The organism is Ligilactobacillus sp. JN-6 (Y).1 (assembly GCF_058111525.1).
In genome coordinates, this window is record NZ_CM176599.1 from 461374 (window position 1) to 692059 (window position 230686).

Genomic DNA, 230686 nt, shown 5'->3' on the forward strand with positions numbered 1-230686 from the left:
CCTCGAGTATTAGTCTCGAAGAAAACATCTGGTCCAATGATCGAGCGGTCAACGTGACTTTCTGCAGCAAAATTGACTATGACCTCAATTTGATTCTCTTCAATTATTTTTTCTACTAACGCTTGATCATTAATGTCTCCTCGAACAAACTGATAGCGTGGATCAGACTCAATATCCCCTAAGTTCGCTAAGTTCCCAGCATAAGTCAGCGAATCCAAATTGACTACCTGGCAACCCCGATATTTTTTTAAGAGATAGTGAATAAAATTACTACCAATAAAGCCAGCGCCACCAGTGATCAGGTAACGTTCCATGCGACTCACCTCTAATTGTTTCATTGTCTAAATTGTAACTTAACTAACGTGTTTTTTGCAGTAATAAAGCGAAAAATACAGCTGTTTCGCCCTCCAAATTTTTTGCCAATAGCTTTCTGCATCTTTTACTTTTTAGCTAAAATCCCATTCAAAAAATTGAAGCAATAGTTTTTGTTTACTCTTTATTGATCTCGCAATTACACAAAAGTGGATAATTGCTGTACTATACAAGCAGAATATTGTCAAAGAAAGGAAGCTGAAATTAATGGTTAAGGGCTCTTATTTGACCAATCTCAATGATATTTTCGCAAAAGATTTACAAGATCCGATTTTTACTAATGACTTTAAAAACGAAACAGAAAAGTTAATTAGTGTTGTAGTAGTATACAATAGTCTTTCATCAAAGCACAAAAGTAAAATTTAAAGAGAAATACGCTCATTAGGCTTTGAGTCGCTTGGTTATAATCGTCACGTTCATCATCTGCTCTCAAAATCCATTATTTATCCACCATACCGTTTTCACGATTTACGAGAGTGTTTTTTTAATATATACTAGTAACGGTAAGTTTCATTAGCAGGCCGGTTATACAAGTCTTATTCAAGGAGATTTTTCTATGTCACAGTCAATTAAAATCGTGACCGATTCCTCGGTTCTTTTGACAGAAGATGAAATTAAAGATAATTCAATTACGATCGTTCCTCTTTCAGTGGAAGTAGCGAGTGAAAACTACGTCGATGGCGTTGATATTACTCGTCAGGAGTTGGTCGAAGCTTTACGTGCTGGTAATATCCCTAAAACCAGTCAGCCTGCTCTCGGTCAATTTGTCGACACATTTGACAAGCTGGGCGAAGATGGCAGTGAAGTTATCGCTATCATTATTTCAGATGTCTTAAGCGGAACTTTCAATACGGCTCAACAGGCCGCAGGGATGACTGATACTAAAGTAACGGTCATTAATAGCAAGTCAACTGACCGTGGCGAAGCATTCCAAGTATTGACTGCCGCGAAAGATGCCCAAGCAGGTAAAACTGTCGCACAGATCAAAGAACATTGTGCAGATGTTTATTCACGCACTTCGATTGATGTTTTGATCGACAACCTAGATTGTCTCGTTGCCGGTGGACGTGTGAGCAAAATGACGGGGCTGATCACTAAACTTGCAAATATCAAGGTAGTCGTTGAATTGCACGATAAAACTTTAGATGTTGTTTCTAAGGGCCGAAGCACTAAGAGTTTGATCAAGTTTGTTGATAAAATGGCCAAAGCCCATGAGAAACAAAATAATAAGATCCAAGCATTGTCATTATCCAATGTAGCACCTGAACAAAGTATGCTGGATAAAGTCAAAGAGCTGTTGGTCGGTCAGGATCCCAATATTCCATACGTGGCTGAACTAACAAGCCCGGTGATCATGACTCACACCGGTTTAAAAGCAATCGGGATCATTACTTTGTCCGAGAAACCAGTACCGAACTTCTAAAGTGACCCATAATTGTTAGATCCTGCGTTTAACAATTATGGGCCACTTTTTTGTTCTTGAATTTACACTTTAAGTGCAACACCAGTTAAATAAAGAATGGCCCATGACCAAATTCCTGTAAGATGATGTTTGCGAGAACAATCATGAAAGGAAGTTAGCCATGGACCACTACAAGCATCTTACCATAGATGAACGAGAAACTATCTTTTTAATGAAAAGTCACGGGAGTTCCCTTCGTAAGATTGCTGGCTGTATTAAAAAAAGCTGCTCAACTCTCATAAAATAACTATAATAATTTTGTGCAGATCACTGGGACTATTCTTTCTGTGCATTTTTTATCATTACTTGTTCACTAACTTTCAAAAACGGCAGATAGAAAAGAACACCGACCACGATAATCAACGCTTGAACAACAACTGCGCGCCAATCTCCGCCAGTCGCTAAAAAGCCGCTGATCAGAGGCGGTGTGGTCCATGGAACTAATACAACTACTCTGTTCATCCAACCTATAACTGTAAAGAAATATGCAATCAAAATTCCAATAACTGGTTGAAATACAAACGGGATCATCATTGGAATATTGAAAACAATTGGAAAACCAAAGATCACAGGTTCGTTAATATTGAATAATCCTGGTCCGATAGAAAGGCCAGCAACCTCACGTGAAGCCTTTTGACGAGAGAAAATAAGAACAGCGATCAATAAGCAAAGTGTTGATCCTGTCCCACCGATCATACCAAAAGTATCACGGAAAGTATTAGTCAAAATGTATGGTATGTGTTTATGTGCGGCATACGCTGCCATGTTTTTGTTCATATTGATCAACAGAACTGGGTCAAGTAAAGTTCCGTTGATAACTGTCTGATGGATCCCCAAAGTAAACAGAAAATTCCCGACGCTGTATATAAACAACATCCCTGGTAAACTCGTATTAAAGGAACGTAATGGATCTTGGACAACTCTAGTGATCAGTGCAATCAAGTCAGTATTCCAGAATGTTGCTAATATCGCACCTATCAAAGCAAAAATACTAGCCGTTAAAACACTTGGGATCAAGGAATTAAATGATTGAGCCACCATTGGTGGAATATTTTCGCCTAGATGAATTTTTAATTTTTTAACGTGATTCAAACGAATAAATATTTCTGTGGCCAAAAGTCCAATGATAATTCCCGCGAACATTCCTGTTGTTCCAAGATTTTCGTAAGACAAACCACCACTTACATTAGTGGATTTACCACTTGATACTAGAGCTAAAGAAACTTTTTGTGGCATAGTCATAATTAATGCGGCAATTGAAATTATTGCAGCTGCCATTGGATTATCGTAGCTTTTATTTCTAGCTAGCATATAACCGATCGCAGGTGCTAGGATCAGTCCAGCAATATTCAAAGTACCATTGGCAATCAAATTCCCCCATGTCTGTAACTTTGCTAAAGTAGAGCCTGAAGCTATCCAAGGAAAAACGACATTATTTATCAAAACCCCTATACCAGCAAGAATAAATAGTGGCATAATCAAGGCAAACGCATCACGTAACGAACGTAAGTGGACTTCATTACCAACTTTACTTGAAAAATCTGCAAATTTATCTAACATCTTTTTACCTGAAGAATTATTTCCCATCGTCGTACCCTCCTACTATAAAGTCTCACCATTAGAAGAAATAACTTTCTTCAACCAATAATAGCTTTTTTTTGGTACACGCTTTAAATCTTTTAGATCGTGATTGCTTCTGTTAACGTACACGACTCCGTATCTCTTTTCTACGTTACCGGCTGAGCTAGGAATATCGATCAAGCCCCAACCAAGATAACCAATTATGTCTGCGCCCTTTTCAACGGCATTTTTAACTGCTTGAATATGATCTTTATGATACTTAATTCTATAAGGATCATTGATTGGATGAACACCATCCCATTTTTCGCGCACTCCAATACCATTTTCGATAGGGAAAATCGGTAAGTGAGTTTTATTAAACAAATCGACCAACACATTTTCGAAACCCTGGGGGTCGATCTGCCACCCCCACTCATTTGCCAAAAGATAAGGATTCTTTTTTGCTCCTAGCTCCCCATAATAATTGGGTGCAGTGCCAACTGGGATCCTTGTACTATCAATAGTGCTTGTTGAATAATAACTAAAGCTGAAGAAATCACTAGTTACGTGACTCATTTCTTCTAGTTCTTGTTTCTTTAGAATATCTTCTAAACCATTATCTTGCATAAAGGCAATAACTTCGTCAGAATATTTTCCTTCGGTAAAAAAGCGCAGTAAATTATTGTTAGCAAATTCCTTATACCGCCTGACCGCTGCTAAATCACTAGGATTACAAGTTGCAGGATAAACTTCCTGATAGGCTTCCATGCCGCCAATTTTTAAATCAGGTTTATTAGAATGTATATAGTTAGCCACTTTAGCATGAGCTAGCATCACATTATGCGTAATTTGATATAGATCATGCAAAGTCTGCTGCCCCGTTAAATATCCACTTGATTTAAAAGCGGTACTATAGCTATATAAATTTTGTTCATTAAAAGTCAACCAATATTTTACACGGTCTCCCAAAACATCAACCATCTTTTTGCCAAATTCATAAAAAGCTTCAACAACATGGTGATCTATAAAGCCATTGTACTTTTCCGCTAAATTTAAGGGCATATCAAAATGATATAAAGCAACCATGGGCTCGATCCCTGCTTCAAGCAGTTGATCAACCAAGCCTGAATAAAAATCTATTCCTTCTTGATTAAAGACTCCTTGCCCGTCAGGTTGAACCCGACTCCATGAAATTTGGAAACGGTAACAATTCATCCCTAAATCTTTCATCAAAGCAATATCTTCTGGATAACGATGATATTCATCAATTGCAACTTTCCAATCAGAGGACTCAGGACCAGCAAGATAAGTATCATATACGGACTTTCCTTTTCCTCCTTCATTAGATGCACCCTCAGTCTGCATACTTGATACCGAATTCCCCCAGAGAAAGTCTTCCTTTAATTTTGTCATATTCATCCAGCTCCTTTCAGAAGTATTATAAAGCGGTTTCATTATTATGTAAAGTCGTTTTTAATATTTGACTTTACAAATATAAATGCTGTCCATTTTTCTTTTTTGTCTATATAATACTAGTATAAGGAGGTTTAAAAATGACGAAATATTCGGATGTGGCAAACGAACTAAGCAAAAGGATTTATTCTGGCTATTACTCCCCCGGACAAAGTTTGCCAGAGCAAAAAAGGTTAGCTGCAGAATTTAATACTAGTAGAATGACTATTCAGAAAGCTCTAGAGACATTGAACAAAGAAGGCTTATCATACAGTATTCAAGGTTCAGGTACTTACGTTAAAAAAAATGCAAATTTTGTCTCCAATTTTAAAATCAGAAGTGATCAGTACGTTGGAACTTCACAACTTTTTGGCCAACATCACAAGGTTTCCAGCAAAATCATCGATTTTTACATCAGTAATCCCGACAAAGAAGCACAAAATGCTTTAAAAATAGACCGCAATCAACCAGTGTATAACATTATTCGTTTACGTTTTGTAGATGAAGACTCTTATGCAATCGAATATACTACTATGCCAACTTTAGTTATTCCAAACGTAACAGAAAAAGTTTTGCTTGGCAGTGTTTATAAACATATCCAAACAACGTTAGGGCTGAAAATAGGGGCTGCATACCGTATTATCAGTGCTGACAGACCCAATGATTTTGATCAGAAATACTTGGACTGTGCTTTAACAGACCCTGTATTACAAGTACAGCAAACTGTCTATCTTGATGATGGAACAGCCTTTGAATTTTCACACACACGACAAAAGTTTGACAAAGGAAAATTTGTTATTTTCGAGCCAGATCATCCTAGCAAATAAAAATACCTTCTGGCCTAGTCCACTAACAAAACACTGTGGTCTTTACCATCAATTACTTTTACAGATATTCAATACCGACATAATTTTTAGCTTACCCACTTGTTTTGAATCCTGATCGAACCTGGCTGGCTTAACTAGTCGCACATATTTTTTACTCAAACACTTGCCCACTGTACACATCTTGTTAAATCCAAAGAACGCTCCCGTTTTAGGAAATTATTCACTGAGTATTTTTTGCGCCAATATAAAATGTATTAAAGAATGAAAGCATACAAAAGTCTAAAACCAACAATTTGGAAAAACCAAAACTACGTAATCCTTAAAATACTACCTAAACTACCTCGCTCATAAATGAAAGCTAATTGAAAGTCTTTCTCATTTAGAATATTCGTTTTGAAAGTTTCTTCTCGCCCAAAACGCTGCCGTGTCAGAATTACTCTGCTCTAATTGAAAATCTTTCTCATTTAGAATTTTTATAATTTACATTTTGAAAGACTGGTGGTACTATCAAGATGAAAATAAAGGGAGGTTTAGGATATGAAACATATGCAAAAATTGATCGCAATTTTCGTAATTGCTATCTTAGCTTTAATAATGGAATTCGGTATCCATCACCCTCTCTGGGCGCAAATTTTGATCACATCTACGGGTGTTTTGTTGGCATGCTCCATGTTCGTTGAAATGATCAAAACACTAATGTCCGGCAGATACGGCGTTGACTTACTCGCTATTACTGCGATCATCGCCACACTAGCCGTGGGACAATACTGGGCAGCGATGATAATTTTATTAATGCTTGTGGGCGGAGATACCCTAGAAGATTATGCAGCACACAAAGCAAATTCCGACTTGAAGTCTCTCCTAGAAAATTCACCTCAAGTAGCTCACCGACTAAATACTGCAGATAACAGTACTTCAGATATTGAGATCGATGATATAAAAATCGGTGACCAGCTAGTAGTGAAAGCCAGCGAGCTCGTACCGGCTGATGGGCATGTTTTAAAGGGTTCAAGTTACTTTGATCAATCATCTTTGACCGGTGAATCCAGACCGATCGAAAAGGGCATGGGTGATGAGGTCATGTCGGGGTCATTGAACGGAGACGATGTAGTCATCATCCAGGCTGACAAAGAAAGTAAAGACAGTCAGTATCAGCGGTTGATCACCTTAGTCCGTGAATCCGAAGCTAAACCAGCTCATTTCGTGCGTATGGCTGACCGCTATGCTGTACCTTTCACTTTGATCGCCTATCTAATTGCAGGAATCGCTTGGTTCCTAGCTAAAGATCCTGTGCGTTTTGCTGAGGTACTAGTCGTGGCTTCGCCTTGCCCCTTAATTTTAGCGGCACCGGTTGCGTTAGTTGGCGGAATGAGCCGGGCATCAAGAAACGGAGTCATTGTTAAAACTGGTGATGTGCTCGAAAAGTTAGCGAATGCGAGGACTTTCGCATTTGACAAAACCGGAACGATCACTCGAGGCACTTTAAGTGTCAAAGAAATTGTCCCCGTTGCAGGTGTCGACAAACAAGAGTTGATCGAACTTACCGCCAGTGTCGAAAACAATTCCAATCACATTTTAGGCCGTTCCGTAGTCGAATATGCCACAAAACAAAAACTACCTTTAAAAAGCGCTAATGATATTACGGAAGTAACTGGTAGCGGGATCCAAGCGGAAGTAAACAACAAGTTGATCAAGATCGGCAAAAGTACCTATGTCACCGGTTCGACTTCTGAGCTTGAGCAGGCACAAACAGCTATGTTCGTCAGTATCGATAACAAATATGCAGGTTATATAACATTTACTGACCAAATAAGACCGGAAGCCAAGCATACTATGCAAAACTTAACACGGCGTCATCAAGGCAGGGTCATGATGCTGACAGGTGATCAACAAGAAACGGCAGAAAAGATCGCCCAACAAGCGGGTATTTCGGAGGTCCACGCTGCTTTATTACCTGATGAAAAAATTAAATTACTGGACAATACTCCTAAAAATGGCCGTCCGATCGTCATGGTCGGCGATGGCGTAAATGATGCACCAGCACTAGCAGAAGCCGACGTCGGGATCGCTATGGGCGCTCATGGTGCCACGGCTGCAAGTGAAACTGCTTCAGCGGTTATTTTAAAAGATGATCTGTCCCGAGTTGAAATAGCCGTGGAAATTTCAGAAGATACAATGAAGGTAGCACGCCAATCAGTGCTGATCGGGATCGCAATATGTACGGCCCTGATGTTGATCGCTAGTGTGGGAGTCTTACCAACACTATTCGGCGCTCTCTTGCAAGAAGTTGTCGATACAGTGTCGATACTCTGGGCGTTAAGGGCACGTCATGGACATGGCAAAAATTCAGTGGAAACAAAAAATAAAACTTTAACCTATGATTCTTAATAAAATTGTTTCAATTTATTAAGCAATTCTTTAACAGTTGATTGTATAGTGTGCCCTATAAACGAATTAACTTACTCCCCCCTATATGTAAGTAAAATTTGTGACTATATCGTCTTTCATGGCATATGGTTTGTACTATTCCTTTTTTAGCTCCTTGCCAGCGATGGCATGGGGCTTTTTATTGAGCAAGGTGGAGCAAATCGGGAACTCCCGAGCATTATCGGAGAAGTGAACTTCGATGCGTTTTTGGCATCGAAGTTCACTTCTTGGATAAGCGCAAGGAGTTGATTTGCGGAACCAGACTAAAAAATACCAAGGTGGAGAAATGCGGTTAGGACCCAAGCATTAACGACCCTAGACACTGTAATGCACCTTTCATATCGCATTACCGAACTACACTCCATTTTACTTTATAGAGATCATACATACGGCTCAAAAACTTAAGAATTCTAGCCCCCACAAAAAAAGCAAATCATGGCTAAAATATGTTATCATTTAGAGTAAATAATTACGTACTGAACACAAATTCACATTAGAGGGTCAATAATTATGTATAAAATTTTTGCAGCATTATTTGCAACCTTAATAATTTCAGCGATCCTAGTCCCGTTAGTTCGCAAACTCGCCATTAAAATCGGTGCGATCGATAAGCCAAATAAAAGAAGGATCAATCGCCAGCCTATGCCCACTATGGGAGGTCTCGGTATTTTTTTGGCATTTAACTTCACCAACTTCTTTTTGTTACGTGCACAGTTTCCACAACAACAATTATTTTCACTGTTTTTAGCTGAGTGTATTATTATCGCAACAGGGATCATCGATGATATCTATGAGATCAAGCCTTATCAAAAGGTGATCGGCATTCTTCTGGCAGCGCTCGTTGTTTACTACATAGCAGAAGTCAAAATGACCTCTATCACCATCCCATTTGTAGGATTAGTACATTTGAAATGGCTCAGTATGCCGATCACCATGATCTGGATCCTAGCCATCACTAATGCCATCAACCTCTTGGACGGTTTAGACGGCCTGGCCACGGGGGTTGCGATCATTGCACTAACAACTAGTGCTATCACTGGTTTTTTCTTCCTGACAGTCACAAGTACTTTCGTCCCGATCTTGATGTTGACGCTCGTTGCAGCGTTGATCGGTTTTTTACCGTACAATTTTCATCCGGCAAGCATATTCTTAGGCGATACCGGAGCTTTATTTATTGGCTTCATGATCTCCGTCTTTTCATTATATGGCTTAAAAAATGCAACTGTTATCAGTATCATTATCCCGATCTGTATTTTAGGGGTTCCAATTACTGATACGATCTATGCAATATTAAGACGCCTACTCAATAAAAAGCCGATTTTTCAGCCGGATAAACATCATCTGCATCACCGGCTGATGCAAATGGGATTGACTCATCGGCAAACGGTTTTAGTGATCTACGGCATCGCCTTGATTTTTTCCTTTATTTCTTTCCTTTTCCCTATTTCAAGTTTTTGGGGATCAATATTCTTGATCATTGCCGTCGCTTTTGGTTTGGAATTATTCGTGGAAGCTGTTGGTTTAGTTGGCAGTGGCAAAAGGCCGCTGCTGAACTTGATCAAAAAGACTGTCATGACCGCAGCAACTAGAGAAGGCTTGCCTCCTGAGTCAAAGAAAAATAAAAAACATTAAGAAATCAAAAAAGCGCCTCAAATATATGAGACGCCTTTTCTGTGTAGTTATTAAAAGTCAAACCTTATTAGTCATTTTTTCCATCATTGAGATTAGACTTAATTTTAGTCGTACTGATCTCAGGCGTCCGTGGAAGGTAGACAACATTAACTCCTTCATCACGTAAGAAGTCAAATTTGCCTTCCCAGTCATCACCCATTACAAATGTATCGATATCGTACTTATGCACGTCTTTGACCTTTTGATCCCAGCCCTCTTCTGGAATAACCAGATCAACGTACCGAACAGACTCAACTAACTCTTTGCGTTGTTCATATGGAAAATAAGTCTTTTTCTGTTTTTCATTCCAGTTAAATTCATCGGAAGAGATCGCCACGATCAAATAATCGCCTAAGGACTTGGCACGTTGTAATAAATTGATATGCCCGTAATGCATCATATCAAAAGTGCCGTAAGTAATTACTCGTTTGATAAAAATCACCTCTTTAAGTTTGCTTATATAATACCATAATTACGCCTTGCTTTTTTAAGAGAAAGAAAATTTTACTAAGTATTTATAGAAAGCTTGTAATTTTGTCTTTGATATCACATTATTACTTTAGACCCCACGTTGAGCATCAAATAATTCGGAGGCAGTTTGAAAATGAAAAGTATTTCGTTAGTCATCCCATGTTTCAATGAAGAAGAAGCTATTCCACTGTTTTTCAATGAAACCGAAAAAATAAAAGATAAACTACGCGATTACCAACTTAATTATTGGTTCATCAATGACGGCTCGGCCGACAAAACCTTGGATGTCTTGCGTAATTTAAACATTCGAGTTCCTCAGCGTGTTCATTACATTTCTTTTTCTAGAAACTTTGGTAAAGAAGCAGCAATATATGCAGGACTGAAAGAGGCAACTGGTAATTATGTAACAGTAATGGATGTTGATTTGCAAGACCCACCGGAATTTTTGCCTCTAATGCTGGCAGGTATCGAAGATGAAGGCTATGACATGGTAGGTGCAAGACGCGTCGACCGTAAAGGCGAACCTAAGATCCGCTCGTTTTTTTCAAATTGTTTTTACAAATTTATCAACAAGCTCTCCAATACGCAATTTGTCACCGGAGCCAGAGACTACCGGATGATGACTCGGCAAGTTATCCAGTCGGTTCTTCAAATTTCAGAATACAATCGCTTTTCAAAAGGGATCTTTAGTTGGGTCGGATTCAACACCAAATATATTGAATACAGCAACCGCGATCGTGCTGCAGGTTCTACGAACTGGTCCTTTTGGCAATTAGTGCGTTATTCGATCGAAGGGATCGTTAATTTTTCCGAAAAGCCCCTTGCGATCGCTTCGTATGTTGGTTTAATTTCCTTTATATTATCGGTCCTAGCTATCATCTTTATCGTAGTCAGAAAGATTTTTTTCGGCGGCAGTGCGTATGGCTGGGCTTCACTGATCTCAGTAGTCTTAATGATCGGGGGTATCCAACTTCTTTGTTTAGGTATCCTTGGAAAATACATCGGCAACATCTACTTGGAAACCAAAAAGCGACCACTTTATTTGATCAAGGAAAAGGATAATCGAACCTACTTTAAGGATAAATGAAAAAATAAAAGCCTATAGGCATTGTTATGTCAGCATTCGTGATATTAAGGCTAAGTAGTATATGCTATAGTTTATTTATGAACAAAAGAAGTTAAGGCGGTGGCTATTCCAATAATTTTGGAGGTGGTGCTTATGGGTTTATACCTTTAGCAATACCTACTTTTAATGAAAGGAGTAGTTAGGTGTCCATACGGATACTTTACAACTATTGTTGTCCTTTGGACAGTTTATTTTGTCCTTGGTCACTCTAGTTATTTTGCTGATAAAAGAGCAAAAAAATAACCGCCTTAGCTCTGGCAAGCTAGCGGTTATTTAAACTGTAATTTTGCCACCGTCTTAAACGGCTTTTGTTCAAGGAAGCCATGTTAGAGCATGACTTTCTTTTTATTTACAGTTAGATTATAGCATGTTTGTCCAATGTTGCCTAGTGTACTGTCAATGTGCCACTTACCAATCAATATTTTTACTAAAGATTCTGAGTAAAGTACACTATAATTGACGGTTGAACAGAAGAAGTTAAAGCGAGGGCTATTCCAATAATTTTGGAAATGGTGCTTATGGTTTTATATCTTTAGTAATGCTTACATTATTCACCAAAATACCCCAATGGCCAAAAGTCGATATCGTTGTATCAACAACTCTTTGCCAGCCAGACTTTTTACTAACAACTTTCTTTAGGTAAATAACATTTCTTTGCTAGCTTAGCTTTTTACCAACTTGGTTACCAAATGCTTCTCTACGCCTAGAAATACCCATGCTGCATCTTTTGTAATTGCTTTACCAACGCCTGAGTACCGCCTGGAATAATTGCAATCTTATTGCCAAGTGTTTTACCATTAAAATTACCTTGCTTTAAAATTTAACTAAAACTTTTCCGGTTGTTTTGCCATGACCCACTAATTCAAGTGCTGTATTAATGTCTTTTAAAGTAAAATTCCGGGGATCAACGGCTGGAATAATATTGTTACTTTCAATAATTTTTGTAATTTGGGCTAATTGTGTACCACTACTCCTGACAAAAATAAAATGGTATTGTACATTTGCCTTCTTTGCTTTACGGTCAAACTTAGCTCCTGCCATAGCAAACGCTGTCTTCTTGGGCTCTGAGATACCACGGGTAACCGCAAAGCGTTTATTGGGCCCCGTTCTCAAAGACAACAAGCGACCACCTGGTTTAATTATTGATAATTCATGATCAAATTCAGCTGGTCCTAAAGCATCAATAACATAATCAACACTTGTTATTTTCTCCCAATAATTTTCAGTACGGAAATCTATATATTGATCCGCACCTAAAGCTAACGTTCGATCTCTTGCTCTCTCATTACCACTAACAATAACTTTCAGTCCCATATCTTTAGCAATAGGTACTGCCATTTGACCAAACGACCCCGACCCTCCGCAATAAAAACTGTTTTTCCAGGGCTTGCTTCTAACTCCTCATGTAACCCTTGATAGGCAGTTAAACCGGTTAAAGCTGCAGCAGCACCTGAATTAAAATCCAGATTCCCAGGTAATAGTGCAATTGCAGTACTTTTGACAGCCACATACTCAGCAAATGCACCAATTTTTTCTAATGGCAATCTTGTGTAAATCATATCGCCTTTATGAAAATTAGTAACTTTCTGGCCAACCTTTTCAACGATACCTGTTAATTCATTCCCCATAGTTAATGGCATGTCGTAATCCTGAATAAGCTTGACACTGCCTGTACCTATTAATTCATCTAATGGATTAACAGCCGCTGTTTTAACCCTTACTAAAACCTCAGTAGATTTTATTTCTGGTATGGCAATATTATTTACGGTTAATTTGAAATTTTTATTATACTCTGATAATTGAGCCGCCCTCATATGATAGCCTCCTCGTATTGTTAAAAATGAATATTTGTTTTCGATACAAGTTTCAGAACACTAACATGATCGCAATGTAAATGGCTTAATAGCACATAATCAATATCTTCTGCTTTGTAACCTAACTTTTCTAACCGCTCATCTACAGCCCAGCCTTTTGGTAAATACCCCTAATTGATCTGTACTTGTAGTCCTAACTCTTTCAAGTTGCTTCTACGAACTAATTTATTCCATCCTGTATCAACAAGAATTAAACCTTTTGGATGTTCAATTAAATAACTAGAAACTGGTAATACCACCTGATTTTTTTCAGTTCTAAAAAGCCCTGTAAAAGCCAATGGGTTTCGATATTGCCCATGAAAAGGCAAAGCACGGTCAACCTTGACCAATCCTGTGTGAAAAATATGAATCTTTATTGTTTTCTCTGACATAGTAGTCTTCTCCTGAGTTTATTCTTTACCCAAGATCTTTTCACATTGATGATTGATAAGTATTATGCTTAATCCTTTTTCGTTTTGACCAAATTAGTTACTATTTTAAAATATCTTATCATAATTTTAGCAGTTATTTTAATTTACCTATCTTGCCTGATATACAATTCGCTTTATTAACATTAAATGATTTCTCAGATGTTAAAAACAGGCCTTAATAAGTTAAAGCTTATTTAAATGTTTAACTTTTTTGATGCACTTTAAGAATTCATGTTAGCGCATGATTTTCTTTTTTGTCTACGATCGTATTATAGCATTTTTAGCTGTTAGCTAGTTAGACACGCAGTTTGGAAAGGTAAATCAGACGGTAAATTCAGATTACAATTTTTTCGTAAAACTAAATAAACCCACAACAGGATGTTCAACGATCTATTTTGCTTGATCCCTAAACTCCCGTTATGGTTTTTATCTAATAAAATATTTTGTTTTCGTTTTATACTTTAATAATTCCGCCTTGAAAACTACGACAGATCAACAAACCGTGCTCTAAACTTGGTATGCAAATGTGCCCCAACAAAGAACACCAGGAGAGTAAATGCCCAGAAAAAAATCGTGTGTTGATAATCGACCCAGAACCAATCCCCATTTAACAAGGCATTCCTAAAGCCATCAATAATGTAAAAAATTGGGTTCAATTCCAGGATCGCTTTCAATAGTGGAGGGAAATTAGCATCCTTAATGTTCCAGATCACTCCTGAAATATAGAGCAAAACCCGGCAAATTGACTGAAGTACCATATGGTAATCTCGGATAAGCACAGTCATAGTAGCACTAAAAATCCCTAAACTAAAGAGGAACGCGAGCATACAAATAAAGAAGTAAATAAATTGTACCCACTTAACAGTGATCATAACATTTTGAGTCAGAGCCACTATTACTGAAACCCCAAACATCGCAAAGAACGCCGGCAAGTTTGCCGCGATATTAACACTTGGCAACACACTGACCGGAAAGTTCATCTTCGAGATCAAATACATCTTTGTATAAATACTATTTGAAGTCCCCAATATAGTAGTGTTCATAAACATCCAGACTGATAGTCCCAACATCATCCATACGATAAACGGTGCACCTTCGACCGAACGCCCACCATAAAAACCTAAACCAAAAATCAGATAGTAGATCCCGACCTGGATCATTGGGTTCAATATTTCCCAGAGAATACCCAGATAATGGCTTTGGTATGTTGCTCGCTCTTCATACCTTGAAACCCTCGCGATCATACCTATATTTTTAAATTGTTCTTTTAAAACAACGATCATATCATTCATATATTTTTAATCTCCACCATAAATCCTTAAATTACGTTACGAGTCTTGTTATTACTTGGAGTTTTCTGCGGCAGGAATCAACAATACCTGACCAAGTTTAACTCGCCCAGTAACTTGTGGGTTCGCCTTTATTAGTTGTTTTTGCGAAATACCATACTTTTTAGCAACTTTTTCCATGGTATCTCCCTTTTGGAAACTATACATATCCTGTAACTGATACTTAGTTCCGTTGATCTGCTGCGTATCAGCCCAACTGTTTTTGTTAGCCTTTTTAGCAGCCCTATTTTCCTTCTTGACCAGTGCTGCAACCTTTTCTTGGTTGATAGCAGAACCATTATTAGGATCTTGGGCAAAAGTTGTCACCATGTGTGTTCCTAGAAAAATACAAGTTACTGCTAGTACCGCCAAAAGGGCCCAGGAAATAAATGATAAACCTTGACCAGTCCTAGTCCGTTTTAACAGATTCGTCTTTTGATCAGAACTAATTTCAAAGCTGTTATCTTTTTGTTCCTTCTCTTCGACTCTTTGGTCCAACTTCTGTAAACTAAAATTGGTTTGCCTATTCTTGTATTCTTGTTGATATTTACGCCGCTCTGCAACGGACAAAGCATTAAATTCCTTTGTAAATGCACGATAATGTGCAAGAACTTCCTTAGTCGGGCCGTCTTCTTTTAAATCACCATAGTGCATCCAAATCGTCCGATCACATAATGCCTCGACCTGTCCTAAAGCATGACTGACAAAAATAATGGTCTTACCTTCACTCTTAAACTCAACCATTTTTTCAATACATTTCTGATAGAACGTTTGGTCACCAACTGACAAAGCTTCATCAATGATCAAGATATCAGGATTTTGATGAATAGCAATAGAAAAACCTAATCTTGAACGCATCCCACTGGAGTAGTTCTTAACTGGCTGGTCAATAAAAGCTCCTAAGTCTGCAAAAGCAATGATGTCTTCTTCGACTTGGTCAACTTCTTTATTGGTCAGCCCCATCATCAAAGCTTTAAGGCGAATGTTTTCACGGCCAGATAATTTACCATTGAGCCCTGCCCCAATAGCAATTACCGAAACCTTACCGTTAACCTCTAGAGACCCAGAAGTCTGTGGGATAACTCGCGAAATAACATTTGAAAGGGTCGACTTACCAGAACCATTGATCCCAACGATCCCAACAGCTTCTCCTTCATAAATATCAAAGCTCACACCCTTTAAAGCCCAAAAGTTAGGAACCTTATTTCTATTTAAGGCGAAAATAGCTTTTATTTGTTCACTTCGAGTTTTATACAGGTCAAACTCTTTTGTAAGTAATCTTGCACTAACTTTAATTTTTTTCATAATTTTTATTTAACTCAATTCATAAAATATTCTCATTCGTTCGAGCTATTAAAAGCGGACATGAGAAACAACGATCTTAGCGAGTTTTACTTCATTCTTGCCTCAAAATATCGTCCAAGACCTTTGTTGTCGCATCAGCATTTTCATTAGTTAATAGCTTTTCCTTGATCAGTTTATCATACTCCAAGTTAACATTTTCGGTAGTATCTCGAATGATCTCAGCAGCAAGCTCATCTTCGGAGTATTTTTTACCGACCAAATGGCACTTCTCTTCAATATCGAAATACCAACCAATATTCTTTTTATAGTTTTCTTCGTCTTCTTGTAAAACAACGATCGGTTTGTTTAGAACCGAATAATCAAACATTGCTGAAGAATAGTCGGAAATCAAGACATCTGCTAATAAGTATAATTCTTGGATATCGACCAACTCGTTATAAAAACAACTGATCCTAGGATCTAGCCCACTATAATACTCACGCAATCCACTTTCCAAAGGATGCAGTTTTACGATCAACTCATAATTATCGGGCAGTTGGTCGATCACTTGCCGTAGATCAAGGTCAGAAACACTATCACGTTTGTCTTTTCGCCAAGTTGGACAGAAAAGTACGACCTTCTTATCTGTGTCATAAGGTTTATTAAAGTACTTCTGGTAAATCTTATCCTTTTCAAGCGAATTAACTTTATTTCTAAGTAAGTAAGTGTTTTTTGGCGTTCCGTGTTCTAAAATTTGCAGCTCATGATTTTTTTTCAAATCAAAAGCGCTAGTCAACAACTCTGTGTTATAAGATGACGATGTCAGTAAATAATTCCACTTCAACATCCGTGGTGCAAAGGCATTGGATTCTTCTTTTCGTTGCTTGCTATTTTCCAAATCATTGACCATTTTCTTCATTGGAAAACCATGCCATGTTTGAACAAAGACCTGATCTGGCTGTTTGCCGGCTTTATCCAAACTATTACCATTTATAAAAACATACTTACATTTCTTAAATGATTGCAAGTACCCTAAAGAACCTACCTTAACAGGCCTAAAGCCGTAATTGCTGACCACAGTTTCAACTAACTGATTAGCACAACTAACATATATTTCTGCATCAGGGATCCGTTCCTTGACTGCTAGTGCCAAGTATTTCGGATCACCAGAGAAGTTTTCTCCGTGGAAAGATTCAACAAAAAACTTATTCTCGTCAACCTGGACTTTAACTTCATCCTTTGTTTTGCCCTTTCCAGTAAGCGCCGAAAGGATCTTCATAGCAGCTGACTTTAAACCAGCATTAGAAACAATCTTACCAATAACTGGCATCTTTTTCATCTTATAATATATCTTACGGTATTTAGTCAGCTCATCAGCTAAAGAAGTCGTTTCGATCGTATCCAGCAGCTTATCTAAGTTGACCGACGCTTTAGGCATAGTTGCATCATTTACGATATGGGTATTTTCTTCAAAATATTTAACGTAATTATCAGTAAAGTCAGCTAAACGGTCAAGATTTGCTCGGTAGCCTTTCTCTGAATTTTCTTGGTCCGCAAACTGGATCACTTGTTGTGCATCAGCCCCCATGTCCTTTGTGATCCACAGACAGTTTTGGAAAGTACCAAAATTTTCGCGAACTACACCATCATCACCAGAGTATGCAACGACTGCATGACCCAACGCGAATTCTTCTGCGATCGAGTATCCTAAAGTTTCAAGTCTGGACGTCGACAAATACATATAATTATCAGGCTCTCGTTCATTCATAAAAACAAAATCTTTCAAATTATAATAATTGATCAAATTCTTGATCATAGTTTGCCCGGGGCCATAGCCGTTAACAAAAAAGCGAAAGTCTTTCCGCCCCATCTGATTGACTAGCCTATCCATTAATTTGATAGCATAAGGGATATCTTTAACTTGATCAAAACGTGATTTAACTAAGAAGTTAGCATTTCCGTACACATCACGCCGCGACTTTTTAAAGTTAGGTGAAGGTTCGATATTCAAATGGCTTAAGCTGACTTTTTGCACGTAGGTCCGGTCAAAGCCATATTCATTTCTTAAGGTATCTTGAACAGATTTTGTCGCTACACGTACGAAATTAAAATATTTCAAGTTAGGAACAAGGTCTGCCTTATCAGTTAATGCCAACGGCGCATGCATTTCACCGATCAAGATCTTATCTGGATAATTGAAACGAATATATTGAGCTAAAGGAAAGAAGTTTTCACGGCAAATAAAAACATACTTGCCAACCAATTCTTCCTTGATCTCCGTTAACTCATGAAAATGAGTCTGTTCCAAAAACTTATTCTCACGTACCAGCTTAACAATATCCATACGTGAAAATTCTCTAAAGTTGTAATAATCAACTTGATACCCTGCGGCCAAAAAGTCATGAATGTTATTTATATTGCTTCGAGTGGTCCCACCCGGAGAAAAGATGTTAAATCCTATTAATGCGACACTTTTTTCCATTACGACACCTATCTCCTTACTTCTTACGTTTTAGTTCTTCTTTGATCTTAGTTGTTGAGATCTCAGGGGTCCGCGGCATATAAACAACATTTGCACCTGTTTGTTCTTCAATAAAGTCAAATTTACCGACCCAATCATCACCCATGACAAAAGTATCGATATGGTATAACTTGACATCGGACACCTTTTGATTCCAGCTCTCCTCAGGGATCACGAGATCCACATATCTGATTGCCTCAAGAAGCTGCTTTCTTTTCTCGTAAGAAAAATAAGACTTTTTATGTTTGCTCTCCAAGTTAAATTCATCTGTGGACAAAGCAACCACTAAATAGTCTCCTAAAGCTTTTGCGCGTTTTAATAATTCAATATGCCCATAATGCAGCAAATCAAATGTGCCGTATGTAATTACTCTCTTCATTTGTTAGTCCTCCACTTTTGGATCATTCGTATTTCAATTTCGCGTTGCTAAACAAAACGCGACCTACACATAGTAAACTATACAATTCTTTACCAATAACTGCAATTTTTATTAAAAAAGTTTATATTATTGCAGTTTAAATTCTACAAGGTATCTAAAATATTAACGCTAGTTGTCAATAATATCAAATGTCACCCAGTAACATTCCATTGATATAAGTTACCTGTTCGATCATAGTCCGACTGCCGATCTCACCATGTTTCTTTATATCTTCGTCAATCACATCGACGACTCTTATACCTGCTTGTTCGAGTTGGGCATATTCATGGTAGTTCTCGCGGATCGTTGGAACACCGATAATGATTTTAGTGCGTGTTGGATTATGCTGTATAAGCCCCCTTTTAAATAGTGGCGTTAATTTTTCAGGAAATTCTCGTTGCGTAAAGTGTGAATCTCCATCTGCAATATATTTGGTCAAAGAAAATAGTGGATCGACACAGACTTCATGGTAATCACCTAATATACTATGGTATAAAGCCCCAGTTCCACCTTTGGAGATCCCAAACAAAACAATATCATCTTGACCAACTCCTAAATCATAGGCCTTTGTCTTGATAATATTTTGAACATCCGTTTCAAAATTATTGTAATTAGATGTATTAAGGTAATAACTACCGCACGTTAAATTACAGTCCATAATGCGAATAAGATAGGTGTTTGGCAGCAAATGTTTTGCTAAAGATGGATAGTTGCGAAAAAAACACCTGTTGGGGATATTGGAAGAAATAGTATCATCATTAAGCGGCATCGAAGAAAAAGCCACCACCAACCTATTCTTTTGTCCATTTCGTCTGGCCACAGGTTCTTCCACAGTGTAAAATGTTTCTCCCCCTAGTAGAAGGTCTCTTCGCTGCCAAATACTATAGATCAGTTTTCTCTTGATAAAATAAGATCTTTCTGCACTATGAAAATAAAGCATGAAATCATGCTTTAATAGTGATATATATAATCCATAAAAATTTACGTTATCGTTTGCCAATTCCAACAAATTCAGCTCTGAATTGGTCCGAATAATAATTTTGTCTACACTCCAATCGATTTGGGGATTTAAGATATCTGTTTGACATATTCTCACACATACCACCTACTTATCACCCGAGTATTATCACATATTTCAAATTACAGTAGCACTTTTCTTCATCAATCTTACTTTAAATTTAAAAAATCCACGGATGATTTTTTGCTTAGTCTAAAATATTGTAGAAAATATTTAGTCTATCCGATGGTTCTTATTTAATTGGCCATGTCCAACACCTAAAAAATACACCTTTGGAAATGACAACCAACGGTGTATCCAGTACAGGTTATTCAAATATTCTTATCATCAAAAATAAACCAGCGACTAACTACGTAATTTACGATCCCAACTACGGTATTATCAAAGACCTTAACAAGCAGCTCGTTGTAGTGTAAAACTTTAAACCCTAACCAAATGATTATCATATCCAGTAGGAGTGCAAATAAACGAACAACTAGAAAAGAAAACAATTCACGCAAAAGCTGAGGGATCCCCCTATAAGGAGAATCAAAAACTAAAAATTTATTCGAAAAGTAAGTCACAAACACCGCTAAAAGCCAAGCAATTACATTGCTAGTTTGGTAATGCCAGCCTATTTTTAACCCAAACATAAAAGTCCCAATATTTACCAAAGTGGCTACTCCACCCCAAAATACGTAAATAATGAAAGATTTATATCTTTTTAACATTTTCCAGACCACTTGGAAATTCCCCTTATTATTAGAACCCATTCCCTAACAATTAGCAAAATTAAGGCTAAATAGTTATTCCCTTTTCTTAACTCAAAAAGCTAATGATTTATCTTTCTGCCAAGCAGTTGGTCATTTTGACCAAACAATATCCGCATACATAGCAAACACTTAATTTTACCAAAGAAAGAGGATGGTTATCAAATTATTGTCTAAAAATTAACTAATTCTTTGATAAAGTCCTAAGCTCAGGCTGTGTATGTTGAATGATGCAAGATTTTAAGTCCCCAAATTTACCTTTATGTCGACTTTTGCCGGTGCTTGTCCTGGTTTACGATCTAAATGCCAAACTGAGCTGTTATTCGCCTCGAGTTATGGCCCTAAAACTAAATATGAGCCACTGATTGCCTCAATGTACGGCTCTAAAGTCCAGTTTAAGCCATTAGTCAGCACAAGTTACGGCTCTAATGCCCGGTTTGAGCCGTCGTTTGCCTTGAGTTTTGGCTCAATTACCAAATATGAGCCACTGATCGTCTCGATGTACGGCTCTAAACCAGACTCAGTCTCAAAAAAAAGCCGCTTCTGTACGTTTGTTTGGCAAACTCACGTACAAAAGCGGCTAGATGTGCCAGTATGATCTTACAAATTTGACCAAGTGATCTGAAAAAAATGAAACAGCACCAACTAGTTAATGCTTTTTGCTGAAAAAGTTCGTTTTGGCCAAATATTGCTGTCCAGTAGTCATATCATACTGGACCAAACGGTAATCTTGCACTAAATCTTTTTGCTTTTTTGACAAATTCTTCTCTGGAACTGCCTTACCATTCGCATCGACAAAATCGTATTTCTTGTTAAAGATGGCAGAGCCAAACGTTGGCAAGTCATGCATTACTCTGGTTAAAAGAGCCGAGTATGGATCGACTTTTGAATTGGTTTGTTCCATAGCCAGTGCATAAAAATCAGTCGGACTGGTGATCTTTGTAGTTTCGTTATTCATTTTCTCCTTACCAAATCCGTGGTCACGTGCATATTTGTTTGAATAAACAAAATAGTCAGTTTCATGCATTTGTAAGCCATATTTTAATTGAGAAACACCGGAATAGATACCAGGCAAATGATCACCATAGAAAACCAAAGTAACTGGTTTTTGTATTTGATCAAGCTTTTTGATAAACGATTTTGTCGCCTTATCAGTATAAGACATGCCAGTTGTATATTCTTCGATCTCTGTGCGATCTGCTGCATTAGATGCCGTTGGACCAGAAGCTCGGAAGCCACGATCCTTATAAGTTCCTGAATTGTAAGGCAAATGATTTTGCATGGTGATCAAATTGAGCAACTGACCGCCCTTTTGCTGCTTGATTTGATCTACAGCATTATCATAGGCTGTTCCATCGGATAAATAATTACTATTATCCAATTTATGCTTGTCACGAATAGGATATTTACTTCCTAAATAAGCAAACTTATCAAAGCCAAATTTTTTATAAACATTTGGCCGATTATAATAAACGCCTTCGTATGGATGGATCGCAGCACCATACTTGAAGCTCTTTGCCACTGAGGGGGCTTCTTTCATGTAGTCAACCAGTTGAGTATATGGTGTAGCCAATGTTCGCGAGAAGTTTGCCAAACCAAAGCCTGTTAAGACCATGTATTCCATATTGGCAGTCCCGCCGCCATAGCCTCCGCTGATCATCAAACCTGAGGTCGTTTTTTGTTTCAAAGACCTGATATATGGCATAGGGTCTTTATTGATTTCCAACCCTGGTACTCTTCTTGGATCTGAGAAACTTTCACTCAAAGCCATGATCACTGTCTGGTCAGAGATCTTATTCTTCCGACTAGCGTTGATTTGCTTTTCTGCAGTATTGTACTTACGGTAGATCTGCTGCATTTTGGCACGAGAATACCCTTGTGGTTTCTCCATAATATCAACATCAATGTTGTTGATAAACTGAACTAATGGCCCGTTGATCCTTGCACCATTTGTCTGATTAATAAAGAAACGGTTATCATGAAAAAGATCTAGGATTATTTTAGATGGCGAATTAGCCGTGTTGGCAAAAAAACTACCACTTAAGCATACCAATGATATAGCTGCAAACAAAACTGTCTTACCAAAATGTAACTTTTTACCTGGATGTTTAACTTCCATATATATGGCAAAACCGGCAAAAGCAGCTATTAACACGACGCCAAGTATGACTAATTTGACATTGATCATGTTAAGAAGACTGCCAATATTCTTAACCTCAGACATATCAGCAGGCAAGATCGGTTCCTGACGCAAAATCAGCTTGATCTTAGAAGCAATCGCCCAGACAACGGTGAATAAAGTAGTTATCATAAATGGTGCCCAATATCTACCGATGAAGATCAGACGTAGTATTGCGAATATAGCAAACATAAGCAAAACATTCATCAAGATCATCTGCTGACGAGTGAAGAAAGTGTACGTAAAGATGTTCATTCGGATCTGTGTGTTTTGGTCAACGACCACAGCATCATTCATCAATAACAGCGACAGAAATGAAACAAGGTAAAAGGTTGCGATCACAATGAAGTTGCGGGAATGCAGAAACTTTTTGAAATCTTTACCCGCAATTTCTATCGCTTGCAAAATATTTTTTCCTTGATATTTAGCTCCAATATCTAATTTATCAAAAATCACTTTCAACAAACTCTCGACCAAGAACAGTACGATCCCGATCAATACAGCTTCGATCAAAGTTACAACGGCCTTTTGCATAACAGTTCCAAAAGGCAACTTAACGTTGACATCATTGATAAACTTCGTCATGATCGGTGAACTGATCATCAATACGCCAACAGTAAAAAGTGTGATGTGTTGGATCTGCTCTTTACCAATCAAGTTGATCTGAAGTTGATTTAAGGTTTTTTTCAAACCGGCAAACAAGAAGATACTTGCAAGTAAAATAAAACCAGAGCCATTTTGAGTAAAGCGCCCAGCGTTACCCAGCGAGACTCGCCAACCATATGTAATATATGGCATCAAAATATTCAAACCAATGGATACCACTAAACAAATGGACATCCATAACCATGGTTTGACAATAAGTTTGCGTTTGCTTAATGCAAATAAACTACCAACGACAAACAAATAAAGTCCAAATAGAGCAGTATCACCGCTGCCTAAACCAAAAATATTCTTGTTGAAGATCGTTGGTACTGCTCCTACTAAGAGTAAGGCATGAAACAGCATCTTGCTATTGTAATTTCTTAACAGGGTCTTTAAAAACGGCAGAGACAATTGCCCCAAAAATACACCCGTCAATAAAGGATAAACATTTCTAACCAAAGGAAGGATCGTATTATAAAGGTTAGGCAATGTTGTCTTTTGAAAAACAAATGTAAAAATGACAAATAATATGGTCCCTAAAGAAAAGACCACTAACCACTGCTGGATAACAAACCGAAAATTTGATTTACCGCTTTTAGCAACTATATACCCCGTTAACAGCAACAGAAAGTTGATAAAAATACCACTCAGATTTTGGACGACCCTAAAACCAGCGTAGTAAAGCGATGGTTTTTTGGCTACTCCAAACAAAGGTATACCAGAACTCCAGAATAAAGCAGCAAAGATCGCTGCCATTCCGATCCCCATGACCGCAGCCCACAGTATTAGCTGAAGTTTTGAATTCTCTTTTTTCATTACGCCCACGAATACTCGCTCCTAATCTTTTTATTACTAACTAACTTAGTCAACTTCTTACATCAAAATTACATTATACATAGTATACTCGTGGTGCCAATCTGTAGCAATTTCATTTTCGACATAATTAAAAATCGCCAAGATCCACGCCAGGTCGCTTTAATAATTAAAAAACATGAGTTAATTATAAGCTACTACACCACTTCTAGCACTATGACACATTTGCAACTCTTGCTTTTCCTCTTTAATGCATGATTCAAAAAGGTCAGCTCCCCTTTTGTTTGGACGTTTAAGAGTCTGACCCTTTTGATTAATATTTTTCATATTAAAATAATTTTGTATTACAAGCTCGCACACTTTATCCTTTTAAAATTTCAGCCATTTATCCACTTTTCTGCGTCGGTCAAGCTCGGCCCACCTTTCGATCGAGTCCTTGGTGCCGACCTGCTTGACTTCTACCGCAAATGCCAATAGGAAAATCGGAAATACAAAAACAAACACAGCAGTATATCGCGTATACCCTTGGACTATCGGGCCAGCGATGAGCGTCAAAAGTAAAAAAAGGGTTGGCGTCAGCAAGTACGCTGTTTTCTTTAACCTAAACTTGATTGCAAGTGCCAAAATAAAGAAGATCCCGATAATATATATAGCAGGGTTATCTAGCAGTCCAACTAACGGCAGATGATCGAAAGTTTTAAAATACTGGACTTTTATCTCTTGAAGAGACCACATGAAATTTGAACTTGTAAGCTTGTTTTTGGTCAAGAATTGGTTTCTGCCACGCATATAGGGGCTTGGTCGATAGGCATTATCTAAATGCGTAAAGTACCCATTCGTATCAAAAGGAGAAATTAAAGAGATATTTTGCTGGATCGTGGCTTCAAAATATGTGTCTGGGTGCTGCGTAAACTCATACATCCATGTTTGGAAATACTCTTTCAACTCGGTACTTGTGGCATCCTCATTGTCATAATGTTTAACATTGTTGGACAAAGTCGGGTTATACCTTTTTCCAATATTATCTATTTCCAACACTCGATCAATTTTCTTCTTTTCTGATTTTGTCATTTCAGAACGATGATACTTGATATACCTGGCTGTTTGTTGATAAGGCACAGATAATGCTTCTCTTCTACGCGTCTCAGTATTGGCATCGTATGCGTTCGCTAGACCTAGGTCTACACCCTTAAAAACGACGATCGATAAAATTACTGCTAAAACGGTAGTCAGTTTGACGTACTTATTATTACGAAATGCTATTAATACCAGTGAGTATATGGTGAACAAGATCATCACATAAACAATATTTTTTCTAAATAACAAGGCAATCGTCGACCACAACGCCAAATTAAATACGCTCGACCACCGTTTATTTGGACGTTGATCAAATAATAGATAACCAAGATAAAAATTAAACATAATAAACGCTGCAGTAAAGATAACGTCTTTAGTAACCAGTGGTACGAAGCTCAAAACAACAGGCAACACTCCTACTAAAATCAGCAAAGCTTTTCCAATTACCCGCTTTTTGACTAGAGTTTGAAAAAGAGTCACCACCGCTGCAAATGCACCGGCCAAAATTATACCCTGTACTAAAACTCCTAAGAAGATCCCCAGCTTGGCTGAACCCAAAAATTTGCCGAGGTCAAAGAAATAATTGATGAACAAAGTTGAAGAGATAGGATGGTCTGTCCGTAAAGGATCGTAACCGTGAAATTGGTAAAGCTGAGTCAATCCATCATAAATTAAAACACCCGGGTAGTCGATCCACAAGGATGGCGTCCACATTAAGGCGATCAAGCCGAAGTTTTTAAAATACTTCTTCCTCAGAGAATTCTTTTCCCTTTTTCCAAATGATTTTTTCCCGAAGTTGCCTAGATCAACATGGTCCGTCAGTTTAATGAGTAAAATTTCAAAATATTTCTGCAGTATATTATAGAAAATAAACCAACTAACAAAAGTACATAAAGTTTTAATGGTTTGCACCCCATTTTCGATCAGCAAATAAAAATAAGATGTACCATTTTCTCCCAGCGGTAAGCTAAATGAAAAACTTAAAACAATCCCTAAACTAAGGACGGCGGATAAAAATAGCTGAAATTTGGAAAGTTTACAATGTGTACCTTTGCCTAAATATGTAAGTAAAAGAAAAATACTGAGTAGTATTAAACCATCAACAGCAGTAATGTTACTTACCTGATAAAAAATATCATCGACTAACCGGTATAAAAACTGAAGTACCGGCGAATCTATCTGCCGATAGACCTTTAAGTCGATCTGTGCTGGCTGCAGACGATTATTAAGAAAGATCGTTAAAAAGAGAGCTACCAAAAAATTGCTTGAATTTTTTTTCATAATAGTGCGAAACATTCCCCTCTGTAACAGAATTATGGATAAAGAACCTATTTCTTTTTAAAAATAAAAAGTTTGCTGAACACATAATTTGAAACGACTACAAATACGTTATCCAGCACCTTAACAACAAAGGGATCCCAACATAATAAAGAGATACCTACATAGGTAATAGCGACGTCCATGATCAAAGTGACGCCCCTAAAAAAGAAAAAAGACGTCATTTCACTTGCCATTGCTTTGAAGCCTTGATAACGACTGCCAAATACCCAAAATTTATTTGAAAAATAGGCGACAAGCACAGTTAAAATCCACGCAACTACATTTCCGACTTGATAATTGCCACCAAGGTGGATCCATAACATAAAAACACCGATGTTTATAAAGGTCGTCACGACGCCCCAAAACAAATAGGCAATTATTGATTTATATCTCTGAAATAAGTCTTTGACCATAATATTAAGATCCCTTTTTTCTTATCAAGTCTTCATGAATTTGCTGCAGCCTAAATTCAAATTCTTCTTTATCTTTTTGAATTACCGAATCAAGTATCAGCCCTGCTGAATATAAGATCAAAGCCGCCACGACCATAAAACCACATACGACCATTGTAGGGAGATTACGCACTAGCCCACTATCAATATATGGCAGCCAGACTTTAGGGACAAAAAGTGCTACTGCTACAATAACCAAGAGAAGGGCTATAATGCTGTAAAAGGTAAACGGATGATAATTACGATATAAAGAAAACACTTTACGCAAAACTTTAAGACCATCGCTATAGGTGTTTAATTTAGACTCACTGCCCTTAGGACGATCTTTATAATCAATAATATAATTTTCGACAGCCATGTTATTTTCGATCGCGAAGATGCTCATCTCTGTCTCAATATCAAAACCCTTCGCAAGAACAGAATAGACCTTAGCGAATTGAAAGCTAAAGGCACGATAACCTGTCAAAATATCTCGAATATTGCTCTTAAATAAATGGTTGATCGTGCCACGTACCAGTACATTTCCAAAGTTATGGAATGGTCTTTGATTTTCGTTGAAGTAACTTGAAGACAAACGGTCGCCAACAACCATATCGACCTTCTTATCTACGACCAACTTCATCATATTGGTATAGCATCCGTAGGATATGTATCGTCACCGTCCAACATGATATAACACTTGGCGTCGATCTCACGAAACATCCGCCGAATAACATTACCTTTGCCTTGCTGATATTCATGTCTCACAATAGCTCCAGCAGCAGCAGCCTCTTTGACTGTGTTATCGGATGAATTATTATCGTAAACGTAAATATTCGTGTTCGGAATTTCTTTAGTTGAATTTTTACAATCCTGAACTACTTTTCCTATTGTAATGCCCTCGTTATAGCAAGGGATCAAAATTGCCAAATTATCCAAGATATTGCGCCTCCTGTACACCATTCAACATAAACTGGTTTCCGTACAAAACAACTATGATAGGCCCTTTGTATGTAGCTAATTTTTCGTTGCATCGTGGATTTTGAAATTATTATAGCATGTGTATGACAGAAAAGTGTACCAAATAGGCATTTTGTTAGCAATGAGACCAAAATCTTAACTTCCGCAACTTTAAATTAATTTTATTTCTTTGCAGTGAGCATCACACATTACTTTTAACCATTTCCATTTCTTGTTATTATATAGGTGTATTAAAGAATGCCAAATTTCTAGTATTTTAATTTGTTATTCAAGTCTTAACACTGAAAAGCTCAGCAAGGAGGAGTCATTCATGAAAGATACAAAAACAAAAATCGACAATGCTCGTGTTTTGGGTTTTATTGGTGGGATCGTCTTTGCCAACGCAATACACGCAGCAATCGTCTTACCGGCAGTCGCCTTACGTTTAGGTGCTAAGGGCAAACACAACTTACACCGTGCCAATCATCCGCATGAAGCAACGGGCCCCGTTCATTTCTTGGCTGAACAGGCTAAAGATGAACATGCCTTACTCGCTGACATTAAAGAAGACCTTGATGAAATCAAGAAAAAATTACACGAACCAGGTCCTGAGGGTCCAGAATCTCCGGCTCCTGAGCCGCCAAAACCTGATGATGGTCCAAAGCCACCGGAACCAGATAAGGAAGATGGTCCTGAGCCGCCTGAACCGGACAAAGAAAAGGGTCCTGAGCCACCAAAACCATAGAAAATTTATAGGGAGAAGTTTTTACCAAATGAAAGGGTGTTAAAAATGAAACTTCGTAAACCAACTAATTTGATTTTATTAACTGCTTGCAGTGGTGCTTTATTCTTTGGATTTTCTGGAAACGATCCTGAATCAACCACTATAGCACCGACACAAACTGAAACTATCGTCAATGCACAGACAACTTCTAAGCAGCCTAAGATCACCCAGACTGATGTCTCAGCCAAACAGGCGATCAAAACTTACAAGGACGAATTTCCAAAAAGTGATGTTAAATCATTATCATTGGAAAAAAAGATGGGTAAATACTACTACGAAGTCGAAGGAGTCGGTAATCAAAAGGAACATGAATTAACAATTGATGCTAATTCTAAGAAAGTTTCTGACAAGGGGACCGAAAACTTAGACAAGGCCGAACAGGATGGTGTTAAGCGTAAAGAAGACAAGCTCAAAACCAAGAACTTGCTCTCAGTGAAAAAAGCTGTTAAAGAAGCGCAAAAGAAAGTTAAATCTGGCAAGGTAACCGATATTTCTTTGAACAAAAGCCTAGGTATCACCTACTGGGAAGTTGAATTTCAACAATCTAACAAGCAAGTTGAAGTATCGATCAATGCCAATAATGGCAAGTTCTTATCCAAAGAAACCAGTGAATTAGACGACTAAAGAAACTTAATATCAAATTCGTAATAACTAATAAAAAGCCAAGCAGCATGTCTTTTGTCCTTAAAAACTTGTTGTTTGGCTTTTTTGCCGCCTCCTTCTTTTATCGACCACTTCTTACCATTTTACTTTTGTTTTACAGTGACCTTTCAATTGCCTAAAAGTGCTTGAATTCATATCCACAGATGATAAGGTTTCACAAAAGGTAATATTTACACAAATTTAAAGGAGGTCACTATGCAACTATCCGTTAATAGACATAAAATTGCATTTTTATTTCTGTTTACTGCGACTTTGCTGGTTTCTATGGGAGCCTCAATGACTATAGCAGCCGCAAGTGACATGTCATACACGGGCAAGCCATTTACTGGTACACGCAGTAATTCCAGAGTCTCAACTAAAGTACAAACAGCCGATGTGTTTAACATCGGTGATAAAACACGTCCAAGCCAAGATGCTATCGACGTTTCATCTTACCAAGCAAATATGACCCAAAATGACTACAATCTTTTGGCTAAAAAAGGTGTTAAGTCAGTGATCGTTAAATTAACTGAAGGTTCAAACTACACTAACCCATATGCGATCACACAAATGAAGCGTGCTGCCAATGCCGGTTTGAACGTTAACATATATCATTACGCTAATTTCAGTACCAAGGCTCAGGCAACGACTGAAGCTAACTACTTAATAAAAGCTCTGAAAAACAACGGAGTTAATACTAAGATCAAAATTTTTGCGGATATGGAAAGCCAAGCAAGTCAAAATGACAATGTGGCTGCGAACCTGAAGGCATTTTGGAGTAAATTAAGCACTGGCGGTTACAAGAATCATGGTGTTTACACTTATACTAAATATTTGTATCGTTCAGCTGTAATAAATACTGTTGGCCAAAATAAGACATGGATCGCACAATATCCATATCAACCATCGGCCAAAAATCTACTACACTCGGAATTTGGTGCATGGCAATTTTCACAAACAGCTCAAATCTCTGGTGGCAGCTACGCAGGAAACGTTGATGTTTCCCATGACTATAAGGGACTCTTCACTGGCGGTGCAGGCTCAAATCCATTTTAGATAAAACAAAAAGTTCTAATTTCTCTTCTTCAGTTGAAGTGCGAAATTAGAACTTTTTTATTACTCAGTACTGAAATCATTCTGGCAAAATAATCTTAAAAACCGCGCCATTGGATAATTATCATGTACACCGATCTGACCGCGTGTTCATCAACGATCCATTTGGCGCTCGATAATCCCAGACCATTGCCACCCGTTTTGGAATTACGAAGTTTATTCGTACGGTCTTTGGCTGGAGATAACTTTGGACTACTTCTGTTCGTTCGGGCAGTAACCGGAGAGAACTTTCGCTGACCTTTATCCAGTTGGCGTTAACCGGATAGTGCCTTCCCATACTTCTATCCAGTTGATTACTGATCAGTGGTAGATTCAGCAAACTTCTCTTCGGACGTCTCTAAAAGGATCAACAAACTACTTGCAAATAAATGAAATTTAAAAAACAAGCGCAATTAAATGGCCCTACATTTGGCAAATGTGAGGCCAAAAACGTAGTAATTGGACCTAAATACCACTGATGTGGGACCAAATAGCCACTAATTGGACCAATGTCGCCCCAATTTAGGGCCAAATAACTTCTAATCGGCCCTAAATGCCACCGATGTGGGGCCAAATAGGTAGTAAACGGACCCATATCTGGCCGATGTAGGGCCGAAAAAGCTGCAATTGGTCCCATGTTCTATAAATGCAGGGCCAAAAAGTCGCTAAACGACCTTAACTCCCGCCAATTTGAGGCCAAACAGCTCCACATCTCTGTGACGTGGAGCTAAAAAGTATTACTAATTAATTATTTGTCAGCAACAAACTTTTGAATCTTGGAAAATTGTTCGCTTTGAGCATATTGATTCATTTCAGGATGAATCTGACGCTCCTTGACTACATCGAGCATTGAGGACAATTGGTCATAATCGGCCTTTACTTGGTCCTTTTTATTGTCCTTCATATTGCGATACTTCGAGTTCACCATGTCGATCAATTTAGCATCGTTTGCTTCGCTATTATTTATCTTGTCGCTGTCAAATGCCAAAGTGGACACCATCCCGTATTGTCCAGTCAAGAAGTGATCACCATTGAAGTCATTAGGGTCCTTTTTATTATCGACTACTTTGGAATTCTTAGTGTTCGTCAATAAAACGACCGACATATGATTGACTGGATCAATGACCGTCAGCGTTCCGGTCCAGCCAGTGTGACCAACTGTACTTGAGTCAGATAGTGGCGAAAAGCCCCATGAATATAACAAATGTCCCTCACGACGCCAACCTGGACCAAAACTAGAGTCAGTATCCTTAGGTTTAACGAACTGATCATTAGTGTCTTCATCAAAGAATGCATGGTCCCCGTAACCACCTTTATTCATCGGGATCTGTGTCAAAACAGCCAAGTCGCGTGCATTAGCAAACAAGCCGGCGTGCCCACTGACACCGCCCATCGAATAAAATGCTTTCTCGTCATGAACTTCGCCTTGAACAGTCTTTTTGCGGATATGATCAAATTTGACTGCACCATCACGTGTATTACCATTTAGCTCGCCAGCAGCGATCTGTTTTTTGTCAAATCCATGTTCTAATGGCTGGAAGGTCGTATGCTGCAAGTTCAAAGGTTGATAATAAGTTTGCTTCATGTATTTGTCCAAACGTTGGCCTGTAACCTTTTCAACGATGAAACCTAATAACATGTAATCCACATCAGAATACATCGTCTTAGTACCGGGTTTGTATTCCAACGGAGTAGCAATTATCTTACTCATCACTTTTTTTCTATTCTGAGTATAGAGTTTTTTATTGGCATTCTTCTTTGGCTTATCTGGATCTTTCGGGTCATAGTTTCTATTCTGATATTGCGGATCAGCCGGGAAACCTGCTTGATGTTGCAGTATCTCCTTGACTGTCAGATCGTCTTTACCCTTGATCTTAGCGCTTTTTTTGTCTTCAAACTTAGGGAAGAAATGGCTGACTTTTTGGTTGATGTCTAATTTGCCATCTGAAACTAGTTTTTGGACTGCAAAATTTGTCGCGTACATCTTCGTATTGCTGGCAAGGTCGTATAAGGTATTCGGGGTCACCTTGGCAGTATTTGTCAAACGTTTCCCCTTTTGGTCGTATGAATTTACGCGACCATAGGCACCGGATTTGATAATGTTACCATTCTTAGTAACCACCAACTGAGCCGAAGTAAAACCGTGTTTGATCTCAGAATTGATCAACTGGTCGATCATTCTGAAATTGTCATTGTCAGAATATAAACGTGTTTTATCTTTAAGTATTGGGTAGGGAACCTTGACTTCCATCTTAGCTTTAGAATTATCATTGACCTGGCTGACCTGCAAATCATTACTACCATTGCGAGTCAAACCTGAAATATTAACATTCTTCCAGCTATCCTTTTTCAAATTAGCAGTTACGTTGTTTCCATTAACGTAAATTTTAAAAGCTTGCGGATCATTCGTCTTCAACCGCAAATTGCCTTGTCCCTCATAACTATTAAATTTCCTGATTTGATTAGTTACTAGGGAGCTGTCAAACTCTTTTGTGGACAACGGAAATGTTTGACTAAGTTGATAACCTTCCTTCAGTGTCGTTGCTGCCATGACCTCATTATTTTTCTGTTGTGTAAAACCGAGCGCTGAACAGACTGAGAGTACAAGCGCCCCACAGGCGATGATACTTTCCCCCCATTTGTTTTTCATATAAGTTTCCTTCTTTCCATTTTATACAAAATATGACCTAATTTGTGTCATCGAAGCGCTTACAAAGCAAACTATAAACTTCCCACCTCCAAATCTTCCATAAAAAGATTTACTAACAAGTAAACATTTAACGGTTCGTTATTCAAATACCGTTCGCTTATCTATGAAGTTTTTGCTTTATATTTGGAATATTATTTCTTTTTTGGCTGCCTGGACAAACTAGCAGAACATTTGCTGATATTCTTACGATAGTTGAGAAAGTCTAAAACAAGCTAAAAATAAGTTAGACTTTCACCAATTTTCTTGCATAAAAAATAATCAATGAGGTATCCTTGTCTAACATGAAATTCCTAAGTTTGGTTTTCCATTTTTAGATCGATTTAAGCTGCAAAAGTTAAACTTAATTCATCAATAAATAAAAGGTGGTTTTTAAATGTTATTAGACCAAACGAATGAAATCAAAAATATAGTAGCTGCAAAAGTTATCAGTGTCTTTTACCCTCGCATCCTTGTTTGTACAGAAAAAGGCGACTGCTGGACCTTGAACCTTTCCAAAAAAGAGAAGTTTGATTCATTGTTCTGGGAAGAGATGCAACGGATCTACCAGGCCTCACTATGGATCCCAGTTGGAAAGAATTATCATCAATTATTAGATAATGGTTGGCTCGCTCCACAAAACTTACATTCCTAGTGTTTTAAGGACGTGTGCCCCCAATAGCGGAGCACACGTCCTTTTTGCTGTGGAACGCTAATTTACTCAGTTTTATTATAACCAGTATAACTTAATGCTCCCAAGCCCACCAATACTAATAATAACACCAAGAGCGTCTTACCTTTTTTTCGTTTCATCTTTTAATTTGCCTGACAGCTTTTGTTTTTGGCTCTCAAACTTACTCACTACAACCATGCCGGAATATTAGTATCATTTAAAGGAACAAGTGTCTGATTCGTTCCTACCAGCAAAGGCACGTCGCCTTCTTTGGCCCAGTTGATGATCGTTTCTTCTGGATAATTCATTTTTTGCGCACAAGCCGCAACTGTAACTGCTTCTTGCTTATTAAAAATCATGCTTAAATAATTGATGTGTTCGATTTGTCTTTTTTCGTTGATCAAACGCTGGTTTTGCTCAGTTTGCAAGACAATGGTCATACCACTTTCTTCATCTAGCAGAGGAATGTTGCCGTCTTTAGCCCATTTGGACACAGTCTTGACTGTATAACCGGATAACTGAGCTGCCTGCTGGACTGTATTAATACGTTCATCGTTGAAAGCATTACGTAATTTGATGATCCGTTGATTTCTCTTTTCATTGCTAGCATCGCCAAAAAGCCCTAATTTACCCATAATAGCTCCCCTTTTCTATCAGCGAGTTATTACAACTCGAAATTTTTAATCAATTACGACCTTAGTATTAGTCTGTAGATTTTCATACATCCATTTGGCGTCTGGTACAGATAAACGAACACAACCGTGTGAATTAGCCCGTTTACCTAACTCCTTAGCTTCTTTTTTAATAAAGTTGCCGTTCTGATCAGTCGGTACTGAGTGGAAAAGATAGACGCCGTGGTCTTTAAATGATACCCAGTATTTAGCACCTTCACCGGACTCCCCATTATAGAAAAACTCGCCCTTTTCCGGTTGAATATGCCAGGTACCCTTAGGTGTTGCCTGTTTTCCACCTGCACCAGTTGAAGCATACATCGTGTATATCTTCTTTGAACCAGACATTAAATACACACGCGACTTGGACGTCTTCACATGGACCCAGAAATCTGAGACCTTATCCAAATCTGGATAAGGCGCTGTTTCTGAAGACTTACGCCAATTGATCGGTTGACGCAGTGGGGATTTCTTCTCCGCCTTCTTGTGCGCAATTTTATTTTGCTTTTTTTGTTTTTGTTCAGTCTTTGGTCCATTCGACGACTTTTGAATCTCTACTTGATCAGATATCTTGCCGATCACAAAAGTTGCTGCCAAACACAATATCAGTCCTCCGATAAATTTTTTTAACTTCTGTTTTTTCATTGTTTTGCGCCCTCTCAATTTGCCAACTCGTACTTTATTATAGCGAGAAGGGGCAAGGCATGCAAAAGAATTTTCCCAGCAAACGTTTTAAACAAGTTTCACTTTTTCTATTAGGTTGTAAAAAATATGAGGCTTATCATTAATTGTTTTTAATAATTAGCACTTTATGCCGATATAATAGAGTGAACGTAAAAATATAAAGGAGTGCTTCATTTGTTAGATAAATACTTACCCTTTACTGATCATTCCAAATATATCGAGTTAAAGCTCATTGAATATGGCTTAAAAAACCAACAGGAGTGGATCTCCTTCCAAGAGATCACAGCATCTTTAGGAATAACAAATTACAAGTTAAAACAACTTATCAAGAATATTAACGCCAGTCATTTGCTTAAAGTAAATGTGAGGCCCAGACAAAAAAGTTTTATAAATATCAGCGGAGTAAACACCGTCAGTTTGCAAAAAATGGTGACCTATACTGCGGTGCACTCATTTAGATTCAAAGTCTTTCTTTTTTTATTTATGAATGCTGACTCGCAAAGTCGTACAGATCTAGAAAAGGATGCTGGTGTTAGTCCAGCTACCTATTTTCGTACCAGAAAGGCCCTCTTTCAAGATCTGGGCGTGCAAACAGTACAAACCATCACTACGAGTGAGGCACAACTGCGTTTATTGATAACAGAAGTTTTATATTTATTTAGATACGATAAACTTTTCGTTACAAACAAAGTATCCGAGGTGATCCGCGCTTTGACCGAGACTCTTTCAAAAACTTTAGAGGTCGACCTAACTAAAGAACAACAGGAAAAATTCTTTTACTTTTGCTGGGTCAATTATCTGCGCTATCAAATGAAAATGACCTTATTGGTTACCGACAAAGAATTATTTTTGGATGAAGACGATCTTGCAAAGATTCCTGAATTTACAGACCAAGTTACTGATTTACTACCAGAACTGTCAAATGTGGACATTGATAATTTTCAAAGATCCTGTTTATCTTTTCTTAAATTAACGACAGACCCAAAGACTGAAAAAATTTTTTTATAAGTAGTTGCTAACAAAAGAGGTGCAAAGTTTTTTCCGCACCTCTTTTGCTTTTTTTTAAATTAAACGACCTCAACATGTAATTGTCCGTCATGGACCAACCTCATTTTCAACATTACTTTGTACACGACCCATGAGATCACCGCTGGCACACCGATCCCCATTACCAAATAAACCACCAGTAAGTTCATGTCCGTCGAAGCCAAGTTGATCGGTGCGATCAGAGAATTTAATCCCAAACCTGCGATCGAATAATTGACCTTGAAATTAAAGGCGATCGCCGCGATCGGGGCGGCAACAATAGCTGAAATAAACGATGGAACTGCAAGTAAAGGATTTACCAGCAGATTAGCGAATTGGATCTTCGGTGTCAAAAATCCTTGAGCGATATTAGCACCCAAATTATTTTGGCGCCAAGAAATAACCAGAAAACCAACAAACTGGGAAGTGGTTCCGATCAAAGCAGCCCCAGAAGATAATGGATCTAACATGACCGCGACTGCCAGTGCGGCCGATGACGCGGGTGTCATTAAGAATATTGCCCAAGCAAGTGAGACACACATTGCCCCGACCATAGGATTGATCTGCATTGACCGAGCGATAAAACCACTCAGCCAGTTCAAGGCTGGAGTCGTCACACTAGCAAGAGCCAAGCCTGAAATCGCCCCGATCATAGTTGCACCAAACGGAACAAGCATCATGTCAAGCGGTGTCTTCCCGGTCAAATATTTGCCGACTAAAGCAGCGATCAATCCTGCCGCAACGGCACTAATTGGCTGGCCCGATGTAAAGACACCAGACTGAGCAGTCTGCGCCATTGCATTCCCAGTCGGTGTAACTCCATTGACTCCACTATTAGTAAAGTACACCGCATTTGCACCAACAGTTGCTGAGATCATAGAAGAAAACATGACAAGTGAATTAGTTTTTAATTGGGTTGCGATCACCGCTCCAAAAGCCGGTGCTAACATCCACTGGGCAATTGCCCCGACTTGATATAAGGCATCCCAGTGCACAAAGTTAGCTATCGACTGGATCAGCAAACCAACGCCTAACATTACCAAAACCGCATTAGACACCCCAGCGGACACAGCATAAACATAGTCTTTAACAGACATTTTTTCTTCGTTTTGTTCTGCTACTTCTTCTTTTTTCTGCTCTTTTTTGGCCACTACTGCTTCTTTCATAATACGAACAACCCCTTTTTTAAAGTAAACATCATGATCAATTTAGAAAAAATTTGACGAAAAAACGCCCTACAAAGCATTATTAATGCTTCATAGGGCGTCTCCGCGGTACCACCTATTATTCATCCCAAGCGATTGGATCCAAATCACCTGAGATCTCAACTCACAGGATCTATTCACCTGTGACTCATCCCCTTAATGGTGGGCACCAACTCAAGCTAGTCGTCATCGATTCACTTCAGCCGCATCGGAGGTGAGAGGTCCTTTTCCAGACTGCCAACTCTTTTCACCACCAGAGTTTCTCTGAGACATGCCTGGACGAACGATCCTCGTCTTCGCGTTTTCATCATAATTTAATTGCTTACTAATGTAACTGATTAAAATATGGTTGTCAATCTTTTTTTTAATTTATTTTTTGCTACGACAATAAAATGAATTTTGGCCTATTTTCGAATAAGAAGCGAGCATTATTTTTAAAGTTTCCTGTTGACAAACGTTTGCATTGAGGTTACATTACAAACATAAATTAAATTTAGATTAAAGGCTGTAACGAGAATTTTATCCTTGGACATGTTCAGAGAATCGTCGGCTGGTGCGAGACGACCCACTTCCAAGAATAATGATCATCTCTGAGCTGCACAGTGAAAACTTTTGCGAGTAAGTAGCCGGTGCTGGGGGATACCCATTAAAATATTATCGTAATGTCTTGCACGTTGCGGCTGAGAGATAAATTAAGGTGGTACAGCGTTTATGCGCCCTTTGTTACTAACATCATGTTAGTAACAAAGGGCGCTTTTTTTATAGAGCAACATTTGGCAACCGAAAGGAAAAGCACATAGGAGGTAATTTCATGACAAACGAAAACTTAACTACAAGCGAGAAAAATTTAGCAGAAACACTTTTTAAAGCATACTCCACTCACGAACCGCTGCAAATGTCTGATCATACAGACGATTTAGACAACGATGAGAGTGCCTACCGCGTCCAAAGATATTTGACCGACTTGAAGCAAGAAACTGTTGGCGGATATAAAGTATCTTTGACTAGCCCGGAAACACAGGAACTGTTTGCGGCAGACGCGCCACTTTACGGTGCCCAGATCGCCAGCCATTTCGTAGCCGCACCGCATACATTTGGAAAAGAAGACCTAATGACACCGCTGGCAGAAGTCGAATTGATGTTCACAGCTAAAGAGGATCTTTCAAGCTCCGATACGCCGGCTGATCTCTTAGCAAAAACAACAGTCGCACCAGCAATCGAAGTCCCCGACTCACGTTTTAGCGACTGGTTCCCTAGTTTGCCAAAACACTTGGTCATGGCTGATGCAGCTGTGGGCGGGTTCGTTGTTTACGGCAAAGAACAGGATTCGACTGCAGTGTTTGCCTCACCAGAAGATGTCGCTAGCGTCCACTGCCAGCTCTTTCATGACGGCACACATTTGAAAGACGGCGTAGCGACAGAAGTACTGGACAATCCATTAAATTCCCTGCACTGGTTAATTGAAAAACTTGAAGAACAAGGACTGAAGTTAACAGCGGGTCAACGTGTTTCTAGTGGGACCTTTCTCCTACCTGAAAGTTTATCTACTGGCAAATGGAGCGCAGAATTCGACCGCGGCCTAGGGGAAGTTAGTTTGGATGTCACAGAATAATTGGGGCTTGATCTCCAGCACACATTTAGGGGGTGCGGAGGTCGAATAGATATTACAACAAAAATTAGTAAAGAGAAGCCTGCCAAACTTTTAACTGCATTTGTGTTTGCAGTTACAAGTCTGGGAAAGTTATAGCTGCATTGCTATTTGTGGTTATAAGTCTGACTTAGTTCTAGCCGCTTTGTCATTTGCAGTTACAAGACCACCAAAGTTCTAACCGCATTCGCAATTGCAGTTACAAATCCACCATAGTTCTAACCGCAATTGAATTCCCACGGTTTTTTCTCCAATTTCATAGATAAAAAATGCCACCCTGTTTGGAGTGACATTTTTTATTAGTTATTCAGCAGTTTTAATCTCTTTTTTCCACATACCGAGAATTATACCAGCAACGATCGCACCAACAATCACGGCTAAGAAGTAACCCCAGATGTTTGTTGCAAGCGGTGAAACCCAGAAACCACCATGAGGCGCTGGAACACCGACTTTCAAGGCACCAATGATCGCACCAGCAATTGCGGATCCAATAACACTTGATGGGATCACGTGACCTGGGTCAGCTGTAGCAAATGGGATCGCACCTTCTGTGATGAACGAGAAACCTAAGATCCAGTTTGTAGCACCAGCTTGACGTTCTTGTTTCGTGAACTTGTTTTTCCAACCTAAAGTAGCGATAGCTGTGGCAAATGGTGGGACCATACCACCGACCATAACTGCAGCCATCAACATTGCAGCTTGATTAGAGTTCGGGTCGTTGGCAAATGCACCAGCAGCGAAGACATAAGCGGCTTTGTTGAAAGGACCACCCATATCAATAGACATCATACCAGCCAAAAGCAAGCACAATACAACTGAGTTACCTGTACCTAAGTGGTTCAAGAAGTTCGTGATCCAAACGTTGATAGTTGAGAAAATTGGGTTGACGATGAAGAACATGATCAAAGCAATGACTAACAGACCAACAATTGGGTAGATCAACATTGACTTCATACCAGCAACTGATTGTGGCAACTTGGCACAAACTTTTTCCAGCCATTTCATGAAGTAACCAGCAATGAAACCAGCGGCCAGACCACCTAAGAAACCAGCAGCTGATTTGGCATCGGTCATGACGTTAGCCGTATAGGCCCCGCCATAAGCACCGGTGTAAACAGTGGCCATGAAACCACCAGCGAAACCAGGCATCAGTGCAGGTTGATCAGCGATAGCTTCAGCAATATAAGCTGCCAAAACTGGTACCATGAAAGCAAAGGCCATGTTACCGGCATTGTTCAAGAAGATAAATGCCATCGACTTGTCGCCACCGGCATAGTTTTCAACGATAAACGAAATGGCCATCAAGATCCCGCCACCGATAACGAACGGCAACATGTAGGAAACACCATTCATTAACTGACGGTAGATACCACTCCAACCAGAGTCACCAGTATCTACGGACTCTTCAGAACCTTCGTTGCCAGTAGCATGATAAGTCCCGGCATCACCATTTAAGATGGCATTGATCAAATTTTCAGGTTCCTTGATAGCTGAAGTAACGGCTTTACTTGTTACTTTCTTGCCATCAAAACGACCCATTGAAACTTTCTTATCAGCGGCGATCACAACACCTTCGGCCCGGTCGATCTCATCGGCACTCAACTTGTGCTTTGTACCTTCAGAACCATTTGTTTCGACCTTGATGTTAACGCCCAACTTTTCAGCGGCTTTTTTTAAGTTATCTTCAGCCATGTATGTGTGCGCGATCCCGTTAGGACAGGCGGTTACGGCTACGATATAAGGCTTGTCGCTTTCAACAGCAGCCTTATCTTGTTGTTCTTCCGCTTTTTCTTGCGCTTCATTTTCAGCTTGTTTTTTACCAACAGCATCAGAGAAGATCGCTTGAACTTTGTCAGGCGTATCTGCATCATTCAAAGAAGAAACAACTTCTGGATCCAACAACACTTGTGATAAAGCAGCTAAGGCTTGTAAATGGGTGTTGTCTCCACCTTCGGGAGCAGCGATCATGAAGAACAAATGAGCTGGCTGACCATCAAGTGAGCCATAGTCAACACCCTTAGTGCTACGAGCAAACATAACAGCAGGTTTCTTAACGGCTGAGTCATGTGCGTGTGGAATAGCGATCCCATCGCCCATTCCCGTTGAATTTTCTTCTTCACGAGCTAAAATATCTTTTTTGTATACTTCTTCGTCGTCAATAATGCCCTTTTCATAATAGTGGTGTACCATTTCATCGATCACGCCGGCTTTGGTGTCAGCTTTCAGATCCATGATCATGATATCTTTCATCAATAACTCACGAATATCCATTGATTTAAACCCCTTCCATCAATTTTTCGAACAGAGCCTGATCAGTTACTAGTTATTATGTCGTTTGACCTAAACTGCGAAACTAGCAAAACGCTTCTGACCGGCAAAGCCCGAATATCATTCTAAGAAAAATCGTCTTGTTCCTTAGAACATATCTAATTATCTATCCTTCCCACTCTGTGATTTCAATTTGAGGTAGGATCTCCTCAATTTTTTCACGGGTTGCAAGGTCTTCGGAAAATGTTGTTGCTGACCCACAAGCCAGACCATACTTGAAGGCTTCCTGCGGATCTGCGGTCTTAGCAAACGTTCCAGTAAAGCCAGCGATCATGGAATCACCGGCACCAACTGAATTAATGACAGTCCCTTTAGGTGCCTGCGAACGATAAACCTTATCCTTAGTGACCATTAAACCGCCATCAGCAGCCATCGAAACCAAGGCGTGCTGTGCGCCAAGTTCCAGCAATTTACGAGCATATTTGACAATGTCCGCAATACTGTTTAATTCAACGCCAAACAATTCAGCTAATTCATGATTGTTTGGCTTGACAACAAGCGGCTGTTCAGGCAAAGCTTTCAGCAAACTTTCCCCTGTCGTATCGATCACAAACTGTGCACCTTTAGAACGAATAATCTTGATCAGATCTAAATAAAAATCATTGCTTAAACTTGGAACTAGACTGCCGGCAAAAATCACCGTGTCAGCGGGTGTCAGTTGTTCGAACTGTTGGGAAAAATCCTGAACTTCATCTGCAGAGATCTTTGGTCCTTGACCATTGATCTCTGTTTCAGTCTGTGCCTTGATCTTGACGTTGATCCGGGTGTCGGCCGCGATCCGCGTAAAATTCGTACGCAAGCCAAGTCTTTGTAAAGAATGATCAACGAATTCACCGGTAAAGCCACCCAAGAAGCCGAGCGCCGTATTATCGTGCCCGAGTTCTTTTAGGATCCGGGAAACATTGATCCCTTTGCCACCTGGCATTTTATTGTCATAATCCATCCGATTGACTTCGCCCAGAGTTAATTCTTTAAGCTGAACGATGTAATCGATCGCTGGATTGACAGTCACTGTGTAAATCATGACATCTAAACCTCCAAAATATTAGTCTGCCTGCTGTATTTGTCGAAAACAGCACGCGATAGATCAGTGGTAATGATCGTAACCTGTTCCAGATCAACTATTTTAACAAATGAGACTGCATCAAACTTAGTTCCATCTGCCAAAACGAAGGCCTCTTCTGCTTGACCCAAAGCCGCCTGTTTAACGGCAGCTTCTTCTGGATCCGGAGTTGTTAAGCCGTATTCATCATGAATACCATTCGTTCCTAAAAAGACCTTGTTAAATCGATACCGCTGCAGATCGCGCACAGTTTTAGTCCCGATGATCGCTTTAGTGGTAGTCTTAAGCGTTCCTCCGACCAAAATGGTACGGATGCCTTGATCGGCTAACTGTGACGCATGGAGCACGCCATTAGTCACTACCGTTAAATGCTGCTCTGGTCTTAAGTAACGAACTACGGCTAAGGTGCTAGTCCCAGCGTCTAAAAAAATAACGTCTTCATCAGCGATCTTAGCTGCGGCTAACTGTGCGATCTGTTCTTTAGCTGACACATTTTGTGTCGATTTACCGGTCATATCCATTTCGCGTTGCAAGTCGTGTTTAGCCTTAGCACCGCCATGGATCCGAACCAATGAACCTTGCTCTTCCAAGATCTGCAAGTCACGTCTAGCAGAAGAAGTGGAACAATTCGTCTGTTGGCAAATGTCCTTTAACTTGACCACTTTACTGTCGGAAAGCATCTCCATGATCAGTTGTTGCCTTTGTTCTGCAAGCACTTCCATTACCTCCCGCAAATATACTAACAAATCGCACGTGAAAAATCAATCATATTTCGTCAAAAACTTTCAAATTATTCCAAATAATCATTATTTAACAGATTATTTGTCCAAATTCATTCTTTTTTTACATAAACCAATCAAATTCAATCAAAGAAGACTATTTTGCAAGGGTTCATTTAAAGTAAATTATATACTATAATTGGTTGTAATTAGTTTCACAAAGGAGAGAGCTAAATGAATAAAAAAGCCGTTGTTCTTGTCAATCTAGGCACGCCTGAAAAGCCGACTACTGCGAGTGTTAGAGCATATCTGAACACTTTCTTATCGGATCAAAGAGTAATCAAAATGAATCCGCTTTTGTGGCAGCCGATCTTACATACGATGATCTTGCCGCATCGTCCACAACGATCTGCCAAACTATATCAGCAGATCTGGCGTGAAGATGGGTCGCCCCTACTGACCTATGCTAGCAAGCAGCAGGGATACCTGCAAGAACGTTTGCCAGATTACCAAGTCGAGATCGCCATGTCATACAGTCACCCACGGATCAGTGAGACATTTGAGAAATTACTAGCTTCTGGCTGTCAGGATATTACGGTCATCCCACTTTATCCCCAGTATTCCGGCACAACTGTAGGATCAGTTTATGATGAAGTTCAAGATTACTTCAGGAAATCAGATAAGATCGTGGATCTGCGCTTCATTCATTCTTTTCACGCGGAAGATGATTATATTGACTACTATGCTGAAAAAATCAAAGCTCAGCTGCAAAAAACGACAGTTGATGCGCTGCTTTTCTCTTACCATGGTGTTCCTGTTTCATATGTGACAGACGGCGATCCTTACCCACAAGAATGTACCGAAACAACTAAAAAGATCATGGAAAGAGTCGGTGATATTAAATACTTCCAAACTTTCCAGTCGAAATTTGGGCCAAGTGAGTGGTTAAAGCCGGCAACTGACTCAACTCTTAAAGGCCTGCCTCACCGTGGTTATCGTAAGGTCATGGTGATCGCACCAGGATTCGTTACCGATTGCTTGGAGACTCTGCACGAACTGAAGGTTGAAAATAAGGGCTACTTCATGACTCATGGTGGTGAGGAATTCATCTACTTACCCCCGTTTAATGATGACCCGAAGCTCGCAGACCTATTAGCGAAGTTAGTTAAGAGCTAAAACTAAGAAATTTATTACATTAAAAAAGATCCGTTGCTAAATGAACTCTTCGTTTCATTAATAGCAGCGGATCTTTACTTATAGTTTTTAATTTTCTTCAGCCTTGCGATCTTGGTAGTTTTTGTTCGTTGGCAAAATCATACCCAAAGCAACCAAAACAACTGGAGTCACAATATTGAGTGTCAGTGCAAATGGATCGCTAGAGTAGATCCCCAACAAACAACAAGCAGCCGTGATCAAGAAACACCACACACCAAACGTATAGGCGACCCCTTGATGTTTGGCAAATACATAATCGGACTGATATTTGTCACGTACCTTCCGTAACGCAATATAAGCCGCAAAGACCCACAGATAACGCAGCGGCATCATCGTAGAATTAAGTTTGATCAATTGGGACATGACCTTAGCTGCCCCAGGAACAACGGACTGCGACAAGATAATTGCACCAGACAGGATGCCGACCATCTTGATCCCATTGATGTAAGCACCGTACTTATTTTTCTTCAGCAAACCTGATGGGATGAATTCTTTCGCTTCAGTGCTGCCAAGTAAAATTCTCAACGGAGCGTCAATACTCAAGCATAACGTGGAGAACTGGCCGATCACATTTGTAATAGCATAGATCACCAGCAAAACATTACCTACATGATAATAGTTACCAAGTTTTTGGAAAGCCCAGTAATCACCGTTAGCAATATAACTATCAAAATTATCTTTGACAGCATTCGGATCAAACATCATTGCCATCGCAATCGTACCCAAAATAGCTGAGATCATAACCATAATAGCTAACACGATCATGGCTTTCGGGAAATTTTTGGATGGATCTTTCAATTTGTTAACGTAGGGCGAGATCTTTTCACATCCACCGACGGCAAAAACCAAGATCGACAATGAGGTGAAGTAATTTACGTTAAAGTTTGGGATCAAATTCTTCCAGCTCAGATCGATCGAATGAAAACTAACAGCCGGATTAATAGCCGGTGCAGCAAACATCATCACTATGTATAAGATCGACATGATAAATGTAGCACTTCCGGCCAAAGTTGCCAAAGTTTCAAGAACGGTCAACCCGTGGGAAGCAAGCCAACAAAAGAACACGAATAATAAGAACGTAATGAACTGGATCGTAACGGTACTGGTCTGATCAAATTTTGTCACATTTTGAAAAATTGCCCAGGTCAAAGCACGCAAACCGCCAGTTCCTTTACCAGCAATATAAGCGACGTGGCAGGCCCAATAAGTCCACCCAGCGTAATAAGCCCATTTGGGACCCATCGTTTCGTTGACCCATGAACTAACGCCACCGCCAGATTCCTTGAAGGTAGAACCCAGTTCACCAACGATCAGAGCATAGGGTACGAAGTACAGTGCAAACATAAGCACCCAACTAAAGACAACTTTGATCCCGCCAAAATACATGTAGCCATTAATGACATTCCCAAAGCCCCAAACAGTTGAAAAAGCCATCAGGGCGAGGGTAGACCAAGTCATTTTCTTTTTATTTTGTGTTGCAAGATCATCCATAAAAATCACTTCTTTCTAATTAATAAGAGAGCGGAGCATGCCGCTTAAACCTTGAGCATTATTGGAGTCAAGCATTATAGCGCGTTTCTCAGTGGTGTAGTGCTTGACTTGGATAAGCAGAAAGGTTTGGCTTGCGCAGCTCGACTATAAAACAGAGAGCGCAGTGAAGCGGGAGAAAGTGAGCACTATCGTAGTCTAGTCATATAGCGCGAGGTTTGCGCTGTGTGGCTAGACTGGGATAGGCGGAGCTTTCTGCTTCATATAGCTCGACTATGAAAACAGAGCGGAGCATGCCGGGTTGGACTCGAGCACTAACAAGACCTGCTATTATGGCGTGTGGTTTTCACGCCATGATAGTGGGTCTGGTTAGGCGGAAAGGTCCAGGCTTGCGCAGCTCAACTATAAAACAGAACCAAGCGGAAAAAGTAAGCAACAATAACCCACAAAAACCTCGCCAGTCCTGTTTAAATAAAAAAACGAGCTGATCAAAAAGAATTTCAACGAAACTTACCATTATAACGTGGAAGTCCTTGACAAATACCAACTTTTTGATCGCTACGTATCACTGTTATCAATATTATAGCTTATCTTTTTAGTCTAAAACTATCATGAGTAAATGGTAATATAACTCTCAATGTATCACAATGATTATTTTTTGCGTCTGTCATTTTTGTATGCTGTTTTTCCAAAAAAATAGGCTAACATTTGACTGTCAGCCTTTGATCACATTTATTCTTTGTCTTGCTCGTCGCTATTCTTCAAACCTTCAGCGGCACCCTTAGCTGCATCTTTGGCATCTTTCGCCTTTTGTTTTGCTTTATTTGCAAAACCTTCAGCTTTACCTTCAGCTTCTTTACCTTTATCACCAGTTGCCTTACCTACTACTTCTTTTCCTTTACTCTTTACTTCATCCAATTTGTCATCAAAGTTACTCACAGTAAACACTCCTCGTAATCAGATTTGCTTAAATCAGTTTTTGCTTATCTAAGCACCTGTATTATACCCAATGCGTTAAAACGATACCACTTTAACGCTCGTTTATTTTCTTTTAGTTAAATTATAGATAGCGATACACAATAAGATAAATAAGCCCAGCTGAAATGTAATTTTGATAGAAAATGTCATAATTATCCCGCCTTTTTACTTGTAGTATGGCGGCTGACAAACGTTTGCTAAGCGAACACTTATGGGTAGTTATTAAGTTTTAAAACACCAAGAACAAGCAAAGCCGCCAGTTTTTGTTTGTTCGTTTTTTACATGTAACGTGGGATCAGTTTTCCATTTGACTGCCAGATCTCACCTGTAAAACCTGTAAAACGTAATGTAAAATTGACTCGTCTACGCAATTCACGTACTATTCCTTCAAAATAAACCCAGTCATATTCTTTAATGACACGGATCGGGATCGAGTGGGTGTTCTCGGCACCCATTTTGTATAAAAAAAAGAAATTAAATGAATGATCAAATTTATCATTAACAATCTGAATTTGATAACGAGCCCTGATATGAGGCTTAAAATAATGGTTGATCCGCTCTTCCATCACATCAACATGTTGGGCTGCTGTTTTCATAATTACCACCTCACTATTTATTATACGAACATACGTTTGTTTTTCAAGTAAATTTTTCCCATGTTAATTTGCAAATGTGCTAAAAGATAACTGTAGTGTGCTTTTTCAATAGAAAAATTATTTTCGGGAACTGTTCGAGCAAACGTTTGCCAGGGGAAATAATTAAATTAATGGCTGGCATATGTTATGGTTAACTGTAAGGACCGAGTTTAAAGGAGGATCAAATAATGTCAGATGAAAACTTAAACGACCGTCTATCCGAAAGCTTGTACGGCACACCTAAAGTCAAGCCAGACGAACAACGCAGATATTTAGGTACCTTCCGCGAGCGAGTCGCTCTAACATTGGACCAGGGCGAAGCGCAACAACCACAATTTATCGATGCTTTGCATAAAGAATTGGATCAAAACCCAGAATACCAGTTGTTGATCAATGGTAATGCGTCAGAAACAGCGGTCGACAAACTAACAGACCTGTCGAACATTGTCAGCAATCGTTCCAAACTGCTAGCTGGAAAGGCAGCACCAAGCGGAATGGATGCCTTGGCCGCCGTCGTTTGCACAAAAGACACAGCACTACACCTGCATGAAGTAGACGTTGCTAAAAGATTTCCACAATAATTAAAAAAGACCTCGTTACTTGCCATTGAATGATCCATGGCAAGCAGCGAGGTTTTTTGTTTATTCAGTTAACTCTATTAGGTAACGATTTGAAAAGAGTTTTCTTTATGCTTCTAGCTCGGCTGCTGTTCAACTGAATGCTTCTTTTAGATACTTCGGTCCGGTCAGTGACTGACTGGACGCTTCTTTTAGATACTTGAGGCCGATCAACAACTGACAGAACGTTTCTTTCCTATTCTTGAGGCCAGTTACCTCCTAACAAAGATGACTAGCCCTGATAACTTAAGTTCAAGTCAGCTAAGATCAGCTCGTTATGTTGAAACATGTTAAGTACGCACTGGTCAAAAACACATTTGCCTTGATAACCGGAAAGTGCACTTTGTAAGTTTTGCCGCTCTTTTACCGTTAAGCTGGCTCGCTGCTCTAAAATTTCTGCGTATTGCAACTCTGGTGTCTCACTGAGCATCAAATCACCTCCTACTAATACATACGTAATTAATAGGAAAAATGATTTTTTACAAACGTTTGATCTCGGCGCGCAAAATAAAAGGTGCACAGAGTGTTGTGACTACGATCGCACCGATAACAGCCGAATAATTGTTAGTCGTTAACAAATGTGCGTTAAAGCCCAACTGAGCAATGATCAACCCCATTTCACCACGCGAGATCATCCCTGCCCCGATCACCGATGAACTCTTTAAATAAAATTTGGCCAAACCAGCACCGATGCCGGCTCCTAGCCATTTGGACAATGTGCCGACGACCGTTAGCGCTAAAAATAACCAAAAATCTGCAATCAAACCCGTAAAAGTCATGTTTAGTCCGACACTAACGAAGAAAACCGGTATGAAAACTGCATAGCCGATCGGTTCGATTTTTTGATCGATCTCTTGCCGAAAGTTAGTTTGGCCGATAGCTAGTCCAGCAAAAAATGCCCCGATCGCACTACTCAAGCCGACTTTTTCTGCCAAATACGCCGCACCCAAACCAAGGATCAAGGCCATCACGGTTTCAGAGACCGGCACCAATAATTTTTCGCCCAAACGCATCAGCATCGGAACGCACCAGCGGCTGACAGCGAACAGAACTACGAAAAAGCCGACCTGTAATATCAAGCTCAGCCATAGAGGCATCTGATCGCTAGCATTGATCTTACTACCGCCGAAGCTGACCAATATACTCAACACAATGATCGACAAAACATCATCCACAACAGCTGCACCCAAGATAGTCGTCCCCTCTGGTGTATCTAACTGACGCATGTTTTTTAGAACTTCAACCGATATCGAGACCGAAGTCGCCGCAAATATCACTCCCAAAAACATATTTTCTAAATGGCCCAAACCAAAAAGCCGCCCTACTATGTACGCCCCAACGATCGGGAAGATCATACCAAACACAGCCACCAATAAGGCCGGAGTGAAATATTTTTTCAGTAACGCCAAGTCACTTTCCAAACCACCGATAAACATCAAGATCACGACACCAATTTCAGAAAAGGTCTCTATAAAATTTCCGGGATGGACCCAGTTGAGAACTGCAGGACCTATTACTACACCGACCAATAACTGGCCAATGACCGGCGGAAAATTTAAGCGTGCACTGTAATGTCCAGCCAGTGATGTTGCAAATAAAATCAAACATAACGTACCAATTGCTTCCACATCTATCTTTCCTTTCAAAATCACACAAAAAAAAGCCCGCCTCCAAACCGCCCTAGCAACCCAAACTAGGACTTGATTCTTGAAAGCCGCGGCTCCAACCGATTTATATCTCTTTAGATAATATTCTAGCATTAGTAATTGCAACAAACAATATTTACCTACTTTACTTTTAGGGTTTTCTTAATTATGCTTAATTGGAAAGAAGTTATACTGGAGGCTTTTGTTATGCAACAACGAATTGCAGTGATCTCTGATAGTCACGGAAACTCGACCGCCTTACAAGCAGCGGTTACAGACGCACTCAAGCTAGGTGCAAGTGAATTTTGGGCACTTGGGGACATGATCTTGGGTGGTGCTACGTCTGAGGAATGCCTGCAGATCTTAGACCAGATCAATTTGACACAGGTTTTACTGGGAAACTGGGAAGATAATTTTAACAAGGAAATCGCCCACCCAAACTTTGACATCAGTGACCCATCGACTGTTTATTTCACGATGTTAGCTAAATTTGAAAGTGAACATTTAAGTCAAGAACACCAAGAAAAAATCAAGAAGCTGCCTATGACTGCTAGAGAGAAAGTCGGCGGCCTTAATTTTTCCTTGACTCACAATTTACCAAATTATAATGCTGGCCATACTCTGTATCCAGATCAAAACCAAGATAACTTTGACCAGCTAGCCCTTGACCAAGAAATAGATGTTGCAATTTTTGCACACATTCATAGTCCTTTGTGGCGTTATACTCGCATGGGTCAGATCATTTTGAACCCTGGTTCAGTCGGACGTCCATGGGATCCACGTGCCAAGCTATTAAAAAATCGTGCCGCCAGCTATCTACTATTAACAGTCTCGGAAAAAGGCCTTGATGACGTTGACTTTAGGCGAGTCGAGTATGACCCAGAGATCGAACTGCAAAAAGGTGCAAAAAATGGCTTCCCTTACGTAGACTTGGAACGTAAGATCTTACTTACAGGTAATGCCTCAACTCATGACAGACCTCTGCTTAAAAAAATCAATGATAAACACGGCTATAACGAACAGGCATCAGAGTTCCTAGCACGAATGAAACAAAATCTGAAATAAGACATACAAAAACTCCCAGATCCATTTCGGACCTGGGAGTTAAAGCATTATTGCTAATCTAACGTAATCAATAATTATAGGGGGGTTATTGGTTACAAATACATTGTAGCAAACATTTTTCACAGCGTTAAGTCTCAAATCAAATTATTTTGATTTAACGTCAAATTTGTAATCTGCAGCATAAAATGGTATTTGATAAGCGCGATAGACATAACCCTTTTGCCCATAGTGCTGAAAAGTGACATTGGATACTTGAGTCCCATCTGGCTTAACTTCGATGATATTACTTTCTTTACCATCATGTTTATGTCCAAAAGTGATCAGGGTATTACCATTTTCTAAGCGCTGCGCGTAACCGATGATATTGGTGAAATTACTTTGACCCAACTGGCGCCCATATGCCCATACTTGTTTGATAGTCTTATTTTTTTGATCGATCTGATATTGTACAGCGTTTGAATAACGCTTGGAATTTTGCCTGTCTCCATTGGTAACTGCCGTATTATTATCATATAAGAGAACATTCTCCAAATTAGGATCGTTACTTTCGTTCTCTAACTCAGTTAATCCGTGTTGCCCGCCAGTTATCTTAGTTCCTTTTGCAGGAGTTAAAACAAAAGGACGGTACTTTTTCGGCCAGTCTGCCTTTTTCTTACCACTGTATAACCACTTGATCTGACTAGTTTGATAGTCCATTTTGAGTGTCAGATCCTGATTGCGGTTGGACAATAAGACCGCCTTTTCTTTTGGCAAATATCTGACCGAATTCATGTGCAGCCAGTCGTATTTTGGAGTAGCAGAGCCGTCCGAAACGGCCTTCTTATTTGCCTTATACGATGTCCACATCGATTTTGGTAAAACCCTCTTCATATCTATCACCTTAACGACCTTGCCAGTTTTATGTGATATCTCTGCTAGCGTATCTTCGCCGTAAACCGAGCCATCCGAGACCGTGGCTAAAATGTTATGGTTGGGCAATTCCTCGATGTCGTGGTGGATCAGAGTCCGTTTATTTTTCGGATCGAATTGATATTCATTATATACACGACCTAATACGTCTGTTTCGATCAAACTATTATAAACTTGTGCTTGATTATTTTTCTTAGTCAACATCATAATGTGCCCACGCGACCACGGGCTAAACACATGTTGATTGTACAAAGTCGAATACCACCGGACCTCACCGTTACTATCAAGCGCAAACGGTTCTTGAGTGGTGCGATTCATTAAGTTCAACTTGTTAGTTGAAAAGTTCATTTGAGCCGTATCCTTATTTTTAACACTTACTTTGGCTAAGCGTAAGTTAGCGGGCATTTCACCTGTCTTGAGCGTCAAAACTTTAGTAACACTAGTCCCATCTTCATATCGAACTCTTATAGTGACGTGGTTTTCATAGTTAGGATACAAGCCAACGATCGGGACCTGATGGACAGTACTTGACCCGCCGTGAACTGTATTAGTAATGCTGATTTGCGGATCTTTACCTGCAACTGTATATGTAATCTGTGCAGGAGTAGTTGTATGAAAGATCACCAAGGCCGTTAGCGGTGAAGTCTTGTATGGATTTTGTTTAACAAAAGGTGCATCGAGTGTATATTTTTCATCTTTTGCTGCTCTACGGTACTCTTGATCCAGTGTCGCCTGTTGATCTTGCCTGACAGTGATTTTATCAGCCTTGACATTTCTTTTGATTTGAGCTGTGTTCAATGGAATATCAGTTTTCTTTTTTGCGTTGTCATTTGTAGGATCTTTCTTAGGTTGAACACACCCTGTTAGAATGAGGGTTAAGATACTAATGGTTAAAAGTGCCATTAATAAAAATCGTCGGTACTTTTTACCTCTCAAAAAATCACTCCTTGTTTTACAGATTAATGTTTCTATCTTATCAATATCCATAAAGAAATGCACACCTTTAGGTTCAACAATTTAAATTGAACACAAAAATAGGATGCGGTCTCTTGCCTAACACCCTATTTTTCACTTGCTTTGTGTCTGCACCTGATCAAACAGTTATCAATTACAACTGTTATTCAAACTTAAAATAAGTTGATCCCATTGCCCACAAGAAAACTGACTGCGGATAATGCTAAAATCAATAGCAATGCAACCGCATGAGCTATTTTATGGTTAGCCATCAACGCAATATATTCACGTAAAAAGGCATTAGGAATGAAAAAATTACTTGTTTTCGCGCCGATCCCATCAATGTTTAGCCCCACATAACGTGCATAACCTGCTGCACGAAAGGTATGATAATCACTAGTTGCAAACAACCCTTTGTTTAAATTAACGTGTTTATCCTCTAATATCTTCTTGGAAAAAGCCATATTTTCATAAGTATTTTTTGATTTTTTTTCTGCCAAACATTTGTCGGACAAAGCCCCATGATCCAGCGCATACCGTTTCATTGCTATACCCTCTGGGATCGTTTCGTCTCCGCCCTGTCCACCTGAAAAGACCAACCAAGGATATTTCCCGTTCTTTTTTTCTTGCATTTGTGCAAAATCTAAGGCTCGTTGGACCCTTGAGCCTAGCAAAGGAGAAACTTGATCGCCATTCAAAAGTCCGGCGCCTAAAACGATAATATAATCCTGGTTATAGTGCGGGCGGTAAAGTCGTGTGATCAAAAAAGAAGTAATAAATGCCAAAAACCAGAAAACAAGATATGCGATGATCGGTACAACAAAAGCATTATATGCCGTCACGGAAGTTTGTGGGATCAGATCTTGATCAAGAGCACGTAGTAATGGTAAGACAAAAATTACGATGATCCCTAGGCCAAGTGTCAACATATTCCCCAAAGTATGACTTTCCTTGCGCCAAACCATAAAGGCATTCCACAACAACAATAGTCCCAGCGAGGCATATAAGATAAACAATGGTGTTGAAATAATCACTAACACCCACAGCATCAAAGAAATAAGCCACTTAATGTTAGTTGTTTCGATCCCAATGATCATTGTCACACCACCAACCAACAGTGCGACGTTGAGAAGCGCTCCGTTTAACAAACGGAACTTATTTTGATGCAGGCTCACACCTAACAAAATCAAGCAAAGTAATGTAAAAATTATCCCGCCACTAAAAAAGAACGTAATTTGGCTCATTTAAAAATACCTCAATCATTCTAAGATTAATTAGTCTATCAGCTTATTAGCTAGTCAAACTAATTCTACAAGAAAATCAGTTTTTTTCAAATTAGAGGCACGATTTCCTTACTTCCCATCTAATAAGGCAATACCTTGTTCATCTAAAGCATCAATAACCTTGTGATAGACTTTTTCATTTCCGACCCGCTCAGCAAAAGTATACGCCATGTATAACGCTTTGATAGACTCACCAGTCCATTGGTCCTCTTTGCCAGCCAGCGCAAAAGCTAAATTACAATACAAAACATCGACAAGGCCTAAGATCATTTTCTCTTGTGTAGAATGAATACCCAGCTGCGCAAAGTAGATCGCTTTATCATATTTTTTGGTACAAAGATAATAAAACGAACTGCTAGCCCAAATAGCTAAAGCGGCATAATTATGTTTTTCGGGTTCAAGATCTTGAAATGTTTCTATTGCAAGTTCAGTATAGTATCCTGCAGCGTCTAATTTATCTTCACAAAGATATTGGTACCCTAAATCGCTAGCAACTAACGCCCACAACACCCCTAAACTTTCCCGATCTTCTTGTAAGATCTTATTATAAGTAAAGATCGTGTCAGAACGCTGGTCATCATTACGTGCGGCAAGCCAAGCTTTTAAAAATTCTAAAAACATTGCCTGATCTGGGCTAATATATGTGTTTTGGTTGATTCTTTCTAAAAGCTCGCTTCCCGCTCGAAATTGGCGATGCAGCAAACGAACACTCACCGCCATGAATAATTGTTTAGTATCGACAAACTCGTCAGTTTCCACTGTTTCTGCAAAGCTTAAATTTAGGCGAGTAACAATTTTCTCCAAAGTTTCTCCAGATGGAGTAGATGATCTCGCTTCTATCTGACTGATCATGCCCTGTGAGGTAATACCCTCTGCTAATTTAGCCTGAGACATTTTTAGTTCTTTTCTTCTTTTACGAATTAATTCGCCATTGATCATTATATGTTTCCTCTCACTAAAAAAATATTATGTTAGTTCGACCCGATCAACTATAGATTCACAATATCCCTTAATTATACACATAATTAAACAATTCGACCATGCTCTAATAAATATTTATTGATATACATTGTTGAACGTTAGCTTGATAGGGATAACTATTTGTAAGCTAATGGTCAACGAGGGGGAGGACCGCAAAATTAAGTTCCCACATCAGAAGTAATACTATATAATTCATCCAAGGACAAAAGTATTTATCACTTACACAAAAAACTGCTCCCATCCAGTGACCGGAAGCAGCCCTTCTTTTAAACTAATTCTTTTTTTGATAAGTCGACCTTGTAACACCTTTGATAACCATACTTGTCTCTCACAATGGCATAGTATAAAGTACTACCTGCTCTAGTAAACTTTTCAACATCTTCTACGTGTCCGTCAACTTGCGCAGTACGTAAAACTTCTTGGATGCGATGTTTGACATCACGTCCTGGCAAAAAAGATCCGAAAAAATCAAAATTTTTCTGCACTTTGATCGCTCCTTTATTTATGGTACTTGGGTGTACAGCGTCACTTTTTCATCATAAAAATTATCCCGTAAATTGCGCAATAACATCCTTACTGATTCATGAAATTCTTGCCAATTTTCTCCATCGTGTGCGCGATCTTTTTGCCCATCAAAGTATAAGACACCATATGAATCACTGATCTGACCTTGCTGCGTATTCTCCACTAAAAAGCCCAAAGAATTACCCAAGACCACCGTATAGACTACTGCATCATCGCTAAAATTATAATTTTTAACAAAACGCAGAGTAACATTATTGCGAGAGACAAGTTGAGTTAGTTCGGGAACTTCTCGCAGCAAAGTCCGATAAACCATCGCTAGCTGTGCAAAATGTTCCAAATCACGGCGCGCAATCTCCTCACCTTCTTCATAACCATAAAGATGTGCATTCGCGCGCAAACTGCTTTTGTAAATCACCTTGTTTTTTCCAGAAAGAGCTACAATATTTGTAAATGCGTTCTCCAAATAACTTGCCATGATTGATCGCGCCTCTTTTCTTAAACCCAAAACCAGACTGTGATCAACGATTATCATTACCTTTATTTTAACCCATAAGTATTTTTTCTTCTTGTATAACGCTCAAAAAGCCGAACTTCCCTAATTTGCAAACATTTGAAAAGCACTCTTAAGTCTCTTCACGATAAAGGCGCAAAATCGTTATTGACATTAACTCATTTTCCCCTTAAACTTCTAATAATATTATAATAAAAATACATAAAACATAGGCAATTGTTTTTTGATGCGCTTTAATGAACCTCCGTTGCGCATACATTCATGGGAGGGAACTATATGTTTAAAAATTATACGAGGATCCCTTTAATTGGGCGAATACTTGTGGGCATTGTGGTCGGTGTGCTTGTTGGGATAGCATTTCCTTCCTGGACCTGGATCGACATTTTGGGCGACCTTTTCATCGGGGCCTTGCAAGCCATCGCTCCTCTGCTAGTATTCTTGGTGATCATGTCAGCTATCTCTGGTTACGAAAAAGGTGCGGAGAATCACTTTGGAACAGTGATCATTTTATATTTAGGTGCCACGTTCCTGTCTGCGATCGTTGCCGTGGCTGCTTCATACTTTTTCCCGGTCAAACTCGTACTCTCTAAGGCCACGACTGCCGATGCGGCTAATGCTCCCAAAGGATTAGGCTCTATCATCAATGATCTGTTGACCACAGCAGTCTCCAACCCTGTCCACGCTGTAATGAATGGGGATTATCTAGCAATTCTATTTTGGGCGGTCTTATTGGGGATCGCTTTGCAAGCCGTTAGTCAAAAAACACGTGCTATTGTTGGTGATTTCTCCAAAATGATCAGCAACGTGGCGGGCTGGATCATTCAATTTGCACCATTTGGTATTATCGGCTTGATTCACAAATCCTTGGTCGAAACCGGGACTAAAGGTGTCGTTCGCTACGGCCAATTGGTCTTATTGTTGGTTGGTACAATGATTTTTGTCTACCTAGTCGTCTATTCTCTAATGGTCTGGGTGTTAACTCGCCAAAATCCCTTCCCGCTTGTTTTTTGGACCTTGAAGGTTTCAGGGATCCCAGCCTTTTTCACCAGAAGTAGTGCTGTAAACATCCCGATCAACTTGGAAGCTTGTAAAGATTTGGGTTTGAATGAAAAGAGTTATGGTGTTTCTATACCTCTAGGTGGTTCAGCTAACTCTGGCGGCGCGGCGATCACGATCTCTATCATGACGCTCGCAACTACCCACACTTTGGGGATGGACTTTTCTTTCCCATTAGCGTTGATCCTTTGCTTCTTAACGGCGATCGCTTCGACAGGTGCATCCGGGATCGCTGGAGGATCGTTATTGTTGATACCAATGGCTTGCAGCTTGTTTGGTATTAGTAATGATATAGCCATGCAAGTTGTTGGTATTGGTTTTGTGATCGGAGTTATCCAAGATTCTGTCGAAACGGCCGTTAATTCAGCATCCGACCTCTTATTCACGGCGGCCGCAGAATACGGCGATCTGCGCAAGACGGGTAAGCCGGTCGATATTAAAAACGCAGTTCATCAGGCCAATAGGGCCAGAGGATAAATGATATTGAGGCAATAGATACCAGTCATGTTTGTGTTGATCCTATTAAGTGGTACTATCGTTTAGCAGCAAAATCAACACTTTAAATTTAAAGAAAAGCGATCACTGAAGCTTAGGATATGGTGGGCTAAAGTCTAACTTTGCATTGCTTTTCTTTTCTAAGTGCTCATGCTATAAGACAAATGTAAAAAGAGGCCGTTTCAAGGCGGCGATGAATTTAATAAGACGGCATTAGGCTACCCTGTAACCGCCAAAGTTATACAGGGCGGCTTTTTATTTATTCTTTTTATTGGACAAAACAGCCACTAATTTGCCAAAAGCAATCATTAGCGACAGCGCTTTAAAAACGCTCATGACTGTGAAACCTTCCTGAAGATTTTTCATGTTTCCATGAGTCTCACGTCACAAAGAAAAAGACAGCCACCACCCTTAAAACCGCTTGCTAAAAATTACTGGTTTTTTGCTTTTTTCAATAGCCTCTCTTCCCTTATATTCAACAATTTTTTAAAATGTGTATATTGTTATTCTTTGAAATTTATATTAACCTGTATCATATAAATACTCAACATGTCGTTCATTAAAGACGGGGACGATCATATGGAAAATTTTATTTCAGTCAAAGATGAAAGTAAGATTTTTAAAAGCGGAGAAAATAAAGTATATGCTAACAATAAAGTCAGTTTTGAAATAAAAAAAGGAGAACTTACGATTATTTTAGGTAGTTCGGGAGCAGGCAAAACTACACTGCTGAACATATTAGGAGGAATGGATTCTGCTTCCGAAGGATCCGTGAATGTAAGTGGACAAGAAATCAGTCAAATAACTAAAAAAGAGATGACAACTTACCGTCGAGAACAGGTTGGTTTTGTGTTCCAATTCTATAATCTGATCCCAAATTTGACTACACTTGAAAATGTGGAGCTGGCCAGTGAGATCTCACATAATGCGCTTGATCCTGCAAAAGTCCTGTCGGACGTAGGTTTAGCAAAGATGTTGGACCGTTTCCCAGCCCAATTGTCTGGTGGTGAGCAACAACGAGCCTCGATAGCTCGAGCGGTTGCAAAAAATCCCAAACTTTTACTTTCTGATGAGCCGACCGGTGCATTAGATTATAAGATCGGCAAAACAATTCTACAGTTACTGCAAGATTTCAGTCACAAAGATAACAAAACTGTGATCATAGTAACTCATAATGCCGCAATTAAGGCAATGGCCGACCATGTAATCGAGATCGGCGACGGTAAAGTTATGAAGGATTATTTAAATGATCAACCACAGCCAGTTAAAAATATTGAATGGTAGGTGAATACCTTGCAAAAAACTTTACGAAAAAATATTTGGCGGGAATTTAATTCATCCTTTGCGCGCTTTATTTCAATTTCAATTTTATTAGCCTTGGGAACCTTTGTCCTGATCGGACTTAAAGTGACTGGAAATGACATGCGTGCTACTGGAAATGCTTATTTTAACGAACATCAAATGGCTGATGCTCAAGTTACAAGCCAAGTCGGTTTTAACAGTTCTGACCGCCACTATCTGGCTAACATGTCACATGTTAAGCAAGCCGAGTTTTCCAAGTATAAGGATGCTGTATTATCCGGCTCTAATAAAACAGTCAGATTAAACGAAAAAACAAGCGATCTTTCACTTTACAAACCGGTGAAGGGACGTTTGCCGCATAATTCCCACGAGATCGCGCTGAGCAAATACGAATCAAGCAACTATAAGCTCGGCCAACAAATAAATTTAGTTAATAATCACGGTCATCAAGACGTTAGCGGCTTAAAACATACCAAGTACAAGATCGTCGGTTTTGTCACTTCTAGTGATTATTTGCAAAAGAAAAACCTTGGGACCTCAAACGCCGGCAAAGGACAGATCGATACTTTCGCTGTCTTGAGCAAGGGGGCTTTTAGCCAGCAATTACCAAACGTTGCCAAGATTTCCTATAATAATCTCAAAGGAGCAAGTTATTCAAACAAATTTGAAGATCAGCTCAATCGAAATGTCGACCATGCACAAGATAGATTAACCAAACAGGCTGAACGACGTCAAGAAAAAATGCAGCAACAAGCACTGGATAAGGTACAGGTTCAGGCTGATAAGTTGGAGTCGCAACAGACTTCATTTGAGCAAAAACAAAACCAGTTAAAGCAGTCCAAAAGACGGCTAGATAAGGCTTCGTCACAGTTAAGTCAAAATCGGCAAGCATTAACTGCCAAACAGGCACAGACAGCACGCTCGCCAATGGGGTCTCAAAAAACAGCGGCCCAACGCCAACTGCAGCAACAGCAGCAGCAACTACAAGCTGAACAAGTAAAGATCAATACCCAGCAACAACAATATCAGCAAAATTCTCACCAGCTGCAAACGCAGGACCAAAAATTAAAACAGGCTCAAGAAAAAATTGCCAGCAAAAAAAGTGAGATCAAAAGCCAAAGCAAACTGACTTACCAACTCCAAGCACGTAATGACTATAATCAGGGTTACAATCAATTTGGTGAAGCAGCTAAACGGATCGACGTTTTATCTAACACCTTCCCGCTCATTTTCTTCGCAGTCGCAGTCTTAGTCACCTTAACTACCATGTCTCGGATGGCTGAAGAAAAAAGGACCGACATCGGAACACTACGGGCATTAGGTTATACTAAATTTGATGCTTTGAAGATGTTCTTGCTTTATGGCAGTAGTGCGGCTGTTTTAGGGACAGCGATCGGGAGCTTCTTTGGAACTTGGCTCTTGCCACAAAGGATCTATGCTGCTTACGCGGCCAATTTAGCAGTCCCTCAGATAAAAACTCCGCCCTCTGCTTTATGGATCGCGATCAGCCTGGTTTTTGCCTTAGTCTGTACTGTCGTGCCTGCTATCTATGTCGTGTGGAATTCTTTACAGGAACAGCCAGCCGAGTTGATGACAGAAAAGCCTCCACGTTCTGGCGCGAAAGTATTGTTGGAAAAAGTACCCTTTATCTGGCAAAAATTGTCTTTTGATCATAAAGTTACAATACGTAACTTGTTTAGGTACAAAAGTCGGATGTTCATGACAATCATTGGCATCTTTGGCTGTACCTCGTTATTGATCACCGGTTTTGGGTTACGTGATTCTTTGAATGGGATCATTGATAACCAGTATCAAAAGATCGTTCATTATGATGTGATCGGGGTCTTTGACCCACAAGCTTCTCAATCTCAAAAGACAGCTTATCAAAATAAAGTCTCCGATATAGATGAAGTCAAAAAACAAAGTACCATTTACTACGAATCTGTCACGGCTAAACCTAAGGATGTTGCAAATAACCAACAAGTTTCTTTGATCGTGCCGCAAAAAGAAGCAAAGTTTGGCGATTTTATGACCCTCCGCGATCCTGCGAGTCATAAAAAACTACAACTTCAAGATAATGGTGCAGTCATTACGGAGAAATTAGCCCGCTTAGGCGGTTATCAAGTCGGTGATCATCTGGCCATAAAAGACAACACGGGTAAAAAACATCGCATCAAAGTCAGCGGCATTAGTCAGCTGTATGTCGGACACGATGTCGTTATGAACAGCGCATATTATCATAAGGTCTTTGACCAGCCCGTCAAGTATAACGCCAAGATCCTTGACCTGCATGATCGTTCTGCTGCATCGATCAACCATGTCTCACGCCAGCTCAACAGACAGCAGGCAGCTATGACTGCAGTCCAGTCTAACCAGGCGAAAGATACAGTCAATACAATTTTAGACGGATTAAACAATATTGTGCTGATCATTGTACTCGCTTCGTCTGTGCTATCCTTTGTAGTCTTGTTTACTTTAACTAATATCAACGTATCAGAAAGGATACGAGAATTGGCAACGTTGAGAGTCTTAGGTTTCTATCAACGCGAAACGGTCCTATATGTATACAGAGAAACATTGATCTTGACTGTAGCAGGGATCCTATTTGGTTTTGGCGGCGGCTATTACCTACACCATTTCATTATGGAAACTCTTCCGCCTAACAATGCCTTAGCAGATATGAATTTACTGTGGACGAATTTCGCTTTATCAACGGGCATGACCCTGATTTTCTCCTTGATCGTAATGTTGATCATGGCTCGCAAGATCAGCAAAATAGACATGCAAGGAGCCTTAAAATCAGTCGATTAGAGATCAGCAAAAAATAATCACCTTCGATATTTACCCCTAAAGTTGAAACATAACTTTAGGGGTATTTAGCTAATTACGAACTAGCACCACGCATATTAAGCGGCCGCTATCCCTAGTTTTTAAAATCTAATATTTAGCCGTGTACAATATGCCAGCTTAGTTGCATTGAGTATGTATGGGTGTAACCCTACTTACCCGCTATGTAACAGCAAAAACTTTTGGAGCTTAGTCTTCTAGTGGCGGCGCCCTATTCCATAGACAATGGTCACACTTTTTAAATTAAGTCATGTATGAAGGAAATAGGTGCTTTTATCTGGGGGAGAGATGATAAACAACCAAATTCTGCTCAAGTGATCCTTTTCCTTAAAAGTGCAAAAAGTTTGAACTGATATCACTCCAATGTTATTCTTAAGATGTTTAATCGCGTACGATTATTATCACGCATGTCGAGCAATAAATCGTTGAATTGAAACTGTGTATTTAAGAAAGGAGCTTTTTTATGAGTTTGGATTATGATTCAATGAAAAAAATAGGTGTGTCGCGTTCTGTAAATACAGGTGGACGTGAAGGTCAATCAGTAGCGCCTGACGGCAGTTTTTCAGTTAACACTTCAATGACTAAAAAAGACGGAGCAACTACACCAGAAATGTTATTCGCTGCTGGTTTTGCTGCCTGTTTCAACAGTGCAATGTCCTTTTCATTGAACAAAGCAGGTAAAGATGATCTTCATCGAAATGTAACTGCCAATGTTGATCTTTATGCAGCAGGCCAGACTGATTTTAATTTGAAAGTCAGACTTGTTGGTCATATTGATGGTGTCGATCCAGAAGAAACCCAAAAATATATGGAAGAAACTGCAAAAGTTTGCCCGTACTCTAAAGCAGTAGCAGGAAACATTGACGTTGAAGTTTCAGCCGAATAAAAACCACAGAGTCTCCCTTCTCGTAGGTGGAGACTTTTTTTATGGGTACAAAAAAAGCAAGCGGTTGGCTGCTTACCGTTTGCCTTTTATCTGCAAGTTTTGATCCACTGTAAGTGTTCTTTTAGCTTAGGATCTTCTGAGATCTCAGGGTCTTGCGCCCAATTATCTCCATATGTTTGGTCCAAATAACTGATGATCTTATGTGTCCGGATCCGCATTTCTTCACGCTCTGACATTACTTTCTCCCCTTTAAAATCAACGCACTTTATCATATCAATTCTATCATAGTCCATTTTAGGAAAATAAGTTCAAAAAAAGCTTACCAAGGTGGAGTGAAACGGAGAAAGTGAGCACCAGCGGGCTTAAATTTTGTGATGCATTTTTGCATTGCGAAAGCTAAGCACGATCGTGTGACCATCTTCTATCACGCGCAAACCGATAAAAAACAAGTTCTTCTAAAATTCGAGCCAAGTATCTTCCATTTCAACCAATGATTATAAGACGTATTTTTCAACTGCAACTGCTAGTCCATCATGCTCATTATCTTCCGTGACCACTTGTGCTTCTTGTTTAACAGTTGAATTAGCATTTCCCATCGCAACTCCTAGCCCAGCAGTTTCGATCATTGTTAAGTCGTTATCCTGATCTCCAACTGCCATGACCTCACTGGGCATGATCTTTAATTTGCCGGCTAATTCCACCATAGCCTGCCCTTTTGTGGCTAAGGGATGCATAAATTCAAAAAACCATTCTTCACTATGAACGCAGTAGTATTTATCTCGTACTTTTTGCGGCAAATTGTCTATTGCCTGATCTAAAACTTTCGGCACATCGGCCCACATATATTTGGCGAGATGAGAGACCTCTGTTGGTAATGCAGCAGGTCTGACATGCAGCAGCATTTTAGTGAAGTAGGAATCCATCACAGTCACTGGACTAATGTCTGGAGTTGTCAGATAAATATTACCGTCCGGTGTAACTGCTTGTCCCCTGACCCCTAATTTGTGCGCAAGTTCATCCAACAAACAAAAATCTTGTCCCGTTAATAAGTTGGCGATCAAAGGCCTATCGCCAGTTCCATGTTGTACCTGGGCTCCATTAAAGGTTATCACATAGTCGTCGTTTCCTGTTAACCCAAGCTCTGACAAATATTCTTGTACTCCCACAAGTGGGCGCCCACTACATAGAACTACATAAATACCTTGCCGCCTCGCTTCTTGTAAGACCTCCTTAGTATGCGTACTGATTTGTTTATTATTATTCAACAAAGTCCCATCAATATCAGTAGTGATCATTTTAATAGCCATGTATGTACCCCTTTCCATTAAACATTTCTTTCATTTTAACTTATTTTCTAGAAAAGGTTACAGTCTTTTAAAATAAAGATCCAGCAGTCTTATCATTAGACTACTGGATCTTTACTTTGTTACATTTTTGAAAAGCTATTCCACCCTATTATTCTCGATCAACTCTTGTTGCTGATCGTACAATGCTTTTGTAATAAAGACAGGGTATTCATCAGGGTATAACAAACGTTTCTTAGATGCCGGCAGCTCTGCTAACTTCTCTTTACTATACTTTTGAATATCAAATACGCTCGGAGAACCCGTCAGTAATTCACCTTTTTCATTTAAAGCTTCTTTTTGCAGTTCAATGGCTTGAACATTTTTCAAAGTCCGATATCTCTTCGTTGCTTCAGGATCGGCACTTAAGACTTTCATTTCATCGATATTTTTGTTGATTTTTTCATCGCGTAATGAAACAAGGTCAGCAAAAGGGGACCCTGTCCGTGGATCGTACAAACGGTAAACTTGTTTGCGTCCTGGAAGTGTTAATTTACCCAAGCTGGCACTAACTTTAACTTTCGGATACCAAACGTCATCGTTTTTTTGCACAGCACCTAACTTGTATACACCGCTTAAAACTGGCGAGCTGGCACTTGTGATCAGGTTCTCACCCACACCAAAGTTATCGATAGCAGCACCTTCACTGACCAAAGATTGAATAATATGCTCGTCTAAAGAATTTGATGCTGTGATCGTTGCTTGTGTATAGCCAGCATTATCTAACATCTGGCGAGCTTGTGTTGACAATTGTGTGATATCACCAGAATCGATCCGGATCCCAAATTTGTCATAACCTTTAGCTGAAAGTTGGTCAAAAACTTTAATGGCATTTGGCACGCCAGACTCTAAAACATCATAGGTATCGACCAATAACGAACAGTTTTGCGGGTAGATCTTACCCCAAGCTGCAAAAGCTGCAAATTCGTTATCAAATGCTTCGATCCAACTATGAGCCATTGTTCCTGAGACTGGAATACCAAATTTTTGACCCGCTAACAAATTTGAAGTGCCGGTACAACCACCTATCACAGCAGCACGGGCACCATATACGGCACTCGCTGGGCCCTGTGCACGGCGAGCCCCAAACTCCATCACTGCACGGCCTTTGGAAGCAGCCACTATCCGACGTGCTTTAGTTGCGATCAAAGTCTGATGATTGATAACATTCAAAAGCAAGGTCTCAAATAACTGAGCTTGCAATAATGGCCCCTCAACTGTGACAACTGGCTCACGTGGAAAAACTGGTGTCCCTTCCGGAATTGTATAGACCTTGCACTCAAACTTAAAATCACGAAGATAATTTAAGAATTCCTGAGAGAAAAGTCCCAGGCCATTCAAGTAGTCAAGATCTTCTTGTTCATAGTGAAAGTTTTTCATCTCTTCCAGTGCAGTCTCTACTCCGGCCAATACAACGAATCGTCCGTTATCCGGTAATTTACGAAAGAACATATCAAAAGAACCGCGTTGTTCCTTCATGTCTTGGTAAAAACCATTTGCCATTGTATATTCATATAAATCAGTTAATAGTGCCATGTTTCCTTGCTCGATCATTGATCGTTCCTCCCAGAACAATTAAAAGTAATTATTACTTTTAATAAAATATAAAAAAATATTTCTAAGCTATCTTATTGATAGTACACTTCTTATTATTTAAATGCAACCCAAAAAGACTGGCACCTATTTCAAACGATATACTCTTGCCGGTCGGCCACGTTTTTTAGCTGTCACGGTCCCTGCTTCCACGAACAACTTACCATGTGTTTTCTTAAAATTAGAATTATCGATCTGTTCTAATCTTGTTTTTAAAAACGGCGCGTACACACTACGTGCCTCTTTTAAAGTAAATGTATCGCCTAAGATCAGCAAAATATTTGGTTGATAGTTCAGCTTATTTTTGATCCGCAAACACCCCACCTTAATGATCCAATCATGATCAAAAGCCAGTTTGCCGCTGATAGTTTGACCATAATTTGCTAGGTTATGATAGTATTGTTCCTGAAATTCAGCTTGAGCAACACGGTAGTGCTCATTACCGTTACAAAAATAATATTCATGGTCTTTGACTGTTAAAGCAAACCATTTGGCATCGATCGCCCCATAACCAGCATTCAGCGGCGGCATTTCCGGCAGAAATGTCATGTATGCCAGCGATAAAGCGCGCTGACTTGCACTTAAGCGTTGCGGTTCAGTAAAAGTCTCCAATTGTTCAGTATGAAAGGCGGCTAATTTCAGTCCGATCTTATCATGTACCAGTCGTAAAGCAGCTTGATCGGCACTCTCATCTTCACCCAAAAATGTTTCAGGTAATGACCACATGTTTTTAGCAGGTTTTTCTGCTCGTTTGACGAGCAATAAATTCACCTGGCCTTTTTGCCGATCATAACTCCAGATCAAATTAACAATATTGACCTTTGTCGCACGATTTTCTTCTTGCATCAGTGCCCTTTGCCTCCAAACATTCAAATATCATTTATATTGATTATAACCGATTCAATTTTATGTTAAAACCATTGGCGCTAACCCTGAAAGCTTATCGCTTGTCTTTTGACAAATTTCCTTATAAAATGTAAGTGATATAGCGAAATACAAGGAGGTTTTTTAATGACTAAAGTTGGGATCATTGGCGCAACTGGCATGGCCGGTTCAGCTACTTTCAAAGAAGCTCAAGTTGCAGGATTAGATGTTACAGCCATCGTACGTAATGCAGCTAAAGCTAAAAAAGAACTAGGGGATTCGATCCAGATCCTCGAAAAAGACGCATTTGCTTTAACAAAAGAAGACCTTGCTGGTTTTGATGTTGTAGTCGACGCCTTTTCGACCGCTCCCGCACAAGCATACTTACACGTGGATCTGACAGCACATTTGATCAGTTTATTCCGTGAAGAAAAACAACCACGCTTCATCTTTATTCTGGGTGCCGGCAGTTTGCATGCAGGTGACGACGATCACTTGGTAGTGGAAGATATCAAGAAAGCTCCCGGTTCAGAAGCATTTATCAACACACCGATCAACCAATTGGCAGAGTTGCACTTCTTGCAAGATGTAACCAACGTCAACTGGGTCGGCGTCTCACCAGCTTCCTCATTTGTAGCCGGTGAAGCAGCTGACAACATTTTATACGGTAAAGAAGAATTGCTGACTGATTCAGAAGGCAATTCAGAAACAACCGGTGGTACAATGGCTAAAGCAATCGTCAAAGAGATCAAAGAAGCCGGCCACAATCAGGAACGTTTCACCGTTGCTAACGGTTAATAATTATAGCCACTTCACGAATGCAGCCGTGGAGTGGCTATTTGTTTGCAAAAAATCATTAAAAACACTGCTACTTTTATTAGGAACACATTTACTATACACATTTGCTATAATAGATGGAAATGATTTGTTTGGAGGTAAAGCAATGTTTAATTTAATTCCTAATGACATGGGTGAAGTTGCCCAAAAATTAGCTTATTTGAAAACCCACGGAAAACCTGAAATTACAGAACATGATGTCTTGTTAGACACCGCAAAAGACGGTATACAAGAGATGCTTGATGAAGCTCTTGAAGGTCCATACTACAATGTCCGTTGGACCACTGAAGACCAAGTTTTATTGGTCACCGGCGCTCTTAAAGAAGAAATTGGCACAGTTAGTCCACGCACAGACTTTACAACCTTTTCAGAAGATTTCAAAAACAATGAGATCCTTTTCTGGCGTAATGTCGGAAAACAGATTGCCGCATTGATCGATCAAGAATGAGCAGCTTAACTTAGTCTTCACTGAACCGTAATATTGTCTGTTTATTTGGTGCGTCTGTACTATGCAACTTGAAAATTGTGATTTCTAAAAAATTTTAGGGATTTTGCTTGCTTTTATTATCTTATCGCGCTATATTCGATCCTAATCATTTAAAAAGAAGGAATGAAATTGAATTCGTCACAGAAACGGAAGTTTTTCTTCCTGGTTGGTGCGATCTGGCTACTGACTATTATTTTGCTCGGACTAAGTGGGATCTGTTGGTATCTTAAAGCTAGCCCGGTCTTACTTTTGCTGTTACTGGTGGCTGATTTCTTAGCGCTCAGTGCTGCCGGAACAACATTAACCGTTCCTTTCATGCTCCGTCATAACAAACGTCGTGCTAAAAAAGAAGTTGACAAAAACTAGCGGCTCAAACGTTTCCCAAAAAATATGATAGTAACTGTCTGGGAGCTGATCGGCCCTAAGTTTAGTAGATGTGGGGCCAAATGATCACTAACTGGCCCTAAATCGTGGCGATGTTGGGCCAATTAACCGCTAAACGGCCCTAAGTTCAGGTGATATTGGACCAAAAGTGAAACTCTCGCTCAATGAACGATACATCCGTGGTATTGCTAAATTTTGTAATAAAAAAGGCATGCAGAAAAAACTACTCCTGCATGCCCTTTTTATGCGCTTATTTCCACTTATTCTTGATAAACTTCTCACGACCGCCCATTTCTTCCATTTGATAACGGAATGGGTTTTTCTTGTAGAAATCCTGATGATAATCTTCTGCAGGATAAAACGGCTTGGCATCCTCGATCTGTGTCACGATCGGGTCTGGGAAACGGCCGCTTTCTTCCAATTCCTTCTTGGATGCTTCTGCGATCCGACGTTCCTCATCATTTTGGACAAAAATTACTGGCCGGTAACTGTCGCCCCTGTCTTGAAACTGTCCCATCGCGTCGGTCGGATCAGTTTGACGCCAATATACTTCGACTAGATCTTTATAAGACACAACATCTGGATCATAGTGGATCTCGACCGCCTCAGTATGTCCGGTAGTATGACTGCAAACTTGTTCATAAGTTGGATTCGGAACGTGACCACCGGTATAGCCAGAAACTACTTTATTGATCCCTGGCTGTTCGTCAAATGGTTTGACCATACACCAAAAGCATCCGCCTGCAAATATTGCTGTTTTCTCCATCTAAAGTGCTCCTCCAATAATAAAAGGCGCAGATCAATTCCGCGCCTCCTAATTTATAACTTAGTCAGTATATTGTTCCAAGATTTGCTTCAATTGATCCTTAGGATGATAACCGACGATCGTATCAACAACTTCACCGTCTTTTTTGACCATCAAGGTCGGGATACTCATGATCCCAAAATGAGATGCTGTTTCTGGGTTTTGATCGACATCCATCTTCGTGAAGTTAACATCGCCCATTTCGTCAGATAATTGTTCAACAACTGGTGACTGCATCTTACATGGACCACACCATGTTGCCCAGAAGTCTGTCAAAGTAACACCTTTGCCAGTAACTTCTTCAAAATCTGCATCCGTAATTTCTTTAACTGCCATAATTTAATTCCTCCTATATATTAAAGCATTCGGTCATCCACCAAACGCTCGCTGGTTTTTGGTGTCGATCGATTTTAGTATAGTCACTTCTGTCGTGTCCTACCTAAAATCTCCTACTACCATGATAACGTATTATTTAGAGTTTTGCACTGCATCTACAATATCGTTACTAAATTCTTCTGGCGTTGTTTTCGGTTCATAACGTCCGACCACCTGACCATCACGCCCGATCAAAAACTTCGTATAGTTCCACGCGATATCTGCGCCATCAGTTTGCCCTTTTAAATACGTATACAATGGGTCTTCGTCCTTACCATTAACGGCCACGCGCTTAGTCATTGGAAAAGTTACTCCAAAATGGAGCTTGCAATACTGCTCGGCTTCCTCATCAGAATCTAATTCTTGATTAAACTGATTGGAAGGCAAACCCACTACATTAAATCCTTGTTCATGGTACTTTTGATACAAATCTTCAATTTGTCCAAGTTGCGGAGCTAGCCCACATTTGCTGGCAGTATTTACCACCAGCAACACCTGTCCCTTAAAACTTGCGAAATCAATTTTTTGTCCATTGATCTCTTCTTTTTCAAACTCATAGATCGATGACATCGACACCACCACCTTTAGCATAATAAATATTGTGAACTTTTAAAAACAAACTCGGCTTTCAGTCGTTCACGATTTACTATGTAAAATTTACCACCATTTGCCACTTTCTTCAATACATTTGCTTACAAAATGATAGTATATTTTATTGTTAGACTGCCGTGGAAAAGTTCATGCTCGCTCGGACTCCTAGATACCAAGGTGTGCTCGGCTTTAGTAGTCGAGCTGCGCAAGCCAAACCTTTACGCCTATCCAAGTCAAACACTACACCGCTGAAAAACGCGCTATAGTGTTTGACTCCGATAATGCTCAAGGTTTAAGCGGCTTGCTACGCTCTGTTTTTGTAGTCGAGTTCCGCATGGCAGAAGGTTGCGCCTAACCAACTTCCACACTACAATGCTGAAAAGCGCATTATAGTGCGAAAGTCAGTTAGTGCTCACCTTCTGAACGCCATGCTCCACTCTGTTTCATAGTCGAGCTCTAACAAGCAAGAAGTTCCGTCTATCCAGCTCTGACATCACATCGCTTAAACCGCGATATAATGCCAGAGCTCGATAGTACTCGCTTCTTCTCGCTTGTCTACGCTCTGTTTTGATAAACCGTTTTCTTGCGTTACAATGAAAGTAACAACAAAGGAGATGATTCTGTGCTACAAATTCAACGTATCTATGATCATGAACAAAATTATCAAGCTTATCGTATACTAGTAGACAGGATGTGGCCACGCGGTGTCTCTAAAGCCAATGCTAAACTCGATAGCTGGGAAAAAGAAATCGCCCCTTCTCCAGAGTTACGCAAGTGGTTTGGACATGATCCTGAAAAATTTGGCGAATTTCGAACTTCTTATTTAGATGAATTGGCTCAAAATTCTGCTGGACCAACGTTTATCAAAACGATCAAGGAAAAGCTTGCTGCAGGTGATGTTACCTTACTGTATGGTGCTAAAGATACCGAGCATAATCAAGCAGTTGTACTCAAGGAGTTCTTAGACGATCGGTTAAAGCAAACAAATTGATCACGCACGCTTCTCATTCAGATAGTTATAATAAATTTGAACGTCACTAAAAGGAGGAAGTTTAGATGAGATTCTTATTTGAATCAAATTGCAAAGACGGACAAGATCGCTTCGTCCACTATACCGAAGATAACAAAGTCGATGCTCAAGTCGACTTCACGCCAGACGACAACAACAAAACTTACACGATCGATTCGACTGTTGTCGACCCTTCCTTGCGTGGTAAGGGGATCGGTGGTTACTTGATGTTAGAGATCGTCAATCGTGCTCGTAAAAATGGATATCAGATCATTAATGTGTGTCCTTATGCCGTCAATTTTTTCGACAAACACCATGAAGAATATTCCGACGTTTTAAAATAATCAGTAAAATGAGAATAGTGTTGGTGAACAAAATCGCCAACACTATTTTTATATGTAGGAAGCACCACATCATCCTAAATTGACGTGCTAGTGATGTTTCAGCTTAATTTATGTATTTTTTCTGTTTCTTATTTAAGTAGTAATGATGACACTTTTTATTTCGACACACAAAAATAATGATCAGACTTGATTACTTGCACATGGCAACTAGTAAAGCGCACAAAGAACGGAAAAACATTGATTTCGCACCAACATCGAACCTTTTGTCACACTATAGTTGAGTCTGACCATTATCTGATAGAGAATTTAACAAGCCCCTGACCTCTTTTCATGTGGTTTCTTTAATGAAACAACCATCTAATTTATATTTACAAAACATAAATTATGAGCTGTTCATTCCCTACGCCTTTATTGTAACCGTTTCCTCATAAAAATACAAGGCCTATTTTAATAAATATCGTGAGCCCTTAAAAATTATTATTTACAAATATCTAATCAGATTATATTAATTTTATCAGTCACTTGCGACTCTAACTAAAAAGAATGTTACATTTGGTCAAGTAGCACTTTTGACCAAGACAACATGTGCTAGAGAAATTAATATTAATTCGGTATAGTTCAAAAAAATTCATCTTTTTAATTAGCTAGTCTACCCTTCGCCAGTAAAAATGTGGTATTCTAGAAACATTATTAAAAATACTTAAGTAAAGGGGCGAGTTCTGATGAAAAAAAGTAAGATGATCCAACTTCTGGTAGCTATATTTTCAATGATCCTGGTTTTCACAGTTTCTCCAAAAGTTCACGCAGAAAAGACATACACGATCGGAACAGACGTTACATACCCACCTTTCGAATTTGCAAATAAAGACAACAAATACGTTGGGATCGACATTGACTTGATGAAAGCTATCGCAAAGGAAGAAAACTTCAAGGTCAATATCAAACCCCTCGGTTTTAATGCTGCAGTTCAATCGCTGCAGTCAAACCAAATCGACGGCGTGATCGCTGGAATGTCGATCACGCCTGAACGCAAGGCTAAATTTGATTTTTCCGATCAATATTATAAAACCGGAGTAGTCATGGCGGTCGGCAAAAATAGTAATATCAAAGGACTAAGCGATTTAAAAGGCAAACGTGTGGCTCTGAAAACAGGGACAGCCGCTGCTTCTTATGCCCGCTCACAACAGAAAAAATATGGCTTTAAAACTGTGACCTTCGATGATTCAGATAATATGTATAATGACGTCGTCACTGGCAATTCGGTCGCGACCTTCGAAGACGTTCCTGTTATGCAATACGCGATCAAAACCGGTACAAAATTGAAGATCGTAACTAAGCCAGCTGAAAGTGGTTACTACGGATTTGCAGTTATGAAAGGTCAAAATCCTGAATTACTGCAAAAATTTAACCATGGCTTGAAGGTCCTCAAGAAAAATGGTCAATACAAAAAGATCACGGACCGCTACCTTAGCACTGACACTGTAAAATCCCAAAAGAAGAAGTCAAATGATCATTCTTTTGCCGGCTTGATCAAAGAAAATTACTCTGTTTTATTAAAAGGTTTAGGTCAAACGCTTTATCTGACAGTCGTAGGGATCATTGCAGCCACGATCTTTGGAGTGATCTTCGGCTTACTAGGAGTCCTACCTAACAAATTTGCACGTGGACTATCTACAACAGTGATCTACATCTTCCGTGGCTTGCCGCTTTTGGTATTAGCCTTATTCATTTACAACGGGATACCAAGTTTGATAGGAACGAAAATTCCTGCTTTCATCGCTGGAACGATCACACTGATGCTCAACGAAGGTGCCTATACCGCAGCTTTTGTCAAAGGTGGGATCGATTCTGTCGACAGCGGGCAAATGGAGGCAGCTCGTAGTTTAGGTCTACCGTTTGGCAAGGCAATGAGTAAAGTTATCTTGCCACAAGGTATCAAGGTCATGGTCCCTTCGTTTATCAACCAGTTCATCATCACATTAAAAGATACTTCGATCCTTTCGATCATCGGTATCCTTGAACTCACACAAACCGGGAAGATCATCATAGCCAGAAACTTGGAAGGCTTCAAGATCTGGGGGATCGTAGCTTTGATGTACTTAGTGATCATCACTTTGCTAACATGGTTATCTAAGTACGTGGAAAAGAAGATGAATGACTAAAAACAGAGCGGAGCAAGCCGCTTAAACCTCGAGCATTATCGGAGTCAAGCACTATAGCACGTTTCTCAGCGGTGTAGTGCCTGACTTGGATAAGCGGAAAGGTTTGGCTTGCGCAGCTCGACTACAAACAGAGCGGAGCATGGCGTTCAGAAGGTGAGCACTAATTGACTTTCGCACTATAATGCGCTTTTCAGCATTGTAGTGTGGAAGTTGGTTAGGCGCAACCTTCTGCCATGCGGAACTCGACTACAAAAACAGAGCGGAGCAAGCCGCTTAAACCTTGAGCATTATCGGAGTCAAACACTATAGCGCGTTTCTCAGCGGTGTAGTGCTTGACTTGGATAAGCGGAAAGGTTTGGCTTGCGCAGCTCGACTACAAAAACAGAGCGTAGACAAGCGAGAAGAAGCGAGTACTATCGAGCTCTGGCATTATATCGCGGTTTTAAGCGATGTGATGTCAGAGCTGGATAGACGGAACTTCTTGCTTGTTAGAACTCGACTACAAAAACAGAGCAACCCCTTAAGTCTCGAGCAGTTTGAAAAACCTTCTCGAGGCTTTATTTGTGCTTTCAAATAGACCGAAAGTTGAAGAATTTATAGCGAACTCGTTCAGAATCGGAATACTTTCGTCGACTTCATCCAGTCATTTTCAAACCGGCGGTGTCTTTCACCGATCTCTATCCAATCGAACACCTATCGCTTAACTTGATCGCATTTTCTGATCAACATAAAATGCGTGATACACAAAAAGTCAGACAGTTTCTCGCACCTGCGAAAAAACTTGCCTGACTTTTATTTTTTAGTTATTAAAACATCACAGTGAGCAGCCTTAGGAACATAAGAAGCAACTGAACCTGCGACCATTCGTTTGAACAATCCCATTTCAGTTCCACCAATAACTAGTAGGTCATTATGATACTCAGACTGAAAGTCGTTTAAGATCACTGTCTTGGGGTTGCCAAAACGAAGGTGAAAAAAGACCTGGTCAGTGTCTAGTTTTTCTTCTTGAAGTAACCTTTCCTTTAATTCATCTAAAAATTCCTCATTGGCCTGCTCTATATCATAAATATCTTGACCATCGATCACGGCTTGGCCACCAGCCTTATATTGCAATGAATTAATATCAATGACGCGCAAAATATCTAGCCTTGCGTGATTGCGTTTTGCAGTGGCCACTGCCTTTTCTAAAGCTTGGTCAGCACCAGTCGACTTATTGACCGCAACCAAGATCCGATGATAGTTAAGTGCCATACTCACACACCCCTAAAATAAACTTACGAGTAATATCATACTCCATTTTCTCCATGAAAGCCATTTCAAAAACTCGATAATGGCAAATTTGTAGCTAACATTTACTTTTTACTTAAACTACCGACCATCAGGATAACTGATACGACCATTATTACGATACCCACCCAGTTACAGAAAATCAGGCGCAACTCATGACGGCGCAAATGATGACGGGAATACCAATCTTTAATACGATCTCTTTTTTTCCACAATATCCAAATTCCGATAAGGCCACCACCTAAAAAGACAACACTGTTGATCACTCCACTGATCTGCTTGGGCAAAGCCTCTAAAATACGTCCAAAAACATCACCCAACACTAAATTATTAAAAGAGTGCAAAGCCATCGACCACTTGATCCCGAATTTTAGTGCAACAATAGCCAGGATCAAACCGATGGCAAACGCAAAAGGAGTTTGCATGATATTCAAATGGTAGAGCCCAAATAAACTAGCCGACAATAGAATAGCAGCACTAGTACCGTACGGTTGAACGCTGCGTAAAACAAAACCGCGGAAAACTATCTCCTCCGTGACGGGAGCCAAAAATCCTGCATACAAAAACATCGACCAGGTCTCGCTACCTGCACTAGCAGAATCCAACTCAGCGGTTGCTGTAAGGCCAAATTGATTCAATAAAGTTTCCAGTCCAGTGGAATAACCTGTAAATAACAACTGTGCCAGCAACATCATAGAAACTAAGATACCAAACCTTTGCCACGTCATCTCGGAAGATCCATTCACAAAAAAGTTTTTCCTCAAACGTGGTGACGTGGCAACAAAAATCACAAATAAACCCGCAGCAACGGCTATGAAATAGGGTAACCCGACTTGATCCAACTTGTCTTCTTGCATCAGCTTTGGGTCATAAAACATTTCGATGAGCATTGCGACCATCGCTATGATTTGGAATACAATGGTATAAACTGCTCCGGTCAGCCAAACCTTTTTGATCGACCGTTGATATTCTTCCCGCTCAAATACACCGATAAAACGCACCTCATCACCGCTTTCATTAATTTTTAATGTTCATGTTTAATATGATATCATAGCCCATCGCGCAAAAAAAGAACTGGAGCTTAGCCGCTTTATTATGCAAAATATGCACATATGAAATAAAAAGCGCTAAATAACTACCAATTCCCATTGCGATCACGCTCAACTAAAAAAGAGCCTACCCTATTTACATAAGGCAGCTCTGCAACTTGTCTTGTTTCTTACTTACTGTGCTTTAAATACTTTTTCATGTTCAGACTTAAATTTATCCATCTGTACGTCATCCAAGTTACCCAATTCATGCAACTTGTTTTCGATCGTTTCAAAGACTTGCACACGATCGCTTAAGTTATCAACGAAGTCATACTTGTCGCCATCAATAACTAACAATGGTGAAGCCTTGTATTCTTTCATCCACATGTCATAACAATTTAACAAACGATGGTAATAATCTACCAGCGATGGATCATTTTCAACTAACTCATAATCACGGCCTCGTTTCTCGATACGTTTTAACATCGTTTCGTAGGAGACCCTGATCGTGATCATTAGGTCAGGCGATTTTTTGTGTGAGGCAAATGGCAATTCTTCCATCATGTTGTTCAGCAAACTCTTGTATATGTCGTATTCAACTTCTGTGGCGTTGCCCATTTCCGTGTTGATCTTCATGAAGATCTCATCTTCATAGATCGAACGGTCCAAAATGTTGTTGTCTTCACGCATTGCCTCCTTGATCATCGAAAAACGACGGTTCAAGAAGAAAGTCTGTAATAAATATGCGTATGGATTAGTAGCTTCTTTGTCGCCGGCAGCACGCTTTTGCGCAGCGATCTCGTTGCCTTTATAAAAAATCGGCAAGACGGGGTTGTCCTGCACTGGTTCATAATATGCTTTTGTTCCGAGTTCTTCTGAAAGGATATCCGTTAAACTAGACTTTCCCGACCCGATAATACCAGATAATGTAATCAAAATGATTGAAGCATCCTTTCCCTAATTAACATTAGACAAGAGCTTACCTTGTCCTGGCTCCTATTATTCGTCCATCTAATCATACGCGATTTTGCCTAAAAAATAAAGACCAAAATTTTGTTAAAGCACAACTTGTAGTTGGTGGGTTACGCTTTCACACCAGATATATGGGGTTTTAGCCTGCTAGTATTTTGTTTTCAAACGCCGAGCAAAAAGGACTGTTACCAAACTGATCGCTGCCAAGATCATCAAAATACTATAATCAAAATGACTGCCCTTTGCCGTTAATATCGCCAAAGAGGCATCCTTCTTCATCTGTTGTGCTGAAATAACTGCTGATAAAACACTTGTTCCAAAAGAACCTGCATACTGTTGAAAAGTATTAAACAGTGAATTAACGTCTGCTTTTTGTTCGATTGAAACCTGCGTGCTAGCGTCAGACATTGAGTTACTAAAACCAAAATTAAAGCCGCCACGTAAGAAAAGATAGATCAAAGTCGTCGAAAGTACACTCAGTGCTCCGGTCATTGTATAAAATAAACTTGTACCGACTAACAGGGAAATACTAGATATCATCAAAGGTAAAAATGCACCATGTGTGTCGAACAGACGGCCAGCATAGGGAGAAACAGCTGCCCCCAGTAAAGCACCTGGCAACAAGATCAGTCCAGCAACAAAGGCGCTGGTATGAATATAGTTTTCGGCAAAAATTGGAATGACAAATGAGATCCCAATATTAATAAACTGCAGGATGAAGAAGTTCAACCAACGCAAGCCTATCAATGGCTTTAACAGAAGTTTAAAGTTCAAGATCCGTCGGTCAGAAAAGTGAAAATGTAAAGCCAGCAATAAAATACCTACAATAAAACCGACCATCACCGAAGCCATAATTGCCGCCGTTTGCAAAAGCCGTACTTAAACTAAAAAAGGTCAAACTGAGCAAGGTAAGTCCGACCCAGTCAAATTTCTCCTCGGTCCCATTAGCTTTTAAGAAAATATTTTTCTCACCAAGCCAGGCAGTTAACAAAAGAAGCGGTAAAGCAATAATAAAGATCCCTCGCCATGACCAAAAAGCAGCCATTGTTCCGCCATAAGTTGGACCTAAAGCTGGTGCGAGAGAAATTATCATTGCGGCGACTCCCATGTACATCCCTAATTTTTTCTGTGGCACAAGCGACATGACCAGATGATACATCAAAGGCGTGGAGATCCCAGTTGCGATCGCCTGTAATAAACGTCCAGATAACAAGATGGGGAAAACCTGAGCTGTAGCGCACATCAACGTTCCCAGCAAATTAAAGAAAATTGCCACTGAAAATAACGAGCGGGCATTGAATTTCTTTATTAAAAAACCGGTCGTTGACATAATGATCGTTACCATCAGCAAATAACCGGAAGTGACCCACTGCATCGTCCCGAGTGTCACGTTAAATTCACGTGTTAAGGTGGGAAAAGTGACATTAAGTGAAGTCTCGACAAGTATTCCCAAAAATGACAGCATCGCTACAGCTATGATCGAGGCTTTAGATCGCCAGCTAACGTTTTGTTCGTTCATACTAATTGACTCCTTCTTTATTTACAGTTATCATAAAAGTGAAAAATGTTTCCTAGGAAACTAAGTTCATCATCTAATCTTACAACTTTCAAAACCCCATGCCAAATATTTTATTTTGCATGTCCTAAAACAAGGAAAGGGGATGACGATCCGGTGCTTTCTCAAGAGATCTTGCACAAATATAACCACCTGTTAGCCTTGGACGACGATGACGATCAAGAAAAACGATGGTTAAGCGCGCAAGATCCGAATGCTGCAGGCCTTCGGACCTCACATTTTCATATTCTTTCATATTTAAATGCACACCCGGCTGCATCCGCCAAAGAGATCGGCGAGCAATTTGGCATTTTACGAGGAACTTTGTCCAAACGAATGTCTCTTTTAGTCAAGCGTGGAATGGTTACAGTCCAAGCTGACCATAAAGACGGTCGCAGCAAACATTATTCGCTGACCTCCGGAGGAGTGAGACTTGCACATCTTCATGAGGAACTTTTGAAACAAAAAACGCTCAACTGACGGAAGTGCTCCAGACCTTTAGTAGAGAAGAATTACAAACGATCGCCATTTTTTTAACAGAGGTCACAAACGCTGAGGAAAATATGCACTATTAATGAAAGGAAGATCTTTATGCAAATACCTACTATAAAATTACGCAATGGTCTAGACTTGCCCGCAGTCGGCTTTGGAACTGCCGGCGTGAAAGGGCCATCCGGGATCGAAACCATTGCTTCTGCGATCAACAATGGTTACCGCTTGATCGATACGGCCTACAACTACGAAAATGAAGGAACAGTCGGTCAGGCCATCAAACGTTCTAGCATCGACCGTTCAGAACTGATGGTATCATCCAAACTTCCAGGACGTCATCACAAGTATAAACAAGCGATCGCTGCGATCCAAGAATCACTTTACCGGGCTGGACTGGACTATTATGACCTATATTTGATCCACTGGCCAAACCCGAAACGTGGCGAATACGTTGAAGCATGGCAAGCCTTACTTGACGCCAAACGATTTGGTTTGGTGCGTTGTGTAGGAGTTTCCAACTTCTTGCCGGCGCATTTGAACAAATTGCAAACTTAGACTGGCGAATTACCAGAGGTCAACCAAATCGAGCTGCATCCTATGTTCAGCGAACCAGCTTTGCGTAAATACGACCAAGAAAATGGGATCGTTACCGAGGCTTGGAGCCCGTTAGGCGGTGTTGGCATGGGACTAAGCCAACCGATCCGTGAGTTACCATTGATCAAACATTTGGCAGAAAAATATGGTGAAAACGGCGGCCAAATCATTTTGCGCTGGGAACACCAACTAGGAGTTTTACCGTTGCCTTTGTCACGTAACGCCGGGCGTCAGGCGCAAAACTTGGACATTTTTGACTTCTCATTAACTGACGAAGAAATACAAGAGATCATTGAGCTAGATAAGACAGATGCCCGTGTTTCGCAACAAGATCCGCTGACACACGAAGAACTATAGAACAGAACCATTCTTTCAATTTGTAAAAAGGTTGCCGCATTAAAGCGCAACCTTTTTTCTTGCTATTTGACTAATTTTGTGGGATTTTAAACTCAAATTCAAAAACAAATAGGAGGAATACCATGACTGCAAATTATGATTATGACGTAATATACATTGGCGCAGGCCACGCTTCATTTGATGGTGCCGAACCACTCGCTAAAACTGGCAAAAAAGTCGCGATCATTACCGATGATTTAATTGGCGGCACATGCACCAACCGCGGATGCAATGCTAAGATCACACTAGATGAACCAGTGAATCTGCAACGAGAAGTGGAGCGGATGCAAGGCATAGTTCACGGAAATATCACGATCGATTGGCCTGCTTTGGTCGCTCACAAGCTAGCTGTGATCAAAGATCTGCCACATGGGACTGAAAACAAGCTGACCGGTGCCGGCGTGAAAATATTTAGAGGTCATGCTAGTTTGACCGGACCACATACTGTTCAGGTCAACAAACAAACTGAATATTCTGCTGCAAAAATTGTGCTCGGAACGGGTCAGCATTCCCATCGTTTGGCTATCCCTGGCAGTGAACTCGCGCATGACAGTAGTGAATTTATGGACATCAAAGAAATGCCACAAAACATCGCGATCATTGGAGCTGGCTATGTCAGCTATGAGTTTGCCACTATCGCAAACGCCGTTGGAGCAAACGTTACTGTTTTCATGCACGGAGAACATGGCCTGCGCAGCTTTTATCAAACGTTTGTCGACAAAGTCACCGCTGATCTGCAAGACCGCGGCGTCAAATTTATCAGGAATTCCAACGTGAGTGCATTTGAAAAAAATCAGCAAGGAGTTTCGGTCCACTACGGCAATGGGCAGACAGCTAATTTTGACTGGATCTTAGATGCTACAGGGCGAGACCCGAATGTGGATGATTTAGGGCTCGCTGAGGTTGGAGTCAAATATTCTAAGACTGGGATCGAAGTCAATGATTACTTGCAGACTAATGTACCCAGCATTTATGCTGCCGGTGACGTGGTCGAGAAACCACAACCGAAATTGACTCCGACAGCAACTTTTGAATCCTACTATCTATACAAGCTTTTTAGCGGTCAAACAACTGACGCCATTAAATATCCAGCGATCCCTACTACCGTCTATACTTCACCACGAATCGCACAAGTTGGTGTGACGCCCGAACAAGCTCAGCAAACTGGTTTTGAGATCGTAGAAAATCATATCCCCGATGACTGGTACCGGCAGATCGACCAAGAAACCTTGGGTGACCGCGTTTTAATCTTTGACAAGCAACAGCGCTTGGTAGGAGTGACAGAATTTAGTGACAAGGCCGAAGATGCCGTCAACACCTACCTTCCAGCCATCGTGTCCGCCTACGATAACGACGATATGTGGCAAATGGCGCACATCTTTCCATCGGTCGGTGCATCTGCTTGGCATAAGATCCGCTAAAGATGGAAATCTGCTGAGATGACCGCAGTTTGCCGGAGCTAGTTTAGTCGAGTTGCTCCGGCATTCTCATTGCGTTTAAGGCTATCTTTTAACTGCAATTTCATTTGCGGTTATTACTTCTGTCATCTTTTAACTGCAATTTCATTTGAGGTTACTACTTCTGTCATCTTTTAACCGCATTTTCATTTGAGGTTACTACTTCACACATCTTTTAACCGCATTTTCGTTTGCAGTTACTACTCCCGCAATCTTTTAACTGCCTTTCTACTTGTAGTTACTACTACGGCAAACTTATAACTCCTTTCCCAATTGCAAAAGTTATTCTGCCTGAATAGACCTTATATTTCACCGAAAAAAGGAGTTCGTGAACAATTATCCACGAACTCCTTTTTGCTGCTTCTCTACTATCAGCCTATTCTCCCCAAATTTCTTTGGGAGTCTCAACAACCAAGCGGATCTTATCCCACTCCTGTTGTTCCGTCAGTTTATTACCTTCTTCGGTCGAGGCAAAACCACATTGGGTACTCAGTGACAAATTTTCTAACGGCACAAACTCTGCAGCTTCTTTGACACGATCGACCAGCGTTTGTTTAGATTCCAAGTCAGGCTTCTTGCTGGTGACCAAGCCTAGTACTACATGTTTGCCGGCGGGAACTTCACCCAACGGAGCAAAATCGCCTGAACGATCATCATCAAATTCTAAATAAAAGGCATCAACCTTTTCTTTGGCAAATAAGTGGCTGGCAACGGGGGCATATCCACCTTTAGCAGCCCAAGTCGAATGATAATTTCCACGACAAACATGGGTGCTGATACGTAAATCAACTGGAAGATCCGTCAAAGCTGCATTATTTAATTTCAAATACGTATCCTGCAACTGATCTATATCATAATCTCCGTTAGTCTGATGTTGCCAAAAATCATGATCTACGACCATGCCCCATGTACAGTCATCGATCTTCACATCCCGACAACCTTCATCATATAACGCTATGATCAAATCATGATATGCTTGGCCAATATCTGAGATCAGCTCATCTTGATCGTCATAAAATTTTTTAACTGCAGCTACGTTTTCTTCGCCACGAAGTAACTCAGAGTATAGCTGGGCTGGAGCTGGAATACTTTGCCGCGGTGTTACTCCATCCTTATCAGCGACTAAATCACGCAAAAATTTGAAAGCCTGCAAATCGTGATGGGCTGGATCAAAGGCGATCTTTCCTTCGACCTGTGCGGAATCAGCTCGTGTTTCTTCATCATGGAAAAAGTAACCATGTTCTGGTTTAGTATGCTTGATCCCAGCAAAGCCCCAAAATGTATCCAAATGCCAGTAACTTCTCCGGAATTCTCCATCAGTCACAACTTTTAATCCAGCAGCGATCTCCTTTCCAACTAAGTCACGGATCGCATCATCTTCCACTGCAATCAGATCTGCATGGCCAATATTGCCTGCTGCAAAATCTTCTCGTGCTTGTTTCAGTTCATCTGGTCGTAAAAAACTTCCTACAATATCGTAATGTAATTTTGTTGCTGTTTGCTTAGCCATTTTAAATCGCTCCTTTTCAAATATCCAGTCACTAAAAAAGCCCCTAAAAGATAGCTCTTACTATCTTTTAGGGGCGTGTCATTTACATTCTGAATTTCACGCGGTACCACCCACTTGCAACACTATCCTCACGAACAATGTCCTCATCAGGTACACAAAAATTGCTATACCTTACCGCGCTAACAGGCGGACCCGCGAACAACTCGTTAAGAAACTCATCGTTCGTTTGCATCCAAGACCATCTTCGCCATGATCACATTGTCGTTTTACAGCTACCACGACTCTCTGTAAAGGATCTCAGTGGTTACTCATCTTTTCTTAGCAAATATCCATTAAATTGTTGGTAATAATAATACAGAAACTTCTACTTGTCAAGAACTTATGACAAATATCTTAACTATTTACTTTTTTGAAGCTTGTCCCATCTTTGCTAGGACTTCCGGTGCGTCTTTTTGCGCCATTTGGACACGGACCAAGACTAACTTGCCCTCTTCTTTTTGAGCCTGTTTCAAAGCTGCAAGCAACTCTTTTTCAGTCGCAGCATGTAAAACTACTGCTTGCGCAGGATCAGCACCGAAAAGTTCCGGCACTTGGTCATAGTTAAGTGCGGGCACGTCATTATAGGATTCATCCATCCCATGGATATAACGCTCGACTGTGTAACCATCATTTTCGATCAGCAAGATGATCGGATGTAATTTTTCTCTGAAAGCTAAACCAAATTCTTGGAGCGTCATTTGCAAGGAACCTTCTCCGATCGAAAGGACATTGCGACTATGCGGGTCGGCAATCTGACTACCGAGTGCCGCTGGGAAAGTGTAGCCGATGGAGCCCCAAAGCGGTTGTCCAATATATTTAGCCTCGTCTGGTAGAGGTTGTGTCGTTAAGCCAAAATATGAAGTCCCTTGTTCAGCAAGTAAAGTCTGTCCTGGCTGTAAACTGGCTTCAACCGCATGATCATAAAATTCTTGTGTCAATTTGCGATCAGCAGCCTGTGGCAAAGCCCGCGGAGCTGCATGATAGCCTGGCTCATTTCTAGCAGTCTGCAAGTCTAACTGTGGCAAACGTTTGATAAGTGAGAAAAAGTCAGTGTCGAAATGCCTGCCAAACACACTAGTGTCAGTTGAGCTGATGGAGATCACTTGGCCTGTAGTGAAACTTTGTGTAAAGCTGCCACTCACAGAATCTGTGATCTTTGCTCCTAATAACAACACTAAATCGGCTTGATCAACAGCCTCTTTAGTAGCCGGCTGGCTCAACTCACCATTGTACGTACCGACAAATTGCGGTAAGGATTCTGACAACGTTCCCTTGCTCAAACCGTTGTCGGTAAATGGCAGATCATGGTCACTGACAAATTTTTGGACCTCTGATCCCAAGCCAAAACGCGCCACTTCATGTCCAACTAAAACCAATGGGTGTTTTGCTTGTGTCAAATATTTACCTAGCTCTGTCAAAAGATCTTCATCAACATTTTGTTCATGTGGTTGAACTAGTTGCGGGATCCGGTCTTTTAAAGCAGGATTGGCGGGGACATCACCGAGATCTAACGGTAATACAACATAAGCTGGTTTTCTAGTATCAACGAGCCGCCGTGCCATTTTATCGATCTCGTCAATGGCATTATCTTCGGTCAAATGATAGACATCAAAACCTAAAGCGCGATGGGCTTTTTCAAACCTTATGAAATCCCCATCACCAAAAGTATGGTGTACTAACTTATGGTCTTTTTGAATGTTTGTCGTTGGCGAACCGACGATCTCAAGTACTGGCACATGCTCTGCCATTGCTCCCGCCAAACCATTTAAAGCACTCAACTCGCCGACACCAAAAGTCGTGATCAATGCACCAAAGCCATTTTTGCGAGCATAGCCATCTGTCAAATAAGCGGCATTAAGTTCATTGGCATCACCGATCCAATCCATGTCGTCTCTTTTAGTAATGTGATCCAAAAACTGTAAATTATAATCGCCAGGAACCCCGAAAACCTTGTTAGTCCCGAGTGCCTGCACAACGTCTAACAAATAATCTCCCACTGTATACATTCTGCCACCTCCAAATTGTTTACTTTTATTGTATATTTAAGAAAACTTACACGCTAATTATCCGCTTGTTCAGAATTGAATAAATTTATCTATTTGCTTAGCCTGACTTTATCAGGACAGTTTTTGCAAACAAATCAAAACGAAAAAATGCCCAGCAAGCTTGCCCTCTAAAGCGGGTTTTAGCTTCCTGGGTACTTTTTAGCCTAGTAAAATGTTTCTCTGACAGCATTTGTGATCGCAATCTTGACATGTTGGTACGATAATCCGCCCTGAATGTATAAAGTATACGGTTCGCGCAATGGACCATCAGAAGAAAGCTCGATCGTGGAACCCTCCGTGAAACTTCCAGAAGCCATGATGACCTGATCTTCATAGCCATCCTGATAACTCGGTTCTGGGTCAACAAAAGCATTCATTGGTGAATAATGCTGAATGGACGCACAAAATTGGACCATCGGCTCTGGTTTGCCAAATGTAACAGTCTGCACTATATCCGCCCGTGGAGCATCCCATCTCGGAGCCGTATCCATACCCATCTTTTGCAATAAAGCTGCCGTGAAGACCATGCCTTTCAATGCTTCACCTGTGGTATGCGGTGCCATAAAGAACCCTTCGTAGAAGTCACGCAAATAACCATAAGTCGCACCTTCATATTTACCAGCCCCGGGCACTATCAATTGTGAACCACATTCTTGGATCAAGTCTTTACGCCCGACAATATATGCCCCCGACTTGGCAAACCCGGCTCCGGCGTTTTTATATAAAGAACCCGCCATTAAGTCAGCGCCGAAAAATGTTGCTTCCTCAGTTTCTGTAAATTCTCCATAACAATTATCAATAAAGACTATGGCTTGTGGTGCCAAACGTTTGGCAGTCGCCACCATTTTCTTGATTTTTTCTAATGTGAAGCTGGCACGGCTCGAATATCCCAAAGAGCGTTGGATCGTAACAACTTTGATCGTAGGGTCTCCGCCCAGATCCTTTTCAACCTGTTCATAGTCAACTTCTCCATTTGGCAATAAATCCGTACATTTATAGTTGATCCCACGCTTCTTCATTGACCCTGGCTGATCACCAGCAATTCCGATCACTTCTTGAACCGTATCATAAGGCATACCTGTCATGTAGTATAGAGTATCCCCATAGTACAATTGCGAAAATAGCGCCGTTGCGATCGCGTGTGTACCGGAAGTCAACTGTGGGCGCACTAACGCATCCCCAGTTTTAAAATAGCCAGCGTAAATTTCTTCTAGTTTATCGCGACCAACATCGTCATAACCGTAACCCGTTGATCCTACTAGATCCTCTTCCGCAACGTGATTTTTAGCAAATAAATTCAACACTCGTTGTTGATTATACAACGTTATCTCATCGATCTCTTTCAAACGTGGCGCGATCTGCTTATCAACTTCCGCAATTTTTGCTTGTAGATCTTGCGGCAAATTTTCCTGCCAGTTATGATCCATTACATTTTCTCCTTTTTCAAATACCAATTGTTTAGTCCATTATCACTTTCTTTTAAATTGTAGCTGTTTTCTGATGACCATTCAACTGTACAAAAAAAGAGCAGTTCACGACTGCTCCTTATCATCTCCTAATAAAAATCACCAATAAATGCCTTACGTACAGTCGTCAAACCATAATCCTCAGTATCTATCTTCCATTTACTGCCATCTTTGCTTAACTTAACGGTTTGCGCAGTATCTTCACGAATCGGCATTTGTTTCAATATTTCTGGAAACTTTTGTATCACCATTTCTTTAACTGCGCGATCGACCTGATCGTACGTTAAGTCAGGATCGATATCCTTAGACTTTTCAACTTTCTGCCGAAAACTAGTAATATCAGCAGACAAACCAGATAATTTAACTTCTGTTGGGGTGACTTTGATCTCGGCAGTATCCGGTGTGTATGAAACTAGTTCGTATTTGACTGAACCCTTTTCGTTATTCAGCTTCTGGATCTGGCTGATCATCTTCAACGATGCCTGATCTGTGATCGTATTATTAAAAGCATTTGTCTCAAGAAAATCTCTAGTTTCTTTTCGATATTCAATTTTTTCATTTTCTAACTTGTTCGAGATAAAACTGTTATAGTCCGTATCGTCTTCATTTTTATTCAGAAAAACACTATCAACATAACTAGTAACCGCTTTTTGAGGCTGCAGCGTATTATCTTTATACTTACCGGTGTCTATTTTGACCTTCGAAGTTGGTACTTCCTTGCTAGACGTGGACGTTGGCGAGACCTCTAATGTATATTTGGCCTTTTTCTTGACTGGGAAAACAACATAGCCGGTCACTGTATCACCTTTTTTTAGTTTCTCAGAAGACAGCGTGGAAAAACGATCACCACTGCTGTAAATACTAAGTGCCTTGGTGCTACCCGACTTATTTTTTAGTTTAAAACTATTACTGTACAAGGTATTTGTAGAACCGTTATTTTTAACATGAACTTTTATTGCTAAATACTTTTTTTCACCAGTCAAAGTATCTTGCCCTTTTGGAAGGATATATTCTGCCTTTTTGACCGTTACTGCATTTCCATCAGAGGGGGCAGCAGCCTTTTGTGCCGAACTCTTAGAGTTGCCTCCGCATCCTGCCAGTGTAACTATTGCAAACAAACCTAAAATCGCAGACATTACTTTTTTAGTCTTATACATCAGACCTCATCTCCTTTTGGTTGAATGGATCCTTTGGTGACCGGTAATATTTTCAAACATTATTTTCTCTATTATAATACTATTTGTTAATACATGTAAACGTTTTCTTTGGGAACATGGCACCTTTTTTAGCAGCACTCTTTGAATTACCACCGTACCCCGACAATGAAAGTAGTACAACTAGACTTAAAGCGACGGTCATGATCCTTTTGTTTTTCTTCACGCTACGCCATCTCCTTTTTGTTAAAAATTTTATATAAAATTACTTGGAAAAGTGAACAAAATTTCCGAGTTTGACACTCCATCCTACTTGTTGAGATATGGCCAAATAAATATACTTTTTTTATAACTATACTTTTATAGTTCAACGCAAACAGTTTCTTAATTAAACAATATTTGTAATAATATTGATGCTTTTATAAGTTTTGTTACAAATTTGTGTCTTTTTGTTGAATTTAGATAACTACTTTTTTAATTTATGTAGCTATTATGATATTCTTGACTCAATGCTCCAGTCAGTAGCAGTATAATTTCTGACATACGGATAAATAAAAAAGAAGGAATTTAAATATGGTCAATCAATTTCCGCAAGTTTTAACTATCGCTGGTTCGGACTGTGATGGCAGTGCCGGCTTGCAAGCTGATATGAATACTTTTCAAAGATGTGGCGTCTATGGGATGAGTGTTTTAACTGCCGCTGTGGCCGGCAATTCATATGGTATTTTTGCCAGCCAACCGATGCCAACTGAATTTATTGATAAACAATTTGAAGTCTTAACAGATGATTTTCAAATTAACGCCTGCAAAACAGGAATGTTAACTGATACTACAACGATCGAAACTGTTTCTAAAAATTATCAGGAATATGATTTAGGACCGCTCGTTTTAGATCCAGTGATCATCACCAAGCACGGAGACATGCTGCTCGAAGAAGACGCATTTGAAGCACTCAAAGAAAAGCTGATCCCTCAAGCCACGATATTAACGCCCAACTATTATGAAGCTGTCAAATTAACTGGTGTACAGATCAATTCAACTGATGACGCTCTGAAGGCGGCGAGGATACTACAAAAGATGGGTGCCAAAAATATCATGGTCAAGGGTAAACATAATAATGAAAGCCAAGCCGAGGTAACTGATGTTGTCTTGTTAGAGGATGAGACTTCCTTTACTTTAAGCGAACCATTTATTAATACCACACACATCAATGGAACTGGAGATCTATTATCCGCATGTATCGCTGCGGAGATCGCACAAGGAACGAGTATCGAAAAAGCCATCAAACAAGCCAAAAAGTTTGTCACAGCTGCGATCGCTGACAAATTAGATGTGGGTCATAAGTACGGGCCGGCAAATCATTTAGTAAAATACACTTTCTAAAAGATATTCGTTCTAGTCCTAGGTAATAAAAGTGGGATGCAGAAAAAATTCTGTGTCCCACTTTTTTATATTTTCATAAAGGACAGAACCAGTCGTAAAATGCTATAATAATTGAGTATGATTCAACTAAAAGTTGTTTTTTTCTTATTATATAGTAAAAGTTGTTGCGTTAGTTGCACATCCACTATATAAATATTGCAGAGTAATTATTGTACACTTGTATTATTACATTATATGGGAGTATTTATTGTGAAATTTTTTAAGCCATCTAATTCAAATGATGATTCACCAAAAGTAAATAAATCACGGATCCCGACTCGCTTAAACGTTTTGTTTTTTGTCGCTTTCCTATTATTTGCTGCACTGATCGGTCGCTTGGTGCAATTGCAAATAGTTCAAGGCGAACGTTTCCAGAGTGAGATCAACAGCGGCGACATAAAAACTGAAACGCGAAACGTTCAACGTGGAATGATCTATGATTCAGCTGGTAAGCCCCTGGTCGCTAATAATTCTGCACGGGCGATCAGTTATTCAAAGCCGCTTAACGTTTATCCTAAAACAATGTATTCGATCGCCAATGATCTGGTCAAATACGTTAATATTGAACAGGAACCAACAACAAAGACAATGCGTGTCAATTATTATTTGGCAAAGCACGAAGACGATGTTAAGAAAAAGATCCCAAATGTCAACTCAATCACTGACGATAAAAAGTTGGCTCGTTTGGAATCAGACTATGTCAGAAAGAATAATCTAGCAGATGGTATGTCAGATACTCAAAAAAAGGCAGCTGTTGTTTATAATAAAATGAACAACGCCTATTCATTATCAACGATCTACTTAAAAACTAAAGGTGTTACAGACCAAGAGATGGCACGGATCGGTGAGCATCAATCCGATCTACCAGGTATCAAGATCACAACTGACTGGACCAGAAGTTATCCTAATGGTAAGTCTATTAAAAACGTTGCCGGAACAGTTACGTCACAAAAGCAAGGTCTACCAAGTGAGCGGGTCAATGAATTACTTGCTGAAGGATATTCACGCGATGATAATGTCGGTTCAAGTTACATTGAATCACAGTATGAAAATGTCCTTAAGGGTACTAAACAAGTGATCAACGTTGAAACAAGAAACGGCAAGCTCCTTGACCGAACCAAACAATATGGCGGAAAAGCCGGTGATAATGTTCAGTTAACGATCAACTCGAAGTTCCAAAACCACGTTCAAGACATAGTTGAAAATGCGGTCAAGACTGGCGCAGGCAGCCAAAATCCGTTGATGACAGGCGGTTATGCTGTGGTCATGAACCCTAATACAGGTGGGATCTATGCTTTAGCAGGGGTCGACCGGGATAACAAGACCGGTAAGATCACAACTAACTCATTAGGCCCTATCAATCAAACGATGGTAATGGGCTCAGTCGTTAAGGGTGCCCAAGTAATGGGTGCGTTGAACAAGGGCGTTATTACACCCAATAACAGTACTTTGACTGATACACCGATCAAACTAGCCGGTACATCTACTATCTCTTCTATCTTTAACAAGTCAGGGAACAACAATATGTCTTTGTCAGCTTCTGACGCCTTGGAGGTTTCCTCTAACTCTTATATGATGCAGTTAACGATGAAGGAAGCTGGTTTCAAATATTCACCTGGTAAGGCTTTGCATATGCCGGTTTCTATCTTCAACACCTTACGTAGTAATTTCAATCAGTATGGGCTTGGTGTTAAAACGGGGGTAGACATCCCTGGTGAAGCACCTGGATTTAAGGGTGGTTCTTCCTATGCTGATATCGGGAAAGCATTGAACTTATCTTTTGGTAACTATGATGCCTATACTACGATCCAAATTGCTCAATACATGTCAACGATCGCAAACGGTGGTTATCGGATGCAACCTCATGTCTTACAATCTGTCCGAGGAAAAGGACAAGACGGTAAGCTTGGCCCGATCAATTATGAATTCCAGCCAAAGGTCTTGAATGTTGTCAATGGTACAAAAGCTCAATGGGATGTTGTTCATCGTGGCTTATGGCAAGTAGTTCACGGAAATAGCCAATGGCGGACAGGTAAACGTCTAGAGAGCCTAAAGCCTTCTGTTTCCGCTAAGTCCGGTACCGCTGAAACTACGACAAACGGCTCATCTACTACGACTTTGAGTGCCGCAAGTTACGCACCGTCAGATGATCCACAAGTTGTTATTGCCGTAGCCTACCCTGGCTCAGGTTCTACTAACGAAGGCTTTAATATGGACTCTGTAAAGTCGATCTATAAGGCTTTTTGGAAAGACGTTCGTTCAAGCGACGACCTTAAGTAAATAATGAAAAAAATATCGGCCTCAGTAAGGTCGGTATTTTTTTGGCAAATTTGCCCGATCTTTGAGTCCATTAGCCAGAGTTGTAGCCGTGTTAGCAGACATCATGGAAGGTCATTGTTTTAACAAAATAGTTGTCTTTGCTGCTTATTTGTATTTTAACTGTGCCAAAAAGGCGGCTGTAACCTACTTCAATAGAGTACAACCGCCTGCTACATATTTATTTAATTTTAACTCCTGCGCACGCCTTTTGTGCTAACTCGATCGTTTTGTCGACTAAGATCGACTGAGCGTCTATCACAGGTGCCTTAGTATAAGGCTCACGATCCTGGGCAAGTGATAATTCAGTACAACCCAAAACAACAGTGTCGCACCCTTTTTCTGCAAACATTTGGCGTAAGATATCATGGTACAAGTTCGCATCAACATGATTTTTTGCTTTGACATTGTCATAAATAAGCTTGTTCGTCTCATGCTGGATCTTGTCATCCGGCAAAACCAGCTCATAGCCCGCAGCCTGGATCTCATCATCATAAATGTGATCGGCTCTCGTGCCTTCCGTAGAGATCAAGCCGACACGTTTGGCATTAGGGACCTTGGCAGCGATCGTCTTAACTGCCTCACGTGGCATATGCAAAATTAGGATATTTGTAGTCTTTGTCAATTCATCATAAAAATAATGAGCAGTATTACACGGGAGCGTAAAAAAATCCGGTTTCAAAGCAGCTTGTTGTTTAAAGTCTTCTAACAAAGGAGTTAATGGGTCTGGCTTATCATGGTCTAAAATATAATCCGTACGATCGGGGACCGTAGCGTGATTGACCAAGATATAATTCAAGTATTCTTGATCACTAGTAGCTGGGGTCCGCTCATTAAGCTGATGGATATACGTTTCAGTGGCTAAAGTTCCCATACCACCAATGATCGTAAAGAAATGTTCCAACTAGATCACCCCTTATTTTGTTTGAAATAATGGTCAAAGTTTTTCACATAATTGTGATTCATCCACTTGATCAAAGCCCAGCGTTTTGGATTCATGTCTTCAGAATACTCATAGGTCGTTCCAAAGCGCTTGTTTTTGATCAATCTTAACGCAGCTTGTTTATCAGGATTATTTCGAGCATACTTCTTGAACGTTTTGACCGGAACGCCTAACCACAGATGATGTTTAGAAGTATCATCATTACCATAAACGACCGGTGTGTCAGCAAGTTGGCCGGTAGCATAATCCTGCACGACATAGTCAGCCAAATTATAACCATTCAAGGTCACAAAAAAACTGCTGCGTCCTTGGCGCAAGTTGATCTCAAAAAGCTTAAACTTCTGGTCACGGATATCGTACTTCATGTCAAAATTAGCGTAACCAGTGAAGTTAACTGCCTCTAAAAAAGTTTGGATCGTATGATAGATCTCCTCGTTATACTCGGGTAAGATCGCTACATAATTTCCGATCGCTGCCGGGGATGGGTCTTCCAGTAATGGATGCCCTAAGCACATCATTTTGACTTGATGGTGCTGATCAACATACGCATTCAAAACTCGCATGTTGCTGTCATCACCGGGAATAAAATCCTGTAAAATAAAGTCTGATCGGTAGCCGTTTTCATAGGACAAACGTAAAATATTATCAAATTCTTCACGACTCTGGATCCGGAAAGCCTTCTTGCGGCCTTCAAAATGAACGTCCAACCATTCAACACTGTTAGCAGCCTTCAAAGCAACTGGATAATCAAAAGGCTGTGGGACCTCTTTCGGCGCCTTTTCCCATTCAGCTTTAGTGATGATCTGAGTCTTTGGATAAGGCAGATCATACTTCTCACAGATCTCATAGAAACGTTCTTTATTATTCAAAGTCTTCAAAAGTTTATAATCGATGTATGGGCAAACAAAAACGTCTTCCAACTCGTCTTTATGTTGTGAGATCAATTCCGCATAGCCATCACCACAACCGATCAAAATAACCGGTTCTTCATGGTCGCGGTACTGTGTCTTTAAATTTTGCATAGTTTCGATCCATACAGGGTCTTTATCAAAACCATCAACGATCGTTAGATCAACGATCTTAGTAAAACGTGTCGGTGCCAATTCAGCAGCTGCGTATGCCTTTACTGGACGGTGATACTTTTGATAAAGTGAACGCGCCATTCCGTACACATTAAAGTCACTTCCTAATAAGATCGGTGTAAATTCAACTTCTTCATTTGCCATAAGCTATCTCTCCTTGATCAATTCTTCCGCTATCTTTACATCTGTTTCATACGGAACATTTTTACCATTTATCTTTTGTGTTGCATCGCGTCCTTTTCCTGCTAAAACAACGATCTCTCCGGGTTTGCTTAACATAACAGCTCGTTTAACGGCAGTCTTTCTATCCAAAATGATCTGGACCTCGACCTTTTCATGGTCAATATGCTGATCGATCTCTTGTGCAATATCTAAAGGATCTTCAGTCGCCGGATCATCAGAAGTTAAAATTGCCATGTCAGCTTCCTCATTGATCGCCTGACCTAACCCACTTCGTCTTGAGACACCTTTATCTCCCGTACTTCCAGTCAAAACGATCAAACGCTCGTCAGGTATCTGTTGTCGTAAGAAACTAAGTAAGGACTTCAAGCTAGCATAATTATGAGCATAATCTATATAGATCGTTCCATGATCTTTAGTTTGGAAAACTTCCATCCTACCCGGAACGCGGACTTCTGGTAAGTGCTGTTTGATCTCAGCTGACGGCACTCCAACCATAGCTGCAGCCACGATCGCCGCAATGGCATTGTCCTGATTATAATCTCCAGGAATGTCTAGTTCATACTCTCCATCAATAGCTAATTTACGTCCTTTGTCTGAATAAGTTAAGATTTCTACCGTACTTTCAGTCATATCTTCTCTAGTTTCTTTAAATTCAAAGTCGACTTGCGTTTGAAAGGAGATCAAAGAATCTTCACGTGCGTATAAGTATATATGATCATCCAGCAAAAATCCTTGAGCAGCACCATAAATTTCATCAAAATGTTGGGTTTCGGCGTTGATGATCACGTTACGAGAATTACGTAATAACTGCTCTTTGCAATATAAGTAATCTTCAAAAGTTGGATGCTCGTTTCGTCCAATGTGATCAGGTGAAATATTTAGGAAAATGCCCAGATCATACTTCAGACCATAAACACGATTTTTCTTAAAGGCCTGAGAAGAAACCTCCATGATCAAATGTGTCATTCCATTTTTGACAGCCTCAGCCATATCATGGAACAGGTCTAACGATTCAGGTGTTGTCAGATCAGACTTAAATCGTTGCTTAGGTTGTGGTCCAACGATACGATCGATCGTCGAAAATAAAGCTGTATGCCCACTTGTATGTGCATCTTGGATCCCATGGGCAAAGTAAGCCGTTGTTGTTTTTCCTTTAGTACCAGTGATCCCCGTAATAAATAGTCTGTTTTGTGGAAAGCCATAAAAAGCAGCCCCCAATAGTGACATCGCTTTTTGAACATTACGAACGATAATAGCCGTCATTTCTTGTCCTTGTGAGTATGCTTTTTCAGACACATAAGCAGTCGCACCTTTTTCTTTAGCTTGATTCAAATAACTCGGTTCAAAATTCCCCTTGCAAAAAAACAATGTTTGTGTCACTACCTTGCGTGAGTCGTAAGTCACGTGAGCAAATTCTAGCGTTTGTTCTTTCGCTTCTTTTTTTTCGATCAATAAATCGTGTTCTGACAAAAGCGTCATAATTTGAGACATCGTAAGTGTCATTTTTTAATATCCCCTTTTAAACGTCCAGGCGTTTTTTATTTTGACCGCCCTGCTATTTATACAGCAGTCAACGACCACACTTTGTCGCCCAAATTATAGTATGATATAAGAAAATAGTCAGTGAAAAGATTGACAGTTGTCCCCTTTTCCAAGTAACTACAGTTAATGGTATTGTACCATAGAAAACGATAAGTTTCCGAACACAGCAAGTGAGTAAAGCCGTAATATCAAGGGGCTAAACGGTTATTTTAAGAATGAATTAATAAAATCGATATGTTTTGATACTATATCACTATCCATTTGGTAAACGAGAAAGTGGGATAATTTGGTGACAGAAATTTTATGATACTGGAGCAGAAGGGAAAATGCACATCTCGTTATTAAACAATATCCACATCAAACAAGTCTGGCAATACATCTACTTTGCGGCTACCGGAAAGTTGCGGTCTTCAAAAAACATACTACTTGTACTACAAAAAAACCGACTGTAACACCACAAGACGAGAAAAAGATCGTTTCACGGATCGACGGTGACGAAGGGCCTGAACTACCATTGACGATCACCTTTTTACCAGTGTATCTGCCGATAATGGTCTCACGCTAATTAAAAAAACAAGGGTTTTCACTATCTAAACAGAAATAAAATCGTTACAATATGGGTGAAAGGTCAATGACCTTTGTATGAGTGGTGATCTCAGTAAAACCGCTCAGACCTACTTCATATGTTTCTAAGTGTTTCATGATCAGTATTCATTTTAGAAAGGATGATCTTTATGTATCATAATATTTTAGTTCCTTTAGATGGCAGTTCCAACTCCAAGCGTGCGTTAGATGAAGCTATTAATTTGTCTGAAAAATTTGGTTCAAAGATCTCTTTGTTGTCCGTTGTCAATGAAAGTAATATGATTTTTACGACAGGCTCTCCTGACATGATTTTAACTGGTCTTAAGAGTAATGCTGAAGACATAGCTGAAGAAGGTAGGCAACAAGCAGTAAAACGCGGCGTTAACGTTGAAGTTTTCGTTCAACGTGGCATCCCTAAACAAATTATCGCTGACGAATTCCCAGTAGAACACAATATTGATTTGATCGTGATCGGCAAGTCCGGGGCAGATGCATTTGATAGAGTGTTGCTGGGGTCCACGACCAGTTACGTTGTTCGTAAGAGTAAAGCAAAGATCCTTGTTGTTAATGATGAGGAAGATGAAGAAAGTTAAGTTTTGTTCGAAAGCATAAACCATTTAAAATAGATCGTTTGCGTTGTTTTCAGTAAGACGCATTTGAGATAGAAAACGACGAAACATTGGCTAAAGTAGTTCATGACAGCCAACGTTTCGTCGTTTTTATATCACCATTTTTAAGGCTCTACATATAAATTGTCTTGTAAAAATTCAGCTACTCCCACTCCAGCTTCAAATAAAATATACTCAGCTTGACCATCGAAAAAGGCAAGGCGGTCAGCCCCATAAACTCATCACTTGTCAAACCGCTGATATTACTTAAATCGACTTCCCATTTATGCGGCGGCTTAATGCCTTGGGCCGCACTAAGTTTCATTTTACCATCCTGAAATCTGATATTTAAAAACCCGAAGTAAGAATGACTCCCGTTGATGATCTGCACATAAGTATTCATAGCGTTCTCTCCCTTCACTAATAATGGGATTTCGCAAGAAATATTATTATCTTTCTTTCGTGACTATAATAACATCTTGATTCTCATATTACAAGCGAGGCCCTTTGCTAAACTTATGTCTGTAAGAATAGAAAACTATTTTTGATGGAATAAAAAAAGCCACCTCCAGCAGGAAGTGACCTTCTAACTTTATGGCAAATCATTACCAGCAGCCAAATAAACGTCATACCATTCTTGGTTGGTCAAATGAACATCAGCGCCAGCAGCTGTATCCTTCAAGTGATCAGGGTTCATTGTCCCTGCAATTACTTGGAATTTAGCCGGATGTCGTAAGATCCAAGCTGCACCGATCGCATTTTTTGAAACGCCGTATTTATCAGCTAATTTCTGCAAAGCAGCATTGACTTCTGGAAAGTCAGGATTATTGATAAACGTACCTTCGATTTGACCATATTGGAACGGTGACCATGCCTGGATCGTCATTTGATGCAATTGTGAGTATTCCAAGATCCCATTTTCGTGGCTAACGCTCTTTGGATCAGTCATATTAGTATGGATATCGAAATCAACTGGACCGGTATGCATGACACTAAATTGCAGCTGATTGATCAGAAGTTTTTGGCTAACAGCTGATTGCAACAACGCAACTTGACCAGGGTTCATGTTGGAAACGCCAAAGTGCCGCACTTTACCAGAATTTTGCAATTCATCAAAAGCAGAAGCGACTTCAGCTGGATCCATCAAAACATCAGGGCGGTGCAACAAGAAGCTGTCCAAGTGGTCAACACCCATTCGTTGCAAAATGCCATCGACTGTTTCTAATAAATACTTCTTAGAAAAATCATAACGGGTCGCTTCGTACCCCCTTTCTGGGTTCTTAAAAATTCCGCCCTTTGATTGAATGTAGAAATCGTCAGCGCTTAAAGACGATTTTTTCAAAGCTGCACCAAAGGTTTCCTCTGCCTTGCCATTGCCGTAGACATCAGCCGAATCAATAAAATTGATCCCTGCTTCCTTAGCTGTTTCTAAAACTTTAACAGCCTCATCAACACTCAAAGCATCCATTCGCATAATACCTAATATGATCTCTGAGCCTGTGAAATCCGTTCCGCCGATCTTTACATCTTTCATTCTATAAGATCCTCCTTTTTACAAAACACGATTCCCAATGATCTCAATTATAGTGTTAGTATAATGCTTTGGAGTAAAAGAACACAAGCAACTTACAATCTACGGTAAATTGCATTACCTTGAGGTATTTGAAAAAGACCATTTTTGTCATGACGTGCGCGATAAATAGTTTTTAAAGAGGCGGGCATGATTTTTGAACCCGTCTTTGCTGGACTTAGGGCCAATTAGTTCTTTTTTGGACCAACATTTGTCGAAGTTGGGGCCAGTTAGCCGTTGACCGGACGATCATCTTTCAAACTTGAGGTCAGTTAACCAGCGACTGGACTCTTCTTCTCCAAACTTGGGGCCGGTCATACCAAACTGAACCCACTTCACGATTATCACACGCAGGTCCGCAAATCTTCTTCTCGGTTAAGTTGATTTTTCATCAAATTTGTTCCTCTCTTGACATCCTTGTATCATTTTTCTATACTTAAACTAATCATTAACCGGAAAGGACGAAAAAGAATGCAAAAGTCAGTTACTAATATGAATATGGCTTGGCAAAGCCGGCACGCAAGGTCGTAATTCCTTGAACGGATACGATCTGGCAAACAGTTTGTATCCGTGCCGACTATTCTTTTATTTGTCAAAGTCTGCATGGTTTAACATGGCAGGCTTTGGCGTAACCATCTTTAAGGGTAAACCAGAGCGTGCTGGTTTGCCCTTATTTTTTTGCCAAATTTTAAATATACAGATCGGAGAAAAATATGAAAAGGATCATTGGATTTATTGCTGCCATTGTTGCTTTTTTGACGGTTACCCTCTTCACCCAACCTGCACAAAACGACAGCACAAAATTATCTCACCAAAAAAATATCAAAATTGGGATCTTACAACTTGTCAGTCACCCAGCACTCGATCAGATCCACCAGGGTATTATCACAGGTTTGAAAGATGAAGGCTTTAAGGCAAATAAAAATATTACTGTCGAGTTTCAGAATGCCCAAAATGATCAAAGCAATTTAAAAACGATGGCTCAACAAATCGCAGACCGCGATGATCTCTTATTTGGCATAGCAACACCAGCAGCACAATCACTTGTTAATTCCGCTGCCAAATCGACCCCGATCATCATGGCAGGGATCAGTGACCCTGCTGGCAGTGGTTTAGTCAAATCCGAAAAACAACCGGGAGCCAATGTTACAGGTTCTTCTGGTGACTCGCCTTTAGACAAACAATTAAGGCTGATCCAAGATATTATGCCTCAAGCCAAGAAAATCGGCGTCGTCTATACCTCTTCAGATTCTGGTGGTCAAAGTAACGCTAAAAAATTTGCCAAACTAGTAAAAAAAGCTGGTTTACGCCCCAAGATATACACTATTGCTAATACCAACGACATGCAGCAGATCAGCCAGCAAATGGCAAGCCAAGTCGATGCGATCTATGCCCCTCAAGATAATGGCGTAGCTTCCGCAATGAAAACATTAGTTAACAACGCTAACCAAGCGGAAACTCCTGTTTTCCCAGCGGCCGACACGATGGTCAAAGATGGCGGAACTGCAGCTTACGCCATTGATCAGCGCGACTTAGGACGTTTGGCAGGCCAAATGGCGGGAAAAGTTCTCAAAGGTAAAAAAACAGCACACTATCCTATTGGCTATGTCGTTAAGGGAAAATATGTGATCAACCAAAAACAAGTTTCCCGATTGAATATCAAAATTCCAACCAAGATCATGCAAGAAGCGCAAAAAAATGGGAAGGTGATCAAATGAGTTTAATAACATCTAGTATCGGTCAAGGGCTACTTTGGGCAATTTTAGGGGTCGCACTTTTCTTGACCTTTAGGATCCTTGACTTTCCCGATATGACCGTTGAAGGCACATTTCCACTAGGCGCAGCAGTCACCGTAACTGCCATCACTCACGGAGCCTCTCCCTTACTAGCCACATTATGCGGCTTTTTAGCTGGAGCAGCCGGTGGATTGATCACTGCTTTGTTATACACCAAAGGTAATATCCCGATCCTGCTTGCTGGGATCTTGGTGATGACTGCCTGTTTGTCCATTAATTTGCGAGTAATGGGTGGTTCTAACGTTTCCTTGATCGGCAAAAAGACTTTCTTTTCAGCGGCCTTTTTTCAATCTTTACCCAAATATTTTGACAGTGTGCTTATTGGCGGGATCACTATCATCGGGATCACTGCTTTAGTGATGGCCTTTCTTGAAACAGAACTGGGACAAGCTTTCATCGTTACCGGCGACAATAAAATGATGGCTCGTTCTCAGGGTATAAATACGGACAATATGACACTCCTTGGTTTGACTTTGTCCAACGGCTTAGTTGGTCTATGTGGAGCTTTGATCTCACAAAGTAACGGTTACGCGGATGCAAATATGGGCATCGGGATCATTGTAGTGGCCTTAGCTTCAATCATTATTGGTGAAGTAGTTTTTGGCGACTTAACTTTAAATCAACGGTTGGTAGCCGTTACTCTTGGAAGCATAATTTATCGTTTTGTTTTGCTGCTAGTCTTGCAACTTGGTTTTTCGACCAATGACCTTAATTTGATCTCAGCTATCATCCTAGCATTATGCATGATGTTACCTAACTTAAGAAAGTTGCTGCACCTAAACGGCATTTTACACAAAGGAATGATCACTAATGACAAATGAAAATAATGCAGTATTGGAACTGAAAAATGTCTCAACTTTGGTCAACCGCAAAACGCCAAATGAAACTAAGATCTTGAAGGATCTTGATTTAAAAGTTTTTCCTGGAGACTTTATCACCGTGATCGGGTCAAACGGCGCGGGAAAATCTACCTTGTTCAACACGATATCGGGCGACCTGCTGCCAGACGAAGGACAAGTCTTTCACAATGGAAATGATATTAGTCATAATTCAGTTGAAAAAAGAACTAAATTTTTGAGCCGTGTATTCCAAGATCCCAAAATGGGAACTGCTCCCCGAATGACGGTCGCAGAAAACCTTTTGCTAGCTGCCAAACGCGGCAAAAAACGTGGCCTTCATTTCCGTAATTTGCGTAAAAACAAGGAACGCTTTGCTCGCTTGGCAGCTTCGATGGGAAATGGGCTAGTTGAACGTTTGGATACACCGACCGAAAATCTGTCAGGCGGCCAACGACAGGCACTGAGTTTTTTAATGGCAACCATAAATCGTCCGGACATCTTATTGTTAGACGAACATACAGCAGCTCTTGATCCAAAGACCAGTGCTGCACTAATGGAACAAACCAGCAAGACTGTTTCATCACAGAAACTGACATGTCTAATGATCACCCATCGTATGGAAGATGCCTTGACATACGGAAATCGTTTATTAGTATTACACGATGGTAAAATTACCTTAGACGTTAAAAATGACGAAAAAACAAGGCTTACAAAGGAAAAAATTATGCAAGTATTTGCCGATTGATATGTTTCTAAGCGCTAATTCTTTTACAAACTCTTTAAATTTCGTTAACATGAACACGTACAAATCAATAAGCCAAGAAAGGAAGCGATATTTATGGATACTGCAGAATTTTGGCAGTCATTTCAGGATACTTTACCATCTCTAATTAAAGGTGTGGTATTGATCATTATTGCGTGGCTAGTCGCTGTACTAGTCAAGAACATTGTTACTAAAGGATTTAAGAAGATCAAACTTGATGAACGGTTAGTTAAGTGGAAGATGTTTAACAGCACTGAACAGGCAGATAGTTTACTAGCATCATTAGGTAAGATTTTTTACTACCTGATCTGGTTAGTCTTCTTACCAGGGATCTTTACGACCTTTGGACTTAACTCGATCGCATCACCGATTACAGATATGATGAACTACATCTTACAATATCTGCCTAACATCTTATTGGCAGCTGTGATCTTAACAATTGGGATCCTTGTAGCCAAACTAGTTAAGAACTTAGTTTATAATGTTGCAAGTACTTTGAAAGTCGATCATTATGTTGACAAATTTGTTGGTAATTCATCTGAAGATGAAAACAAAGAGTCGATCGCTAATGCATTAGCAATGATCTGCTACTTATTAGTCTTGCTTCCAATTGCTGTTGTTGCCTTAGAAGCTCTTAAGATCTCAACGATCACAGAACCGATCGTCACTGTTTTGAACAGCATTCTAAGTGCTATCCCTAACATCTTAGTTGCAGCGATCTTGTTAACTGTCGGGATCGTGATCGCCAAAGTTGCCGGTAATTTAGTTACAAGTTTACTGGAAAATACTGGGATCGACAAAATGGCAGCGGATCTTTATCCAAAGGAAGCAACACCTTCTACTACTCTCTCCAAGATCTTGGGACAGATCGTCGCAGTCGTTGTCGGTATCTTCTTCGTGGTTGAAGCTTTGAGTGCATTACAACTTCAGGTACTCGACCACGTTGGTGAAGCTATCATTGGTTACTTACCTAACTTGTTGTTTGCCGTAGTGATCCTTGGTCTTGGTTTCTTTGGCGGACAATTTGTCGGCAAGGTCTTAACTAATGCTACCAAGAATAAATGGCTTGGTATCATCGTCCAAGTTGTCTTCGGCGTTTTCGCTGTATTCATGGCATTAGACCAATTAGACTTCGCAAACAGCATCGTTAATACAGCTTTCTTGTTTATTGTTGGCGGCTTATCAGTAGCTTTTGCCGTAGCTTTCGGTTTAGGCGGCCGCGATTTTGCTCATCATCAATTAGATAAGTTGGATAAAAAATTAGACGATGAAAATGATGAAGAGAAGAAGTAAAACAGAGCGAAACGGGACGGGTAAGAGATGAGCATTATCGGACTTAGACCTTATAGTGCGATCTTTGCACTGTGAGGTCTAAGTTGGATAAGCGGAATCTCTTGTCTCGTGTAGCTCGACTAAATAACAGAGCGAAAACAAGCGGGAAGAAGCGAGCACTATCGAGCTCTGGCATTATAGCGCGCTTCTCAGCGATGTGATGTCAGAGCTCGATAGGCGGAACTTCTTGCTTGCTGTAGCTCGACTATAAACAGAGCGAAACGAGACGGGTAAGCCTCGAGCATTATCGAAAACTGGCACTATAACGCGCTTTTTAGCGGTGTAGTACTGAAGTTGGATAGGCGGAGCTTTCTGCTTCACGTAGCTCGACTAAAACAACCAGCAACTCTCTTTAAGGGACAGTTGCTGGTTGTTTTTGCATTTTGATAATTTTACTTTTGGAGGGTCCTACAAAAGCCCTAATGGTCATACACGACTTTATATCAACGTGTACGGCCATTAGGGCTTTTATTTGTATAATTTTACTTCTTCTTGCCTGATTTAGTCTCTAATTCTTTGCCGACTTGCCTCAAGTATTTAGTCAAATCATCTTTGATCTCTGGATTTTTCAGGCCAAATTGAATCATCGTCTTTAAATAGCCAAATTTGTTCCCGACATCAAAACGTTCACCGGTAAATTCATGGGCAAATACACGCTGAATTGTATTTAAACGGTCGATTGCATCGGTCAACTGGATCTCATTGCCTTTGCCCGGTTTTTGATCCTCTAAAAGGCCAAAAATTTCTGGTGTTAGCAAATAACGTCCGATGATCGCCAGGTCTGATGGAGCATCTTTAGGGTCAGGCTTTTCAACGAAACTCTTAACATCATATAACCCCTTAGCCGGCTCAGAAATTGGTTCAATTACACCATAATCTTTAGTTTTCTCATGAGGAACGCGCATTACCGCAAGTGTCGAAGCATGTGTCTTGTCGTAGCGATCAACTAATTGCTTAGTTAACGGTACTTTGTCTTGCATCAGGTCGTCACCTAACATGACAACAAATGGCTCATCATCAACGAAGTCTCGGGCCCTTAAAACAGCATCTCCTAGACCATTGGGATGAGGCTGCCGAATAAAAAACAAGTTGATATTTGTCGTTTCCTCTACTAATTTCAGTAAATGCGACTTACCCTTTTCTTTTAAGTTGGCTTCTAATTCCGGATTGGAATCAAAGTGATTTTCAATGGGTTGTTTACCTTTCCCAGTCACGATCAAAATATCTTCGATCCCAGAATCAATGGCTTCTTTGACAATGAATTCGATCGTTGGGCGGTCAATGATCGGTAACATCTCTTTTGGAATTGCTTTTGTCGCCGGTAGAAAACGAGTTCCTAAACCTGCGGCAGGAATTACAGCTTTACGGACTTTCATACAAAAACTCCTTTCACCAAATCAATTAATTAAAATAAGATGATCACACTATCAATACATCTCTAGTGTAACGCAAGAAAGGGTAGAGGTTAAATGCTGAAGCTGCAATTTAAACAGATCATATCAACTGATCAAAAAAAGGCCTGTCACACAAAAAAATAACTTCAAACAAAAAACGTTTGCCTCTGAATAAGAAAATGCAAACGTCATTTTTGTTGTTTTCTTCTGTTTAAAAGACAGACCGTTAGCCAATATCCTAAGCACAGACCAACTCCATTTGCCAAAATATCGTTAACATCGACCCATCGTTCTGTCACTTCAAAGTTATCCAATATCAATTGGGTCAATTCAATGAATAAACCAACAACTGCTCCGGACCAAATTACCCTTGTATTACGCAGAGGCTTAGTTTGCAACAATACGATGAAAACTCCAAACGGAATGGTCATCAACATATTGAGATAAAAATCCAGGTGAAGCAATTCAACAAATGGTAGATAAATAACGGGAGCTTGGCCAAGAAAAACGTAAGGCACTGGGTCACTTTGAGGGATCGTTAATGGCAATGCCGGAGCAAAACATAAGATCGCAACAGCCAATAAATAGGCAATAAACGCAACCCAAATAAAATTACGCATTGTTTTTTGTTTTAGGTTCAAGATGCTTGATCCTCTCTTCTGGCATAGAAAAGCATAGTCTCTGTGTAAATGGGATCCTTTGACGTCACTTCCCATACCAACTTTAATACCCCTTCTTCAGATCCACTTCGTTTCTTACCAGGGTTCCAGACTTTCTATACTGTTGCAAATTTTCACTAAATATCTGAACCACGTCTTCTGCATATTCTTGATATAGTCCTGAAACATGTGGCGTGATAATCACATTTTTCATTTGCCATAATGGACTGTCGCTTGGCAATGGCTCTGGATCCGTGACATCCAAACCTGCTGCTCCGACTGTGCCTTTCCTTAACGCTTGGATCAAGGCATCCGTAACTACACTAGGGCCACGTCCAATAGTGATAAACAAAGGAGCATTTGTTAATTTGTCGAAAAAAGCAGAATTGTATAGCCCCTGTGTTTCACTCGTCAGCGGCAAGGTGTTCACAACTATATCTGCATCCAAAACCGTTGCATCCATTTTGTGAATGGAATACGTTTGATCAAAACCTTCTGCAAGATGTCCAGAATGATTGACGCCGACAGCCTGCATCTTAAATGCCCTTCCTAATTCAGCGATCCGAGTGCCGATATGACCCGTACCAAAGACGGCTAACTTTCTACCATTCAGTGTCGTATAGTTAGAAGAATCCGGGTCCCAACTATTATGTTGTTGATTTTCTACAGCGGCTTTGATACCGCGCAACTGTCCTAAGATCAAACCAAATACAGTCTCGGCAATAGGCTCAGCATGAATACCACTAACATTTGACAGCAAGATCTGTTTTTTTCGCAGTTTTTCTAATGGATAGTAATCGACACCTGCTGAAAAAGCTTGGATCCACTTTAAGTTTGACTTCTTCAGACTAAAGATCCGGTCCAATATTCCCGGAGCATTGCCCAATATCACTTCAACATCAGCCAATTCTGCATCCGTCAAATTATCACTATTAAAAATGAAGTCATCGTCTGTCAAACTAGTTAATTTTTCAAACGCACTATTTGCCCCTTCATGATTCAAAGCCCCGCCTAAAATCAGGATCTTCATCATACCACCCCGCTCGCATTTTTCCATTTCAATTGTATATATTATACACTACTGTTTTAATTTGTGAAAAACAAAAAAGCCAAAGATCAGTGTTTACGCTGAGTTTTTAGCTTTCTTTTAACCTATTATTCTTCTTTTTTCTCCGGAGCGATCACAAAATGAGTAATATAAGGTTCGGAGTTTTCGTTATAGCCAAATTGATTGATCTGATTGTTAGGCGATGTATTCCAATCAAAGAAATCAATGTCTGACTCCCAGACATTTATCATCAAATATTGTAAATTTTTCCGCGGGACATGCAATACTAAGCTGTATTTTAAGCCAACTGGGATGTCGTAATCGTTCTCCCACTTTTGCATCAACGACTCTAGTAACTTATTTTGATCCGTATTCAAAGTGAAATAACGAAACTCATAATAACCATCCCAAGTTTCTTTGCCAACCTCATGTTGAGTAACATAATTCAAACCAGAGCCAAAGACTGTTTTTTTATTTGATTTGTCTAATAACATGAACTTGTTCTCATCTGTTACGGACTCCAACAACTTCAAATCTCTATCAGAATACTTTTGTTGCTTAGCACTCAAAACGTCTTCGCGACCTAAAGCCAAGCTGATTTTTTCAACGTTCATTGCATTTGCCCCTTTCATCTCTATATCTACAGACTATTATAACATTTTCACTAGCAAATGATATTCATTACACGGATTAGCCAACAAAACATTTGGCCTCATTTGATCAAAATTTGTACTAAAAAAGACGTGCTCCATAATATCTGCACGTCTTATAAATTTCGTTATTTTTCTGGAACAAAAAGTTTTGGCGCGCGGATTGCTAGCAGCCAGACAATGACCATCGCTACTAAAGCTTCTGGGATCATATAAGTCGCATTATAAATCGTGGAGTAAGCAAACACTGACTGACCTTTCGGAGTGTATTCACCATAAAAAACGATCCCAGAGATCACATTATTCAAATAAGCCATAAAGGCGCCTAGAAAACTAGCAGCTAAAGTATAACCAAAAATTTTGCCCTGTTCTTTTTCACGCAAGGCACCTTGGAGAGGCATGGCAAAAAAGCCGGAAAACCCAACAGTTCCAAAACAAAAAACATAATCAAATAGAACTTGCAAGGGGTTCAAAAAATACCCGCCAAACATCAGTTGCACAACACCACAGATAGCGCCAGCGGTACAACCCCAGATAGGACCACGGCGCAAGGACAGAAAAATTAATGGTAACAAAACCAACGATACACTCCCACCTTGCGGCATCCGGAATATAACAATATAACTTAAAACAATGGACAAAGCCGACATAATGGCCGTTTCGGTCAAAAGCCGTGTACTATTTCTTGTTTGAGACATGAAAATAACCTCCTATGGAATAACAGAGCGAAAGCAAGCAGGAAGAAGCGAGTACCATTGGACTTCAGTGCGATAGCGCGTTTTGAGCGGTGTCGTACTGAAGTTGAATGGACGGAACTTCTTGCTTGCTGTAGCTCGACTATAAAACAGAGCGAAAGCAAGCGGGAAGAAGCGAGCACTATCGAGATCTGGCATTATAGCGCGGTTTTCAGCGATGTGATGCCAGAGCTGGATAGGCGGAACTTCTTGCTTGCTGTAGCTCGACTATAAAACAAAGCGAAGTGAAGCAGGAAAATCTCAATAAGTAAAAAGGCTAGTCTTCAAGAAGCTAAACCCAACGGTGTCAATAAAATAACACCACGTAAATACTATGCATTCGACTTTTGTCATCCATAATTCTTTACACCTCCTGACTCTATAGGCAACATCAAGGTAAGTACGCACTGAACCAAGGAATTAGAGGGGGTATTGTAATTTTATTAATAAAAAAATCCCTTTCAGCTTTTGCCAAAAGAGATTATTATTATCACTAACATTCGCACTTTGCGACCAGATAAAAAACTGTCTCCCTTCGCCGGTATTGACCGTATCAGGTTCAATGGGTGTTTTCTCAGCCTAATGGCACCCCAGATGTCTTATTTAATTATATTACTATTTATGATGATATACCTTGCATCCATTAAAAGCAACAAGGAACCAGTTAACTTGTGGCTTCACCTCAATTCACAACGAGGCTAAATTCTGACAGACCGGTGAGAACTTTCGCTGACTTCTTTCCAGTCCATTTATCAAGGAACAACGCATCCCCTCACTAATTCTTAAAACTGTGAATAGGTGCTGGGATCGTCCCACCACGCTGGATCATTGCTGCCGATGAGGCCTTGTTGACACGCATGATCGGAGCGTGGCCTAATAAACCGCCAAATTCAACTGTGTCACCGACGTCTTTTCCTGGCACAGGAATGACCCGAACTGCAGTCGTTTTATTGTTGACCATACCGATCGCAGCTTCATCGGCGATCATTGCGCTGATAGTTGTGGCCGGTGTATCTCCTGGAACAGCGATCATGTCCAGTCCAACTGAGCAAACTGCCGTCATCGCCTCCAGCTTTTCGATGTTCAAATGTCCTGCTGTAACAGCATCGATCATGCCAGCATCTTCTGAAACCGGAATAAATGCACCAGAAAGACCACCCACATGGCTGCAAGCCATAATACCGCCTTTTTTGACAGCATCATTCAGCAAAGCCAGAGCAGCCGTTGTTCCATGCGCACCTACACTTTCAAGACCGATCTCTTCTAAGATCTGGGCGACAGAATCTCCAACAGCCGGAGTCGGAGCCAAGGATAAGTCAACGATGCCAAACTGTGTGTTTAATCTATCAGCCGCAATAGTTCCGACTAATTGACCCATGCGAGTAACTTTGAAGGCCGTTTGTTTGACAGTTTCAGCAACAACATCCATCGACTGACCCTTGATCTTTTCAAGTGCCGCTTTAACTACACCGGGACCCGAAACTCCCACATTGATCACAACGTCCGGTTCGCTTACTCCTTGGAAACCACCAGCCATGAAAGGATTATCCTCAACTGCGTTGCAAAAGACGACCATTTTTGCATTGGTCATTACGTCAAGTTTGGAAGCAGCGACGATAGTTTCTCCCATCTGCCCAACAGCATCCATATTGATCCCTGAACGTGTTGAACCTATGTTGACCGAGGCACAAACCAACTCGGTCTCCGACAGTGCTTCTGGCAAAGAACTCAGTAATGTATGGTCGCCTTGCTGGAAACCCTTTTGTACCAAAGCTGAATAACCACCGATAAAGTCGATGCCAATCGTATGCGCAGCTTTATCCAACGTTTTAGCATATTTGACATAGTCTTTATCATGACTAGCGGCTGCAACGATTGCGATCGGAGTGACTGTCACCCTCTTATTGGTGATCGGAATACCGTATTCTGCTTCGATCTGTTGTCCGACCTTAACTAGGTCACGCGCGTTTGTAGTGATTTTATCGTAAATTTTGCGACACGCCACATCACTATCGCTGTCAATACAATCCAATAATGAGATCGACATAGTGATCGTCCGGACATCTAAATTTTCGTTGGCGATCATATTGACCGTCTCCATAATTTTTTCGGTTTCCATCTTTACACTCACTCCTCTCTTTTATAATTGATGCATGGCGCGGTATATTTCTTCGTTACGAATATTGATCTCCACACCAAGATTTTTGCCTAATTCAGACAACTCCTGTGTTAACTTTTGAAAATCGTTTGTTTGTGGTAACTCGACCAACATCATCATCGTAAAATTATCATCCATGATCGTTTGAGAAACATCTAAGATATTAATGGTGTGCTCTGCCAAATATTGACTAACTCCTGCAATAATACCGACTTGATCGCGACCGATCGTTGTTAAAATTGCACGCATAAAACTTCATCCTTTCACTTTTTCATTTAAATTCTTACGAGGTGCACGAACTGCAATTAAAATCACTGCCATCACTAAATGGGCAAAAAAGAAAATCAAGAATGTTTTGTTATACCCTAATGCAGTGATCAACCATCCACCTGACAAGGGGCCTAATGCACGGCCTAATGATCCTGATAAACTGCCCAAAGATTGGATCATCCCTCTATTACTGTCCTCGGCGTATCGATTCAACAACATTGGGATCGCTGTTAAAGCTAAGATCTCGCCTAATGAAACAAAAGTGATCCCTAAAATAAACTGCCAATAATCACTAGCCTGTACTAGCATTAAATAAGAAGTTGCAAAGAACAAAACACCTAAAAAGACACGTACTTTATCAGCTTTAAAAGTAGTGGGGAATAGGCGCGTAATAAATGGCTGTAAGGTTACGATCTCTAGCGTAGAGATCGTAAATAACATACTATAGCGCGAAACTGAGATCCCTTGGCCTGTCATCAAGACTGAAACGTTACTATTCCATTGTTCATAACATATCCAGATCACGATCATCGTCAAACAGATCAAAATGACCGCCCAAGGATTTTTCGCCCCTTCTTTTTTCGATCTTGTAGTCGTCAAACTAGACTGACTGACTACTGTACGATCCTGAAATTTAAAGCAGATCAGCATAAGGCTCAAGAAAAATAAGATCGCTGAACTAGCAAAGATCAACCGAATACTAATATCAAATAATAAACCCGACAGCAAGGTCGCTAGTGACATTCCAATATTTGCCAGCCAATAGCCATTGTTAAAAATATTCGGATCATTCTTTTGCAAAAAAGCTAGGTATCCGTTCACTGCGGAATTTAAAACACCTAAACCCAAACCATATAAAACTAATAAAAGCGGATACAACGGCCAGCTCGGTAATAAAGCCAATAAAATCAATGCCAGGACTTGAGTCGTCCCACCTAAATACATCGTTTTCTTTTGGTGCCACTTGTCAAACAAATGTCCACCCAGTAAGTTACCCAAGGTCATTGCTCCAGAAAATGCCAGCAAAACGTAGCCAGCAACTACCAAACTTTTATGTAGAGAATTATGCACGTACAAAGTCGTGATCGGCATGATCAAACCGATCCCCATATTAACTAGCATATCCGTCAACAAAACAGATTTATTCTTCACCCATCATGATCTACCTTCCATTACACCTCAAGTGTATGATTTTCGTTAATGTTATGGTACTTACTTATTGCCAAATTTGCAATAAGTAAGTAAAGTTGATATAAGAAATTAATTTAGGAGATGGTCTCACATGTTTACATATCAAATCGATGACGACCTCTGTCTCGCTCTTCCGCGTCCCCAAACAGACGCTTCGCCTTTATTTAAACTGGTTGAAGAAAGCCGTCCGGAACTTTCTGCTTGGTTGCCTTGGGTCCCGGAAATGAAAAGTGCAGCAGATGAAGAAAAATTTTTGACCAGGGTCTTGCAACACTTTGGCACTTCAACCTCAGTCAACTTGATCATTCGCTACCATGACCAGCCTGTCGGGATGATCAGCTTCAACAGTTTCCGGCAAACGGATCATAGTACTGAGATCGGTTACTGGCTAGCTTCAGAATTTTGTGGAAACAATATTATGCATCGCGCCGTTTTGGCAATGTGGCACTTAGGTTTTAAAGACTACGCCGTCAATAAGATCGAGATCCACGTGGCAACGGACAATTCCAACAGCAATCATGTCGCACAAAAAGCAGGCTTCAGATTGGATGGCACGGTGCGAGCTGGTGAGCTTTTAGCAGATGGTTTCCATGACCAAAATATTTGGACGATGCTTAAAAAAGAATGGCAACGTTAAATCGCAAAACGCTGCATCTTAGGTAATAAATCCAAATTACTCAAAAACACCTTCACAAACAGAAAGATATAAACTAAAGGAGATAGTAAATTTATGAAAAAACAGCTACCGGCAGTTTTTACAGCGATCCTTGTCCTAGGGCTGTTTAGCAATGTACTTATCGTGCGCCGTCCAATAGTTGTTCATATCTTACTTATACTTCTCATGGTCATCAGTTTTACCGGGATACCGCGCTATTCTAAAGATCAAGAAAAGAGGTGATTTCATGCGGATCAATATCTTACAACATACACCAAATGAAGGGCCAGGCTCTATTTTAGATTGGGCTCAACTACATGATCACCAAACGTACATTTACCATCCATATCAATTTGGCTATCTGCCTCAAGCAAACGAAACTGATATGCTGGTGATTTTGGGTGGGCCGATGAGTCCGAACGATGACTTACCTTGGATCAAAGAAGAACAACGCTTGATCCAACAATTGTTAGACAAAGATACCCCGATATTCGGTGCTTGTTTTGGCGCACAACAAATAACTAAAACTTTGGGGTACCCTATCAGCAAGTCCCCAGTAAAAGAGGTAGGATGGGCCCCAGTTTACTGTCAAAGTGATGTGATACCTGGCCTCCCAGAAAAAATGACAGCCTTACATTGGCATGAAGAAGTGTTTGAGATCCCTGCACAAGCTCAACTGCTGTTTTCAAGCGACCATCTCAAAAACCAAGGCTTCGTCATGAACCATCGCGTCGTTGGTTTGCAATTTCACTTTGAACCACAAAGTGACAACGTGCGGGAGATGGTCGTTAATGATTTTCCTTATATCAAAGGCTCTGTCCTTAAGCAAACTCCCGCTGATATCTTGAACACCCCTGTACCACCAGAAAATAGAAATGTGATGTTCAAAATCTTAGATTATATTTCAGCAGCTGTTAGTTGTCACTAACTGTCTGCTTTTTGGAAAGAACTTTTACCAAGTAAAATGATTTGACCCTTAGCATGACATTTGAAAATTTTAGCTTGACTTCTAGCATACAGCGTATTTATAATTGAAACTAACTTAAATAAGAACTAAAGGCTATGAGCAGACTAGTAATTATAAACGCATTTAGAGAGTGCTCGGTGCTGGGAAGAGTATATGTCAGTTTGTAATGAATCACACCTGTCAGTTGTTTTTCTGAATTTAATCGAGGTACAGGAAATAGCAAGTTTTTCCACACCTATTTTATAAAAGTAAGAAATTCCGGGACGCCCCGTTAGTGCACGAGTTTGATCAAATCAATCTCCGTGAGATCGTTTGTGTGAACAAATGATAAACATGAGGTGGAACCGCGAGTAAGTCGTCCTCTTAGGCCCAGTGCCTAGGGACGACTTTTTATTTTTTCAAAGTGGATTTGAGCTAACTCACTGAGTTTATCTGTGCAAGCAGGTAATAAATACGAGGTGGGACCACGACAAAAGCCGTCCTCTGTGTCATGTGACATGGAGAACGGCTTTTTTTATTAGTTTTCCAACAGGTTTTAGCGTGTAGCTTCTACCCGATTTATTTCTTCCGAATTACCAAAAGCGTAATGTTTCATTCTGTATCAAATCAAAAGACAAGGAGACCTTTTTATGAACTATGTCGAACAAATTGCTCCTTCGCTCCTGTCTGGAGCTTGGATGTCACTTAAAATCTTTTTATGGACGCTAGTCGCTTCCGTGCCTCTTGGCGTCATTGTCAGTTTAGGACTTCTTTCCAAGTTTAGCCCTCTGCGTGCTATTCTAAAATTTTATGTCTGGATCATGCGTGGAACTCCGTTACTTCTGCAACTTATTTTTGTCTTTTACGGTTTGCCGATCATCGGGATCATTTTCCAACGTTATGACGCAGCCCTCTGCGCTTTTATTTTGAACTATACTGCATACTTTGCAGAGATATTTCGCGGCGGATTTCAAGCAATCCCCGCAGGTCAATTTGAAAGTGCTAAGGTTTTACGTTTAACAAGATGGCAAACATTAATGCATATTGTTATTCCTCAAGTTATCAAGATCGTGATCCCATCGATCGGTAATGAAGTTATCAATTTAGTCAAAGATACATCACTCGTTTATGTCATTGGTCTTGGCGATCTCTTACGTGCCGGTAACGTTGCAACAGCCCGAGATGTCACGTTACTTCCGCTGGTGTTAGTTGGGGTAATATACCTGGCTATGACTGGTGTTGCATCATACGCACTTAAAAAGGTCGAACAACATTATTCGAAGTGGAGATAAGGAGAGAGACTATGCTTGAATTAAAAAATATTACCAAAAAATTCGGCGCACGTACTATTTTAGACAATTTAAACTTACAGATCCCTGACGGTGAAATCTTAGCCATCGTTGGACCATCCGGCGCAGGTAAGACTACATTGCTTCGTTGTTTAAGCGGACTTGAAGTCCCAGAAAGCGGCTCATTTTTATTAAACGATCGACCGTTTGATCCAGCGGACCCAACAAGTGCTGAACAGATCATTGGAGTCGTCTTCCAAGACTACCAGCTTTTTCCTAATTTAACAGTCCTTCAAAACATTACTTTAGCACCTAAGCTAGTTTTAAAGCAAAATGAAAAAGAGGCTCAAAGTCGTGCTCAAGAACTGTTACAAAAATTAGACCTCGCTGGTAAAGAAGAGCTCTATCCGTATCAGTTATCCGGCGGCCAACAGCAACGTGTTGCGATCGCGCGTGCCTTAGCCATGGAACCGCGAGTATTGTGTTATGATGAGCCAACATCAGCATTAGACCCGGCATTACGTGAAAAAGTCGGCAATATTATCTTAAGTTTGAAGACGGAAAAAATGACGCAAGTGATCGTGACCCACGATATGGATTTTGCCAAACAAACTGCAGATACAGTCTTTACCGTCAACGCGCTAGATGTCATAGGAGGCGACTCTGTTTGAAAAAGAAAAACATACTACTATCTTTTTTAGCGCTACTATGTGTGTTGCTCTTGACTGGTTGCAGCGTTTCCATCGGAAAAAAAGCCGATCAAACTGATAATTGGACAAGGATCCAAAAACGCGGCTATGTAACGATCGGGGTGGACGATACTTTTGTCCCGATGGGCTTCCGCCAAAAAAGTGGCCAGTTAGTCGGCTACGATGTCGATCTCGCCAAAGCAGTTTTTAAACTATATGGTATCAAAGCGAATTTTCAAACGATCGACTGGTCCATGAACGCCACTGAGCTAAAAAATGGGACGATCGACCTAATTTGGAATGGATTAACTAAAACTCCAGAGCGCCAAGCTAAAATGACTTTCAGCAACACTTATCTGAAAAACGACCAAGTGCTGGTAACTTTGAAGAAAAATCACATTAATTCATATGCCGATATGCAAGGGAAAGTCCTTGGGGCTCAGACAGGTTCTTCAGGTTCCAATGATATTAATAAGTATCCTCGGCTTTTGAAAGACCGGATCAAAGATCACGACCCAATACTCTACGATTCCTTTACAAATGCCTTCATTGATTTAAATTCTGGACGGATCCAAGGACTTTTGATCGACAGTAGCTATGCAGATTACTATATTGCTCACCAAAAAAATCCTAAAGATTTTAAAACGATCCGTGGTGCCTTTCCACCCGAACAGTTTGGTGTCGGGATGCGGAAAAACGATGTCACTCTTAAGAAAAAAATCAACACTGGCATGAAAAAGCTGGCTCAAGATGGGACTTTAGAAAAAATCAACCAGAAATGGTTCGGAAACAAAGCTAACTCTCCTTTACTAAAAGACCAATAAAGTAAAAACCATTACCCCGCTATCTTAGAGGATAATGGTTTTTACGTGCCGAAGGGCAGAACTGCTATAAATCATGCACTTTTATTCAATTTTACTTATAGCTTTTTGCTTTTTAACTGCAGATTCATTTTCGGTTAGAGTCCCACTAACGTTTTTCGATCTCATCTTCAGCGATCCACTTATGATTTGTAACTTGTTTACCGCCATTGGTCGGTTGGTAGTTTACCATATAAGCTGGTCCATGTTTGATCTCAACGATCTTTGCAGAACTTTTTTTCATCCCTGGCATATGGTCAGCTGTCAGTGTAACTTTATCGCCCTTTTTATACTCTTTGCGATTACCTTCGATCTCATCATTTGTGACCCATTTATGATCCTTAACGACCTTTTTGTCAGACGTTGACTTATAATCTACCGCGTATAATTTTGAAGCATAGGCGTTAACGATCGTTGCGTTAGCCCCCTTCATACCTTTCATATGATCGGCACTTAATTTCACTTTGGAGTCGGCTTTATATTTCGGCTGCTTGGCTTTCCTTAAATCGTTCACTTTCTTCGAACTTCCATGTTTGTGCATCTCGGTTTTTTCAGTCGAATGACTATGAGAAGATGAACCTTCTTTTTGAGTAGTTGTATTGGAACAACCAACAACTAAAACTAACATCGCAACAGCAGTACATAAATACTGTACTAACCTTTTCACTTTTTCTCACTCCCTTTTTAAAAAGCTCTTTCATCGCCTTAACCATAACGAAGAAATAGATAATTGACAACAATTTGCTCTTACTTAATAATGCGATGTAATAAAAAATTTCATACCATTTTAAATTTGGTCGTAAAAAAGCTTCCTCACAGCGTTATGAGAAAACTTCCTTACCACCTTATCAAATTTTACTTTTCCCTAAACTCTCCCTCGATCACTGAGTCATCATCATTTGACTGATCGTCACCTTGAGTAGGGCCAGACATAATAATTGCAGCTATTCCATAGAAGATCGCTCCTGGAATAATATTTCCTGGGAAAATGATCAAAAACGCGCCGACTATTCTAACGATTGCTTTATCCCAACCGAAATATTCAGCAACTCCACCGAAAACACCACTCACTATTTTGTCAGTCGACTTCATCAATTGTTTTTTCTTTTTAGCCATTTTTTATTACTCCTTTACTAGCCACGCGCCATAAAGTTTTCTTCTTTTTATGCCCGTAAATCATTTGTTTGAGCAGGACCAGGCTTTTTATCTGGACTAAAAACCCAATCTAAGCTTTCCTTATAATCAGTCCACATTTTGTAGACTTTTGTCAAATGTTGTTCACCACTATCTGTGATTTGATAATACCTGCGATTTCTGCCTTGAAATGGCTGGTCATAGGTCGTTAAATACCCATTTTTTTTCAGACGACGAAGTACAGGATACATTGTCGATTCTGAAATCGAAATCGCCTTTTGCATTTCTTGTGTTAATGCATAACCATAATAATCTTCACGGTTCAATAAGGCTAAGACCAGTCCGTCAAGCAGATCAGCGGTTACTTGAATTTTCATAAGCAATGTTTCCTTTCTTTGATAAATCCTGCTTAACGTACCGTGTTGTCCCCATCTGAATTTTTAATTGTCACTACATTTTGCATCGTTCCACTGTGAATATTGCCGCCTTCACTGGTTTTGTCAAAAACTTTATTATCTCCACCGGAGTTAGTAAGGTCAAAACCACCTGCATCAACGTTGGTCAACACATTATCACCATTGGAGTTGGTCAACGAATAGCCATGACTCACTGTACTTTCGTTGATCTTAACATCACCATCAGAAACATTCGCCTTTCCTCCATCTAAAGCGACATTATGCATACTGACATCGCCATTATCTTGTTGAAGCTCAACGTTTCGTAAAGCCCCATTTTGAATGTCAACATCACAATCTTCACTAGTTAACAATCCGTTTAAAAGATTAGTGTTTTCCAAACGGACTGCACTACCATCGCGCATTTCAATATTCGTAGTATCGACATTCATATTATGCAATTTCAAAGACCCATCAGAGCCGATCGCTTCTAAGTTCGCAATGCTAATACCTTGCATTTGTGTTTGCCCATAATTATTAAGATTACGGACCTTTTTAAGCTTAACATTATCAGGAACATAGATCGTCACTTTATTATTTTCATCTTGGTTATAGTTAAACCATTTAAAACCGATAAAACCATTTTTTTCAGTCGAACCTTTTTGCCGAACTGTCAGCCTGCCATTCAAAACCCTGACATTTGGTCGTGCACTTTTCCGACCATGATACGAAACGTGATAATTATCCCCCCGTTTGATCGTAACATCGGCATTACTCGTTGCCGCATCGACCTGGTCAAAATCATTAACAGCATAATTTTTTTGGAAATTAGACTTGGTGCTGTAAACCATCGGACGCCAACCGTTAAAGACTACATTTTTGGCACCGTGAGCAAAACCGCCGACCATTAGGAACAGCAGGCCCACTACCAAGAAGATCCAGCCCCATTTAAATACTTTTTTCATTATTCTCTGCCCCCTTTACGATTGCCGTACTTGCGGTAAACGAAACGAGAAAAGTTTGCGATCCCCTGAATAACAGCCGCACATACCCAATACAAAATCGGGATCACGATCATCAAAACAGCAGCGGCTGTCAGCGCACCGCCAACATAAAACAATCCAACAAATGGTGCAGTAAATAATAAGCCTAAACCGGCATACAATGCCATTCCCGTAATCACGATCGCAGCTGCGATCATTACTACTATACTGATCACGGCCGCAAATAAGATCGAACCCACAACTATCAGCGCGATCAAAACAAAGAAACCGATCGCCAAGGTAAATGGCGAGGTAATGATCGCCAAGGCGATCAACCAAATCATTTTTGAGTTAGATGTTGGTGAAGCAAAACGCCCACTTTCAGATTCCTTTTCATTTCGTTTGATCGATTGGTCCGCAAGGATAGTCCGGCTTAATTGACGTGGAGAACCTAGTTCGTGTTCGATTTCTTTGCGAGTCTCCAAGCCAGCGTCAGATAAATATTCATCATAGTATTCCAAGACGCTTTTCTTTTCCTCATCGCTCAAACCATTCAGGTACTCTTCCAAGTCAACTAAATACCTTGCTTTATCCATAATTACTCCCCCCATCTAACTAATTATATGCAAATCATCATTTTCTTTACAGTAATATTATACGATATATAATATTGAAAAGTAAAGAAATAATGTTAAATTATCCTGAAATCACAATTTCTTACAAAAAGTCATGATGTTATCTTTGTTGACATCCAATTTTCAGCTTTATTATCACAAGTCTTCCTTATCTTCTCAAGCAAAAACACTTTTGAAAAAATCATTAGGAATCAAGCACTATTTCGAGTAAAATGAGAGTATACATGAGAAACGAAAATTAGAAGAAATTACTTTATATTGATAGAGACAATTAACTATACTCAGTATAGAAGAAACGAGGGATTTTTTATGGATGCTGAATTGACCGGTTTTACTAATGTACAAAAACTTGATCCAGACATCATCGTTGATTTACGTTACGCCACTACTAATAATTTTACTGGTAAAGTAGTTTACGATTTTTCAACTGCCATTGCACGAACTGGGACCGCCCGTAAACTTGCTGTTGCCAGCTCGATCGTCAAAGGGCAAGGCTATCGTTTAAAAATCTGGGACGCTTTTCGCCCGTCGAGCGCACAAAAGAAATTGTTTGACGTGTATCCGGACCCAGAATTCGTTGCACCTCCAGATCCAAATTATAGCCATCAAAAAGGTGTGACTTTTGATTTAACTCTCACTTTTGCAAATGGTGAAGAATGTCCTATGCCAACTGCTTTTGATGATTTCACCCCCATGGCTAGACGCTCATCAAAATGGCCAAAAGAAGCTGCCAAGTATCATCAAATTTTGGATGATGCGATGAAACAAGCAGGCTTTGTCGGCTACGAAAGCGAGTGGTGGGATTTCCGCGATTCGCAAATGGATGAATACGGTCCACTCCAAGCTGATCCAAATGATTATAAGTAAATGATCATTTTGTCAGCTAAGTAGTCGTTAGAATTTTTAACGGCTATTTTTGTTGGTTCAATAAGTTTTCATAATTGGCAAATATGTGGATCCAAAGTATGATAGAAGTGTCTTAGTTGAATGAAGGGGGAAAGTTTGAGCGACTTGCTTTCATTTTATTCTGTTATCACGATCGAATTACACGCGACAAGAGATCTCGCTGTACCCTGTGTTTGTTCGAGCTTCACAAGCCCAGGCCTTCCGCTTGTTGCGCTCTGTTTTCTTAGTCGAGCTGCGAAACTCAGAAGATTCTGCCTAATTACTAGTGCTCATCTTCTAAGCGAGTTTCTCCGCGCTGTTTTTTAATTAGGAGGTACCCTTATGTCGCGTCAGTTAACACGTAAAGAAATCAAATTGAAAAGTATGAAAATAGCCTACTATGATGAAGGTTCCGGTATTCCGATCATTTTCTTACATGGCTTTCCCGACTCAGCTGATGTTTGGCGGAAAATGGCTCCAATACTGATCGATGACGGTTACCGTGTTATTGCGCCTGACCTGCGAGGATTCGGCGAATCAGAAGCTCCGGTCGCAGTCGGAAGTTATAAAGTAAAATACTTAATGCAAGATATCATTGAACTTAAAAAGAGCTTAGCGTTAGATGGACCAATAAAGTTAGTCGGGCATGATTGGGGAGCACTGCTTGGTTGGAGTTTGATAACATTTTACCCTGAACTTTTCAGTTCCTTTGTTCCCATCAGCGTCGGACATCCACATGCTTACTTAAACGACGGAGGCTTCGAACAGAAACAAAAGGGCTGGTACACTATGGCCTTCCAAACAGAAAATTTTGCCGAAAAAATGTTTTCACAAAACGATTGGGCAGTATTAAGATTATTTAGCAAAAACAATCCTGAAGTCGATTCTAACTGGATCCCTGACTTGAACCGTCCAGGACGTTTCACCGCTGCGTTGAATCTTTATCGGGCCAACCTCAGGCCACAAAAGGTAAAAATACCTTTTCCTCCAACTCAGGTCCCGGCCTTTGGGATCTTTGGTAGGGATGACCCCTACCTTAGCCAAGCACAAATGGCAGCTTCTAGTAAATATGTTGGTGGAAACTTTTCTTGGGAATCTATTAAAGGTGAACACTGGTTGCCTTTAGATAAACCCGAATTGGTCTCAGAATTGATCACTAACTTTTATAGTCTCCCTTTACCTGATGTTAAACATTCACTAAAAACCAGTGAAGCAAAAACTTGGCAAAAAATGTTACACTTGGCAAAAAAAGTTATGGATTAAAAAAAAGTACCGTCAGTCCTAGGGCTGATAATACTTGTTTTTGTTATATTCTAATGCATTTGCATGACCTATAACTTAAAACCCATTGCTTAATGAACGAGCTGTTTCATGCTTGTCAATTGAACCTTTCAAATCCATTTATTCATGAACTTCAAACGGTAAGCGATCCGGGTCAAAGAAAAAGGTCATCTTTTCACCTGTCAGTTCATCGTAACGAACTGGTTCGCACTCAATACCAACATTTGCCAATGCATGGACAGCCTGATCCACATTATCCACTTTGAATGCCAGATGTCGCAAGCCCAATGCTTCGGGGTCTGAAACACGTGCTGGCGCAGTCGGTTTGATAAAAAGTTCAATTACAAAACTTCCACCGGTCAAATGAAATAACACATCCTTTTTTTCTGGCCGTTCGGTTCGGTCTTGGATCGTAAACCCAAGTTTATTAACGTAAAAATCCACGGCTTGCTGTTCATCATGACAAATAACAGCCAGATGATCAACTTTTTTAAATAACAACTGGCCTTCCTCCTCGTAAAAAAGCAAGCCCCCAAACGATGAGGACTTGCCGGTTATTATTAACGACTTTCCAAAGTTTCATCAACTTTTTTGATCTTATTGCCGATCGTCTTAACAGTTTCAACACTGCTTTGATATTCGGGATAAGTCATATCGATTGAATCTAAACACGTTTTGACTTGATCTTTAACTGCAGCTTCATTTTCGCTGCCCTTCTTAGTCAATTCTATATATACTTTACGTCCATCTTCAGGAACGTGAGTACGTGTGACCCAATCATCTTTCTCCATCCGTTTCAATAGCGGTGTTAAAGTACCCGTATCCAATTTCAAACGGGCTCCGACTTCTTTGATCATCATTGGACGTTTTTCTTCCCACAAAACTAGTAAAGTTAAATATTGTGGGTAAGTCAAATTAAAGTCCTTCAAAGATTCAGCATAAAACTTCGTATAAAATTTTTGTGCGGAATAAATCGCAAAACAAAGCTCATTTTCAATATGTTCTGGTGCATATTCTTTCATGGGAATTCTCCTCTTTAGAATTTATTAGTCTCATATAAGAGTTCCAATTAACAATAACTAACTATTCGCTCATTGCGGGTCGACTACGACAGCGCGACGCGGTTCATTACCCCTAGAATACGTTTCAACATGCTCATTATCTGCCAAACTAGTATGGATCACCTTACGTTCTAACGCAGGCATTGGATCTAACGTAACTGGTTTTCCCGCAGCGATCGCATCACGTGCTGTTTTCTGTGCCAAGTGTGACAAGGACTCTGCCCGGCGATCACGGTAGTTAGCTACATCTAATATAACACGAACACGGCGACGTACACGCTTATCCAAAAAATCTTGTGCCAACAATTGTAAAGAATTCAAATTCTTACCGCGTTTTCCTATCAATAATCCTTCTTGTTCAGTTTCAAAGTCATAGTAGACCGTGTGTTTTTCCGGGGTAACATTGATCGTGGCAGAGATCCCCATATTTTTGGTGATCTCTGCTAAATAATTACCCAGATCCACTAACACATCTTCGAATGACGTATCCTGTTGTTCTTCAGCCTTTTCCGTCTCCCCTGAAGTTTCTGACTTGTGCTCAGGTTCTTGATCAGCCCTTTTTTCTTCTATAGTAGGCTTCTGTTTGCTTGCCTTTTCAGACTCTGAAGCTTTTTGAACCATGCTGTCATCGGTAACTCGTTGCCTATCATCTCTCTTTGGAGTTGGCTTTTGAGATCGTGCTTGCTTCTTAACGTTCACTTCGACTGCAGCCAATTGTTTACCAATTCCCAAAAAGCCCTTTTTACCATTCGAAATAACTTGAACGTCTACTTGTGCACGAGTCACATTTAAGTCAGCCAAACCTGCAGAAACGGCTTCCTCGACTGAGTTTCCTTCATATTTCGTCGGTGTTCCCTCCTGTCATTTATATATTATTTCTTCCCCTAAAATAACTACATAAAAGCGCAGTTAACATATTTTAGTATACCACAACATACTTCAAGTGATGAATAGATTTTAGAACTAACAAGCCTTCAAATAGCCAAAGATACCATAAGTTCTTGCATTTTAACACATGAATTAATTTTTGTGAAATTGTAATCAAGCTAAATTGATGTACAAAAATGACAGTTATCATGTACAACCACCGCTTAACTTACTTCTGAGTCATAATGCAAACAACATCCATCTTGAGGCAAGAAAAACTCGTACTTTCCTAGAAAAGTCTAGGTAAAATACGAGTTTTTGTTATGATCATCATCTATTTTTATCGATACACTAAATAAATTCCGTTACCGCAGCGGCAGCTACAATAATTATTAAACCAACGATCGTAATGGCCATTTCTTTTTTGGTCTTCTTTTGTCCCAAGAACCAAATACCGGTCAAGGTAGCCAAGATAACTGATGTTTGCGATAAGACAAATCCTGTTGCTAAACCATTCATATCCGGTTGTGCCGAGATCAAATATGTTAAAGCACCAAAAGCAAAGAAGAAACCTGCAATGATTTGTTTATATGACAAGCTATCTTTCAGCGGTTTTTCTCCTTCACCTTTGAATGTCATAATGATCCCGTAAACAATACCAACAAGCAACATGCCAATAGATTGAGGCAAGAAAGCGTGCATGCCACTGATATGAGCTGCCTGTGGAGCTGCTGAGTAAGCCCAGTACCCTATTTCACCAATTGCTAACCATATAACTGCTTTTTTCAAGACACCGGATTTTTTTGAAGTCTTGTTTTCTGACCATACAGTCATATATGCACCGATAATAATTGCGATCAAAGCTAAGATACCAATAACTTTGCTAGTGATGCCAGGCCAATCACCAAGATAAAAAGCTCCCCAAAGTGAAGCACCTAATAACTGGAAAGCTGTTGTAACCGGCATAGCTCGTGAAGAACCCACTAAACCAAAAGACATAAATGTGACGATCTGCGCACAATCCCAACCAACACCAGAAATGATCGATAATACTAAGGCGGATCCACTTGGCATCGGAATTCCTTGGACCCAAGCAAAAATCACTGCAAAGATAAAAGTCCCTGCCGTCGCACCTAATATTTGGTGCGACGGCTTACCGCCTATCTTAGAAGCGACAGTCGGGAATAGCCCCCAGCCCACTAAGGGTCCCAGGCCTACTAAAAGTGCTACTGCATCCATAATTTATCCTCCTACTCAAACGACGTTATTAAATTCGTTTCTTTCTTCTCCATGTCTGATTTTTCTATATCAAAATATTTTAAAACACAACATTGCTTTCCAACATAATGTTTGCAAAGGGCGTCATTTCACCGGTCCTAACAAACGCTTTGCAATCTTTTAAATCTGACTTTAATTCTTCATGCGTGATAAATTCGATCGGTGTTTCTGGTAAACGTTCTTGGATCTGTTTTAACATAGTCGGATTTTCAGTTTTGATCTCTTCAGCTAAATAGATTTTTTGGATCTCTAATTCTTCTAATACATTGTTCAAGACATCCATAAAAGCTGGGATCCCCCGAGTTACTGATAGGTCGATCTTTTCAGTACCATCAGGAACTGGAGTACCCGCATCCCCAATAGCCAATTTGTCAAAATGGCCCATCTGTGAAATTACACGTGAAAGATTCGAATTAATAACTGCTGTCTTTTTCATGAATCATACTTCCTTCCGTTAAATTACAAATCATTGTCTTTTCTTATTTAACTGGTACTATTTAGCTTCGATCTCTTTTTTATATGGGATCGAAGGTTGTGCCCCGTAACGTTGAACCGTTAAGGATGATGCTTTGTTACCAAATAAAATAGCATCTTTCAAATTAGAAAAATCTGATTTTAAAACACTGCTCATTGCTCCGATAAACGTATCACCAGCAGCCGTTGTGTCTACTGCTTTAACTTTGAACGCCGGCACCAATTCACTCGCGCCATTATAGTCATAAAAGGCACCCTTAGAGCCGATGGTGATGATCGTAACATCTACACCCAAATCGCGTAATTTTGCGGCAGCTTCCTTAGAAGATGCTTCATCTTTCACATGAACGCCCGTGATCGTCTCTGCTTCAGTTTCATTTGGTGTGATCATATCTGTTACTTTTAACAACTCTTCAGGAATATGGTCCTCGCCCGGAGCTGGATTCAAAATTGTTTTTACACCCGCTTCATGCGCAATTTCAAAAGCTTTGGTAGTTGCATCGATCGGTGTTTCAAACTGAGCGATCACAAAATCGCTATCCTTGATCAGTTCACTCTTTTGTTGGACTTCTTTTGGGCCAAAAGCATAGTTAGCACCTGCATAAATGGTGATTGCATTTTCACCTTCATCATCAATAGTAATAAAAGCTTGTCCCGTTGACTCATTAGCGATAGTATCGACCCCTGACAGATCGATCCCTTCATCCTTTAATAGATCAGTCATCTGCTTCCCTGGGGCATCATTACCAACTGCTCCAATAAAAGAAGTCTTAGCTCCTGCCCGAGATGCTGCAACAGCTTGATTGGCACCCTTACCTCCACCTGCAGAATAATGTTCCTTAGCGTGGATCGTTTCTCCGGGTTTAACCATCCGTTTGACCCTCAAGTTTGTATCTAAGTTAATACTCCCAACAACCGTTACTTTATTCATCAAAATTCCCACCTTACCTAAATTTTTCAGTGCGATAAAATCACATCTGGTAAAACGTTTTAGCACAGCCAACAAAAAAATAATAACACCATTTGAAAGCTATTTCAAGGGTGCTACTGAAAAACGTTGAACTAATTTCACAGGAAGCATTTTTTCCTCAGCTTCTTTTTGTGGAGTTACTACTCTTTTCATTAACAATGTGGCAGCTTCTTGCCCTAATTTAAAAGTTGGCTGTGCGATCGTTGTTAATGCCGGTGTGACGTATTTGCACGGGCCAATGTCATCAAAACCGATCACACTATAATCAGTCGGTATTTTTTTACCAGCCTCTTTTAAGCCCATATACAAACCAAAGGCAATTAAATCATTGATCGCAAAAGCCGCTGTGACATCTGAGTTTATAATTTCTTTCACAGCACCTTGACCACCATTTGTCGATAACTCGCCATTGACTATTAACAAGTCGTTACCATAAACACTAGCAAACCCTTCATAGCGTTTACGCACATTAACTGTCGGCTTCTTAGGCAACACAACAGCGACCTTTTTGTGCCCAAATTCTTTCAAATGAAGTGCTACTTGTTTGCCACCGCCATAATTATCGGTTTGAACCGCGTCCACTAAATTAGTTTCCGTCTTCTGGTCCATAACGATCATTGGCAAACGTTCCCGTTGAAGTGCCTGATAAATCGTCTGATCTGAAAAAGCTGAACTAGCAATGATCAACCCATCGACACCACGTCTGATCAAATCCTCAACATAGCGGCTTTCCTGTCTTTCATCTCCACCCATATTATAAAGCAAAGCAACATAGCCTTGTTCATTCAAAATATCCTGGATCCCTAAAAAAAGCTGGGCAAAAAAAGGATTACTAATATCTGGCACCAATACACCGATCAAATGACTTTTCTTAGTCACCATCCGTTGGGCAAAAAAGTCCGGTACATAATTTAATTCGTCCTGTGCCGCATATACTTTTTTTATTGCCTTTTCGCTAAAGCGCTGGGTATTGCCGTTCAAGATCTGTGACACTGAAGTGATCGATAATCCCGCTTTTTTAGCCACGTCTTTGATCGTTATTTTCTTTTTATTCATATTCCAATTTGCCTTCTCGCTACTAAGTTGATTACTATCACCACTAAGTATAGCAAATGGTTTTTTAAGATACACTGGATTTATGTCAGTTTTCTAAAATTTTAACAGCCGGACTGGTTGTATCAAAACCCACTAATGCTTGTCAGTTCATCTTTTATTGCACCTGCAAATAAAAAACACCAGCGCATAACTTCAAGCATGCACTAGTGCTGAATACTTTTTATTTTTAATTATAAACCAATCCACCATCGACCAAGATAGCTTGACCTGTGATGTAATCTGAATCTTCAGAAGCTAAAAAGTGTACCAAGTTAGCAACATCAGTTGGCTTTTCATAGCGACCCAAAGCAATTTCACCCGAGAACTTGGCAAATGGTTCACCTGGTTTCAATGACGGATCTGCTTTGACCATTTCAGCGTCGATCCGATCCCACATCTTCGTCTTAGCAACACCTGGGCAGTATGCGTTGACAGTGATATGTTTAGAAGCAAGTTCCTTAGCCGCAACATGCGTGAAAGCCTTAACTGCATGTTTAGTTGCGGAATATGTGCCTAACACTTCGTATGCTTCATGCCCTGCGATCGAACATGCATTAATGACCTTACCTGAAGTACCTTGCTTGATAAACTGCTTTGCAGCAGCTTGTGTTCCGTAAACGGTGCCAAAAACATTGATCTTAAATGTCCGCTCTAATTCTTTTTCGTCAATTTCCAAAAAAGGTGTCACTGCTTCAACACCGGCATTATTGACAAAAACATTGAGTTGGCCAAATTTGTCAACAGCGGCAGCAACTAAAGCTTCCTGATCCTCTTTTTTAGAAACATCACCCACGAAACTGGCAACATCACCAAGAGATTTAAGTTCATTTTCAGTCTTGGCCAAAGCCTCTCCATTAATATCATGGATCATTACGCTAAATCCGTCTTTCAACAAACGTTCAGCGATCCCCTTACCTAAACCACCTGCTGAACCAGTAACTACAGCAACTTTTTTCGTCATAATAAAAATCTCCCTGCTTATAATAGTATAATTTATTACAAAACCATTATAACTCTTTTTGAAAGCGCAAACAATAGCGCTTACGATTTTTCACAACTTAAAAATAAAATACACTTAAAAACAGCGCAAAATGCTTCACATTCCACGCTGCAATATTAATTGGTTTTTAATGGCTTGAATTTACACTTTAAGTGCAACACCAGTTAAATAAAGAATGGCCCATGACCAAATTCCTGTAAAATGGTGTTTGCGAGAACAATCGTGAAAGGAAGTTAGCCATGGACCACTATAAGCATCTTACCATAGATGAATGAGAAACTATCTTTTTAATGAAAAGTCACGGGAATTCCCTTCGTAAGATTGCTGGCTGTATTAAAAAAGGCTGATTTAGGCCCTGTTATTTTATAATTGCTATACTGCGTATCATACATATTAAAACCATCATGGTGCTTCGTAGTAAAAATCATATATTTGAATCCAGCTGCTCTAGCTTTTTTTGCCCAGTCTTCAGGATCAAACCTAGTCGGATCAAATTCTTCCTGCAAATCCCAATAATCATGACGCAATGTTTGTAGGTCATTTCTCCACGCACCATGTTTACGCGCCCAAGAATCTTCTTTAGACAACTGCCATGATTCAACTATTCCAGCTTGTGCGTATAATCCCCAGTGAAAAATTACGCCAATTTTTTGATCCTTGAACCATTCAATTTTTTCTTTTATTGGCTGTTCAAGGGCTGCATATTCTTCTTGTTCGGTTGTAGAATTTTCAACAATATCTTCTCTAGTTTCTTTAGTCACTCAACTTTCAGCCCCTTTTGCCATGAAATTTCATTCGTGATCAATATCTTGCATTCCATCTCTCCACTAGTAGTTATTTCTTCTAACAAAGCCAGTAAAACTTGTGCTGTTTTTAAAGCAACCTGGTCCACTGATTGTTTGATCACGGTGATCGGTACGTTTAGACTTTCAAATAAGTGCGCATACCCAAAACAGCCGACCCGAACATCTAAACCAATTTTCTTACCCATATCCTGGATAGCTCGAATGCTTAGCAAAGCATTACTATAATTTGTAATAAAAATTGAATCAAATCCTTCAGCTACTAATTTCTGTGTAACTTCATAAGCTTCTTTCGTCCCGTAATCAGCAAACCTGACCTGACTATTTTTTAAAGGGTACCCCATATTTTGACAGGCAGCCTTAATACCGCCTATGCGTTGCTCTAAAACATAATCTTTTTTTGTAGGCATTATAAAAGCTGTCTGTTTACATTGTTTTAATAAATGCTCCACAACTTTAACGGTCGCACCCCTATCATCACTTAAAACCGCAGGCAAGTGGCTGTTTTTTAGTGGTATTTCTAGCGAAATAACCGGCATATCAACGTTAGCCAAATACTTAAATGACTTCCAATTTGGATCAGCCTTAACAACTATCAAACCATCGATGGATCTTTCAAGTAATTTATTTAATTTTCTTTCAAAGAGATCCTCACTGTTATAGTGGCTAGCTAAAAGCAAGAAATATTCATGCTGATCAAATATTTTTTCTAGTTGCGCGATCAATTGTGCACTATAGAAATTATCTATAGTATCGATCAAAACCCCTATCGAAAAAGACTTGTTCATTTTTAATGACTTGGCCGTCTGATTCTGGACATACTTTAACTTGCCGATCGCCTCTTTGACCTTTTCTTGGTTGCCTTTTTTTAGCGTGTACCCGTTTAAATAACGAGAAACTGAACCGACGGAAACCCCCGCTTCATTTGCTACATCCTTTATTGTTGCCACATGTATCCACCTCAATTCCGTATTAAATTGAAATTGTCTTTAAATAATTTAAAGCAGCACCATATAAGTTAGCATTGTTTTTATAAGTACAATTTTTAATTTCAGGCATGATGGAGACGACACCTTCTTCTTCCAACCGGTGTTTAAGTCGCTTCTCTAATTGTCCCGCTAGATCTGGACGTGCTGAAATACCGCCGCCAAGAATAAAAGCATCAAAATCAAACGAAACTTGTAAATTATACAAAGCACCGGCAAGATTATCATAAACAGAATCGATCAGTTTATTAGCTAACTCATCACCATTTGTTGCAAGTTCAAATAACTTCATACCATCTAGTTTCTCTACACTTTTCTTTTGCTGATAAGCATTTACGGCTTTGACGATCGTTGCACTCATACTTAAGATAGGTCCATCGTTGTTCTTCAATAATCCAAATTCCCCACCAAACAAATGATTCCCTTTATATAGGTGCTTATCAATAAAAATTGCTCCGCCAATACCCGTACCGATCACAATAAAGGCGACATTATCAAATGGCTCTCCCGCTCCGATCTCTACCTCACAAATACCGGCACAGTTAGCATCATTCTCAATTGCAATTGGTAAGTTTAACTGGTCTTGTAATTCTTTAAAAATCGGCCTGCCATGTAAATACGGAACTGCACTGATCCCGCCAATAATCCCTTTTTCCTGGTCAACAGCACCTGGCGCGCTAATGGCTATGCCATCTACGGTTGTACTTTTGATCGTTGCTTGCATTTTCTTAACCAACCCTTCAAATGTCTCAGGCGTGACAAAACTGCCAGTCTCACTTAAAGTATTACCATTAAAAAAGCCAGTTTTAACTGCTGTTCCACCAATATCAAAAACTGCCAGTCTCATTTGTATCCCTCTTTTTACTGAATAGAGTTTCCGTTGTGTGCAATAACGTCTTTAAACCACCAATAACTCTTCTTTGGAATTCGTTTTAGATCTTTTAAATCATCATTCGTACGATTGACATAGACCATTCCATATCTCTTATCCATATTTCCGGAAGAACTTGGAATATCGATCAGTCCCCAACCCAAGTATCCTAAAACTTTCACTCCATCATTGAACATTGCATCCTTCATCGCTTCAATGTGGCCTTGGTGGTAACTTATCCTATAATCATCTTGAATTTCTGCCCCATCAAATTCTTCTCTAACTCCGATACCATTTTCAATTGGAAACATTGGTACATGATATTGATTATAAGTTTTAGCAAGAATATCACGAAAACCTAACGGATCTATGGACCAACCCCATTCATTTACTTTTAAAAATGGATTTTCTTTTGCGCCATGATCCAAATACTGATTTGGAAAAGTTCCGTCTGGCACCAATCTGCTACTGATCGTCGCACTCTGGTAATAACTAAACGCAATAAAATCGCTTGTTAAATTAGCAAAATCTTTATGGTCTGACTCCTTTAAATCAATATCGATATCATGGTCATTAATAAACCTTTTGACTTCTGTCGAATATTTGCCATATACAAATACATCTAATAAATTTTTGTTCATGAATTCGTCGATCTGCCGCGCATATAAAATATCTTTCGGATCTGGAGAAACTGGGTATACTTCGCTATAAGCAAGCATCCCACCAATTTTTGCGTTACTTTTTTCATGCAGATAATTCGCAATTTGAGCATGTGCAACTAGTAGATGATGTGTTATTTTAAATAATTCCTCAGGTTTACGTTGCCCTTCCAAATATCCAGAGATCCCAAAACCGCCTGTGCCCATATATAAGTTTTGCTCATTAAAAGTTATCCAATATTTGACTTTGTCACCAAAAAGATCGATCATTTTCTTGCCATATGTCACAAAGGCATCGACTACATGTCTATCAATAAACCCGTTATATTTTTTTGCCAATTTTAATGGCATATCAAAATGATATAAGCAGATCATTGGCTCAATACCACGTTCAAGTAATTTATCGATTAAATCAGAATAAAACTGGATCCCTTCTGAATTAAATTCACCATCTCCATCAGGATTCACTCTACTCCATGAAATCTGAAATCGATAGCAATTCATGCCCTGCTTGGCCATAAGGTCTAGATCTTCATCGTACCGGTGATAATCATCGATCGCTACTTTCCAATCAGAGCTGTTGGGAGTCGCAGGGTAAGTATCATAAACCGATTTGCCTTTGCCTCCCTCATTATATGCACCTTCCGTTTGCATACTTGAAGTTGAGTTTCCCCACAGAAAATCTGCGGGCATTTTTCTTTGATTCATTTTTTCCTCAATTCTCTTATTATAATTTGAAACGTTTCAATTAAATTATAAATAAAACCACTTTGAATGTAAAGACTGACATTTAGAAAACCCGTTGAACAAAATTCCTCACTTAAGGCAAATATGGCAAAAAAGCAATTTGTTTTTGGCTCACGCAAACGTTTGCTACTAAAACACTTTTTTGTTAAGCTGGGCGCACAAGGAGTGAGCAAAATGAAAAAAATAGTCGATCTACTTAAAAAGGATCCTTTGTATTTCCTAGCCTTTCTGGTGATTATTATAGCTGTGTTTAATATACTCAGCAGTTTCGTACGACACCGTCCGCTATTTGAAAATATCGACAACATAGTTTTTATAATGGCCTTTTATTTTGTTTCATGGGGAATGACTAAAGTGACACGTTCTACAGTTCTTAGATTTCTACTGAGTTTCATTCTATCATTTGCACTTTTTAGTGTTGACATGTTTTTTGATGGTAGTTACGTTGATTATACTTCCTTTATTGTCACAGGCGGTGTTTCTCTTTTCATAGCCGCAATGATGCTTATAGTTATGCATGTTATTGATAATAACAGCTTTACTTCTCATAGTTAAGCTGCCCAAACAACTAAACAAAATAAATCGACTAAAAAGTACCTTGACCACTCCCAGCTTGAAAAACTTCACATAGCCCAAAATAAATGGTATGTTACCAGTTTTAAGCTAGTTAATTAAAATAAAATTGAAGAATAAGGTGAAATTTAGACTTATGGAAAAAGGAAATAAACTACCTCCCAAGATCAAAAAAGTATGGTATCTGGAGGAATTAAATACATTCATTATCGGTATGATCGTGTCTACGGTGTTCTTATTTGTGATCCATTTTTTCTCATGGCCAGAATGGTTAAAGTACATACTTCCCTGTCTCGTTTTAATAGATCTCGCTATTGAATTGCCTTTAGTAACATACCGGTATCGGTTTTACCGCTACCATTTTTCGCACAGCGACGTTGAGATCAAAACTGGATTTTTCTTCCGAAGACAGACTGCTATCCCAATTTCGCGTATTCAGAATGTAACGCTCGAGGCAGGTCCATTATTACAACTATTCAATTTACAAGCTGTTAATATAGAAACTGCAGCCACATCACATTCGATAACTGGAGTTTCAATTGATACTGCTGAAGCTTTAAAAAAACAACTCATTGAATTAGCTGAGGTGAATAGTGATGAAGAATAAGCATTTACACCCAGCTGCAATACTCTATTTTTGGTATAAAGCAGTCAAGGATTGGTTGTTACTCATTTTGATCCCAGCAATCAGAGATTTTGACTTTTTTATAGATAAAATTCTGATATTCGTCGTATTATTTTTGGTTTTAACATTGTTATTGGCGGTAACAAAATATTTTATGTATACTTATGAGTTAACTAACACTGAAATTATTTTAAATACAGGAATAATTTTCCGTAAGCATACACATATTGCTTATGCGAAGATCCAAACCTTGGAAACTCAACAATGGTTTTACTTACGCCCTTTTGGTTTAATGTCTTTGAAAATAGAAACTTCGGGACACTCCGACTCTCAAGCAGAAGGAATAATGCCAGTAGTTTCTAAACAAATCATCGCACATCTGCAGAAGTTGCGTAACAGCACGAAGAAATTTGAACATGAAACTGTGGTCTTTAAACCTGCTACTGACAATACGCAGGAACAGTCAGCTTCCAAAGAAGACCCTGAAGAAAAATACCAGCTCAAATGGAGTGATTTAAATCTATATGCCCTTACTTCCTTTGGAGTCCTTCCTTTATTCCTACTTTTTTTGTCGGTTTACGATAAAATTACAGATATTATTCCTGAAAAACGGATCAACTCTATTTTTAATGAAATTATGCAGCAAGGGATCGTGGTAATTACGCTCGGAATAATTTTTTCTGTGCTCCTTGCCCTTCTTGTTTCATATTTGCTCTTGATCAATCGCTATTTCAACTTTAGTGTTCAAACACAAAATAATCGCTTAGTGACTAGTAGGGGCTTGTTGCAAAAAAATGAAGTATCTGTACCGAAAGATAGAGTTCAAGCAGTAGTTATTCACCAGTCTTTGTTGCGTCAACTATTTAAACTTGCCACGGTGCAATTGATGTTAGCATCTGGTGTTCCTGAGGATGATGAGCAAGATGATGAACTAGTTATGATGCCTGTCATTAGAACAAATAAAGCACTGCAAAACTCCCGAAAATTTATTTCTTGGTTGCCTCAAAAAATGCAACGTCAATATTTGATACAAGCTTCTGGAAAATGGCGCCTGATCCGTAATATTTTTATCCCAACACTTTTGCTTGTGATTTTCTTATGCGTTATCTGGAGACCGGTTGGTTTTATTTCTATAGTACTTTTACCTCTTTCTTTTTGGATCGGTCATTATGCAGGAGATAATAGTGGGATCACAATTGAGCCAAATAAGGTCTTGGCTCTTCAAAAAGGCGAACTGCTGTCCCGTAAGCTATATCTGATCCCACATAAAAGAATTCAATCAGTTAGGGCGAGGCAAAGCATTTGGATGAAAAGAGTCAATTTAAGTCATCTCGAAATAAGTTTACGTAGCGGTAACTCCTCGCAAATAGTTGAAGTTCGCTATTTGCCAACGCAGACTGTAAAAAAGGTATATCAATGGTTTAGAAGCGAAACAAACATTGATAGTAGCTAGAGCTAAAAGCAATTTAAATTTCTTACAAAAACGGTACCAAGCAAAAAAGCACTATACTTGGTACTGTTTTTGTATAGTTAGTTAGCATTTATCAGAACATTTTTAATGCTTTTAAGCAAATCAAACATCTGACTTATTGTGTCTTATGTTCTTGGTTGACTATTTCAATTTAATTCACTACAATTTAATTAGGACATATTGTAAGCGATTTCACTTCGCTGTAATTGTCATGTTTTATAGCATATTAGTAAAAGCACTGAGCGTTGTTCATTCGTTGGGATCGCCGATGAAATTATTATTGCTCATCTTTTTCGTGTGCTGATAAATTGGATTTTTTAGCCAAACACTTAGGTGGAGGAATTTAGCTTGAGGCTCATGATTGAAAAATAATTTACTATAGGTGAGTGCCCACGAATTGCTTCACCGTGCTTCTTAGTTGAACTGCGTGTGGCAGAAGATTCCGCCTATCCCAGTCTAGTCATACACTGCTAAAAATCACGCTATATAACTAGACTACGATAGTGCTTGTCTCTTAGCCGTCTCGCTCCGCTCTCTGTCATCTAAAAGGGGATCTTTTTTATGGAAAATAGAAATTCTGCTAATGTCCTTTGGTTTGATGACCTTCATCGCTCCGATGTTGATTTGGTCGGAGGGAAATCCTCATCACTTGGTGAACTTACCTCAGCAACTGATATTCCTGTTCCTTATGGTTTTGCGACTACTGCGCATGCTTACCGCTACTTTATGGACGCAACCGGCGCTAATGATAAGATCAAAGAACTCCTCGAAAACATCCAAGATTACGAAGACTCTGACGAATTACACCAAACTTGTTCTAAAATCAGAAAAGTAGTGACTGATGCACAGATGCCCACAGATCTTGGGAATACCATCAAAGAAGCTTACGATGAACTAGCCGATAAAATGGGAGAAGCTGACCCGTTTGTTGCCATTCGTTCAAGCGCCACTGCCGAAGATCTGCCAGATGCTTCATTTGCTGGTCAACAAGATTCATATTTAAATGTGCGTGGTCGAGATGACGTTGTTCAAAGAGTTAAAGAATGCTATGCTTCACTCTTTACTGACCGTGCTACTTATTATCGTCATAAACAAAATTTCCCCTTTGAAAAAGTTGCACTGTCAGCTACTGTTCAAATGATGGTATTCTCAGAAGCTTCCGGGATCATGTTTTCTGTTAATGTTGGGACTGGCGATGATTCCAAAGTTATCATTGATAGTATCTGGGGTCTTGGCGAATATATCGTACAAGGAACAGTCACACCGGATGATTTTGTCGTAGATAAAGAAACAATGAAGATCGTTTCTAAAGATATCAACCAAAAAGACATTGAACTCACCCGTTTGCCAGGCGGCGGCGTTGAAGAACACAAGATCTCCGAACCTAAGGCTACACAACCTTCTTTAACGGATGACCAAGTCATTGAGTTAGCTGGTTATGCTAAAGAGATCGAAAAACACTATGGCTGTTACATGGATATGGAATTTGCCTTAGACCAAAATACCAACAAACTCTGGTTAGTTCAAGCGCGGCCAGAAACATTCTGGTCCCAGAAAAATAATAAAACCAACGATTCGGCGGGAGATGAGAACGTGGATAATGTAACCGATGCCAAAGTCCTAGTTAGAGGTTTAGCAGCCAGTCCTGGAGTGGCAAGTGGTAAAGTGCATGTGATCGCTGACCCTAAAGATATTGATAAGTTCAAGGAAGGCGAAGTTTTAGTCACGACTATGACTTCTCCTGATTGGGTCCCAGCAATGAAAAAAGCAAAGGCGATCATCACCAACAATGGTGGAATGACCTGCCATGCTGCGATCGTCTCACGTGAAATGCAGATCCCTTGTATTGTTGGAACAACTAGTCGTAAAAAAGCCGCAATGGATGTCTTACACACAGGTGATACTGTGACAGTTGATGCCAAAAACGGGATCGTCTACGATGGTAACGTTCAATCGATCGTCGCCCCTGCCAAAGAAGCAACACAACCAGGAGAGATCGCTGGTAACGCTGAATATTTTGCACCAACGGCTACACAAGTAATGATGAATCTAGGCGACCCTGAATTAGCAGATAAATACGCAAAATTACCTGCCGATGGTATCGGCTTAATGCGTGAGGAGTTTATTTGGACAAGTTATATTCACGAACATCCTCTTTATTTGATCGATCGAGGACATCCTGAAAAAGTTGTTAACATGTTGGCCGAAGGCATCAGTAAAGTAGCACGTGCAATGTCACCACGGCCGATCGTCCTACGTTTCTCAGACTTTAAGTCTAGCGAATACAGGAACTTAAAAGGCGGCGACAAATACGAACCGCACGAGTCAGCTGATCTATTAGGATGGCGTGGCGCTTCTCGGTACTACGACCCTAAATATATCGACGCTTTTAAACTAGAATTAGAAGCCGTGAAGAAAGTTAGAAATGAATTTGGATTAAAAAACCTGAACGTTATGATCCCGTTCATTAGAACAGTACCCGAAGCGCAAAAGGTAACGGATATAATGTCCGCCGCTGGTTTAGTTCGTAATGCAGATTTCAAAGTTTATATGATGGCTGAGATCCCATCTAATATTATTTTGGCAGATCAATTTAACCAATTTATCGACGGTTACTCCATTGGCTCTAACGATTTAACTATGCTGCTGCTAGGTTGCGACCGGAATAATGACACGGTAGCTGATCTATTTGATGAAAGAAATCTCGCTGTCAAACGTGCGATCACACATTTGATCAAGGTGGCTCATAAAGATGGTAAGACAGTTTCAATTTGTGGCCAGACCCCATCCGAATACCCAGACTTTACTGAATTCTTAGTTCAAAACGGTATTGATTATGTTTCTGTCAACCCTGACATGGTAAAAGAAACGAAGCACAATATCGCTCACTTTGAACAACGGATCATTTTAGACAATGCCACAGGTAGAGGCCGTCAAGATCCAACGGATTATGAGTGGTAATAACTAGATTTCACCAACAAAAAAGCTCCTTCTTAATTCGGCAAAATGATGTCGGATCGAGAAGGAGTTTTTTAACCATTCAACACACAAAATTCTCCAATTAAATGAGCTCTTATTCCCGCGTGGGAAAATCAGCTGAGCTGGCCAAATCAGTTAAGTGTTCAAATTCATGTGCCAAATTTGTAAATTTTTCCTGTGCATGTGTCACTGCCATTTCACCCAAAGGAAGGTGTAACGGTAAATCACGCGTATTGTTAGTAACTTGGTCATAAATGATCCGCGCGGCAGCCTTAGGATCACCAGCTTCATCACCCACTGAAGTAGAATATTTTTTAATAGCCTTATTGGTCAACTGATAGTCATCAGGAAAGGCCGTTTCTTTTTTCTGCGATGAGCGACCAGCCCAGTCAGTCCTAAATGAACTAGGCTCAGCTAACATGACTTTAATATTATCCTCTTGAACCTCTTGTGCTAAAGATTCAAATAATCCTTCAACCGCAAACTTAGTTCCGCTATAAAAACTTAGTGAAGCCTCTCCGATCAACCCGGCATCAGAAGAAACTCCAATGATCACACCACTTTGTTGCCGCCGCATCACTGGCAAAACTGCCTGTGTCATGTGAACTAGACCCCAAAAATTAACATCAAACATATATTGGACTGTTGCCTCATCGGCTTCTTCAAACGTTGAGAAGTAGCCCAAGCCCGCGTTATTATCTAAAACATCGAGGGTGCCAAATTTATCAAGTGTGGTTTGAACTACTTTTTTGATTTGTTCCGGTTTAGTTACATCCAATTCCAACTTTAGGATCTGACCATGGTCATACTGGTCTAAATAACTTAACTTATCAGTATCCCGCGCCGTCGCTACTAAATTGACATCAGTTTGCGAAGCCAACAAAATTGCCAATTCTTGTCCAAAGCCTGTCGATGTACCTGTAATCAACCATGTTTTCGTCACTAAAATATCTCCTTTTGCTCTGCATCAACCGTACTACCGATTATGAGCTATCTTCTCTACCAAGAAGGCTGGCTCCATCTTCTTCAACAAAAAATCTTTAAAACTACTCTTTTAGAAAAAATTACCAGCTCAGTTTAGGATGATAACGCTTAAACTCACATCTTCACTTCATGCTGCTTGCAATTTCTCTAATATCTTGCGGAGTTGTACGACAACAACCTCCAACTAGACTAGCACCTGCTTTTTCCCATTGTGGAACCATTTCGGCAAAGCTTGAAGCTGAACTATTCGATTGCCACTTTTTGCTGAGTGGATCGTACCTATCACCGTTATTTGGATAAATTACTAGCGGTTTAGATGTTTCAGGGCGTATCACCTCTAATAGATCTGTAACATTACTCATTGAAGTGCAATTAAGACCTAAAGCAACAATTTGGTCATCATCCATGAAGTAACCAACTGCTTCGCTTAAAGGTGTCCCATCGCACAACTTACTCTTTCCATCCACGCTAAAAGATAGCCAAGCCAACATTTCCGGAAATTCCTCATACAAAAGCTCAGCTAAAGCTTGAGTTTCGACAAAATTCGGCTGGGTCTCAAAAGCAAACAAATCGACACCAGCTTGAGCCAATAACTTCATTCTTGGTCGATGAAATTTCTTATATTCTTCCTTATTCAGTGAATAATTACCAGTATATTCACTACCGTCTGCAAGATATGCTCCGTAAGGCCCGACACTTCCTGCAATTAACAATGGTCGCCGTTTGTCAGCAGGCAGACCTTGTTGATACTCCGTCCGTGCGACTTGAGCAACTTGTACCGACTTCAAGATCAATTGTCGGCTTTCTTCCTCCGAAAAGCCAACTTTTTCAAAGGCTGGGATATTGGACTGATAACTATCAGTGATCGCAATATTGGCCCCAGCTTCAAAATAACTGCGGTGTACAGCTTTAACAGCAGCAGGGTCAGAGAAAAGTGCTGTTGCTGACCACAGATCATTATCTGTATCAACGCCCATCTTTTCCAACTCAGTTGCCATTGCACCATCGATCACCAAGGTATCGTTTGTTAAGATCGTTCTTAGCTCTTCTATTTTCACGAAAATCACCTCCGACTTGCTTCTTAGTGTTATTTTACCAAGCATTGACGACAAAAGTAAAACCGGTGGGCCACAGAAACAAAAAAAGAGGACATGCGAAATGCCCCTTTTTAACATTATGCAGTTTCAACTTGGCTAGTGATCTTGGACTTATTCAGCAATACGGAGCTGGTTACAACTGACAAGGAACTAAAGGCCATCGCCAGTCCAGCAATTTCCGGGCTCAATGTTAACCCTAAACCATAGAATACTCCGGCAGCAACAGGGATCCCTAAGACATTATAGATAAATGCCCAGAATAAGTTTAATTTGATCCTGCCAAATGTTTTCTTACTCAACGCCAAAGCCTTGTCAACATCACGCAGATCGTTCTTAACTAAAACGATGCCGCCCGAATCGATCGCAATATCTGTACCGGAACCCATAGCGATCCCAACATCTGCTGTACTCAATGCGGGAGCATCATTGATCCCATCACCTACAAACGCTACTTTGCCATTTTCTTGGAGTGACTTGACTTGATCTGACTTATCGCTCGGCATGACCCCAGCTATCACTTGGTCGATACCTACTTGATCGGCAACAGCTTGAGCTACTCTCTGATTGTCACCTGTCAGCATGATCGTTTTTAACCCACGTGACCTTAAAGCAGCAATGGCCTCCTGTGAAGTTTCCTTAGGTGCGTCTTGGATAGCGATCAAACCAATAATTTGCTGATTTAAACCGACCAAGACAACTGTCTTAGCCTCATCTTGCAAACTAGCCATTTGTTGCTGTAATTCTTGTGACATGTCAAAGTCATGACGCAATTTTTCACTACCGACGAATGCTTGCTGACCAGCTACTTTAGCGGAAACTCCTTGTCCTTCAATGGCTTGAAAATTTGTCGCTTGTTCGCTAGAAAGCTTTTGTTCTTTAGCTTTATCCATGATAGCCGTTGCTAAAGGGTGCTCAGAGGATTTTTCCAGAGCTGCCGCCACCTGCAAAACATGTTTGTCATCACCGACGATATCCGTGACCTTTGGTTTACCTTCAGTGATCGTCCCCGTTTTATCAAAAACAACAGTATCAATATCGTTGACTGTCTCAAGAACTTCACCATTCTTGATCAAGATCCCCATCTTAGCACCTCGACCAGTTCCGACCATTAAAGCTGTCGGTGTTGCCAGACCAAGGGCACAAGGACATGCGATAACGACAACTGAAACTGCGAAGATCAGTGAATTAGCAACACTGGCTCCAACTAAAATATACCAGATCAAGAAAGTAGCGATCGCTATGATCAAAACGACTGGCACAAAAATATCAGAAACTTTGTCCGTCAATTTTTGTATTGGAGCATGACTGTTTTGCGCCTTTTTAACAAGGTCGACAATTTGAGCGAGCATCGTATCGGAACCGACTTTTTCAGCTTTAAGAGTAAATGTCCCGTTACTATTCATAGTCGAACCGATAACCTTGTCACCGACCTCTTTTTTGACGGGCATGCTTTCACCAGTGACCATCGACTCATCGATATTAGAACTACCAGTTAAGATCTCACCATCAACAGCGACTTTTTGCCCCGGCTTGACCCGGATCTCGTCGCCAGTTATGATCTGTTCGACTGGTAATTTGACAAACTCGCCATTGCGTTTGACTTCGGCTTCTTTAGCTTGCAGATCAAGTAACTTTTCAACAGCATCCGAAGCATTACTGCGCATTCGTTCTTCCAAGACCTGTCCCAACAAGATAAATGTGATCACAAAGGCAGCACTTTCAAAAAACACCTCTTTACCACTAAATATCGCGTAAATACTGTATAAATATGCTGTCGCAGTCCCGACCGCAACAAGAGTGTCCATATTAGAATGATGTTTTTTAAAGGAAGACCAGGCGCTTTGCAAAAACGGACGTGCTGAAAGTGCCATGACGATCGTGGTCAAAACCAGCATGGTCCATTTTCCACCCGGTAACATCCAGCCGGTCAGCGGCATCAAAATCATTTCCACCAACATCGGCAGTGATAACACCAAAGATATCCAAAAACGTGTTGTAATTTTCATTATTCAACAACCACTTTCCCGAAGAACATATTCATCCCACAACTAAACTGATATTCGCCTGCTTTGTCAGTCGGTACCGTAACGGTCTGCGGTTGATCCAAAGGCAGCTCAGTTTCAAAACCAAGATCTTTAGAATGGACAACATCCAAGCAACCTTTTTCATTCGTACGTGTAAAAGTTAACTCAGCCGGCACACCTTGTTTGAAGGTAACTACTCCCGGCTCGTATCCACCCGCAACCTTAACATTAGCCTTTTGTACTTGTTCACTCATGATGATTCCTCCTCGTATTTTTTATTCAAAAATTTGTCAATTTATTGATACTGCACTGTATACTGGAAGGACAACTTTGCTATATAGCCTAAATCTATTTAACAACGACTTTTCCATGGAACATGTCCATTCCGCAGGCCCATCCATACTCACCAGTCTTACTTGTATCTATCTGAACCTGCTTGGTCTCATCTTTCGGTAATTCTTGATTGATCCCAAAGTCAGGAAAAACTACTCGATCCAAACAGCTTGATGGGTCTTTACGGGTGAAATTGATCGTTGCTGGAACACCTTGTTTCAGTACGACTGTCTCTGGAGAATAGCCGCCATCGACTTCAACATTGATACTTTGCTGATTTTCAGTCACGTCAGCGGCACCCTCCTCAACTTCATGTTTACCGAAAAACCACCAGACGATAAATCCGATCATTACTAAACCTACTACTAAAACTATCCCCTTGATCATCACACATCTTCCTTTCTTACAGTCACTAACAGCAACCCTTTTCTCCTGGTAAACAGTTACACTCAACATGATCAGGCGCAGTTTGCATTTTAGCAGTCAAAACAGTCTGCATTTTTTGAATATTAGATCGACTTAAAGTTGTATCCGCAAGTAATTTGATAATTTCCTTGCCTTTTTTCATGTCACATAACCTGGAAAACATTTCAGCGGTCATCTGATCCATCGCATCATTTTCCGTGATGTTTGGCGAATAGATAAAACGCCGCCCATCTTTAGCTGTTTTTAAGGCTTGTTTGCTTACCAAGCGTCGCAATAAAGTTTTGACAGTCGACTCTGTCCAATCTTTTTTTGCCTTGATCAAATCAATTACTTCACTGCTGGTGGCTTGCCCTTTAGTCCAAACGATCCGCATCAATTCCCACTCTGAAGTAGTCATTTCTGTTGCATCTACGGCTAACGTCATATTGTCGTCTCCTTTCGTTTACACTTGTAGTTTTCAATTCATATACTACACTTATATTTACATTTGTCAACGAACATCAAATAAAATACCCTCAAGCTATAACCTATTAGATACCAGTTTTTACTGAAGTGAGAATATTTTACATTAACTTGAATTATTTATATAATAATAACGGTTCACAAATTTTTGAAAAGTGAGGTTTTTAAATAATGGATCTAACAAGCACTTATACGTTGAGCAATGGTGTGAAAATCCCTGTTGTCGGTTTTGGTACTTGGCAAACTCCTGACGGTGAAGTAGCTGAATCGTCTGTTAAAGCTGCCATTGACTCTGGTTACCGTCACATAGATACTGCCGAAATGTACGGTAATGAAAAAAGCGTTGGTCGCGGGATCAAAGCAAGCGGTGTAGACCGTGATTCACTTTTTGTTACCAGCAAACTAAATAACAATAGCCACACTTATGAAGAAGCTACTGCTGCATTAGATAAAAGCTTATCTGACCTAGGATTAGATCATTTGGACCTCTTTTTGATCCATTGGCCAAATCCTGCTCCTTATAGAAAGGATAACTGGGAGAAACATTTGCAAGAAACATGGCGTGCAATGGAAGATGCTTATAAAGACGGAAAAGTCCGCGCAATTGGTGTTTCTAACTTCTACCAGCACCATTTGGAAGTTTTGGAAAAGACCCAAACGGTCGCACCAATGGTCAACCAGATCCATCTGTGCCCAGGCGACCATGATGACAAGTTAGTTGACTACTGTCGCGAACGTGGGATCTTACTAGAAGCATACAGTCCATTTGGCACAGGGAAGATCTTCACTGACCCAACTTTACAAAAATTAGCTGATGAAACTGATCATTCGATCGCACAAGTTTGCTTGCGCTGGTCGTTACAACGTGAATATCTTCCTCTTCCAAAATCCGTCCACACACAACGGATCGAAGAAAATACTCATGTTTTTGACTTTGAATTAACTGATGACCAGATGAAGCAGATCGATGCTTTGGTAGGTATTGGTGGATACGGTGGCAATCCCGATGATGTCTCCTTTTAATTATGGATAAAATATTTTTAGGGTCAAAGCAAGTAGCTTTGGCCTTTTTTACATAGAAAAAGCCCTGTTCTTAAATACTTCAAAGTACTTAAGGACAGGGCGAATTTCATTTTTTAGCCGTTAAAAACAAACAAGCTAACAGCTTTATTAACAGCATCTTTTTCGTCTTCTATCAAAGCAACTCGGCTTTCAATGATCTTGATATCCATTTGGATCTCACGTGTCAAGCCTGGTGTATTGATCTTTGGTTCAAAGAATTCCTTGAATTCAGCCAAACGTTGCGGTGTTTTGAAGACACCGGCTGTCACAGTAATAAACGTTGGGAACTCCATGTCTCCGCCGACTGTATCTTCCAACCACTGCCAATCGCTACGGATCCAGTCCCAAGCTAACTGTTGACCGTGGTCGTTAGCCAACACTCCACGATACCAAGCACGCAAATCTTGAGGTTTGATAGTTTTACTATCTTCATACTTATCCACGATCGAAACCAAAATTTTTTTATCAGGCGACATTGGCAAAGCCGCAGCGATATCTGCCTTGTAACTGCCATCAGACGAACTAGTGTAGTCTGTCAGCAAGCGGTCAAACAGCTCTGGACTACTGTAATTTTGCACTTCATTTGCCAAGACATATACTCGAATATCAGCTGGCAAGTCTACTAAAGCTTCTTTATTAGCCTCAAACAAACCATGTGCTTCTTCGATCGAATCCTGATTCTTGGCGTACAAAGCCGCACCCAAAACGTAAGGACGTGTTAATTGATCATCGACTGACTCACCATATTTTGGAGTCCAGCCCAAGCGTTTAACTTGTGCGAAACTCAATTTGTCAAAAAGCTTCCGCAAGTTAGTTTCTTGTTCTGAATCAGGCTCAACAAACTTCTTCAAATTACCGGCTACCTGATACAAGGCCGCATTGACCACATTCGAATGACTGTTTGCAAAACGTTTGAGCAATGGGACCACGCTTGCATAAGAGATCTGGAGTCCTTCGGCCAACAAACGCAGATCTTGCAGTAATTGCAGCTGTGAGATCGGATCGAGAGCATCACTATTATCTAAAATGTCATTTAACAAAGCACCATCATATTTGACAATAAAGTGTGCCTCATTGCCGATGTTTAAACGGAATGGTTCGCCTGCCTGTTGGCGTAATTCTTGATAATCACCCAATTCCAGCGTTTTTTCGGACATAATTTGAGGAACGACATCATAGTTACCATTCAACGGTATCTGCCATAAACGGCCAACATCATTACCATCACCAATGAAGAATTGTTTCTGTGACAGCGTTAGTTTACCATCAACAACTTTAGCACTAACGACTGGGTAACCTGGTTGTTCCAACCATGTATTCATGATCTTTGCCAGATCGATACCAGCTGCCTTACCAAGTGCATCCCACAAGTCATCACCAGACGCATTAGCATAATGGTGAGCCGTAAAGTATGCTTTCAACCCTTTACGTAATGCATCGTCACCGATCAAAGAACGCACCATGACCAACATCCGTGAGCCTTTAGCATAAACGATCGCACTATCAAAAATCGAATCGATCTCAGCTGGCTTTTCAACTTGGACATGTACAGGCTGGACGCCGTCAGTAGCATCGCGCTGCAAAGCAGCTGGAGCTTCAGACGTTTGGAATAGTTCCCAAATATGCCAATCAGGCTCTAAAGCAGCAGTAGCCACATACTCCATCATATTGGCAAAGCTTTCGTTTAACCACAAATCATCCCACCACTTCATAGTGACTAGGTCACCGAACCACTGATGAGCCAACTCGTGGGCAATCACAGTCGCAACTAATTCTTTAGTTTCAAGTGATGTGTTATCGGGATCAAGCACTAAGTAAGCTTCACGATAAGTAACTAAGCCCCAATTCTCCATCGCACCGGCTGAAAAATCTGGCAAGGCTAATTGCCAAGAATGAGGCAATGGATATGGTGTTTGATAGAAATCCTCGTAAAATTCGATCGAGCGTTTGGCAATATCCAGTGGAAAATCTAATTCATTATCCTGATGGGCTTTCGTAGAGAAAACACCAATTTTTACGCCACTCTTGGTGGTAGTATATTTGCTTTGCATTTCACCAAAGGCAAATGCAACTAAATACGTTGACATCTTAACTGTGCGGTCAAAGTAATGTACCCCATTATCAACATCTATTTCAGGCATATTGGCGATGATCATTTCTCCCGGTTTTTCGTCAAACTTGATAGCCAAATCAAAGTTTGCTTTAGCTTCTGGCTCATCAACACAAGGGAACGCCTGACGGGCAGCAGTCGTTTCAAACTGCGTACCGATCAGCTGCTTCTTTTCGCCATCAACTTGATAGTAAGAAGGATAGATCCCCATCATCGAATCAGTCAAAGGTGCTGTATAGTCGATCGTAAGGTTCATGCCACCTGCTTGTGGCAATTCAATATTGATCGTTTCCTCGTCATCATTAACTGAGAAATCAACACTCTTTTCTTCGACCTTAACGTCAGAAACTTTCAAAAACTTTTGATTGACGGCAATTCGATCACTTTGAGCATGACCGCTAATTTTTGTTTGACCAGTGATTGTTTTTGAACCACGATCAATATCTAAATAAACCTTATACATTTCTGGTTGAAAATTATCATATAAACGTGTCACTTAAAAAGATACCTCCTATTAAAAACAAAGTGAAGTGAGAGAAAGTGAGCACTATCGTAGTCTAGCCATATAACACGAGTTTGGCGCTGTGTGGCTGGACTGGGATAGGCGGACCTTTCTGCTTCACGGAACTCGACTATAAAAACAAAGTGCAGCGTGGCGGTCAGAAGACGAGCATTATGGGACTTGCGCTTTATGGTGCGCAGTTTGCACTATGAAGTTCAAGTTGGATAAGCGGAACCTTCTGCCACACGCAGCTCGACTATGAAAATAAACCACATTCTCATTTGTTTAACATAAATTTGTTCATGTATTTTCATTATACGACAAGACGACCTCATAAAGCTATGAAATAATACATTGCATAGCTGACCAAATTTAGTCGGATATTTGCCAAGTGTTGTTTTAATAGTCACTATAATGTTTTGACATACTTACGATCAACAAAAAGTGTAAAATACAAAGTACTATTACTATCTAACATCCAATCAACAATTTTTGGTCCCATGTTAAACTGACTTGGGGCCAATTAACAGTTTTTCGGACCTACATCTGACTGACTTGGGGCCAATTACTAACTTTTCGGACCTACATCTGACTAACTTTGGTCCGATTACCAACTTTTCGGACCTACATTTAACTGACCTTGGTCCAATTAACGGCTTTTTGGCCCCACATCAAGCCAATTTTGGCCCAATTAGAATTTTCAACCGCTACTCCATAATCAACTCATAAGCATCATTATCGAGATCACCATGCGGATCAACAATGTGGATCACTCCGCGGTATTTGAAATCTAACTCCGTAACTAAATGTTGCACGCGCCGATTCTTTCGGTGCGTATCAACTCTAACAGAGGTTATCTGTCGCTCTCTTATCAAGGATAACGCGCTGGTTAGCGCCATCCTTCCTAACCCTTGGTGAGCAAAAGATGAATCGATAGCTAGGCGATGTATTGTGGCATAATTATCGTTACCTAACCATTTACCTCCTGACAATGTTTTATAATTCGGTTCAGGAGTGTATTGAATAGCGATTATCCCGGCAATTTGCTTTTCAAACATGATTTCATAAAGTGAATTCTGCTCAATATCAGAAAGAATATTTAACCTATCAGGATAACCATTTTTCCATTGATCAATACCTGCCGCATTTAAGTTTTCCTGAGCATCATGAACCACGTTCATAATTTGCTCTAAATGATTTTTATTTGCTTTACGTAGATAAACTAAAGACATGAAGTACCTCCACACTTAGGCTTAGAAGTTATTTCTAATAAATAAAAATTGATATTGTAACCAATATTAACAGATTTGCCCATTTTTTAAACTCCCAAACTGGGTTTCCTATGTTATTATTACCATTCACTTTATGGCACTATTCCTAAACAACAATAATATTCAAGCTTTCAAACACAAAAACTCCCCTTACAGTCGGATACGGAATTACTTTATTTCGCATCTACTATAAGGGGAATATATGGTAACTCACCCGCTAAGGCACTTTTTGTTTTTTAAATTTCTACTATGCTTGCTATTTCTTAATACCAACCGTTAGCTTCCCAGTGATCTTTGGCGGCCGTCCAGGAACCATATCTTGAGGAAACATAAGAATCCGCAACGGAATCCTGGTTAGAAGCCGAGAGATCGCCATTCAAATAACTCTTAGATAGTTGATATTTCCCATAATACTGCCCGTTTGATGCAGTATAAGAACCACCAGACTCTTTACTAACGATCCATGATTTTGCAGCAGCTTCTGAGCTGGAACTAGAGGACGCTGACCTTGAAGAAGCTGAGCTAGAGGTTGTAGAACTAGCAGTATTGGACGAAGAGTTAGTCGAAGCCGCCTGTTGTGTCCCATTTGATGTTTGGATAGCTGGCTTTACATTGTTAGATGACCGATGAGCCTGAGGTGCAACTTGTTGCTTGCTATACTGCTGGTAATTAGGTTGTGCACTTACTGTACTACCATTAGAAGATTCGGAACTTGTTTCCAGCTTTTGACCAACATAAATTGCATTAACATTAGCCAAATGATTTATCTTTTCAATGGATCTTACCGTTGTTTTATACGTTTTGGCAATTGAAGAGACAGTATCTCCTGATTTAACTGTTATCGTATCCGCATTTGCAATTCCATTACCAGCCAAAAGCAAACCAGCGCCTGCAGCAGTTGAAACAATAATTTGTTTGAAATTCATGCAATTATCTCCTTTGAAACCTAAAGCGTCTACTTATCAAATTTTCTAAAACTACTTTTATTAGTCGATCTCTTTTGATCAACTGCTAGCTAGTATAAACGCTCCTTGTAACAACCGGTTGACAAACAAATTAACTTTGAGCCTTCCTTTGTCAAAATATTTTGAACTTGTAATGAATAGTAATATTTAGTAGGTCAAGCCTTGAAAATCGCGCTATTATCAAGAACAAATAATATAAAAAATTACATCAATAGAGACTTGACGAATAGTTCACGTCTTTTAGGTATGATCCTTTTTCATATTCAGGTACTCAGCTTTGTCTAGTCTTTTTTGAGATCCTAACTATCTACACAGGTCCCTTCTACCTCAAATCTTCCTTAGTCAAAATGCCCAAATTCCGTTTCATTTTAAGTATCCGATAAACTGAGTGTTTAATTTTCTTTTTCGAGATCTCTTTATTTTGGACTGCTTGCTTGATCGCTGGAATCCCTTTTTTGTAGTTACTACTCAAAAGAATGTCATTACCAGCTTTAATTGCGGCTACGTCCGGATCAAGCTGGTGCTCTTGGCTAAAGTCCTTGATCGCTCCCATACTCAGATCATCGGAAACGATCACCTTTTTAAACTTCAAATCTTTCCGAAGAAGCTGATGAACTTTAGGCGAAAGCGAAGCAGGTAATTGTGAATCGACTGAGTTAATAATAATATGAGAAACCATTACGCTATCAGTCCCTTTCTTGACCCCAGCTTCAAATGGTAGAAAGTCACTTCTCCGAAAATCTGCTAAAGAACGATCAGTTTCAGCTATCCCAGTATGGGTGTCGCCTGCTGCTCCATAGCCAGGGAAATGTTTTAAGCTTGTTCCTATGTTTTCTTTGTGGTTTGCTGCAATTACTTTCTTGATATATTTTGCAGTTGTAGCATGATCCTGTCCCAAAGTTCTGGCATATATAAAACTGTCGTGATCTTGAGTAACGTCTGCGACGGGAGCAAAATTCCAATTGATACCCAAACCTCGTAAAATTTTTGCAGTCTGTTTAGTTTCTCCAACAATGCCTTTCATACCTTTTTCTTGATAGACCTCTTGAGGAGAAGGAAACTCCCTATTGTTAGTCAGCTGTGGTCCATTACTCAGTCGAGAAACCGTACCACCTTCCTGATCAGTACCGATCAGCAATGGCAATTGGGCACTTTTTTGTAACCCCGCTATCTTTTGTTCAAATTGCGTTTTAGTTTTATCTTCAAAATCAACTCCAAATAAGGAGATACCTCCAAGATGATAGTTCTTAATATCCTGCTTCGCTTGTTGATCATCCCCTGTACTTGACAAAACGTACATTTGACCGATCTTCTCGTCTAGCGTCATCTTCTTGATAGTTGTTTTTAACTGCTTATTAGTCGGCTTGGTACTTTTAGCTTCAACGACTTGAAACGGTAAGACAAACACAAACGATAACACTGCAACCGCAAAAATCAAATTCTTTTTCATTATTTATCTCCTCGCTTCCTTAAATAAGAAAACGAAATGCCGGTTAAATTTCCCTGATCAGCATTCCGTTTTTCTTAGTTATTCTAATACTCTTTCTCACTGACCTTAGTGTTTTTGCCTAGCTGATCGATCACATACTCATCGCCATCTTTAGACACCACACCAGGATAAGCGAAGACCTGAACTTTACGTCCGTCTTCCTTATCAAAGTCAAATTTGACGTTAAAGTTCACTGAACTTTTACCGTTTTCTGCTGGAGCTACACTCTTAACGTCTACTTCGTAATCAAAAGAATAAAGTTCATCCCGATCTTCAAAAGCTTTGGACATCGTATACAGATCTTTGAAATCTTTGTTATTTTGCCCATCCCGGAAACTATCTGCGGCATCATCAGATTGATCCTGTGCTTCGGTAAATGCAGTTTGAAATAGATCTTGCGCCTTTGACTTACTAATTACTCCAGTAAATTTTGGTGCGATCGTGGATGAAGTGCTGTAATATTGTGCGTTAGCCAATTTCTTTTGTACGTTAACTTTCTTTGAACTAACAGTTTTATTTTTAACCATGTAGTCCAAATACACTAACATATCTCCGGACGCGGGCTGATCTTTGACACGATATTTGCCCGTCTGATCAATTTTACCCAGCTTTTTATCGTTCAGGTAAATGATCGATCCAGGAAAACCCTTGACAGTAAAGGATAGAGTTTTCAAACGTAAATTCAGATTGCCAGCGCTGCCGCCTTTTAAATCAACCATCTTGGCATTTTTCATGTGATGCCCACCAACAGTGCCCCTTGAGTTAAATGAATATGTCCCTGGAAAATATGGGCCGGCTTTGTAACTATGTTTATTTGCAGTAGAAGTAAAGATCTTCTTCTTTCCCTGATAGAAAGCAACATTATCATGATTAGTCTCCAGCCTAATATACTGCGGATCGATTTTTAACTTGTATTTAGGAAATAACAGGAGATACCTGCCATCCTGCTCAATTTGAAAGTCCTGATAACTACCATCACTTTTAAGACCAGATTTCAATGCAGAAAGTTGTGATCTATGTGTTTTAAAGTACTTCTGTGTTGGTTGTAATTCTTTAGTATCAACTTTTAAACTTGGATCATCCGTCATAACGTACTTCGTCAAATCACCATCACTGGAAATAGCCGTGATCATTCGCTCTAATTGTTTATCTGCACTGTAGTAGCTTTTACCGATCATATACGCACCAACCACTAAAACTAATACAACTAGGCCTACGATCCAACCGACCTTGGCTTTCAGGCTCATAGGTGGTTTAGGACTTTTTGGCGTTTGTCGTTTACTTTCGGTGTTTTGTTGGCGACTATCTGCTTGCTTTTCGACTGACTGTTGGTCTGCACCCTGTTTTTCCAAATACTCAGCAACGTTATAACCACAGTTACCGCAAAATTGAGTTCCAGGTTCTATTTCATGTCCACAATTAGGACAAAATATTTTATTCATGTCTATTGACCCCCTAAAGATCCTAATAAATTGCTTTAAGCAAATTTACAGGATATCTTCAAAAAACGAACTGATCTCACTCAACAAAGCCCCGCCCCCTAGGTAAGCGATAAGCCCCACAATAATGGCACTTACTATCGCTAACAGAAAAGCTGCATAGATCCGATCATGTTTAGCAGATTCGCTTGGAGCCAGAACAACCGCATACAAACCAACCATCCATAAAGTCGAGATCAATGCCATTATAATGGCGATCAAAGAGAGCCCCGCAAAAGAGGTGCTTAAAAAAGCACACAAAAAAATCACTACATTAAAAATGACATTTACGTTCGTATATCCTGCCAAACGATTCAGAAGGGTCAAATAGCCTTCTGAGCTAGCATAAAAAGTACGTTGCAATAATAAGCCGCTCCTGACATTAAGAAGCTTGCTAATAACAAGAAAATTAGTGTTTTAAAAAAGAATGCTGCGCCAAATTGTCTAAAAGAGCTGGAATAACTATCATCCCCTGTAAATTCACTCAAGAAACCGTTAGTTGCTTCGTTAGCTCTTCGCATAAACCCATTTATCATTATGTAAATACTGATCAAGAAAACTACATTTTCACCAATGATCGTTCCTAGACCAAAGTATTTATTGGCCTGTTTAAAATCAAATGGTGCTTTCCATGTGCTAACAAGCCACTCCCAATACTCTTTCACACCCGCACTAAAATTGCTTTGTTGAGCTGTAACAGCCTCTTGCTCATTTTGCTGGTCAGTACCAGCTTGCTGGGCTTGTTTTCCTTCATCTTCACTAGCGTGGCTCACCTGCTGGTCAGTCTCCTGAGTTTCTGCTGTTTCAGTAGCACTTTGCTCAACATTGCCTGCCTTAACATTAGTGACATCTGTACCGCACTTCACGCAAAACCTAGTTTCACTGCTTAACTGTGTTCCGCAATTTGGACAAATCTTCATTTGTTATCCCCCTCGTATTATTAAAACAAATTACTAACAACGGGGTCATTATACAACAATTCAAGAAATAAAATCTATTATTCAATAAAATAAAGAAGAAAAAAATAATTACATAAATATATTTTTATCTTATATTATTCTTGGATCCCATACACACATGAACCACTACTAATGGTAATGGTCTTTTGTTTATTATAGGGTAACAACCATAATCGTCATGTGTTTAAATCCCTGACTTAACGATTCAGAAATACATTTATATTGTCTTATTTTCGTTCCCTTTTACTGCCTTCGACAAAAAGCCGTTCTCACCTTACCAAAAAATGAAAGAACGACTTTATTTTATGCTTTATGGCAACCCACTTTCATTAAATTAATTATGAAAAGATCTCCAAACCGCCACCGTACTCCAAAAGCACTTGGAGCCATCTTTTATCTAAATCATCAAAATCAGCTAATCTTTTATCAAAACCAACACAACATAAAGCTTGATCTACTAATGGATAATTTTTCTCTGCAAGTTCAAGTAAACGTTGGTACCGTTTGATGTCTCTCAGCGCTTGTTTTTTATCAACTAAACAATCTAAGCTCTGGTCCATTTTTAATACTCGGATCCGTAAAGTAATACCCGCCAATTCCTGCAAAAAATCATTAAAAAACCACCGTAAAAAACATAATGCATTATTCATGGCTCGTTCCTCCTCTCATCTTTAAAAGCCGCTTTTTTGAATAAAACACCTTTTTACTTGCTGCATAAAGTAAAAATTATATATTGTGAATGTCTGCACAATTTCAATTTAAGTATAGTTCACTTCATGCTTTTTTTAAAGCTATTTTCCCTGAAATTACAAAGTTTTTAGCCTATTTAGTTGGCCCCCTAGAATTAAAAAAGTCTTTTGCCTCCATATAGTCAATACTTTTTATGTGGTCTACTTGTCTGATTTTTTTTGTATTATTTAAGATAATATATGCTAAAAAGATTAACAAAGCACATATATTTGCAAACGATTCCATGTATGGATATAATAAATATGTTTAAATAAACTTATTTATAGGAGATGTAGTTAATGACAGGTAGATTAAAAGATAAAGTAGCCATTGTGACTGGGGCCGGCTCAGGGATGGGTAAAGCCATCGCTGAAGACTATGCGAAAGAAGGCGCCAAGGTCATCTTGGCCGACATTAACGAAGACACCTTAAGCGAAGTTCACCAAGAGATCATAGGGGCTGGCGGTCAAGCTACAGTTAGTGTAACTAATATCGCAAATGAAGATGACATTGATGCAGTCATTAAATTAGCAACAGACACTTATGGGAGTCTGGACATCTTAGTCAATAATGCTGGGATCATGGACAATTTTACTGCTGTCGGCAATGTTTCAAACGACCTGTATGACAAGATTATCGCTATCAATTTGACCGGGCCATTCAAAGCGTCACGTGCCGCTATTAATGTTATGGAAAAACAAGAAAATGGTGGTGTGATAGTAAATAATGCTTCTGTTGGCGGACTTTTCGGCGGACGCGGCGGAGCAGTTTATACAATTGCTAAACACGGCTTAGTCGGTTTAACCAAAAATATCGCCGCAACTTATGGCCGGTTCGGCAAGGTCCGTGCAAACGCGATTGCTCCTGGTGGAGTTAACACTAATATCAAAAGTACGATCACCGGCGTTGACCCACTGGGTGGTCAAGCCTCAACAGCATCTGGTGAAGCCCCAATAGGTGATCCCCATCAAATTTCTGCTTTGGCTGTTTTTTTAGGTTCCGATGAGTCGAGTTTTGTAGATGGTGACATAATCAAAGCCGACGGCGGTTGGACAGTCTAAATAGAGGAAAACTTATTTTAAGGATCCCACGTAAAAGTCCCGCATGTTTCTTTATTGGAAACATACGGGACTTTCTTAATAACTCAACTTTTACTAGGTGATCCTACTATTAGCTAACAAAGCCTGTTCTAGAAATTACTTTTGATACCATTCAGGTTTATCACCAGCAGTATTAGGTTTATTGACACCCAGTGACTCACCTACGTGTTTTTCAGGTGAATCCACTAACCTAGCAACTAATTCACCAATACTTTTACGTGAAACTTCTGTACCCTTGAATGGTTCACCCTTTTGAGTAAATTCATAATCAACTTCATCCTTGTCGGACAGCCATGCTGGACGCAAAACAGTGTATTCCAGATCACTGTTTTCGATTGCTTTGACAGCTGCAGCATACGTTGGCAAATAAGTTTCTCCCAACATTTGCTTATTCCATTCACCAAATTTTCCTGGTACTTCATCGTAAATACCAATCGAAGAGATCCAGATCAGACGCTTAATACCGTCCTGGTCCATCGCTTTAATGATCGTTTTAGCTTGCTGTTCGATATCCGTGCCAGCCAAGTTAGCGTATACAATATCTTGCCCTTGTAAAGACGAAACCAGAGTTGTTTCGTCCAAAACATCACCTTGTACGATCGTACCGCGTTTTGCTTCTTCTGTCTTTAACTTGTCAGGATGCCGTAAATAAAGCGTTAAATTTACATCTTCCTGTTGCCCCAGATATTCTTCAGCGAACTTCGCAATATTACCAGCAGCTCCTAAAACTATAACGTTTTTCATAAAACAATATCTCCTTTCACTCTTCATTTTAGTAGCTATTTAGGAAAACTAAAAGTATTTACCCTTTGACAATCCCTAAATTTTTAAAGATAAAATAAATATCCCTTTTGACAAAAAGAAAGTAGAGATCATCCCTACTTTCTTCAACTATGTCATCTTTACAACTACACTTTTATTTAAAGTTAGCCGTTACATATTTATCCACTGCAACGATCACATTTGCTACATCTTCAGCTGAAACTTCAAATGGCATCTGGTGGATCGTTTCAGATGGGATCGTGGCCTGTTCACCGACCTTCAGAAGATCATCATAACTTACACCGATTAATTTGAGATCAGCTAACGTGGTTGGTAATCCAAGCGACTTGTTAAACTTGATATATTTGTCCAAAACATCCGTTGATACATTGTCTAACATCAGTTCACACAGATAACCGTATGCTACTTTTTCACCATGCATCAAAGTCTCACTTTCGCCAGATAATGCAGTAAAGCCATCATAGATAGCATGGGCTGCAGCTAAACCAGAACTTTCAAAACCAAGTCCACTCAATAAAGTATTCGCCTCAACAACAGTCTCTAATGATGACGTAACGACCTGCCCTTCCACGGCTGCAACAGCTTCATGCGCATGAGCAAATAAATTATCCGCACAAGTTTGGGCAATAGCCAATGAGGCTAATGTTGGGTCATTTCCTAACATTGATTGGTTATAACCACGAGCAACATCTTGTGCCTCAATATTAGTTGCCATAGCATCACCGATCCCTGCGACCAAATTCCTAACAGGTGCATGTGCCACAACGTTCGTATCGATCAATACCAAGTCCGGGTTGTTATCATAGAAAGCATATTTCTTAAAATTGCCGTCCGGTGTGTACAACACTGACAAAGCAGAACAAGGAGCGTCTGTTGATGCTACAGTTGGCAAGATCGCTACAGGAATGCTTAATTGGTTAGCTACATTTTTGGCGGTATCAAGTGTTTTCCCACCACCTAAGCCGATAATAAAGTCATTGCCTTCCTTTTTGGCGATCTCAACGACCCGGCTAATTTCTTCTTCTGAAGCTTCACCAACAAATTCTACATGGGTAACTGTGAAATCTTCTTTTTCCAAAGTCCCGTTAAGCTTCTCACCAACAATTTTCCAGACGATATCATCACAGAGCAATACAGGTTTTTTCCCGAGTTCTTCTAGGTATTCCTTAGGTGCATCTAATACACCATTCCCTTGAATATAATGAGCAGGACTTGCAAACTCTTTAACCATATTAAAAGCCTCCATTTCTTTTTGTTACCACTTTCACATCGATAATAACGAGAAATTGTGTTTTTTGTCAAACGTTTACACTCGATCTTTATACTTAGTTACCCAATTTATCCAACAAATTGTTTAACAATTTCACTATCGACCCATGACCACAACTTTTTTCATAAGAAAGCTTAAAATGTTTCACTCAAACAATTATGCTATAATGAGTCTGAAAAAATCAAAGTCATTAGGGATAAAATATTGGCTAAGGTCATAGTCCTTCCAGTAACTTGGTTGGTGATGTTATAAAATAAGACAAAGTATTTATAAAAAGGGAGTGGGTCAACAATGGAAATTTTGGTCGATACAGTCAACCTAGACGAAATCGAAAAGTACAATAAAATGTTGAATTTAACCGGCGTAACGTCTAACCCAACGATCATCAAAAAAGAAGGCAAAGTAAACTTTTTTGAACATTTGAAGAAAGTTAGAGGAATAATTGGGCCTGATAAAACGTTACACGTTCAGGCTGTGGGCGAGTCTGCCGAAGAGATCATAGCGGACGCTCATCGTGTTTTAAAAGAAATCGACCAGCAGGTTTATATTAAGATCCCTACTAACGAAGCCGGACTTGAAGCAATGAAACTTTTAAAAAGAGAAGGAGTCCACATCACTGCCACTGCTATTTATACTGTTTTCCAAGGTGAGTTAGCCATCGCAGCAGGAGCAGATTATTTAGCTCCCTATTATAACCGAATGCTAAACATGAATATCGCTCCTGCACAAGTGATCGGTGAGTTGGCAAATGCTATCGCTATGAGCCAGAGCAACACGAAGATCCTAGCTGCCAGTTTTCATAATGTTGCTCAAGTAACTGATGCAATCAAATATGGTGCACAGGCAGTTACCATCGGAACAGACGTGATCGCTTCTGGGTTAAATGCACCAATGATCGCAACAGCTGTTGCGGATTTCAAAAACGATTGGGTCTCATTATACGGAAATCAAACGATCGCAAGTTTAAAATAACATTAGAACAAGGAACTAGCCCATTAGGTTTGTACTTTACTCTTAGGGCGAGACTCTAAGCTCTACTACAAAAAGCAGGAACATTCTTCTCCCTTCAAATCAGAGTTGATGGTCCCGCTTTTTTTGTACAAATTTATCAGAAAATCAATGTTCCAAAAAGTCGTATCTTTTTCATTCTCTGACTTCTTGAATTGTAGATTTCATTGGTAGTTGCGAATGATATTTAGGCTTGGCTTCATAGGTTTTCCCATTTTTGGCCTTAGAGGTCAGCCCTATTGTATGGTCAGCTAACTGTTTGATGATAATAGAAAGAGCAACCGCTTTAAATCACTAGTGTAATAGTTTAAAATAGTTTTATTGATTAAATTACGGAGTAGTAAACTTAAGAAGCTTGCTGTGCTCTGTTTTCTTAGTCGAGCTCCGCAAACCAAGCTTTTCCGCTTATCCAAGACAGGTGCTGCATCGCTAAAAAACGCGCTATAGCACCTGTCTTGGATAATGCTCGGGACTTAGGCGGTTCGCTTCACTCTGTTTTTAAATAGGAGGTATAACTTTGACCAACACAATTAACAATGAACTACTCAAAGATGACCTTTACCAGGCCGTCAATGGCGAATGGCTGAAAACGGCCAAGATCCCTGCCGACAAACCTACTACCGGTGGTTTTGCCGACCTGGCAGATAACATCGAAGAAACTCTAATGAACGATTTCGATAAATTGCTCGATGGGACTGAAACTACCACTGATCAATATTTACAGGAATTCATTAAGTACTACCACATCGTCGCTAACTTTGAAAAGCGTGATGCGCAAGGATTTGCACCTGTTAAAGAGTCTCTTGATAAAATTGAACAACTAAAAGATCTCAATGACTGGCAAGATAACTTATATGATCTTACGATGGATGGCAATGCTGCACCACTGGCACTTTATGTTGCCCCAGATATGAAAGACACACAGCACTATGCCCTAAACGCAGAGGTTCCATCGTTGATTTTGCCTGATAAAACATACTATGAAGAAGGCAACGAGCAAGCCGCCGCTTTATTGCAAGTTTATTCTCAAATGGTTTTGAAATTATTTAAACTTGCGGGTTATTCAGAAGAATTTGCGAACGAAACTTTGCAAGGGGCGTTAAAGTTTGACCATAGCCTAGCTCCGCATGAAAAAGACAGTACTGAACGAGCTGACTATGCCAAAGATTACAATAAATATTCATTTGAAGACTTCGTTAATTTGAGCTCGAATATTGATTTGGCCAGCTATACCAAACAATTGATCAAAACTACTCCTGATCAAGTGATCGTTAGTGAGCCTAAATTTTACGAGGCTTTGGATGAACTAGTTAACGCTGAAACCTTCTCTGACATGAAGGACTGGATCTTTGTCAAACGCCTCGTCGGTGCTTCAGGCTTGCTGAGTGATGAAGCACGAATCATTGGCGGAGAGTATGGACGTGCTTTATCTGGTTCAAAGGAACCTAAGAGCAAAAAGAAATCAGCTTACTATTTTGCAACCGGCCAATTCGATCAGGTTGTTGGACTTTATTATGCCCACAAGTATTTTGGAGAAACTGCCAAAAACGATGTGCATACAATGGTCGAAAAAATGGTCGAAGTGTACCAGAAACGTTTGGCTGAAAACGACTGGTTAAGCGAGAACACCAAACAAAAGGCTATCACAAAATTGAATGCTTTAGGTATTCAGGTCGGTTATCCAGATGAATTAGACCCACTCTACAAGAAATTCACGGTTAATGAAGACGAAAACTTATATGAAAATGATGCGCGTTTTACTCACATCATTTTAGAAGATCACTTTAGTCGCTGGGGCAAAGAAGTTAACCGAACTCGTTGGGAAATGCCTGCCCACATGGTCAACGCTTACTACAATCCATCGTTTAATGTGATCGTCTTCCCCGCTGCTATTTTACAAGCCCCATTTTATTCACTGAACCAAAGTTCCAGTCAAAATTATGGCGGGATCGGTGCCGTTATCGCCCATGAGATCTCACACGCTTTCGATAATAACGGTGCTCAATTTGACGAAGTAGGTAACTTGCACAATTGGTGGACCGATGAAGATATGAAACACCTCAAGGCCTTGGCTCAAGATGAGATCGACCAATTCAACGGCTTAGAAACAAGAGCTGGTAAAGTTAACGGTAAGTTGGTCGTTTCGGAAAACATTGCTGATGCCGGTGGGTTAAGTTGTGCACTAGAAGCCGCAAAAGATGAGGATGGCGCTGATATTAGGTCCTTCTTTATCAACTGGGGACGTATCTGGAGAATGAAATCATCTTTGGAAAGAGAAAAACTACTCTTAAGTATCGATGTGCATGCACCTAACGAATTGCGTGCAAATGTTCAGCCGAAAAACTTACCTGACTTCTATACTACCTTTGATATTCAACCTGGCGATGGTATGTACCTACCAGAAAACAAGCGCGTAAATATTTGGTAATGCTCGATCCATCATAGTTTTCAATAATTAAACTTGCATCTTGAGGTCACATGAGACCATAATGATGCAAGTTTTTTATACTCATTTTTCAAAATATTTAAGTTTGGCTCTCCAAAAAATAAAGATTGACAGGTCTAATCTAGACTGCTATTCTTTATACGGTAATTAAATAAGGCATCACTCAAAAAGTTGCCCGAATTTCTAAACCAATAGAGAAGAGGGATTTTCATGGTCCAAGACAATGTTGAAAAAAAAGATAAGAAGTTTCTAGGTAAGACAACAGAAGAAAGCAAGAGTTTAGATGAAGTTAACGGTAGTATCAAAGTCCCGAAAAATGCTGGTTTTTGGCGGACTTTGATGACATATACCGGTCCAGGGATCTTGATCGCCGTGGGTTACATGGACCCAGGTAATTGGATCACCTCGATCGCGGGTGGTGCCCAATTTAAATATGCTCTCTTGACTGTTGTTTTGATCTCCAGTTTGATCGCCATGTTATTACAAGCTATGTCAGCGAGGCTTGGGATCGTCACCGGAAAAGACCTGGCTCAACTAACAAGAGAACATACTTCTAAAATTGGCGGGTTTATTTTATGGATCATCACGGAATTAGCAATTATGGCTACCGACATTGCTGAAATAATCGGTTCAGCGATCGCTATCAAACTGATCTTTAACGTTCCTTTGATCGTTGGTATCGTAATTACCGCTGCTGACGTATTGTTATTGCTATTTTTAATGAAACTTGGCTTTCGCAAGATCGAAGCGATCGTTGCCACACTGGTTGCAGTGATTTTATTTGTGTTCTTATATGAGGTATTATTAGCTGAGCCTCATTTTGCAGAGATCATGGCCGGCTATGTTCCGTCTAAAGACGTCATTACTAACAAATCTATGCTTTACCTGACCTTAGGGATCGTTGGCGCAACTGTTATGCCACATGATCTATACTTAGGGTCATCGATCACACAGACTCGAGAAGTTGATCGCTCAGATCATGATTCAGTTGCTCGTTCGATCAAGTTCAGCACGATCGATTCCAATATTCAATTAACGATCGCTTTTGTTGTTAACAGTTTATTGCTGATTTTAGGTGCAGCTCTTTTCTATGGAACAGACAGTAAACTAGGCCGCTTCGTGGATCTGTTTAATTCCTTGCAGGATCCTAGCATTGTCGGTACTATTGCCAGTCCACTATTAAGTCTGTTGTTTGCTGTTGCTTTATTAGCTTCAGGCCAAAGTTCAACTATTACTGGGACCTTATCAGGTCAGATCATTATGGAAGGCTTTATCAACCTGCGTATGCCGCTTTGGGCACAACGCTTGATCACGCGTTTGATCTCAGTTGCACCAGTTCTATGGTTCGCATTTTATTACCATGGTAACGAAGCTAAAATTGAAAGCTTACTGACGTCTTCACAGGTTTTCCTAAGTATTGCTCTTCCATTTGCAATTATTCCTTTAGTACTATTTGCAAGTAATGAAAAAATAATGGGCGAATTTAAGATCAAGACCTGGGTCAAATGGCTGGCTTGGATCGCTACAGTGATCCTTGTTGTTTTAAATATTTATCTGATTTTGCAAACGTTCAGTATTTTAAAATAAAAAAAGTAAAACCTGCGCTAAACGGTCTTAATGATCGTTTAACGCAGGTTTTTTATAGGCTCATAAATAAGTAACCATCTGCTATTTTGAAAAAAATACCAAATTTTACAACAAATCTTGGTAGATCCCTTGCATCCGCGCTTCGATCTGATTAAGCTCTCTGGCGGTATCTTTCAGTTGTCCTGCATATTTTTGAGCTTGATCAGGATCAATATGATTCTTATAACGCAATTTGTGTTCAAGGCTAGCCCACATATCCATTCCGATCGTTCTGATCTGTATTTCTACAGGTGCTGTTTGTGGTCCCTCCGCCAAAAAGACAGGTACAGAAACCACCAAATGAAGACTCCGGTAGCCATTTGGTTTAGGTTTACCGATGTAATCTTTGCGATCGATCAACGTAATATCATTTTGATTGACTAAAGCGTCTTCGACACGATGGATATCATCTATATAATTAGTGATCACGCGGATCCCCGCAATATCAAAAACATTATCTTGAATCGATTTGATCGTCATCCCGTAACCCTTACGTTCAATTTTTTCTAACAAACTGCCCGGATTTTTCATCCGTTCTTCCATATGATGGATGGGATTATGAGCATGTAGTGCCGAGTACTCATCATCAAGGTTCTCTAATTTAGTACCAACTTCTTTTAAAGCCAAACGACGTAACAAATAAATTTGACTAAACTTTTGAACATTATCAAGTCTTTCGTACAATCCCGATTGTTCCATTTGACGTTGCAGTTCACTTAAATTCAAAAAATTTCTTCGCTGTAGGATCATTTTAATGTGCTCCATTCTGATTAAATTCATTACATCATTTATTTTTCTAACGCTATCTACCAAGATAACATTTTTGTTCAAATTCAACTAAATAAATAACTAGTCAAAGGATATTTTGCTACCTCACCACTGGTCCTCAGTAATATTAAAATCACTGAGTGCTCTTTTCTTAAATTATGGCAAAAAGCATTACGATAAGAATGAGCAATTAAAAAAGAAGCGCCTGAAACGCACTTCTTGTTTAACTATATTTATCGAATGACTAACACTGAACATGGTGCATATTTGGACATATAAGACGCCTGGCTTCCAAAGCGACGCGCAATTCCTGGTTTATCAAATGAACCGATCATCAAGAGATCCGGTTGGACATGAGGAATGACATCTTTAACGATCGTCTTACCCGCATCACCCTCTGCAACCAAAGTAGTTACATTTTTGACTCCAGAATCTAAAGCCTGTTTTTTGAAATCCAAAATGTGTTTTTCTAATTGACTGCGTTCGCCATGAACATAATCGTCATCGAGTGCCTGATAGACGTTCATTTCATCGCTTTCCAAAACTGAAACGATATACAGATCAGCGTCATTTTCAGCTGCGTAACGCACCGCGTAATAAAATGCTAATAAAGCATCATGGGAATCATCAACACCCACCAATATTTTATGAAACTTCATTTCTCCGTCGGCCATTAAAACATCTCCTTGTGAGCTAGTACTGTCTATCAATATCCTTATCAACTTAATGATAGCACTTTAACATAAAACACAAAAGATAAATTACCATTAAATAAAACTACAAATACATCAACAATAAAATGTATTTGTAGTTTAAAAATCTCACTTAACCGCCTGCATAAATTTAGCTATATTAGGTTCTCCAGTATATTCTACACGTTCAAATTCTAACTCCGATAAGGCTTCTTCAAAATCGGCTACGGCATTGCTATCGATATAAATCGAATTGAATTTTAAATCTGTCTGTAACATTTGGAAAATATGCACAACAATTTCGTTTAAAATCGTTTTCTTTGCATCTGTCTCCAAAAAATTAACCTCTATTTTGGTTGACCTTCCTTGTAAATCAATATTTCGCAAGGAAAAGGTCCCCACAAAATTACCTGTTTTGTTTTCTTTTATACCCCAAACAGCTGAATTTCCATGCATTATTTGACTCATAGATCGATTCACATAGGCCGCTGTTTGAAGTAAGGTGACACTACCGTCCCCTTCAGAGCGTTGTAAATCATGAATATCCTTTAGTTTAAAGGCGTTTAACCAGTCCAGCGTATAGTGAGTCGTCATTACCGGACGATAATTTTTTAGATCCATTCATATTCCTTCTTTGTTTGATCGAGTTCATCTACCTAGATCGCGGTTATAAATTTTTGGTAAAAAGCACTACCTAAGTGACATGTAAGTATCTTTTGTTATAATAGCAATAGCTATATAAATCAAGTGAGAAACGAGGAGGAATTCCTGTGAAGGACGTTTCACTAAAAAAAATTATTGATGTCGCCAATGAAATTATTAATGAAGATGAAGAAGAGATCGTCAATGAAGTGTCAACCGAATATATTGGGTCTGGCTTTAAAAAAGAAGGCGTCAATGAAGTTTACAAACAGTTAAAGAAATTCATTGATGACGGTGGGACTGGTTTTGACCAGGGGATTTCTGGGATCCGTTTTGACTCACGTAAGAAGCTAAATTCAGAAGATCCGTTAGTTATTAATTTGAACAAAGAACTAGATAGTCATTACCAAGAAGAAAAAAACATGCAGACCCTAACGGTATTGGGCAATGTACGTATCGTATCAATGGGTTACATGGGTTGCGGCTTAACTTTTACCCTTCCCCACTTCGACTTAGATGTGAATTCTGTCTTTATTCAACGAACTCTTTATCACGGTATCATGGACCGGGTAGAAGTCAAACTCCCTGAAATCGAAGATCAATGGATCTTGAAGAGCCACTTAAAATAATGTACTCTAACAAGGCTTAGGTATAGAAAATCTCCAAAGATCTTAATACTCAAGCCTTGTTTTTTTGCACTTTCTAAATTAGAATTTTATTAACAATAAATAATTAACCATTAATTTGAATAGATCTTTAGTTACTTATCATGTCTTAGTAGAGGTCTGCTATATATGCAGAAGCAACTAGACGCCAGATATTTCTTATTTTAATTAATGGGTTATTAGCAGTTAAATAATTTGTTTGACCATACATAGAAAAATCTTCCAAAGCACTGCTGCTAATATTGTTTCTACTCTATCCTTATTATACTGGAGGTCTTTTTTTGCAGCCAGAATTAAATTCTCATTCTGCCCTACAGGACGTATTGCCAACTGTTTTAGGTTATATTGGGATCGGGCTCGCTTTTGGGATCGTCGGTCGGGCAGCCGGATTATCTTTTTTGGTCACACTGATTATCTCAGCTTTTGTATATGCTGGTTCAGCACAATTCGTGTTAGTCACCATGTTAGTCGAACATAGCCCGATCCTTTCGATAGTCCTCTCGGTCTTTTTGGTCAACGCACGCATGATGTTGATGAGCACAACTCTAAGTCCATATTTCAAACAAGACCTCACTTGGAAAAACATTTTACTTGGAACTTTTTTAACCGACGAAAGTTTTGCTTTGGCCATGAATAAATTAAATTATACCCATAGAACACTCAATTTCACTTGGCTTAACACCGTCAACTTAACTGCATATCTAACCTGGGTAGTTGGTACAGGATTCGGAGCGTTGTTAGGTTCATTGATCACAGAACCAGATAAGTTCGGCTTTCAGTTTGCTATTACGGCTATGTTCATCGGCTTGCTCTACTTACAGGTCATATCTGATAAGACTATTTCATTTAAATTGCAAATGGTGGTCATTCTTTTCGTTTTGTTCCTAACCTATTTTGGAATGGCTTTTATTCCGGGAAATCTTTTGATCCTTGTGGTTACTTTACTAGGATGCACGTTAGGAGTGACTTTAAAACATGCCAACAATTGAATTTATTTTCTGGACTATCCTTGCCACTAGCGTAGTGACTTGGCTGTCACGAATAGTACCCTTTGTTTTATTAAAAAGGTTCAACCTATCTTCAACAGTCACCGAGTTTTTAAACTTTGTTCCGATCACTATTATGGCAGCACTATGGTTTCAGCAACTCTTCATACCACACCAGGGACAACTACCTGACATTAATTTCTTAAATTTATTTGCGTCATTACCGACGGTCATTTCTGCCGTCATCTCTCGCAGTTTATTAGTGATCGTCATCGTCGGCATTTTTTCTGCAGCTATTTTTAATTTGATAATATAAGTTGGTCAAATTGTCAAACTTGTAAAAAAAACGAGATACACTTTTCTATCATGAAAAGTCTCTCGTCTTTTTTATTGAAAGTTACAAGTGAGCTTATTCAACTGATCGTTTGAGCCAAGGCATTTTTTCACGCAAAAACGGTACTACCCAGTGATCTAAGCCAATCTTACCAGCATTGTAACCAGCAATCAAAATCAAGAAACCAAGAAAAATATAAGTTGGGTTGACTGAGATCGTACCCGCTAAAATGTAAGCAAAATTCATAACGATGCCGAAAAATGCAGCAGCTGTTGTCAATGTTCCAAGTAATAATCCAAGTCCAACTAAGAGTTCACCCCAAGCAACCATGTAACTAAAAACATTGATGTTAGGCATAACAAAACTCTTCAAAAATGAAGAATACCATGAATAGGCTGGTGCGCCAGTAGGATCCAAAACGGGAGTTGAAATAGCGTGGGCAACAAAGCCTTTTGCACTGAACCCGCCACTGACTTTGCCGAACCCATCTACCAACCATTCGTACCCTAAATAAAGACGAATGATCGTAACGACCCACATACCAACCTTGCTAGTGCGTAACCATTTAACCATGAATGTTTCCTCCTAAAATGTGAATAAATTTGAATTAATGCAATTCCATTTTATCACATATCAAAAAAATTAAATATTTCAATTATTTTGTATATATATTACAAGGATAAACTCGTAAAATCCCTTGCGCAAAACGTTTCATGTTCGCAGACAAATTTTTAAATAACCTAAAAAGTATAGTTTATATAGATTTTTACAAAAGATTACGATCGTATACACAACTTATAAAAATCCTTGTATATAAAACTATTTTCCTGTCAAATAGGCTAAAAAAAAGCATCTGCTATGCAGCCAGATGCTTTGATCATTATCTCAAACAATATGTCCAAAATCTTCTTCCAATGCATATTCACCCACTTCATTTTCGAAGTTGATGCGATCTTGGCGCGAACGCAACATTAACTTGCCAGAATCTATGCGAGCAAACTCATAATCAGTCACGATGCCCAGTTCACGTAATCCCTTTAAATCAAGTTCGTTTTTTAATTGATCAACTACATGCATGTCAGCAAAAAGATGCACATGCTCTTCTAAGTTTCTCTGATCAAGTAATCCACGGATCGCAGGCCGTGTACCCTGCCTTAAAGCACTTAAAGAAATCTCTTCACGTGAATATTTATCTAAAGCATTTGCAGCTTGATCAACGCGTTGTACCAAAATCTGAACATTTTGAAAATCTTTTTTTAATAACTCGTTAAGTTTTCGGGAATCCACTACATCAGTTTGATAATCTTGGATACTAAGTGGGAATTCAAATTCCATGAAAACACCTCCACAAACACAGCAAAACATTACAAAGCTAGCAATAACTACGCCTTATTCACACTTCGCTTATATGATAACTATTACCCGGCTTTTTTACTTAGTATTTTATCTATTACTATACTCTAACCACATGATGATACTCCTAGAACAAGTAGTAGACAACATTTTGGGCATATTCTAACCCAATTCAAACCATATGCAAATAATTTCGTCTTGGAAAAATTATCACCACCTGGCAAACATAAAATTTCCACTAGACTTTTTTACGGATCTCTACACTACTACCATTCAATTTCGGAAACAGGTTGCGGTTGGTCATTAAGATAGTCTTCCTGTACTTTCCCATCAGAGATCTCAATAACATGGTCAGCCATCGCTTTGATCGCAGCATTATGTGTCACGATAATAACGGTCTTATCATCTTCGTGGCTAAAGTCTTGTAGAAGCTGTAAGATCGTTTTCCCTGTTTTATAATCCAATGCTCCTGTTGGCTCATCACATAACAAAAGTTCAGGGTTTTTTGCCACGGCTCGAGCGATCGAAGCTCTCTGTTGTTCCCCTCCTGAGAGTTGTGACGGAAAGTTGTCTTTACGTGGTCCTAAGCCAACCTTATCCAAAGTTTCAGCTGGATCAAGAGCAGAAGGAGAAATTTCAGAAGCGAGTTCAACATTTTCCAAAGTCGTCAAATTGGGGATCAGATTGTAAAACTGAAAGACAAAGCCAATTGAATTTCGCCGGTAAGTAGTTAATTGTTTTTCTGAATACTCTGCAATGTTCTTGCCATTGATCTCTACTCGGCCTTCGGTGGCAGAATCCATTCCGCCTAAGGTGTTCAATAAAGTTGATTTACCTGCCCCAGATGCACCAACAATAACCATTAACTGACCCTTTTCAAGGTTAAAGGAAATATTATCGTTCGCACGCACCTTGCGTTCACCACTTCCAAAGACTTTCGAATAATTTTCAATTTCAATATATGCCAAACTGGATCCCTCATCTCATTTAATATTTATCTATCTCTGATCGACAGAGACATCATTTTCACTTACCCTCAGTTTCAATAATAACAATTAGGGTTTATTGATACCATGGCGACAGGCATTTTTTAATGTTTTTTTGAATAATAGCAGCTTCACAACTACAACTACAGTTATATCGCAAGTATAGTCATTTTTTATTATTTTTCAATTTTCCAAAATCTTACTACCAAATCCCACCGATGTTTTTATTGTAGCAAATATTGTACGTTTATACTATTTAAGGGCAAAAAAGACATTGACCATAATACACGGTCAATGTCACAACGGTCTCTATCCATATTTTATTAGCTAATTAGGCTACATTTTCAGTGTTCCTATTTTGGTGCATGCGAACTTGTTGAACGAAAGCGGTAAAGCACTCATTCAGAAAACCAGCTGTACCCACATCCTTCAAAGAGCCATCTTCATTGAACTGTTCTTGGCAATGTCCCAGTAAGAATTCATGTCCGGACAACACATCCGCACACAAACCTGGCGAGTTTAAGATCTGGCGCAAGCTATCTTGAGCGCGAGAAGTACCCTGGTTACCCAAAGATGTCCCTACGATCATGACAGGTTTTTGAAAGAGTAATTCTTTCCGACAAGATAACCATTCCAAAGCACTCTTTAAAGCTGCTGTGATCGCATGATCATACTCAGGAGTGGATATTATTACGGCATCTGCGGTTTCAACTTCATGGTAAAGTTCTTTAACTGCTTGAGGTAAATCACCTTGTAGCAATGAGACATTAAACAGAGGAAGATCATTGATCTCACAAACTGAAAGCTCACATTCTTCTGAACTATATTGTTTTTGCATATATTTTAAAAGTTTACGGTTATAAGACCCTGCAGAGTTAGTACCTACAATTTCAGCAATCTTCATGAAAAAGTTCCTCCTAGTAATTACTGTTTATATTCTTTGAAATTATTTTCACATATTAACTACTTTTATATGATACTACAGAATCATGAAAATTAACACCCCATTTACATTTTTTGTTTTATTTACAATAAATAATTTAAGATAAATAGCGTGACACTTCATTCCCTTTGATTTCTTTAAGGATCGCCTATAACACAGCATTTATGTAGTGTAACGATTTCACATTTTTTTAGTTTTACTGGCCTTTAATCATTTTTTTCTTGAAATAATTTAATAATAAAACACATAACTTTTCAACAACTTATATGAAAATATATTGAAAGTAAGATAGTGCAAAACTTTTCAAAGCAAAAAATCCCTACTAGTTAATGAAATCTATCATTAGTCAGCAAGGACTTTTCATGAAAGATATTTAATGAAAAAACTCTTAATCTAAAAACAGTCGAAATCGTTGCGTTAACCAGCTCGTTTGCTGTCTTGCTAACTACTCGTTTTGTGTTTCGGCTGATGGGTCTTTAGGAAAGAGCGCATTCCCACCAAGAGTAACCATAATTTTTGCCATAAAGATCCCTCCATTAGCAAGTAAGAAAAAGTTTCCTACCACCGGATCGCAGTCACTATATCTCTCCGACAGGAAAGCAGATTTTGCTGAATTCAAACTCTTGCTTACTTAAAATTCAACTCTAAATTTTTTCATCCTTTATTATTAGCCTACTTTGATCGTTCCGGTAATGATCATAATAATTGCAACAACAGCAACCAATAACACGATCCCCATAGTGATTTTTTCGTTTTTATTAATGGTCCGATTATTTTCCTTGCTAGATAGATAATAAAATATAAATCCTGGGATATATAAGATCGTGACCATCAAAACCTGTTGCCAACCTGCCAATACCATAGCAGTTAGCTGGAATGCGGCAGCTATGAGGCCGATAACAAACTGCAGCCACTCTTTCTTTTGATAAGAATATTGCATTTGGTATGTGCCGACCATCAAATAAGAGATCAAAATGGCGGCAGTACATAAACTATAAGCAAAGTTATAGGCATATTCAGTAAAAAGCAAAGAGAATAAGAACATAGTCTGCATTATACCGGTGATCACCAAAGAATATGTTGGAGCATTTTTCCGATTAACTTTTCCCCATGATCTAGGCAAAGTCTTGTCTTTAGCCATTAACATCGTCGTTTCAGCTGGCAACATCGTCCATGAGATCCAGGCACCCAGAGTTGAAATGATCAACCCAATGTTGACCATGACTGTGCCCCATGGCCCAACAACATATTTTAAAACTTCACCCATGGCTGGTTGCTCAAGGGTCGCAATTTTAGCTTGGCTTAAAACCCCGTATGGTAACAATGAAACTAAAATGTAAATTGTCAAAAGTGAGATCAGCCCATAAATGGTAGCTTGTTGTGCATCTGATCTTTTTTTAGCTCGGTTACCTAAAACAGAAGCTCCTTCGACCCCGATGAAGACCCACATCATAACCATGATCGAACTCTTCATCTGTTCGAAAAGCGACACTGTTTTACCACCATGTAATACATTATTAGCTACATTGCCCCAAAAATCAGCTGTAAAAATTCCGCTCTTGAAACTAACGAGCATAATGACAACAAATGCAAAAATTGGGATCAGTTTACAAATGGTAACTATTGTATTGATGAAAGATGCACTTTCAACACCATTATTTACCAAAAGTGTCAACAGCCACATAATAATTATCGCTACAAAAATCGAAGCTAAATTTTGACCTCCCTTAAACACTTTAAAAAATGTACCAAAGGAGCTCATTAGCATAGTAGCAAATGCAATATTTCCCAACCATGCAGACAGCCAGTATGCCCAGCCAGAAATGAATTCCCCCAAGGGGCCAAACTCAGCACCAGCATAACTAAAGATCCCTGCATCGAGTTCTGGTCGTTTTTGAGACAAATTATTCAACGAGAGTACCAAAGCAAGGATACCGACACCAACAAAGATCCATGCGAGTAAAGCGGGACCTGGCGCAGCAGCATTAGCTAAATCATTCATAATACCGAAAATACCAGTTCCAATTGAAGAACTAATTATTAACGCAACAAGCGCGCCTTTTCCAATTCCTTTTGAATTATTTTCCATTAGGCTCATTCCCTTCAAATAAAATTTAGCATTTCCCTTAGTAATAAAACCTACTGACAACCATTACTCAAACATTTTAAGAAAAAAGAGCCTGGCATATTTCCTATGCTCAGACTCTCCTTGTATCCATCGCAAAATATTTGTGATGGATCAATTAGTGATCACCGTTCCGGAGCGACCAGCAATTAAATGAGAAACATTTTTCAAGGAAGTAATAACTGCCTGACCATTTGTCTTTGAAACAAAATCATTTGCAGCTTGAATTTTTGGCAACATACTCCCAGCCGCAAATTGGCCCTGCTCAATATACTTCATCATTTCATTCACGGTGACTTCACCCAGCTTTTTTTGGGAAGGTTTTCCGTAATTTATATAAGCGTAGTCCACAGCCGTTAAAATTATCAGTTCGTCTGCACCGATATTTTCAGCTAATTTAGCTGCACTAAAGTCCTTATCTATTACGGCTTCAACGCCGTGCAAGCTGCCGTCATCATTTCGAATAACAGGAATACCGCCGCCTCCTGAAGCAATTGGGACCATGTCGTTTTCCAACATCAACGAAATAAGCGAAGATTCCTTAATGTCCAATGGACGGGGAGAAGCTACGACTCGTCGATATCCTCGGCCCGCATCTTCGACAAAAACATAGTCTGGATGTGCTTTCTTCTCAAGATCTGCTTCTTCCTTTGAATAAAATGGTCCAATCGGCTTAGTTGGAGCAGCGAAAGCCGGATCATTTTGGTCGACCATTGTTTGTGTTACAACAGTAGCGGTCGTTTTTTCGCTGTTGTCACTTTCAAAAACTTCAGACAAACTTTTCTGTAACCAATAACCGATGCTTCCTTGAGTCATAGCACCTACTGTGTCTAAAGGCATAGGCGGATTACCTTTGGAGCGGCCATTAGTCATTTGCAATAATAAATTTCCAACTTGTGGTCCATTACCATGAGTTACAACTAAACGGTCTCCAGCTTTAACAAACTGTGCCAATACAGCAGCAGTCTGTTTGATCGAAGCAATTTGCGACTCTGCGGAACCATCCTCGGTCGCTATCGCGTTACCACCTAAAGCCACTACAACTTTCCTAGACATTTTATCCACTCTCCTAACATGTTTTTAATGTTAATTACGCAAAAGGGATAAAAAGATTACCCAATGTCGCAGCCATTATAGCTTTGATACCGTGTTTCCGATTTTCGCCTTCTTCAAAGACACGTGAATACTTGCTGCGGAAGACCTCATCGGTTACTTCCATTTCACTGATACCATACTTTTCATACACATCTTGACCATAAGACGTCTTAGTGTCGTGGAAGGCTGGTAAGCAATGTAGGAAAATCAATTGATCGTCTGGTGTCCCCGTTTTCTTCATCAAAGCCATATTAACTTGATATGGCTTGAGCAGTTTAACACGTTCTTCCCAGTCACTTTCTCCCATGGAAACCCAAACATCAGTGTAAATGGCGTTAGAACCTTTAACTCCTTCTTCGATGTTATCTGTCACCATAATTTCAGCACCGCTTTTAGCAGCATATTCTTTAGCGATCGAAACGTGCTTGTCCGAAGGATACAAAGCTTTAGAAGTTACCACATGCACATTGACTCCAACCATCGAACCGCCGACTAGAAGAGAATTTGCCACGTTGTTTCTCCCATCACCGATATATGTCAACGTTAGTCCCTTCAAGTAACCGAAGTTTTCTTTCATTGTCATTAGATCGGGGATCGTCTGTGTCGGATGCCATTCATCTGTCAATCCGTTCCAAACCGGCACACCAGAATACTTAGCCAAACCATCAACAGTTTCCTGGTCAAAACCACGAAATTCGAGCCCGTCAAACATCGATCCTAAAATTTTAGCGGTATCTTCCACACTTTCTTTCTTCCCTAAATGAATATCGTCTTTACCTAGATAGTCAGGATGTGCACCTAGTTCAATTGCAGCCGTCACAAAAGAGGATCTGGTTCTTGTCGAGGCTTTTTCAAACAGCAATGCGATATTTTTACCCTCTAAATAACGATGGGGGATATTGTTCTTTCTCAAAAACTTTAAGTGAAGTCCAAAGTCTATCAGGTATTCCATTTCCGCAGGAGTCATTGATGTTTCTGATAAAATACTCCGTCCCTGAAAAATATTATTTTCTTTACCTACAAATTTATTTTCCATTTTGCCCACCTCAAATTAAATTATTTAGTTTCCAGATCTTCTCTGATAATTGGCATTGACATACAACGAGGACCACCACGACCACGGGAAAGTTCACTTGACTTGATTTCATGAACTAAAATGCCATGTTTTCTCAAAAGTTCATTTGAAACAAAGTTTCTATCATAAGTTACGACCTCGCCGGGTGCGATAGCCAAAGTATTTGAACCATCATTCCACTGTTCACGAGGTGCAACGATCGGGTCGCTATCTCCTGTTGGTATCAGGTCGAGTTCCGATTGATGCAATACTTCTTTTAATACTTCTAATAAGTCCGTCCGATGTTCGCTAGTGATCTCACCATCTTTACCTGGATGAAGGAGCCACATATCGATCTTGCCACCATTCAAAATTTGTGGATGAACAGTAAACTGATTGTAGTTGATCATAGTGAAAACTGTATCTAAGTGCATCATTGCATGGTTATGAGGGATCTTGATCCCAATAACTGTGTCGTAATTTGAATTTCCAAAAAGATTACGAGCGATGTCTTCTAAAGCGGCTGCAGAAGTCCGTTCCGAAATACCAATGGCCATCACGTGATCATTTAAAACCAGTTCGTCGCCGCCTTCAATATGCGTCGTATGATTTCTGTCCCTCCAAACATTCACACCCTGATTTGCGAAGCGTGAATTATGCTTGATGATATATTCCATAAATAATGACTCACGTCTCCGCGCTGCAAATGTCATACGGTTGATCGAAAGCCCATCACCGATCGAAGCTGCAGGATCCCGTGTAAAGTACAGATTAGGCATTGGATCTAGCAAGAATGGATAATCAGCGTCTTCTGCCAGCAAACGAAGATCTTTATAATTCAAATCGATATCAGTTTTACGAATGCCTTCCATGAGGGTGGTGACCATCTGCTTTGGCTCCATTGCCAGCAAGTATTCTTTCACTGCAGAATAAGTTAACCCTGCATCAAAGCCAGACTCTTTGACCATACGATCAACAAATTCATTTTTAACAGACTGGTCAGTTAATGCACCGGCTGCCAAGTCTTCAAGATATAATACTTCAGTACCATTATCCCTCAACGTTTGCGCAAAATAATCATGTTCTTTTTGAGCAACTGGTAAATATGGAATATCATCGAACAGTAGTCGAGGCATAGTATCTGGTGTTAAATTTTCAACCTCTTTTCCCGGTCTCTTCAAAATTACTGATCTTAATTTTCCAATTTCTGAAGTTATGTGAATTGGGCTATTAAAACCAAAATTTTTTTCGTGATTTTTTTGAGTACTTGGCGTAACTACTCCTGTTAAGTTGTGCATAAAAGTCACTCCTTAGTATTTTATTCCCTTTGACAACTTCAGTCTACTGTATTGAAAAACCGCTGTCAAACGTTGCTATACTAGAGTTTTTCGGCGGATTTTCTCACATCGATAAAGATGAATCTCTGCCAACACTTTATGCATTTTTGGTTGAATTAATTGCATAACAGGCAACGATTTGTATAAAGTGAGAATAAGATATTAATAATTATTTTTTGTGAAGTTTATGGTTAGAAGCGCTTTCAAACAATTTTGTAAAAGAGATATTATGCTAAAATAAACATAAACACAAAAGGAGGAAAATATAATGGGCAAAAAATTCATAGTTGAAAAACCCTTCTGGGATATATTTCCCGATGTAGAGATCGCAGTGCTGGTCGTCGAAAAAATTAATAACCATGAAAACCAACTTATCCCAAAAGATTTACTTGAAAAAGCAAATCAACAGGCAACTAAATGGGTCTCAGAAGAGCCGATCAGCACTAACGAAGTGATTGCTGATTGGAGAAAAGCATTTCAGAAATTTAAAACCAAAAAGGGAGCTCGTTGTGCAGTAGAAAGCCTTTTAAAAAGAGCTAAGCAAGGAAAGGGAGTCACTAACATCAACCCGCTCGTTGATATTTATAACTCTGTGTCTTTAAACTGGGCTTTCCCTGTCGCCGCAGAAGATCTATCGAAAATCGAAGGAAATATTAGATTGACTGTTGCTGTGGGTGATGAAAAGTTCTCGCCGATAGGAGAACAAGAAAAACAAGTTGCTTTGCCCAATGAGGTGATATATGAAGATGATCGTTCTGTATTAAGTCGTTGCTGGTCATGGCGTGATAGCGCCAGAGTTGAAGTCACTGAAGACACTAATGAAGTCATATTTTACATGGAAAATGTAAACCCTAAACGTAAAGAGGACCATAAAAAAGCTGCTGTGGAATTACAAACCAAATTAAAACAATACTTCAACTGTGATAGCCGTGTTGCACTCATTACAAAAAATTCACCTTCCGTCAGTCTAAGCGATGAATGATGCTCCTAAGCATCTCAGTGGTCTGAAAATATCTATCAAAAAATCGAAGTGCGAATTTGAACGCATAAACAGTTCAAATTCGCACTTCGTTCCTATTTATCTTAAATTATCCAAAATCATATCGATATGGGAACGTTGTCCTCTAAATATATCTCGGAGTCAACTGAAAACTAAATGTCTGACAACTTGTCTCCTGTGAACGGAACACACCATAATCAAAGTTAATGTCTTTTGTTTCGATCAAATTTACATGCTCCAGTGCAAAATAGTAAGTGTTATAGCGTGGAAACGATGATCAAGAATAAACAAGTAATAATAAACAGAATAATAATCAGTTTCCAGACCCACTTATACCAAATATTCAACTCTATATGCGCAATTGCCAAAGATCCCATTAAGATAGCAGAAGTTGGTGTGATGGCTGTTATTAGCCCTGTAGCAGCTTGATAGGCTGAAACGACCACACTGCCTTCTACATTGGAAAACACTGCCAAAGACCCCATGATCCCCATTGTGGCAGCTGCTAATCCTGAACTAGAAGGTATCAAAAAAGTAAGCAGTGAAAAGAATACAAATGCCAAGACAGCAAATACCGGCTTAGGCATTCCACTTAATAAAGTTTCACCTGCATGTAAAATAGTCCCAGTGATCATACCATCATTCATAATAACTTGAATTCCCCGTGCGACAGCAACTATGATCGCCACGCTCAATAAATCAGACATTCCTGCCATAAAAGAAGAAATAAAATCTGCTTCTTTCATTTTCGAAACAAACATTACCACTACCGACATAAAAATAAAAAGTAGTGTAATTTCATTAAAGTACCACGATCCCAAGGGAGGAATATCTTTACCCAAAAGCGTTCCCAGCAACCCATTGCTAGTCAACCAAGTATTAAAAGTAGCAAAAAAAGTCCAATTTGAATTAATATTTTCCCATGGTATTAGACCCACGATCATAATAAAAAAGGTTAAAAAGAAAACCAGCAATACGATTTTTTGCTTTTTTTCAAGCGAAGCGGAACCCGTAGTCCTATCGTTGACAGAAAATCTTTTTATGTCTTCTTTTCTTTGATGAAACACCAATGACTTCGTTGGATCTTTTTTTACTTTTTCAGCATATCTTATTACATACCAGATCTCGATACCTGTAATTATCACTAACAATATTACCCTTGAAAATAAGCCATATCCTGGTGATATACCGATCATTGAAGAAGCTACTCCGGTTGCAAAGGGATTAACAGTCGATGCTAAATCACCAACTCTTGTACTTAATAATATTACAGCGACAGCTACTATTGAATCATAGCCGACACCTATCATTATCGGGATCAAAAGAGGGAAAAATGCCATTGTTTCCTCGCCCATCCCATACGTAGAGCCTCCTAGAGAAAAAATAATTATCAAAATAATAATTAACCTTTTTTCTTTGCCTCTGTAATGATCCACTACTGTCCTAATACCATCATCTAGAGCGCCAGTTTTACCAACAACACCTAAAAAACCACCAATTACCAATATAAATAAAGCAATTTGAATAGCCCCAGAAGTTTCTTTATTTCCTATCATTCCAATAATAGGCGCCATAAAGATATCCCAAAGTCCTTGATGGTGAGCAGCAACTTGCCGATAAGTTCCAGCAATGATGTTTCCGTTTCCATCAAGAGAGTACTTGCCTGCTGGTATAAGCCAAGTTAGCAGGGCCATCGCTGCGATCAAAAAGAATAGTACAGTAAACGCCGACGGCATAGAAAAACGTTTCTTATTTTTGGTATCTTTCATTTCCTTTCACCTGCAATTTCTATGCAAAAAACATTCTAGCGAACTCCTTATAAAATTGAATCGATTTAAGGAAAACATCAATGTCTATATTTTCATTGTCTTGGTGCTCTGTATTATTACCCGGCCCGATCTGGACAATATCAAAATCTCCCCGTGCATGTATAAACTCAGAACCATCACTAGCACCAGTTTTGCCAACAACTTTTAAAGGTTCAGCATACATTTGGTCATGCACCTGACCAACCAGCTTTACGAAATCCGACTCTGCGTTTCCCGACATTGCTTCTTCTGGAAAACTATATTCGATACTTAAATCGAACCCTCGTTTTTTATTTAAACTATCTACTAAATTGTCCAAAGCTTTGAACACCATTTTATTTGGATATTCTGGAATGGTGCGTATATTTCCCCTCATGACAGCCTTAGAAGGAACACTATTGACCTGATCGCCTGCATGAAGCACGCTTTGTACGTGTGTAAGTTTGCCTAAAATGGGATCAATTTTATCAAAACCTGCCATTAAAGGTTTAATTTCGTTTGCAAATTCCAAGATATTATCAATAGCGTTCACACCTTTTTCGGGTGTCGAGCTATGCGCGCCCTTCCCAATAGATGTCACTGTGTAATCAATGATCCCTTTCGATGCAATACCAGCTTCTTTCATCTCATTACCGGGCTCTGCGATAATCAACCCCGCCAGATCATCTGCGTAACCTGCCTGGGTCAGTTGTGCTGCACCATACTCTCCTGTCTCTTCTCCAACAGTCGCAAATAACTTGATTTTCCCTGGGATAGCACCCTTTTCAAGAAACTCAAGCATAGAAATAACCAAAGCAGCCAAGCCGCCCTTCATATCTGTGGCGCCGCGGCCATATAACTTACCATCTCTGATATCAGCTTTAAATGGTTCACTTACCCATGAAGCTAGATCCCCAGCAGAAACAACGTCTTCATGACCAGTAAACCCTAGCACTTTATCACCAGTTCCAATAGAAACAACTAAATTATCTCTGCCAGTTGAATATTCGACTCTCTTAATACTTACCATATCGCCATACGGTTCAAATAAAGAAGCGATATAATCTGCTATTTTTGCTTCGTTATCGTTTACCGATCCTATTTCGATCAACTTAGATAAAATTGCAATTTTCTTTTTTGTGTCCATAAAGACCACCTTCCTATCTATGTTTTAACCCCAAAAAACCTTTTACTAATTATCATAACAAAGATATTTGCGTGCTCGCTCACAAGTTTGAAAATGATCTATGGCCTATACTCGATCAAGTTCACCTACTAAAAATATACTCTTTGGCACAAAAGTAAGCGCATTCAAAAAAGACCAAAAACTTCTTAGCTCTATAAAAGCAGCCCACAACTATTCATTAATATTTTTTAAAATAAATTGCTGCATTTTGGAGGCATCTTCTTCACTTCGACTGATGATAACTAATGTATCATTCCCAGCGAGTGTCCCCACTATCTCAGTAAAATTACTTGTATCAAGCAAAGATCCTAAGGCATTTGCATAATTCGAATTTAAAGGCATCCTAACGATATTCAACCAGGCTATTCTTTCAACGCCTATAACATTATCGTAAATAGCTTCGTGGATCCGACTAATTTTTTCCTCCTCTTTTTGTTTAGTAGGGGTCACATAATATTTTGAGCCATCAGCCTTACTACTTTTAAAAAGTCCTAAGGCTTTAATATCCCGTGAAATAGTAGCTTGTGTTGCTTTGACACCCGTTTTTTGCAAAGCTTCTAATAGTTCTCCTTGAGTCACTATCTTTTCCGAATCTACAATTTTTTTGATCAAGTCCAAACGCTTTTCCCGATCCATCTCATTTCACCCTCCATGAAAATTAGAATATTGTATAAAAAATACATTTTGGCTTAATATAATCATTGTTAGTATTTTCTATTCAATTATATATTTTATTTTTCACATAAGCAACGAGCCTGAATCACTTGTTATAGTATCTTTATTCATTGAGGTACCTATATTATACAGCAAAAACTCATAAGCTTTATTAACTATGGGTTAAAACAAACTGAACTGTATAGAAAATTGCACAAAAACAGCATATCAATTCAACATCTTAGAAACATTTTGTATTAATTTAAATCTTGCTCCGAAAGTATTTGTGAATAATAATACAATTGCAATAAACTTATAGGTTTATAAATACTTAACATTTTCTGTCCGCTTCTGATATTCAAAATTAGAAGCAAAAAAATAGGAAAAGGTTCATCGTCCTTTTCCTATCTCAAAAGCATCTAATATTCAACTTTCCACATATACCGTCTATCATTGTAATCCTGTCCAACGACATAGGACAATTCACGCATATAAACATTATTCAAAATTGGCGAGAACAATACGTGGTTAAAATAGTCAGCAATGTCATCATCTAACTGGTCTAAGCCTAAGTCCTTGCCATCCAGCAAGTAAACTTTAGAACCGCCATACTTTTTTAAGAATTTAACAGCACGTTCATCCGCTGTTCGATTTCTACCGGTTGAGATCAATTGGAAAACAGATGTGTCTTGATCAACAACTTCAAACGGCCCATGGAAAAACTCACAGCTATTGATAGTTGGTGAATTTAACTGTAACATCTCTTCAATGTTACAAATCGAGAAGATATAAGCTGAACCGTAAGCAGGGCCCGAACCCAAAACATAAATAGTCTTAGAGTCAGTATTCTGCTTAGCCCATTTTTTTGCGTCCGGCGTTATTTTTTCTACTGCCTCCCGATAAAGCCCATCGACCTGGTCGAAAGCTTCCATTGCCTTAGTGTATCTCTCATAACCCTCGGTTTCATTTACTAAGTTCATGGCAATTAAAAGTCCAACACTTGAGTTTACCCTTTCAGTACGACTTTCATCAATAGCTATGCTTTCGTATTTGATCAAATGATCCGCGATCTCAGTCAGATCCGATTCATTTACATATAAAGCGATCGTCACTGCGCCAGCATTTTTAGCCACCTGAGCAGCTTGACATGTTTCCGGTGTCCCACGCATCGAACACAAAACGACCAGAGTGTTTTGATCAATATAAGCTGGCGGATTCAATACAAATTCATTACTAGTATATGATTGAGAAGGTAACTGATGTGATTCATGCTCCATAAAGAATTGCGCCGGATAAAATCCACCATTAGAACCTCCGGCTGCAACCCAAACAACTCGTTTGATCCCACCGACATCTTTTTTATCAGCGATAGCCTCTTGCACTATTTGCTTAACTTCTTCTTGAATACTCATGTATTACCTCCGATCAAATTAATACTCGAGTTTCCACATGTAACGACGTTTAGTCAATGGATGTTTTCTTGCCGCAGCCAACTCTTCAGCGTAAACACGCATTACACCAGTCAGCAACATTGGATTGAAGTAGTCAATGACATCTTCACTTGTGATCGAAGCCAAACCGTAATCTTTAGCGTCAATGTTAGTGATCTTAGCATCAAATCTTTGTAAAAATGTTAATGCACGAGCATCTAAGTGACGTGTCTTACCATCATTCATAAACAGCAAGTAAGGTGCATCAGTCTCGGTTAATTCAAATGGCCCATGGAAGTATTCACCAGTGTGAACTGTTGGAGCAGCGATCCATTGCATTTCCATAAATAGGAATGATGCTGTTGAATATGCAGCTCCTAATGTTGCACCACTACTTAAAACGTAAATTGTTTTTTCATCTTTATACTTCTCGCCAAATTCTTTAGCTGAAGGTCCAACAGATTTAATAGCTTCTTCGATCAAATCTGGCAAACCGTCAAAGGCCTTCTGTGCCTCTTCATAATGAGCGTATCCCTCGAATTTCTTAACGATCTCGATCGCCAGAGCTAAGCAATAGGACATTTTTTCTACTTTAGCAGCATAATTTGCCTGGAACCCATGAATAACTTTATATTGTGCTTCTTTAATGATCGGTGCGTTTTCATCACTTGAAAGTGAAACAACATGTGCGCCTAATTCACGTGCTTTCTTTGTAGCAGCGATAGACTCGGGTGTTGTGCCGCCAAGTGAAGCAGTAATGACGATCGTTTGTGCATTTACGCCCTTGGGAGTATCATAGTTAAACTCATTTGCAGTCATGAGTGATGTCAAAATCTTTGTGCTTTCATGGGAAACAAAGTAAAAACCAGGGTAAAGGTCAGCCATTGAAGCACCGCAACCAACAAACAATACACGATCGATGTCCTTTTGTTTACCTTTGATGTCGCCAACAATAGCCTTAATTTGTTCAAGATCCATAAAGTAAAACCTCCTAATTTTGATTGTTTTTAAATTTAATACCTTATTTGAAGATGCCTAATACGCTCAGCAAAATACCGCCGCCAATACAGAACAACATGATCCATGCAGTATTGACCTTCTTTTTGATCAAGTAAAACATGAATAATGTAAATAAGAGAGGCAACATTTGCGGGAAAATCGTATCGAGGGTCTCTTGGACCTTCATGCCCTTGCCAAAAGATAGCGGCGTTTCGATCCCGATCATCGTCGAGATCATCGCCCCAATAACCATTAGTCCTATCAGGTTCATCAGATACATGATCCGGTTGATCTTTCCGCTGCTTACCAACTCTTGAACATATTTTTTACCGGCTGTGTATCCAAACTTGCCGCCCCAGTAGGTGATAACGAAGGAAGGAAGAAATGAAATGACCATCGCTAAAATTGGACCAAGTATATTTCCTTGTTTTGCCATATTGATCCCTAGACCAAATGCAATAACACGGATCGTCCCTTGAAAGAACGAGTCTCCGATACCTGATAAAGGCCCCATCAACGAAGTTTTAACACCACTAATTGAGTCTGGATCGAATGTATTTGGGTTTTCAGCATATTCTTCTTCCATCGCTGAACTAAGCCCTAAAACAAAAGCACTAGTCTGTGGTGTACAATTATAAAAGGCCATATGCCGCTTGTAAGCTTCCTTCTTTTTTTCCAGTTTTTCAGGTGTATCTGGCTCCTTACCATAAATCTCATCCAAAGTCGGTGCGATCCCATATAAGAAGCCCATGTTCATCTGACGTTCATAGTTCCATGAAGTCTGGATCATCCATGATCTCCAGAAAAACTGCCAAACTTTATGACGCAATCTCTTGTCTTGTTGTTTTTTCTCGCTCATTTTCTCGCCTCCTATACCTATAATTCTTCCAAATCTTCTAAATCATCATCAGAGCTACTATCATTTTGCGAAGAATCACCGCTACCGCCGTCGCCGCCGGACTTAGGTAATAACACATTAATAAGAAAAGCTAATAAGATCGCAAAAATAGCAACACCAGTAACTGACAGCTTGGCATAAGCTGAAATGAAGAAACCTAAGAACAAATAAAAGGCATTCTTCTTATCGATCATAGTTGACATCAACAAAGCAAACCCATATGCAGGCAAGATCTTACTTGCAAGGTCTAAACCATCTGTTAACCAGTCCGGAATAGCTTGAACGATCGTTGTAACAAAATCCGTTCCCAAATAAATCGAGAAGAAAACGGGAATGAAATATAATAACCCATATATAACTGGACCATAAACTATATGATAACTTCTAGCCTGTGCAAACTTTCCTTTATCGATCGCACTATCAGCCATATGCGTAAAAGTTGAAAAGAACATCCTGATAACGATCGCTGCTAACTGCCCTAAAACAGCAACGGGCAATGCCACTGTCAAAGCAGCCTGCGCACTAGTATTTGATAAAATAGCAAAAGCTGCAGCAACGTTTGAACCTAAAACCATGTCTGGTGGTACAGCTGCCCCCACTTGGACGAGGCCCATCGAAACCAATTCTAAAGCGGCACCGACCATCAATCCTTTTTGTACATCTCCTAAAGCCACTCCAACCATCGTACTCACGATAAGTGGTCGTTCAAAATTCAAACGTCCCAACAAACGAGAGTCAAACATTGCAAAAACGCCGATCAAAGCGACTATCGTTGCTTTCCAAAACATATTATCGTTTCCCTCCTTTTTAAAAGGCTAATAAATATCTATACTTATAGTTTTCCATTGAGCACTTCTTTCCTAGCTGTCGGAACCTGTTGCATTGAAACAGTGATCCCCATATCACAAAGCTTCTTAGTCATCTCAACTTCATCGTCCGTCAAAAAGATCGCATTACTATAGCGCTTTGCATCCGGTCTTTCAGGTATTCCTCCATAGTTGATCTCATCAACTTTACCAAGAGATTGCATGAACTGGTATAGCTCAGTAACATTACCAAAGATCAACATAGTATTTGCTTTCAACGCTTTGATCTGGCCTAGCTTACCAACTGCGCCTTCCACACTAAACACGTTTAATCGTATACCTTCTGGTTTGGCCATCTTGAGCGACATTTTTTTGAAATCATCTTTTGATGTAGCATTGTCGATCACAATGATCCGTTCGATACCTTCTGCCTTTGTCCATGAAAATACAACTTGTCCGTGTAACAGACGGTGGTCAACTCTAATCAATCTGATCATAATAGATCCTCCTCATCATTATCATCTTCAGCAATTAAATCATTTACCAAAACGATCCCTTGTTTCCCTGCCTCTATCGCTGCTAAAATATCATCTTTAGTCACCTCGCCGGCCTGAGTAGCTAAAGTAATTAACAACGGGAAGTTCATTCCCGAAATCAAATAAACATTATCGTGAGCAGCCAATAATTGTGTCATTTCATTATTAACAGATCCGCCTAAAACATCTGTAACTATCACGAATGTCTCGTCTTCTGAAGCTTCCACACTTTTTTTTATTTCAGCGATAAATTCGTCACCGGAGTTCTCCGTGTATGCCTCATACGCTTGCAGATCACCCAATTTGCCGGCGATCATCTCCAATGTATTTTGCATGCCCTTTGCCAATGTCCCGTGACTAGCCAATATTAGCTTCAAAATCTATCACTCCTTTTTTCTCCGTCTTCCTTACAATTGGATATAAAGCAAGAAGCGTGCCACAATTGTGGCACGCTTCTCGCCATCGCTGTCGTTTACTTTTAAACCGGCATGTTAGCGCTTTGATTTACTATATCAAAAATATACCCAACTTCTGAATCTGGGATCGTGACACTATAGATCTGTTCGATGACACTGAAGGCCTTTTTAATATTTTTAAAGGACTCTGTCTGCCGTATATCTTTTTGATCATCATCCATAAACGAATAAGTGTCGATCGGAGTATTTCGGATCAATCTTTCGAGTAAACAACTAACATGAACATAAATCGCCATTCTTACCGGGTTTGATAATTTATTTTCTTCCAATGCTTCATACGATTTAACGAATGTATCAACATTTTCCATAACTGTATGAACATCCAAAATAGTCACTGAATTCAAGACACGTTCCAGCGAAAAGTTACGCATCAATTGTTGATTTACTTGCTCAACTTCAAATCCAGGAATTTCACTCGACAAAACTTTTCCCAGGGTGTCTATTTTCTTACCAGAAATAAGCTCTTCAAGTGGTATATAAGGTATTCCCTCAACATGCGGATCAGAAGTACCAATTATTACTAAGACGTTATACATCCTTTGTATATCTTGCATAAATGGCCCTTGATTTATTTGCTCAAATTCATAAGCATTAATAACCAGGTCCTTAGATCGAGGCATACTCTCCTTCAAAAGCTCTTTGATCCTATCGGCAGTCCCGATCCCAGTAATGCAACTAGCGATAATAAGATTTTTTTTGCTTCCTTGAGGGTAAATAAGTTTTGTTTTCGGCTTAGGAAGCTTATTAATATCTTGTAGGATACTCTCAAAATCTCTTCTACCTTGGATATGTTCAGCGACGTCCAAGGCCATTTGTGTAGAAACACCGTTAATGATCCCAATAGGAAAATCAACTTCTTTATCGATAAAACTTGTTATCCCTTCTAACGAGCCCATGTCGACTAATAATAGTAAGCCCTTCTCAATAGAATAACGCTCGATATAATCACTCAGTTCCCTTCCTATCTGTTTAACACTCACACTAACTTCCATATCCATAGCATCAAAAATCTGCTCACCAAACATTTTATTCACCACATCTGCTATACTGCTAGCGGTAGAATAACCATGCGCCAATATAATAGCTCTGATAGGGCGCTTATGAGCTTCATATCTAATACTATTTAAATATACATAAACAAATAATCTGTCAACATCACCGATCTTCATGTCTAATTTTAAACTAACCGTTTGTAAAAGCTTGTCAACAAATTGAGCAACGTTATCTTCACCGGGAATAAAACGTGTACTCATTTCTTCAATGTCCTCGAGTTCTTTTTTGTTAAAGCCCGGCTCCTCATACTGTCTGTTGAAAAAGTAATGAGTGAATATAATAATTGAATTTCCTAGGAGTTTTAACCCATAGTCATTTTCTAAAACAGGAAGTTCATAATCTAGTACTTCTTTAAAGAAACTCAGGGGCATCCCACCACGATCTACTTTTTTCTGGTAAACCAGCTGTTCGCATAAAGAGCTGATCTCAGAAATTACGGCATCACGCATCTTTGTCTCATCTGAGTAGTTATCATATGCTGTAATACACCTTTTGATCACGGTACAAATAACCTGCGCATCCCGTTTAGACGCATTTCCTGCAACCTTATATGCAGGTCGATCAGCTGTGATCGTTAGTATTTCGTTACAAGCAAGAGTTACTTTTTCATCATAATTATTGGCTGCACTAAAAACAGTCTGCGGTAAACTGGCAAGTTTGATAAAAACACAATCTTGCTCTTTGTTATCGGTATTTAAAGCATTAGCAACGGACAATGTCACGGCATTTTTTAACTGACCAACATTACTCGTAAATGACTTTGAATCCATAAAATCAACCACTTGCCTATTCAAGTAAATCGTCCGTCCTATTTTATGAGCTTCCCTCTGAAAGAAGTTGATTATCAATTTCTCACGCTCATCTCGGTTTCTTTCTCTCAAAGAAGGAACCTTCACTTGAACTGGGATCCTCCTAATAAAAGTTTTCAAGAAACTACTATTAATATTTTCAGTCGTAGCACAGATAAAACGGACGTTCACATGCTTAGATCTACTTGTCTCCCCCAGCGGGGTTATTTCTTGATTGTCCAAAAAACTAAACAATTTTTCTTGTCCCTTAGGATCAAGCCGATGAACCTCATCTAAGAAGATCATACTATTATTTGCTTCAGTCAAAAGTCCCGGTTTATCAGTCTCAGCCCCCGTGAAAGAACCTTTCTTGTACCCAAATAACATACTTGACAGAAGTTCTGGGTTATCGGCATATTCAGCACAATTTAAAGTAACCAATTTTCGTTTTTCACTAATATATCCAGCCTGAACACAAAATTGAAAATAACGCTGTGCAAGAAAACTTTTCCCAGACCCAGTCGGTCCTGTTAATAAAACCGGCAGTCCATTCGGCGGATATTGTGCAGCGGCTTTTAATTGTCTGATCGGTGCATATAAAGAACCTTCGCTACCAATAACCTTATCAAAAACATCGGTTTTAACTTTCACCGCTTCTTGCAGTTCTGTTAGTGAATCATATTCACTTTCCAACAAAATTTGCTCTTTTTGTTCCAGGATATTCTTATCAAAAAAAATAACTGGCCTTGAATTAACTTTCAATAAAACGTTATCTTTAACTAACACATTAAGGTGATGACTAACCGTGTTCCTTTTAACATCCAGTTCTTCCGCTAAAAAATTCGCTGTTATGCCGTTATTAACTATTCCTTGTTGTTGTGTGGCTTGAGTGATCTTTTCTTCTATCTTACTTCCTATATTCATAGTAGAAATACCTCCAAAAACAAAAGAACTTCTGACAAAAATTTAAAGTTCAAACTGATACATATTCGATAGAATAAACTCCTCCGCTGCCTGAATAACTGCCCCTCTTTCATCTGTAATAATCGTGTCTAGCAAAAATAAGGGAAAACCAAATGAACAGTTAAGTTGGCTCGCTCTTTCACTATCTGCTTGAATCATACTGACAGTTGTTTTTTTCGAAATAATTTTCTTAATATCGTATTCAGAATAAAAGCACTGATAAAGCGACTTAGTTAAATCGTAATTCGTCAAATTAGCAAAACGCGGTAATGGGAAAAAATTATTTTCAACAATTAAAGGAGTATTGCTGACATAACGTATCCTCTGGACGTTAAGTGCGGGCCTCAAAAAATTCTCCTGCATTTTCACTGGGACAACTGCTTTTTTCACAGAAACAACCTTTGTTGTTGCGGACAAACCATTCTGTTCAGCGATAGTTGAAAAACTTTCCACGGCAGAATGTCTTATTAAACGCCTAACTTTTTTTGTCTCATTAACAAATGTCCCCTTTCCCTGTAAACGGGTCACATAACCCTCTTGAACTAATTGATCGATAGCCTTTCGAATGGTCACTCGACTAACTTCATATTTATCTTGTAACAACGGCTCACTCGGTAATTTAGCACCTGCCGGATACTCGCTATTCAGTATTCTTTGCTTGATATTATCTTTAACGCCTTGGTATAAAACTTCCACCATATTTATATTCTTCCTTTGTACAAGAAAACTTTTGACAATACGTCTTAATACGACTTTATTATACCTGGTTTTTAAAACGCTTTCAATGTTTGGCTTTCCTTACAAACTTTCAACTGATCGTATATATTAGGGGGGGTTTCTTTCTAGTAAATAAAAACCACCTACTTCTTTTTAGAAATAGATGGTCTGAGTTGCATAGAGTTAACCAACTTTAAATTTAAAAAACGTTTTATGTTCCATAACTAAATCACTGGAGTATAAGAATAATCAACCTTTCCCATATATTGTCTAAAATCCGTGTCATGAGCTCGTTTTTCACCTAACTCATCACGATACAAAACGCCCATTTCATAAAAGACAATTGGATTAAAATGATCAACTACAGCGTCATCGATTTTATCCATCCCAAAGTCTTGGGAATCGATAACTTCTAACTGTCCGTTATACTTCTTAATAAAGTCCCTGGATCTAGTGTCCATTGCTCGTGTTTGGCCAGTATTAACACATTGGATAAATAGCTGATCATCTTGTAAAACTTCAAAAGGACCATGGAAAAACTCAGCTGAATCGATAAACGCACAGTCCATCCATTGCATCTCCATCAATGAACATATTGCAAAACCATAAGCTTGCGAATAATTTGCACCAGAACCAAGAATGTACATGAAGTCTTGTTTACGATACTTTTGTGCGAATTTCTTCGCAGCCGGCTGCTGTACCTTCTTGGCAGTGTCAACAATTTCATCAATTTTATTTAAACCATCCAACACCTTGTCATATTTGGCATAAGAACTTTCCGTTTGATGCAAATATTCATTCAAGATCCTAAGTTCCATCCCCATTGGAACATCTTTATGAGAAACATCTTCTCCCCAACCATAACTAAAAAACTTATCATACAAAGTAGGATCAGCTAATTTAGAATCCGTCGAATTAGAAATAGCGATCACATATGATCCTCTTGTCTTAGCCATCTTCGCCGCCTCGATCGCTTCAGGCGTATTTCCACTATGTGAAAGAACAAAAGTAATGCTATTTTCATTCCACCGTATTGGCTCTTCTAGAGTCAATTCTCTCGCATTCTTACACGTTGAGTGTAGTTTTTTACTTTCCTTCTCCACAAAATAGTGAGCTGTATATAAATCGTTCATGGAACCGCCGCAAGCAGCCAAGAATATATCTTCGACCTGACGTCCATTGTCAATAATTTCTTTTACAAGTTCTTTTTCATTTAACATTTTCACAATACCTCCACTGAATAACCCATTTTTATGGTACAAACACTTTAAAGTATGAACAAACTATTCCGAGCACAAAAGTGCCTAACATGATCCAACCTACATTTACACCCTTTTTCAACAGTTTATACATAATGAATACGGCCAAAAGAGACAACAACCCTGGAACGATCTGATTTAAGATGTCCCCTTGTAAGGTAAGTTTAGCTCCTCCTTTACCAAAACTAAGTGGTGTTTTTATCACAACATAGTTTGAAGTCATCGCTCCAATAACTATCATCCCTAGGATCGAGGAATAATAAGATAACTTTTCGATTGCCCCAGTGGAATTTAACTTATCTAAAAAACCAACGCCAAGCGTATATCCATACTTCAGGCCATACCATCTTACAAGAGTACACGGGATATTATAGGCAAGAATAAAAAGTAAAGGACCAGCAACATTTCCTTTTAATGCAAAAGTGGCAGCTATACTTGTACAGATTATTCTCCAAGTCCCCATTACTAGCGAGTCACCAATTGCGGACAAAGGGCCCATCAAACTCGCTTTAATATTACTGATCGTACGCGGATCAAAATCATCATTTTGTGCATATTCTTCTTCCATCGAGGCAGAAATACCCATAATAGTTGAAGAACAAAAATTCGAAACATTAAAAAACTCTGTATTTCTTTTCAGCGATTCTTTTAATTTTTCTGGTTTATTTTTAAATATTTCCTCCAGTAGAGGCGCCATCGCATAAGAATAGCCAGTACATAACTGCTTACTAAACTCCCAAGAAGCTCCCATCGAAAACGTACGCCAAAAAGCTTTTCTAAAGGCCTTTTTAGTTAAATTGTCAGAAGTCATCGTCATCTACACCTGCCTTACTGTCATTGTTATTACTTTCATTTTTCTGATCTCTATAGAACATAATAGCAACAATTACTGCACCGAAAAATGCGATACCCATAATTGGTACCTTTAAGTAGGCAGCAATTAAGAAGCCCACAAAGAAAAATGGAAAAACATCTTTCTTCATAATTACCTCTAAAAGCATTGCAAAACCAAAGGCTGGTAAAATATTGCTTGCTACAATTAAACCGTCCTGAACAAATTTAGGGATCATGCCGATAAGCGTTTTGGCAAAATGGTTACCTAAAATGAACGTCAAGGTAACAAGAATGATGGACGGCCCAAAATGTAAAAATGTTCCTCCCCAGAAAGTGAACCTACTGAACAGCTTAGTTTTTCCTTTAGCAGCGATTTCCTCACATTTTTGTACAAATAAAGGAGAAATAACCACATACACTAAGTTCTGAACAAACAATACTACCATGGAGATAGGCAATCCAAAAGTAATAGCAGTAGCATAATTACTTCCTGACTGAATGGCTATACTTGTCCCAACTATACTGGCAGAAACCATATCTTGGGGTGTCGACAGTCCAATCTCCTGAACTCCAATAAATGCTAATTCCATTTGTGCACCAATTATCACTCCTGTTGACAGATCACCCATAACAAGGCCTGTTGCCGCACACATTACGATCGGGCGATATGTTTGCCCTCTCCCAAACAAAAAATACTCAGCATACCCAAAAATAGCTACTAAAAATATCAGAAGCGTTTGCATTTTATCACATACTTTCCTTAACTAACCGGTTTTTTCTTTTCCGTAGGAACTTGTTGACAATAAACTTCTACTCCATCACTTACCAAATTTTTTAACTCGTCATGTTCATCTTCAGTAACAAAAACGGCAGGTGACAAAGCTTCCTTTCCTTCTTCTGATTTAGTTCCCCCTAAGTTTAAACTCTTTATTGAGTCTACATTTTTTACCAGCTGATAAGCATCGTCAATATTGGCAACCACAATAAACAACTTGTATTTATCTGTAATACCACTATTAATAGCTTTTATAGAATCATCAATTGTTTTTATTACCAACTTGACTCCACTAGGTTTTGCCAATTTGGCAATAGTTTTCTTGGTTTTATCTAAAGCTGTATCATCATTTGCCAATAAAATGCAATCTGCTGATAAATGTGACAGCCAAGAAAACGCAACTTGCCCATGCAATAGCCTATGATCTACACGCGTTAAAACGATCATAATTAAACCTCCTCGTATTAAAAACTTTGTTTCTTTAATGTTGACCTTAAAAAATGAATATCCATAAAGCATACCTATTCTATAAAATCATCCCCTATCCGAGTTTGTCTGCTACACAATTACAAAGAGCAAAAAACATGCCAAAAAAGTGTCACGAAGAATACCTCACTGTTTTTTGTCATACTAAATTTACAAATTTCAGACATACAAAAAAGGCAGCTACCACACAAGCTGCCTCAAAATATAACCATTTGACTCCGACTACTTGACCAGTAAAGCAAAGCTAAAAAAGAATAAAAGTAAATCCTACATGCTATGGAAATAACGTATGACTTCTTCAAAACCATTAAAAACATAATCAGCTTGACTTTGATCGATCTTGTATTCAGGGTATTTAAGAGCCCATGTTTCTAAACCAGCGTCCTTAGCCGACCGGATCCCAAGAACGCTATCCTCCAACGCAACACACTCAGAGGGATTTAGGCCTATTTTATCGACACTTTTTAAATAAATATCTGGGGCAGGTTTATTTTTGCTTACTTCCTCACCACTTAAAATTGAATCAAAATACTGTCGAAAGTTGCACTGATCCAGCATTTGCTCTATTAGGTCGATGTTTCCCGCAGATGCCAAAGTTACTATTTTATTATTTGCTTTTAGATCCCTTAAGAAATCTCCTACATAATCATGGACGTAGTCGGCATAATTGATCTTATGGTCAGCGAAGTACTGTTTAAACTTTGGGAGCAGTTCATACCACAAAGATTCATCGGGTACCATCATTTTCCAACCGTCTTCAAAAGATGCTCCAACATAATACTTTAGTTCACTGACCCCTGGTACTAACCCTTGCGAGCTCAAGAAATTCAACCTTTGCCGGTGATAATATTTTTCACTATCAACAATTACTCCATCCATATCAAAAATATATGCTTTTTTCATTCTGTTACTCCCCAATTATTGTTCGGAAATATTCTCTAACTTTCCCAAATCCCCTAAATTTATGATCGGCCGCAGTTTGATCAACTCTATATTGTGGATACTCAAGAGCCCATGTTTCTATCCCCGCACTTTTGGCCGAGCTGATCCCGATCGTACTGTCTTCAAGAGCAACGCATTGTTCAGGACTTACGTTTAATTTCTTAGCACTCTGTAAATAAATATCGGGAGCAGGCTTATTATTTTTTACATTTTCCCCGCTAAGCACGGAATCAAAATATTGTCTTAAGTTGCACTCATCTAACATTTGATTTACTCCCCTAAGTTTCCCCGCCGATGCCAATGCCACGGTCTTACCGGCTTGCTTTAGTTCAGCAAGAAAATCTGGGACTTGTTCATTTAAATATTCAGAGTAGCTGATATTATTTTCTGCCCAATAACTATCAAATTTCGGCAAAAGTCGTTGGCGTTGTTTAGGATCTCGGACTAACATCTTCCACTCCAAGTCATAATCGATACCAAGATAATCATTAATATTTGTATACGGTGTTGAAAGACCGTATTTTTTCAAAAAGCCTAGCCTTAACTTATGATAATAAGCCTCACTGTCAACAAGTACCCCGTCCATGTCAAAAATATATACATCTTTCATAAACCAGTTCCTCCTTTACTTTTACCTGAGACCACTAATTATCAGTCTCTAGCGATCATACAAATCTGTGCTGATCTTTTCACCCGTTTTCACTTTTTTCCTTTTGTAGTCTGAAAGGGGCATTAAATATTAAAACCGTAATGAAAACTACCACAACACAAATGAGAAATAACCATTCGTAACTTGCATTATCGATAACAAGAGCTCCAAAGAGTGGGCCAATGGCTTTCCCTGCCGCAGAGTACATTTGAACTTTCCCTTGAAAATAACCGATATATCCGCCTGAAGTTTGCAGATCCACAAAACTCGAGGCACCAGGAAATAATAAAACCTCACCCATCGTTAACAAACATATGGAAAATATATATAAAAAATAGTTATCTTTAAACGGAAACAATAGCAATGCAAATGAAAAACTCAATAATAGTAACCCAACGTTTAAACGACCACGAATATGAGCTACTAAAAAATCATCAAAATAAGTCACGATCGGTTGTAGCACAACTATTAAAATCGCGTTGAAAGTCCAAAGAAAACTATAATCTTTAACTCTGAATCCTTCTTGGATCATGAAAGTCGAGATATTACTTTGCCATTGCTCATAGACCATCCAGCCTATCAAAACAGCTAATAAAACGACAAAAATTTTAAATGTTAACAAATTTTTAGGACGTTTGACATCTGCATAACGTGCGTTACTGACTGTTTTAACTCTATAATGCTTGATAGCTACAAATAAAAAAATAATTTGGATCGCTGTCGCTACTGCAAAAACATACTGTATACCTAAAGGTAAGATATATCCGACTGCCAGAGTACCGATAACCAGTCCAAGGTTTATCATAAAATACAATGCATTAAAAACATAACTAGACTTTCTACCCTCAACAACAGTCGCAAGTGAATTTTCACAAGTAGACGAAATACCATTTGCAAAGCCTGAAAACACAAGTAATATCGCATAATAGGGCCAAGAATGTAAAAATATAAGCGATCCAAAAGCTATTATGTTAGTCACAATTCCGACCAAAACTGCATAGTATGGGTCCCAAGAGTCAAATAGAACGCCGCCAAACCAATTTCCAAACATAGTAGCTAATTGATTCAAGCAAAGCACAATAGCCGCAATAACCAGGCTTTTATGGAGTGTCTCATGTATATATATAGTATTTAATGGCCAAATAAAGCTCATTGCTGTACTAGTAATAAGCGTTCCTACTAATAACCACTTTAAAGAAATATATTGTGTTCTTCCTGCCATATTTCAACCTACTTTCACTAGGACCCAGATCCGCATACTGCCAATTAGTTAAAATAAAAGAAATGAGGCAGTCAATCCCTCATTCCCTTTGTTCTATTTCAATACTACTAATTTTTGCGCAGAAAAATCTTTAGCCTTAAGCTCCCAAGATATGAAAATATGCTGCAGCGATACTGACAACCAAAATAATCAACATAATCACCAATGGATTCATCTTTTTCTTTAACATCCAATACATCAATCCGAAAATAGCAAGTGTGGCTAAACCGGGAGCTATCCCATCCAAAAGGTTTTGAACGGTTTGTGCTCCCTTGCCGCTACCAATTTTGGTTATAAAATCAATGTTGACCATATCCATAGTCATGCCACCGACAACCATTATTCCCATAATGGAGGCATATTCCATAACCTTGTCCATGATCCCCGACTGTCTTAGTTTTTCAATAACGTTAGAACCTAAACCATAACCCACAAAAGTTCCGATATATCGGAGTATAATATGGGGTAGATCAAACATCAACAAGAATAAGATAGGTCCCAGTATATTACCTTGTAATGCTAGTCCCGTCCCAACACTAGTTGCTAAAATCCTTAGAGTTCCCCAGAAAAATGCATCACCGACTCCAGATAAGGGACCCATCATAGCAAGTTTGATAGCTGAAATAGACGTAGTATCAAAATCCGGGTCGTTAGCATTTGACTCTTCCATAGCAACAGAGATACCTTCTGGTAAAGTAATAATATACGGTGTAACATTGTAAACTTCCATATGGCGTGTTAGGGCATCTGCAAGGTCATCTTTATCAGGGTAGAGCTTTTTTAAAACAGGGATCATTGCATAAGTATACCCTGCGTTCATCATCCGCTCGTAGTTCCACAAATGTTCAGTCGGAAAACTACGCCAAAACACTTTTTTCAAATCTTTTTTTGTTATTTTCCCTTTATATTCAGGTTGAATGTTAAAATTCATCGAAGCCATCTCCTTCATCCTGACTGTTTCCTTCTGAAGCCTCGTTTTCTTCACTCTTAATATTCTTTGTTTCAACAAATAAGTACATCACGATAATGATCATCACAGCAAAAATGGCTACACCTGTAGTTGAAATTTTTCCATAGGCAACAAGGAAGAAGCCAATAAAGAAGAAGACTGCCACTTTTTTAGTCATGATCATCTGTGCTAACATAGCAAAACCGAGAGCTGGAAGTAACCCAGCTGCAATATTCATTCCAGTAGAGATAAAAGCTGGAATATTATCTAAAAGAGAAGTTACTGCGTGTTGGCCAAAGTAAAAAGCTATAGGTGTAATAATAATGCCGGGCAGGTTCCCCGCATACCCACCGATTATCATATTACGTCCGATCGCTCGTGTATCTGCGTCTTTTGCGTTCTTATCGATCCTATGCAGGAAGATCAATTTTAATGGCTGGCCAATAGCCGTATTTAAAGCCAAAACGATAGTTGCGATGGGAATCCCCAAAGTTAAAGCAGCAGCAGGGTTTGCGTTAGCTTGGATCGCTAAAGAAACACCTAAGATCGTTCCCGAAACCATATCAGGCGGAATGTAAGCACCGATCGAAACAGAACCTACCATTGCTAATTCCATAGTTCCGCCCATTATGATACCAGCTTTTATATCACCCAAAACTAAACCGGTCAATGTGCCCATTACAATTGGTCTTTGGATCAAACTCGTTCCGGTAAACGCATCCGTGTACCCAAATAAAGTTACAATAAGAATTAGAATCGTTTGTAAAACCATTTAGAACATCTCCTTTACGTTCTAAATCACATTCTTTGCTACAATTTTGTTTTCTGTTGGGACCATTTGAATAAACAAGTCATAACCATCAGCGATCAGGGATTTAATTGTCTTTTCCTCGTTAGGATCTACATAAACACTTTTACTTAATTTACGTTTCCCTTCACCAAAAGAAATATTACCCAGATTAATAGATTTAACACCAAATTCACGAGCCAATTTGTCCGCGATCCCAACTGTTTCACAAATTACAAACATGGAATACCGGTCAGTTTTCCCACTTTTTATGACATTGATCGCTTCCTCTGTATTTTTAACAACGACCTTGATCCCACTTGGCTTAGCAAGAGCTAAGGTTTCCATTCTCAATTTATCATTCTTGAGCGTATCACTAACCAACAATAAAGCATCAGCACCAAGAGTCCCTGTCCATGAAACTGCCACCTGGCCATGTAACAACCGATAATCTACACGAATCATCTTGATCATTATTCACTGCCTCCTTATTAGAAATTAAGATAAATATCTTAAAAATCATCTGTAAGTTCGTTCTCTGTATCACTTAAAGTTTGATTTACGTATTGGATCCCGTTTTTTCCTTCTAATATAGTTTTTTCTATGGTAGCTTCAAGGTCAGTTTCATTAGAAAGCAAAACTTGTATTATCATTGGTAAATTGACCCCGGAAATAATATGCAGGTTAGGGAGCTTCGCAGTCATTTGTATTAATTCAGTATTAACGCTTCCACCTACAATATCAGTAAACACAACGACCGGATCTTTTGAATACTTTTCTAAAAAATTCTCAATGTCTCTTTTATGGTCTGGATGTTCTTCTGTATATGCCGAAATTTCATGTAAATTTGGTTGGTCACCCATAATAAATTCAGCAGTTTTTTTAGTGCCCTTCGCCATTCGTTCATGTGTACATATCAAAACTTGTATCATGTTGCATCTCTCCCCTATTTAACCTGGGTATAATCTTTAGTCGGAACGTTGTCCATAAATTTATCAGCAAAAGGATGAGCTGGTTCTCTTTTTAGATCTGGCATCATTCTGGCTGCAATAACTTGGAAAAACGGTATTGTAATAAGGGCAGTTAATTCTTTGATCGGAGACTTTGGAATTGAAATAGTATTCTCCTTAACTTGCTGGTTATTATTTGTCAAAAGGTAGCCTTTATTGATCACTGCTGACAAACCATGATGAATTGCTTTTATTCTTTCACTAGCTTCAGGATTATCGATCAAAAAAACTGTGTACTGAGGGGACAATTGAATGTCGGGGCCATGCATAAACTCTTCGATCTCATAGTGCAATGTCGGGATTTTCAATGTTTCCTGAAACTTTAAGGCTGCTTCACGAGCTACACCAAAGTTCATATCATTTCCACAAATAAAAGTAGGTCCCATTTCTGCTAACTCTAAATAATGTTGTTCAACAAATTGCAAACTCTGCTCGATCGTTTTTTCATAAAGAACTGATAATTGCTTAAAATCTTCTTCTGAATCACTTTTTCTTCCTTGTGCAACAGCTACCTCGTTGGCAAACATAGCCAAATATAATATCAGAGTTGAAAGACCCATCGTTACATAACCAACCGTTTCGTTACCTACTCCATAATCAATAGCAGCATCAACATGCTGAGCTACTTCACTTTTTAAGTTACTAGTAAGAACGATTTTCTTTGCATTTACTTGATCCATATATTTCAAAGCATGCAAAATATTGGTTGAAGCGCCACTTTGGGAAATAAATAGAATAAAAGAATTTTTAAAATCTACATTTTGCTTTAATTCAAATAATTCAGGCGTGATAGTTGTAACTGAGCAGTGTAATCTTTTTTCCATATACGCAGTAGCCATCATGGCAGCGTTCAGCGAAGACCCCGAGGCAACAATGAGAACGCTTCCAAAATTGTCAGCCTTAAAAAGATCGACTAATGGAGTAACCAATTTTTCTTTATTACTAATATTTTCTGTTATTTTCTCGGGAGTTTTCTTTACATAATCTAACATTTCCATTGTCAATTTCCTCCACTTCAATTACCCATCTCAATAAAATGTAGTAGGACACAACTCTGCATCCCACTAACTTTTTTAATAACAACAAATGACGATCACTTTTTTGGCAAATGGTTTTTAATATTCAAATTGTCTATAATAACGTCTGTAGTTCTTATTATGTTTTGTGTAAACTTCATAATAATTTGTCAAACGGTCTGTCAATAACGAGTTTACTATCCAAGGAATAACAAGCCCCCTAAACTCATCATCAACACTCAAAGCATATTCTTCAGTATCGATCACATAATGTTCTGCACCGATTTTTTCACAAAAACGTTGAACACGAACATCTTGCTTTCTATATTCATCTTCACCTTCAACAATAAACACTGGAACATTTTTTTCAACTAACTCCAATGTGCCATGGAAGAATTTACTGCTGGTGATCGGACGTGTGCGGATCCACTGCATCTCTTCAAGTAAACACTCTGCAAATAATTCTGTTTCTCCCCACAAAGCACCTGAACCAGTGAAAATAGTATATGGAGCTTGATAACACTTCTTGGCGATCTCATTAGCCGTTGGCTCAAACTTCTTACGGATCTCAAATAAGTCTTTAAATACACCTTTTAACTGATCAGCAAATTCTGTATATTTGTCGAAATCTCCGCGCTTATGCAATAAATAGAAGACCAATAAAGCTTCTACGACATAATAATTTTGTGCCGGCCCTGTAGAACCATTAACTTCAATTATATTTTGAGCAATTTGTCCTAATTTTCCGTTTTTCTTAGTAAAAGCAACCATTCGGATCCCTTCATCGACCATCCAATTTGCAGCTTCGATGATCTCCGCAGTATCTCCACTATCACTCGCAGTGATAACAAGAGAATCCTTAGTTAAATCGCGTGGCCGTGCCACATTAATATCAGCAGCATTTACACATGTAATTTGTAGATCTGACATTTTTCTTGCTAAGTATTCGAATTGATACAACTCAAATTCTGTACCTCCAATACCCATCAAATATACATTCTTATATCCTTGAGCCTCGATCTTATCCACTAATTCTTCAACTTCTTGCCGTTTTGAATATGCAAGTTCTCCATCAGCCAAATACCCTTCTTGATTAAAATTGATCAATTCAACTTTTTCTGTTTCCATATCTTTTGACCTCCAAAAAATGAATTGTGCGAAATAAGATTGGTTCATTAACTGTTCCTATTTGCAATTTTAGTATACCAGTATTTGCAATTATTGCAAGCGTTTTCTAAAAGTTTTTTATTTTTTTCACAAACAGTACTGCACTCAGACTGATTGTCACTATTTAATTTGATTTACAGACCATAAACTGTCTTGATAAAATCAGAAATTGGTTATTTAAGCATTCCTATTTTACTTTTTAATATACCAGTTAGTATAATAACCATAGCTAAGAAACATATCCCATCTAATTTATCATTTAAATCAGACATTTTTCTTAGCTTCTTACATTCACGTACATTTTAATTTCAATAAACCGCAGCTTTAATGTAAGAGGTACAAACAGGTGTCAATTTAAATTAAAAGAGATATTATAAAAGCTACAATACCAAAAATTTTTACATACTCTTTTTAAGTCAAGAATCACACAGATTTTACAAGAATAACGATAATTGTTACGAAAGGAAAAAACATGACAAGCCTCAATAAAGAAGAATTAGTAGCAAAGGATCTACAATATAAAATTTACAAAAACATTTTACAAAGCAACGATAAAATATCAGAGCGCAGTATTTCAACTAACTATAACATTTCCAGAGGAACCGCTCGTTGTGCCTTAACTCGCCTAGAAAAAATGGGGGTTCTTCACAAGGTAGAGTCCATCGGGTATTTTGTTAACTCCCCAAAAAAAGATCATCTTATAAACTTTATTTCAAATTTCAATAAAACGTATAGTTATTTAAATCTAAACCCTGATGTCGACCAGTACGATATATTAACTGAAAAATTCATCGATACTGACAAAATACTATCCCAAAGATTCCAATTGCCCTTGGGAACTAAAATGTTATTTTCTTCGTTTCGAGTCCCGTCGCTGGAAAATGATTCAAGTTTATTGTTAAATGATATGTTCTTGCCTCTTAGTATTAACTTATACATTTCAGAGAAAAACATCTTTGAAAAAATTCAACAGGCTATCTCAAGTACTCAAAGTATTGATTCCACCTTAAGTCTGACTTATGCAGATAAGAAAACTTCTGAGGCACTTCATGTAGAGTACAAAAAACCTTTATCTTGTGTTTCGGCAACTTTTAAAAATAAAAAAGAGCAAAATATTTTTTTCTTGACCCAATATAGTGATATTAATTCATCGGCTAGTGTCTACCCTTCAAAAGTCATTACAGGAAAAGTAGGTGGTTTCATTGAGTGAACTTGATTACAGATCTCCATTATACAGGCAAGTCGAAGCATTGCTCCGCGAAAAAGTCTATTCACAAGAATATCTTCCAGGACAAAAGATACCTAGTGAAAGACTGTTAGCGCAACACTATAAAGTGAATCGAATGACAGTCAAAAGAGCTATCGATTCCTTAGTTGCAGACAGCTTATTGACGCGTGAACAAGGAAAGGGGACCTTTGTCAAGAGTGGGATCGATAAACGCTTCGACATCACTTTTCAATCTTCAAAGTCACTGACAAATGTTCTTTCATCTAAAGATAATAATATTATTAACCATATCCTTAAATTTGTTGATAACATTGACTCCGAATTTTTAAGGGCAAAACTGAACCTCTCACAACAAGAAGAAATATCTGGCGTGCATAGAATAAAATTGAGGAATAATACCCCTTTTGCTGTTGAATACTCGTATGTTCCTTCAAAATTGTTTCCTGATTTTTACGATATAGATTTTAATAATGTTGGACTCTATGACTATATGGCAAGCAAAAATCATGTCCCAACATTTTTTCAATCTTACCAAATATTAATGAATCCCTTACCCAAAGAAGCTAAATTATTACAAGTTGATCCTCAATCATTTGTTTTCAAATCAGATTATTTAAGTGCAGACGAAAATCAAGAAATCATTGAATATACGGAAAGCTATACTAAAGCTTCTGTCGGGAAAATAACTTCTCGTCTTTCTCTTTAAGATTTAAAACTTTTTATCGCTATAAATAAATTATCATCTACACAAAAATTGATCATAATTCCAAATTGGAAATATAGTTAGGGTCGCAAACATAGATCATATCTTGTCAACTTTTATGTAGCAAACAAATTTCTTAAAAACTGTTGCTTTTTAAATCGATTCCATTATAATAATGAGTAAAGATTATATAACATTATATAATCTTAAATAATCTAGACCAAAAGGAGAGCATTATTATGAGGAATGAACATGTTTCACAGATCGATAAAGCAGTTGATGAGGTTGCAAATCGTACTATAAAGAGTATCTTTTTTGTGGCTTGTGGTGGCTCCCAAGCAGTTCTTATGCCTGGGCAATATCTTTTTGACAGAAATTCAGACTTGGTCAATCAGGTGTACACAGCGAACGAATTTATCCACGATGCTCCTAAGACTTTAAACGAAAATGCCGTTGTTGTTTCTATGTCACATTCAGGAACAACTCCCGAAACAGTTAAAGCTACCAAGTTAGCTAGAGACAAAGGTGCTTTAACGATCAGTTTTTCTCATGACACTGATTCTCCACTTTGGGAAACAACAGAGTATCCTATCCACTATGACTGGGGAGAAAAAGCTGATGCCAGCGATCTAAACAAGCCCGTATTTTTCGGTTTGGTTTTCAAATTATTAAAACATTTTACGGACGATGCTAAATGGGATACTTGCTTCAAAGAATTGGATAAGCTTGAAGCATTAACTACTAAAGTTAAAAGTGAATATAGCGCTACTGCTAAAGAATGGGGCAAGAAGTATAAACGTAGTGAAACTATTTATACCATTGGTAGTGGTATCAATTATGGTGAAGTATATTCTACAGCTTTATGCTGGTTCATGGAAATGCAATGGATAAATTCTGGTGTCGTCAATTCAGGTGAATACTTCCACGGGCCATTTGAAATCACTGATTATGATGTTCCGTTCTTACTTGTTAAGAGCATTGGTAACACAAGACCACTTGACCAAAGGGTAGAAAATTTCGCTAAGTCACACACAGATTGCTTAGAAGTCATTGATCAAGCTGATCTTCCTTTAGATTCTGTGGCAGATGATGCTAAAGAATTTGTTGCTGCTATTTTGACAGGAACAATGATCCGTCAGCTCGTTGAAGCAATTGCTTTCGAGAGAGGTCATTCATTAGATGTTCGTCGCTACATGTGGCAAATGGAATATTAAGCAGTAAGGTGGCTCGCCGAACTTCGACGCCATATGGTAGCTAGCACTGCTCAACTAACTGCTTTTAATACACATTACTAATTAAGTTACAATTACCTTATTGACGATGATGAGGTAATTTTTACAAAAGTAGAATGATTTATGATTAAAAATCCAGATAAGCCTTCAAAATCCATAAATTTTAAGAATGACGATTGAGAACAAAGGATTCATCCTTTGTCACCAGGCCAACAGAGTTATATTTTAAAAGAAGGGTTACCTCCTCTTTCCTAAGATGTTACCATTAACTTTTACTCTTGTGATATACTATCTTATAAGGAAAAAAGTGAACACGAATGTTTTACTAAACAGGTATAATTGTTTTTGGACTAATTATTGGAGCTCTAGGTATCCTTTAATTTAGTAAAATCAGTTAATTTTATGAAAGCTCACTATTTTAACGGAAAACAACACCGTAAAATAATGGGCTTTTTCGATGAAACTATATCACTTTGAAAGGACGTAGCGAGATGACTACTTTACAAGCAAACAAGCCGTTATACATTCAAATTGCAACTTCTATTCGGAGTGATATCTACTCTGGGAAATATGCGGCTGGTAATAATCTGCCCACAGAGAATAAACTATGTGAGATCTTTTCTGTAAGTAAGATAACTGTTAGAAAGGCAGTAGAACTGTTAGAAAAACAGGGACTAATAAAGAAGATCCGTGGAAAGGGCACCTTTGTTTGTTATAGAAAAGAAGTTATGGAGATCGGGAAAAATCCGATCGGTTTTTCTGGTTTTTTCTCTTCCAAAGGGCACCAACTTACAAATGAATTTCTACAAACAAAAACTATAAGCAGTGAGGAACAGCTTCCGGATGAACTCACTGATAAGTACAATAAGCCAGTCGTTTACATTCAACGCTTGATCAGTGAAGGACAAACACCTATCGGAATAGATAACATCTATATCTCATCCAAAGACTTTCCTGGGATACTTGAAAAAATGTTAGCAGATAATGATTTATACAAAACTTTGGAAAATAATTATGGAGTAAAGGTAAAAAAATCAAATCTTAAAATAAACGGTATAGTTGCAGATCTTAAACTGGCAGAGCAACTTAAATGCACGGTTGGTGATCCTTTATTTGTAGTTAACAAAACAGGTCTTTCAAAAGAGAATAACATCATTCATTTTTCTAAATCGATCGTCAGATGTGACAGGGTCGAGTACTCTTTTTCAATTTAAAAACTTACTTCGATAAAGAGTTTTTTGACATAAAATTAACCTCCTAAGCTTTAGTATCATATTGCTCGGGAGGTTAATTTTATACCAAAAAAGGTGTGTGCTTTTTAACAACGCTATTAATATTAAAGTGATCAAAAGATTCTGGGAAAAGTCGCTTTTTCATTCGAGAGTCTTGTTATTTAGCAATTTCTTTCATTCTCACCACTTGTTAAAGACCCAAAAGAAATCTCAGAAATAATACTAAAAACTTTACTGATGTATTTTGATTTGCTGAATAGCCTCTAAGCTCTCAGCTACATCTTTCCAATTATCCTCATATGGCCCGTAAGCTGTATGGATCAAAGTGTTAGTTGGCAGTGCAGGGCATTCATTTTCACCGTTAGTGCCCCAATTCTGCCAACCAGAGTCTGGTCGTTGAACTATCTGGAACGCTCCGGCAGCATTTTCTGTTTGCCAAACCATAGCCTGATGAGTATCAGTATTAATTTCTGCGGACTTAGTTGCTGGACCGGCAAAGATAGTTTGATCTGGAACTTGACTTACATCTACCGGCTTCTCTGAATACTTCCAGGGACGGTCATTAGCTTCAGCTTCAACAAAGGCTCTTGCGCGTATATCAGATAAATTGTCTAAGTCCTCTTCTCGTTCTAACGCATTTTCCCACACCGAAAACAAACGCCAATACAGATCCCAGTGTGCAGATGCCATGTCTCCTGTTAGTAGAGACTTAAACTGATCAAAGCGCTTACCACGTGAGACCCCATCATGGATCAGCTCCTGAACCTTATCTGACAAATCATCTGCATATGGATCGCCCTCACGATACCAGACACCTGACGTAGTTGCATAACGATTAAACACTTGGTGCCCAATACCACTTTCAAACTCATCTCCAACAGTGATCTTATCAGTAATAGACCGTTGATTAACTGTTGTTTTAAAATGATCCACGTTGTAGGTCCTCGAAAAGAAAGGAGCTTTATAATAAAACGACCAATCAAGACTAAAACGTTTGCCATATAATTCAGGCTTAATTCCATCCGGGATCCTACCCGATAAACGATATTTCTTTAAGACCGGTCCATCTTCTAATGTTCTAATGTCCACTATTAGATGTTCTGCAGGGTTGATCAAGCCATTATCTGGGGTAAAGAAAGGTCCATAAAAACCACCCATAGCATTGTTTCCTGATGGAAGAAGATCCTTGTCTTCTTCTGTTGACTTAAAATGCCGTAATCCCCATTTAGAAGAACCCTCACCTTGAGCCTTTCCTCTGCATAATTCTAAATCAAAAACACCCGTATTTAGATGGACGTAACAATCTTCTTCTTTCGCGTTCGGAACCACTTCGATCCCCTCAACATCTTCTCGCTTTACTTCATGATCAAAAGTTAGAATCACATCTCCTTTTTCAAATGAAACAAAAGCAATAAATTTATCGTCCTCAGGGCTATTTAAACGTTGGCAAATAACATCATTATCATTTTGATCATGAGCCAACCACAGGTTTCCAGAGATCGCTGTATCTGGTTTAAAAAATACAGGAACATTTATCTTTATTTTCTTTGATGGATCAATAATTTTAACAGACTTCATGGAAAAACTCCCTTTCTACAATGCCGTAAAGAAAGTAACTAGTCCGAATACAACACCAAACCCATTACATAGAGTTAAGGGTATATCCCTATCTTCTTTACAAAGAGCGTATATTACCCACAAAAGAGTATTAAAAGCAGTAACAAGAGGCTGAATAGGACTTCCCTTAACACCTTAAATTATTCATAATTGTGGGATGTAAGAAACATACATCAATATCGCAGTTATCGATGCGATCCAACCAAGTGTAGTAATTACTTTTTCAAACTTCAAAATAAGACTCCTTTAATACAATAATTTTAGTAGCTATCTCAGCTACAAAAACATTAAAACAAAACTTATACAGCGTACCCCTTGTTTACCACTGTATCATGCAAAGTTTGCCGCACCGCTCCTTTACTGCTGATCAATTTCTTAAAATAACCTTCAACTTTTTCACCAAGACCGATCTTATATAGATCATTACCAAAAATACTCTGATTACTTAAGATCGGGGATAATGTCTCATGTACGTCAAAGTTTTGACCATCCAGCGTAACTTGGGCCACATACTCTTTCATAGTTCCAAGTAATGGATCGGGACTTTGTTCAAAAGCAGCCCCTTCATCATCGACCCCCATCAAATAACGACACCAGCCAGCTAAAATCAAAGGAATAAATTCCAGAGTCTTCGGATCACGAGCAGGATCATCAACATAGTGTTGTAATGTTACCCCATAACGGATCGCGATCATTTGCGAAGTATCTGTCGCAATGCGGTATGGTGTATCTGGGATGTTTTTGTTCGGTAAACGTTTGTTGATCAGCTCAGCAATAAAACTTTCCGGATCAATAATTCCGGGGTCTTTAACTACCGGTAGATCTTCTCCATAGCCAAGGTTCTTGATCAGTCCAACTAAATCAGGATCTTTCATTTCATCTGCAATCGAAGTAAAACCTAACAGGCAACCATAAATAGCTAATGCTGTGTGTAATGGATTCAAACAAGCTGTAACCTTCATCTGATCTGCATCATTAACTGTATTAAAATCAGTTAAAATAACACCGGCTTTTTCGAGCGCAGGTCTGCCATTTGGAAAACTATCCTCGATCACCAAATAATGTGCCTCTTCTGTATTAACAAATGGAGCAATAAACGTACTTTTAGATGTTTTCGTGATCTGGGTATCAGTAAAGCCCTCTCTAGCAAGTTTAGCAGCAACATCTTCCGCTGGACTGGGAGTAATACGGTCGATCATACTGCAGGGAAATGAAACTTTACTAGCATTTTGTAAATATTCTACAAAAGAGGGCTCAACTATACCGTTTTTTTGCCAACCTTCCGCTATACGTAAAACTTCCGCCTTTAGTTTTAAACCGTTTTTAGAAAAATTATCTGTGCTGACCATTGCAATTGGTAATTTGCCAGCTTGGAACCTCCTATAAAGCAAACTAGCTACAAGTCCCATAGTAGTTACTGGATCCTGCGGACCCTTTTGGATATCTTCCTTTGCCGTTTGTGTTAAATTCCCATCCACATCTGTTAAGGAATATCCTTTTTCTGTGATCGAAAAAGTTACCAGCTGCAAAGTTGGCTTAGTAAAAATTTCAGCAAGTTTTTCCCTTTCACCGTTATTTTTCTGACCTAAATACAAGGCCTCTGTCACGCTGGCAATTAATTCTTTTTCAAACGTCCCATTTTCTTTTAGCACCACACTAAGCATGCGGGTATTATACGGACGGTATACTTGGTCTATTACGTCTTCATCAAATGTTTCCGCAACAATGACCCCACTATTTAATTGACCTTCATTTAACAAATCCTGTGCAATCTTAGCATGAAAACAGCGGAAAAGATTTCCTCCACCAAAGTGAACCCAAGTTGGCTCTGCTAGTGCATTAGCTTTCACACTCTCTTGATCATACTGGGGTACGCGAATACCATTTTTTTGGAAAATACTTGTATTATTCTGATAATCATCTGTTAATCTAACCATCACTATTTCACCTCATAATTATAAAAGTAAAAACACTGAATGTTCATGTTAATTACTGAACTAAGTCTTCACGAACACAATAGCATTAATTTTCAGTTCTATCATTATCAAAGTAAATTTTAATATTCAAAATACAGACTGTTTAATCCAACACTTTATATCAATAAAAAAGAAGATCTAGAAATTACTTTCCAAATCTCCTTAAATTTTATTATAAACACCTTAAATCGAAAAGGTTGTTGTATTTTACGATTTATTCATATGGCCAGAGATAGAGTTGTCTGTTACTGGGCTGACGCTAGTATCGATACCCACAGCTTCTGACAAACGAGCTGAAAGGACTTGGAAAGGCACAACGTAGAAAATAGGCGATAAAATAGGAGTAGTTGTTACTGAAAACTTCAAATCGTTGCCAGTTACATCGAAATCTTCGCCAGAAATAACATACGTATGCTCAGTATATGCACGTCTGTAATAAGCAGCTATGTCTTTCATCCTATCAAATTCAGGTCCAACATTACCACCAATCAAAAAGATAAAGTTATCTTTATCATAAGCACGGAGCGGGCCATGCAGTTGCTCTTCTTGTTCATAGGCTGAACTTGGTCTTCCGAAAGTCTCGAAAAATTTCAAACGAGCTTCTTGAGCAGTCGGATAATTATAACCAAAACCTGCAATAGAAGACTTGCTCATTTTAACTAAACTATCTTTTTGTTTTTCATACCAAGCAACACTTTCTTTGACTACCGTGTCAAAGCCATCGATCAGTTTTTGTGCATCATCGTTAAGCTTTTGGTATTTCTGCTGGCCAATAAGGCCTTTGTTTTTTGCAATTTCAACTGCTAAAACATAAAACTGTAAAATGGTTTCAGTATAGCCACGTGTTTCGGGCCCGATCTGTTCTTCTTCACATACTAAATGGACGTAATGATCTGCGATCTCCGTGATAGCTGAATTTTGTTCTTCAGAAATCCCCACTGTCATAAAACCATCTTTATTTGCACGCTGCAAAGCTTCACACGTTGATGAACTATCCCCATGCTGTGAGAGACCGATCACCAAAATCTGATCATTTTTAAAAACGCTACTGGGATTAATACTTTCTGAGTTAGTAAATACTGTTGGTTCAATTGCAGAGCCTTCTACTCCTAGAAGCTTAACAAAGGTATTTCTGATCACTCGCATAGCATTGTATGAAGTTCCTGAGCCAGTAAAGTAGATTTTTTTAAAATCACCGTTTGTTAGTAAGTTGATAAAGTCTTGACCATAGTCACTTCTCTCGTCATATGCGCGTTGTAAAACCCTCGATGTATCTTCAATATGGCCCATCATTGTTAGTTTTCCCATTTTACACCCTCCAAAAATTATATACTTTGTGTTTCAATGTTACCTTTTGTTACCTTTTTTAACTCTTCCAGCCAGTGCTTGGCCTCAGACTTGTTGCCTAATAAATCGTTAAGTTTAGATAGCCTATACATAATTACCGCCTTAGCCTGAAAGTTTTCAGCCTCCCTTAATTGTCCTTGAAGGAACGCCACTAAAGAGGGATCATTTTCTATATATATCCCATGTAGCAAACGAATATCCCCTATAAACTCAACATTTCTTTCGGGATCTAACACTCTATACATGTACTTCTCTAATTTAACAGCGTCATCTAAATAATTATTATCTAAAAAGTATACATAAACCTTCATTAATTCTACGAACACATCTTGTTTCTTGACACCAAGAGTTACAAGTTGTTCAGTAGTATTTTTAATTTCTTCGTAATTGTTGAAATTTAAGTGATACTCCAATAATAAAGTAGCTCTAGCTAATTTTGAAAACAGCAATTGCCCCAGAGATGAATTGAGTAATCCTGTAAATTCTTCAGTCTCATTGTTAACTTCAAACCTAAACAGTTTATTCATCATTTTGTCCTTAAGATATTTATGAGATAATGGGGCAATGATAATACCAGCAACTAACAAGACCATCATTAATATTTTCAAAAAGTTCACCTACTTAATAATAATTACAACAAACCTGCCCAAACGGCCAATATACCAAGAACGATCAAACCTAACAAAATCAAAGTACCGTTTACTTTTTTCTTAAGTAGCCAATAACACCCAAAGGTTAATAATAGCGGCAAAAGATTAGGCATCAAAGAATCCAACGTCTTTTGAATACCAACTTTTGTTCCACTTAAGTGAATTACCATTGGAACTTTAATAATAACCATCGATGAGATCATTGCCCCAATCACAACTAGTCCTAAAATTTTTCCAGCTTCTGTTAGCTTTTGTAAAGTACCGTCAGCAGTGATCTTGGCTAAAAAACTACTACCACCTTTATAAGTTACTCTGAACCCAAACCAACGCAAAAGCTCACTCGGTACAACATTGATCAAAAAGTACAGAATAGGGCCTAAAACGCTGCCTTTAATGGCTAAAGGTGCCGCAATACCAACACCAATAACGCGTAATGTTCCCCAGAAGAGTGAGTCTCCAATTCCCGCTAATGGGCCCATTAATGCAGTTTTGATCGCACTAATAGACGATGCATCAAAATCAGGATTATTGGCATTTTCCTGCTCCATTGCGCATGTAGTTCCAAGAACCAGAGGAGCCGTTGATGTTGAACAGTTAAAGAATTCAAGATGTCTTCGGTAGCCTTTTTTCATTTCTTCAGAATTATCGCCATACAGTCTTTTGATAACTGGGGTCATCGCCCAAGCATATCCTAATGACATCTGCCGTTCATAATTAAACGCACCGAGTAAACCATAATGGCGCCACATAACTTTACGTAAATCTTTTTTTGTTAACTTTTTGTCTTTTGTATCTGTACTATCCATTATAAAACCTCCTCTTGTTCTTGGGGTTTAAACTGATAATAAGCAAAAGCTATGATAAAACCAAACATTGCAGCTCCGATCATTGGCACTTTCAAGAAAGCCACCAAGGAAAAACCTAAGAATAAAAATGGGGAGTATTTGGTATCGTAGGTTAATTGCATCAACATTGCAATTCCTAGAGCGGGTAATAAGTTTCCGGACTGTTCTAACCCATCTTGGATTACCTTTGGGATAGCCTTAACAAAAACTCTGATTGCGGGCGCCCCAACCAAAAAACCAACCATGATCGGTACAAACTTAGACAAAAACATGATTGCTGAGCCACCCCATTGTCCAATTGCTACTCCCTTCCAGTTACCTTTACTTATTTGATTATCAGCATAGTGTGCAAATATTGCGTTAAAACTACCAGCGGCAATTGCAACTATCTGAGCTACTAAGGCGATCGGGATCGCTAAAGTTAAAGTCGTCTGCCAATTAGCTCCTGTTCTAATAGCTAAAGCAGTTGCTAAAGCTGATCCTACAACGACATCTGGAGGAGTCGTTGTCCCAATACCTACTAAACCCATCCAAACCAACTCAAGCTGCCCACCTAAGTACAATCCTGTCTGAAAGTCGCCCATTATTAATCCAATCAACGGCGCAACAATGATTGGCCGGTCCAACATATGTTGGCCCCCAAGACGACTTTCCATATAAACTAAAGAACCTACTAATGAAACTAAGAAAGCTTGCCACATTCGCTACACATCCTTTTATTTACTTAACTAAAGGCTTTTACTATGCCGCTAAAATTAACCTTTTCCTGCGTGGGCGAAACTTGCGCAAAAACCTCAGCACCTTTATTATCTAATTTTTTTGCGTATTCAAATTCTTCACTCGTCATTTTAACTTGTGGTAAAACTGCAGTCGCGCCATCCTTATAATTAATACCAGCTGTTCCTACGTTGACGTTATCTAACCCTTCAACAGATTCACTGATTTTATAGATATCTTTAACATTTTCAGTAACAAGAAAGATTTTTCGAGAACTATATTTAGGATTATTTAATATTTTGATAGCATCTTCTAAAGTCTTTACAGCCATAGTCACTCCTGCTGGTTTAGCCATCTTCATCGTCATTTGCATCATTGAATCGTTTGCTGCCTTATCGTTTGCGACCAACAAAATGCTCGGTTGAATCTCATTAGTCCAAGATACAGCAACTAATCCATGAACTAACCTATCATCTGCCCTAACTAAACTAATCATCAAGATCATCTTCTTTCAAGGATCTAAACATATCATTCATGTATACCAACTGATTACGCGACTCATCAAGTGCTTCACGTATATCTTGTTCCGTAATATCTTCGGGTTTCAGAACCAACTCCAGTAACAAAGGAAGGTTTACACCGCTAACCACCTTGTATTCAAACTCTTCCATATGTTCACAAACAGTACGGTTAACACTCCCACCCGGTAGATCAGTAAAAACAACTAAATTGTCCTCCTTTAAGCCATTAACTTGGCTTAAAAAAGAATCTTCAAAATTCTTATCATCGTCACTATAAGCATTAATAAAATGAACATTAGTAACAGATGAGTTAAAAAAAAGAATGGAACGATAAAATCCCTCCGCGAGTTTATCATGTGAAGCTACAATAAATTGATTCACTGTTCTCCCTCCTTTTTAATTTTCTAATGGTTTTATCTGAAATTGTTTTCAATTCTATCACTGTATATACATTTGTCAAATGAATAATTTTGCTTTTTTATATTCCAGGCTATATAATGGTCTGTGTAAAGGATTTATCTTAAGGAATCAACCTATAACAAGTCACAGTATATACATTAAGGGCAAAATATAATGACAGCTAAATACAAAGAAATAGAAAACTTTTTTATCGATGCAATAAATAAAGGCGATTTTAAAGTTGGTGAGCAATTACCCCCCGAATTAAAAATCACCGAAGATTCTGGTTATAGTAGGATGACGATCAATAAAGCACTCAACAACCTCGAGAAAAAAGGTTATGTTACCAGGATCTCAGGTCGAGGTACATTTGTAAAAAATAAAAATACCGTTAGAATGATAAACGACAACATCAGCTTTACTGCAATCATCCAACGTCAAGGTATGATACCCGGAGCTACACTACTTTCTTATGAACTTTTGGATGTTGCAAACCTCGACCCTGAGAATTCTGCACAAATAGGAGAAAAAATCACCAAACTACATCATTTTAAAAGACTGAGAACTGGCGATGGGAAACCCATGGCAATCAGCGATGATTACCTAGATGCTTCTTTAGTAAAGAAATTAAATCTCGACCTGTTATCCCCATCGCTATACACATATTTAAAAAGATTAAAATTACCTGTTATACAAAATTTCGTTGAAATTAAAGCCGTAAAAGCAACAAAAGAGCAGCAGAAAATTTTAGACTTAGAAGATGACTTCCTGCTGAAAACAGTCGCCAACGTAGATACGATTACCATGGACAGCGTAAGACGACAGTTGGGAGTCTTTGGTTCTTATTACAACCCGAGACTTTATACCTATCGTTTTAACAGTCCAGAGTCTTCAGAATATTCTTAAAACTATAACAGAGCTTATGTTTTCTCGATAGTTTCTCGATGCAAATTAAAAAGCCATACTAAAGTAGAGGCTACACCTCTGCTTTAGTATGGCTTTTAGTAGCTGTAAAACGTGCTTGTACTTATCCCATATAGATAAAAATAAGTTAAACCACATTGACGTTAAATATTATTCAATTCAAAGTTACCTATCTTTTTATCAGACAGTCTTTCAAGTAACTTTTCGTTGAGATACATTTTTTACTTATTCATTTTCTCAAAATAATTACAAATCTCACCGAAACCATTAAAGACATAGTCTGCTTTACTTTGATCACTCGAATAATCAGGATAATTAAGAGCCCACGTTTCCAAACCAGCACTTTTAGCTGCATTAATACCAATTGAACTATCTTCTAAAGCTACACACTCTGCGGGGTCTAATCCAATTTTTTCCACACTTTTAAGATAAATATCTGGAGCAGGTTTATTATTTTGAACAGACTCACCACTTAATATTGAATCAAAGTATTTATCAAAATTACATTGATCCATCATTTGAACGATTGAATCCTTAGGTCCTGCTGAAGCCACTGTAGTGATCATACCTTCATTTTTTAAATCATTTAGAAACTGTCCTACATATGGATGAACATAATCGGCGTAATTAATTCTATGAGTTTTAAAATACTGTTTATACTTAGGCAGCAGATCTCCCCACATACTTTCATCTGGGACCATCATTTTCCAACCATCCATAAAGGAAGCGCCAACATATTTGCGCGGATCACTTACAAATGGGTCCAGACCCATCAGTTCTAGGAAACCCATGCGCTGTTGATGATAGAACCGTTCACTATCAACTATTACTCCATCCATGTCAAAAATAAATGCCTTTTTCAACGTTACACACCCCTACATATTTTTAATATATTTACACAAAACTATTAGACTACTGTCTTATTAAGCTTACCATACTAGGGAACCGCTGAACACTTTCAAAGTTCATTCAGTAAAGACTCATTCTGACACCCTTTTCTTATAACGACCAAAGATTTAGAGTCTCATGTTCTATTTAAATTTTGACCCGATAATATCATATATATAACTGATTTCGGTCCCAGGTATTTTAACACTATATTTATCCTCGATCTCTTCCAAAGACTTTCCAATAGATTTAAATTTCTTAGTATTCTCTACATCCTTTTCTTGGTTCAAGTTCGACACTTTAATTGGGTCGTTTCTTATTAATCTTTCGATCAAACAACCAATGTGCACATATAAGGCCATCTTTTCTTGATTAGTCAAAAATGTCCCAGTATTTCTCTCATATTCATGAAAGAAATTATCGACCATATACATCACGGTCTGAACATCCAAAATAGTTAACGAGTTCAAGACTCTTTCAATAGAAAAATTCCGCAAAATATTTTCATTAGTTTTTTGAATATCAGGATGACTTACAACAGTTTGTAACATTTTTCCCAATTTATCGATGTTTTTGCCCGCTATTAAACCTTCCAATGGTACAAATGGTATTTCTTTTAAAGAAGGATCTTTAGTACCCACAACACCTATGATCTCATATGTTTTCTTTAGAAACTCTAATTGCTGTTCATCCTTTATTTGGCTATATTCATAAGAGCTAATAATCAAATCATCACTTTGTGGGATACTTTCCTCTAACAAATGTTTGATCCTATTTGCTGTACCTATTCCTGTTAAGCAACACGTGATCAACAATTTCTTTTTTGCTTCTTTAGGATAAACGACTTTGCTTTGAATGTTGGCCTGTTTTTTGCCTTTCTTGACAATTTCTTGAAAAGTTTTTTGCTTGCGTATCATATCACCCACATTTAATGCCATCGGTGTAGATACATTATTTATTATGCCGATCGGGAACTCCACGTTATTGTAAACATATTTAAAAATGTCTTCCAACGACCCCATATCAACCAAAAGTAGTAATCCTGTTTCAACCTGATGTGTATCAATATAATCTGTAAGCTGTTTAGCTATTTGGGAAAGTTCTATATCAACAGGCATATCAAAGGCCTCGATAACTTTTTCTCCTAACATTTGATTCACAGCGTCAGCAATACTGCTTGCTGTGGAAAAGCCATGTGCCATAACAATGCATTTGATTGGATATAAACTGCCTACAAAATTAATATTTCTTAAATACATCCAAATAAAAATTTTATCTTGTAAACCTACGTTTAAATTCAATTTTTGTGAAGCGATTGATACAACGGAATTAAATATGGTTACCAGACTCTTATTAGTACGCGTGGTGCTAGTTCGTAACATTCAACTATTTAGTACAAAATTTTACAAAAAAAGCCCAACAAGGTTAGACTCTTAAGTGACTTAAACAAAGGAGACCTGATCTTGTTGGACCACTTAAAGTTTAAACAAAAACGACATAATTTACAAGTCAATTTAGCTCAACTTAAAGTTCTTTGTGCTGAGCTTTATCAAAAATACTGCCCGCGCTATATTTCGCAACGCCGTAACACCACTAAGTCTCGTGTTTCTGATGTGCAGATCTTAGCCTTACTGTGTTTACAGGTCATTACACAGATGCACTCCCAGCGTAAATTCTTTGCCTGGGCACAGACCTTCATCCCACATCAATTGAACATTGAGCGCTCCCGTTTTAACCGACGAGCACAACGTCTTCTCCCAGTGGTCATGGCCATGCGGCAGGGGTTGACTCGCGACTATGCGCAAACAGGACAGTTTGCGATCATTGATAGTTTGCCTAACCCTTTATGCCAAAAAGTTAGAAATAAGCGGGCCAAGGTTTTCCGCGGCATAGCTGACCTAGGCTACAATGCGACCAAAGACATGTATTTTTACGGGTTTAAGACTCATTTTGAGACCTCGCTCAGCGGTTATATCTTAAATTACACTGTCACCGAGGCCTCTAAACATGACACCCAAGCGGCGTCAACTTTGATCGCAGGCTGTCCGTGTCCCTTTGTTTTAGCGGATGTCGGTTATGTGGGACAGCCCTTACAAGAAGATTTTGGCGAGCTAGGTTATGAGCTCTGGACACCTTACCGTTCAAACATGAAAGGAGCCAAACAGCACAATGTTCCGGCTTTGAAAGATCTCCGGCGCACGATCGAATCCCGTTTCTCGATCCTAGTTGAAGATTATGGAATCGAAAAAAATCTCACGCGGTCAGTGGTAGGCTTTTGGTTAAAAATTGAATTGACCGTCTTTATTTATAATTTAGGCTTTTTTGATTTTACAGAAAATAGAATTATTACGAACTAGCACCACGCGTTTATTAGTATCTTGCACCATGTCTAAAATCTTGTATAAGTTATCATTATAATCAGACAAAAGATCATCAATTTTTACAGACTGAACTGTAAAGAAATAGTGGGCAAAAACAGCAGCAGCATTTCCCTCGATCTTTATTCCATAAAGATCTTGCAAATTACTGATCTCCAATGAAAAGATCTCTTTTAAAAAAGAAAGTGGCAAGCCTTCATTTTCTTGTTGCTTGTCATACATTAATTGGTTACTCAGATCCTGGACTTTCGAGATACTGTATTCAATAAACTCACCTTTTGAACTCACTGAATTTTGGTGATCCACCAGATCTCTAAAAAACTTGACAACATTACTATCATAAACCAAATCATCGTCTTTAAAAAAATCACTTAATTTTAATTCAGGATCAATTATCAGAGCATCAGAATCTGTTTTAACAACACGCATTTCTTCTCTATTTGAAATTTCTAAAATTTCATTTGGTAAATCAGACAAATTGATTTTCACATGACCCCTCGCTTTTCCGCGAGCTAAAGAATTAGCGACAGAAATCGTAATTGCATTTTTTAATTGACCAACATTACTTGAGTAACTTTTACTTAATAAGAAATCGAATACATTAGAGCCAACAGAAATCTTAGAGCTAACCTTATTAGCTTCCTGTAAATAAAAGGTTACAGCTAATTTCTTCCTTTCATCTCTTGTACGCTCAAATAAAGAAGGAATTCTAATTTGTATCGGTATTCTACGCAAGAAGGTCTTTAAAAAAGAATTTTCAAGGTTCTCAGTTGTAGCACAAATGAAGCGGACATTTACTTTATGGCTACGGTGATTTTCACCCAAAGGGCTAATTTTTTGTTCATCTAAATAACTAAAAAGTTTTTCTTGACCTTTAGGATCCAGTCGGTGCACTTCGTCTAAAAAAAGCACCCCTCCATCAGCTTCATCGAATAAACCTCTTTCATTAGTAGCCGCCCCTGTAAAGGAACCTTTTTTATAACCAAAAAGTATGCTGGACAGAATTTCTGGATTATCTGCATATTCTGCACAGTTTAATTTGACAAACTGTCCACTCTTTCCCACTGCTCCAATGTCAACGCAATAATCAAAATATTTTTGCGCTAAAAAGCTCTTTCCAGTCCCAGTATGCCCCGTTAAAATAACAGGTAAGCCAACGCCAGGATAATTAGCGGCTGATTTTAACTGTCTAACTGCAGAGGAAAGTGAAGTTTTGGCTCCAATGATCTCGTCAAAAACGTCACTTCGGCTTTTTTGTTCTTTCAACTTTTTCAACGTGGAGTATTCGCCCTTTAATGTCGCTTGATACCTCTCTTCCAATACCTGCTTATCCAGAAACAAAACGGGCCTTGCATTAATTTTGACCATAAAACCATCTCTAACAAAGTTATTGAGATAATGACTAGCAGTATTCCTTTTTATCGCAAGCTTTTTCGATATGATTTCAGCAGTAGTTTCCACGTTATCTAAATTTTTCCTCTTTGTTTCGTTACGTACGAATTCCTCTATAGATTTCTGCACTTCCAATAGAAATACCTCCTAATTCAGAGAGTGAATTTACGTTCACATACGTGATCACAGATAACAAATAATCCATAGCCTTATTTTCTATGCGAAAAATTCCCGGCATAACCATGTCGGAAATTTTTCACATTATTTTATTTTTTTACCATATCCATACGATCCACTACGCCGAATAGTCTGTGATGCAGCTTTAGCAGCAAAAGACAAAGCATCATTGATTTTTTGATCAGAAATTTCTAACACATCTTTTTCATTGCTGAGCATAAAAACGACAAGATTGGAAAAGAACGTATCACCTGCTCCCATTGTATCAACAGGATGCGGATCATAATTTATTTGACCGACAAATTTTCGCTCATTCCTACAGTCGAAAAGTTCTGGAGACTCACCGCCATTAGTGAATAAAACAAATTTTGTTCCTGCCTTAGTACACGTCTTCAATATTCTTTCCTTATCTCCCACAGGTGAATCAGAAAGTGAAAACTGGGCAATATCAACATTTTTAGCAACGTTTTCTAAATACTCGTTCGTATGATATTTGCCCATTTCAGAAAAATCATAAGCTATCGTTGAGCCGTTTGCGTGTAACTTGCCTATTGCTTTTTCTGAATTGGAATGGCATGAGCTATAAACTACCAACGCTGCCCGGGTCAACTTTAATAATTTAGGGTCCTCTAGAGATGGCAGCGCCCTCTGGCCCCGCACACTATCTAAAAATTGCCTATCACCATTAACGATATTGACAAATGTCTTTTCAGTTTGACCATCGATCCTATTACAGAACTGTGTGTTAACATCTTCTTGGTTTAGACTATCTAGTATAAGATCCCCATCATCATCTCTCGCAAGACTACCAACGTAAAATGAGTTAACGATCGTTTTGGGGACAAAAGCCGAAAAATTAACCGCGTTCCCTCCAGGAAATTTTACATTTTGATTATTATAATAATCGACTACGTTATCTCCCAGTCCAACAACATACTCTTTTAGCATTCAAGACATCACCTTTAGTTAATATTAATATTCAACGACCCTATAATAGCGTCTCTTATCAAGCGAATGGTTCCTAACGTCTTCAAGATGGAGACTAATTCGACGTAAAGCCGCCCACATTACAGGAGCTTCCACAATAACCCTAAATTCCTTTGAAATATGAGGAAGTGAGAAACTACTCATATCGAATTCCTCAAATTCGTCAGTATATGTTGAGGCAAACTTTGCAACTCGGTCATCCAATGCTCGAGTAGGACCTTCAGATTTCAAAAGCACTACAGGAACACCTTTTTCGACCAACTCGAATGTTCCATGGAAAAATTCTGGTGAACTAACTGACTTCGTTCTCAGCCACTGAGACTCTTCCAAGACACACATTGAATAGCAATATGTCGTCCCCCAAAGATCCCCTGAGCCGACCCAAATTTGGTAATCAGCATTTTGATATTTCTCAGCAAAGTTCTTTGCTTGTTCGTCAATTTCTTCTGCTACCACATTCATATCTTCCGGTAAATATTTTAATTCATCAGCAAATTTTTCATAATCTGAAAATTCCTGATTCTTTTGTAAAATCTTCCCGATCAAAAAGTAAAATGCCATTTCCTGCGGATGATACCCAAATGTATCGATCGTATGCGTAGAATGTCCTTGAAGCGGGGTATCTTCCTTATTCACGAAGGATACTGTTCTAACTCCCAAATCTTCCATTTTCTTAGCGATAGCGACTGTCTCTTTTGTATCTCCTGATTTGGAAAGTAAAATAACAAGACTATCTTTCTTTAACTTTTTACTTCCTGCGGCCAAAAAATCTGCAGCAGTGATCAAGTAACTTGGGATATCAGATTTAATTTCCATCCAATAATTAAAGGGCTGCATGACTGCATTAGAACCGCCAGAAGCTGTGAAGAAAATATTACGGATCCCTTCATCGTATAACTTAGTGGCGATCTCTTCTATTTTTCCTCTCAGTTGGTAACCCTTTTTTCCCTCATCTATAAACTTTTCTGCATCAAATTTTAACATCACGATCTCCCTTTCTATTTTCTAGGCTTTCAAAATCCCAAAATAAGCCATAACAATGCCAATAACAAAAATTCCTATTAAAATCGTAATCGTAGATACCTTTTTCTTCAAAAGCCAATATATAAGCATTACACAAGCTAACGGTAACATATTAGGTAATATCCCGTTGATCATCGAATTCCAGGTCTGAGCTTCATTTCCTTGCCCAAAAGAGCCCGCAACAGTTATTGACACCATACTTGCCGACATTCCGCCGATAACCATCAGTCCAATTATCGAGGCACCATAAGAAAACTTGTCTAAAAACCCCGATGTCTCAGCACCTTGCAACATTGAAGCTCCTAAATCGTAACCCTTTATTAGCCCAAACCAGCGTACTAGTAAAGCGGGGATGTTATATACTAACAGGAACAATATTGGCCCTAAAACGTTTCCTTTCATTGCAAAAGAAGTTCCCAATCCCGTCGCTAAGATCCTCAGTGTTCCCCAAAAAAAGGAATCTCCAATCCCAGAAAGGGGGCCCATCAAAGCGGCTTTAACATTATTGACTGATTCAGGATCAAAGTTATCAGGATTATTGGCATTTTCTTCTTCCATTGCAGTTGTAATACCCATTACTATCGTTGAAAGAGGCGGTGAACAATTGAAGAAAGCCATGTGTCTCTTCAAAGCTTCTTTTCTTTTTTCCTTTTCGGGATAAAGCTTATCTAAAACTTTATTCATGGAATAACTATATGCCATACTCTGCTGCCGTTCAAAGTTCCAGGAAGCTTCCATTGTGAGCGAACGCCAAAACATTCCTCGTAGATCTTTTTTTAATACTTTTTTCTCAATAACCTCAGAACTCATTATCGTCACCTCCAGGTAAGTCACCTTTTCCCTTTGCGTCTATCCTAGATTCAAGATGTAATATTATATACATCAAGCAAGCGGCAAAAATCGAGATACCTAAAATTGGGATTTTCAGGTAACTATAAAGTGCAAAACCAAGAACAAAATATATTGCAACGTTCTTCTTCAAGATCATCTGTAATAATAATGCAAAACCAAGCGCGGGCATTATACCTGCAGCAATATTAATACCGTTCTGTACAAAATTTGGGATCATGTTCAACAACCTGGTCATCACTGGCCCGCCTAAGTAAAATGCTAAGCCGACAAAAAAAGCTCTCGGCAAACTCTTGACTGTGATAAATCCATACCAGTTCATTCGATTTAAACGCTTTGAGTCACCCTCATCTGCATATTTATCGCCCTTTCTTAAGAAAATAGGCAAAATCAAAATCGTCAACAAATTGTCGATGATCAGATATAAAGCAGCAACTGGGAAAGCCAAAGTTATTGCAAAACCAGCACCTTTACCTGTCGCAATAGCAAAAGCAGTTCCCAATATCCCTCCAGCGATCACATCCGGTGGACGAGATGCTCCTATAGTTATTGCCCCCATAAATGCCAACTCTATAGTTGCACCCATTATTATCCCAGTTTTTAAATCACCCATTACAAGACCTGTTAAAGTACCCGTAACAAGAGGCCGAGATATATTACTCGTACCCGTTAGCCAATCAGCTGGGACGATTGCGGTCACTATCGCAAGTAAGACAGATTGAGTAAGTATACTCATATCTAAAACCTCCTCGTATTTTTAAAGCTTCTTCATGAAATCATTCTTCTTGTCATTAGGTACCATCTGAGAAAAAATATCTACACTGTCAGCGGACAATTCTTTTAATTCTTCTTTATCTTCAGAATTCAGAAAAACTGAAGAGGTCACCTGGTCCGTTCCATCAATTTTCTTAGTCCCACCAACATTAAGAGCTTTTATACGCGGGCACCCTTTGATCAACTGATACGCGTCGTGAACACTCTTAACAACTATAAAAAGTTTATATTTATCAGTCACTCCTGAATTTATTTGATCTATCGAATCTGAAACATTTTTAACTACAACTTTTACGCCCTGCGGCGCAGCTAACTTTAAAGTTGTCATCTGCATTTCGTCACTCGCTGCAGAATCATTTGCAACTAAAATACAATTTGCATTAATGGCAGAAGTCCAAGAAAATGCTACTTGTCTGTGTACGAGTCGATGATCCACTCTGGTCGCTACGATCATAATATTACCTCCTCATCAAAAATCATCTTTAGTAACTTCAAAATCTATTTCATTGCAGAACTTCACACTATTTTTAGCATTTTCAATTGCACGCTCAATAATACTGTTAATGTTCTCATTTGATTGTTTGCCCAAACCCAACACAAGTTCAATAAGCAATGGTAGAGACAAACCAGCGACCAAGTATATATTTTTCTCTTGTTGCATATACTTTAGCCAATTATTATTAACACTGCCGCCAAAAATATCTGTACAGACAATAATCGTTTGACCAGCGTTTTCAGCTAGATAATGTTTAATTTGGTTGTCTACATCAATGTCTTTATCAACATAAGCATTGACATAGTCAAGGTACTTTACATCACCAACTATCATCTTAGCCGATCGAACGGCCCCTTCGGCCATTTCTCCATGACTCATACATAGTATCTTCATATTATTGATCATCAACCTTTATTTGTAATTTAAACAAAAGAGCTTCGTTACTTGTATACTCTTTTATATAAGCAACTTCCATGCCAATCAATAAAGGCGTTGATTTCATAATAAATTTACTTCAGCTTTTGACACTATTATTTTATTGAAGCAAAGTGTCAACCCACTAAAATATTAACCTCATAAATGACAATGATAATTAGCAATAACGCCTTTTTGCCATTTAAAACTATATATCAGACCCATTTTGATATTGTTTCATCTTTGAGAACGATTTAAACTTGGTGCTAAATAATTTTGTTCTTTTTCCAGGTATCTTTCTCATTTTATCAAGCAAAACATTAGAATAGATTTATATGAGCTCCGATACTATTAAAAACCAACTCTACTGATCAACAAAAAAAGGCTCAAAAACACTAGCTTGTGGTTTATTTTTTCATATATCATTCCTTCAATTCAAAATTAAAAAATAGTGAGTAAAATTAGTATAAAGTGTTGACTCCATGAAATTGATGCTTTATATTAACCTATAACATCATATAATGACTTATAAACTTTCACACAATCAGTCAAATATGTGTTATGTGGCCTGATCATCTATTCAACTGTGGACAAGTATCATGAACACTGAACAGACGCGTAGGTATGCTGAAAAAAATCAAAATATAAAAGGTGTGAAGCTAATGAAATTAATTACTATTGGCGATAACGTTGCTGATACATATGTTGATACCCATATTTTTTACCCCGGTGGTAATTGTGTAAATGTTGCCGTAGATGCTAAAAAAGCGGGAGCAGAAAGTGTGGGATTCATGGGAGTTTTTGGAGACGATCTACAAGCTGATCATATTAAAACATCTTTATCGGACGAAAAAGTCGATTTAGTAAATTGTCGTCAAATATATGCAGCAACGGCACAGCCAAGTGTGTTTCTTGATGAAGACGGAGATCGTCAGTTCGCAGCTGGCCCTAAAGGTTCAACTCAACATTTAGTTCGTCTCAGGATCACGCCAGAGGACTATAAAATGATAGATCAATATGACGTTTTACACACTGGGATAGATTCCAATATTGATCAAGACTTGGCAACTTTAAAGAAACATTTGAAAGTTAGTTTTGACTTTTCTGATGTCCATGATGAAAGCTACTTGCTTGCTACATTACCTAATGTGAATTATGCCTTTTTTTCAGGTTCTGAGTTCGATGATGAAGAAGCGCAAAAGTTTGCTAGTAAGTGCTTGGCTATAGGTCCTGACGTAGTTGTTGTTACTCGTGGCGGAAACCCTGCCTTAGTGATGGACCGAGATGGTTACCATTATCAGGCTCCCCAGTCAACAAAAGTCGTAGATACAATGGGCGCGGGTGACAGTTTTATCGCGGGTTTCTTAGTGTCTTATACAGAAACTAAAGATATCCAGCAAGCCGCATTAGCAGCCAGTCAAAGTGCCGCCAGAACATGTGCTATTAATGGCGGCTTTGGACACGGTAAAGGTTATTGATATGACAATGGTAATAAACCTTTTGTGACCTTCTATTTTAGAAAGGAGGAACGAGTAAAATGAAATTTAAAAAAAAGCTAGCTGTACTGGCCGGGAGCATTATTGTAATTGCTGGTATTAGTGTATTAGTTATCAATCATGCACGGAATATCGATCGGGGTAGTACACAAGAATTTACAATGGTCCAAACATCACCAATAGATTCTTTAGATCCCATTTTAGGGTATAACCCAAGTTCAGGAACAGTGGTGGGTAATACATATGAGGGATTATATTCAGTAGATGAAAAGGATAAGGTCCATTTAGCATTAGCTTCAAAAATGAAAACCTCTAAAGACGGTAAAACAAAAACCTTTACAATTAGAAAGAACGCCAAGTGGTCTAACGGCGATCCAGTAACGGCTAATGATTTTGTTTTTGCTTGGCGTCGACTAGCTAATCCAAAAAATGCTTCGGGGTTCAATTTTCAACCTGGTGCAGCTGGTTTAATGAATGCAGATGACATCGTGGCCGGTAAGAAGCCCGTTTCTAGTTTAGGTGTTGAAGCAAAAGGTAAGAAAACTCTTGTTTTGCATCTCGATCGTCAAGTTCCTTATCTGAATAAATTGTTATCATTTGGTTCCTTTGCACCAGTAAATGAAAAGTTTTACAAACAAGAAGGTAAGAAATTTTCCCAGAGTGACAAAAATCTGATAAGCGCCGGCCCATACAAAGTGAAAGATTGGAAACTGGGTGATAATTCTGTCACTCTAGTGAAAAACAAGAGTTACTGGGACGCCAAACATGTACAAGCAAAACAAGTTAAAATCAATGTCATTACTGATCCTGAAAAGGCTGCTATCGCATACAAGGACGGTAGTGCTGACTATACACCGATCAGTGGGCAACTAGCTACAAAGTTCAAAAAAGAGAAATCTTTCAAGACGGAACTCGGTCCATATACGCAGTACCTTATGATCAATTTAAAGAAGAAAGGATTGGATAACGACAACTTGCGTAAGGCTGTCAACTCTTCCATTAATAAAAAGGAAATTACCAAACACATTTTAAAAGATGGCTCAAAGCCAGCGAAGTCAATGATCATGTCCGGATTGTACAAAGATACCACAAATGACAATAAAGATTTCTCAAGCGGATCAGAACCAGGTTACACGTATTCGCCAAGGAAGTCCAAACAATATTGGCAACTGGCTAAACGAGAAACAAAATTACGGTCATTCTCTTTGACATATGATGACAGCGACCCTTCTAATGCAAATGTTGCTGCTTACATGAAATCACAGATCGAAAAGAACTTACCAGGTATGAAAGTAACGTTACAGCAGCTTTCTAAGAAAACGCGTGTTGATAAAATGGGTTCGGGCGACTTTGATACAGTATTGACACGTTGGGGGCCTGATTACTCTGACCCGTCGGCTATTCTAAGCATGTACCAATCAGATAACGTCAGCAACTATCCTAAATTCGATAACCCGCAATATGACCAACTATTGGCTGATGCAGCAACGAAATATGGCGGTGATATTAAAAAGCGCAACGCGGCACTCCAAAAAGCCAACAATTTATTAATTGATAGTGCATCTTCAGCACCTCTATATCAATCTGGGGCACCAGTTTTGCAACGGCAGAATATCCACGGATTAAAGCAGCATATTTCAGGTGTCCCTTATACGTTTAAGTATGTCACCTTAAAACGATGATCTTTGAAAAGATGCTATATAACTAGTCAGAATATCGCAAATGGTAACTTATTAAAAAGGCGGCCTGGCGCAAAGAAACAGGTCGTCTTTTTTAGCTGAATTTAGCGTCACTTTTTGAAAAAAGGAGGTATTGGGTTTATGAAAAAATACATCTTAAAGAGAATTTTAATTGCCATTGCCACACTTTTCTTGATCACATTCATTTTATTTTTGATGGAAAAGGCCATGCCAGGGTCACCATTTAATGATGAAAAAATGACTCATGAACAAGTGCAAGCTTTGTACGCAAAGTACGGTTTGGATAAACCGGTCTTGATTCAGTTTTGGAATTACGTAAAGAATATGCTGATGGGTGACTTTGGAGTATCCTATTCTTTGCAAGTTAATACTCCTGTTACACAAATCATCGCCCAGCACTTTCCAGTTTCATTAACTATCGGCCTACAAGCAACGGTTTTAGGCTCTGTCTGCGGATTTATTATGGGCATCGTTGCTGCTTTGAAACACAATACAACGGTAGATAGTTTAATGACTGGTATTTCCGTATTGGGTGTTAGTCTCCCCAACTTCGTCGTTGCCCTAATTTTATCGATCGTATTTTCATTCAAATTATATTTATTACCTGCCGTTTATTCGGCAGATAATCCCTTTTTGTCAAGCGTCTTACCAACTATTGCATTAAGTACTTTTACCATGGCAAGCGTTGAACGATATGCACGGTCAGAAATGATCGAAATTATGGACTCAGATTATATTCGTTTAGCTGACTCAAAAGGGATCTCACGCGCACAGTTGGTTACAAGACACGTTGTAAGAAATACTTTGATTTCGGTAATTACTGTCCTGGCACCTTTGGTGATCGATTTAATTGCTGGTAGTATGGTTGTTGAAAAAGCGTTCGCCATCCCAGGCCTAGGAACAACCTATATTTCAGCTATTCAAGCGAATGATTATAATGTTGTGTTAGGCATTACGTTCTTTTACTCGATACTATTTATCGGCATTATGTTATTTGTAGATATTTTATACGGTATTATAGATCCACGCGTAAGATTGGATAAGGGGTGATCATGATGATGAAGAATACACGATCTGCACAGCCAGACACAAATCAAAGTGAGTTCACTTTAGCCGATCGGACACAGGAAGTCGAGCATTATTCAGGAGAATCACTATCCTTCATACAACTTGTCTTCAGAAACTTTATTAAAAACAAAGTTGCTCTAGTCAGTGTTCTTGTTATAATCTTGATTGCTTTAATTGCGTTTTTTGGTCCTCATTTGAGCCATTTCGATCCCAATGTACCTGATCCGCAAAATTCTAATTTAACACCTGGACAAGGAGGACATTGGTTTGGAACCGATAATCTAGGACGCGATATATTCACTCGTGTTGCTGCTGGTACAGGTATTTCACTAGAAGTTGCCTTTGTAGCCATGGTCATTGATTTGATTATCGGAACAACTTACGGATTAATTTCGGGTTATTTTGGCGGTAAGACGGATATTGTTATGCAGCGTATCACTGAAGTTTTGAGCACGATTCCAATGATCATCATTGTGACCTTATTAGTCTTAGTTATGAAACCTGGGCTGACAAGCATTATCACCGCCATGATGTTAGTAGGTTGGATCAACATGAGTCGGATCGTTCGAGCGCAAGTATTAAAAATTAAAAACGAAGAGTATATATTGGCAGCGAAAACAATAGGCATTTCGAATATTAAAATTATCTTTTCAGAAATTCTGCCAAATGCAATGGGTCAGATCGTTACTACATTTATGTTTTCGATCCCTAACGCTATCTTCTTAGAGGGATTCTTGGCTTTCATTGGCTTAGGTGTCCCTGCTCCATTATCATCACTCGGTACAATGATCAACGATGGCTATACACAAGCAATTGTTTTCCCACACATGGTTATTTTCCCAGTATTATTCTTAGCTTTAATTATGCTAGGGTTTAACATTATTGCTGATGCCATCAGAGACGCTATCGAAGAAAGTTGAGGTTAGTTACTTATGCAAGAAACGATTTTAAAAGTGAAAAACCTAGCTGTGTCCTACCAAACCTATCGTGGAAAAGTAAAGGCTGTTAGAAATATAAGCTTTAAGCTCAAAAAAGGTGAAACCTTAGCTCTAGTCGGCGAATCAGGTTGTGGTAAATCAGCATCTGTTAAGCCAATTATGGGTGAGCATGAACCAAATCAAGTCATTGAGAGTGGTGAAATTACATTTACTTATAAAGGGTCTCGAGGACAAGAAAGTGTTGATCTACTAAAAATAGATCACCAGAAAATACAAGACGAAATTAAAGGTAAACAAATCGCCATGATTTTCCAAGATCCGATGACTTCACTTGATCCTACGATGAAAATTGGTAAGCAAATTGCCGAAGCTGTCAAATCTTCAAATAACAAATTGTCAGCACAAGATGTAAAAGGAGAGGTACATGAACTAGTCGACATGGTCGGGATCGATCATATAGATACAGTAATAAATCAATATCCGCATCAATTATCAGGTGGTATGCGACAACGCATTGTTATAGCCATTACCTTATCCAGTGACCCAAGTCTGTTAATTTGCGATGAACCGACAACAGCTCTAGATGTAACGATCCAAGCCAGGATCTTAAACCTGATCAAAAGACTACAACGCGAGCGCGGCTTATCAGTTATATTCATTACACATAACTTAGGCGTTATTGCTAACATTACAGATCGTGTAAATGTAATGTACGCAGGCAAAATCATTGAAACTGGCAGTAGTGAAGATATCTTTTTCGATCCACGTCATCCATACACATGGGGGTTACTATCAGCAGTACCAGATGTCCAAGATGATACTGAAGAATTACCTACTATCAACGGCACGATCCCCGACCTAACTAAAGACATCGTTGGAGATGCTTTTGCACCACGCAATCCATATGCTTTAGAAATTGATTTTAAAAAAGAACCCCCGATGTTTGCAATCAATTCACATCATGAGGCTGCTACGTGGCTGCTAGATGAAAGAGCACCGCACGTTGCAATGCCCGAAATATTGCAGCAGCGCATTACGAGAATGCGAGGTGAAATAAATGAATGATAATATTTTAGAGGTTGATCATTTAAAACAATATTTCCCAGTATCAAAACAAACAGTGGTCAAAGCGGTCGATGATGTTACATTTAACATTAAAAACGGCGAAACGTTTGGACTAGTCGGGGAATCAGGCAGTGGCAAAACTACTATTGGCCGAGCGATCATTCGTTTACATGATCCAACCGAGGGTAAAGTGGTGTTTCAAAATAAGGAAATTTCTGGCAAATTAAGTAAAAAAAGTGAAGAAATGTTACGCTCAGATATGCAAATGATTTTCCAAGACCCAATGTCATCCTTGAATCCACGTAAAAAAATTAGTGATATTATCAAAGTTGGATTGGACGTACATCGTAAAGGCCTGAGTAACCAAGAAAAGTTAGAAATGGTGAACGATGTGTTGCGAACTGTTGGTTTAGATGAATCGTTTGCTGTTAGATATCCGAAAGAACTATCAGGGGGACAGCGACAACGTGTTGGTATAGCGAGAGCTGTGGTCATGAATCCTAAACTGATCATTGCAGACGAAGCTATTTCGGCTCTTGATGTTTCTGTGCAAGCCCAAGTAGTTAACCTGTTAAAACGTATTCAAAAAGAAAGCGGCAGTGCTTTGCTATTTATTGCTCATGATTTGACCATGGTTCGCCACGTTTCTGATCATATTGGAGTGATCCACCTAGGACACATGATCGAGTTAGGAACAACAGAGCAAATTTTTGAAAATCCTCTGCACTCCTATACAAAAAGTTTATTGAAATCTATTCCAGTAGCAAATCCGTTTGCCGAAAAAAATAAAGAGGCAACGTCTTATCATGCTAAAAAAGAAGATTATGCAAACCAATCAATGGTTGAATCTGAACCGGGCCACTGGGTGTTAACAGAAAACTAAATAAGAGATCTTCAATTCTAAAGGACCGAAGTCGACTCCAATTGTTCGGAGTGCTTCGGTCCTTTTAAACGCGTTATCCCAAATTAAACATTCAATATCCACTGTTTATAATGTTCTTGGCCATCGCATTGCTTAACTATGGCTGCAACTTTTAACTATTGTTATTACAAAAAGACTAAAAAAGAGTTGGGACTTTTACCCAACCCTACCTTATAAAACTCTTATGCAAGTTACATTGATCTACACACTTGAAAAGTAATACTATACCTGCATTCTCTTTAACTTTAATAAGGGATACGCTTGTAATATCTGCGCACTGTCAAAGGATGTTTTCTCTGATCAGACAAATATGCACTTACCCGCTCCAAAATAGTTGCCAATACTATTGGGGAAATTATCTTTCTAGTTTCATCCGAAATATTCATTTCATAATCTTTTGTATCGATCACCGTAATGGTATCTGTCACCTGTGGGAGAAACTTACGCACTCTATCAACAATTGGCCGCGAGAAATCTTCACCTTCAAATACGATCACGCTGACTCCTTTTTCAACCAATTCCAAAGTACCGTGGAAGAAATCAGCTGCTTGTACAGGGCGTGTTTTGATCCACTGCATTTCTTCTAAGATACACATTCCATAATAGTATGCTTCCGTAAATGAATCACCCGCACCTGTAATAATATGGTAGGCAGTATCCTGGAACTTCTCAGCAAATCCTTGAGCCATTGATTCTGCTTGTTTCTTGACACTCAGCAATTCTTTAGGAAGTTTAGCAAAATCATCAAAATATGCGTCATATTTTTCTTGTGAGATCTCACCTTTTTTTAGCATCACGCGTAAAACGATCATTAACCCTTGTAAATAATAACTCTCAGAACTTGTATCATCTAAAACATCATTATAAACACTGTAAGTAGCATTTTTTTCAAGAGGAGTATCTGGGCTACCCACTAAAGCTAACGTTTTAACATTATTTTTATTGCAAAAATCGACAAGCTCTAATGTTTCCTGTGTTGTTCCTGACAGCGAAGGAATAATTACCAAAGACTTATCAGAGAATGTCTTGTTAGGTGCATCCATAAACTCAGCTGCAATAACACGGTGAAATGGGAATGTGGTTTTTGTCCTAGCAAATTCAACTGTAGAATCAAACAGAATACCAACTCCACCTGAACCAATAAAAAAAATATTTTCAATGTCTGGAAGTATCGTATCAATTACTTCGTTCACACTGTTTTTCACTTGTACTGCCCCGTTTTGAGTGTCTAAGAACCTTTTTTCGTCAAAATTGAACATATAATAATCCCTCCCGTTTATTTACCAAAGGTTATATTTAACTATAATTAAACATACCACTCTCTTTTGAATTGGTCAAGCTTTATTGACATATTAAATTACCACTGGTACTATAAGTATATAGAAAACGGTTACAAAAGGATCTCAAAAAAGAGTGGTGATCGCTGTCAACATAATGTGTTGAACCTTTGAGTCAATAGCTTAATGTCAGGTTGTCTTATTTTCCAGAAAGGAAAGTTACCTACGAAAGGGTGAATCAAAAATGATCATTATATTGAAAAATTTGCTAATTGCTTTTATTGCCTATATTTCTCAGTTAGATGAACGGTATTTAGGTGCATCAATGATGAACCGTCCCATTATAATCGGGCCTGTAGTTGGATTGATTTTGGGCGATCTGCAAAAGGGGATTTTGATCGGAGCAGCACTAGAGGGCATGTTTATTGGGATCGTAACCATCGGAGCAGCACTCCCTCCCGATGTAGGTGTAGCTAGTACAATAGCTACAGCTTTGGCTATTCAGAGCGGAGCCAGCGCTGATGTCGCCGTAACATTGGCAATGCCTTTTGCTATCGTTGCGCAAGGTCTAAACATGCTTGCCTTTACATTAAACTCATATACCATTAAAAAAGGAAGAGATGCAATTAAAGAGCATAATTTCAAAAGCATGGAACGTTGGCATTTTTTCCCGTTGATCCTGAGATCACCATCAGGTATTTTAACTTTTCTTGTCTTACAATTAGGAACAAAGGCATCACAATCATTGATTTCTTTACTACCTGAAAAAATAATGACCTCTTTTTCTGTAGCCGCAGGTCTATTACCAGCAGTAGGTTTTGC

At 39.1% G+C, this 230686-nt stretch carries 212 protein-coding genes, 10 pseudogenes, 1 riboswitch and 1 other annotated feature (2 of these 224 running past the window's edge); of the genes and pseudogenes, 70 read left to right on the plus strand and 152 right to left on the minus strand.

From position 1 onward, the window contains the following. Window positions 1–314, minus strand: partial view of a dTDP-glucose 4,6-dehydratase gene (gene rfbB / locus AC3XNE_RS02245; protein ID WP_489832632.1) — the 5' end (the start) only. The gene continues 658 nt to the left of window position 1, outside the view; the window shows 314 of its 972 coding nt (coding positions 1–314); its start codon is at window positions 312–314; its stop codon lies beyond the left edge, outside the window. A 614-nt stretch (window positions 315–928) separates the two neighbouring features. On the opposite strand from rfbB, the gene AC3XNE_RS02250 reads away from it, so the two are divergent. Next, window positions 929–1795 carry a DegV family protein gene (locus tag AC3XNE_RS02250; RefSeq protein ID WP_489832633.1) on the plus strand — a complete coding sequence of 289 codons (867 nt, stop codon included), beginning with the start codon at window positions 929–931 and terminating at the stop codon, window positions 1793–1795. Between the two features lie 160 nt (window positions 1796–1955). Beyond that, a pseudogene (locus AC3XNE_RS02255) lies at window positions 1956–2072 on the plus strand (helix-turn-helix domain-containing protein); the annotation flags it as partial. Between the two features lie 38 nt (window positions 2073–2110). Here AC3XNE_RS02255 and AC3XNE_RS02260 read toward each other — a convergent pair. Then, the gene (locus AC3XNE_RS02260) at window positions 2111–3421 is read right to left on the minus strand and encodes a PTS sugar transporter subunit IIC (protein ID WP_489832634.1); all 1311 of its coding nucleotides are present in this window, start codon (window positions 3419–3421) and stop codon (window positions 2111–2113) included. A gap of 15 nt (window positions 3422–3436) precedes the next feature. Continuing rightward, the gene (locus tag AC3XNE_RS02265; RefSeq protein ID WP_489832635.1) at window positions 3437–4807 is read right to left on the minus strand and encodes a glycoside hydrolase family 1 protein; all 1371 of its coding nucleotides are present in this window, start codon (window positions 4805–4807) and stop codon (window positions 3437–3439) included. A gap of 140 nt (window positions 4808–4947) precedes the next feature. On the opposite strand from AC3XNE_RS02265, the gene AC3XNE_RS02270 reads away from it, so the two are divergent. The 3 genes from AC3XNE_RS02270 to AC3XNE_RS02280 all read left to right on the plus strand — a co-directional run bounded on the left by AC3XNE_RS02270 (window position 4948) and on the right by AC3XNE_RS02280 (window position 9732). Beyond that, window positions 4948–5673 (plus strand): GntR family transcriptional regulator, encoded by a 726-nt coding sequence (locus tag AC3XNE_RS02270; protein WP_489832636.1) that lies wholly within the window; start codon window positions 4948–4950, stop codon window positions 5671–5673. 537 nt (window positions 5674–6210) lie between these two features. Beyond that, a complete protein-coding gene (locus tag AC3XNE_RS02275) occupies window positions 6211–8061 on the plus strand; it encodes a heavy metal translocating P-type ATPase (protein ID WP_489832637.1) in 1851 nt (616 codons plus the stop codon). 549 nt (window positions 8062–8610) lie between these two features. After that, window positions 8611–9732, plus strand: coding sequence for a glycosyltransferase family 4 protein (locus AC3XNE_RS02280; protein ID WP_489832638.1), 1122 nt, complete (start codon window positions 8611–8613; stop codon window positions 9730–9732). A 67-nt stretch (window positions 9733–9799) separates the two neighbouring features. Here the strand turns inward: AC3XNE_RS02280 and tagD (AC3XNE_RS02285) are convergent, their stop codons facing one another. Continuing rightward, window positions 9800–10204, minus strand: a complete 405-nt coding sequence (tagD, locus tag AC3XNE_RS02285) for a glycerol-3-phosphate cytidylyltransferase (RefSeq protein WP_489833359.1) — start codon at window positions 10202–10204, stop codon at window positions 9800–9802. A 171-nt stretch (window positions 10205–10375) separates the two neighbouring features. On the opposite strand from tagD (AC3XNE_RS02285), the gene AC3XNE_RS02290 reads away from it, so the two are divergent. Further along, window positions 10376–11329 carry a glycosyltransferase family 2 protein gene (locus tag AC3XNE_RS02290; protein ID WP_489832639.1) on the plus strand — a complete coding sequence of 318 codons (954 nt, stop codon included), beginning with the start codon at window positions 10376–10378 and terminating at the stop codon, window positions 11327–11329. Between the two features lie 205 nt (window positions 11330–11534). Further along, a pseudogene (locus AC3XNE_RS02295) lies at window positions 11535–11645 on the plus strand (putative holin-like toxin); the annotation flags it as partial. A 536-nt stretch (window positions 11646–12181) separates the two neighbouring features. On the opposite strand, the pseudogene AC3XNE_RS02300 reads toward AC3XNE_RS02295, so the two are convergent. The 13 genes and pseudogenes from AC3XNE_RS02300 to AC3XNE_RS02360 all read right to left on the minus strand — a co-directional run bounded on the left by AC3XNE_RS02300 (window position 12182) and on the right by AC3XNE_RS02360 (window position 28374). Continuing rightward, a pseudogene (locus AC3XNE_RS02300) lies at window positions 12182–13182 on the minus strand (NADP-dependent oxidoreductase). 20 nt (window positions 13183–13202) lie between these two features. Next, window positions 13203–13313 (minus strand): annotated as a pseudogene (locus AC3XNE_RS02305) (MBL fold metallo-hydrolase); the annotation flags it as partial. A 39-nt stretch (window positions 13314–13352) separates the two neighbouring features. Further along, window positions 13353–13613: a hypothetical protein gene (locus AC3XNE_RS02310; protein WP_489832640.1), complete on the minus strand. Its 261-nt coding sequence runs from the start codon at window positions 13611–13613 to the stop codon at window positions 13353–13355. Between the two features lie 521 nt (window positions 13614–14134). Continuing rightward, window positions 14135–14944, minus strand: a complete 810-nt coding sequence (locus tag AC3XNE_RS02315; RefSeq protein WP_489832641.1) for an ABC transporter permease — start codon at window positions 14942–14944, stop codon at window positions 14135–14137. A 51-nt stretch (window positions 14945–14995) separates the two neighbouring features. Then, the gene (locus AC3XNE_RS02320) at window positions 14996–16285 is read right to left on the minus strand and encodes an ATP-binding cassette domain-containing protein (protein ID WP_489832642.1); all 1290 of its coding nucleotides are present in this window, start codon (window positions 16283–16285) and stop codon (window positions 14996–14998) included. Window positions 16286–16376: 91 nt separating this feature from the next. Further along, window positions 16377–18746, minus strand: a complete 2370-nt coding sequence (locus tag AC3XNE_RS02325; RefSeq protein ID WP_489832643.1) for a CDP-glycerol glycerophosphotransferase family protein — start codon at window positions 18744–18746, stop codon at window positions 16377–16379. A 16-nt stretch (window positions 18747–18762) separates the two neighbouring features. Continuing rightward, window positions 18763–19164, minus strand: coding sequence for a glycerol-3-phosphate cytidylyltransferase (gene tagD / locus AC3XNE_RS02330; protein ID WP_489832644.1), 402 nt, complete (start codon window positions 19162–19164; stop codon window positions 18763–18765). A gap of 184 nt (window positions 19165–19348) precedes the next feature. After that, a complete protein-coding gene (locus AC3XNE_RS02335) occupies window positions 19349–20308 on the minus strand; it encodes an XcbB/CpsF family capsular polysaccharide biosynthesis protein (RefSeq protein WP_489832645.1) in 960 nt (319 codons plus the stop codon). Between the two features lie 224 nt (window positions 20309–20532). Continuing rightward, window positions 20533–20931 (minus strand): GtrA family protein, encoded by a 399-nt coding sequence (locus tag AC3XNE_RS02340; RefSeq protein ID WP_489832646.1) that lies wholly within the window; start codon window positions 20929–20931, stop codon window positions 20533–20535. Between the two features lie 688 nt (window positions 20932–21619). Continuing rightward, window positions 21620–24610, minus strand: a complete 2991-nt coding sequence (locus tag AC3XNE_RS02345; RefSeq protein ID WP_489833360.1) for an LTA synthase family protein — start codon at window positions 24608–24610, stop codon at window positions 21620–21622. 366 nt (window positions 24611–24976) lie between these two features. Beyond that, the gene (locus AC3XNE_RS02350) at window positions 24977–26965 is read right to left on the minus strand and encodes a DUF6020 family protein (RefSeq protein ID WP_489832647.1); all 1989 of its coding nucleotides are present in this window, start codon (window positions 26963–26965) and stop codon (window positions 24977–24979) included. 47 nt (window positions 26966–27012) lie between these two features. Continuing rightward, complete coding sequence (locus AC3XNE_RS02355; RefSeq protein ID WP_489832648.1) at window positions 27013–27417, minus strand: GtrA family protein; 405 nt, start codon at window positions 27415–27417, stop codon at window positions 27013–27015. 4 nt (window positions 27418–27421) lie between these two features. Then, window positions 27422–28374, minus strand: a pseudogene (locus AC3XNE_RS02360) (glycosyltransferase family 2 protein). 352 nt (window positions 28375–28726) lie between these two features. On the opposite strand from AC3XNE_RS02360, the gene AC3XNE_RS02365 reads away from it, so the two are divergent. The 3 genes from AC3XNE_RS02365 to AC3XNE_RS02375 all read left to right on the plus strand — a co-directional run bounded on the left by AC3XNE_RS02365 (window position 28727) and on the right by AC3XNE_RS02375 (window position 30877). Next, complete coding sequence (locus tag AC3XNE_RS02365; RefSeq protein ID WP_489832649.1) at window positions 28727–29140, plus strand: hypothetical protein; 414 nt, start codon at window positions 28727–28729, stop codon at window positions 29138–29140. A gap of 45 nt (window positions 29141–29185) precedes the next feature. Beyond that, on the plus strand, window positions 29186–29803 hold the full coding sequence (locus AC3XNE_RS02370; RefSeq protein WP_489832650.1) for a PepSY domain-containing protein: 618 nt from the start codon (window positions 29186–29188) through the stop codon (window positions 29801–29803). A gap of 234 nt (window positions 29804–30037) precedes the next feature. Continuing rightward, on the plus strand, window positions 30038–30877 hold the full coding sequence (locus tag AC3XNE_RS02375) for a GH25 family lysozyme (protein WP_489832651.1): 840 nt from the start codon (window positions 30038–30040) through the stop codon (window positions 30875–30877). A gap of 784 nt (window positions 30878–31661) precedes the next feature. On the opposite strand, the gene pbp4b is transcribed toward AC3XNE_RS02375, so the two are convergent. After that, window positions 31662–33563 carry a penicillin binding protein PBP4B gene (pbp4b, locus tag AC3XNE_RS02380; protein WP_489832652.1) on the minus strand — a complete coding sequence of 634 codons (1902 nt, stop codon included), beginning with the start codon at window positions 33561–33563 and terminating at the stop codon, window positions 31662–31664. 433 nt (window positions 33564–33996) lie between these two features. Between pbp4b and AC3XNE_RS02385 the strand changes: the two genes are divergently transcribed. After that, window positions 33997–34254 carry a hypothetical protein gene (locus AC3XNE_RS02385; RefSeq protein ID WP_489832653.1) on the plus strand — a complete coding sequence of 86 codons (258 nt, stop codon included), beginning with the start codon at window positions 33997–33999 and terminating at the stop codon, window positions 34252–34254. A gap of 206 nt (window positions 34255–34460) precedes the next feature. Here AC3XNE_RS02385 and AC3XNE_RS02390 read toward each other — a convergent pair whose 3' ends face one another. Continuing rightward, window positions 34461–34907, minus strand: a complete 447-nt coding sequence (locus tag AC3XNE_RS02390) for a hypothetical protein (protein WP_489832654.1) — start codon at window positions 34905–34907, stop codon at window positions 34461–34463. 45 nt (window positions 34908–34952) lie between these two features. After that, window positions 34953–35588: a L,D-transpeptidase gene (locus tag AC3XNE_RS02395; RefSeq protein WP_489832655.1), complete on the minus strand. Its 636-nt coding sequence runs from the start codon at window positions 35586–35588 to the stop codon at window positions 34953–34955. 213 nt (window positions 35589–35801) lie between these two features. On the opposite strand from AC3XNE_RS02395, the gene AC3XNE_RS02400 reads away from it, so the two are divergent. Further along, window positions 35802–36635, plus strand: coding sequence for a hypothetical protein (locus AC3XNE_RS02400; protein WP_489832656.1), 834 nt, complete (start codon window positions 35802–35804; stop codon window positions 36633–36635). Window positions 36636–36694: 59 nt separating this feature from the next. On the opposite strand, the gene AC3XNE_RS02405 is transcribed toward AC3XNE_RS02400, so the two are convergent. Then, complete coding sequence (locus AC3XNE_RS02405; protein ID WP_489833361.1) at window positions 36695–37750, minus strand: PTS sugar transporter subunit IIC; 1056 nt, start codon at window positions 37748–37750, stop codon at window positions 36695–36697. A 919-nt stretch (window positions 37751–38669) separates the two neighbouring features. Between AC3XNE_RS02405 and AC3XNE_RS02410 the strand changes: the two genes are divergently transcribed. After that, complete coding sequence (locus AC3XNE_RS02410; protein WP_489832657.1) at window positions 38670–39470, plus strand: 2-keto-4-pentenoate hydratase; 801 nt, start codon at window positions 38670–38672, stop codon at window positions 39468–39470. A 339-nt stretch (window positions 39471–39809) separates the two neighbouring features. Here the strand turns inward: AC3XNE_RS02410 and AC3XNE_RS02415 are convergent, their stop codons facing one another. The 3 genes from AC3XNE_RS02415 to AC3XNE_RS02425 all read right to left on the minus strand — a co-directional run bounded on the left by AC3XNE_RS02415 (window position 39810) and on the right by AC3XNE_RS02425 (window position 43613). Beyond that, a complete protein-coding gene (locus AC3XNE_RS02415) occupies window positions 39810–41777 on the minus strand; it encodes a PTS fructose transporter subunit IIABC (protein ID WP_489832658.1) in 1968 nt (655 codons plus the stop codon). Window positions 41778–41940: 163 nt separating this feature from the next. After that, a complete protein-coding gene (pfkB, locus tag AC3XNE_RS02420) occupies window positions 41941–42858 on the minus strand; it encodes a 1-phosphofructokinase (RefSeq protein WP_489832659.1) in 918 nt (305 codons plus the stop codon). 5 nt (window positions 42859–42863) lie between these two features. After that, on the minus strand, window positions 42864–43613 hold the full coding sequence (locus AC3XNE_RS02425; protein ID WP_489832660.1) for a DeoR/GlpR family DNA-binding transcription regulator: 750 nt from the start codon (window positions 43611–43613) through the stop codon (window positions 42864–42866). A gap of 237 nt (window positions 43614–43850) precedes the next feature. Here AC3XNE_RS02425 and hemH point away from each other — a divergent pair, with 237 nt between their 5' ends. Further along, window positions 43851–44792: a ferrochelatase gene (gene hemH / locus AC3XNE_RS02430; protein ID WP_489832661.1), complete on the plus strand. Its 942-nt coding sequence runs from the start codon at window positions 43851–43853 to the stop codon at window positions 44790–44792. Window positions 44793–44879: 87 nt separating this feature from the next. On the opposite strand, the gene AC3XNE_RS02435 is transcribed toward hemH, so the two are convergent. The 3 genes from AC3XNE_RS02435 to AC3XNE_RS02445 form a co-directional block, all read right to left on the minus strand. Then, a complete protein-coding gene (locus AC3XNE_RS02435) occupies window positions 44880–46322 on the minus strand; it encodes an APC family permease (RefSeq protein WP_489832662.1) in 1443 nt (480 codons plus the stop codon). Between the two features lie 729 nt (window positions 46323–47051). Further along, complete coding sequence (locus tag AC3XNE_RS02440) at window positions 47052–47258, minus strand: CsbD family protein (protein WP_489832663.1); 207 nt, start codon at window positions 47256–47258, stop codon at window positions 47052–47054. Between the two features lie 317 nt (window positions 47259–47575). Next, window positions 47576–47893 (minus strand): hypothetical protein, encoded by a 318-nt coding sequence (locus AC3XNE_RS02445; protein WP_489832664.1) that lies wholly within the window; start codon window positions 47891–47893, stop codon window positions 47576–47578. Window positions 47894–48120: 227 nt separating this feature from the next. Here AC3XNE_RS02445 and AC3XNE_RS02450 point away from each other — a divergent pair, with 227 nt between their 5' ends. Further along, a complete protein-coding gene (locus AC3XNE_RS02450) occupies window positions 48121–48513 on the plus strand; it encodes a DUF1694 domain-containing protein (RefSeq protein ID WP_489832665.1) in 393 nt (130 codons plus the stop codon). 268 nt (window positions 48514–48781) lie between these two features. Here AC3XNE_RS02450 and AC3XNE_RS02455 read toward each other — a convergent pair whose 3' ends face one another. Together AC3XNE_RS02455 and AC3XNE_RS02460 are read right to left on the minus strand one after the other, a co-directional pair. After that, the gene (locus AC3XNE_RS02455) at window positions 48782–48979 is read right to left on the minus strand and encodes a hypothetical protein (RefSeq protein ID WP_489832666.1); all 198 of its coding nucleotides are present in this window, start codon (window positions 48977–48979) and stop codon (window positions 48782–48784) included. A 49-nt stretch (window positions 48980–49028) separates the two neighbouring features. Next, window positions 49029–50177 carry a cation:proton antiporter gene (locus AC3XNE_RS02460; RefSeq protein ID WP_489832667.1) on the minus strand — a complete coding sequence of 383 codons (1149 nt, stop codon included), beginning with the start codon at window positions 50175–50177 and terminating at the stop codon, window positions 49029–49031. Window positions 50178–50402: 225 nt separating this feature from the next. Between AC3XNE_RS02460 and AC3XNE_RS02465 the strand changes: the two genes are divergently transcribed. After that, the gene (locus tag AC3XNE_RS02465; protein WP_489832668.1) at window positions 50403–51260 is read left to right on the plus strand and encodes a metallophosphoesterase family protein; all 858 of its coding nucleotides are present in this window, start codon (window positions 50403–50405) and stop codon (window positions 51258–51260) included. A 144-nt stretch (window positions 51261–51404) separates the two neighbouring features. Here the strand turns inward: AC3XNE_RS02465 and AC3XNE_RS02470 are convergent, their stop codons facing one another. The 5 genes from AC3XNE_RS02470 to AC3XNE_RS02490 form a co-directional block, all read right to left on the minus strand. Beyond that, window positions 51405–53105, minus strand: a complete 1701-nt coding sequence (locus tag AC3XNE_RS02470; protein WP_489832669.1) for an aryl-sulfate sulfotransferase — start codon at window positions 53103–53105, stop codon at window positions 51405–51407. Between the two features lie 191 nt (window positions 53106–53296). Continuing rightward, entirely contained in the window at window positions 53297–54367 is a 1071-nt protein-coding gene (locus AC3XNE_RS02475; RefSeq protein ID WP_489832670.1) for a YdcF family protein, read from the minus strand. Between the two features lie 108 nt (window positions 54368–54475). Then, entirely contained in the window at window positions 54476–55345 is an 870-nt protein-coding gene (locus AC3XNE_RS02480; RefSeq protein ID WP_489832671.1) for a helix-turn-helix domain-containing protein, read from the minus strand. 308 nt (window positions 55346–55653) lie between these two features. Continuing rightward, window positions 55654–55872 carry a hypothetical protein gene (locus tag AC3XNE_RS02485; RefSeq protein WP_489832672.1) on the minus strand — a complete coding sequence of 73 codons (219 nt, stop codon included), beginning with the start codon at window positions 55870–55872 and terminating at the stop codon, window positions 55654–55656. Between the two features lie 17 nt (window positions 55873–55889). Then, window positions 55890–56387, minus strand: coding sequence for a hypothetical protein (locus AC3XNE_RS02490; RefSeq protein ID WP_489832673.1), 498 nt, complete (start codon window positions 56385–56387; stop codon window positions 55890–55892). Window positions 56388–56699: 312 nt separating this feature from the next. Here AC3XNE_RS02490 and sstT point away from each other — a divergent pair, with 312 nt between their 5' ends. Continuing rightward, entirely contained in the window at window positions 56700–57956 is a 1257-nt protein-coding gene (sstT, locus tag AC3XNE_RS02495; RefSeq protein ID WP_489832674.1) for a serine/threonine transporter SstT, read from the plus strand. Window positions 57957–58229: 273 nt separating this feature from the next. Here the strand turns inward: sstT and AC3XNE_RS02500 are convergent, their stop codons facing one another. Next, window positions 58230–58340 carry a putative holin-like toxin gene (locus AC3XNE_RS02500; RefSeq protein ID WP_489832675.1) on the minus strand — a complete coding sequence of 37 codons (111 nt, stop codon included), beginning with the start codon at window positions 58338–58340 and terminating at the stop codon, window positions 58230–58232. A gap of 213 nt (window positions 58341–58553) precedes the next feature. Here AC3XNE_RS02500 and AC3XNE_RS02505 point away from each other — a divergent pair, with 213 nt between their 5' ends. The 3 genes from AC3XNE_RS02505 to AC3XNE_RS02515 all read left to right on the plus strand — a co-directional run bounded on the left by AC3XNE_RS02505 (window position 58554) and on the right by AC3XNE_RS02515 (window position 63009). Next, window positions 58554–59258 (plus strand): ABC transporter ATP-binding protein, encoded by a 705-nt coding sequence (locus AC3XNE_RS02505; RefSeq protein WP_489832676.1) that lies wholly within the window; start codon window positions 58554–58556, stop codon window positions 59256–59258. Next, entirely contained in the window at window positions 59259–62087 is a 2829-nt protein-coding gene (locus AC3XNE_RS02510) for an FtsX-like permease family protein (RefSeq protein ID WP_489832677.1), read from the plus strand. A 499-nt stretch (window positions 62088–62586) separates the two neighbouring features. Further along, on the plus strand, window positions 62587–63009 hold the full coding sequence (locus AC3XNE_RS02515; RefSeq protein ID WP_489832678.1) for an Ohr family peroxiredoxin: 423 nt from the start codon (window positions 62587–62589) through the stop codon (window positions 63007–63009). A gap of 86 nt (window positions 63010–63095) precedes the next feature. Here the strand turns inward: AC3XNE_RS02515 and AC3XNE_RS02520 are convergent, their stop codons facing one another. The 4 genes from AC3XNE_RS02520 to AC3XNE_RS02535 form a co-directional block, all read right to left on the minus strand. Beyond that, window positions 63096–63245, minus strand: a complete 150-nt coding sequence (locus AC3XNE_RS02520; protein ID WP_489832679.1) for a hypothetical protein — start codon at window positions 63243–63245, stop codon at window positions 63096–63098. 258 nt (window positions 63246–63503) lie between these two features. Continuing rightward, window positions 63504–64316, minus strand: coding sequence for a Cof-type HAD-IIB family hydrolase (locus tag AC3XNE_RS02525; protein ID WP_489832680.1), 813 nt, complete (start codon window positions 64314–64316; stop codon window positions 63504–63506). A gap of 135 nt (window positions 64317–64451) precedes the next feature. Further along, window positions 64452–65906: a nicotinate phosphoribosyltransferase gene (locus tag AC3XNE_RS02530; protein WP_489832681.1), complete on the minus strand. Its 1455-nt coding sequence runs from the start codon at window positions 65904–65906 to the stop codon at window positions 64452–64454. Between the two features lie 126 nt (window positions 65907–66032). After that, window positions 66033–66791: an NrtR DNA-binding winged helix domain-containing protein gene (locus tag AC3XNE_RS02535; protein WP_489832682.1), complete on the minus strand. Its 759-nt coding sequence runs from the start codon at window positions 66789–66791 to the stop codon at window positions 66033–66035. A gap of 165 nt (window positions 66792–66956) precedes the next feature. On the opposite strand from AC3XNE_RS02535, the gene AC3XNE_RS02540 reads away from it, so the two are divergent. The 3 genes from AC3XNE_RS02540 (at window position 66957) to AC3XNE_RS02550 (ending at window position 68499) form a co-directional block, all read left to right on the plus strand. Beyond that, window positions 66957–67607 carry an NAD(P)H-binding protein gene (locus AC3XNE_RS02540; RefSeq protein ID WP_489832683.1) on the plus strand — a complete coding sequence of 217 codons (651 nt, stop codon included), beginning with the start codon at window positions 66957–66959 and terminating at the stop codon, window positions 67605–67607. A 145-nt stretch (window positions 67608–67752) separates the two neighbouring features. Continuing rightward, a complete protein-coding gene (locus tag AC3XNE_RS02545; protein ID WP_489832684.1) occupies window positions 67753–68094 on the plus strand; it encodes a hypothetical protein in 342 nt (113 codons plus the stop codon). A 162-nt stretch (window positions 68095–68256) separates the two neighbouring features. Next, window positions 68257–68499: a hypothetical protein gene (locus AC3XNE_RS02550; protein WP_489832685.1), complete on the plus strand. Its 243-nt coding sequence runs from the start codon at window positions 68257–68259 to the stop codon at window positions 68497–68499. A 268-nt stretch (window positions 68500–68767) separates the two neighbouring features. On the opposite strand, the gene msrA is transcribed toward AC3XNE_RS02550, so the two are convergent. From msrA to AC3XNE_RS02565, 3 genes are all read right to left on the minus strand, one after another. After that, window positions 68768–69283: a peptide-methionine (S)-S-oxide reductase MsrA gene (gene msrA / locus AC3XNE_RS02555; RefSeq protein ID WP_489832686.1), complete on the minus strand. Its 516-nt coding sequence runs from the start codon at window positions 69281–69283 to the stop codon at window positions 68768–68770. Between the two features lie 60 nt (window positions 69284–69343). Continuing rightward, window positions 69344–69658 (minus strand): thioredoxin, encoded by a 315-nt coding sequence (gene trxA / locus AC3XNE_RS02560; RefSeq protein ID WP_489832687.1) that lies wholly within the window; start codon window positions 69656–69658, stop codon window positions 69344–69346. A 132-nt stretch (window positions 69659–69790) separates the two neighbouring features. Next, window positions 69791–70267 (minus strand): glutathione peroxidase, encoded by a 477-nt coding sequence (locus tag AC3XNE_RS02565; protein ID WP_489832688.1) that lies wholly within the window; start codon window positions 70265–70267, stop codon window positions 69791–69793. A gap of 643 nt (window positions 70268–70910) precedes the next feature. Here AC3XNE_RS02565 and AC3XNE_RS02570 point away from each other — a divergent pair. From AC3XNE_RS02570 to AC3XNE_RS02580, 3 genes are all read left to right on the plus strand, one after another. Beyond that, complete coding sequence (locus AC3XNE_RS02570; protein WP_489832689.1) at window positions 70911–71279, plus strand: DUF488 domain-containing protein; 369 nt, start codon at window positions 70911–70913, stop codon at window positions 71277–71279. Window positions 71280–71344: 65 nt separating this feature from the next. Further along, on the plus strand, window positions 71345–71641 hold the full coding sequence (locus tag AC3XNE_RS02575) for a GNAT family N-acetyltransferase (protein WP_489832690.1): 297 nt from the start codon (window positions 71345–71347) through the stop codon (window positions 71639–71641). 767 nt (window positions 71642–72408) lie between these two features. Then, complete coding sequence (locus tag AC3XNE_RS02580; protein WP_489833362.1) at window positions 72409–73803, plus strand: amino acid ABC transporter substrate-binding protein/permease; 1395 nt, start codon at window positions 72409–72411, stop codon at window positions 73801–73803. A 792-nt stretch (window positions 73804–74595) separates the two neighbouring features. Here the strand turns inward: AC3XNE_RS02580 and AC3XNE_RS02585 are convergent. The 5 genes from AC3XNE_RS02585 to AC3XNE_RS02605 all read right to left on the minus strand — a co-directional run bounded on the left by AC3XNE_RS02585 (window position 74596) and on the right by AC3XNE_RS02605 (window position 78612). Continuing rightward, the gene (locus tag AC3XNE_RS02585) at window positions 74596–75054 is read right to left on the minus strand and encodes a universal stress protein (RefSeq protein WP_489832691.1); all 459 of its coding nucleotides are present in this window, start codon (window positions 75052–75054) and stop codon (window positions 74596–74598) included. A gap of 101 nt (window positions 75055–75155) precedes the next feature. Beyond that, window positions 75156–76091 (minus strand): CPBP family intramembrane glutamic endopeptidase, encoded by a 936-nt coding sequence (locus AC3XNE_RS02590; protein WP_489832692.1) that lies wholly within the window; start codon window positions 76089–76091, stop codon window positions 75156–75158. 222 nt (window positions 76092–76313) lie between these two features. Then, window positions 76314–77057 (minus strand): deoxynucleoside kinase, encoded by a 744-nt coding sequence (locus tag AC3XNE_RS02595; RefSeq protein WP_489832693.1) that lies wholly within the window; start codon window positions 77055–77057, stop codon window positions 76314–76316. A 183-nt stretch (window positions 77058–77240) separates the two neighbouring features. Then, a complete protein-coding gene (locus tag AC3XNE_RS02600; protein WP_489832694.1) occupies window positions 77241–77945 on the minus strand; it encodes an MFS transporter in 705 nt (234 codons plus the stop codon). Then, window positions 77878–78612, minus strand: coding sequence for an MFS transporter (locus tag AC3XNE_RS02605; RefSeq protein WP_489832695.1), 735 nt, complete (start codon window positions 78610–78612; stop codon window positions 77878–77880). The genes AC3XNE_RS02600 and AC3XNE_RS02605 overlap by 68 nt, the downstream gene beginning before the upstream one ends. Window positions 78613–78765: 153 nt before the next feature. Here AC3XNE_RS02605 and AC3XNE_RS02610 point away from each other — a divergent pair, with 153 nt between their 5' ends. The 3 genes and pseudogenes from AC3XNE_RS02610 (at window position 78766) to AC3XNE_RS02620 (ending at window position 81551) form a co-directional block, all read left to right on the plus strand. Further along, a complete protein-coding gene (locus AC3XNE_RS02610) occupies window positions 78766–79128 on the plus strand; it encodes a MarR family winged helix-turn-helix transcriptional regulator (protein ID WP_489832696.1) in 363 nt (120 codons plus the stop codon). Window positions 79129–79239: 111 nt separating this feature from the next. Continuing rightward, window positions 79240–80091: pseudogene (locus AC3XNE_RS02615) on the plus strand (aldo/keto reductase). A gap of 122 nt (window positions 80092–80213) precedes the next feature. Beyond that, window positions 80214–81551, plus strand: a complete 1338-nt coding sequence (locus tag AC3XNE_RS02620) for a dihydrolipoyl dehydrogenase family protein (RefSeq protein WP_489832697.1) — start codon at window positions 80214–80216, stop codon at window positions 81549–81551. A 412-nt stretch (window positions 81552–81963) separates the two neighbouring features. Here the strand turns inward: AC3XNE_RS02620 and AC3XNE_RS02625 are convergent, their stop codons facing one another. From AC3XNE_RS02625 to AC3XNE_RS02645, 5 genes are all read right to left on the minus strand, one after another. Then, window positions 81964–83097, minus strand: coding sequence for a 5-methyltetrahydropteroyltriglutamate--homocysteine S-methyltransferase (locus AC3XNE_RS02625; protein WP_489832698.1), 1134 nt, complete (start codon window positions 83095–83097; stop codon window positions 81964–81966). Window positions 83098–83498: 401 nt separating this feature from the next. After that, a complete protein-coding gene (locus AC3XNE_RS02630; RefSeq protein WP_489832699.1) occupies window positions 83499–85142 on the minus strand; it encodes an alpha-keto acid decarboxylase family protein in 1644 nt (547 codons plus the stop codon). 203 nt (window positions 85143–85345) lie between these two features. Next, the gene (locus AC3XNE_RS02635; protein WP_489832700.1) at window positions 85346–86608 is read right to left on the minus strand and encodes a methionine gamma-lyase family protein; all 1263 of its coding nucleotides are present in this window, start codon (window positions 86606–86608) and stop codon (window positions 85346–85348) included. Between the two features lie 128 nt (window positions 86609–86736). Next, the gene (locus AC3XNE_RS02640; RefSeq protein WP_489832701.1) at window positions 86737–87804 is read right to left on the minus strand and encodes a DUF5105 domain-containing protein; all 1068 of its coding nucleotides are present in this window, start codon (window positions 87802–87804) and stop codon (window positions 86737–86739) included. Window positions 87805–87883: 79 nt separating this feature from the next. After that, entirely contained in the window at window positions 87884–88027 is a 144-nt protein-coding gene (locus tag AC3XNE_RS02645; protein WP_489832702.1) for a hypothetical protein, read from the minus strand. Between the two features lie 347 nt (window positions 88028–88374). Between AC3XNE_RS02645 and thiD the strand changes: the two genes are divergently transcribed. Further along, complete coding sequence (thiD, locus tag AC3XNE_RS02650) at window positions 88375–89184, plus strand: bifunctional hydroxymethylpyrimidine kinase/phosphomethylpyrimidine kinase (RefSeq protein WP_489832703.1); 810 nt, start codon at window positions 88375–88377, stop codon at window positions 89182–89184. 249 nt (window positions 89185–89433) lie between these two features. After that, entirely contained in the window at window positions 89434–91503 is a 2070-nt protein-coding gene (locus AC3XNE_RS02655; RefSeq protein ID WP_489832704.1) for a peptidoglycan D,D-transpeptidase FtsI family protein, read from the plus strand. 217 nt (window positions 91504–91720) lie between these two features. On the opposite strand, the gene AC3XNE_RS02660 is transcribed toward AC3XNE_RS02655, so the two are convergent. Genes AC3XNE_RS02660 through AC3XNE_RS02670 form a run of 3 tightly spaced genes read right to left on the minus strand, consistent with a single transcriptional unit; the run spans window position 91721 to window position 95250 of the window. After that, on the minus strand, window positions 91721–92443 hold the full coding sequence (locus tag AC3XNE_RS02660) for an aspartate/glutamate racemase family protein (protein WP_489832705.1): 723 nt from the start codon (window positions 92441–92443) through the stop codon (window positions 91721–91723). 5 nt (window positions 92444–92448) lie between these two features. After that, window positions 92449–93708 carry a carboxylate--amine ligase gene (locus tag AC3XNE_RS02665; RefSeq protein WP_489832706.1) on the minus strand — a complete coding sequence of 420 codons (1260 nt, stop codon included), beginning with the start codon at window positions 93706–93708 and terminating at the stop codon, window positions 92449–92451. Window positions 93709–93711: 3 nt separating this feature from the next. Then, on the minus strand, window positions 93712–95250 hold the full coding sequence (locus AC3XNE_RS02670; RefSeq protein ID WP_489832707.1) for a UDP-N-acetylmuramoyl-L-alanyl-D-glutamate--2,6-diaminopimelate ligase: 1539 nt from the start codon (window positions 95248–95250) through the stop codon (window positions 93712–93714). 773 nt (window positions 95251–96023) lie between these two features. Here AC3XNE_RS02670 and AC3XNE_RS02675 point away from each other — a divergent pair. Beyond that, window positions 96024–96467, plus strand: a complete 444-nt coding sequence (locus AC3XNE_RS02675) for a universal stress protein (protein WP_489832708.1) — start codon at window positions 96024–96026, stop codon at window positions 96465–96467. A 178-nt stretch (window positions 96468–96645) separates the two neighbouring features. On the opposite strand, the gene AC3XNE_RS02680 is transcribed toward AC3XNE_RS02675, so the two are convergent. Together AC3XNE_RS02680 and AC3XNE_RS02685 are read right to left on the minus strand one after the other, a co-directional pair. Beyond that, entirely contained in the window at window positions 96646–96885 is a 240-nt protein-coding gene (locus AC3XNE_RS02680) for a hypothetical protein (RefSeq protein WP_489832709.1), read from the minus strand. 189 nt (window positions 96886–97074) lie between these two features. Next, the gene (locus AC3XNE_RS02685; RefSeq protein WP_489832710.1) at window positions 97075–98016 is read right to left on the minus strand and encodes an aldo/keto reductase; all 942 of its coding nucleotides are present in this window, start codon (window positions 98014–98016) and stop codon (window positions 97075–97077) included. A 749-nt stretch (window positions 98017–98765) separates the two neighbouring features. Between AC3XNE_RS02685 and trpX the strand changes: the two genes are divergently transcribed. The 4 genes from trpX (at window position 98766) to AC3XNE_RS02705 (ending at window position 102743) form a co-directional block, all read left to right on the plus strand. Continuing rightward, on the plus strand, window positions 98766–99770 hold the full coding sequence (gene trpX / locus AC3XNE_RS02690) for a tryptophan ABC transporter substrate-binding protein (protein ID WP_489832711.1): 1005 nt from the start codon (window positions 98766–98768) through the stop codon (window positions 99768–99770). Further along, on the plus strand, window positions 99767–100669 hold the full coding sequence (locus tag AC3XNE_RS02695; protein ID WP_489832712.1) for an ABC transporter permease: 903 nt from the start codon (window positions 99767–99769) through the stop codon (window positions 100667–100669). Before trpX ends, AC3XNE_RS02695 begins: the two co-directional genes overlap by 4 nt. After that, window positions 100659–101432 carry an ABC transporter ATP-binding protein gene (locus AC3XNE_RS02700; protein WP_489832713.1) on the plus strand — a complete coding sequence of 258 codons (774 nt, stop codon included), beginning with the start codon at window positions 100659–100661 and terminating at the stop codon, window positions 101430–101432. Before AC3XNE_RS02695 ends, AC3XNE_RS02700 begins: the two co-directional genes overlap by 11 nt. Window positions 101433–101525: 93 nt before the next feature. Then, the gene (locus tag AC3XNE_RS02705) at window positions 101526–102743 is read left to right on the plus strand and encodes a mechanosensitive ion channel (RefSeq protein ID WP_489832714.1); all 1218 of its coding nucleotides are present in this window, start codon (window positions 101526–101528) and stop codon (window positions 102741–102743) included. A 521-nt stretch (window positions 102744–103264) separates the two neighbouring features. On the opposite strand, the gene galU is transcribed toward AC3XNE_RS02705, so the two are convergent. From galU to AC3XNE_RS02745, 8 genes are all read right to left on the minus strand, one after another. After that, entirely contained in the window at window positions 103265–104158 is an 894-nt protein-coding gene (galU, locus tag AC3XNE_RS02710) for a UTP--glucose-1-phosphate uridylyltransferase GalU (RefSeq protein WP_489832715.1), read from the minus strand. A 206-nt stretch (window positions 104159–104364) separates the two neighbouring features. Further along, window positions 104365–104817 (minus strand): VanZ family protein, encoded by a 453-nt coding sequence (locus tag AC3XNE_RS02715; protein WP_489832716.1) that lies wholly within the window; start codon window positions 104815–104817, stop codon window positions 104365–104367. Between the two features lie 82 nt (window positions 104818–104899). Beyond that, window positions 104900–105868, minus strand: coding sequence for an NAD(P)-dependent oxidoreductase (locus AC3XNE_RS02720; RefSeq protein ID WP_489832717.1), 969 nt, complete (start codon window positions 105866–105868; stop codon window positions 104900–104902). 122 nt (window positions 105869–105990) lie between these two features. Then, window positions 105991–106497, minus strand: a complete 507-nt coding sequence (locus AC3XNE_RS02725) for a hypothetical protein (protein WP_489832718.1) — start codon at window positions 106495–106497, stop codon at window positions 105991–105993. Between the two features lie 164 nt (window positions 106498–106661). Further along, complete coding sequence (gene thiT / locus AC3XNE_RS02730; protein WP_489832719.1) at window positions 106662–107231, minus strand: energy-coupled thiamine transporter ThiT; 570 nt, start codon at window positions 107229–107231, stop codon at window positions 106662–106664. Between the two features lie 549 nt (window positions 107232–107780). Next, window positions 107781–107870: riboswitch (TPP riboswitch) on the minus strand. A 172-nt stretch (window positions 107871–108042) separates the two neighbouring features. Further along, entirely contained in the window at window positions 108043–109386 is a 1344-nt protein-coding gene (locus AC3XNE_RS02735; RefSeq protein ID WP_489832720.1) for a PFL family protein, read from the minus strand. Window positions 109387–109407: 21 nt separating this feature from the next. Next, entirely contained in the window at window positions 109408–109674 is a 267-nt protein-coding gene (locus AC3XNE_RS02740) for an ACT domain-containing protein (RefSeq protein WP_489832721.1), read from the minus strand. Window positions 109675–109680: 6 nt separating this feature from the next. Then, window positions 109681–110847 carry an MFS transporter gene (locus tag AC3XNE_RS02745; RefSeq protein ID WP_489832722.1) on the minus strand — a complete coding sequence of 389 codons (1167 nt, stop codon included), beginning with the start codon at window positions 110845–110847 and terminating at the stop codon, window positions 109681–109683. A 130-nt stretch (window positions 110848–110977) separates the two neighbouring features. Between AC3XNE_RS02745 and AC3XNE_RS02750 the strand changes: the two genes are divergently transcribed. From AC3XNE_RS02750 to AC3XNE_RS02770, 5 genes are all read left to right on the plus strand, one after another. After that, entirely contained in the window at window positions 110978–111523 is a 546-nt protein-coding gene (locus AC3XNE_RS02750; protein WP_489832723.1) for a GNAT family N-acetyltransferase, read from the plus strand. Window positions 111524–111788: 265 nt separating this feature from the next. Further along, window positions 111789–112469, plus strand: coding sequence for a type 1 glutamine amidotransferase (locus AC3XNE_RS02755; RefSeq protein ID WP_489832724.1), 681 nt, complete (start codon window positions 111789–111791; stop codon window positions 112467–112469). Window positions 112470–112594: 125 nt separating this feature from the next. Beyond that, window positions 112595–112874, plus strand: a binding site (T-box leader). A 263-nt stretch (window positions 112875–113137) separates the two neighbouring features. Then, window positions 113138–113779, plus strand: a complete 642-nt coding sequence (locus AC3XNE_RS02760) for an amino acid ABC transporter permease (protein WP_489832725.1) — start codon at window positions 113138–113140, stop codon at window positions 113777–113779. 11 nt (window positions 113780–113790) lie between these two features. Then, entirely contained in the window at window positions 113791–114447 is a 657-nt protein-coding gene (locus AC3XNE_RS02765; RefSeq protein ID WP_489832726.1) for an amino acid ABC transporter ATP-binding protein, read from the plus strand. Further along, complete coding sequence (locus tag AC3XNE_RS02770; protein WP_489832727.1) at window positions 114444–115289, plus strand: amino acid ABC transporter substrate-binding protein; 846 nt, start codon at window positions 114444–114446, stop codon at window positions 115287–115289. Before AC3XNE_RS02765 ends, AC3XNE_RS02770 begins: the two co-directional genes overlap by 4 nt. Before the next feature lie 145 nt (window positions 115290–115434). Here the strand turns inward: AC3XNE_RS02770 and AC3XNE_RS02775 are convergent, their stop codons facing one another. The 5 genes from AC3XNE_RS02775 to AC3XNE_RS02795 all read right to left on the minus strand — a co-directional run bounded on the left by AC3XNE_RS02775 (window position 115435) and on the right by AC3XNE_RS02795 (window position 118433). Beyond that, complete coding sequence (locus AC3XNE_RS02775; RefSeq protein WP_489832728.1) at window positions 115435–115992, minus strand: YdhK family protein; 558 nt, start codon at window positions 115990–115992, stop codon at window positions 115435–115437. Window positions 115993–116180: 188 nt separating this feature from the next. Beyond that, window positions 116181–116441 (minus strand): PspC domain-containing protein, encoded by a 261-nt coding sequence (locus AC3XNE_RS02780; RefSeq protein WP_489832729.1) that lies wholly within the window; start codon window positions 116439–116441, stop codon window positions 116181–116183. Window positions 116442–116488: 47 nt separating this feature from the next. Beyond that, window positions 116489–116836: a PadR family transcriptional regulator gene (locus AC3XNE_RS02785; RefSeq protein WP_489832730.1), complete on the minus strand. Its 348-nt coding sequence runs from the start codon at window positions 116834–116836 to the stop codon at window positions 116489–116491. Between the two features lie 32 nt (window positions 116837–116868). Next, window positions 116869–117819 (minus strand): DUF4097 family beta strand repeat-containing protein, encoded by a 951-nt coding sequence (locus tag AC3XNE_RS02790; protein ID WP_489832731.1) that lies wholly within the window; start codon window positions 117817–117819, stop codon window positions 116869–116871. Continuing rightward, window positions 117819–118433 carry a DUF1700 domain-containing protein gene (locus tag AC3XNE_RS02795; RefSeq protein ID WP_489832732.1) on the minus strand — a complete coding sequence of 205 codons (615 nt, stop codon included), beginning with the start codon at window positions 118431–118433 and terminating at the stop codon, window positions 117819–117821. Before AC3XNE_RS02795 ends, AC3XNE_RS02790 begins: the two co-directional genes overlap by 1 nt. Window positions 118434–118781: 348 nt before the next feature. On the opposite strand from AC3XNE_RS02795, the gene AC3XNE_RS02800 reads away from it, so the two are divergent. Together AC3XNE_RS02800 and AC3XNE_RS02805 are read left to right on the plus strand one after the other, a co-directional pair. Further along, entirely contained in the window at window positions 118782–119339 is a 558-nt protein-coding gene (locus AC3XNE_RS02800; RefSeq protein WP_489832733.1) for a M15 family metallopeptidase, read from the plus strand. Between the two features lie 360 nt (window positions 119340–119699). Then, window positions 119700–120620 carry an alpha/beta fold hydrolase gene (locus AC3XNE_RS02805; protein WP_489832734.1) on the plus strand — a complete coding sequence of 307 codons (921 nt, stop codon included), beginning with the start codon at window positions 119700–119702 and terminating at the stop codon, window positions 120618–120620. Window positions 120621–120758: 138 nt separating this feature from the next. Here the strand turns inward: AC3XNE_RS02805 and gloA2 are convergent, their stop codons facing one another. The 8 genes and pseudogenes from gloA2 to AC3XNE_RS02845 all read right to left on the minus strand — a co-directional run bounded on the left by gloA2 (window position 120759) and on the right by AC3XNE_RS02845 (window position 127344). Next, window positions 120759–121139, minus strand: coding sequence for an SMU1112c/YaeR family gloxylase I-like metalloprotein (gene gloA2 / locus AC3XNE_RS02810; RefSeq protein WP_489832735.1), 381 nt, complete (start codon window positions 121137–121139; stop codon window positions 120759–120761). A 59-nt stretch (window positions 121140–121198) separates the two neighbouring features. Further along, window positions 121199–121660: a MarR family winged helix-turn-helix transcriptional regulator gene (locus AC3XNE_RS02815; protein WP_489832736.1), complete on the minus strand. Its 462-nt coding sequence runs from the start codon at window positions 121658–121660 to the stop codon at window positions 121199–121201. Between the two features lie 69 nt (window positions 121661–121729). Next, window positions 121730–122527: pseudogene (gene jag / locus AC3XNE_RS02820) on the minus strand (RNA-binding cell elongation regulator Jag/EloR); the annotation flags it as partial. 390 nt (window positions 122528–122917) lie between these two features. Beyond that, window positions 122918–123805 (minus strand): ribose/proton symporter RbsU, encoded by an 888-nt coding sequence (rbsU, locus tag AC3XNE_RS02825; protein WP_489832737.1) that lies wholly within the window; start codon window positions 123803–123805, stop codon window positions 122918–122920. Between the two features lie 79 nt (window positions 123806–123884). Beyond that, window positions 123885–124280, minus strand: coding sequence for a D-ribose pyranase (gene rbsD, locus AC3XNE_RS02830; RefSeq protein WP_489832738.1), 396 nt, complete (start codon window positions 124278–124280; stop codon window positions 123885–123887). Window positions 124281–124337: 57 nt separating this feature from the next. Then, on the minus strand, window positions 124338–125249 hold the full coding sequence (gene rbsK / locus AC3XNE_RS02835) for a ribokinase (RefSeq protein WP_489832739.1): 912 nt from the start codon (window positions 125247–125249) through the stop codon (window positions 124338–124340). 99 nt (window positions 125250–125348) lie between these two features. Beyond that, window positions 125349–126344, minus strand: coding sequence for a ribose utilization transcriptional repressor RbsR (gene rbsR / locus AC3XNE_RS02840; RefSeq protein ID WP_489832740.1), 996 nt, complete (start codon window positions 126342–126344; stop codon window positions 125349–125351). 226 nt (window positions 126345–126570) lie between these two features. Next, window positions 126571–127344, minus strand: a complete 774-nt coding sequence (locus tag AC3XNE_RS02845; RefSeq protein ID WP_489832741.1) for an acetoin reductase — start codon at window positions 127342–127344, stop codon at window positions 126571–126573. A gap of 278 nt (window positions 127345–127622) precedes the next feature. On the opposite strand from AC3XNE_RS02845, the pseudogene AC3XNE_RS02850 reads away from it, so the two are divergent. After that, window positions 127623–127724: pseudogene (locus AC3XNE_RS02850) on the plus strand (helix-turn-helix domain-containing protein); the annotation flags it as partial. Window positions 127725–127742: 18 nt separating this feature from the next. On the opposite strand, the pseudogene AC3XNE_RS02855 reads toward AC3XNE_RS02850, so the two are convergent. The 4 genes and pseudogenes from AC3XNE_RS02855 to AC3XNE_RS02870 all read right to left on the minus strand — a co-directional run. Next, a pseudogene (locus AC3XNE_RS02855) lies at window positions 127743–128144 on the minus strand (alpha-L-fucosidase); the annotation flags it as partial. Next, the gene (locus tag AC3XNE_RS02860) at window positions 128141–129136 is read right to left on the minus strand and encodes a LacI family DNA-binding transcriptional regulator (protein ID WP_489832742.1); all 996 of its coding nucleotides are present in this window, start codon (window positions 129134–129136) and stop codon (window positions 128141–128143) included. The gene AC3XNE_RS02860 and the pseudogene AC3XNE_RS02855, both read right to left, overlap by 4 nt. A 22-nt stretch (window positions 129137–129158) precedes the next feature. Further along, window positions 129159–130019, minus strand: a complete 861-nt coding sequence (locus AC3XNE_RS02865) for an ROK family protein (RefSeq protein ID WP_489832743.1) — start codon at window positions 130017–130019, stop codon at window positions 129159–129161. Between the two features lie 14 nt (window positions 130020–130033). Further along, a complete protein-coding gene (locus tag AC3XNE_RS02870) occupies window positions 130034–131410 on the minus strand; it encodes a glycoside hydrolase family 1 protein (RefSeq protein ID WP_489832744.1) in 1377 nt (458 codons plus the stop codon). A gap of 123 nt (window positions 131411–131533) precedes the next feature. Here AC3XNE_RS02870 and AC3XNE_RS02875 point away from each other — a divergent pair, with 123 nt between their 5' ends. The 4 genes from AC3XNE_RS02875 (at window position 131534) to ppsA (ending at window position 137079) form a co-directional block, all read left to right on the plus strand. Further along, window positions 131534–132004 carry a hypothetical protein gene (locus AC3XNE_RS02875; RefSeq protein WP_489832745.1) on the plus strand — a complete coding sequence of 157 codons (471 nt, stop codon included), beginning with the start codon at window positions 131534–131536 and terminating at the stop codon, window positions 132002–132004. A 154-nt stretch (window positions 132005–132158) separates the two neighbouring features. Continuing rightward, the gene (locus AC3XNE_RS02880; RefSeq protein WP_489832746.1) at window positions 132159–132629 is read left to right on the plus strand and encodes a PH domain-containing protein; all 471 of its coding nucleotides are present in this window, start codon (window positions 132159–132161) and stop codon (window positions 132627–132629) included. Then, window positions 132619–134100: a PH domain-containing protein gene (locus tag AC3XNE_RS02885; protein ID WP_489832747.1), complete on the plus strand. Its 1482-nt coding sequence runs from the start codon at window positions 132619–132621 to the stop codon at window positions 134098–134100. Before AC3XNE_RS02880 ends, AC3XNE_RS02885 begins: the two co-directional genes overlap by 11 nt. Before the next feature lie 579 nt (window positions 134101–134679). Beyond that, window positions 134680–137079, plus strand: coding sequence for a phosphoenolpyruvate synthase (gene ppsA / locus AC3XNE_RS02890; protein WP_489832748.1), 2400 nt, complete (start codon window positions 134680–134682; stop codon window positions 137077–137079). 112 nt (window positions 137080–137191) lie between these two features. Here the strand turns inward: ppsA and AC3XNE_RS02895 are convergent, their stop codons facing one another. The 6 genes from AC3XNE_RS02895 to AC3XNE_RS02920 form a co-directional block, all read right to left on the minus strand. Beyond that, window positions 137192–138040: an SDR family NAD(P)-dependent oxidoreductase gene (locus AC3XNE_RS02895; protein ID WP_489832749.1), complete on the minus strand. Its 849-nt coding sequence runs from the start codon at window positions 138038–138040 to the stop codon at window positions 137192–137194. A 163-nt stretch (window positions 138041–138203) separates the two neighbouring features. Beyond that, complete coding sequence (gene mmuM / locus AC3XNE_RS02900; RefSeq protein ID WP_489832750.1) at window positions 138204–139139, minus strand: homocysteine S-methyltransferase; 936 nt, start codon at window positions 139137–139139, stop codon at window positions 138204–138206. Between the two features lie 116 nt (window positions 139140–139255). Further along, a complete protein-coding gene (locus AC3XNE_RS02905) occupies window positions 139256–141184 on the minus strand; it encodes a copper-translocating P-type ATPase (RefSeq protein ID WP_489832751.1) in 1929 nt (642 codons plus the stop codon). Then, window positions 141184–141456 carry a cupredoxin domain-containing protein gene (locus AC3XNE_RS02910; protein WP_489832752.1) on the minus strand — a complete coding sequence of 91 codons (273 nt, stop codon included), beginning with the start codon at window positions 141454–141456 and terminating at the stop codon, window positions 141184–141186. Before AC3XNE_RS02910 ends, AC3XNE_RS02905 begins: the two co-directional genes overlap by 1 nt. A gap of 94 nt (window positions 141457–141550) precedes the next feature. After that, window positions 141551–141922, minus strand: coding sequence for a cupredoxin domain-containing protein (locus tag AC3XNE_RS02915; RefSeq protein ID WP_489832753.1), 372 nt, complete (start codon window positions 141920–141922; stop codon window positions 141551–141553). A gap of 25 nt (window positions 141923–141947) precedes the next feature. Next, the gene (locus AC3XNE_RS02920; protein ID WP_489832754.1) at window positions 141948–142385 is read right to left on the minus strand and encodes a CopY/TcrY family copper transport repressor; all 438 of its coding nucleotides are present in this window, start codon (window positions 142383–142385) and stop codon (window positions 141948–141950) included. Window positions 142386–142594: 209 nt separating this feature from the next. On the opposite strand from AC3XNE_RS02920, the gene AC3XNE_RS02925 reads away from it, so the two are divergent. Further along, window positions 142595–143446 carry an aldo/keto reductase gene (locus AC3XNE_RS02925; protein WP_489832755.1) on the plus strand — a complete coding sequence of 284 codons (852 nt, stop codon included), beginning with the start codon at window positions 142595–142597 and terminating at the stop codon, window positions 143444–143446. A 113-nt stretch (window positions 143447–143559) separates the two neighbouring features. Here AC3XNE_RS02925 and AC3XNE_RS02930 read toward each other — a convergent pair whose 3' ends face one another. The 8 genes from AC3XNE_RS02930 to AC3XNE_RS02965 all read right to left on the minus strand — a co-directional run bounded on the left by AC3XNE_RS02930 (window position 143560) and on the right by AC3XNE_RS02965 (window position 152909). After that, window positions 143560–146058 (minus strand): M1 family metallopeptidase, encoded by a 2499-nt coding sequence (locus AC3XNE_RS02930; RefSeq protein ID WP_489833363.1) that lies wholly within the window; start codon window positions 146056–146058, stop codon window positions 143560–143562. A gap of 746 nt (window positions 146059–146804) precedes the next feature. Beyond that, window positions 146805–147329 carry a GNAT family N-acetyltransferase gene (locus AC3XNE_RS02935; protein WP_489832756.1) on the minus strand — a complete coding sequence of 175 codons (525 nt, stop codon included), beginning with the start codon at window positions 147327–147329 and terminating at the stop codon, window positions 146805–146807. 302 nt (window positions 147330–147631) lie between these two features. Next, window positions 147632–148294 carry an aggregation-promoting factor gene (apf, locus tag AC3XNE_RS02940; protein ID WP_489832757.1) on the minus strand — a complete coding sequence of 221 codons (663 nt, stop codon included), beginning with the start codon at window positions 148292–148294 and terminating at the stop codon, window positions 147632–147634. Window positions 148295–148655: 361 nt separating this feature from the next. After that, the gene (locus tag AC3XNE_RS02945; protein ID WP_489832758.1) at window positions 148656–149783 is read right to left on the minus strand and encodes a glycoside hydrolase family 3 N-terminal domain-containing protein; all 1128 of its coding nucleotides are present in this window, start codon (window positions 149781–149783) and stop codon (window positions 148656–148658) included. An 83-nt stretch (window positions 149784–149866) separates the two neighbouring features. Then, the gene (locus tag AC3XNE_RS02950) at window positions 149867–151264 is read right to left on the minus strand and encodes a zinc ribbon domain-containing protein (RefSeq protein WP_489832759.1); all 1398 of its coding nucleotides are present in this window, start codon (window positions 151262–151264) and stop codon (window positions 149867–149869) included. Between the two features lie 45 nt (window positions 151265–151309). Beyond that, a complete protein-coding gene (locus tag AC3XNE_RS02955; RefSeq protein WP_489832760.1) occupies window positions 151310–151663 on the minus strand; it encodes a hypothetical protein in 354 nt (117 codons plus the stop codon). Beyond that, on the minus strand, window positions 151624–152220 hold the full coding sequence (locus tag AC3XNE_RS02960) for a zinc-ribbon domain-containing protein (RefSeq protein WP_489832761.1): 597 nt from the start codon (window positions 152218–152220) through the stop codon (window positions 151624–151626). Before AC3XNE_RS02960 ends, AC3XNE_RS02955 begins: the two co-directional genes overlap by 40 nt. Before the next feature lie 377 nt (window positions 152221–152597). Further along, on the minus strand, window positions 152598–152909 hold the full coding sequence (locus AC3XNE_RS02965) for a hypothetical protein (RefSeq protein WP_489832762.1): 312 nt from the start codon (window positions 152907–152909) through the stop codon (window positions 152598–152600). 378 nt (window positions 152910–153287) lie between these two features. On the opposite strand from AC3XNE_RS02965, the gene AC3XNE_RS02970 reads away from it, so the two are divergent. Next, on the plus strand, window positions 153288–154049 hold the full coding sequence (locus AC3XNE_RS02970; protein WP_489832763.1) for an SDR family oxidoreductase: 762 nt from the start codon (window positions 153288–153290) through the stop codon (window positions 154047–154049). Window positions 154050–154184: 135 nt separating this feature from the next. On the opposite strand, the gene AC3XNE_RS02975 is transcribed toward AC3XNE_RS02970, so the two are convergent. Both AC3XNE_RS02975 and AC3XNE_RS02980 read right to left on the minus strand, forming a co-directional pair. After that, complete coding sequence (locus AC3XNE_RS02975) at window positions 154185–154832, minus strand: SDR family oxidoreductase (RefSeq protein ID WP_489832764.1); 648 nt, start codon at window positions 154830–154832, stop codon at window positions 154185–154187. Between the two features lie 172 nt (window positions 154833–155004). Beyond that, window positions 155005–156102: a glycerol dehydrogenase gene (locus tag AC3XNE_RS02980; protein WP_489832765.1), complete on the minus strand. Its 1098-nt coding sequence runs from the start codon at window positions 156100–156102 to the stop codon at window positions 155005–155007. Window positions 156103–156432: 330 nt separating this feature from the next. Here AC3XNE_RS02980 and AC3XNE_RS02985 point away from each other — a divergent pair, with 330 nt between their 5' ends. The 3 genes from AC3XNE_RS02985 (at window position 156433) to AC3XNE_RS02995 (ending at window position 161182) form a co-directional block, all read left to right on the plus strand. Beyond that, a complete protein-coding gene (locus tag AC3XNE_RS02985) occupies window positions 156433–157113 on the plus strand; it encodes a fructose-6-phosphate aldolase (RefSeq protein ID WP_489832766.1) in 681 nt (226 codons plus the stop codon). A 553-nt stretch (window positions 157114–157666) separates the two neighbouring features. Further along, window positions 157667–159577, plus strand: coding sequence for a M13 family metallopeptidase (locus AC3XNE_RS02990; RefSeq protein WP_489832767.1), 1911 nt, complete (start codon window positions 157667–157669; stop codon window positions 159575–159577). A 228-nt stretch (window positions 159578–159805) separates the two neighbouring features. Then, complete coding sequence (locus AC3XNE_RS02995; RefSeq protein ID WP_489832768.1) at window positions 159806–161182, plus strand: Nramp family divalent metal transporter; 1377 nt, start codon at window positions 159806–159808, stop codon at window positions 161180–161182. Window positions 161183–161287: 105 nt separating this feature from the next. Here AC3XNE_RS02995 and AC3XNE_RS03000 read toward each other — a convergent pair whose 3' ends face one another. The 3 genes from AC3XNE_RS03000 to AC3XNE_RS03010 form a co-directional block, all read right to left on the minus strand. Further along, on the minus strand, window positions 161288–161971 hold the full coding sequence (locus AC3XNE_RS03000) for a GTP pyrophosphokinase (RefSeq protein WP_489832769.1): 684 nt from the start codon (window positions 161969–161971) through the stop codon (window positions 161288–161290). A 251-nt stretch (window positions 161972–162222) separates the two neighbouring features. Then, complete coding sequence (locus tag AC3XNE_RS03005) at window positions 162223–162663, minus strand: universal stress protein (protein ID WP_489832770.1); 441 nt, start codon at window positions 162661–162663, stop codon at window positions 162223–162225. A 147-nt stretch (window positions 162664–162810) separates the two neighbouring features. Further along, window positions 162811–163302 (minus strand): GNAT family N-acetyltransferase, encoded by a 492-nt coding sequence (locus AC3XNE_RS03010; RefSeq protein ID WP_489832771.1) that lies wholly within the window; start codon window positions 163300–163302, stop codon window positions 162811–162813. A gap of 149 nt (window positions 163303–163451) precedes the next feature. On the opposite strand from AC3XNE_RS03010, the gene AC3XNE_RS03015 reads away from it, so the two are divergent. From AC3XNE_RS03015 to AC3XNE_RS03025, 3 genes are all read left to right on the plus strand, one after another. Then, window positions 163452–163952: a hypothetical protein gene (locus tag AC3XNE_RS03015; protein WP_489832772.1), complete on the plus strand. Its 501-nt coding sequence runs from the start codon at window positions 163452–163454 to the stop codon at window positions 163950–163952. A 317-nt stretch (window positions 163953–164269) separates the two neighbouring features. Continuing rightward, entirely contained in the window at window positions 164270–164977 is a 708-nt protein-coding gene (locus tag AC3XNE_RS03020) for an AzlC family ABC transporter permease (RefSeq protein ID WP_489832773.1), read from the plus strand. Then, a complete protein-coding gene (locus AC3XNE_RS03025; protein ID WP_489832774.1) occupies window positions 164964–165290 on the plus strand; it encodes an AzlD domain-containing protein in 327 nt (108 codons plus the stop codon). The genes AC3XNE_RS03020 and AC3XNE_RS03025 overlap by 14 nt, the downstream gene beginning before the upstream one ends. Before the next feature lie 93 nt (window positions 165291–165383). On the opposite strand, the gene AC3XNE_RS03030 is transcribed toward AC3XNE_RS03025, so the two are convergent. From AC3XNE_RS03030 to arcA, 8 genes are all read right to left on the minus strand, one after another. After that, the gene (locus tag AC3XNE_RS03030) at window positions 165384–165881 is read right to left on the minus strand and encodes a DoxX family membrane protein (protein WP_489832775.1); all 498 of its coding nucleotides are present in this window, start codon (window positions 165879–165881) and stop codon (window positions 165384–165386) included. A 312-nt stretch (window positions 165882–166193) separates the two neighbouring features. Next, window positions 166194–166643 (minus strand): hypothetical protein, encoded by a 450-nt coding sequence (locus tag AC3XNE_RS03035; RefSeq protein ID WP_489832776.1) that lies wholly within the window; start codon window positions 166641–166643, stop codon window positions 166194–166196. Between the two features lie 284 nt (window positions 166644–166927). Beyond that, window positions 166928–167629 (minus strand): ABC transporter ATP-binding protein, encoded by a 702-nt coding sequence (locus AC3XNE_RS03040; RefSeq protein ID WP_489832777.1) that lies wholly within the window; start codon window positions 167627–167629, stop codon window positions 166928–166930. A gap of 349 nt (window positions 167630–167978) precedes the next feature. Further along, entirely contained in the window at window positions 167979–168551 is a 573-nt protein-coding gene (locus AC3XNE_RS03045; RefSeq protein WP_489832778.1) for an NADPH-dependent FMN reductase, read from the minus strand. Between the two features lie 706 nt (window positions 168552–169257). Continuing rightward, complete coding sequence (locus AC3XNE_RS03050) at window positions 169258–170679, minus strand: basic amino acid/polyamine antiporter (protein WP_489832779.1); 1422 nt, start codon at window positions 170677–170679, stop codon at window positions 169258–169260. Window positions 170680–170829: 150 nt separating this feature from the next. Continuing rightward, window positions 170830–171771, minus strand: a complete 942-nt coding sequence (arcC, locus tag AC3XNE_RS03055; RefSeq protein ID WP_489832780.1) for a carbamate kinase — start codon at window positions 171769–171771, stop codon at window positions 170830–170832. Between the two features lie 34 nt (window positions 171772–171805). Then, a complete protein-coding gene (gene argF / locus AC3XNE_RS03060) occupies window positions 171806–172846 on the minus strand; it encodes an ornithine carbamoyltransferase (protein WP_489832782.1) in 1041 nt (346 codons plus the stop codon). Window positions 172847–172866: 20 nt separating this feature from the next. Then, complete coding sequence (gene arcA / locus AC3XNE_RS03065) at window positions 172867–174162, minus strand: arginine deiminase (protein WP_489832783.1); 1296 nt, start codon at window positions 174160–174162, stop codon at window positions 172867–172869. 307 nt (window positions 174163–174469) lie between these two features. Between arcA and AC3XNE_RS03070 the strand changes: the two genes are divergently transcribed. Continuing rightward, entirely contained in the window at window positions 174470–175183 is a 714-nt protein-coding gene (locus AC3XNE_RS03070; protein ID WP_489832784.1) for a B3/B4 domain-containing protein, read from the plus strand. A gap of 275 nt (window positions 175184–175458) precedes the next feature. Here AC3XNE_RS03070 and AC3XNE_RS03075 read toward each other — a convergent pair whose 3' ends face one another. The 24 genes from AC3XNE_RS03075 to AC3XNE_RS03190 form a co-directional block, all read right to left on the minus strand. Then, window positions 175459–176970, minus strand: a complete 1512-nt coding sequence (locus AC3XNE_RS03075; protein WP_489832785.1) for a YfcC family protein — start codon at window positions 176968–176970, stop codon at window positions 175459–175461. Window positions 176971–176989: 19 nt separating this feature from the next. Then, entirely contained in the window at window positions 176990–178135 is a 1146-nt protein-coding gene (locus AC3XNE_RS03080; protein WP_489832786.1) for an ArgE/DapE family deacylase, read from the minus strand. A gap of 210 nt (window positions 178136–178345) precedes the next feature. After that, on the minus strand, window positions 178346–178810 hold the full coding sequence (locus tag AC3XNE_RS03085) for an arginine repressor (RefSeq protein ID WP_489832787.1): 465 nt from the start codon (window positions 178808–178810) through the stop codon (window positions 178346–178348). 437 nt (window positions 178811–179247) lie between these two features. Further along, window positions 179248–180240: a sugar isomerase gene (locus tag AC3XNE_RS03090; protein ID WP_489832788.1), complete on the minus strand. Its 993-nt coding sequence runs from the start codon at window positions 180238–180240 to the stop codon at window positions 179248–179250. Between the two features lie 18 nt (window positions 180241–180258). After that, window positions 180259–181236: an SIS domain-containing protein gene (locus tag AC3XNE_RS03095; RefSeq protein WP_489832789.1), complete on the minus strand. Its 978-nt coding sequence runs from the start codon at window positions 181234–181236 to the stop codon at window positions 180259–180261. A gap of 43 nt (window positions 181237–181279) precedes the next feature. Next, window positions 181280–182116, minus strand: coding sequence for a PTS system mannose/fructose/sorbose family transporter subunit IID (locus tag AC3XNE_RS03100; protein WP_489832790.1), 837 nt, complete (start codon window positions 182114–182116; stop codon window positions 181280–181282). Window positions 182117–182133: 17 nt separating this feature from the next. After that, window positions 182134–182943: a PTS mannose/fructose/sorbose/N-acetylgalactosamine transporter subunit IIC gene (locus tag AC3XNE_RS03105; RefSeq protein WP_489832791.1), complete on the minus strand. Its 810-nt coding sequence runs from the start codon at window positions 182941–182943 to the stop codon at window positions 182134–182136. 44 nt (window positions 182944–182987) lie between these two features. Beyond that, window positions 182988–183458, minus strand: a complete 471-nt coding sequence (locus tag AC3XNE_RS03110; RefSeq protein ID WP_489832792.1) for a PTS sugar transporter subunit IIB — start codon at window positions 183456–183458, stop codon at window positions 182988–182990. After that, window positions 183455–183874: a PTS sugar transporter subunit IIA gene (locus tag AC3XNE_RS03115; RefSeq protein WP_489832793.1), complete on the minus strand. Its 420-nt coding sequence runs from the start codon at window positions 183872–183874 to the stop codon at window positions 183455–183457. The genes AC3XNE_RS03110 and AC3XNE_RS03115 overlap by 4 nt, the downstream gene beginning before the upstream one ends. A 101-nt stretch (window positions 183875–183975) precedes the next feature. Then, window positions 183976–186738, minus strand: coding sequence for a sigma 54-interacting transcriptional regulator (locus AC3XNE_RS03120; protein WP_489832794.1), 2763 nt, complete (start codon window positions 186736–186738; stop codon window positions 183976–183978). Window positions 186739–186780: 42 nt separating this feature from the next. Then, complete coding sequence (locus AC3XNE_RS03125) at window positions 186781–187476, minus strand: GntR family transcriptional regulator (protein WP_489832796.1); 696 nt, start codon at window positions 187474–187476, stop codon at window positions 186781–186783. Window positions 187477–187718: 242 nt separating this feature from the next. Further along, entirely contained in the window at window positions 187719–188714 is a 996-nt protein-coding gene (locus AC3XNE_RS03130; protein WP_489832797.1) for an SIS domain-containing protein, read from the minus strand. 31 nt (window positions 188715–188745) lie between these two features. Then, complete coding sequence (locus tag AC3XNE_RS03135; RefSeq protein WP_489832798.1) at window positions 188746–189564, minus strand: PTS system mannose/fructose/sorbose family transporter subunit IID; 819 nt, start codon at window positions 189562–189564, stop codon at window positions 188746–188748. Then, entirely contained in the window at window positions 189554–190330 is a 777-nt protein-coding gene (locus tag AC3XNE_RS03140; RefSeq protein ID WP_489832799.1) for a PTS mannose/fructose/sorbose/N-acetylgalactosamine transporter subunit IIC, read from the minus strand. Before AC3XNE_RS03140 ends, AC3XNE_RS03135 begins: the two co-directional genes overlap by 11 nt. Before the next feature lie 17 nt (window positions 190331–190347). Then, window positions 190348–190809, minus strand: a complete 462-nt coding sequence (locus AC3XNE_RS03145) for a PTS sugar transporter subunit IIB (RefSeq protein WP_489832800.1) — start codon at window positions 190807–190809, stop codon at window positions 190348–190350. A 306-nt stretch (window positions 190810–191115) separates the two neighbouring features. After that, window positions 191116–191751, minus strand: coding sequence for an HAD family hydrolase (locus AC3XNE_RS03150; protein ID WP_489832801.1), 636 nt, complete (start codon window positions 191749–191751; stop codon window positions 191116–191118). A 4-nt stretch (window positions 191752–191755) separates the two neighbouring features. After that, the gene (locus tag AC3XNE_RS03155) at window positions 191756–192400 is read right to left on the minus strand and encodes an HAD family hydrolase (RefSeq protein WP_489832802.1); all 645 of its coding nucleotides are present in this window, start codon (window positions 192398–192400) and stop codon (window positions 191756–191758) included. A 79-nt stretch (window positions 192401–192479) separates the two neighbouring features. After that, window positions 192480–193661, minus strand: coding sequence for an MFS transporter (locus AC3XNE_RS03160; protein ID WP_489832803.1), 1182 nt, complete (start codon window positions 193659–193661; stop codon window positions 192480–192482). A 136-nt stretch (window positions 193662–193797) separates the two neighbouring features. Then, on the minus strand, window positions 193798–194631 hold the full coding sequence (locus AC3XNE_RS03165; protein ID WP_489832804.1) for a PTS system mannose/fructose/sorbose family transporter subunit IID: 834 nt from the start codon (window positions 194629–194631) through the stop codon (window positions 193798–193800). Further along, window positions 194621–195421 carry a PTS mannose/fructose/sorbose/N-acetylgalactosamine transporter subunit IIC gene (locus tag AC3XNE_RS03170; protein ID WP_489832805.1) on the minus strand — a complete coding sequence of 267 codons (801 nt, stop codon included), beginning with the start codon at window positions 195419–195421 and terminating at the stop codon, window positions 194621–194623. The genes AC3XNE_RS03165 and AC3XNE_RS03170 overlap by 11 nt, the downstream gene beginning before the upstream one ends. Window positions 195422–195442: 21 nt before the next feature. Further along, the gene (locus AC3XNE_RS03175) at window positions 195443–195910 is read right to left on the minus strand and encodes a PTS sugar transporter subunit IIB (protein ID WP_489832806.1); all 468 of its coding nucleotides are present in this window, start codon (window positions 195908–195910) and stop codon (window positions 195443–195445) included. Between the two features lie 38 nt (window positions 195911–195948). Next, window positions 195949–196368, minus strand: coding sequence for a PTS sugar transporter subunit IIA (locus tag AC3XNE_RS03180; RefSeq protein ID WP_489832807.1), 420 nt, complete (start codon window positions 196366–196368; stop codon window positions 195949–195951). 14 nt (window positions 196369–196382) lie between these two features. Next, window positions 196383–197444 carry an SIS domain-containing protein gene (locus tag AC3XNE_RS03185; protein ID WP_489832808.1) on the minus strand — a complete coding sequence of 354 codons (1062 nt, stop codon included), beginning with the start codon at window positions 197442–197444 and terminating at the stop codon, window positions 196383–196385. 117 nt (window positions 197445–197561) lie between these two features. After that, window positions 197562–198590, minus strand: coding sequence for an SIS domain-containing protein (locus AC3XNE_RS03190; RefSeq protein ID WP_489832809.1), 1029 nt, complete (start codon window positions 198588–198590; stop codon window positions 197562–197564). Between the two features lie 511 nt (window positions 198591–199101). Between AC3XNE_RS03190 and AC3XNE_RS03195 the strand changes: the two genes are divergently transcribed. The 4 genes from AC3XNE_RS03195 to AC3XNE_RS03210 all read left to right on the plus strand — a co-directional run bounded on the left by AC3XNE_RS03195 (window position 199102) and on the right by AC3XNE_RS03210 (window position 203006). Beyond that, a complete protein-coding gene (locus tag AC3XNE_RS03195; protein ID WP_489832810.1) occupies window positions 199102–199839 on the plus strand; it encodes a GntR family transcriptional regulator in 738 nt (245 codons plus the stop codon). Further along, window positions 199832–200563, plus strand: a complete 732-nt coding sequence (locus AC3XNE_RS03200) for a GntR family transcriptional regulator (protein WP_489832811.1) — start codon at window positions 199832–199834, stop codon at window positions 200561–200563. Before AC3XNE_RS03195 ends, AC3XNE_RS03200 begins: the two co-directional genes overlap by 8 nt. 236 nt (window positions 200564–200799) lie before the next feature. Further along, window positions 200800–201774 carry an SIS domain-containing protein gene (locus AC3XNE_RS03205; RefSeq protein ID WP_489832812.1) on the plus strand — a complete coding sequence of 325 codons (975 nt, stop codon included), beginning with the start codon at window positions 200800–200802 and terminating at the stop codon, window positions 201772–201774. Window positions 201775–202283: 509 nt separating this feature from the next. Continuing rightward, window positions 202284–203006 carry a GntR family transcriptional regulator gene (locus AC3XNE_RS03210; protein ID WP_489832813.1) on the plus strand — a complete coding sequence of 241 codons (723 nt, stop codon included), beginning with the start codon at window positions 202284–202286 and terminating at the stop codon, window positions 203004–203006. A 249-nt stretch (window positions 203007–203255) separates the two neighbouring features. Here AC3XNE_RS03210 and AC3XNE_RS03215 read toward each other — a convergent pair whose 3' ends face one another. The 9 genes and pseudogenes from AC3XNE_RS03215 to AC3XNE_RS03255 all read right to left on the minus strand — a co-directional run bounded on the left by AC3XNE_RS03215 (window position 203256) and on the right by AC3XNE_RS03255 (window position 211078). After that, window positions 203256–204602: a hypothetical protein gene (locus AC3XNE_RS03215; RefSeq protein ID WP_489832814.1), complete on the minus strand. Its 1347-nt coding sequence runs from the start codon at window positions 204600–204602 to the stop codon at window positions 203256–203258. A 15-nt stretch (window positions 204603–204617) separates the two neighbouring features. After that, window positions 204618–204815: pseudogene (locus AC3XNE_RS03220) on the minus strand (SemiSWEET family transporter). Between the two features lie 125 nt (window positions 204816–204940). After that, entirely contained in the window at window positions 204941–206578 is a 1638-nt protein-coding gene (locus AC3XNE_RS03225; protein ID WP_489833364.1) for a mannitol dehydrogenase family protein, read from the minus strand. A 246-nt stretch (window positions 206579–206824) separates the two neighbouring features. Beyond that, the gene (locus tag AC3XNE_RS03230; protein ID WP_489832815.1) at window positions 206825–207925 is read right to left on the minus strand and encodes an SIS domain-containing protein; all 1101 of its coding nucleotides are present in this window, start codon (window positions 207923–207925) and stop codon (window positions 206825–206827) included. Window positions 207926–207942: 17 nt separating this feature from the next. Then, a complete protein-coding gene (locus AC3XNE_RS03235; protein WP_489832816.1) occupies window positions 207943–208572 on the minus strand; it encodes a hypothetical protein in 630 nt (209 codons plus the stop codon). A gap of 23 nt (window positions 208573–208595) precedes the next feature. Beyond that, window positions 208596–209420, minus strand: coding sequence for a PTS system mannose/fructose/sorbose family transporter subunit IID (locus AC3XNE_RS03240; RefSeq protein WP_489832817.1), 825 nt, complete (start codon window positions 209418–209420; stop codon window positions 208596–208598). Then, on the minus strand, window positions 209420–210160 hold the full coding sequence (locus tag AC3XNE_RS03245) for a PTS mannose/fructose/sorbose/N-acetylgalactosamine transporter subunit IIC (RefSeq protein ID WP_489832819.1): 741 nt from the start codon (window positions 210158–210160) through the stop codon (window positions 209420–209422). Before AC3XNE_RS03245 ends, AC3XNE_RS03240 begins: the two co-directional genes overlap by 1 nt. 23 nt (window positions 210161–210183) lie before the next feature. Continuing rightward, window positions 210184–210672, minus strand: coding sequence for a PTS sugar transporter subunit IIB (locus AC3XNE_RS03250; protein ID WP_489832821.1), 489 nt, complete (start codon window positions 210670–210672; stop codon window positions 210184–210186). After that, the gene (locus AC3XNE_RS03255) at window positions 210665–211078 is read right to left on the minus strand and encodes a PTS sugar transporter subunit IIA (protein ID WP_489832823.1); all 414 of its coding nucleotides are present in this window, start codon (window positions 211076–211078) and stop codon (window positions 210665–210667) included. The genes AC3XNE_RS03250 and AC3XNE_RS03255 overlap by 8 nt, the downstream gene beginning before the upstream one ends. A gap of 192 nt (window positions 211079–211270) precedes the next feature. Between AC3XNE_RS03255 and AC3XNE_RS03260 the strand changes: the two genes are divergently transcribed. Next, window positions 211271–212002 (plus strand): GntR family transcriptional regulator, encoded by a 732-nt coding sequence (locus tag AC3XNE_RS03260; RefSeq protein WP_489832825.1) that lies wholly within the window; start codon window positions 211271–211273, stop codon window positions 212000–212002. Between the two features lie 239 nt (window positions 212003–212241). Here AC3XNE_RS03260 and AC3XNE_RS03265 read toward each other — a convergent pair whose 3' ends face one another. Together AC3XNE_RS03265 and AC3XNE_RS03270 are read right to left on the minus strand one after the other, a co-directional pair. Further along, entirely contained in the window at window positions 212242–212883 is a 642-nt protein-coding gene (locus AC3XNE_RS03265) for an HAD family hydrolase (RefSeq protein WP_489832827.1), read from the minus strand. 168 nt (window positions 212884–213051) lie between these two features. Next, window positions 213052–214110 carry a PRD domain-containing protein gene (locus tag AC3XNE_RS03270; RefSeq protein WP_489832829.1) on the minus strand — a complete coding sequence of 353 codons (1059 nt, stop codon included), beginning with the start codon at window positions 214108–214110 and terminating at the stop codon, window positions 213052–213054. A gap of 261 nt (window positions 214111–214371) precedes the next feature. Here AC3XNE_RS03270 and AC3XNE_RS03275 point away from each other — a divergent pair, with 261 nt between their 5' ends. Then, window positions 214372–215265 carry an IS982 family transposase gene (locus AC3XNE_RS03275; protein WP_489831357.1) on the plus strand — a complete coding sequence of 298 codons (894 nt, stop codon included), beginning with the start codon at window positions 214372–214374 and terminating at the stop codon, window positions 215263–215265. Here AC3XNE_RS03275 and AC3XNE_RS03280 read toward each other — a convergent pair. The 7 genes from AC3XNE_RS03280 to AC3XNE_RS03310 all read right to left on the minus strand — a co-directional run bounded on the left by AC3XNE_RS03280 (window position 215221) and on the right by AC3XNE_RS03310 (window position 221362). Next, window positions 215221–216807, minus strand: a complete 1587-nt coding sequence (locus tag AC3XNE_RS03280) for a sigma 54-interacting transcriptional regulator (protein ID WP_489833365.1) — start codon at window positions 216805–216807, stop codon at window positions 215221–215223. The two genes, AC3XNE_RS03275 and AC3XNE_RS03280, sit on opposite strands and share 45 nt — an antisense overlap. A gap of 132 nt (window positions 216808–216939) precedes the next feature. Beyond that, window positions 216940–217803 carry a PfkB family carbohydrate kinase gene (locus tag AC3XNE_RS03285; RefSeq protein WP_489832831.1) on the minus strand — a complete coding sequence of 288 codons (864 nt, stop codon included), beginning with the start codon at window positions 217801–217803 and terminating at the stop codon, window positions 216940–216942. A 24-nt stretch (window positions 217804–217827) separates the two neighbouring features. Beyond that, window positions 217828–218826, minus strand: coding sequence for an SIS domain-containing protein (locus tag AC3XNE_RS03290; RefSeq protein ID WP_489832833.1), 999 nt, complete (start codon window positions 218824–218826; stop codon window positions 217828–217830). A 21-nt stretch (window positions 218827–218847) separates the two neighbouring features. Beyond that, window positions 218848–219675: a PTS system mannose/fructose/sorbose family transporter subunit IID gene (locus AC3XNE_RS03295; RefSeq protein WP_489832835.1), complete on the minus strand. Its 828-nt coding sequence runs from the start codon at window positions 219673–219675 to the stop codon at window positions 218848–218850. Next, window positions 219665–220450: a PTS mannose/fructose/sorbose/N-acetylgalactosamine transporter subunit IIC gene (locus AC3XNE_RS03300; protein WP_489832837.1), complete on the minus strand. Its 786-nt coding sequence runs from the start codon at window positions 220448–220450 to the stop codon at window positions 219665–219667. Before AC3XNE_RS03300 ends, AC3XNE_RS03295 begins: the two co-directional genes overlap by 11 nt. A gap of 21 nt (window positions 220451–220471) precedes the next feature. Continuing rightward, entirely contained in the window at window positions 220472–220942 is a 471-nt protein-coding gene (locus AC3XNE_RS03305; RefSeq protein WP_489832839.1) for a PTS sugar transporter subunit IIB, read from the minus strand. A 15-nt stretch (window positions 220943–220957) separates the two neighbouring features. Beyond that, on the minus strand, window positions 220958–221362 hold the full coding sequence (locus tag AC3XNE_RS03310; RefSeq protein ID WP_489832841.1) for a PTS sugar transporter subunit IIA: 405 nt from the start codon (window positions 221360–221362) through the stop codon (window positions 220958–220960). Between the two features lie 698 nt (window positions 221363–222060). On the opposite strand from AC3XNE_RS03310, the gene AC3XNE_RS03315 reads away from it, so the two are divergent. The 6 genes from AC3XNE_RS03315 to AC3XNE_RS03340 all read left to right on the plus strand — a co-directional run bounded on the left by AC3XNE_RS03315 (window position 222061) and on the right by AC3XNE_RS03340 (window position 228548). After that, the gene (locus AC3XNE_RS03315; protein ID WP_489832843.1) at window positions 222061–222876 is read left to right on the plus strand and encodes a PfkB family carbohydrate kinase; all 816 of its coding nucleotides are present in this window, start codon (window positions 222061–222063) and stop codon (window positions 222874–222876) included. Between the two features lie 59 nt (window positions 222877–222935). Beyond that, window positions 222936–224576 carry a peptide ABC transporter substrate-binding protein gene (locus AC3XNE_RS03320; protein WP_489832845.1) on the plus strand — a complete coding sequence of 547 codons (1641 nt, stop codon included), beginning with the start codon at window positions 222936–222938 and terminating at the stop codon, window positions 224574–224576. Between the two features lie 138 nt (window positions 224577–224714). Then, complete coding sequence (locus AC3XNE_RS03325) at window positions 224715–225644, plus strand: ABC transporter permease (RefSeq protein ID WP_489832847.1); 930 nt, start codon at window positions 224715–224717, stop codon at window positions 225642–225644. Window positions 225645–225649: 5 nt separating this feature from the next. Continuing rightward, window positions 225650–226582 (plus strand): ABC transporter permease, encoded by a 933-nt coding sequence (locus AC3XNE_RS03330; RefSeq protein WP_489832849.1) that lies wholly within the window; start codon window positions 225650–225652, stop codon window positions 226580–226582. 12 nt (window positions 226583–226594) lie between these two features. Beyond that, window positions 226595–227665, plus strand: a complete 1071-nt coding sequence (locus tag AC3XNE_RS03335) for an ABC transporter ATP-binding protein (protein WP_489832851.1) — start codon at window positions 226595–226597, stop codon at window positions 227663–227665. Further along, window positions 227658–228548 carry an ATP-binding cassette domain-containing protein gene (locus AC3XNE_RS03340; protein WP_489832853.1) on the plus strand — a complete coding sequence of 297 codons (891 nt, stop codon included), beginning with the start codon at window positions 227658–227660 and terminating at the stop codon, window positions 228546–228548. The genes AC3XNE_RS03335 and AC3XNE_RS03340 overlap by 8 nt, the downstream gene beginning before the upstream one ends. Window positions 228549–228832: 284 nt before the next feature. Here AC3XNE_RS03340 and AC3XNE_RS03345 read toward each other — a convergent pair whose 3' ends face one another. Next, entirely contained in the window at window positions 228833–229846 is a 1014-nt protein-coding gene (locus AC3XNE_RS03345; RefSeq protein ID WP_489832855.1) for an SIS domain-containing protein, read from the minus strand. Window positions 229847–230108: 262 nt separating this feature from the next. On the opposite strand from AC3XNE_RS03345, the gene AC3XNE_RS03350 reads away from it, so the two are divergent. Further along, window positions 230109–230686, plus strand: partial view of a PTS mannose/fructose/sorbose/N-acetylgalactosamine transporter subunit IIC gene (locus AC3XNE_RS03350; RefSeq protein ID WP_489832857.1) — the 5' portion only. It continues 181 nt past the right edge of the window; the window shows 578 of its 759 coding nt (coding positions 1–578); its start codon is at window positions 230109–230111; the stop codon falls past the right edge of the window.

What these genes read in the sequence shown, in the direction of transcription:
- AC3XNE_RS02250 (WP_489832633.1), top strand. Translation starts at nt 929, where the DNA reads ATGTCACAGTCAATTAAAATCGTGACCGATTCCTCGGTTCTTTTGACA.
- AC3XNE_RS02260 (WP_489832634.1), bottom strand. Translation starts at nt 3,421, where the DNA reads ATGGGAAATAATTCTTCAGGTAAAAAGATGTTAGATAAATTTGCAGAT.
- AC3XNE_RS02265 (WP_489832635.1), bottom strand. Translation starts at nt 4,807, where the DNA reads ATGACAAAATTAAAGGAAGACTTTCTCTGGGGGAATTCGGTATCAAGT.
- AC3XNE_RS02270 (WP_489832636.1), top strand. Translation starts at nt 4,948, where the DNA reads ATGACGAAATATTCGGATGTGGCAAACGAACTAAGCAAAAGGATTTAT.
- AC3XNE_RS02275 (WP_489832637.1), top strand. Translation starts at nt 6,211, where the DNA reads ATGAAACATATGCAAAAATTGATCGCAATTTTCGTAATTGCTATCTTA.
- AC3XNE_RS02280 (WP_489832638.1), top strand. Translation starts at nt 8,611, where the DNA reads ATGTATAAAATTTTTGCAGCATTATTTGCAACCTTAATAATTTCAGCG.
- AC3XNE_RS02290 (WP_489832639.1), top strand. Translation starts at nt 10,376, where the DNA reads ATGAAAAGTATTTCGTTAGTCATCCCATGTTTCAATGAAGAAGAAGCT.
- AC3XNE_RS02310 (WP_489832640.1), bottom strand. Translation starts at nt 13,613, where the DNA reads ATGTCAGAGAAAACAATAAAGATTCATATTTTTCACACAGGATTGGTC.
- AC3XNE_RS02315 (WP_489832641.1), bottom strand. Translation starts at nt 14,944, where the DNA reads ATGAATGATATGATCGTTGTTTTAAAAGAACAATTTAAAAATATAGGT.
- AC3XNE_RS02320 (WP_489832642.1), bottom strand. Translation starts at nt 16,285, where the DNA reads ATGAAAAAAATTAAAGTTAGTGCAAGATTACTTACAAAAGAGTTTGAC.
- AC3XNE_RS02325 (WP_489832643.1), bottom strand. Translation starts at nt 18,746, where the DNA reads ATGGAAAAAAGTGTCGCATTAATAGGATTTAACATCTTTTCTCCGGGT.
- tagD (WP_489832644.1), bottom strand. Translation starts at nt 19,164, where the DNA reads ATGAAGAGAGTAATTACATACGGCACATTTGATTTGCTGCATTATGGG.
- AC3XNE_RS02340 (WP_489832646.1), bottom strand. Translation starts at nt 20,931, where the DNA reads ATGTTAAAAAGATATAAATCTTTCATTATTTACGTATTTTGGGGTGGA.
- AC3XNE_RS02345 (WP_489833360.1), bottom strand. Translation starts at nt 24,610, where the DNA reads ATGAAAAAAGAGAATTCAAAACTTCAGCTAATACTGTGGGCTGCGGTC.
- AC3XNE_RS02350 (WP_489832647.1), bottom strand. Translation starts at nt 26,965, where the DNA reads ATGAAAAAAAATTCAAGCAATTTTTTGGTAGCTCTCTTTTTAACGATC.
- AC3XNE_RS02355 (WP_489832648.1), bottom strand. Translation starts at nt 27,417, where the DNA reads ATGGTCAAAGACTTATTTCAGAGATATAAATCAATAATTGCCTATTTG.
- AC3XNE_RS02365 (WP_489832649.1), top strand. Translation starts at nt 28,727, where the DNA reads ATGAAAGATACAAAAACAAAAATCGACAATGCTCGTGTTTTGGGTTTT.
- AC3XNE_RS02370 (WP_489832650.1), top strand. Translation starts at nt 29,186, where the DNA reads ATGAAACTTCGTAAACCAACTAATTTGATTTTATTAACTGCTTGCAGT.
- AC3XNE_RS02375 (WP_489832651.1), top strand. Translation starts at nt 30,038, where the DNA reads ATGCAACTATCCGTTAATAGACATAAAATTGCATTTTTATTTCTGTTT.
- pbp4b (WP_489832652.1), bottom strand. Translation starts at nt 33,563, where the DNA reads ATGAAAAACAAATGGGGGGAAAGTATCATCGCCTGTGGGGCGCTTGTA.
- AC3XNE_RS02385 (WP_489832653.1), top strand. Translation starts at nt 33,997, where the DNA reads ATGTTATTAGACCAAACGAATGAAATCAAAAATATAGTAGCTGCAAAA.
- AC3XNE_RS02390 (WP_489832654.1), bottom strand. Translation starts at nt 34,907, where the DNA reads ATGGGTAAATTAGGGCTTTTTGGCGATGCTAGCAATGAAAAGAGAAAT.
- AC3XNE_RS02395 (WP_489832655.1), bottom strand. Translation starts at nt 35,588, where the DNA reads ATGAAAAAACAGAAGTTAAAAAAATTTATCGGAGGACTGATATTGTGT.
- AC3XNE_RS02405 (WP_489833361.1), bottom strand. Translation starts at nt 37,750, where the DNA reads ATGTCTGTTAAAGACTATGTTTATGCTGTGTCCGCTGGGGTGTCTAAT.
- AC3XNE_RS02410 (WP_489832657.1), top strand. Translation starts at nt 38,670, where the DNA reads ATGACAAACGAAAACTTAACTACAAGCGAGAAAAATTTAGCAGAAACA.
- AC3XNE_RS02415 (WP_489832658.1), bottom strand. Translation starts at nt 41,777, where the DNA reads ATGGATATTCGTGAGTTATTGATGAAAGATATCATGATCATGGATCTG.
- pfkB (WP_489832659.1), bottom strand. Translation starts at nt 42,858, where the DNA reads ATGATTTACACAGTGACTGTCAATCCAGCGATCGATTACATCGTTCAG.
- hemH (WP_489832661.1), top strand. Translation starts at nt 43,851, where the DNA reads ATGAATAAAAAAGCCGTTGTTCTTGTCAATCTAGGCACGCCTGAAAAG.
- AC3XNE_RS02435 (WP_489832662.1), bottom strand. Translation starts at nt 46,322, where the DNA reads ATGGATGATCTTGCAACACAAAATAAAAAGAAAATGACTTGGTCTACC.
- AC3XNE_RS02445 (WP_489832664.1), bottom strand. Translation starts at nt 47,893, where the DNA reads ATGAAAACAGCAGCCCAACATGTTGATGTGATGGAAGAGCGGATCAAC.
- AC3XNE_RS02450 (WP_489832665.1), top strand. Translation starts at nt 48,121, where the DNA reads ATGTCAGATGAAAACTTAAACGACCGTCTATCCGAAAGCTTGTACGGC.
- AC3XNE_RS02455 (WP_489832666.1), bottom strand. Translation starts at nt 48,979, where the DNA reads ATGCTCAGTGAGACACCAGAGTTGCAATACGCAGAAATTTTAGAGCAG.
- AC3XNE_RS02465 (WP_489832668.1), top strand. Translation starts at nt 50,403, where the DNA reads ATGCAACAACGAATTGCAGTGATCTCTGATAGTCACGGAAACTCGACC.
- AC3XNE_RS02475 (WP_489832670.1), bottom strand. Translation starts at nt 54,367, where the DNA reads ATGAGCCAAATTACGTTCTTTTTTAGTGGCGGGATAATTTTTACATTA.
- AC3XNE_RS02480 (WP_489832671.1), bottom strand. Translation starts at nt 55,345, where the DNA reads ATGATCAATGGCGAATTAATTCGTAAAAGAAGAAAAGAACTAAAAATG.
- AC3XNE_RS02490 (WP_489832673.1), bottom strand. Translation starts at nt 56,387, where the DNA reads ATGGCAAGTTATTTGGAGAACGCATTTACAAATATTGTAGCTCTTTCT.
- sstT (WP_489832674.1), top strand. Translation starts at nt 56,700, where the DNA reads ATGTTTAAAAATTATACGAGGATCCCTTTAATTGGGCGAATACTTGTG.
- AC3XNE_RS02500 (WP_489832675.1), bottom strand. Translation starts at nt 58,340, where the DNA reads ATGAAAAATCTTCAGGAAGGTTTCACAGTCATGAGCGTTTTTAAAGCG.
- AC3XNE_RS02505 (WP_489832676.1), top strand. Translation starts at nt 58,554, where the DNA reads ATGGAAAATTTTATTTCAGTCAAAGATGAAAGTAAGATTTTTAAAAGC.
- AC3XNE_RS02515 (WP_489832678.1), top strand. Translation starts at nt 62,587, where the DNA reads ATGAGTTTGGATTATGATTCAATGAAAAAAATAGGTGTGTCGCGTTCT.
- AC3XNE_RS02520 (WP_489832679.1), bottom strand. Translation starts at nt 63,245, where the DNA reads ATGTCAGAGCGTGAAGAAATGCGGATCCGGACACATAAGATCATCAGT.
- AC3XNE_RS02525 (WP_489832680.1), bottom strand. Translation starts at nt 64,316, where the DNA reads ATGGCTATTAAAATGATCACTACTGATATTGATGGGACTTTGTTGAAT.
- AC3XNE_RS02530 (WP_489832681.1), bottom strand. Translation starts at nt 65,906, where the DNA reads ATGATCGAGCAAGGAAACATGGCACTATTAACTGATTTATATGAATAT.
- AC3XNE_RS02535 (WP_489832682.1), bottom strand. Translation starts at nt 66,791, where the DNA reads ATGCAAGAAGAAAATCGTGCGACAAAGGTCAATATTGTTAATTTGATC.
- AC3XNE_RS02540 (WP_489832683.1), top strand. Translation starts at nt 66,957, where the DNA reads ATGACTAAAGTTGGGATCATTGGCGCAACTGGCATGGCCGGTTCAGCT.
- AC3XNE_RS02545 (WP_489832684.1), top strand. Translation starts at nt 67,753, where the DNA reads ATGTTTAATTTAATTCCTAATGACATGGGTGAAGTTGCCCAAAAATTA.
- AC3XNE_RS02550 (WP_489832685.1), top strand. Translation starts at nt 68,257, where the DNA reads ATGAAATTGAATTCGTCACAGAAACGGAAGTTTTTCTTCCTGGTTGGT.
- msrA (WP_489832686.1), bottom strand. Translation starts at nt 69,283, where the DNA reads ATGGAGAAAACAGCAATATTTGCAGGCGGATGCTTTTGGTGTATGGTC.
- trxA (WP_489832687.1), bottom strand. Translation starts at nt 69,658, where the DNA reads ATGGCAGTTAAAGAAATTACGGATGCAGATTTTGAAGAAGTTACTGGC.
- AC3XNE_RS02565 (WP_489832688.1), bottom strand. Translation starts at nt 70,267, where the DNA reads ATGTCATCGATCTATGAGTTTGAAAAAGAAGAGATCAATGGACAAAAA.
- AC3XNE_RS02575 (WP_489832690.1), top strand. Translation starts at nt 71,345, where the DNA reads ATGAGATTCTTATTTGAATCAAATTGCAAAGACGGACAAGATCGCTTC.
- AC3XNE_RS02580 (WP_489833362.1), top strand. Translation starts at nt 72,409, where the DNA reads ATGATCCTGGTTTTCACAGTTTCTCCAAAAGTTCACGCAGAAAAGACA.
- AC3XNE_RS02585 (WP_489832691.1), bottom strand. Translation starts at nt 75,054, where the DNA reads ATGGCACTTAACTATCATCGGATCTTGGTTGCGGTCAATAAGTCGACT.
- AC3XNE_RS02600 (WP_489832694.1), bottom strand. Translation starts at nt 77,945, where the DNA reads ATGGCTTCGGTGATGGTCGGTTTTATTGTAGGTATTTTATTGCTGGCT.
- AC3XNE_RS02605 (WP_489832695.1), bottom strand. Translation starts at nt 78,612, where the DNA reads ATGAACGAACAAAACGTTAGCTGGCGATCTAAAGCCTCGATCATAGCT.
- AC3XNE_RS02620 (WP_489832697.1), top strand. Translation starts at nt 80,214, where the DNA reads ATGACTGCAAATTATGATTATGACGTAATATACATTGGCGCAGGCCAC.
- AC3XNE_RS02625 (WP_489832698.1), bottom strand. Translation starts at nt 83,097, where the DNA reads ATGGCTAAGCAAACAGCAACAAAATTACATTACGATATTGTAGGAAGT.
- AC3XNE_RS02630 (WP_489832699.1), bottom strand. Translation starts at nt 85,142, where the DNA reads ATGTATACAGTGGGAGATTATTTGTTAGACGTTGTGCAGGCACTCGGG.
- AC3XNE_RS02635 (WP_489832700.1), bottom strand. Translation starts at nt 86,608, where the DNA reads ATGGATCATAACTGGCAGGAAAATTTGCCGCAAGATCTACAAGCAAAA.
- AC3XNE_RS02640 (WP_489832701.1), bottom strand. Translation starts at nt 87,804, where the DNA reads ATGTATAAGACTAAAAAAGTAATGTCTGCGATTTTAGGTTTGTTTGCA.
- thiD (WP_489832703.1), top strand. Translation starts at nt 88,375, where the DNA reads ATGGTCAATCAATTTCCGCAAGTTTTAACTATCGCTGGTTCGGACTGT.
- AC3XNE_RS02665 (WP_489832706.1), bottom strand. Translation starts at nt 93,708, where the DNA reads ATGGCAAATGAAGAAGTTGAATTTACACCGATCTTATTAGGAAGTGAC.
- AC3XNE_RS02670 (WP_489832707.1), bottom strand. Translation starts at nt 95,250, where the DNA reads ATGACACTTACGATGTCTCAAATTATGACGCTTTTGTCAGAACACGAT.
- AC3XNE_RS02675 (WP_489832708.1), top strand. Translation starts at nt 96,024, where the DNA reads ATGTATCATAATATTTTAGTTCCTTTAGATGGCAGTTCCAACTCCAAG.
- AC3XNE_RS02680 (WP_489832709.1), bottom strand. Translation starts at nt 96,885, where the DNA reads ATGAATACTTATGTGCAGATCATCAACGGGAGTCATTCTTACTTCGGG.
- AC3XNE_RS02685 (WP_489832710.1), bottom strand. Translation starts at nt 98,016, where the DNA reads ATGAAAGATGTAAAGATCGGCGGAACGGATTTCACAGGCTCAGAGATC.
- trpX (WP_489832711.1), top strand. Translation starts at nt 98,766, where the DNA reads ATGAAAAGGATCATTGGATTTATTGCTGCCATTGTTGCTTTTTTGACG.
- AC3XNE_RS02695 (WP_489832712.1), top strand. Translation starts at nt 99,767, where the DNA reads ATGAGTTTAATAACATCTAGTATCGGTCAAGGGCTACTTTGGGCAATT.
- AC3XNE_RS02700 (WP_489832713.1), top strand. Translation starts at nt 100,659, where the DNA reads ATGACAAATGAAAATAATGCAGTATTGGAACTGAAAAATGTCTCAACT.
- AC3XNE_RS02705 (WP_489832714.1), top strand. Translation starts at nt 101,526, where the DNA reads ATGGATACTGCAGAATTTTGGCAGTCATTTCAGGATACTTTACCATCT.
- galU (WP_489832715.1), bottom strand. Translation starts at nt 104,158, where the DNA reads ATGAAAGTCCGTAAAGCTGTAATTCCTGCCGCAGGTTTAGGAACTCGT.
- AC3XNE_RS02720 (WP_489832717.1), bottom strand. Translation starts at nt 105,868, where the DNA reads ATGATGAAGATCCTGATTTTAGGCGGGGCTTTGAATCATGAAGGGGCA.
- AC3XNE_RS02725 (WP_489832718.1), bottom strand. Translation starts at nt 106,497, where the DNA reads ATGAACGTTGAAAAAATCAGCTTGGCTTTAGGTCGCGAAGACGTTTTG.
- thiT (WP_489832719.1), bottom strand. Translation starts at nt 107,231, where the DNA reads ATGTCTCAAACAAGAAATAGTACACGGCTTTTGACCGAAACGGCCATT.
- AC3XNE_RS02735 (WP_489832720.1), bottom strand. Translation starts at nt 109,386, where the DNA reads ATGGAAACCGAAAAAATTATGGAGACGGTCAATATGATCGCCAACGAA.
- AC3XNE_RS02740 (WP_489832721.1), bottom strand. Translation starts at nt 109,674, where the DNA reads ATGCGTGCAATTTTAACAACGATCGGTCGCGATCAAGTCGGTATTATT.
- AC3XNE_RS02750 (WP_489832723.1), top strand. Translation starts at nt 110,978, where the DNA reads ATGTTTACATATCAAATCGATGACGACCTCTGTCTCGCTCTTCCGCGT.
- AC3XNE_RS02755 (WP_489832724.1), top strand. Translation starts at nt 111,789, where the DNA reads ATGCGGATCAATATCTTACAACATACACCAAATGAAGGGCCAGGCTCT.
- AC3XNE_RS02760 (WP_489832725.1), top strand. Translation starts at nt 113,138, where the DNA reads ATGAACTATGTCGAACAAATTGCTCCTTCGCTCCTGTCTGGAGCTTGG.
- AC3XNE_RS02765 (WP_489832726.1), top strand. Translation starts at nt 113,791, where the DNA reads ATGCTTGAATTAAAAAATATTACCAAAAAATTCGGCGCACGTACTATT.
- AC3XNE_RS02780 (WP_489832729.1), bottom strand. Translation starts at nt 116,441, where the DNA reads ATGGCTAAAAAGAAAAAACAATTGATGAAGTCGACTGACAAAATAGTG.
- AC3XNE_RS02785 (WP_489832730.1), bottom strand. Translation starts at nt 116,836, where the DNA reads ATGAAAATTCAAGTAACCGCTGATCTGCTTGACGGACTGGTCTTAGCC.
- AC3XNE_RS02790 (WP_489832731.1), bottom strand. Translation starts at nt 117,819, where the DNA reads ATGAAAAAAGTATTTAAATGGGGCTGGATCTTCTTGGTAGTGGGCCTG.
- AC3XNE_RS02795 (WP_489832732.1), bottom strand. Translation starts at nt 118,433, where the DNA reads ATGGATAAAGCAAGGTATTTAGTTGACTTGGAAGAGTACCTGAATGGT.
- AC3XNE_RS02800 (WP_489832733.1), top strand. Translation starts at nt 118,782, where the DNA reads ATGGATGCTGAATTGACCGGTTTTACTAATGTACAAAAACTTGATCCA.
- AC3XNE_RS02805 (WP_489832734.1), top strand. Translation starts at nt 119,700, where the DNA reads ATGTCGCGTCAGTTAACACGTAAAGAAATCAAATTGAAAAGTATGAAA.
- AC3XNE_RS02815 (WP_489832736.1), bottom strand. Translation starts at nt 121,660, where the DNA reads ATGAAAGAATATGCACCAGAACATATTGAAAATGAGCTTTGTTTTGCG.
- rbsU (WP_489832737.1), bottom strand. Translation starts at nt 123,805, where the DNA reads ATGGATGCAGTAGCACTTTTAGTAGGCCTGGGACCCTTAGTGGGCTGG.
- rbsD (WP_489832738.1), bottom strand. Translation starts at nt 124,280, where the DNA reads ATGAAAAAGACAGCAGTTATTAATTCGAATCTTTCACGTGTAATTTCA.
- rbsK (WP_489832739.1), bottom strand. Translation starts at nt 125,249, where the DNA reads ATGAATAAAGTAACGGTTGTTGGGAGTATTAACTTAGATACAAACTTG.
- rbsR (WP_489832740.1), bottom strand. Translation starts at nt 126,344, where the DNA reads ATGAATAAAAAGAAAATAACGATCAAAGACGTGGCTAAAAAAGCGGGA.
- AC3XNE_RS02845 (WP_489832741.1), bottom strand. Translation starts at nt 127,344, where the DNA reads ATGACGAAAAAAGTTGCTGTAGTTACTGGTTCAGCAGGTGGTTTAGGT.
- AC3XNE_RS02865 (WP_489832743.1), bottom strand. Translation starts at nt 130,019, where the DNA reads ATGAGACTGGCAGTTTTTGATATTGGTGGAACAGCAGTTAAAACTGGC.
- AC3XNE_RS02870 (WP_489832744.1), bottom strand. Translation starts at nt 131,410, where the DNA reads ATGAATCAAAGAAAAATGCCCGCAGATTTTCTGTGGGGAAACTCAACT.
- AC3XNE_RS02875 (WP_489832745.1), top strand. Translation starts at nt 131,534, where the DNA reads ATGGCAAAAAAGCAATTTGTTTTTGGCTCACGCAAACGTTTGCTACTA.
- AC3XNE_RS02880 (WP_489832746.1), top strand. Translation starts at nt 132,159, where the DNA reads ATGGAAAAAGGAAATAAACTACCTCCCAAGATCAAAAAAGTATGGTAT.
- AC3XNE_RS02885 (WP_489832747.1), top strand. Translation starts at nt 132,619, where the DNA reads ATGAAGAATAAGCATTTACACCCAGCTGCAATACTCTATTTTTGGTAT.
- ppsA (WP_489832748.1), top strand. Translation starts at nt 134,680, where the DNA reads ATGGAAAATAGAAATTCTGCTAATGTCCTTTGGTTTGATGACCTTCAT.
- AC3XNE_RS02905 (WP_489832751.1), bottom strand. Translation starts at nt 141,184, where the DNA reads ATGAAAATTACAACACGTTTTTGGATATCTTTGGTGTTATCACTGCCG.
- AC3XNE_RS02910 (WP_489832752.1), bottom strand. Translation starts at nt 141,456, where the DNA reads ATGAGTGAACAAGTACAAAAGGCTAATGTTAAGGTTGCGGGTGGATAC.
- AC3XNE_RS02915 (WP_489832753.1), bottom strand. Translation starts at nt 141,922, where the DNA reads ATGATCAAGGGGATAGTTTTAGTAGTAGGTTTAGTAATGATCGGATTT.
- AC3XNE_RS02920 (WP_489832754.1), bottom strand. Translation starts at nt 142,385, where the DNA reads ATGACGTTAGCCGTAGATGCAACAGAAATGACTACTTCAGAGTGGGAA.
- AC3XNE_RS02925 (WP_489832755.1), top strand. Translation starts at nt 142,595, where the DNA reads ATGGATCTAACAAGCACTTATACGTTGAGCAATGGTGTGAAAATCCCT.
- AC3XNE_RS02930 (WP_489833363.1), bottom strand. Translation starts at nt 146,058, where the DNA reads ATGTATAAGGTTTATTTAGATATTGATCGTGGTTCAAAAACAATCACT.
- AC3XNE_RS02935 (WP_489832756.1), bottom strand. Translation starts at nt 147,329, where the DNA reads ATGTCTTTAGTTTATCTACGTAAAGCAAATAAAAATCATTTAGAGCAA.
- apf (WP_489832757.1), bottom strand. Translation starts at nt 148,294, where the DNA reads ATGAATTTCAAACAAATTATTGTTTCAACTGCTGCAGGCGCTGGTTTG.
- AC3XNE_RS02945 (WP_489832758.1), bottom strand. Translation starts at nt 149,783, where the DNA reads ATGAAAAAGAATTTGATTTTTGCGGTTGCAGTGTTATCGTTTGTGTTT.
- AC3XNE_RS02950 (WP_489832759.1), bottom strand. Translation starts at nt 151,264, where the DNA reads ATGAATAAAATATTTTGTCCTAATTGTGGACATGAAATAGAACCTGGA.
- AC3XNE_RS02960 (WP_489832761.1), bottom strand. Translation starts at nt 152,220, where the DNA reads ATGAAGATTTGTCCAAATTGCGGAACACAGTTAAGCAGTGAAACTAGG.
- AC3XNE_RS02965 (WP_489832762.1), bottom strand. Translation starts at nt 152,909, where the DNA reads ATGAATAATGCATTATGTTTTTTACGGTGGTTTTTTAATGATTTTTTG.
- AC3XNE_RS02970 (WP_489832763.1), top strand. Translation starts at nt 153,288, where the DNA reads ATGACAGGTAGATTAAAAGATAAAGTAGCCATTGTGACTGGGGCCGGC.
- AC3XNE_RS02975 (WP_489832764.1), bottom strand. Translation starts at nt 154,832, where the DNA reads ATGAAAAACGTTATAGTTTTAGGAGCTGCTGGTAATATTGCGAAGTTC.
- AC3XNE_RS02980 (WP_489832765.1), bottom strand. Translation starts at nt 156,102, where the DNA reads ATGGTTAAAGAGTTTGCAAGTCCTGCTCATTATATTCAAGGGAATGGT.
- AC3XNE_RS02985 (WP_489832766.1), top strand. Translation starts at nt 156,433, where the DNA reads ATGGAAATTTTGGTCGATACAGTCAACCTAGACGAAATCGAAAAGTAC.
- AC3XNE_RS02995 (WP_489832768.1), top strand. Translation starts at nt 159,806, where the DNA reads ATGGTCCAAGACAATGTTGAAAAAAAAGATAAGAAGTTTCTAGGTAAG.
- AC3XNE_RS03000 (WP_489832769.1), bottom strand. Translation starts at nt 161,971, where the DNA reads ATGATCCTACAGCGAAGAAATTTTTTGAATTTAAGTGAACTGCAACGT.
- AC3XNE_RS03005 (WP_489832770.1), bottom strand. Translation starts at nt 162,663, where the DNA reads ATGGCCGACGGAGAAATGAAGTTTCATAAAATATTGGTGGGTGTTGAT.
- AC3XNE_RS03010 (WP_489832771.1), bottom strand. Translation starts at nt 163,302, where the DNA reads ATGGATCTAAAAAATTATCGTCCGGTAATGACGACTCACTATACGCTG.
- AC3XNE_RS03025 (WP_489832774.1), top strand. Translation starts at nt 164,964, where the DNA reads ATGCCAACAATTGAATTTATTTTCTGGACTATCCTTGCCACTAGCGTA.
- AC3XNE_RS03030 (WP_489832775.1), bottom strand. Translation starts at nt 165,881, where the DNA reads ATGGTTAAATGGTTACGCACTAGCAAGGTTGGTATGTGGGTCGTTACG.
- AC3XNE_RS03035 (WP_489832776.1), bottom strand. Translation starts at nt 166,643, where the DNA reads ATGGAATTTGAATTCCCACTTAGTATCCAAGATTATCAAACTGATGTA.
- AC3XNE_RS03045 (WP_489832778.1), bottom strand. Translation starts at nt 168,551, where the DNA reads ATGAAGATTGCTGAAATTGTAGGTACTAACTCTGCAGGGTCTTATAAC.
- AC3XNE_RS03050 (WP_489832779.1), bottom strand. Translation starts at nt 170,679, where the DNA reads ATGGAAAATAATTCAAAAGGAATTGGAAAAGGCGCGCTTGTTGCGTTA.
- arcC (WP_489832780.1), bottom strand. Translation starts at nt 171,771, where the DNA reads ATGTCTAGGAAAGTTGTAGTGGCTTTAGGTGGTAACGCGATAGCGACC.
- argF (WP_489832782.1), bottom strand. Translation starts at nt 172,846, where the DNA reads ATGGAAAATAAATTTGTAGGTAAAGAAAATAATATTTTTCAGGGACGG.
- arcA (WP_489832783.1), bottom strand. Translation starts at nt 174,162, where the DNA reads ATGCACAACTTAACAGGAGTAGTTACGCCAAGTACTCAAAAAAATCAC.
- AC3XNE_RS03070 (WP_489832784.1), top strand. Translation starts at nt 174,470, where the DNA reads ATGGGCAAAAAATTCATAGTTGAAAAACCCTTCTGGGATATATTTCCC.
- AC3XNE_RS03075 (WP_489832785.1), bottom strand. Translation starts at nt 176,970, where the DNA reads ATGAAAGATACCAAAAATAAGAAACGTTTTTCTATGCCGTCGGCGTTT.
- AC3XNE_RS03080 (WP_489832786.1), bottom strand. Translation starts at nt 178,135, where the DNA reads ATGGACACAAAAAAGAAAATTGCAATTTTATCTAAGTTGATCGAAATA.
- AC3XNE_RS03085 (WP_489832787.1), bottom strand. Translation starts at nt 178,810, where the DNA reads ATGGATCGGGAAAAGCGTTTGGACTTGATCAAAAAAATTGTAGATTCG.
- AC3XNE_RS03090 (WP_489832788.1), bottom strand. Translation starts at nt 180,240, where the DNA reads ATGAGTATTCAAGAAGAAGTTAAGCAAATAGTGCAAGAGGCTATCGCT.
- AC3XNE_RS03095 (WP_489832789.1), bottom strand. Translation starts at nt 181,236, where the DNA reads ATGGATCTTGAACAAATTAAGGCTATTGTTGGCGACATCAAAGGTAAA.
- AC3XNE_RS03100 (WP_489832790.1), bottom strand. Translation starts at nt 182,116, where the DNA reads ATGAGCGAGAAAAAACAACAAGACAAGAGATTGCGTCATAAAGTTTGG.
- AC3XNE_RS03105 (WP_489832791.1), bottom strand. Translation starts at nt 182,943, where the DNA reads ATGTTTTGGAAAGCAACGATAGTCGCTTTGATCGGCGTTTTTGCAATG.
- AC3XNE_RS03110 (WP_489832792.1), bottom strand. Translation starts at nt 183,458, where the DNA reads ATGATCAGATTGATTAGAGTTGACCACCGTCTGTTACACGGACAAGTT.
- AC3XNE_RS03120 (WP_489832794.1), bottom strand. Translation starts at nt 186,738, where the DNA reads ATGAATATAGGAAGTAAGATAGAAGAAAAGATCACTCAAGCCACACAA.
- AC3XNE_RS03125 (WP_489832796.1), bottom strand. Translation starts at nt 187,476, where the DNA reads ATGGTGGAAGTTTTATACCAAGGCGTTAAAGATAATATCAAGCAAAGA.
- AC3XNE_RS03130 (WP_489832797.1), bottom strand. Translation starts at nt 188,714, where the DNA reads ATGTTAAATGAAAAAGAACTTGTAAAAGAAATTATTGACAATGGACGT.
- AC3XNE_RS03135 (WP_489832798.1), bottom strand. Translation starts at nt 189,564, where the DNA reads ATGACTTCTGACAATTTAACTAAAAAGGCCTTTAGAAAAGCTTTTTGG.
- AC3XNE_RS03140 (WP_489832799.1), bottom strand. Translation starts at nt 190,330, where the DNA reads ATGCAAACGCTTCTGATATTTTTAGTAGCTATTTTTGGGTATGCTGAG.
- AC3XNE_RS03145 (WP_489832800.1), bottom strand. Translation starts at nt 190,809, where the DNA reads ATGATCGTTTTAACGCGTGTAGATCATAGGCTATTGCATGGGCAAGTT.
- AC3XNE_RS03150 (WP_489832801.1), bottom strand. Translation starts at nt 191,751, where the DNA reads ATGAAAAAAGCATATATTTTTGATATGGATGGAGTAATTGTTGATAGT.
- AC3XNE_RS03155 (WP_489832802.1), bottom strand. Translation starts at nt 192,400, where the DNA reads ATGAAAGATGTATATATTTTTGACATGGACGGGGTACTTGTTGACAGT.
- AC3XNE_RS03160 (WP_489832803.1), bottom strand. Translation starts at nt 193,661, where the DNA reads ATGGCAGGAAGAACACAATATATTTCTTTAAAGTGGTTATTAGTAGGA.
- AC3XNE_RS03165 (WP_489832804.1), bottom strand. Translation starts at nt 194,631, where the DNA reads ATGAATTTTAACATTCAACCTGAATATAAAGGGAAAATAACAAAAAAA.
- AC3XNE_RS03170 (WP_489832805.1), bottom strand. Translation starts at nt 195,421, where the DNA reads ATGGTTTTACAAACGATTCTAATTCTTATTGTAACTTTATTTGGGTAC.
- AC3XNE_RS03175 (WP_489832806.1), bottom strand. Translation starts at nt 195,910, where the DNA reads ATGATCAAGATGATTCGTGTAGATTATCGGTTGTTACATGGCCAGGTG.
- AC3XNE_RS03180 (WP_489832807.1), bottom strand. Translation starts at nt 196,368, where the DNA reads ATGATACAAGTTTTGATATGTACACATGAACGAATGGCGAAGGGCACT.
- AC3XNE_RS03185 (WP_489832808.1), bottom strand. Translation starts at nt 197,444, where the DNA reads ATGGAAATGTTAGATTATGTAAAGAAAACTCCCGAGAAAATAACAGAA.
- AC3XNE_RS03190 (WP_489832809.1), bottom strand. Translation starts at nt 198,590, where the DNA reads ATGGAAACAGAAAAAGTTGAATTGATCAATTTTAATCAAGAAGGGTAT.
- AC3XNE_RS03195 (WP_489832810.1), top strand. Translation starts at nt 199,102, where the DNA reads ATGACAAGCCTCAATAAAGAAGAATTAGTAGCAAAGGATCTACAATAT.
- AC3XNE_RS03205 (WP_489832812.1), top strand. Translation starts at nt 200,800, where the DNA reads ATGAGGAATGAACATGTTTCACAGATCGATAAAGCAGTTGATGAGGTT.
- AC3XNE_RS03210 (WP_489832813.1), top strand. Translation starts at nt 202,284, where the DNA reads ATGACTACTTTACAAGCAAACAAGCCGTTATACATTCAAATTGCAACT.
- AC3XNE_RS03215 (WP_489832814.1), bottom strand. Translation starts at nt 204,602, where the DNA reads ATGAAGTCTGTTAAAATTATTGATCCATCAAAGAAAATAAAGATAAAT.
- AC3XNE_RS03225 (WP_489833364.1), bottom strand. Translation starts at nt 206,578, where the DNA reads ATGGTTAGATTAACAGATGATTATCAGAATAATACAAGTATTTTCCAA.
- AC3XNE_RS03230 (WP_489832815.1), bottom strand. Translation starts at nt 207,925, where the DNA reads ATGGGAAAACTAACAATGATGGGCCATATTGAAGATACATCGAGGGTT.
- AC3XNE_RS03240 (WP_489832817.1), bottom strand. Translation starts at nt 209,420, where the DNA reads ATGGATAGTACAGATACAAAAGACAAAAAGTTAACAAAAAAAGATTTA.
- AC3XNE_RS03245 (WP_489832819.1), bottom strand. Translation starts at nt 210,160, where the DNA reads ATGTGGCAAGCTTTCTTAGTTTCATTAGTAGGTTCTTTAGTTTATATG.
- AC3XNE_RS03250 (WP_489832821.1), bottom strand. Translation starts at nt 210,672, where the DNA reads ATGATTAGTTTAGTTAGGGCAGATGATAGGTTAGTTCATGGATTAGTT.
- AC3XNE_RS03260 (WP_489832825.1), top strand. Translation starts at nt 211,271, where the DNA reads ATGACAGCTAAATACAAAGAAATAGAAAACTTTTTTATCGATGCAATA.
- AC3XNE_RS03270 (WP_489832829.1), bottom strand. Translation starts at nt 214,110, where the DNA reads ATGGCACATGGCTTTTCCACAGCAAGCAGTATTGCTGACGCTGTGAAT.
- AC3XNE_RS03285 (WP_489832831.1), bottom strand. Translation starts at nt 217,803, where the DNA reads ATGCTAAAAGAGTATGTTGTTGGACTGGGAGATAACGTAGTCGATTAT.
- AC3XNE_RS03290 (WP_489832833.1), bottom strand. Translation starts at nt 218,826, where the DNA reads ATGTTAAAATTTGATGCAGAAAAGTTTATAGATGAGGGAAAAAAGGGT.
- AC3XNE_RS03295 (WP_489832835.1), bottom strand. Translation starts at nt 219,675, where the DNA reads ATGAGTTCTGAGGTTATTGAGAAAAAAGTATTAAAAAAAGATCTACGA.
- AC3XNE_RS03300 (WP_489832837.1), bottom strand. Translation starts at nt 220,450, where the DNA reads ATGAGTATACTTACTCAATCTGTCTTACTTGCGATAGTGACCGCAATC.
- AC3XNE_RS03305 (WP_489832839.1), bottom strand. Translation starts at nt 220,942, where the DNA reads ATGATCGTAGCGACCAGAGTGGATCATCGACTCGTACACAGACAAGTA.
- AC3XNE_RS03310 (WP_489832841.1), bottom strand. Translation starts at nt 221,362, where the DNA reads ATGAGTCATGGAGAAATGGCCGAAGGGGCCGTTCGATCGGCTAAGATG.
- AC3XNE_RS03315 (WP_489832843.1), top strand. Translation starts at nt 222,061, where the DNA reads ATGAAATTAATTACTATTGGCGATAACGTTGCTGATACATATGTTGAT.
- AC3XNE_RS03320 (WP_489832845.1), top strand. Translation starts at nt 222,936, where the DNA reads ATGAAATTTAAAAAAAAGCTAGCTGTACTGGCCGGGAGCATTATTGTA.
- AC3XNE_RS03325 (WP_489832847.1), top strand. Translation starts at nt 224,715, where the DNA reads ATGAAAAAATACATCTTAAAGAGAATTTTAATTGCCATTGCCACACTT.
- AC3XNE_RS03330 (WP_489832849.1), top strand. Translation starts at nt 225,650, where the DNA reads ATGATGAAGAATACACGATCTGCACAGCCAGACACAAATCAAAGTGAG.
- AC3XNE_RS03335 (WP_489832851.1), top strand. Translation starts at nt 226,595, where the DNA reads ATGCAAGAAACGATTTTAAAAGTGAAAAACCTAGCTGTGTCCTACCAA.
- AC3XNE_RS03340 (WP_489832853.1), top strand. Translation starts at nt 227,658, where the DNA reads ATGAATGATAATATTTTAGAGGTTGATCATTTAAAACAATATTTCCCA.
- AC3XNE_RS03345 (WP_489832855.1), bottom strand. Translation starts at nt 229,846, where the DNA reads ATGTTCAATTTTGACGAAAAAAGGTTCTTAGACACTCAAAACGGGGCA.